We start from the raw sequence: 227565 nt of genomic DNA on the forward strand, positions 1-227565 counted from the left end.
AAGGGTCCGGCGCTGGATTTGAGCAGGGCTACGTGTTGACGCCGAGCTCCACCAGCCGCTCGACGCAAGACTCCTCGGCCTGATCGAGTTCGGCCAGTGTCTCCTCGAGGTCGCGACGTTTCTGCCTGAGATCTTCGCGCTTTTCCTCGATGCGCTTGATCATCAACTTGAGCTGCCCGACCTCGCCCGGCGGCTCCTTGTACATCTGGATGATCTCGCGGATCTCGTTGATCGAGAAGCCGAGGCGTTTTCCGCGCATGATCTGCCGGATGAGGTGGCGGTCGGAAGGGCGAAACAGCCGGGTGCGGCCGCGCCGCACCGGCTGCACCAGTCCCTCATCCTCATAGAAACGCAGCGTCCGCGTCGACACGTCGAATTCGCGGGTCAGTTCGGTGATCGAATAATATTCCCGCATTGTCACTCCTGCCGGAATTCCAGCCGACCGCGATGCGGCGTCGCCCTTCTGTCCCGAACCAAACCCTTGCCCGCCGGAATCGACGCGGCACCCCGCATAAGCCTCGCACGGCATTTACGTAAAAGTCAATTGAGACACTTACCGGACGCCGAACCACCAACTCGCGAGGCCGAGAAAGGCAAAGAACCCAACGACATCGGTGACCGTGGTGACGAAAACGGCCGAAGCGACCGCGGGATCCACCTTGAACCTGTCGAGCAGCAGCGGGATCAGGATGCCGGCAAGGGCCGCCACGAACATGTTGATGATCATAGCCGCCGCGATGATGCCGCCGAGATTGGGGTCGTGGAACCAGGCAGCCGCGACGATGCCGATCAGCACGGCGAAGACGATGCCGTTGATGAAGCCGACGCCCATCTCGCGGCGGATGATGCGGCCGGCGTTGTAGATGTCGAGATCCCTGGTCGCCAGCGCCCGCACGGTGACGGTCATGGTCTGCGAACCGGCATTGCCGCCCATGCCGGCCACGATCGGCATCAGCACGGCGAGTGCCACGATCCGCTCGATCGTGTGGTCGAACAGGCTGATCACCGATGCCGCCAGAAATGCCGTCAGCAGATTGACGAGCAGCCAGGGAACGCGCGAGCGCGAGGTCGCCAGAATGCTGTCGGAGAGCTCTTCGTCACCGACGCCACCCATGCGCAGCAGGTCTTCCTCCGCTTCCTGCTGGATGACGTCGACGACGTCGTCGATGGTCAGCACGCCGACCAGCCGTTCGTTTTCGTCGACAACCGCGGCCGACAAAAGGTCGTATTGTTCGAATTCCCGCGCCGCCTCTTCCTGGTCCATGGTGGCGGGAATGGCGTGCCGCGTCTCATGCATGACCTCCCCCACCTTGACCGCGCGCTTGGCGCGCAGGATCTGGTCGAGATCGATGGCCCCCAACAACTTGAAGGTCGGATCGATGACGAAGATCTGGCTGAAGCGGTCCGGAAGGTTCTTGTCATCTCGCATGTAGTCGATGGTCTGGCCGATGGTCCAGAAAGGCGGCACCGCGACGAACTCGGTCTGCATGCGCCGCCCGGCGGTCTCCTCCGGGTAGTCGAGCGAGCGCCGCAGCCTGATCCGCTCGGTGAACGGCAGCTGCGACAGGATCTCGTCCTGGTCTTCCGGCTCGAGGTCTTCGAGAATGTAGACCGCGTCGTCGGAATCGAGTGCCTGCACGGCCTGCGCGATTCGCGCATTGGGCAGATTGTCGACGATATCCATGCGGATCGCCTCGTCGACTTCGGTCAGCGCGGAAAAATCGAAGTCCGCGCCCAGCAGCTCGACCAACGCGCGCCGCTGCTCGGGATGCAGCGCCTCGATGAGGTCGCCAAGTTCCGACTGGTGCAGGTCGTCGACTTCGCGCTTGAGGGTCAGCGTATCGCGGTCGGCGATCGCCGCACCGATCTGGGCAAGGAAGGACGAAAGGACCGCGCCGTCCTCGCCATAAATGTCGGCGTGGGCGTCGTCAGCCGCCTTGGCGGAGGTCGTCTGCTTGTCCTGGCCTTCCACCAGCGTCTCCAGCCATCAGAATCCCGGAAAGGTGCCAATCAGGTCTAGACCATGATTCCGAAAAGTGGAAATCGGTTTTGGGTCCGACCACAAACAAGAAATTAGGAGCGGCGGAGTGATTCGATTTCGCAGCCTGTCGCTCCAACGCACGGGAATTGCAGCCGAAAAGTCCCGCTTGCGCAACGGCGTCGTTTTCGGCCGCCGCCACACTGTCCGGCGTGCGCGACCTGGTCGATTACGTCAAAAGCGGGTGCGCTTGTGGCCCGGTGGCGCGACAGCCGATGTCGCTGGGGAAAGAGCACCCGTGCGCCATTGGGGCAGAATTGTCATGACGCGGGTCCAGGCATCGGCTGGACCTGCCAGGCCGTAACGAAAAGCCGGAAGCCCTTGAAGATCAGGTCGCGGACAGAAGACAAGGCAATCGACGAGCGGCGTGTTCGCGTGGTCGTGGCCGAACGCAATCCGCTCGTCATATCGGCTCTGCGCGAAATGCTGGACTGCGACGGGCGCTTCGAGCTTTTGGCCTCCGTACAAAGCGGCAGGCATTTCCTGGAGCTTGCAGCGGTCCAGGAGTTCGATGTCGCCGTGATCGGCTGGAAGCTCTCCGACATGGACGGCGCTGATATCCTGGCCGAGGTCCAGGCCCGCAAGCTCGACGTGCGCATCACCGTCTTTTCCAACGACCATGACATCGGCATCCTGAAACAGTGCGTGCGCCTGGGGGCCCAGGGCTACTGCTTCCAGTTCGACGATCCCGCCATCATCTTCGATACGATACTGGCTGTCGCGCACGGCCGCATCTGCATTCCCTACATCGACATCAACAAGGTCAACGACACGCCTCTATCCCGGCTTACCGTGCGCGAGCGTGAACTGCTGGCGGTACTGTCCGACGGCTGGACCAATTTGCAGATCGCGACCCGGACCGGCATCTCCGAAAACACCGTGAAGTACCATCTCAAGAATCTCTACGACAAGCTCGACGTCCGCAACCGGGCGATGGCCGTCGCGCTCTATTCCCGAGAGAGGCGCACCCAGAAGCAGCCTTTCGGGTAGGCCCGCCGGGTAGGCCCGCCCCACCCGCGCGCGGCGAGATATTACCCGCCAAGGTGTTGTGGGTTTTGGCCGTCGAAACGAAACTCCCCTCACCGCTTTGCTGGATCAGGAGGAGTTCGCATCATGGCCGGTTTCACCCATCTTTTCATTCCCGGGCCGACCAACATCCCCGAGCAGGTACGCCAAGCGATGAACCTGCCGATGGAGGACATGCGCGCGGCCACCTTCCCCGACCTCACACTACCGCTGTTCGAGGACATCAAACGGGTCTTCAAGAACGAGACCGGCCGCGTCTTCATCTACCCGTCCTCGGGCACCGGAGCCTGGGAAGCGGCGATGACCAATGTGCTCAGCCCCGGCGACCGCGTGCTGATGTCGCGCTTCGGCCAGTTCTCGCATCTGTGGGTCGACATGGCAGAACGGCTCGGTTTCGAGGTCGAAATCATCGACTGCGAATGGGGAACCGGCGTGCCGCTGGAACTCTATGTGGAGCGGCTGAAGGCGGACAAGACGCACCGCATCAAGGCGATCTTCTGCACCCAGAACGAAACGGCGACAGGGGTCACCAGCGACGTCGCCGGCTGCCGCGCCGCGCTCGACGATGCGAACCACCCTGCCCTTCTTTTCGTCGACGGCGTCTCGTCGATCGGCTCGATCGACTTTCGCCAGGAAGAATGGGGCGTCGACTGCGCCGTCAGCGGCTCGCAGAAAGGTTTCATGCTGCCGGCCGGCCTCGGCTTCCTGTCGGTGAGCAAGAAGGCGCTCGTCGCTTCGAGAACCGCCACCCACCGGCGCTGCTTCTTCTCCTTCGAGGACATGATCCGCGCCAACGATGCCGGCTATTTCCCCTACACGCCGGCGACACAATTGCTGCGCGGCCTGCGCGCCTCGCTCGACCTGATCGCCGAGGAAGGGCTTGAGAACATCTTCGCCCGGCACCATCGCCTTGCCGAAGGCGTGCGCAAGGCGGTCGACGCCTGGGGCCTGAAGCTCTGCGCCAAGGCGCCGAAATGGCACTCGGACACGGTCAGCGCCATTCTCGTGCCGGATGGCATGGACAGCGGCGACGTCGTCAAGCGCGCCTACCAGGCGTACCAGACATCGCTGGGCGGCGGCCTCAACAAGGTGTTCGGCAAGGTTTTCCGCATTGGCCATCTCGGCTGGCTGAACGAGGTGATGGTGCTGGCCTCGCTTTCGGCGGCGGAAATGGCGCTGCTCGATTGTGGCGTCCGGCTGGCGCCGGGCTCCGGCGTCGGCGCCGCCATCCAGCATTTCCGCGCCTCGGCCGCGGTGCCGGTCGCCAAAGCCGCCTGAGGGAGTTGAAACGATGAGCCACACCATCAACCACCTCAAAAAACTCAGGCTGCAGCGCAGCGAGCTGGCGGTCCCAGGCTCCAGCCCGGAGATGATTGACAAGGCGGCCAACAGCGCCGCCGACTTCGTCTTCCTCGACATTGAGGACGCCGTCGCGCCGCCCGACAAGGAACGCGCACGCAAGAACATCATCCAAGCCCTGAACGACATCGACTGGCGCGCCAAGGGCAAGACCGTTTCGGTACGCATCAACGGACTGGACACCCACTACATGTATCGCGACGTGGTCGACGTGATGGAACAGGCCGGCGGCCGGCTGGACACCATCCTGGTGCCGAAGGTCGGCGTTCCGGCCGATCTCTACATGGTCGAGGCCATGGTCAACCAGATCGAGATGGCCAAGGGCTTCAAGACCCGCGTCGGCCTGGAAGCGCTGATCGAGACCGCGCTCGGCATGGCCAATGTCGAGGCTATCGCCGCCGCCCCTGGACGGCTGGAAGCCATGCATTTCGGCGTTGCCGACTATGCGGCAAGCTGCAAGGCGCGGACGGTCAATATTGGCGGCCTCAACCCCGACTATCCCGGCGACCAGTGGCATTTCGCGCTGTCGCGGATGACCGTCGCCTGCCGCGCCTACGGTCTGCGCGCCATCGACGGACCGTTCGGCGATTTTTCGGATCCGGAAGGCTACAAGGCGGCCGCCAGGCGCGCCGCCGCGCTCGGCATCGAAGGCAAGTGGGCGATCCATCCCTCGCAGATTGCCTTGGCCAACGACGTCTTCTCGCCGCCGGAGAAGGAAGTCACGCGAGCTCGCCGCATCCTCGAAGTGCTGAAAGAGGCGGAGGCGCAGGGCAAGGGTGCCGCCGCGCTCGACGGCAAGATGATCGACGCCGCGTCGGAGCGCATGGCCAGGAATGTTCTGGTGGTCAACGACGCCATCGAACGCGCCGGCCAACAGCACGTCGCGGCACTTTGACGATTTGGGGAGGAGAAAAGAATGGACATCCACGAATACCAAGCCAAGGAACTGCTCGCCCGGCATGGGATCCATGTGCCGCGTGGCGGCCTTGCCTACAGCCCCGAACAGGCGACCTACCGGGCGCGCGAGATCGGCGGCGGCAAATGGGTGCTGAAGGCGCAGGTTCATTCCGGCGCGCGCGGCAAGGCCGGCGGCATCAAGCTTTGCGCCAATGACGAGGAAATTTCCAGCGCCGCCGAAGCCATGCTCGGGCGCAAGCTGGTGACGCACCAGACCGGCCCGCGCGGCAAGCTGATCTCGCGCCTCTATCTGGAGGAGGCCGTCGACATCGCGCAGGAGCTCTATCTTGGCTTCGTGCTCGACCGCAAGGAAGAGCGCGTCATGATCGTGGCCTCGGCCGCCGGCGGCATGGAAATCGAGGAGATCGCGGAGAAGGCACCCGATTCGATCATCCGCGCCACCGTCGATCCCGGCGTCGGCATGCAGCGCTTCCAGGCGCGCGAGATCGCCTTCGGGCTTGGGCTGGAGGATAGCCTGATCGGCAAGGCGACAGAGACCATCTTCAGCTGCTACCAGGTGTTCCGCGACTACGACGCCTCGATGCTGGAGATCAATCCGCTGGTGGTGACCCGCGACGGCAGCCTGGTGGCGCTCGACGCCAAGATGTCGTTCGACGAGAACGCGCTGTTCCGGCGACCCGAAATTTCCGAATTGCGCGACAAGAGCCAGGAAGACCCGCGCGAAACCTTCGCCAGCGACCGCGGCCTCTCTTATGTCGGCCTCGACGGCAATATCGGCTGCATCATCAATGGCGCCGGGCTCGCCATGGCGACGATGGACATGATCAAGATCGCCGGCGGCGAGCCGGCGAACTTCCTCGACATCGGCGGCGGCGCTTCGCCCGAGCGGGTGGCTAAATCGTTCCGCGCCGTGCTCGGCGACAAGAATGTAGAAACCATCCTGGTCAACATCTTCGCCGGCATCAACCGTTGCGACTGGGTCGCCGAGGGCGTCATCAAGGCGATCCGCGAGCTCGGCGTCAACGTGCCGCTGGTGGTGCGGCTGTCCGGCACCCGGGCCGAGGAAGGACGCAAGATCCTGGCCGATTCCGGCGAGGCGGTGATCGTCGCGGATACGCTCGCCGAAGCCGCCGAAAAAGCCGTAGCCGCATGGCGCGCGGTCACCAACAAAAAAGCAGCCTGAGGGAGGACGGAAAATGGCAATCCTGCTTAACCGCAGCACGCGCGTCATCGTGCAAGGTTTCACCGGCAAGATCGGCNAGGACGGAAAATGGCAATCCTGCTTAACCGCAGCACGCGCGTCATCGTGCAAGGTTTCACCGGCAAGATCGGCAGCTTCCATGCCGAGGACATGAAGCGCTACGGCTCCAAGCTCGTCGGTGGCGTCACGCCCGGCAAGGGCGGCCAGACGCATCTCGGCCTGCCCGTCTTCAACACGGTCAAGGGCGCGGTGCGCGAGACCCGTGCCGAAGCCAGCATCGTTTTCGTGCCGCCGCCCTTTGCAGCCGATTCGATCATGGAAGCGGCGGATGCCGGGATAAAGCTCTGCGTCTGCATCACCGACGGCATCCCCTCGCAGGACATGATGCAGGTCAAGCGCTACATGCGACGCTACCGCTTCGAGGATCGCATGCGGCTGGTCGGGCCGAATTGCGCCGGCATTATCACGCCGGGACAGGCGCTGATGGGCATCATGCCCGGCTCGATCTACTTGCCCGGTCGCATCGGCATTGTCGGCCGCTCGGGAACGCTAGGCTATGAAGCCGCCTCGCAGATGAAGGCGCTCGGCCTCGGCGTGTCGACCAGCGTCGGCATCGGCGGCGATCCGATCAACGGCTCCTCCTTCAAGGACGTTCTGAAGCTGTTCGAGCAGGACGACGAAACCGACGCCGTGGTGATGATCGGCGAGATCGGCGGACCGCAGGAAGCCGAAGCCGCGATCTGGGCGCGCGACAATATGAGGAAGCCGCTGATCGCCTACATCGCCGGCCTGTCCGCCCCCAAAGGCCGCCGCATGGGCCATGCCGGCGCCATCATCTCGGCCTTCGGCGAGTCCGCGCAGGAGAAGGTCGAGATCCTAAAAGAAGCTGGCGTCATCATCGTGCCGACCCCGTCCTCCTTCGGCGAGGTGGTGGCCGATACGCTGGCGCGGAGGAAGCAGGCGGCGTAGCCGCAGGATCGGGCGAAAGCCGCGGCGACGCAGTCTCCAAGACGCACCGCCGCCCTCGTTTCCGGGCGCGCAAAGCGATTGATCCGTTATAGCCATTCCCAGCGATTAAATACTCGTGGCGCACTTGTTTCGCTGGAAACGATTTGCTACACGCCGCGAGCCGGTCGGTTCCGGCTCTACCACGTGCGGTCGTGGCGGAATTGGTAGACGCGCAGCGTTGAGGTCGCTGTGGGGCAACCCGTGGAAGTTCGAGTCTTCTCGACCGCACCAATGGCTCTCTTAGCCAAACCCTTGAATCCATTGTAAATGCAAGGTATCTTCCCCCGCCTGACCTGACAGGTGCCCTAAAAACTGACCTAAAACGTTCCTAACCTCTTGTTGACTCGCCACCCAATCCGGTCAAATTGCCCGGCCATGGCAAAATATCTCAAGAAGCGTGGCAACCGTGGCATCTGGTATTTCCAGCGGGCGATTCCTCCCGAACTAAAAGGCAAGGTCGATTCAGCGCTCTTTCGCGACAAGTCGCTGGAGACGACAGATGCGGCCATCGCCGCTAGGGCGGCACGGAAGCACATTGTCGCCACAGACGACGCGATCGACCGCGCCAGAGCATTGGCGAAGGCACCTGACTACGTTGGCGATCTAACCCCGACCGAACGCTTCAACCTCGAAGAAGCCGGGGGCGTCGAGTCCCTCCGCGATGAGGTGGCGTCGGATGTGATGGATTTCAAATTCCTACAGCCTGCGGCGGTGCTCTCCTCGATTATCTCTGAGGACATGCTTGTCGATCGTATAAGCGCTCACCTCCAGCGGCTTGAGGGCAAGGCCGACTCCGCCCAGCTTGCCGAACTTGCGCAGATCATCCGAGAGAAGGCGCGGACCCTCCAAAAGCTCGGCATCGTGGTGGATGAAATCAAGGGCATCGATTCAGTGAACGACCCCGGCCTGCACGAGGTTGTGAAACACTGGGCGAAGGCAACGAACCAGCCCGCCCAAACAGTCCGTCAGTTCAGCTATGCCGCACGGCGCTTCTGTGAGATCAACGGTGACCTTCCTGTTAAGGACCTGACCAAGGATCATATCCGCACATTCGCCGAAAGGCTCCCCGAACTCCCCGCTAACGTGCCGGTCAACAAATTGGACCTTCCTTTCGATCAGATCGTTTTCCTTGGTCAGCGGAAGGGGTGGAAGACGATTTCAGAGGCAACTATCGCGAAGCACCTTCAAGGCCTGCGTGCGATCGTCAACCATGCCGTCGCTCAGGGCTTTCTAGACACAAATCCCTTCAATGGCTTCCGCAATGTGAAGGCCAAGGGGAAGAAGTCGGACGCGAGAAGCGATAGTCGCAAATCGTTCTCTCCAGCGCAGTTGCGACATCTGTTCTCAACTCTATCCGCCGAGAAGACTCCGCGCGATGACGATTTCTGGGTCCCATATATTGCGCTATATCAGGGCGCCCGGCAGGAGGAAATTTGCCAACTGGACAAGGCGGACTTCGTGACTGTTGACGGGATTCCGTGCTTCCGCATTACCGATGCGTTGGACGAAGAGGCTGGCGACACCGGTAAGAAGGTGAAGAACAGCGCCAGCATCCGAACAATTCCGATCCATCCACGATTGCTTGCGATGGGTTTCGTTGCCCATGTTCGGCGGTCGAAGGGGCCGAAGCTGTTTCCGTCATTCGAGCCGGACAAGCGCGGTCGGTACGGTGGGCCCTACGGCAAGCGCTTTGCGCGCCTCCTGCGAGAAAAGGCGGAAATCACGGATAAGCAGCTTGTCTTCCATTCATTCCGGCACACGTGGACAGACGCTGCCAGAAATGCGGGGGTGCCGGTTGAGATCAGAGAACGGCTTGCGGGGAGAGAGGCCAGCAAGGGATCAGAGAAAGGCTATGGGGAGGGATTCGGTCCGACCATTCTGATGGAGCATTTGACCAAAGTCGATCCGCTGAGAATCAGGCGCTGCGCCGACCAGAGGACACAATCAAGCCTTGCCGATATCATTGGCGCCTAATTCGACCGGTTTAAGAAATACCTCCATCCACGCCCGAACTTCCGGCGTAGGGTCGAACGAAGCGGCCTGTCCGTTACGAGACCAGTACTGTGGTGTGTCGGTTTCATCAGAGAAAATGAGCTCGGCGACAATATGAAGGAGACAGACGTTTCCTCTCAATGAGTTGAGGATGAACGGCAAGGCTTCGTCCGCAGCCGTGTACTCTAGCGGCGGCTCGAAAGCTGAATAGCTCTTGCCAATATGGACGAACTCTCTGCTCAGCATTCCCCAATATTGACCTATCGGAGGGAGAGCCGCCTTCGCCCATGTGACGCATTTGTTGGAATCGAGCTTGCCCTCGTGGAACTGTTGCAATGCATTTTCCTTGATCGCGAAGGCGACCACCGTTGCCAGAGTTTCTATGAAGGTGCGGGCAAGAACGCCGTATTGCCGGCGATAGCCATGGCGCGCGACTTCAATGCTGGCGACCAAGGAATTGGAAGCGCTCGACAGCAGCCGGGCGGATGTTGCTTTGAAATCGTCGTCGTCCAGCCGAGGTAGGTGCCTCAGCATAAGGCCTTGAACTTGTCCGAAAACAGCGCTGCATTCGACAATGTGCCGCTTGGTTAAGCGATCAAAGGAGCGTGCAAGACGTGGCCCTTCGCGGTGAAGCTGCTTCACCAACATGTCGTTGGTGGTGAAAACGACACGCCTGTTGTCGTGATCGACGGAAATAGTTGCGATATTATCCTTTCGCGGTATCCGTCGTCGGTCACGGTTCAATCGGGAAGCTGATTTCTTGGTCATGCCGGGTGCCGATTGCTCCTTGAGCGTCTTCCAAAGCTTGCTTCGTTGGCAGCGCGCGCTCTTCGCGGCATCATGCTCGTACGGGCAATTCGGAATTGCGGCGGTGCTCGCGTGCACTCTTGTACAGAGTAGCTCACCGAGGTCTCCGGATGAGGCGGAACTTGATCGAGTAATTCTCCAAACTCATCACGTAAACGGGAATTTTTATGGCATTCATTCGTTCGAATATTTCTTGGCGTACCGATGGATCCATTCGATATCCAGCATAAACTCTTGTCACAACGGGCCGGTTTCTGAGTTTCCTGTGGTACTGGTTCAATCCAATAACAGGCGTAAATAACCGCCACTCCCTTTCGTACTGCCATCGATAGTGTTTTGTAGACAAAATCCGCAATATATCGTTTTGTGGTCCCGTAGTATTAACTACCCTTGGTGGGCTGTCAGAATAGCATAGCCGAGTAAAACTTTTGTCTGATCCCAACCCATAACGTAATGATCTAAACGAATAACTGACGCATACCCCTCTAAACTCATCAGCGTAGTGGGCCCACATGAGTTCAATATCTTTCGCCTCGCTGAACGCGCACATTCCATACCCGAGCTTTCCATCGCGGATTGTCTGAGCAAGTTCTGCGTACCTCCGATTCTCCTTGACTGCGGCCGAAGGCTCGAATGCTCCCTCCATTGGATCGTTCATGTTATCGAAGTCCGAGCACCAGAGAGAAGATTGCTCTATCGAGCGCAATTCCCGGTCGAGTACTTCTTTGTCGGGCTTACCAATGCGCCGCAAGCTACGATAGCGATAAAGATTATAGGGGATTGCATAAGTCTCTATTTCGGCGGTCATGCTATCTAGCCTCCTCAACCTGTTACAGAGGCTATCACGAGTCTCTGATGCAACTTGGCCTATTAAGCAGCCTTCGTTCAAATCGTGTACGATGGAGTCAATGTATCGACACTGGCGTTCAGAATGGCCCGCCAAACTGATCCTGCCATTGTGTAAGTTTCCCACGAGCCTTTCGATAAGTTTCGGCATCCTTCACGAACAGCAGCGGCGTTGTGCGGTTAAGATCGTCGTCGCGGCCATTCAGAAAGCTTTCGGAGTCCTTTTCCGACAAACACTGCCGGGCATCATCGGTGATCATCCGGCGATACTCTTCCCGCTCGGCCGCAGCTTCCGCCTCGATAAGACGCTGCCTGACCAATTCCGAAAGTGCCTCCCGCGCGCGGGTCAGGCCAGACTCGCTATCCTCCGACATCTCAAGCGGGGTCATGTTGTTCATGTTGGCAAGTCTGGTGTTCAAGAATGCATCTAAGCCTGGCCCGGTTAGCTCCTTCTCTGCATCAACACAAAGCCGGTCACGCCGCGAATGGCGTAGGCGCTCCGCTGCTTGAAGTTGCTTCTCCCGTAGCTCTTCGGCGTGCTTCGCCATCTGCGCCCTCCGGCGCTCGATAGCTCGTTCAATGGGTAATCCAACATTGCCGTATGGCAGCCGCCCGTTCTTCTCCATCATGGCAGCGATGTTCTCGATCTGCCCGACGATCTTTGCCGACTCGACGTTGGACTGTAACGCCTCCCGGTAGCTCAAGCCGGATTCTTGATGGATTGATTGAAGCCACGACTCGCCGTTCATACCGCAACGCTCGTCGTCAGGAAGCTCGCTAAGAATCCAGTCCACCAGTTGTACGGTCGCGTGCAGGGAGGCGGTTCTTTTGGTTTCGGCCAATGTCCTCGCGGTCCAAGGATCGGCGAATGCCTTTGCGAGCGCTACGCCGTAGCCTTGTTGGAACAGAACGCCCTTGCCGAGTAGATAGTTCAGATAATTGTCGATGGCTTTCCAAGCAGGCACGAACTGAGTTTCGATTAGCGCCGTGTCGTCTGCCACTTCGCGAGACACGCGCTGAAACTGCGGCCGTATGAGATGGCCTTGCTCTAGATGCTTGGTGATCGGTACGGCCTTGCAAGGCCCGTTCCCAAGGCAACGGTCGTGAAAGACCTCGGCTAAGATGATAGCCTGCCAAACCGCTGGCAGCACGGTAAAGCAGGCAAAACCTGCAACCTCAATCCCGACATGATCGACGAGTCCAACCTCCACAAGTTCAGCGTGGCGAGGTACGTTCCCCTTCGCTCCCGCCAACTCTTTCAGTCCGTCAGCATAGGCGCGCGCGAGTTCACCAACGCGTTTCCTGTGCTTGTTCGCCGCATTAGCCTGACGTTCGTCTTGCTCCTTCCGCCACGCTTCCTCATCCTTCTTGAACTTCGCTTGCGCAGCTTCAATGCCGGGATGAAAAAGCCAATGGCGTGGCGCTGATCGCAGGACCGCGTCCACGATTACCTCTCGCGTCGAATCTCGCGGGAGTTTGGAAAGGTCGATCTCGACGGCCGGCGTGCGGTGATCCCGCAGGTGCTGAAGCTTGGTGTCGCCGCAGAAATGAGTCACCGCGACCTCAACAAAAAGATCGTAACCGAGAGCGCGAACATAGAGGTCCGGCACGATCTCCTTCGGGTCCGTGTATTCTAGCCGAAGGAACTCTGTGGCGACTTCCTGCCCCGGCTTCATCACCACCTGCTTACGTTCATCTAGCCCAAGTCGCTCCGGCAGCAGCATCTTCGGGTTGCTGCGGAACGCCTCCTTGGCCAGCAAATGGATAACCGTCTCTGGACCACCACCGCAGGCCTCGCCGCTGTAGTGCGCGAAGTGCGGAACCTTGTGATCAGCCTTGGTTCGAGCAACCAACTGCCCATCGCATGCGGGGCATATGCATCCACAGGCTAAGCCTCGCTGAACCTCGCTAATATGAAGCAAATTACCGTCAGTGCTGCGACCGTAAACTAGTTGGGCCCGATCAGAGCCGTATGACTCCTTACTCTCGCGCTCCGCCATCACGCTGCCTCTACAGCACCGACTGAGGATCGGGTTTAAGGACGGCTCTTAGCGCGGAGACATTCCTAGTTGATACCGCATTGTTGACGGCGGCGAGCAGCGAGTAATCAATTCCTTCAAAGACAACGTCGGCATCGTCAAGCGTGCTCGTATTCGGGCGAACGATCTTGGAAACGACAACCAGTTTACGATGAAGCTCGATAACATCGCGTAGGTTGTCCAGCCATTGGTCGGGATTGGAAGGGAATTGAGACGCTACGATCTGCAATACCTCCATTAGGTCACGCAAAAACCAAGGTGGAGGCGGTTGAGTTCGAAACACGACATTCGTAAGCCGATATCGATCACCGAGGACCATCTGGACTTGCTCAAGGCACTTATCGAAGAGTGGATGGAAGTATTGGCGCGAGTTATCGAGGCCAGTGTCTTCACCCGCTACGACATCAAAAAACAGTAGGAGTGCCGACAACTCCCCGACAGTCCATCGGTCGGGCTCATGTATACGCCCTTGTGTGCTGTCGGTGGGGTACACATGTTCGTATGTTTGTTGAGCGATGAACTCGGAGATGGCGTTCCGCCTGCTCCAGAAGTCGTATTGGCCTCCTGTCTCTTGCTTGATCGCTTCGAAGATGCCGTCTGGGAACATTCCCTCATAGGCACGCAATTCCGTTCTCGAAATGAAGATGCCTTTCGTAAGCAGCATGCCTTCAAAACGATGCAACATCACGCGATTGGCGGAAGTCGGTTGCAGCTTGAGATGAGGTATCTCAAGAATCCCCTGCACGAGTTTGAGCGAGGATTTCGCGGAAAACTTTTCGAGCCAGTTGAGACGGGCCGCCTCTACTTTTTCAAGTAGGTCGGGAGGTGGTGTGCCACGATCGAAGGTTGATCGAACGAGAGCAGAGAACTTTGAAATCCAATACCGGGAGCGAACCGGCTGGCTCAGCAGATCATCCATTGCTGCGTTGATGTCCGCGTGGTCCGCAGGGGTGAACCCGGCGCTGCCGATGCGCGATCGAAGTGAAAGAAACGCTTTAACGGCTTCGTTGCCTAAGCGTGGCAGCCGTGACCGAATTTCGCCCTCAGTCCACTCAGGATCGAGTACATGCACGGACCCATTCTCCAATATTGGGACCGGAGCCTTGTGGCCAATTTGAACAGGCCGCTCGTCGCTCGCGTCTACGTGCTTGAGCGAATAGCCCAAATCGAGAACCTCGTAGAAATCAAGCACGTTGAAAAAGCTGTCTGTCTTAGGAATGTAGGAATAGTTCGAATTGCGGCGCTTCAAAATTGGAATGGATATAGCAAAAGAATCCGCGTCGAAATCGATGCATGCCATTAGGTCATAACGGTCATCCATCGATCCGTCCTAGCTTACTATATATATCTTTCACTAGAACGTAAATTATCGCGATATAACTTTCGGTACTTAGAGGATATATATCATAGTGTCGTATTTGTAGTCCTTTGTTAATAGCACGAAGGTGTTCCTTCAAGCGCTTGTCATCGAAATAGGGTCTAGGCATCACTATTCCGATCAGGTGATCCTTGATCGAAACGTCTGCGCCACTCTGAATTTCTATGGTAAGGGACCGGTCATCCGCCGTCACTTGATCCCGAGTGTACATCGCGGACAGCGCTTCAATCTCAGAGTGGCTAATCCCTAGCTTCCGCCGTTGTTTCACCTCGTCGACAGGCTTCGCCTTGCCGTGCAGATAAGCGGAGTCGCTACCGAAGAAAATGTCGATCAGGAGGTCAATGGCCGCATTACCCTGCGATGCCAATTCGTAGCCTTCGGGCTTGAAATCTGACAGGTAGTTAGGAAACCGCCCGGAGAAAAGCGCTCCAGAATCGAAGGGAAAAATCCGGTGCATGCTCACTAGGCAGGTGTTTTTAAGGAGCAGCACGAAGGGAAGCTGCCAATCCTTCGGCTTGTCGTAGGCTTTCCGGTATGAAGGTCGCCCATGGAAGAAGTAGGCTAAATTTTCGTCAGTAAACGTGTCGCAAGGTGTGACGGTAATTTTCCCTTCACTGATGATCCTTGGCAGGTTCCTCGACTCAGAAGAGTGGACTAGGGGCAGGGTCGACCGAAAGTTAGTACTCTGCTCGGATAGAAATTCCGCGAGCGTGTAATCTTTGAGATCGTGCATCGGCGGCCATCGCGTTGTGTCTGAAGAAGGCACATTAGGCGTGGAACAAAACAAAAACAATCAGTGCGGGTTAGTTAGGCAACATAAACACACCGGTTATCAATTCTTGCCCGGCGTCTTCGATCGCCGAGGCGAGCAGTTGCCGACGCAGGCCAATTTCGAGAGCGGCTCCTCTGGTTGAAATGGGTTGAGTGCAGATGTCGTCTAGAACGTCCCTCAATCGCATGGTCGTGGCGGTAAGGTCCTCTAGTTCGTCGAAATTTTCGATTTTCTGCATCTCGGCCCCGGCAATATTGTTGACGCCACCGACAATGGTTTGTCTTGTAAGCTTCGTCAAGTATCTGTTTTTAACAGAATATCTTGACGATTAAATCCGTTATGACGGCTCCGGCGCTTGAGCCGTTGTCCAGTTTTGCTGTACATTGTCGGTCAGATATGCGATCATGCGTTTGAATTGATCTCGCGCGTGTCTCGCCTCAAAAGATCGGTTCCTTCCCGTTGCGGGGCAACGGCTTCACCCAAACATTGAACTATTGACCAGCTCCGACCGGAGGAATCTCGTTATGGAAAATCACGTTACGTGGGAGTTGACGCCCGTAGATAAGTTGGCGCTTGCCACCACTTTTAAACTCGAAGCGGTAGCGACACACCACGAGCTTCGTCTTCGCGCTCGGGGGCTTATTCCTGCGCTGACGCTCGACTTCCTCATGATTCGGAAGAAGCCCAATTCTGTCGTGGTCGAGATTTCAGTGGACTACCGGGTTTCCCTCCAAGACGCCGATCGGAGCGCTTCCGGGCGCATCGTTCTCGTGCGCGAAGCGCGGGTCTTGGAGGTGGCGGTTCGTGATGCCGTCGCCGAGGCGGCTGATGCCATTCTGGCGAGGGTGGCTTTCTCGCACGGGCAGGTAGGACGGGCAGCGTGACCGACACTCTTCTCTCGGACGCCGTACTCAGCCTCTACTCGCCCGGCCGAGATCGCTTTGGCGTGATGGCATGGCGCGAGCTTGTGCACTCTTCTACAGAAGTTCGGTCGGCATTCTGCGAAGCTCACTTCAACTGGACGACCGCATGCGACAAGTCCCAGATCGCTCTGAAAGCGCGCGGCAGGACCGTCGGTCTGAAGCTTACCCTCTTTGCGGTGGGCCATGACGATGAGGCGGCCGAATGTGAAATTGAATATGAGGTTGAGGTCAGCCGCTCGCGGGGGCGTTCCTTCAGGTTCACCGAAACTATCACCGGCGACTCCTTCGGTCAGGCCATGTTCCTGATCGGGAATCCATTTCGTTTGGCCGATATCGTCGCCGACGAGATCGATGCTCGCGAACCAAAGAGCACATCATAGTTCCGCGCGAGTTGGACGGCGCGTGGATGGCGGCTGCGGTGGTTCTTGGGTGCGCCGCAGCCGCCTTCAAAAATATTGCATGATGCAGGACGAGATGGTGTTCACCATCACTACTTCGACAGCCGCAAACGTTTCCAGGATTTTGAGCCGTTTTTTCAAATTTCTGGACCCGGCTCGCTGCTCGTGCAACCTTGCGACCGTGGATCTTCCAAAGAAGCGGAGTGGCTGTTGCCCCAAGGGGTGACGGCCACTTACCACCCACCAGATGGGCGTATGGCGGGGCCAGCGCTGACATCACCTCAACCAGCGCTGACTTTGGGAAGTCCCACAAAATTCTCCCGAGAAGACGCTGAATTTTAGCGCAAGCAACGATGTTGCTTGCGGGTGCCTTCGTGCGCGCCCAAATTTTGGAGATTTAAAATGGCGAAATCCGCCCGCAGGGCCGCCTCTGGCACTGACCAGATCACGGCTGAAATTATCAACTTCGAAGAGGCCGCCGCTGCCCTCCGTCTGATGGCCAATGACGAATTTGCAGATGACGATTCTGCGGTTCCCGATGAACCGATCAGTCGTTTCCACGATGCCGAAATCTGGGGTGAGATCACGCCTGAACTGGCGACGTTGCCGATTGCTCTTAGTGTCGCCGAGAACCGCTACGAGAAGGAGTGGAAGTCGGTCCCCGAGGCCCCTTTCAAGGCCGTGTTCGAGGGCATGTTCGCCCAGCACAAGATCGGCAAGAAAGAGGGCCGCTGCTTCGTCACTGGCACCCTTGGTAAGTCCAAGCGTCGGACCAAGAACAACGTCACCCACAACTACATGATGGGCATCGACGTAGACAGTGGCGCGTCTCTGGAGGATTGCTTCCAGCGCGTTCGTGCGGCCGGGCTGACCTGCGTTTTTTACACAACCCACAGCCATAGCTCTACCGGCATCGAGATCGCTCAGGATCGCTTCCATCGTTGGGCCGAAAAGAGCCAGATCGACACCACGCCGACGACCGAGTCTATCCGCCGCTACATGAGCGAGGAAATGAACTACGTCTCGTCCGTGGTCGACGCGGCCGAGTTCGTCGAGAAGCGGCAGGACGACGGCATGAAGCTGATCATCCAGACCCGCCCGATCGACAAGTTCCGCATGATCTTTCCACTTGCGAAGCCGTTCGTTTACGCCGATCAGGATGGTGCCCACAAGGATGTGATCAACATGTGGTCGCAGAAGGTTCTTGGGCTCGCCCGGTCCTTCGGCGTCGAAGCTGACCCGGCCGCGCGCGACCCGTCGCGCCTGTTTTATCTGCCGCGTCACTCGAAGGATCATCACAACTACCGGATCATGCTGACCTGCGGCCGGCTGCTTCGTTTCGAGGACATCCCGGGCGCCGGCACCGCCAAGGTGTATTCCGACCCGTTTGAAGCTGCGGGTGCGGGAATGGGCGCTTCCAAGCACGGCGCGCGGTTGAAATCTCCGGAACTTGACATCGATCTAATGACCTGGGCTAACAAGCGCGCACACGGTTTCGACATTGCGCAGGTATTTAAAGATTTCGCCGACGACCGCGTGCGTATCGAGCAGTCCGACACCAAACTGACTATCGAATGCCCGTGGGATGACTCGCACTCCAATCCCGGTGATCCGGACGATCAGGGCTGCTTCGTTCAGTCGGCCGGCGCTGACGCTGAGACCTTTTCCTTCCACTGCTCGCATGCTGGTTGCGCCGGCCGCGATCGTCTCACGCACATGCAGAAGGCGATGCAGGATGGCTGGTTCCCTGATTCCATCCTGACCGACCCGACCTACGATCTCGCCGGCATCGACGACGAAGAAGGCGACCTGAATCGACGGCTTGGGCTCGATGCCCTTTTTGCGAAAGCTCATTCCGAGAAGCAGCGGGACGGTGCCGTGCCTCCGGAAACTATGGAAGCCTTGATGGATTCGTTGTCCCGTGAAGCCAATCGGGTCCCGTTCTATGATCGCGTCAAGGTCTTGAAGCTCACTGGGGTAACCGCCTTTCGTGAAGCGGTGGAGAGGCGCGCAAAGAAGTACGCGAAGGAGAGCGCAAAGGCCGCACGCACGAAGGCATCTCAGGCTGGCAGCAGCCCGACGATCTGGTCGGACGATGATTTTCCTGCCCAATGTGATGCGCTTCTGCACGGGCTGCGGGTGCTGAACGATCCGCCCTATCTGTTCCTTCATGGTGGTGACATGAAGCGCCTTCCCGGCGAGGCGGAGAGTGGCGCAATCGCCGACTTCCTGAAAAAGATGTCGTTCACCGATTTCAAGACCGAGTGCAACGACGCCGTCACCTACGTCGTCTCGTCCGAGAGCAAGCGTGTCGCCTCCCTCGCCGACGATATTCCCGCGCATTTGTGGGGCATGCGCGACAAGCCGGTGCCTGTGGCAGATCGGTTCACGCGCGTCCCGATCTTCGGCCCGGACGGCACTTTGCGCACGGAAGACGGCTACGACGCCGCCACGCGGACCATTCTCCAGACCTCTGGACTCAACATCGATCCTGTTCCGGTCGTGCCGTCTGGCATTGACGTAGAGATGGCTAAGGATTGGCTGTTTGGCAGAGCGCTCGCCGATTTCCCCTTCGTGGACAACTTCGGCGGCTCCGAAGGTGGCGACGGTTCATCGTCGCGGGCACACGTCGTGGTGATGATGCTCCAGCAGATCGCACGGGGACTTTACACCGGGCCGACGCCGTTCTTCTTTATCGACAAACCGCAGCCGGGCACCGGTGCCAGTCTTCTTGTCGAACTGCTCTACCAGATTATTATCGGCCGTCCGGCCTCGCCGCAGGTGCTCGGAAAGAACGAAGAGGAAGTCCGCAAGGGTATCACGTCCAAGCTCATGGGCGGGTCGCCGATCATCTTCTATGACAACGTGCGCAACAAGATTCACGGCGAAGCGCTGGCGACCCTCGGCACAGCGGATTGGTGGGAGGATCGAAAGCTTGGCGGAAACGATACCTACGTCGGGCCGAACCGCGCGCTTACGGTGTTCACCGGCAACAATATGACGATGGCCGATGAGATGGTCCGCCGTATGCTGCCGATCCGGCTCGACGCACAGATGTCCGAGCCCGAGAGTCGTGTTGGCTTCGTCATTTCCGATCTTCGAAAGTGGATGGTTGAGTGCAGAAGCGATCTGGTCTGGTCCTGCCTTGTGCTGGTCCAGAATTGGATTGCTACCGGACGGAAGCGGAGCATGGTGCATTTGGCATCGTATGAAGACTTCGCGGCCGTCATGGGCGGCATTTTAGAAGCGGCAGGGATTGACGGGTTCCTTGAAAATCTGAACGCCTTCCGCGCATCGGCCAAGATCGAGGCGACGGACGAGTCGGACGTGATGCAGGAGCTTCTTGACGCTTGGCCGGACAAACCGTTCAGCACCAACGACGCTCACGACGTTTTGTACGATGGCTTCGGGCGTTTGCGGTTCCCGTCGCTGAACATCAACGAAGACAGTGCCGCTGCGCAGAAGCGGATTCTTGGCATGCGGTTGCGGAACCACGTTGGACGCCGGTTCAAGCTTCGCTTGAAGGGTCACGAGACGGATGTGCGTTTCGAGAGTGCCGGACAGAAGGATCATGCCGCCCAGTGGCAGTTCACGAGACCCACGGGTTGAGTCCAGACGGGGACTAGGGGGACCGGGGAGGAGTCCTCCGCCGGCAGGGTACGCTAGAAAAAACAAAACGGCATGCGTAGCGAAACACCGTAGGTCGAAGAGAGATAGTTTTTTTATTTTGTTCCGGACCTCAGCAATAGTCCTCCCCTGTCCCCTAGTCCCCGTCTGCACTCAACCGATTGTCCATTGCCTCTACCAGTCACGTCTCGCCGGGCGAGTGCAGATCGTCCGCACGCTTGCCCTGCATGCCGACACACGAGGATGAGTGCAGATGCATAATAATCTTTTACTGCGCATGGTATTGCAATTTCATGCACAAGACACCAATTGTGAGCCTTATGCACAGGGGAGATTGGCAATGGCATTCAGAGCAGACGAAGCAGCGGCAGCCGGTTACGAACGATTGAGAGCATACCTCATCCCACGGGATGCCTCTCCATCCGAGCGCACCAGAAGTGAGGAAGCGCTCCGCAACATAGTTGAAAAATATGGACCGCCTGTGGATGGCTACCCGACATGGCATCCGCTCGTTAGGAACCATGATGGCCAAACTCCCGAAACCCATCCAAACGACCGATGCGGGTACGAAGGATTGGATCATACAGTCTATCTGGCGCATGCTTTTATTACATGCCCTTACACAGCATCCGGGAAGCCTGCGGAGGTTATCGACTCCGTTGAGAGGTTGCCGAGTCATATTGCGGCGACCATCACCGCCGAGGTTCTGGACGTTTCGTTCTACAACACAGGTACTACGTCGATATTGGTTAGCTGCGAATGGTCAGAACTGCTTGAACCAGGCGGGACAGTCCCCAAGCGACTAGCGGTGCCTCTTATGCTGGAGCAGGAGCTTCCCTGTTGGACATGGGCTCAAAGGGCTGAACTTTGGGAGACAATGCGCCCGTATCTGCTAGGCAACCCTCACGGTCAGCGCTCATCGCTCTTTGTCAGTCAAGACACCGCGCTGGCAATAAAGAAAATCTATCTCGCCATGGTAGACTCGGGGATGTTTGGCCCATTGAAGATGGGGTGAACCGGATCATTCAGCGGCACGGTCCTGTACCAGCCACGGTGCAGGGGGTGGCCCTGCAAAGGACTTATGACGACTATGGAGACTGACGCCGACGAGCAAGACGCGGAAGGCAGCGAATACGTCGTGGTGCCCGAAGAGGCGATTCAGTTCCTCCCTCCCGAATGGCGCGATGCGCTGCAATCGAAGCTGGACGACGGCCGAGCGATTTTGGAGGCAGTCGATAGCGACATCAAAAGTCTGGTCCGGCTTATTGGTGCCTCTCAAGTGATGACGAGCGTCAGCTACATTCACCAGCGCCTCGCGGCGGCGGACTTCAAGCCGACCATTGAGGCAATCCTAGAGCACGACATGCTCACGTCCGCTTTCGTTGTTGCGTATGTTCGGCTCATTGACGGTGGCATTGGAAGTGGTGTCTCCCGGAAAGCTATCCCTGCGCGTCTTCGCCAAGCCCATGACGAAATCATCGAACTGCGGAACAAGCGGTTTGCCCACAATGCCGGCCACCATTCGATCGATGGAACGATTGAAGTCGGCTTCGGCGATGGCCGCTTTGACCTAAGCGCCACCATGCGGCTGGGTTACTATGTCAGGGGTGCAAACGAGTGGGGAGAGTTGGTGGCCTTCCTCAACGGATTGATGTTCGAACGGCTCGCTAAGCTGCTGGAGAGGCTAAGGGACAGGACCGGATACGAATGGACCTTCCCGAGCGGGCCACCGCCGAGTTGGATCGAACGCCAGCGCGAGGGATAAGCGAATCATTTGAGCGGCGAGATGGCCGGGTCACGATCGCCGAACTCAAACTCGATCCAGTCGTCGCTATCATCTTCGCCTGTCTTAATGACCTCGACGGTGACAGGAAGCTGCCCCCGCTGAAGGTTCCAGAGGAAAACGTTTTTGGCCGGATTGGCATGGGGTTGCTCTTTGCGATTCCCCCCGACATTCATGGCCCCATTGTCTTCAATCGTCCGGAGGCCAGCCATGATCTCCATCAACTCTCGCGAACTGATGCGAATTTTTCCACCTCTCATTTCCAATCCTCCATGATGGCCAAGGTGATAGCCTGACTCCCGTGCTCGTAACGCGCCATTCACCGGCATCATCACCGGCTTTGGCAACTTCCCAACAACCGCCGTGAAAAGGGCACTGAGTTGATCTTGGCTATGGAATCCCCTCCGAACAACGAGCAGGTGATGCACCCGGCGCTCCGGAGGCTCAATCTGCATCCATGTCCGCCGAGTCTCTTTGATCGATAGCAGGAGAACGAAATCTATTGATGAATATTGACGTAGGAACTCCTGCGCGATTGCCGTCGCCGATATATAGTTCGAGTAAGCCCCGCGATCGGAAAAAGCTGCACAGTCCCCATCGCATACAATAACACCCGTAATACCCTCAGCCCCGCGAAGCTGCTCCGCCTTGGGCTTCATGGCATTAAAGAGCGGATTCCGATCCTTGATTGTCGGAGCATCATAAGAAGCAAATCCGCCCCCGCTGAAAGGAGACTTTTCAGGATCAATTGTGATTTCGAGGCCTACGTCATCAGTGTCGATCGCGATGCGCAGGACCTTCTCGCTGGCACGCATTTGATCGCGCAACTGTGGGACAATCTCGTCCCGGACAAACTCTGATAGCCGCTTGCGCGGAGGTAGCCGCAGCACGGTTTGAACACCCCGTGCGGAGCGATGATCTTTTGACTTTACGCGCAGGTCTAACCCGCCGATAGGCAGACCTAGTCTGTTTTTCTCCTTTTCGATAAGTTCGCTCAGATCGAAAAACGGGTTCTTGTCATCTAAACCCTCATCAGAGACAGTCGTGATGTCGGCGGTAAACCGCAGATCGTTGTTATCAAATACGGCGTCGGGACGCCGCCCTGACGGCAGCGGCTCCTCGCTTCGAAGTGTCCCGAAACTCGCCAGGGCATGCAGGACTGCAACTTCCCACATTGCGGCAAGTCGATCTCTTCCGGGCTGATTTAAGCGAGCCGCGAGCAGATCGACCGCAGCACCATCAAGTGTCGAACGAAGATCGTTCAATCGCCGTTGCAAAGCTCGTCTCGCAAAAATCAAAATACGATCCCAATTATGATCTATGTGAGGACAGCGTACGCGACTGCGATATAAGGCTATCGCCGGCCCGGAGGCGGAAGCTCTTGTACCAATGGCGTCCAAAGGCGCGATTTGTACACTTTTTTCGATCGGCGGGAACCTGTTCTGCTTGTATCATGAGGTTTTTCCCGCGATCCCGCTGTGCCGGCAATGGCGTGCGCTGTATCAATGCAACCATCGCCTGAGAAATCGCACCCGGACGCCGAGATAGCATCCGCGATCGTTAAAATGAGCATCAAATACCGAATAGCTCGACCGACACGAAAAAGGCCCGGCAAGAAGACCGGGCCTTTCAGGGTGGCAGACTGATCGCTTACGCGGCCTCGGCGGCCTGCTCTTTGAGAATGCGAAAAATACTGGCGCGAGAGACGCCGAGCGTCGTAACGATCTCTGGAACCTTAACGCCCTCCATCTTCAACCGGATGATCTCCTTGGCCTGCCGTTGAGCAGTGGGGGCTCGGCCTTTGTACTTACCTTCACCCTTGGCCTTGGCGATACCTTCTCTCTGGCGCTCCAGCATAAGCTCCCGCTCAAATTGTGCGACCGACCCGAGCATGTTCACCATCAGCTTGCCAGTTGGTGTCGCGGTGTCGAGGTTGATGGCGAGAATGCGCAAGGTCACGCCCTTGGCCTCAAGTTGGCGCTGTATATCGACCAGATTGCCGACTGAGCGCGCGAGACGATCGAGCTTGGTAACGACCAGCACATCACCTTCGCGGGCAAATTCGATCGCGGCGTCCAATTTGATGCGCTTAGCGTCTACGGATGACCGTTGCTCCTGAAAGAGCTTATCGCACCCAGCGGCCTCTAGGTCTCTGACTTGGGCCTCCAGACCGGCCTCTTGCTCGACCGTTGATGTTCTCGCGTATCCGATGAGCATTCCTTTTGCCATCTCTTCGGCCTCCAATCCAATTGAACTCTTGGACTTTGATAGACTACATGAGTCTCATTTATTATCCATTCTTGTGAGACTGGTTAATGGCCCGTTTGGCTATGTTTCACCAGTCGCGTGGAAGCCTGCTCTAGTGAGACTCGTCCTGCGCGGGTTTGAAGCAACGCACCAAGGGGCAAGCATAGATGTCCGTATGCGCAATGCCGGCCGCACAGGCATGGTCAGTGCGCTGAACCTGTTAACCACACCACGCGGAAGACAAGCGGAAGATGTACCGATAGTAGTCGCCTTGCAGAAAAAATGCTATTAAATCAACGGCCTATGGTACCTAATGGGGTATGCGGGGTGGGGTGGGTCTCAGGCCCTCATGGTGGCTCTGGCGGCCGAATAAACATTGAGCCCAGCTCTTCTGCACTCAACCCCGAAATCTTTTCACTTCCGGGTCCCATGAGCAGGGGACCGCAGCAAGGGAGTATGCGCTAAGGCCGATGGGACCTAAAGCAGCGGTCCATTTCCATTCGCAAAGCAGCAGAGTTGAGTGCAGAGCTAAGTGTCTAGGATGAGCTCAGTCCCCCGAGCCGTAGGAACATATTCCTTGCCAAAGGGCAGCAAATAGCTTACTATTCGCTCAACTGATGCGCGGGGCGCGTCACAAAACCCCACACAATTGAACAGGAATGAAAACGATGGCCCGTCCTCGTCGTCCCGGCCTAACCGTGCCCATTTATTGCCGCGTGTCCGAAGAGGATGCCACCTACCTTCGCCGGTACGCCGCCGAAAACCGCCTTACCGACTCCGATGTCATTCGGCAGGCTCTGCTTTACCATCAAAAGGCCACGGCCCGGTTGGCCCTCCTTGGAGGCGAACTGGCATGACGGAGGACCAGCGTGCTATTCTTGACCAGCACGGCGTCACGTCGCCGGTCGATCTTCCCCTTATGGAGCGGTTGCGGTTCGCCAACGCTCCCTCGGAGGCAGAAGTCGTCGCCGCGTCGAAGGCGGAGGCCCTCCCGACCCCGGCAGACAATGTTCCCGCCGATGCTGGGCGATTTGCAATCGACGGCGCGAAACTCTGGGAGACTGCCCGCGATCCTCGCACCCGTGCCGAGATCAATGACCGGTTTGAACTTCTCGCTGCCGAACGTGTCGCCCGTAGCGGTGGCACGGGCACCATGTCCGATGATGCGTATTATGCCGAGTTCTCAGCCATGCGGCCTCACGTCAATGAATACACTCGCGTAACGATTGAACGAATCTTGGCCAGAGCCGGGCGGGCCTAGGTGCCCTAGGCTAGCGTTATGTCTTAATTGCACTTGAGCTTAAAAGGCCGCGCCACCTGGCGCGCCGAAAGCTCGGTGATCATTTGGCCCGGCGTTCAGAAAGCCTTGGTGTCCCGACCTTTACGCAAGCAAATCGCAAAATACTGCACGCGACCAAACTAGAACTATACAGGATGGGTCAGTGTGCCTCACTTTCCAATTGTTGAAGCCACCCGCGAAGATCGTGCGTGGCTTCACTGCATAAACAAGGTCACCGCTTCATTCGGTTAATCCTCCATGCTATCGAACTCAATCACTGAGAGAGGGACGCATGGCAACTGCAATTCGAATCGAGACTGAAGACGACGCTTGGCAGGTGCTCGACGACCTCCTTGGGAATAAAATCAATGCCGATGAAGTGACACTCGACTTTGGAGGTGCCGAATGGGCTAAGGTCCACCTCAATTTCAAAGGTGAGATTTTTCAGCAGACCGTTACCGCTTCAATGATGCGCGGTATGGTGGAGTATCAAACGGCGTTTTATCGGACCGCCGCGCTTCTGATTAGGGACGATCCCCGGACGAACCGTCTCACCGATCAAGAAAAGGATGATTTTGAGCTTGTATTTAAAGTTAAGGAGGGAAGCTCTGACCTCAACGCAGAAGCGGCAGAACAACTCAAAAGCGTTCTTGGAAAGTGCGTCGACAAGATGAGCGGGAAACAGGTCTTGACAGCGGTGATCGTCGTTGCGCTGCTCTTTTTCGGCAGCCCGCAGGTCGCTAACTATCTGAACAACGACGTAGAGAAGACGCGGATAGAGACTGCGTTTAAGGAGGAGTCTGCGAGGATTGATGCTGCTTTAAAGCAACAACAAATTGAGAGTACTGAGCGCCTAGGTGCGCTGCAAACCATCAAAGAGCTGGTGGCTGAGAACAAGCGGAAGACCGACCTTCTTGAGAAGGCATACAAAGACTCCGAAACCGCACGCCGAATAGGGGATTTGAATCGCGAAGCCGTTGACGAAATTCTCAGGAATAGTGGAAAGGCGGACGAAGTCACGATTCAGGGAACAACACTCCAGCAGAATCTCATTCGAGAAATCACGCGGTCACAACGAAGCCGCTCCAAGGACGTGATAATCAAAGATCAGTTTTTAGTGGTAGGCGTGGAGTCCGAAGATGACACAAACTTCACGGTGCGTTTGGAACGTGTAACGACTGGTGAAGTGATTGTAGCAACTCTTGAAGACCCGCTTCTCAGTGCAAAGCACCATAAGGCGATCCAACAGGCGGAATGGAGGCGCCGCGCCGTTACGGTTCACATCGCCGCTCGTTTGGTCGGAGATACTTATCGGGACGCAAAAATTCTCCGCGCCTACACCCCGAGAAAATAGATAACGTTGCAAATTATTTGTCTTCGAAAAGAAGACATTTGTTGTTTACGATTTCGCTATCGCGCAGTCGCAAGGTTCCTGTGGAATTGGCGAGGCGGAATGACAACGAGCCCATGTACAGGGGCGCTGAAGGCGGCCGGAGCGGGGCTGTCGTGAACAACTTCAACTTCCACGGCGTCAAAGATGCCGATACGTTCCGCCGTTCCAGGGCTGAGGTTCAAAGTCAATGTAGAGTTCTCAGCGCCGAGCGGCAGTGCGAAACGGCTAGTTCAGCGCCATCTCATCCAGCCTGAAAGTCGACGTAGGTTTTCTAGGTACAAATCGAGATAAGACTCGCTTCCATAGGCGAAGCCCGCTGTTATCAGGGCTTTTCTTTTCTGCGTCGATTTCAGGTCATGCTCAATTGATCTGAAGCCTTCAGTTCGCCATGCCAGCCTACCGGTCGACATCCGCACCTTATTGTCGGGACGCGAAAGCTGTTCTTTGAGTGATTCTTCACTATTCTCTTCAAGATGAACCAAACCGCCCAGCGCTTCGAACCAATCGAAGAGTAAGTCGTGATCTGGGGCGATGCCAATGAACGACGATCCCCACTCTCGGAACACATCCAAGAGGTGATCGCTCAGTGGCGTTTTCCGATGTCCTTCTTTCGTGGTGAACCCCTCAATATTGTTCCAAATGTCGTCCCCCGAACCTTTCCACTCCCAAAGGAAAAGATAATTGGCAATCCGTTTGGGCTCTCGATCTTCTCTCGCAATTTGCAGCGAAAACAGGTCGTGCAAAAGCTTCCATCGCTCAGCCCGAATAAGTCCCAATCCGTATGCTGTCATCATCAATACGGCCGGGTACGTCCGCAGACCCAACCAAGCAGTTAGGCCGTTGCCTTCCTTGTTCGCCTTTGCGACGACGGTCCGAATTGCATCGCCAACTACGGCAAGTTCTGAGCCATCACCCCATCGCCCCAGCACCCCAAAGGCCTTTGCAAGGGGCTCCGACGCTGCCTCGTAGCGCGAAACTCGCTGGCGAAATCCTTCGACGGACCAGCCGCCTTGCGGTGCCAATTCCGGTACGTCGATACGGTCGAATAGTTTGCGGACTTCATCCGTCAGCGTTTCATCCAAGCGAATACGAAATTCGGGCTTCGCGACATACCTTTTTACCGCACCGATCAGCAGATCGATTGTCAGCGGGCTCTGCTTCCGCGTCGCGGCCAATGTCGCAACCCGCTCGCCCAGAGTGGTGAAGAATCCATCTGCATCTGAAATCGAGATGGAAACCGCCTTTCGCTGAGCAACGATCTCTTCGGCTCCGCTGCCAAGCTTGCCTCGCATTGTCCAAAACGTCGGATAGCGTCGGTTGGGCGCTCTCAGCAATGCCGCGCGCAACGCATGGTCCCACTCGCCCGACCATCCGCATGCGACGATCCCATGCTCATCGAAAATTCGATCAAGCAAGGCATTATAAGCGGCGGGATAGCTGCTCAGTTCCTCATCGGTATTCAAAATGCGTGCGTCTTTGTAATCGCCGTGCACCTTCAGCACGTAGCACGTACTGTGTGTTATCGGTTCGGCACCCGACAGCGTATCGACCGACGAGATTACGGTTGGCTCCACACCAGCTTCACGCAAGGCGTTTTCCAGCAGTCGGTCAAAATTGGTTGTCACGATGACTTTGATAAAACCATCGCGCACCAGCCTTGCGATGGCATGATGTGCGGCGGTCGGCAGTTTCTTGCCTTCGGCTCGGTCGTCCTCGTCAGGTTCAATATAGGAATGCAGGATCGACCTACGCTCTGCCGGGGCAAGCGCCAACTCGGCCAGCAGCGCCGAATAATTGGCTTCGCTGCCGATTTCCTTACGATACCACTCTGCCCAATCCGGTTGATCTTCGACGCCCTTTGCCAGTGCAACGCGACGAACCAGATCAAGTGTGATTTCCCAACCGGTTGGAATACCCGCAGCACGAGAGAGGCCGGAGCCAAGAAGCAACGCGTAGACGCCTCTATTCTCGAAAACTGAGAATGCGAGTTGAGTTGTCGGATCGCCTGATAGGATGCTCATGACGGTCATGATTTGATTTCATAATTGATCGTTAGGTCTGCCTGAATCGGTTCGTGGACGAGTTGAAAATGAATGCCGTATTCAGCTAAACTGTCCCACATAGCTTGCACTTGCAGCGCTCTTTCTTCGATCTTTTTTGTATTGGTATAGCTCAGCCCACGTCGCCGCTGAGCCAATGGCAAGCCCAGTTCGTCGTGGCTCGATTCCGCGCGTAGCCAGCGTCGCGCAATCAGATAGCGGATTTGATCGGATACCTTGGCCTCCATCGGGAATGTGGCGTTGTTCTGTGGGTCGCGCGTTACCAGATCATACTTGTCACCAAGCCGCCGCGCAGTCTCAGCTACAAAAAGCTCCCCGAACTGATTGCCCCCGACTTTCGCTTTCTCTCTTATCATTTCGATTTCGCTCGCTGCCGGCCGAGAACGCATGACGAATTGAATCGCTATCTCGCGAACGCTGTTGTTTGGGGAATCTACCAATGAAAGCATGATTTGGCGGACAGCTGTATCCCGCGCCATGCCATGTCGTTTCAGCAAATTGGCCGCAGATCGCACCAATGTAGCTGTGTCGGGCTGATCAGAAATTGCTGCAAGTAGCATTTCCCGAAATGCTTTGTCATTTCCAAGTCGTGGCGCGATATAGCGCATAAGCTCGGCCTTGAGGAACGGCTCGACGGCACGATAGAAAAGCTCTTCAACGATTGGCAGCGCTATATCGTGGTATTTTCCGGAACTACTAAGGTTCTTGCCAGCCCATTCAATCTGTTCCACCCATCCCCCGCGAGCGACAGTCGTCAATAGCCGTCGAGCGCGCTCATCGGCTTGAAAGTAGCTGTCCAGCCGGGCTTTGGCAGCGAAGATGGACCCGTCAAGGTCCGCTCCGTCGAAGACCGTCGTTCTGTCCCACATCACGCGGATGCCAATCGCCTCGCGAAGGTCCGCGCCAGTCAGGTCAAAACCGCGAAGATCGGCGTTGGTGAGATTGACCCCGCGAAGGTCGGCATGGCGGAGATTGCGCGAACTGTCCAGTCCAGCGAGTCTCACCATTTCGTTGAAGGTCGGCGCTTGCGACTTCGCTATCGCTTGAAGCGCCGCGACGGTTTCTCCCGACAAGATATTAGATAGGAACGGGCTATCCTTCATCGAAACTCTGTGACTTTCCAAACACGAACTTACCGTCAAACGGCTGGTCGGACCCAGCCGCGTGAAGGCTTTTGGCTATCAGCACTTTCGCAATTTTCTTTTGGTTGACCGACTGGATAGACGAAAACCAGCCCGTACTCGCAGTCAGTTCCGCCTTAACATGCTTTTGCTTGACGACAAGCTCGGCTTCGACGCCAAGGCGATTCTTGCCTGCAACAGGTGTCACCTCACACAATGGCTCATGGTCGATATATACTCCGTCCAAAGGCGCGCCGGTGATCTTCCAGTTGTCGTTGCCGATCGCTTTAACCTGATACCGTTCGATCACTTCCGTACTGGTCGTCTTTTCATTGACCGACTGACCAGACTTTTCGGCAGAACTACGACTGCCCTCGACCTTGCCGTTGATGCCAGTCAAAGATGCACCACCGCCTGAGGCACTGGCTGAGCGCGTCTTTTCGGTGTCTTCCGTCTGCGTTACAGACCGCTCGCGCTGCACGTCCTGTCGGACTTTCGTCGCCATCACTGGGTTGCCAAGCTTTGTGCGGGGCACGACCGCCAGCCCTGTGAATTGAACCGAAAGCACCGCTTCGGAAATCTCAACAGCGATAGTTCCGATCGCCTCTTCGATTTCGAACGGATGCACCCGCAACTCGACAAGAAGATCATGGGCGTGATCGTCGCCTTCTTTGGGCGAAACCTTAGTTTTCAACTCGACCAGATCGGGAAGAGGGTTGTCATGTTCCGATTTGAATTTCACTTCGTCCTCGCTTCACGCGCGACAAAAGAATCAACAGCAATACATCGGCGAATGATACCATACACGGGCGCTTGGCTGGCACGCTGGCAGCCCATCCGGTACGGCGATGGTGGCATAAGCCTGCCGGCTTTGCCTGATTGCCCTAAAAACTGTCCTAAATGGTGCCCTAAAAAGGGGATTTGCCGCCCTAAATCTTGTATTGGTGAATATCAAAAAAAACGTAATCGAATCAAAAAGTTGATCTAAGATTTTCTCGACCGATTGTGAAAATCGAGTCTTCTCGACCGCACCAAATCATCCTGACGACACAGCTGCGACCTGCACCAGCAAGCACTCATTGTCTTGCCGGCGCGTCGGATGCTCGGCGCCCCGCGCGCGGCGAACTGGACGTTTCCGCCTGATATCGCCATATGGAAGGCGACAAGAGAGACGCCATGCCAGAACGCAGCCAGATCGCCACGTCGTTCCTGCCCTTGCCCGGTTCGGCCCCGGTCGAATGGCTGGTCGAGCCCGGCCTTACCGCCTATCCCGATGCGCTTGCCTTCATGGAGGCACGCGCCGAAGCGATCCGCGGCGGGGCTGCCGGCGAAATGGTCTGGCTGGTCGAACATCCGCCGCTCTACACCGCCGGCACCAGCGCCCGTATCGAGGACCTGATCGAACCTGACCGCTTTCCGGTCTTCGCGGCCGGACGCGGCGGCGAATACACTTATCACGGGCCTGGCCAGCGGGTCGCCTATGTCATGCTCGACCTGAAGCGCCGGCGCGAGGACGTGCGCGCCTTCGTCGCGGCGCTCGAACAGTGGATCATCGGCACGCTTGCCGCCTTCAACGTGCGCGGCGAACGACGAGAGGACCGGGTCGGCGTCTGGGTGGTACGGCCTGATCGCCCTGCTTTGCCCGACGGCTCGCCTGCCGAGGACAAGATCGCGGCAATCGGCATAAGGCTGCGGCGCTGGGTGAGCTTCCATGGCATCGCCATCAATGTCGAGCCGGACCTCTCCCATTTCGGCGGCATCGTGCCCTGCGGCGTCCAGGACCACGGCGTCACCAGCCTTGTCGATCTCGGCCTTCCCCTTGGCATGGCTGATCTTGATCTCGCTCTGAAATCCTCTTTCGAGGATGTGTTCGGCGCAGCTGCGGCCCTGGCCATCGAATCGGCCCGCAAGGCCGGCTGATCCGGCTTCAGAGAAGTTGCCCTGAGGCCCACAGCACGCCGCAGCCATGGATGGCGAACACCGCCAGCAAGGCCCCGGCGATGACCAAACGGTCGACAGTGCCGATCGGCTCCAGTTCGTGGCGTGGCTTCACCCCGCTGCCGACGGTGAGCAGGCTGAGGATCGAAAAGACCGCACCGGCCGCGAGCAGGAAGCCCAGGGAAAAACCGGCCCGCCAGCCAAGCGCCAGAAAGGCCGAAAGGAGCGAGAAGGACGCCAGCGCCAGGACGACCGGCCCCGGGCAGATCTGGCGCAGCACCTGGCCGCCGTCGAACTTCCACACCGGCACCAGATTGGCGATGTTGAACAGCGCGGCGCAGCCTGCGAGCGCGGCGAGCAGCGCGGCAGCCGCCTTGTGACCCTCGCCGCCGGCAAGCACGCTGGCGGCGATGACGATCGGCACCAGGAAGGCGGAGAACCCCGCCCCCATCAACGCCACGAAGGCCACTTCGAAACGGCTGTTATAGGGCCGGCCGCCAATGGCGATGCCGCCAAGCAGCGGGATGAAGATCATCCGCGCCCTGCGATGGCCCGTCAGCCGGAACGCCGCCATGTGGCCGAGTTCGTGCAGCGCCACCACCGATGTCAGGATCGCGGCCAGCGCCAGCCCGCCGAGGTGAAGGCCGAAGAACGGCCACAGCATCAATGCCGACAGTACGGCAAAGCCGACCTGGCTCAGCGGATGCTCGAACCAGCCACCCTTGCGATACTGCCCGGTTCTTGCCCAACGCTGCAGCTTGGAGAGCTCGCGGCGCATGGCGAAATAGCGAAACACCAGGAAAGCCACGCCACGGTACCGGTCGGTCCGGCTGAGCGTCACGCGCGTGCCGCTGCCCTCCGAAACCAGTTCGGCGGTCTCGCCATAGTCCTTCCAGAACGAGCCATCGAGCGCGGTGTCCTCGATCACCCGCATCGAGAAACGGCTGCCCTCGACGACATCTTCAAATCGCGCCCTGCGCTCTATCGGCTTGCCATCGCGGCCTTCCCAAGACAGCGTGATACGGGCGACGCCCTCTTCGTCCAGCGGCTGCGCCGACAGGATCTCGCCGGACCAGCCAGCATCGCTGCCGAGCGGCCAAAGCGCCTGCCACAGGCGCTGCCGGTCCATCGCCACGATGCGGCTCGACCGGACCGTGCGCAAACCAAGCGGCACGGTCATCAGGATAAAGATCAGCCCTAGATTGCTGGCCACGAGAATGGCCGTGACGATGGGCGACACCTGGACGTTGCTCCCTGCCTTGGAGCCGCACCCTAACGTCGCGGCGGCAAGAAAAGCTTAACGGCGGGGTGGCATTGGCCATCGAGACACAGCGACGGCCAACGCCGCCAGATCACATGGCTCCGATCCAGATCGCCATGGAGACAAGAAACGCGCTCATGCAAACCAGCGAGATGACATCCTGAACCAGATCGGTCATAACTCTCTCCTGTTGTGGATATGTTTCTAATTTGTTCTAATTTTGTTCCATTGTCAACAAACAGAGGTATGGAGATAAGTCGGGAAATTAGCACGGTTAGTGAAGGGTTAACTGGCGGCGCAGCCCTCAGCGAGGACAAAACCTCGCCGTTCTCGGTCGGGCTGCGGTTTCGGCCGGCGACAAGGTCAAGATCGTCACCGACAAGTAGGTCGATGCCGGCGTTCAGGCGGCTGCGGAATGATGGGTTCGACGCTACCTGTCCTGACGGTGCGACCATGGCGTCGCAGTCGCCATCAGCCACTGTTGTCACTGTTGCCACTGTTGCCACTGTTGCCACTGTTGGTGTCGTGGTCGCCGCCAGTGCCACGCCAGGGCGATGGTCCGGTTTCCCCTGGCACCATCGGGACCTTTGGCGTAACGATCTTAGGCGGCGGCACTTTTGGCGCAGGTGTACGGATCACCTTTATCTTCGTGATGACTTTCGTCACCACCTTGGCCGTGCACACCGCGACCGCCAGCGTGCTTCGTTTGGGCAAAAGACCGAGTATGCCCATCGAATAAGCCTCTTGCCGCTCGATGCCGGCCTTGAGGAAAGCCAAGGCACGAACCGGATCGGCGGGCACGCCATTGCGACCTTCCTTGAAGATCATCGCAAGATCATTCATGGCGTTGATATGCCCCATCGCTGCTGCCTTGAGCATGAGGTCAAGCCCCTTGCCGGTATCGCGCTGGACGCCGACGCCATTGAACAGGGCGCGGCCCCACGCGCTCATGGCGTAGGGATCGCCCCTGTCGGACGCTTGCGAATAGAAACCATTCGCTTGCGTGGCCTCCACGGGCATCCCTACTCCCGAGGAGGCGAGGTAGCCGAGTTCGTAGACGGCGCGGACGTGTCCCTTGTCGGACGCTTCCTGGATGGCCTTCCTGGCCTCGTCGATGTTGCCGCCGACGAGCAGCGCCCGCCCGAGTTCGTAACGGAAGCGGGCGACATCGGGATAGGCTTTCACCGCAGCCTCGCAGGCCTCGACCGCGCCGTCTGCGATCTCGTTAGGTAACCGGCCGGGGGCGACGCCTTGCAGGTCGAGCGGCTCGCCGGCAGCCTGGTCGCAGAGGTCGACGCTCGGCGACAGCTTCATCGTCGCCCGTTTCGACGCGTTGCCGGCGCGGATCTGAAAGTCAATCTCGACGGGAGCCGCCGAGCCGATCTGCGGCTCGTAGCGCAATTGGTCGACTTCAGCGGCCATCAGACTCGACTGCGGCGACAGGACGCGATCCGGCAGGGACAGCGTTCCAACTGCCGGATAGCCGGCGAGTTTGATCGAAACATCCTTGGCAGGAAAATCCAGCTTCAGCGCAACCGGACCGACGCCGACCGGGACGCTGATGTCGCGATTTTCGATAGCTTCGGTGGCAGTGGCGACCAGGGTTCCGCGCTCCGCCACCTGCTGGTTCTGCTGGGCGTCGGGCGCCGGCTGCACCGGTTGCCCCGCCGCGCGCATCAGCACGACATCGTCGATCAGCGAGGAGTTCTCCCACGGAACCTGCCTGCCATTGGTCGCCTTCACCACGTCGCGGCGCACGGCGGCCATGACGGCACCGATTTCCTGGTTCGGCGCCAGCGCACGGCGGGAAAAGGCGGATGAGAAGGGGCTGAGATCGCCGGACCCGTCATAAGCGACAGCGCCGGGCTCGGTGGCAAACGCAATCAGCGCATTCTGCGAGCCTGTTACCTGCGCGAGCCCGGTGCCGTCGGAGACGATCAATTGGGAGCGCAGCCAGTAGTCCTTGCGCGGGAACGGATTGTTGCGGCAAGCATCGAGGATGATCACCTGAATCTTCGACTTCGTGCGCAATTGTTGCAGCACGTCGTTAAGCCTTATTGTCTGCACCTCCATGTCGGCCGCATCCTTCAACGACGCATCGACCGGGATCAGGAAATTCTCGCCCCCGATCTGAAAGCCGTGGCCGGAATAATAAACGACGGCGAGATCAGCGCCGTCGGCGGCGGCCAGATAGTTGCGGAACTTCTCTTCGAATTGGAGCTTGGTCACGTCCTTGGCGACGAACACGTCGAAGCCGGCCTGCCGGAACGTGTTCGAAACGTCCTCAGCGTCCTTGTCCGGATTCTTGAGCGCCGGGATTTCCTGGTATTGCGAATTGCCGATCACGAGCGCAACCCTTCGGTCGGCGCGAGCGTCGAACGCCGAGAGGCTCATGAGGATCAAGGCAGCAAGGAACGCGTAGCGTTTCAGCATGGCAAAACCCATCCTCGTTATGGTCTGGTTGCCTAAACCGACATCAACCGGATGACCGGCTCTTCGGGGCAAGATTGAGGCCAGGAACGGGCATTGGCAAGCCCGAACCTTGGCCTGCTGCTGGTTTCGTGGACACCGAGATAAGGTGTTTAACGGAACTGGAGAGTTGGGATGCAGAGAAGGAAATTCAGCCGCGAGTTCAAGCTTGAGGCGGTGAGATTGATCAGGGATTTGCCGGAGGGGGCAATGCTTCTCGCCGACAAGGGTTATGATGCCAACGCATTGCGCACCGTCATCACCGAGCGAAAGGCATGGGCCAACATCTCGCCCAAGGCCAACCGCAAGGACCCGATCTGCTTCAGTCCTTTCCTCTACAAGGCGCGCAACTTCGTCGAGCGCTTCTTCAATAAAGCCAAGCAGTTCCGCCGCATCGCAACCCGCTACGACAATCTAGCCGATCTCGCCGCCCTCAAGCTCGTTGCAATCCGCATCTGGCTACGCGGTAATGAGTCTGCGTCCTAGCCGACCGAGCTAAATCGATCTCCGTGTTCCTCCGATGTGAGAAGTAGTGATTTGCGCCCGCGACGCGCCCGAAAGAGGCACAGTCCGAAAATCAGAACTTGTAGCTGAGTCCAACGCGAACATCCTTGGTTTTCAGATCAAGCCCGACAGGCTGTGTCGGGAAAGAGAACGGCGGAGATACCGATTCGCGGCCATAATCGGAATAGCGGTATTCGACGCGCCCAATCAAATTGTCAGTCACGGCATATTCAAGTCCAGCGCCGAGCGTCCAGCCAACCCTGGTGTCGCTGATCTCGCTTGACCCACCCAGAAAATTGGTTGCGCCGGAGTATTTAGCGAATGCGACACCGCCAGTTACAAATGGCAAGAAACGATCGAATGCGTAGCCGGCGCGCAGGCGTGTCGATCCGAACCATTTCAAATCACTGCTTGCGAAGGCACCAGCGAACGCAGGAAACGCGTTATCGTCCGACTTGGCGTCGGCGAAATTGATGTCCGCTTCAACACCGACGACTTACCATCGAACTGGTAGTTAAAGCCGGCGAATGCACCGCCAAAGCCGCCTTTAGGATCGACGGAGGTGCTGATGTAGGGTTGGCCAGCGGGAGACCCCGCACCCTCGTAAGTTGAACTTCCCCAAACGTACCCGGCCTGCGCGTCCACGTAGACACCGGTCCAATTATAAGCCGCAGACTGGATCGGTTGGGGGGAAAGATCCGCCGCCAATGCGGGGGTGGCAATCGCAAGCGAAACCAGAAAGGCAAACTTAAGTGGGCAGCGGGCTATTCCTTTGGCCTGCGGTGGAGAAGCGAATTCCACGTGTCATTTTTAGATGGTCCCGTAGAAAGCGATCTACGCATGTGTTGAGCTTCATGCAGGTCCGCAATGCCTGACGCACAGCCTAGAGCGGCACCACCTTGCCGTCGGCCAACGTGACGCGCCGGTCCATGCGCGATGCCAGCTCGTGATTGTGGGTGGCGATCAGTGCCGCGAGGCCCGATTGCCGCACCAGCGCCTCCAGCGCCTCGAACACGTAGGAGGCTGTGACCGGGTCGAGGTTGCCGGTCGGCTCGTCGGCGAGCAGCACCAGCGGCGCATTGGCGACCGCACGCGCGATGGCGACGCGCTGCTGCTCGCCGCCGGACAGCTCGGACGGCCGATGCGATGCACGCTTGCCGATCTGCATGTAGTCGAGCAGTTGCGCCGCGCGCTCGGACGCCTCCTTGCGCGGCAGGCCCTTGATGAGCTGCGGCATCATGATGTTTTCCAGCGCGGAAAACTCCGGCAGCAAATGATGGAACTGATAGACGAAGCCGACATCGTTACGGCGGATCGAGGTGCGCTCGTCGTCGGACAACCGGCCACAGGCGCGACCGGACAGGATCACGTCGCCGGCATCCGGCCGCTCCAGCAGCCCGGCCGTATGCAGCAGCGTCGATTTGCCGGTGCCCGACGGGGCCACCAGCGCCACCATTTCACCGCGCCGCAGCGCGAAATCGGCGCCGTTCAGGATGGTGAGCTTGCGCGGCCCCTGAACGTAGTGCCGTTCGACGCTCTTCAGTTCGATAATGACCTCGGCCACTACTCGTACCTCAAGGCTTCGACCGGATCGAGGCGGGCCGCCCGCCATGCCGGAAACACCGTGGCCAGGAAGGACAGCGCAAGCGCCATGATGATGACATAGGTCGTCTCGCGCGGATCCATCTTGGCCGGCAACTGGCTGAGGAAATAGAGCTCCGGGTTGAACAGCACCTTGCCTGTCATCCAGGAGAAGAACTGGCGTATCGATTCGATGTTGGTGCAGATCACGACGCCGAGCAGCACGCCGGCGAGCGTGCCCGTCACGCCGATCGCCGCCCCCGTCATCAGGAAGATACGCAGGATGGCGCCGCGCGAGGCGCCCATGGTGCGCAGGATGGCGATGTCATGCCCCTTGTCCTTCACCAGCATGATCAGTCCGGAAATGATGTTGAGCGCCGCCACCAGCACGATCAGCGTCAGGATCATGAACATGACGTTGCGTTCGACCTGCAGAGCCGAAAAGAAGGTCTCGTTGCGCTGGCGCCAGTCGACCATGTCGATCGGCCGCTGCGCCGCCGCTTCCACCTTGGGTTTCAGCGCGTCGACATCATCGGGATTGTCGACATAGATCTCGATCGTCTGCGCGCGACCGTCCATGTTGAAGTAGAGCTGCGCTTCGGAGAACGGCATGTAGACGATCGACGTGTCATATTCAGACATGCCGACCTCGAAGATCGCCGCGATCTTGTAGCCCTTCATGCGCGGCGTGGTGCCGAGCGGCGTCACATCCCCGTCCGGCGAGATCAAGGTAATGGTGTCGCCGAGCGTCAGGCCGAGATTCTCGGCCATGCGCTTGCCGATGGCGACGCCCTCGCCGGTATCGAAATCGGCGAGCGTGCCTTGCTTGATGTTGCTGGCCACGATGGCGATCTTGCCGAGATCTTCACCCCGGATGCCGCGCACCAGCGCGCCAGTGCCGCCGCCGACATTGCCTTGCGCCAGCACCTGGCCGTCGATCAGCGGGATGGCGTATTTGACCCCGGGTACGCCGTTGATGCGGCTGGCGACCTGGGCATAGTCCTCAAGCGGCGAATCGAGCGGCTGCACGATCAGATGGCCGTTGACGCCGAGGATGCGCGTCAAAAGCTCGGCGCGGAATCCGTTCATCACCGCCATGACCACGATCAGCGTGGCAACGCCCAGCATGATGCCAAGAAAAGAAATCGAGGCGATCACCGAGATCACCGTCTCCTTGCGCCGCGAACGCAAATAGCGCCAGGCGACCGTGCGCTCGAAGATGGAAAAAGGGCCGGCGCCCGCCGACCTCGCTGCCGCTGCCTCGCTCATGCGGCGGCACCGAAGCGCTTTGCCGCGTCGGCGATCGGCAGCGTCACGCGCTCGCCGGTCTTGCGATTCTTGATCTCGACCTCGCCGGCGGCGACGCCGCGCGGCCCGACGATCACTTGCCAGGGCAGGCCGATCAGGTCGGCGGTGGCGAATTTGCCGCCCGGCCGCTGGTCGGTGTCGTCGTAGAGCACATCCTTGCCGGCGGCGGTGAAGGCGGCGTTGAGTTCGTCGCAGACGCGATCGCAGTCGGCATCGCCCGCCTTCATGTTGATCAGGCCGATATCGAACGGCGCCACCGTTTCCGGCCAGATGATGCCGTTCTCGTCATGGCTGGCCTCGATGATCGCCGCGACCAGCCGCGACGGGCCGATGCCGTAGGAGCCGCCCGAGGCGAAATGATCCTTGCCGTCGGGCCCCGTCACCTTGGCGCCCATCGGCTTCGAATATTTCTCGCCGAAGTGGAAGATATGGCCGACTTCGATGCCGCGCGCCGAGACCCGGTCGCCTGTCGGAACCTTCTCCCAGGCCGCCTCGTCATGCATCTCGTCGGTGGCGGCGTAAGGCGTCGTCCAGGTCTTGACGATATCTGATATCTCGCCGTCATTGGCGAAGTCCGTGTTCGCGCCGGGCACGGCAAGCGACAGGTAATCGCGGTGGCAGAAGACCTGGCTTTCACCAGTGTCGGCCAGGATGATGAATTCGTGGCTGAGATCTCCGCCGATCGGGCCGGTGTCGGCCCGCATCGGAATGGCCTGCAGGCCCATGCGCGTGAAGGTCCTGAGATAGGACACGAACATCCTGTTGTAGGCGGCTCTCGCGCCTTCGAAGTCGAGATCGAAGGAATAGGCGTCCTTCATCAGGAATTCGCGCGAGCGCATGACGCCAAAGCGCGGTCGCACCTCGTCACGGAACTTCCACTGTATATGGTAGAGATTGAGCGGCAGGTCCTTGTAGGATTTGACGTAGGCGCGAAATATCTCGGTGACCATTTCCTCGTTGGTCGGACCGTAGAGCATGTCGCGATCCTGCCGGTCCTTGATGCGCAGCATCTCCTTGCCGTAGTCGTTGTAACGGCCGCTCTCGCGCCACAGATCGGCCGACTGGATGGTCGGCATCAGGATCTCAAGCGCACCGGCGCGGTTCTGCTCCTCGCGGATGATCTTGCAGACCTTGTCCAGCACCCGTTTGCCCAGCGGCAGCCAGGAAAAACTGCCTTGCCCCTGCTGGCGGATCATGCCGGCGCGCAGCATCAGCCGATGCGAGACGATTTCGGCCTCGCGCGGGTTCTCTTTGAGGATAGGCAGGAAATAGCGCGACAAACGCATGAACAGGTCCGTGAATGAGAATGGCCACGCCAGAATCGGCGCGGCGCAGGCTTGCTTGCCCCGGCTTCATAGCGATTTCATGACCGAATGGAAACCCGGCGATCCAACCACGCCAGCCCATTCAGGGCCGGAATCCCTCGCTTCCGGATCGACCCGCGCCGACAATGGAACGCACCGAACCTCTTCGGGTTTGGCCGTCAATTCTTTGCGCGCGTCAATTGCGAACATGCCGCAAAGGCTCTGTCGACCCTGACTGGACGTTTCAAAAGCAAAGCCTGCCGCACTATTGTGCAGTGCAGCACGAGAATGCCCGATTCAAGGCAAAATTCTTCGTGACATTTTCATTTCCGTTGGGCTAATGTGCCCCGATAACCGAGAGGGCAGAAAAAAATCTGCTCTCCTACGCGGTCAAAGTCTTGGGAGGATGCGATCTAGGCGCGGTTACTCGCTGCCGCCGGATACCGGAAACAGATCGGACGCGTTTAATTGCAAGGCCTTGTGCCTTGCATTTTTTTTGTGCAATCATCTGGTTAGCGCCGCAGATTGGCAGGCTACATGACGTTGCGTCATCAGCCAGCGGCCGGCAGACAGGGCGGCATCTTAATTCCGTCCGCGGCACTCCGATCTTATCGGAGCACCCTTGCCGCGACGTCTATTTCCCTGGGGTCGGACTGAAATCCGGCACGATGTGCGGGATGTCGTTGAGGCTATATCCCAGCCCGTGCGTCAGGCCGTAGAAAATGCCCATCAGGACCGCCGTTGCGATGGTGGTGCGGATCACGGCACGCAGCATATGCGGCCCGCGCGGCGCGCTCGGCACCGTGCCCAGCGTCACGTCGTGATCGTCGTCCTGCGTTCTGACGCTGAACGGCAGAACGGCAAACAGCACCACCCACCAGGTCGCGAAAAACAGCGCGGTGAACGAGACCCAGCTCATGATTGCTCCAGTTCGATCAGCGTGCCGAAGAAATCCTTCGGATGTAGGAACAACACCGGCTTGCCGTGCGCGCCTGGCTTGGGATTGCCGTCGCCAAGCACCCGGGCACCGGCGGCCCTGAGATGGTCGCGCGCGGCCAGGATGTCGTCGACCTCGTAGCAGAGATGATGCATGCCGCCGGACGGGTTCTTCTCGAGGAATGCCGCGATTGGCGAGCCCTCGCCAAGCGGCTCCAGCAACTCGATCTTGGTGTTGCCGACACCGACGAACACCACGGTGACGCCATGCTCCGGCAAAGCCTGCGGCTCGGTCACTTCGGCGCCGAGCGTGTTGCGGTAAGCTGCAACGGCGGCGGTCAAATCCGGCACCGCAAGCGCGACATGGTTCAGCCGTCCGAGCATGTCCGAGCTTTTTCTCCCAGGTCCAACGACTGGCGTCATACGTCAAATCAGCCGAGATCAACAGCCTTTCGCGAGGAGCGCACTGTCGCACCTGTCGCGACCGGCAGCCACAAAGGACAAAGGCCAATGTCCGGAACCAGCCCACCCGCCCCCGCGTTTTCACCTTCGATCTCGGGTCGTTCAAAATTGCCGCTCTGCTCGATGCCGTCGATGTCAGAGACGGGCTTGCATCGGTATTCGCGGCCGGACAGCCGCCGGCGGCCGTGCTCGAACTCGCGGTCTCGAACTTCATCGACCAGGATCGCTACGAGCATTGCTTCATCCCGACGCTGATCGATACCGGTTCCGAAAGCGACGGACAGCAATTGCTGATCTGGTCGGACGCTTTCCTGCATTATGTCGTGTCGATCCAGCGTCCTCGGTGGCATGCCGATTTCGACGACGACAAGGAAAAGGCAATCGAGACCCGCAAGCGGCTGCTGAGCATGGCTGCCGAACAGCGCCTGCTCGTCGCCGGCCACCACATGCCGTTACCGGGCCTGGGCTATGTCGAGCGGACAGACCATTCCTTTCGCTGGATTCCGGTCAGCTATCAGCTGGACATGCGAGCCCCCGCCTCCGTCACCGGGTGACGAAAACCGTCACCAGCGGTTTCTTGCCCCAGGCTTCATTAGCCGCGCCTCGCACCGCGCGCCGCACCGCCTCCTGCACCAGGTCGAGGTCCTTGCGGCGCTGGCGGGGGATCGAATCGACCGCACCGACGGCCGCATCGATCATCAGGTCCTCGAGCGTCTCGCCACGGGCATCGGTTTCGGCGACGCCAATGGCGACCAGATCGGGATCGCCGGCCAGCTCGTACTTGTCATCAAGCACGACATTGACCGCGACATGACCGGCAAACGACAGCTTGCGCCTGTCGCGAATACCCATCGCCTGATCGCTGCCGATCAGATTGCCGTCCTTGTAGACGCGGCCGAACGGCACCTGGTCGATGATCGTGGCGGGACCAGGAGCGAGCCGCAGCATGTCGCCGTCTCGCACTTGCGCCACCTGGCCGATGCCGGAGGTCGACATCAGCGAGCCCTGCGCCACCAGATGCGCGGCCTCGCCATGCACGGGAACGCCGATCCGCGGGCGCACCCATTCATACATCTTGCGCAGTTCGCTGCGCCGCGGGTGGCCGGAGACGTGCACCAGAGCATCGCCGTCCTCGATTATCTTGATGCCGAGATCGATGAGGCGGTTCTTGATCTCGAGGATCCCCTTCTCGTTGCCGGGAATGGTGCGCGAGGAAAACACCACCGTGTCGCCCGCCGTCAGCGACACCGATTTCATTTCGTCGCGCGACAGCTTGGCAAGTGCCGCCAACGGCTCGCCCTGGCTGCCGGTGCAGATGATGACCAGGTTCTCGCGCGGGATGAAGCCGAAATCCTCCTCGGCGATGAACTCCGGCAGGCCGTCCATGTAGCCAAGCTCGCCGGCCACATCGATGACGCGCTTCAACGAGCGCCCTAGCACAAGGCACTGGCGGCCGGCATCGCGCGCTGCCCTGGCGATGGAAACGATGCGTCCGACATTGGAGGAGAAGGTGGTGACGGCGACGCGGCCCTTGGCGGCCTGGATCACGCCTTTCAGCCCCTCGCCCACGGCCACTTCCGAAGGCGACTCGCCTTCGCGCAGCGCATTGGTCGAATCGCAGATCAGCGCCAGCACGCCTTTGTCGCCATAGGCGCGGAACCGCGCCTCGTCGGTCTTGGGACCGATCGTCGGCTCCGGATCGATCTTCCAGTCGCCGGTATGGATGACGGCGCCGGCCGGCGAGGTGATCGCCAGCGACATGGGTTCGGGAATGGAGTGTGCCACCGGAATGGCTTCTATCTCGAAGGGACCGACCGTGAACTTTTCGCCCGCCCGGTAGATCGTCAGCGGGATCTTCGGCGCGCCCTGCACGCCCTGACGCTTGGCTTCCAGCAGCCCGGCGCTGAACGGCGTCATCCAGACCGGCGCCTTCAGCTTCGGCCAGATGTCGAGCAGCGCGCCGTAGTGGTCCTCATGCGCGTGGGTGATGATGATGCCGCGCAGATTGGCGAGGTTCTCCTCTATGAAGCGCGTGTCGGGCAGGATCAGGTCGACGCCTGGATGCGCCGCGTCGGGAAAGGTAACGCCGACATCGATGACGATCCATTCGCGCGCGCTCGGCGGGCCGTAGCCGTAGAGGGCGAAGTTCATGCCGATCTCGCCGACGCCGCCGAGCGGCACGAAGACGAGTTCGGCGTTGTCCGCTTTCGCCATGATTTTTTCCTTCCTGACCCTCAGGCCAAGCCGTTAAAGCAATTCCAGCAGGTGCCTACCGGTTTTCCGTCCGGAATCGCTCAAAAAACAAATTATATCCGCGCGGACGCCACCGCGCCGAAATGCACATCGCCGGCGGCGACCGTCAGGACAGACCCCTCATCGTCGCGGATCACGAAACGGCAGTCCTCGTCAATGGTCTCGAACACGCCACGCACCACATTACCGTCAATTCTGACAGCAACCTCGCCGCCAAGGCCGGCCGCGCGGGCCAGCCAACGCTTCCTGATGGCGGCAAGGCCACGTCCTTCGTCCCACAGGCGGGCATTCTCGCTCCAGGCATCCGACAGCGCCAGGAACAGCGTTTCGGCATCGCAAGCCGCGCCCAACGCATGAAGCGATGTCGCGGGATAAGGCAAATCCCGCGGGTGCGCCACCACATTGACCCCGATGCCCACCGCCACCGCGAAGCGGCTACCGTCAAGCATCGCCGACTCCAGCAGGATGCCGGCCAGCTTGGCGCCGGAGGCGAGCACATCGTTCGGCCATTTCAGCTCGAAGCGGTTCTGTCCCTGGCTCGCTCCGTCGAGGCCTATCGCGATGCGGCCCTTCGGCACCACCGCGTCGAGCGCGTCGGCCAGCGCCAGCCCCGCGACGAAGCCGAGCGTTGCGGCAAGGCGCAGTTCGCCGCCAGTGATGAGGAGCAGCGTCGCCGCCAGATTGCCTTCCGGCGTTGCCCAGGCACGGCCACGCCGGCCGCGCCCGCTTTCCTGCTTCTTGGAAACGACCCAGAGCTTGCCTGGGTCGCCCGCCCGGGCATGGTCCAGCGCCAACGCGTTGGTGGAGCCGACACTGTCATGCGCCTCGAGCCGGAACCCTTCCGACGCCGAGGTTGGAGCCAGCCGAAATGCCATCCCGTCAGAAAAATGTCTTGGCGGCGGCTTCGGCATAGGTGCCGATCGGCCCGCCGATCAGCACGTAGAACAGCACGAAGGCGCCACTGACGCCGAGCACGACACGCAACTCGCTGGCCATCGGCACGAAGCCGCCGACCGGCTCATCGAACCACATGATCTTGATGATGCGCAGGTAGTAGTAAGCGCCAACCACGGAAGCCAGCACGCCGATGATTGCCAGCGCATAGAGATTGGCGTTGATGGCGGCGAGGAAGACGTACCACTTCCCCCAGAAGCCGGCGAGCGGCGGAATTCCGGCCAGCGAGAACATCAGGATGGTCAGGATCGTCGCCATGACAGGGTTGGTCGACGAGAGGCCGGCGAGATCGCTGATCTGCTCGACATTGCCTTCCTTGCGCCGCATGGCGAGGATGAAGGCGAAGGTGCCTAGCGTCATTACCAGGTAGATCAGCATGTAGATGGCGACGCCGCGCACGCCGGCCTGGCTGTTGGCGGCAAGGCCGACCAGCGCGTAGCCCATATGGCCGATCGAGGAATAGGCCATCAGCCGCTTGATATTGGTCTGACCGATCGCGGCGAAGGAGCCAAGCGCCATCGAGGCGATCGAGATGAAGACGATGATCTGCTGCCAGTCGGAAGCGATCGGCTTGAACGCGCCCATGGTGACGCGCACGATCAGCGCCATCGCCGCCATTTTCGGCGCTGCCGCCAGGAAGGCCGTCACTGGTGTCGGTGCGCCCTCATAGACGTCTGGCGTCCACATGTGGAACGGCACCGCCGAGATCTTGAAGGCAAGCCCGGCCAACACGAAAACCAGGCCGAAGACGAGGCCAAGCTGGCGCTCGCCGCCGCCAAGCGCGGTGGCGATCTCCTGGAAGCCGGTGTTTCCGGTGTAACCATAGACCAGGCTGATGCCGTAGAGCAGCATGCCAGACGACAGCGCCCCGAGGACGAAATATTTCAGACCGGCTTCGGTCGAACGCAGATTGTCGCGATTGATCGCCGCCAGCACATAGATCGCAAGCGACTGCAGTTCGAGGCCGAGATAGAGCCCGATCATGCCGTTGGCCGAGATCATCAGCATCATGCCGAGCGTGCAAAGCAGGATCAGCACCGGATATTCGAACTTGTCGAAACGCTCCGCCTTGGCAAAACGCATCGACATGATCAGCGTCACCGCCGAGCCGATCAGCGCCAGCACCTTCATGAAGCGGGCGAAGGAATCCTGGATGAAGGCATTGCCATAGGCGCTGCCCTGCCCTGCGTGGAAGATCAGCCAGGCGCCTGCGATCACCAGCACGGCGACGGCAAGGCCGGTCACCGTGTTGGCGGTGTTGGAACGCGAATAGGCCCCGACCATCAGCAGCGCGAGCGCGCCGATGGCAAGGATCAGCTCGGGCGTCGAGAGCGACAGGCTGGAGAGAAGGTCCGGCGTCATGGTTCGCAAAACCCCTGGGTCAGTTGGCCGCCGCGGTCTGCGCGGCGCCGATGGATGCAGTGACATTGGTGACGAGCGACTTGACCGACTGGGCCGTCGCGTCGAAGACGGGTGCGGGATAGACGCCGAAGAAGATGACCAGCACGACCAGCGGATAGATGATCGCCTTCTCGCGGGTCGACAGGTCGAGCAGCCCCTTCAGGCTGTCCTTGGTCAGCGCGCCGAAGATCACCCTTCGGTAGAGCCAAAGCGCGTAAGCCGCCGACAGGATGACGCCGGTCGCGGCGAAGAACGCCACCCAGGTGTTGACCCGGAACACGCCAAGCATGGTCAGGAACTCGCCGACGAAACCTGACGTGCCCGGCAGGCCGACATTGGCCATGGTGAAGATCAGGAACACGGTGGCGTATTTCGGCATGTTGTTGACGAGCCCGCCATAGGCGGCGATCTCACGCGTATGCATGCGGTCGTAGATGACGCCGACGCACAGGAACAGCGCGCCTGACACCAGGCCGTGGCTGAGCATCTGGAAGATAGCGCCCTGCACGCCTTCCTGGTTCATGGCAAAGATACCCATGGTGACGAAGCCCATATGGGCGACCGACGAATAGGCGATCAGCTTCTTCATATCCTCCTGCATCAGCGCCACCAGCGAGGTGTAGATGATGGCGACGACCGACAGCGTGAACACCAGCGGCGCGAACATTTCCGACGCGAGCGGGAACATCGGCAAGGAGAAGCGCAGGAAGCCGTATCCGCCCATTTTCAGCAGGATGCCGGCCAGGATGACAGAGCCCGCCGTCGGCGCCTCGACGTGCGCGTCGGGCAGCCAGGTGTGCACCGGCCACATCGGCATCTTCACCGCGAAGGAGGCGAAGAAGGCAAGCCACAGCCAGGTCTGCATGTTGGCCGGGAAGCTGTGCGTGAGAAGCGTCGGGATGTCGGTGGTGCCGGACTGGAAGAACATCGCCATGATGGCGAGCAGCATCAGCACCGAGCCGGCCAGCGTATAGAGGAAGAACTTGAACGAGGCGTAGACGCGCCGCTTGCCGCCCCACACGCCGATAATGATGAACATCGGGATCAGGCCGGCTTCGAAGAAGACATAGAACAGCACGATGTCCAGCGCGCAGAACACGCCGATCATCAGCGTTTCCAGAAGCAGGAAGGCGATCATGTAGGCCTTGACGCGCTTCTCGATCGCTTCCCACGACGCCAGGATGCAAAGCGGCATCAGGAAGGTCGTCAGGATGACGAACAGCATGGAAATGCCGTCGACGCCCATATGGTAGGAAATGCCGGAATCGAGCCAGGCGACCTTTTCGACGAACTGGAATCCGGCCTGCGAATTGTCGAAGCCGGTCCAGATGAACAGCGACACCAGGAAGGTGAATGCCGTGGTTATGAACGCAATGGCGCGAATGTTGCGGCGCGCGTTTTCGCTGTCATCGTTGATGAACAGGATCAGCAGCACACCAACCAGAGGCAGGAAGGTGACCAGCGAGAGGATTGGCCAGGCGGTCATCAGAGCATCATCCAGGTGACGAGTGCGGCAACGCCGATCAGCATGGCGAAGGCGTAGTGGTAGAGATAGCCGGTCTGCAGCTTGACGACGCGGTTGGTGACGTCGACGACGCGCGCCGAAATGCCGTCAGGCCCGAGTCCATCGATGATGGTCCCATCACCGGTCTTCCACAGGAAGTGACCGAGACGCTTGGCCGGGCGAACGAACAGGAAGTCGTAAAGCTCGTCGAAATACCACTTGTTGAGCAGGAAGGCGTAAAGCCCGCGATGCTGGGCGGCTAGATTGACCGGCATCTCCGGCGAGCGGATGTAGAACTTCCAGGCCAGAGCGAAACCGATCAGCATGGCAATGAAGGGCGAGAGCTCCACCCACAGCGGCAGTTCGTGGATCTCGTGCAGGATATGGTTGTCCGGCAGCGTGAACAGCGACGCCTTCCAGAACTCGGCATAGCCTTCGCCGATAAAGGAATTGTGGAAGATGATGCCGGCAAACAGCGCCCCAGCCGCCAGGATGAACAGCGGCACCAGCATCACCGGCGGCGATTCATGGACGTGGTGCATCACCTCGTGGCTTGCCCGCGGCTTGCCATGGAAGGTCATGAAGATCAGCCGCCACGAATAGAAGGAGGTGAAGCAGGCGGCGATGACCAGCAGGATGAAGGCCAGGCCGGCGACCGAATTATGGCCGGCGAAGGAGGCCTCGATGATGGCGTCCTTGGAGAAGAAGCCGGCGGTGCCGATGACGGTCACCGGAATGCCGACGCCGGTTAGCGCCAGCGTGCCGATCACCATCATCCAGTAGGTGGTCGGGATCAGCTTCCTCAAGCCGCCCATCTTGCGCATGTCCTGCTCGTCGGAGACGGCGTGGATGACCGAGCCGGAGCCGAGGAACAGCAGCGCCTTGAAGAAGGCGTGCGTGAACAAATGGAAGATCGCCGCGCCATAGGCGCCGACGCCGAGCGCCACGAACATGTAGCCGAGCTGCGAGCAGGTCGAATAGGCGATGACGCGCTTGATGTCGTTCTGGACCAGGCCGACGGTCGCCGCGAAGAAGGCGGTGAAGGCGCCGATGAAGGTGACCACCGTCAGCGCCGAGTGCGACAATTCGAATAGCGGCGAAAGCCGCGCCAGCATGAACACGCCGGCCGTCACCATGGTGGCGGCATGGATCAGCGCCGACACCGGGGTCGGGCCTTCCATGGCGTCCGGCAGCCAGGTGTGCAGCGGCACCTGCGCCGACTTGCCCATGGCACCCATGAACAGCAGCAGGCAGACGACGGTCATTGCCGCCTGCTTGTCGAGCGCATGGCCGAGGAAGGTGAGCACGGCGGCACCCTGCGGCGCGCCTTCGGCCGGGATGAACGTCGCCGCATTGGCGAAGATGGTGCCGAGATTGACCGAGCCGAACAGCACGAAGACGCCGAAAATGCCGAGCGCGAAGCCGAAATCGCCGACTCGGTTGACGACGAAGGCCTTGATTGCCGCGGCATTGGCCGACGGCTTCTTGTACCAGAACCCGATCAGCAGGTAGGACGCCAGGCCCACCCCTTCCCAGCCGAAGAACATCTGCACGAGGTTGTCGGCCGTCACCAACATCAGCATGGCGAAGGTGAACAGCGACAGATACGCGAAGAAGCGCGGCCGGTTCGGATCGTGGTGCATGTAGCCGATCGAATAGACGTGAACCAGCGCCGACACCGTGTTGACCACCACCAGCATCACCACTGTCAGCGTGTCGATCCTAAGTGCCCAGGAGACGTCCAGCCCGCCGGACTGGATCCAGTGCAGCACCGGCACCGTGAACACCTCGCCATGGCCGAAGCCGACGGAAAAGAAGGCGACCCATGACAGCACGGCCGCGATCACCAGGAAGCCGGAGGTGATGTATTCGGATGCCTTGGCACCGAGCGCATTGCCGAACAGGCCGACGATCAGGAAGCCGAGCAGCGGAAGGAAGACGATCGCTTGATACATAGTCGCCCCGTCAACCCTTCATCATGTTCACGTCTTCGACCGCGATCGAGCCCCGGTTGCGGAAGAAGACGACGAGAATGGCAAGCCCGATGGCGGCTTCAGCCGCCGCGACCGTCAGCACGAACAGCGCGAACACCTGGCCGACCAGATCGCCGAGCGCCGCCGAAAAGGCGACGAAATTGATGTTGACCGCCAGAAGGATCAGTTCGACCGACATCAGGATGACGATGATGTTGCGGCGGTTGAGAAAGATGCCGAACACGCCGAGCGTGAACAGGATCGCCGATACGGTCAGATAGTGTGCGATGCCGACGACCATCTCAGACTCCTTCGCCCGACTTGACCTTGCGGATTTCCATGCCGGTCGCCGCGGTGCGGCCGACCTGGGCTGCGATCGACTGCCGCTTGACCCCTTCCTTGTGGCGCAGCGTCAAGACGATGGCGCCGATCATGGCGACCAGCAGGATGAGGCCCGAAATCTGGAAGTAGTAGAGGTAGTCGGTATAGAGGATGTCGCCGAGCGCCGCCGTGTTCGAGCGCGCGGCGAGATCCGGGATGGGCTTTGCGACCGTCGAGGCGAGCTTCGGCGCGAAGGTGTAGCCGCCCAGCACCACGATCAGCTCCGCCGCCAGGATCAGCCCGACCAGCGCGCCGATCGGCGCGTATTGCAGGGCGCCGCTCTTCAGTTCGGCAAAATCGACGTCAAGCATCATGACGACGAACAGGAACAGCACCATGACCGCGCCGACATAGACGACGAGCAGGATCATCGCCAGGAACTCGGCGCCGGTCAGCATGAACAGGCCGGCGGCGTTGAAGAAGGTCAGGATCAGGAACAGCACCGAATGCACGGGGTTGCGCGACGAAATGACCATGAACGCCGACGCCACGGCGACAAAGGCGAAGAGGTAGAAGAAAGCCGCCTCTAGTCCACTCAGCATTGGGGATCCCCCGGGTTCCTGTCCAAACAGGACGCTCGTCCTGTTTGATTTTTGCGACCGCCTCCGGTCGGCAAGTTTCGTTGTGTCCTATCGCATGTTCCGATCGGGTTGAAATACCCGATCGAAAGAAACATGCGACACTTTTGTCTGCCGGAGGATGATCTTGTCCGAAAACTCCGCAACTTTTCGGGATCCATCCTCTGGACGAGGCCCTCGCCCCCGTCCATGCGTCGAATGTCAGCGATAGGGCGAGTCCAGCAAGATGTTGCGCGCCAGTTCGCGCTCCCACCGGTCGCCATTCGCCAGCAGCCTGTCCTTGTCGTAGTAGAGTTCCTCGCGCGTTTCGGTCGCGAACTCGAAATTCGGCCCCTCGACGATGGCGTCGACCGGGCAGGCTTCCTGGCAGAAGCCGCAATAGATGCACTTCACCATGTCGATATCGTAACGCACCGTGCGGCGCGTGCCGTCATTGCGGCGCGGGCCGGCCTCGATGGTGATCGCCTGCGCCGGGCAGATCGCCTCGCACAATTTGCAGGCGATGCAGCGTTCCTCGCCGTTGGGATAGCGGCGCAACGCATGCTCGCCGCGAAAGCGCGGGCTGATCGGCCCCTTCTCGTGCGGGTAGTTGATCGTCTCCTTCGGCGCGAAGAACTGGCGCATCGAGAGGAAAAAGGCGCTGACGAAATCCTGCAGCAGCAGCGATTTTGCGGCCTGGGACAAAGCGGACATCACGCAAACCCCGTGATCTTGAGGAAGGCCGCGGTGGCGACGACCATGAACAGCGAGATTGGCAGGAACACTTTCCAGCCCAGCCGCATCAGCTGGTCGTAGCGGTAGCGCGGCACGAAGGCCTTCACCATCGAGATGCCGAAGAACACGAAACAGACCTTCAGCACGAACCAGATGACGCCGGGCACCCAGGTGAAGGGCGCGAAGTCGAAGGGAGGCAGCCAGCCGCCGAGGAACAGGATGGTGGCCAGCGCGCACATCAGCACAATCGCGACATACTCGCCGAGGAAGAACAAGAGGAACGGCGTCGACGAATATTCGACCATGTGGCCGGCGACCAGCTCCGATTCGGCTTCGACCAGATCGAAGGGCGGACGGTTGGTCTCCGCCAGCGCCGAGATGAAGAAGATGACGAACATCGGGAATAGCGCCAGCCAGTTCCAGTCGAGGAAGGTGTTGGGCAGGCCGAGCCGCGTTCCAAGCCCACCCTGCTGCGACAGCACGATATCGCTGAGGTTGAGCGAGCCGGCGGTGAGCAGCACGGTGACGATGACGAAGCCGATCGAAACTTCGTAGGACACCATCTGCGCCGCCGAACGCAAAGCGCCGAGGAACGGATATTTCGAGTTGGATGCCCAGCCGCCCATGATCACGCCATAGACCTCGAGCGAGGAGATGGCGAAGACATAGAGGATGCCGACATTGACGTTGGCGATCGCCCAACCCTGGCTGACCGGTATGACCGCCCAGGCCGAGATCGCCAGCACGGCGGAGACAAGTGGCGCCAGCAGGAAGACGCCCTTGTTGGCGCCCGACGGGATGACCGGTTCCTTGAAGACGAATTTCAGCAGATCGGCGAAGGCCTGCAGCGTGCCCCAGGGGCCGACGACGTTCGGGCCACGGCGAAGCTGCACGGCCGCCCAGATCTTGCGGTCGGCATATAGGATGTAGGCGACGAAGATCAGCAGCACCACGATCAGCACGACTGACTTCAAGAGGATCAGCAGCGCAGGCAGCACGTAGAAGGAGAAGAAGGTGTCCATGCTTATTCCGCCGCCTGCTTGAAGCCGCTCTTGGCCAGTGCCGAACATTCCGCCATCACGGCCGATGCGCGCGCGATCGGGTTGGTCAGGTAGAAATCCTTGACCGGCGAGGTGAAGGTTCCCTTGTTCAACCGCCCGCCGAGCTTCGCCACGCCGGCGATATCCTCGGCATTGCCGGCCGCGACCTGGTCGATACGGGCCAGATGCGGGTATTCGCCATAGAGCTTTGCGCGCAGTTGCGTCAGCGAATCGAACGGCAGTTTCTTGCCCAGTACGTCGGACAGCGCCCGCAGGATGGCCCAATCCTCGCGCGCATCGCCCGGCGCGAAGCCGGCGCGGTTGGTCTGCTGGACGCGCCCTTCGGTGTTGACGTAGGTGCCGGACTTTTCGGTATAGGCCGCCGCCGGCAGGATGACATTGGCGCGATGCGCGCCGGCGTCGCCGTGCGTGCCGACATAGACGACGAAGGCGCCGCCGGTCTTGCTCATGTCGATCTCGTCGGCGCCGAGCAGGAACAGGACATCCGTCTCGCCCAGCATGCCGGCGACGTTCTTGCCGCCCTCGCCCGGCACGAAGCCGAGGTCCAGGCCGCCGACGCGCGCCGCTGCGGTGTGCAGCACGGCAAAGCCATTCCAGTCGGCGCATGCGGCATTCACGGCGGCGGCGAGCCTGGCCGCCTGGCCGAGCACAGCCGCGCCATCGGCACGCGCCAGGGCGCCCTGACCGACGATAACAAGGGGATGCGTCGCCTTCTTCAGCGTCTGGAAGAACTTGCCGTTGCCGTCCGCCAGATCCTTCAGCGAATCCGGCCCGGCACCCAGCTGTTCGTAGTCATAGCGCGTGTCGCCGACATCGCCGATGACGCCGACCGGCAGATTGCCGAGGCGCCAGCGCTTGCGGATGCGGGCGTTGAGCACCGAGGCCTCGAAGCGCGGATTGGCCCCGATGATCAGCACCGCGTCGGCCTGCTCGATGCCTTCTATGGTCGGGTTGAAGATATAGCTGGCGCGTCCGAGCGCCGGATCGAGCGCCGCGCCATCCTGGCGGCAGTCGGTGTTCTTCGAGCCGAGCAAGGCCATCAAGAGCTTCAGCGCATAGATCTCCTCGACCGCGGCGAGATCGCCCGCGATGGCGCCGATCTTGTCGGGGGCCGCCGCCGAAACCGCGCCCTTGATCGCCGCGAACGCTTCGGCCCAGCTCGCTGGAACCAGCCTGCCGTCCTTGCGCACATAGGGGCGGTCGAGGCGCTGCGTGCGCAGGCCGTCCCAGATGAAGCGGGTCTTGTCGGAAATCCATTCCTCGTTCACGGCTTCGTTGACGCGCGGCAGGATGCGCATCACTTCGCGCCCACGGCTATCGACGCGGATCGCCGAACCGACGGCATCCATCACGTCGATGGATTCGGTCTTGGTCAGCTCCCACGGCCGCGCCTGGAAGGCGAAGGGCTTGGAGGTCAGCGCGCCGACCGGGCAGAGATCGATCACATTGCCCTGTAACTCCGAGGTCATTGCCTGTTCGAGATAGGTGGTGATCTCGGCATCCTCGCCGCGGCCGATCAGGCCGAGTTCGGAAATGCCGGCAACTTCGGTGGTGAAGCGGACGCAGCGCGTGCAGTGGATGCAGCGGTTCATCACTGTCTTGACGAGCGGGCCGATATACTTGTCTTCCACCGCGCGCTTGTTCTCGTGGTAGCGCGAGGAATCGACGCCGAAAGCCATCGCCTGGTCCTGCAGGTCGCACTCGCCGCCCTGGTCGCAGATCGGGCAGTCCAGCGGATGGTTGATCAGCAGGAATTCCATCACGCCTTCCCGGGCCTTCTTGACCATCGGCGTGTTGGTAAAGATTTCCGGCGGCTCGCCGTTCGGGCCGGGGCGCAGGTCGCGCACGCCCATGGCGCAGGAGGCCTGCGGCTTGGGCGGCCCGCCCTTCACCTCGATCAGGCACATGCGGCAATTGCCGGCAATCGACAGCCGCTCATGGAAGCAGAAGCGCGGCACTTCCGNTCTTTCCCGTCGACCTTGAGCTTTGCCATTCGCCTCAAACCCCTGCGGATTTCCCGCAATCTCATTTTCCGGGCGCGACAGACGCAGCGCCCGACATTTCATTCACTTCTTCGCGGCCAGCACCGCCGCCTGGGCGGTCCAGTCGTCCCGGCCGATGCGGCCCTTGAACGACAGATAGTCGTCGACCCAGGCGATCTCTTGCGGCGACCATGCGGCGATCTGGGCAAACGTCCAGATACCGAGGCCGTTCAGCACCTTTTCCAGCTTCGGGCCGATGCCCGATATCGCCTTGAGGTCGGAGGGCCTCGTCGGCTTCTCAATGGCCTTGGGCTGCTTGAAATCTTCCGGCAGCAGCACATCCGCCGCCTCGCTTGTTGCCGGAGCGGCATTGGCGGCCGGCGCGATGGTGGCGGCTTCCCTGGCTGCGATATCGGTGACTTCCTGGGCGAAGGACTGCGCCTCGGCAATCATCGTCTTCGCGGTCGCCCGCGCCTTGATGGACGAGGGGTTCGCGTCGTCGAATTGTTCGACGCGTGCCTCGAAATCCTCGATCAGCGGTTGCATGAGACGGTGCGATGCCTCGGCGGCCCCCGAAAGCGCACCCATCCAGACGCCGAACGCATGATTGGCGAGCCCCATGCCAAGCGCCGACATCGCCACCGCACCCACGACAGGGTGCACGAAAAGGTGGACGGCGCTGGCCATCTCCTTCGGCATCATCCTGGTCAGGTCCTGATTCATCTTCTCGATCTGGTCCAAATTGGGCATCAATGGGTAGGGTGTCGAATACGGCGCCATAGAGTTCTCCTGGTCGTTTCTTCGTTCGCCCCGCCCCGTTTCTTCCCGCGTTCAAAAGTTTCTTGTTATTCCGCCGCCACCATGACCGGTTCGGCCCGGTGCGCGTTGCGCGAAAACTCGTCGATCCGCCGCTCCACCTCGCCGCGGAAATGCCGCATCAGGCCCTGGATCGGCCATGCCGCCGCATCGCCCAGCGCGCAGATCGTGTGGCCTTCGACCTGCTTGGTGACGTCGAGCAGCATGTCGATCTCGCGCTTCTGAGCCTCGCCGCGCACCAGCCGCTCCATCACCCGCCACATCCAGCCGGTGCCCTCGCGGCACGGCGTGCACTGGCCGCAGCTCTCATGCTTGTAGAAGTAGGAAAGCCGCGCGATCGCCTTCACGACATCGGTTGACTTGTCCATGACGATGACGGCGGCCGTGCCGAGGCCGGACTTGAGATCGCGCAGCGCGTCGAAATCCATCGGCGTGTCGATAATCTGCTCCGCCGGCACCAGCGGCACCGAGGCGCCGCCCGGAATGACGGCGAGCAGATTGTCCCAGCCGCCGCGGATGCCGCCGCAATGGGTTTCGATAAGCTCGCGGAACGGGATCGACATCGCCTCTTCGACGGTGCACGGATTGTTGACGTGGCCGGAAACGCAGAACAGCTTGGTGCCCACATTGTTGGGCCGGCCGAAGGACGAGAACCAGGCAGCCCCCCGGCGCAGGATGGTCGGCGCCACCGCGATCGATTCGACATTGTTGACAGTGGTCGGGCAGCCATAGAGGCCGACATTGGCCGGGAATGGCGGCTTCAGCCGGGGCTGGCCCTTCTTGCCTTCGAGGCTTTCCAGCAGCGCGGTTTCCTCGCCGCAGATATAGGCGCCGGCGCCGTGGTGCATGTAGATTTCAAAATCGTAGCCCGACGTGTTGTTCTTGCCGATCAGCTTGGCTTCGTAGGCCTCCTCGATCGCCCGCTGCAGCGCCTCGCGCTCGCGGATGAACTCGCCGCGCACATAGATGTAGGCGGCAATCGCGCCCATGGCGAAGCCGGCCAGGAACGCGCCCTCGACCAGCGTGTGCGGATCGTTGCGCAGGATGTCGCGGTCCTTGCAGGTGCCGGGCTCGGATTCATCGGCGTTGATGACGAGATAGCTCGGCCGGCCGTCGCTCTGCTTGGGCATGAACGACCATTTCAGCCCGGTCGGGAAGCCGGCGCCGCCGCGTCCGCGCAGGCCCGACGCCTTCATCTCGTTGACGATCCACTCGCGCCCCTTGGCGACGATGCCGGGCGTGTTGTCCCAGGCGCCGCGAGCCATTGCGCCGGCCAGCGACTTGTCGAAGAGGCCGTATATATTGGTGAAGATGCGGTCTTTGTCCTGAAGCATTTTTCGTCCCTCAGACCGGCTTCTTGGTCGGCTTGGCGGCAGGCTGCTTGGTCTCCGGCGCCTTGAAGGCGCTGCCCGGTTCGGCCCGGTTCTTCGGCCCATTGCGTTGTTTTGGAGTCGCCTCGACTTCAGGAGCGGCCTTGTTGGCGTTGGCGGCCGAGTGGAGGGGTGCCGCAACGCTGGCCGCGTTCTCGGTGACCGGCGCGACCTTGGCCGGCGACGGCGTCTTCAACGTCGGGTTGGTCTCTGGCGCGGCGGTCTTCGGCCTGCTGGATTTCGACGGAGCAACCGGACCAGACGCAGCTGGGGCGGCTGGGGCAGCCGGTGCCGGCACCGGCGCGGCGATGATGGCGTCGGGCGCTGCCTTCGCGGCCTTGGCTGCTTCCCGAGTTTCGCGGTCGCGGGTCGACTTGAGGATCGCCTTTTCGCTCTTCAGCGTGGTCAGGCCGGAGGCCGGCTCCGAGCCGGTGCGGCCGTTCTGCGGTCCCGGGGTCACCGAGGCGCCCTTGCCGGCGTCGTAGAGATCGATGATTTCGGCCAGACGCTCGGGCGTCAGATCCTCGAACGTGTCCTTGAACACCATGACCATCGGCGCGTTGACGCAGGCGCCGAGGCATTCGACCTCCTCCCACGACAAGGTGCCCTTGTCGTTGGTGTGGAATTGGTCGTGATGGATCTTCGAGCGGCACACGTCCATCAGCGCTTCCGAGCCGCGCAGCATGCAGGGCGTGGTGCCGCAAACCTGGATGTGCGCACGAGTGCCGACGGGGTTCAACTGGTACTGCGTATAGAAGGTCGCGACCTCGAGGCCGCGGATACGCGGCATGCCGAGCATGTCGGAAATGGTCTCGATCGCCGCCTTGGTGACCCAGCCTTCCTGCTCCTGCGCTATCATCAGCAGGGGAATGATCGCCGACTGCTCGCGGCCCTTGGGATACTTCTTGATCCATTGCTTCGCCGCTGCCGCATTCGCCCGGTTGAAGGCGAAGGAGGCTGGCTGGACGCTGGCTTCTGCGAGACGGCGGACTGACATTTAGCGATCGACCTCACCAAACACGATGTCGAGGGAGCCGAGGACGGCTGTGACGTCGGCCAGCATGTGACCGCGGCAGAGGAAATCCATGGCTTGCAGATGCGCGAAACCGGGGGCGCGCAGCTTGCAGCGATACGGCTTGTTGGTGCCGTCGGAGACCAGGTAGACGCCGAACTCGCCCTTTGGCGCCTCGACCGCCGCATAGACCTCGCCGGCCGGGACGCGGTAGCCCTCGGTATAGAGCTTGAAGTGATGGATGAGCGCTTCCATCGAACGCTTCATCGCCTGGCGCTTGGGCGGCACCACCTTGCCGTCGAGGTTCGACACCGGCCCGGTGCTTTCCTTGCCGAGCAAGAGATCGATGCACTGGCGCATGATCCGTGCCGACTGGCGCATCTCTTCCATGCGCACGAGGTAACGGTCGAAACAGTCGCCATTCTTGCCGATTGGGATGTCGAAATCCATTTCCGAATAGCATTCATAGGGCTGCGACTTGCGCAGGTCCCACGGCGAGCCCGAACCACGGACCATGACGCCCGAAAAGCCCCAGGCCCAGGCGTCGGCCAGCGAGACGATGCCGATGTCGACATTGCGCTGCTTGAAGATGCGGTTGCCGGTGAGCAGCCTGTCGAGATCGTCGAGCGATTTCAGGAAAGGGTCGATCCACTTGCCGATGTCCTCGACCAGCTGCCGCGGCAGGTCCTGGTGGACGCCGCCGGGCCGGAAATAGGCCGCATGCATGCGCGAGCCGGAGGCGCGCTCATAGAACACCATCAGCTTTTCGCGCTCGACGAAGCCCCACAGCGGCGGCGTCAGCGCGCCGACATCCATGGCTTGCGTCGTCACATTGAGGATGTGCGACATGATGCGGCCGATTTCGCAATAGAGCACGCGGATCAGTTGGCCGCGCCTCGGCACCTCGATGCCGAGCAGGCGCTCGGCGGCGAGCGCGAAGGCGTGCTCCTGGTTCATCGGCGCGCAATAGTCGAGCCGGTCGAGATAAGGCACCGCCTGCAGATAGGTCTTATGCTCGATCAGCTTCTCCGTACCGCGATGCAAGAGCCCGATATGCGGATCGACCCGATCGACCACTTCGCCGTCCAACTCCAGAACCAACCTCAAAACACCATGCGCGGCAGGGTGCTGAGGTCCGAAGTTGATGTTAAAGTTGCGGACGGAGGTTTCAGCCATTACTGCTTTGCCTTCTCATCCCCTGGCAGCACGTAATCCGTGCCTTCCCATGGGGACAGAAAATCGAAATTGCGGAATTCCTGCTTCAGTTCCACAGGCTCGTAGATGACGCGCTTGGCTTCGTCGTCGTAACGCACTTCGACGAAACCGGTGAGCGGGAAATCCTTGCGCAGCGGATGGCCTTCGAAACCGTAGTCGGTCAGCAGGCGGCGCAGGTCCGGATGGCCGGAAAACAGCACGCCATAGAGATCGTAGGTTTCGCGCTCGAACCAGTCGGCGCCGGGATAGACGCCGGTGATCGAAGGCACCATCGTCTCCTCGTCGGCCTGCACCTTGATGCGAATGCGCACATTCTGCTTAGGCGAAAGCAGGTGATAGACGACGTCGAAGCGCTTGGCCCGCGACGGGTAGTCGGCACCGCAGACATCGATGATCGAGATGAACTGGCAGCGCGCATCGTCGCGCAGGAAGGTCATCCCCTCGATCAAGTTTTGAGGCTCGACGTGAACGGTGAGCTCGCCATAGGCGAATACCGCATCGCCGAAGCGGCCAGGCAGCTTCTCGCCGAGATAGGTCGACAGTTCGCTTAAGGAGGCGGCCATGGATTTACCGTTCGATCGTGCCGGTGCGGCGGATCTTCTTCTGCAGCAGAAGAATGCCGTAGAGCAGGGCTTCGGCGCTCGGCGGGCAGCCGGGCACGTAGATGTCCACCGGCACGACCCGATCGCAGCCGCGCACCACCGAATAGGAATAGTGATAGTAGCCGCCGCCATTAGCGCACGAACCCATCGAGATGACGTAGCGCGGCTCCGGCATCTGGTCGTAAACCTTGCGCAGCGCCGGCGCCATCTTGTTGGTCAGCGTGCCGGCCACGATCATGATGTCGGACTGGCGCGGAGACGCGCGCGGCGCGACACCGAACCGCTCCGAATCGTAACGCGGCATCGAGGTGTGGATCATCTCGACCGCGCAGCACGCCAGACCGAAGGTCATGAACATGAGCGAGCCGCTGCGCGCCCAGGTGATCAGCGCCTCGGTCGAGGTGACCAGAAAACCCTTGTCGGCAAGCTCATTGTTGATTTCGAGGAAGAAGGGATCGTCCTCCCCCACCGGCCTGCCGGTGTTGGGATCGATAATACCTTTGGGCTTCGGCGCGACGAGGGTGCCTGAACTGTCGTTCAATCCCATTCCAGCGCTCCTTTTTTCCATTCATAGGCAAAGCCGATGGTCAGCACTGCCAAAAACACCATCATTGACCAGAAACCGAGCATGCCGATCTTCGAGAAGGACACTGCCCAGGGGAAGAGGAAGGCTACTTCCAGGTCGAATATAATGAACAGGATCGACACCAGGTAGAAGCGGATGTCGAATTTCATGCGGGCGTCGTCGAACGAGTTGAAACCGCACTCATACGCGGAAAGTTTTTCAGGATCGGGGTTGCGATACGCCACCAGGAACGGGGCCGCCAGTAGCGCCAGGCCGACGACCAGTGCCACGCCGATAAACAGGACGATGGGCAGGTACGAACTGAGAAGTGCGTTCATGCAGCGGCTTTCCGTTGGCGCCAATCCACTTTGACTACAGCACCGAACCTTAATGCGGAAGCGTGACAGATTAACCGCTGAACCGTTTTAAGGGGCCTATGCTGCAACGCGGCGAGGGTTAGCGCAGCACTTCCAGCGAAGCAAGTCAAACCTTGTTCAAAACTCCGCGCTGGACGGCATTCCGGGAGAAACTGGTCCCATCCGCTCCTGTTTGATTTCCTTCGCTTTAAACTCCACTTTTCTCTCCTGACACGGTTGCCGCCAAAACCCTGCTAGCATGGATGGGAATCACGCCCAGCAATGTGCCAGACAGGTCCATCAGAGACGCATCCGCATGAAGGAAAAGATCTCGCTTGCCGCCGCCCGGCGCATCGCGCTCGCCGCCCAGGGATTTCTCGATCCCCGCCCGGCCGGCACGCCGGACCGTCGCCATTTCGCCCGCGTTCTGTCCCGCACCGGCCTGTTGCAGATCGATTCCGTCAGTGCCGTGGTGCGCGCTCATTACATGCCGCTCTATTCGCGTCTCGGCCCCTATCCCCTCGCTTTGCTCGACAACGCCGCCGTGACGCGCAAGCGCACCGTCTTCGAATATTGGGCGCATGAAGCCTCGTTCCTGCCCGTCGAGACCTACCCGCTGATGCGCTGGCGCATGCAGCGCGCCGAGCAAGGCGATGAAATGTATCCGGGACTGGCCAAATGGGGCCGCGAGCACGCCGCCTATATAGAAGAGATCTACCGCGAGGTCGTCGCGCGCGGGCCGATCGCCGCTTCGGCGCTCGAAGGCCAGAAAGGCTCCGGCGGCTGGTGGGGTTGGAGCCACGCCAAGCACGCCTTCGAGTGGCTGTTCTGGGCCGGGCGCATTACCACCGCGCACCGACGCGGCTTCGAGCGCTTCTACGACCTCCCGGAGCGCGTGCTGCCGCAGCCGATCCTCGATCTGCCGGTACCGACGCCTGAGGACGCGCATCGCGAATTGCTGCGCATTTCCGCCCGTGCCCATGGCGTGGCGACTTCAGGCGACCTGCGCGACTATTTTCGACTCTCGCCGGCCGACATGAAAGGCCGGCTGGAGGAACTGGTCGAACTCGGCGACTTGCTGCCGGTCCGTGTCGAGGGCTGGGAAAAGCCGGCTTACCTTCACAAGGACGCCCGTATGCCGCGCAAGATCGAGGCCCGCGCCCTGCTGGCGCCGTTCGATCCGGTCGTCTTCGAGCGCTCGCGCTCAGAGCGGCTGTTCGACTTCCATTACCGCATCGAAATCTACACGCCGGCCGACAAGCGGCAATATGGCTACTATGTCCTGCCTTTCCTGCTCGGCGACAGGATTGTGGCGCGCATCGACCTCAAGGCCGACCGGCCGGCCAGTGTCCTGCGCGTCCATGCCGCCTACCCCGAGCCCGACGCACCGCCCGAAACCGCCGCCCAGCTCTTCGAGGAATTGAAGCAGATGCAGGGCTGGCTTGGCCTTGAGCGCATGGAAATAACCCCTGTCGGCGATCTCGGCCCGGCGCTGTCCGACATCGCGGTGTCGTAAGCTCGCGTTGACACCGCTGCCTGCAAGAGCCTAAATCCCATCCAGACGGTCTCCTCTCGGCAAAGGGAGGAGCCAAGAGGGAATGCGGTGCGGGATTGAAAATCCCAAATCCGCGGCTGTCCCCGCAACTGTGAGCGAAGAGCCAAGGCCGAAAGCCACTGGGATTGTCCCGGGAAGGCGGCTACCAAGGCGATGACCCGCGAGCCAGGAGACCTGCCGTCTGGAATGCAATAATCCGATCGCCTGGCGGGTTTTCCGGGCAAGGAGCCTGATTTGGATCGCGACAGCAGCTTTTCGGCTGAAACAACCGACATTTCGTCCGGCGGGGATGATTCCCTGGCCGGCATCACGGTCATTGTCTGCGCTTCCTGTCGCGACGAGACCGGCTCCGACGCCCGTCCCCGGGCCGGCGAACTTTTGGCTGAAGATACGCGCCAAGCCGCCTTGGCCGAGAAGATTCGCGTCCGCACGGTCGAATGCCTCGGCAATTGCAAGCGCCGGCTTAGCGCCGCGATCCTGCGCGACGGCTGCTGGAGCTATGTGTTCGGCGATCTGACCACGACCAGCGGCGCCGATCTCGTCACCGGCGCGAAACTCTTCGCCACCTCGAGCGACGGCCTCATTCCCTGGCGGGGCAGGCCCGATAGCCTCAAGCGCGGCCTCGTTGCCCGCATTCCACCCCTCGACATGCTGAAAGACTGATCATGACAACATCTCTGTCTCGCGTTCCCTGCACCGTCGTCACCGGCTTCCTCGGCGCCGGCAAGACGACGCTGGTCCGCCATCTCCTGGAAAACGCGGGCGGCAAGCGGATTGCCATCATCGTCAACGAGTTCGGCGACATCGGCATCGACGGCGAGATCCTCAAGGGCTGCGGCATCGACACCTGCCCAGAGGAAAACATCGTCGAACTGGCCAATGGCTGCATCTGCTGCACCGTGGCCGACGATTTCGTGCCGGCCCTCGACAAGATCCTGTCGCTGACGCCGAAGGTCGACCATATCCTGATCGAAACCTCGGGCCTCGCTCTGCCCAAGCCTCTGGTCCAAGCCTTCCAGTGGCCGACGGTGAAGAGCCGCGTGACCGTCGATGGCGTCATCGCCGTGGTCGACGGCCCCGCACTGGCGGAAGGCCGCGTCGCCAACGACATGGACGCCCTGCAGGCGCAGCGCGCGCAGGACGAGAGCCTCGACCATGACGATCCGGTCGAGGAAGTGTTCGAGGATCAGATCGCCTGCGCCGACCTGATCATCCTGTCGAAGAGCGACCTGATGGACGCCGCCGGCTCGGCTCGCGCCAAGGCCATCGTCAACGAACACTCCGCCCGCGCCGTGAAGATCGTGCCGACGTCCCATGGCAAGGTCGATCCCTCGGTGCTGCTCGGGCTCGGTCTCGCCGTCGAGGACGACATCGAGAACCGCAAGTCCCACCATGACGGCGCATTCGATCACGAGCATGACGACTTCGACACGTTCATCGTCGACATTCCCTCGATCGCCAATCCCGACGAGTTGGCAAAGCGCGTCGCCGCCGCCGCCGAACAGGAAAACGTGCTGCGCGTGAAAGGCTTCGTCGAGGTCGGCGGCAAGCCGATGCGGCTCCTGCTGCAGGCCGTCGGCCCGCGGGTCAATCATTACTACGACCGTGCCTGGACCGCCGGGGACGACCGCCGATCGCGCCTCGTCGTCATCGGCCCCAAGGGGCTGAACCGTCCTGCGATCGAACGTATCCTCGCCGGCTGATTTCCAGGCCGGGCCGCGATGCACATCCTCACGACGACCTCCGCCTCGCTCGACGACCTCGCCGAGCCTGTCGATCTCAGGCAGGCGCCGGCGGACATCGTGGCCCTATCCTTCACCGACAGCGATCTCGCCGGACTGGCTGCGGCGTGGAAGGCGGATGCCGGTCGCCTGCCCTCGATGCGGCTGGCCGCACTGCGCGACCTGCGCCATCCCATGTCCGTCGACCTCTGGATCGACACCGTCGCCCGCCACGCCAAAATCATCCTGGTGCGCATCCTCGGCGGCTACGAGTGGTGGCGCTATGGCTGCGACCAACTGGCGGTGATTGCCCGCGAACGCGGCATCAAACTGGCGCTGCTTCCCGGCGAAAGCCACGACGAGGATCTCAGGCTGGTCGAAGCCTCGACGCTGCCGCGTGCCGAACTGGACGGCCTGCTCGGCTATTTCCGCGAGGGCGGCCCGGCCAATATGAGCGCGCTGGTGCACAAGCTGGCAGGCCTGGCCGGACAGGATACGCCCGTCGCCAACCCGGTCAGCGTGCCGAAGGCCGGGTACTATCAGGCTGGATTGGGGGTCTCGGAGGAGCCGGCCGGTTCCAATAGCGACACTCCCATTATCCCGATTCTCTTCTACCGATCGATGCTGCTTGCCGCCGATGTCGCCCCGATCGACGCGCTGGCCGAGGCTTTGCGCTCCAGGGGATTGGCACCGGTCCCGATCTTCGTTTCCAGTCTGAAGGATCCGGCGTCGCTGGCATTCGTCGAAAATGCCATCGCATCGCTGAAACCCGCCGCGATCGTCACCGCGACCGCTTTCGCATCCGGCGCGGAACCCGGCGTCGAAACCCTGTTCGACCGCGCCGGCGTGCCCGTCTTCCAGGTCATCGTCGCCACCACGCGCCGCGACGTCTGGGAAAACAACCAGCGCGGCCTGGCGCCAGCCGACCTTGCCATGCATGTCGTGCTGCCCGAACTCGACGGCCGCATCCTCGCCGGCGCCATTTCCTTCAAGGCCGAGAGCGATATCGATCCGGCGCTTGGCCATCGCGCGTTGGCGAACCGGCCGGAACTGGACCGGGTGGAGCAAGTGGCCGGTCGAGTCTCGGCTTTCATCCGGCTGCGGGAGACGAAGCGGGACGAGCGCAAGCTCGCGATCCTCATCCCCGACTATCCCAGTGCACCTGGCCGCACAGGCTATGCGGTCGGGCTGGATGTGCCATCCAGCGTCCTGGCCATGCTGCACGACTTGAGCGAACAGGGCTATGCCGTTGAGGGGATTCCGCAAACGCCGCGTGAATTGTTGCAGATGCTGGAGCGGGGCAGTGATGGGCTGGGGTTGAATGACTATCTCGACTTCTCGAAAGAGTTGCCGACATCGGCGATTGCCGCGGTAAAGGCTGCGTGGGGCAGAGCGGAAAATGAGACCTCGCACACAACTTCGCTATCAGGCAAACACCACTTCCCCTTCCGCGCCGCGCATTTCGGCAATGTCACCGTGGCACTCGCCCCCGACCGGGGCCGCTCGGCCGATCGTCGCGCCGACTACCACGATCCGACCCTCCCCCCGCGCCATGCCTTGATCGCCTTTGGCCTGTGGCTGCGCAAATCGATCGGCACCCACGCTCTCATCCATGTCGGCGCCCACGGCACGCTGGAATGGCTGCCCGGCAAGACCGTCGCGCTGTCGCAAACCTGCTTTCCCGAGATCGTCACCGGCGCATTACCAGTCATTTATCCTTTCATCGTTTCCAACCCCGGCGAAGCCGCGCAGGCCAAACGGCGCATTGCCGCCGTCACCCTTGGCCATTTGCCGCCGCCGCTGGCAGGCGCCGGGCTGGACGAGGACCAGCACGAGCTCGAACGGCTGGTCGACGAATATGCCCAGGCCGACGGGCTCGACCGCCGTCGCCGGGACCGGCTCGCCAGGCTGATTGTCGAAACCGCGCAAAAGACCGGCCTTGCCTCCGAAGCCGGCGTCGCCAAGACCGACGCGCCCGACGAAGCGCTGCGCCGCATCGACGCCTGGCTCTGCGACCTCAAGGATTTCGCCATCAAGGACGGGCTGCACATCTACGGACGCGTCCCAAACGACGAACCAGACTCCATGCGCCGGCAAAGCGCGGGCACCGAGAAGGCCTCCCTGCTCGCCGCGCTCGATGGGCGTCACGTCAAGGCGGGTCCGGCCGGCGCACCCGCGCGCGGCCGCGGTGACGTGCTTCCAACCGGCCGCAACCTGTTCACCTCGGATCCGCGAACCATGCCGACGCCGATCGCATATGATCTTGGCAAAGCGGCGGCCGAAGAAGTGGTGCGCGGCTACATGCAGTCGCATGGCGACTGGCCGCGTTCGCTGGTGATCGATCTCTGGGGCTCGGCATCGCTGCGCACCGGCGGCGAGGAGATCGCGCAGGGCCTGGCCTTGATCGGCTGCCGACCGCAATGGGACACTGCCACCGGCCGCATCACCGGCATCGAGGTGCTGCCCCCGGCTGCGCTCGGCCGCCCGCGTGTCGACGTCACCTGGCGCATATCAGGTCTGTTCCGCGACATGTTCCCGACCCAGATCGCGCTGATCGACGCCGCCGCCAGCGCCGTTGCCGCGCGCGACGAGGACGATTCGGAGAACCCGCTCGCCGCCAAAACCCGCGCCGACGGCAAGGTCAGCCCACGGATCTTCGGCACTTCGCCCGGCACGTACGGCGCCGGCGTCGAGGACATGCTGTCGAGCGGCGACTGGACGGCGCGGGAAGAGATCGGCCGCGCCTATCTCGACGCGACCTCGCATGCTTATGGCGGTGCCGGCGGCGAAGGCGTCTCGGCACCTGGAGCGTTTGAAGGCCGCATCGCCGAGGCCGATCTTCTCGTCCACACCGGCGACGACCCCGGCCGCGACATTCTCGAAGGCTCCGCCGACGTCGCCTTCATCGGCGGCTTCTCGGCCGCCTTGGCCGCACTCGGCAGGAACGCCGACGTCATCGTGCTCGACACCACGGATCCGCGCAGGCCGAAACCGCGATCGGTCGGCGAGGCGGTGTCGCGCGTGGTACGCGCCCGTGCCCTCAATTCACGTTTCATATCGGGCCAGATGCGGCACGGCCCGCGCGGCGCCTCCGAATTCGCCGAAACCGTCGACCGGCTGGTCGGCTTCGCCGAGACCACCCATGCCATTTCAGGCGCGCTGATCGAGGCTGTGCACGATGCCTATCTTGGCGACGCGGACGTCCGCGCCTTCATCCTGCGCGAAAATCCCGCAGCCGCCAAAGTCATTGCCGAGCGCTTCCTGTCGGCGCGCCGGCGTGGTCTCTGGCATCCCGTGCGCAATTCCATCGACGACGATCTCGCCGCGCTGATCGCCGAGGCCAACGCGCTCGGGGTCGCGGCATGAAGGCCTTCTCGCGCCGTGGCGCCTGCCCTGCCTTGTCGGCGCCGATGCAGACAGGCGACGGCCTGCTGGTGCGGCTCAATCCGGTCGCCGGAGGCCCATCTTCCGGAGGCACATCTTCCGGAGGCCCGTCTTCCCGAGGGTTGTCGCCGAAGCTGTTGATCGCCCTTGCTGAGTCCGCCTCGCGGCACGGCAACGGCATCATGGAAGTGACGGCGCGCGGCAGCCTGCAGATCCGTGGCCTGACGACGGAAAGTGCCGCGTTGCTGGCAACGGAGGTCGATGCGCTGGGCATCGCGGTGCGCACCGGCTTACCGGTCGAGACCGGCCCGCTGGCGGGTATCGACCCACACGAGATCGCGGATCCCCGGCCAATGGCTGAGCGGATCACGGCGGCGATCGAAGGTGCAGGACTGGCGCCAAGGCTTGGGCCGAAGGTTTCGGTGGTCGTCGACGGCGGCGGGCAACTCACGCTGGATGCGGTGACGGCCGATGTCAGGTTGAAGGCGGTTGGGGTCAGCGCTGGCACTCTTTGGGCCATATCAGTTGCCGGTGACAGCCAAAGTGAGAAGCGACTTGCGACGGCTGACGAAGATGCGGCGCGCGACATTGCTGTCGCGGCGCTTCGGATGGTCGCCGAGAAAGGTCGGGACGCACACACACGGGATTTGTCGGAGCGGCAGTTGGCCTCTCTCGCAGGTTGGCACTCCACGCCGCCCCCCTCTGTCCTGCCGGAGATCGGCGGGACAGAGGAGGGCGCCGTGGAGCATAGTTGCCTGCCGGTTGGCCTCTTCGACTTGAACAACGGCCACGCCTTCGGCATCGGCCTCCCCTATGGCAGCATGCCGGCGGACAAGATCATCGGCCTCGCGCAAAGCTCCCTCGCCCTCGGCACGTCAGAAATCCGCCTCGCCCCCGGCCGCGCCTTGCTTTTCCTCGGTCAGCCGGCGAATGCGAATCAATCCCTTCACCACACCGCCGCCACCCTCGGCTTCGTCACCTCTCCCACCGACCCGCGCACGCGCATCGCGGCTTGCCCCGGCGCCCCGGCCTGCGCTTCCGGCCGGATCGCGACGCGCGACATCGCCGAGGCGATCGCCACCGAAAACGCCGACATCCTTGACTTCACGCTGCACGTCTCCGGCTGCGCCAAGGGCTGCGCCAATCCCGGCCCGGCAGCGCTCACAATAGTCGGCGGCGAAAATGGAGCCGGACTTGTCGTGAACGCGACGGCAAAGGCTCTTCCTGCCGGCTACAGGCCGGGCTATGACGCCGCGCGCGGCTTCAGCCGCGTCGCGGCGATGATCCGCGGTGCACGATATCAGGGCGAAACCGCCGCCGCTTGCCTGACAAGGCTTGGGACGGCTGGTCTTGCCCAGACGTATTTACAGGAATGAGCATGGCCGCCTACGACTATATTCACGACGGCACGGCGATCTACGAGCGTTCCTTCGCCATCATCCGCGCCGAGGCCGATCTCTCGCGCTTTTCCGAGGCCGAGGCGGATGTCGCCATCCGCATGATCCACGCCTGCGGCCAGGTCGAGGCGGTAAATCATTTCGTTTTCTCCCCCGACTTCGTCAGCGCCGCGCGCAAAGCCCTGGCGGCCGGCGCGCCGATCTTCTGCGACGCCGAAATGGTCTCGCATGGCGTCACGCGCGCCCGGCTGCCGGCCGGGAATGAGGTGATCTGCACGCTGCGCGACCCGCGCACGCACGACATCGCCAGGGAGATCGGGAACACCCGCTCGGCGGCCGCCATCGACCTGTGGAGCGAGCGCATGGCCGGTTCGGTGGTCGCCATCGGCAACGCGCCGACCGCGCTCTTTTATCTCCTGGAGAAGCTGCGCGACGGCGCGCCCAGGCCGGCCGCCATCATAGGCATGCCGGTCGGCTTCGTCGGCGCTGCCGAATCCAAGGACGCACTGGCCGAGAATTCCTATGGCGTGCCCTATGCCATTGTGCGCGGCAGGCTCGGCGGCAGCGCCATGACCGCCGCCGCACTCAATTCACTGGCGAGGCCGGGCTTGTGAACGCGCTCCCCAAAGGCCGTCTCGTCGGCGTCGGCACCGGTCCCGGCGACCCAGAATTGTTGACGCTGAAGGCCGCGCGGGTGCTGGCCGAGGCCGATGTCGTGGCGTATTTCGCCAAGCGCGGCAACAACAGCAATGCACGCGCCATCGTCGAGGCGCGCTTCCGGCCTGACATGCTGGAACTGCCGCTGCTCTATCCCGTGACCACCGAGATCGACAAGGATCACGACGACTACCGGTCGCAGATCACCGGCTTCTACGAGGAGTCGGCGGAACAGGTCGCCGAGCACCTCGACGCCGGCAGGTTGGTTGCCGTGCTGTCCGAGGGTGATCCGCTGTTCTACGGCTCCTACATGCACCTGCATGTCCGCCTTGCCCATCGTTTCCACACCGAGGTCATCCCGGGCATCACCGCAATGTCCGGCTGCTGGTCGCAGACCGGTGTGCCGATCGTCCAAGGCGACGACGTGCTGACCGTGCTGCCCGGCACGATGAGCGAGTTCGAGCTGACGCGCCGCCTCGCCGACACCGATGCCGCCGTCATCATGAAGGTCGGCCGCAACCTGCCCAAGATCAGGCGCGCGCTTGAGGCGACCGGCAAGCTGACGCGCGCCGTCTATGTCGAGCGCGGCACCATGGCCGGCAGCGTCTCGATGAAACTTGCCGATAAGCCGGACGACAAGGCGCCCTACTTCGCCATCGTGCTGGTTGCCGGCTGGTCCGGTCGGGCAAGCGCGGCTGGAGCCCAGATATGAGCGGCCGTCTCACCGTCATCGGCCTCGGGCCCGGCAATGCCGACCAGGTCACGCCGCAAGCCACCCACGCTATCGCCGAGGCAAAATTCTTCTATGGCTACAAGCCTTACCTCGACCGGCTCGAGCTGCGCCCGGACCAGATCCGTGTCGCTTCCGACAACCGCGAGGAACTCGCCCGCTCCAAGGATGCCCTGACCAAGGCTGCCGAGGGCCACGACGTTGCCGTGGTGTCCGGTGGCGACCCCGGCGTCTTTGCCATGGCCGCAGCGGTCTGCGAGGCCATCGAGGCCGGCCCGGCCGAATGGCGCACGGTCGATGTCGCCGTCGTGCCTGGCGTCACCGCCATGCTCGCGGTCGCCGCCCGCATCGGCGCGCCGCTTGGCCACGACTTCTGCGCCATTTCGCTGTCCGACAATCTGAAGCCTTGGGATCTGATCGAACTGCGCCTCCTGGCGGCAGCCGGCGCCGGCTTCGTCATCGCGCTCTACAATCCGATCAGCAAGGCGCGCCCCTGGCAGCTTGGCCGCGCCTTCGAATGCCTGGCCGCCATCCTGCCCGGAACGACGCCGGTGATCTTCGGCCGCGCCGCCGGCCGGCCGGATGAACGCATCGAGGTCTATCTGCTGGCCGATGTCGACGCCGAAAAGGCCGACATGGCGACCTGCATCATCATCGGTTCGCCGGAGACCCGGATCATCAAGCGCGGCGAAAAGCCGGCGCTGGTCTACACGCCGCGCTCGGCGTCGGGCTCGACAAAATGACGCACCATCCCGGCCAGCGCTTCGACGGTTTCAGCCGAAGGCACATCCGGCAGGACGGGCCTGCGAACCATCATCACCTCGATGCCGAGCCCCCTGGCAGCGGCAATCTTCCCGTATGTCGCCGCGCCGCCGCTGTTCTTCGACACCACGACATCGATACGATGCTTTTCGAGCAACACGCGCTCGTCGGTCTCGCCAAACGGCCCGCGCGCCAGCAGATAGTCGGCATCGGGCACAACCAGCTTCGGCTCGACCGGATCGACGCTGCGGATGAGGTAGTGGTGCTGGGGTGCGGCCTCGAAGACGGCGACCTCCTGCCGGCCAAGCGCCAGAAACACGCGGCGCGGCACATCGCCAAGCGCCCGCGCCGCCCCGGCAACGCCGTCGATCTCAAGCCAGCGGTCACCCTGGGCAGCTTCCCAGCCTGGACGCCGCAAGGCAAGGATCGGCACGCCGGTGGCGCGTGCTGCTTGCGCGGCATTGGCGGAGATACGCGCCGCGTAGGGATGCGTGGCGTCGATCAGCAGACCAGTGCCTGCCTCCCTGAGATAAGCGGCCAAACCGTCGGCACCGCCGAACCCACCACTTCGCACGGGCACGCCTTGCGCGACGGGGTTTCCCGTACGGCCGGCCAGCGACAGCGTGACCGAGCAATCGGCGCGCGCCGCCAGTTTTCCGGCCAGTTGCCGGGCTTCGGTGGTGCCGCCGAGGATCAGAATACGGTGGGTCATCATGCCTGCTGAGGGTCCCCGCGCCGCCAAGCCCAACCCGAGATGGCTCACAATCATCGGCATCGGCGAGGACGGTTTAGCGGGTCTCGGCGACGAGGCCAAGCGGCGGATCGCCGAGGCGGAGTTCATCTTCGGTGGCAAGCGGCACCTGGCGCTCGTCGCTTCCTTCGCCAAGGGCAAGCCGCGTCCCTGGCCGGTTCCTTTCGATGCAGGGATGACCGATGTCCTGGCGCTTGCCGGCAGGAACGTCTGCGTGCTCGCCTCCGGTGACCCGTTCTTCCACGGGGTCGGCGCCACCCTCGCCCGCAAGGTCAAGCCGCGCGAGATGAATGTCATATCAGCGCCGTCGGCGATGTCGCTGGCCGCGGCGCGGCTTGGCTGGGCCCTGCAGGATATCGAGACCATCTCACTGCACGGCCACCCGATCGACCTCATCCGCCCGCTGCTGCAGCCCAACGCCCGCATCCTGGCGCTGACATCCGATGGCTTTGCTCCGGCGGCAATTGCCCGGCTGCTCGCCGAGCTCGACTTCGGGGCTTCGCGCCTGACGGTGCTGGAGGCATTGGGCGGGCCGAAGGAGACATTGCGCTCGGCTCGCGCCGATGCCTTCGACCTCCAAAACATCAATCCGCTCAATGTCCTGGCCATCGAAATTGATTCGGCCACGCAGGCGCGTGTGCTGCCGCTCACATCCGGCCTCGCCGACCATCTGTTCGAGCATGACGGCCAGATCACCAAGCGCGAAATCCGCGCTATCACCCTGTCGGCGCTGGCGCCGAGGCGCGGCGAATTGCTGTGGGATGTCGGCGCCGGCTCGGGCTCGATCGGCATCGAATGGATGCTCGCCCACCCTTCGCTGCGCGCCATCGCCATCGAGGCCGACCCGGCTCGCGCCGCCCGCATCGCTCATAACGCCGTCGCCTGCGGCGTTCCCGGCCTCGTCATTGTGGAAGGCAGCGCGCCCAAGGTCCTGGCCAGACTGGAGACACCTGATGCCATCTTCATCGGCGGCGGCGGCAGCGACGCCGGCGTCTTGAATGCCGCCATCAGAGCCTTGCGCGCAGGCGGCCGTCTTGTCGCCAACGCGGTGACGTTGGAAATGGAAGCCCTGCTCCTCGCCCAGCACACAAAGCGCGGCGGCGACCTCACCCGCATCGGCATCTCCCGCGCTTCGCCGGTCGGCTCCATGCAGGCATGGCGGCCGGCCATGCCCGTCACGCAATGGAGTTGGGTGAAGCCATGATGGTCGCGGGCATCGGCAGCCGAAGGGGCGTCACCGTCGAGGACGTGCTCGCGGCGATAGAAACAGCGCTCGAAGCGCATGGCCTGCCGATGTCGGCTCTTTCGGCACTGGCCACCGCGGCGCTCAAGAAGGATGAACAAGCAATCGCCGCCGCTGGTCGCAAGCTGAACCTTCCCGTCATTATCGTTGATGACGCAGCCCTTCAGGCCGCCTCGCCGGGGACGCTAACCAGCTCCAGCCTCTCGCGGGAGCTGGCGGGCACACCATCCGTCTCGGAAGCCTCGGCCCTTGCCGTCGCCGGCAAAGGCGCGACCCTGCTCGGGTCCCGCACCGTGCTCGGTCCGGTCACCTGCGCCATCGCCATCAGCGGAGACGCGCCATGACCGTCCATTTCATCGGCGCCGGGCCAGGTGCGGCCGACCTCATCACGCTGCGTGGCGCAAGGCTCTTGGCGCGTTGCCCGGTCTGTCTCCACGCCGGCTCCATCGTCGCGCCGGAATTGCTGCAGCATTGCGCGCCGGGAACGAAGCTGATCGATACCGCGCCGATGTCGCTCGACGAAATCGAGGCTGAATATGTGGCCGCCGACATGGCCGGCCATGATGTTGCCCGCCTGCATTCCGGCGACCTGTCGGTGTGGAGTGCCGTCGCCGAGCAGATCCGCCGGCTGGAAAAGCATGGTATCCCCTACACGCTGACGCCGGGCGTCCCTTCCTTCGCGGCCGCCGCCGCCGCACTTCGCCGCGAGCTGACCATCCCCGAAGTCGCGCAAAGCCTGGTGCTGACCCGCGTGTCAGGACGTGCGTCGAAAATGCCGCCCGGCGAAACGCTGGCCGGTTTCGGCCGCACCGGCGCCACGCTGGCCATCCACCTTGCCATCCATGCCATCGACCGCGTCGTCGCCGAGCTGACGCCGCACTATGGTAGCGATTGCCCGGTGGCGATCGTCTTCCGCGCCTCCTGGCCGGACGAGCGCGTGCTGACCGGCACGCTGGAAACGATCGAGGCGCTACTGGCCGCCGATCCAATGGAGCGCACAGCGCTCATATTCGTCGGCCGTTCGCTGGCGGCACAAGATTTCGGCGAGAGTTCATTGTACGACGCCCATTACCAGCGGCGTTTTCGCGGACGGGACGGATTGTGAGCGCCAGCACTGGAAACAACGGCGAAAACGCCACGCTCGAACAGGCGCTGGCACGGCTGAACTTCAAGCCGCGTCCGCTGGAGCCGGGCCATGTCTGGCTGGCCGGCGCCGGTCCCGGCGATCCCGGCTGCCTGACGCTGGAGGTGCTGGCGGCACTGGCCGAGGCGGATGCGCTGGTCTACGACGCGCTGGTTTCGCCCGATGTGGTTGCTATTGCCGGAAGCGCCGAGCTTTTCTTCGCGGGAAAACGCGGCGGCCAGCCATCGATGAAGCAGGACGACATCACCGCTCTGCTGGTGCGGCTGGCGCGCGAAGGCCGCCGCGTCGTCAGGCTGAAAGGCGGCGATCCCTATATTTTTGGCCGTGGCGGCGAAGAGGCGCTGGCGCTGGCGCGTCAAAACATCCCTTTCCGGGTGCTGCCCGGCCTGACCTCAGGTCTCAGCGCGCTCGCCGCGACCGGCATTCCAGCCACCATGCGCGGCATCAACAAGGCTGTCATTCTGGCGACCGGCCACGCCGCCGGCACCGATGACGATCTCGACTGGGCGGCGATCGCCCGCACCGGCCAGCCGGTCGTCGTCTATATGGGCATGGCAAATCTGCCTCTCATAGCAGCCGCCCTGCTCGACGGCGGACTGGCGCCATCGACACCGGCGGCCATAATCGTCGCCGCGACGACGCCGCGGGAAAGGACCGTCATAGCCACGCTCGCCACCATTGCCGGGGCAGCGGCGGCGGCCGGGCTCGCCTCGCCGGCATTGATCGTCGTCGGCGGCATCGTCGCCATGCGCGCTGCACTGGCGGGCGGAGCATGACGGCCCGGGCGATCATCATCGGCGCGCCGCGCTCCGGTTCGGGCAAGACCAGCGTCACCATCGGCATCCTGCGCGCACTCACCCGGCGCGGCCTGAAAGTGCGCGGCGCCAAATCCGGCCCTGACTATATCGATCCAGGCTTCCACACCGCCGCCACCGGCCTGTCCGGCGTCAATCTCGACAGCTGGGCGATGTCGCCGTCGCTGCTCAATGCGCTGGCCGCACAAGCAGCCGACGACACCGATTTCGTCATCCTCGAAAGCGCCATGGGCCTGTTCGACGGCATCCCGGCCTCGCTTGGCCGCACCGGTTCGGCTGCCGATCTGGCCCGGCTTTACGGCCTGCCGGTGCTGCTGGTGCTCGACGTCTCCGGCCAGTCGACGACGGCTGCGGCCGTCGCCAAAGGTTTCGCCACTTACGACCCTGATGTGCGCATGGCCGGGGTCGTGCTCAACCGGCTGGGCAGCGAGCGCCATCGCAAGCTGTCCGGCGACGCCATCGAGGCGATCGGCCTGCCTGTCGTCGGCGCCATTTTACGCGACCCCTCGCTTAATTTGCCCGAACGCCATCTCGGTCTCGTCCAGGCCGGCGAATATGAAGACCTGATGGCGCACCTGGACCGGCTCGCCGACATGGCGGAAAAGTCGCTCGACCTCGACGCGGTGATGGCGCTGGCAACACCTCTCGTCCCGGCGGTCGGCGATTTCGCCGACGCGCTGCGGCCGCCTGGCCAACGCATCGCGCTTGCCGAGGATGCCGCCTTCACCTTCCTCTACCCGCACGTCGCCGCCTATTGGCGCAAGGCCGGCGCGGAAATCGTCCCGTTCTCGCCGCTCGCCGACGAGGCGCCGGACGGGGATTGCGACGTCTGCTGGCTGCCCGGCGGCTATCCCGAGCTTCATGCCGGCAAACTCACCGCCGCCGTGAATTTCCATGCGGGGATGGCACGTTTCGCCACGACAAAGCCGATCCATGGCGAATGCGGTGGCTTCATGGTGCTTGGTGAAGCGCTGGAGGATGCATCAGGCGAAACGCATCCCATGCTCGGCCTGCTCGGCCATTCCACCAGCTTCGCCAGGCGCAAGATGAACCTTGGCTACCGCGAGGCACGGCTGCGCGCCGACTGTCCGCTGGGTTCGCAGGGCGCGCTGATCCGAGGTCACGAATTCCACTATGCGCAGATGACGGCCACCGGCAATGACGAGCCTTTGGCCGATCTCGCCGATGGCCAGGGCAATCCGCTCGGCGCCTCCGGCTACCGGCGCGGCCATGTCAGCGGCACCTTTTTTCATGCCATTGCGAGGAGCTAGGGCGATGAAGCTCCCGAAAATCACCCTGTCGCCCCGGCAAGTCCTCGACGACATCGCGCTCTGCCTGGTTTTTTTCACCCGCCTGCCGCTGCCAGTGTTCGATTTTCGTGGCCGGGGCCTCGCCGCCGCGATCTGGGCCGCCCCGATTGCCGGCCTTGTCGTCGGCTTGATCGGCGCCATCGTCTTTGCCACGGCGGAACGGTTTGGCCTTGCCATTGGCCCGTCGGCCGCCCTTGCCCTTGTTGCAACCGTGGCTACCACGGGCTGCCTGCATGAGGATGGATTGTCGGACGTCGCCGACGGCTTCGGCGGCGGCAAGTCGCGCGGGCGCAAGCTCGAGATCATGCGCGACAGCCGCATCGGCGCTTATGGCGCCGTGGCGCTGGCGCTATCGCTGCTGATCCGCTGGAGCGCGCTGTCGCAAGTGGTCGAACCCACACAGGCCCTGTTTGCTCTCGTCGCGGCGCACGCAGCCTCGCGTGGCGTGCTCGGTGCCTGCATGCATCTTTTGCCGCCGGCGCGGTCCGACGGCCTGTCGGCTGGCGCCGGCACCGTTTCGCTCGAAACGGCAATAGCCGGAGCCGTGCTCGGCGCGATTCCGCTGCTCCTCCTCGGGCTTGGCGGCGCCATTGCCGCGCTCATCCTGCTCGGCCTGTTCTTTGCCGCCTTCCACGCCCTTTGCCTCAACCAGATCGAGGGCCAGACCGGCGACGCGGTTGGCGCCTTGCAACAGTTGAGCGAAATCGCGGTGCTGCTCGTCGCTTCCGTCGCGCTCTCTTGATCGCCTTGGCCTGATTCCCCTTGATTCCTTTCCGGAGACCTTCCCCCCATGCCCTTCAAATCCCTCGATGAATTGCGCGCCGCCTGCCTCGATCTGCCCGCCGGCAGCGATACCGCTGCAAAGGCCGTTGCAAACCGCCAGGACACGCTGACCAAACCGCAAGGCAGCCTCGGCAAGCTCGAAACGATCGCCGCCTGGCTGGCGCGCTGGCAAGGCCGCGACATGCCCAGGCTCGACCGGGTGAAAGTGTTCGTCTTCGCCGGCAACCACGGCGTCACCGCGCAGGGCGTGTCGGCCTACCCCTCCGAAGTCACCGTGCAGATGGTGGCGAATTTTGCCGGCGGCGGTGCCGCCATCAACCAGCTCGCCCGCATCGCCGGCGCCGAACTCGACGTCATCCCGCTCGATCTCGATCATCCAAGCGGCGATTTCACGCAAGTGGCGGCAATGGATGAGAAGGCCTTCCTCGCCGCTGTCTCGGCGGGCTATGACGCCATAACGAAAGACCTCGACCTGGTCTGCTTTGGCGAAATGGGCATCGGCAACACCACGCCGGCGGCCGCTATTTCGGCGGCGCTATTCGGCGGTGGGGCGGAAAAATGGACGGGGCGCGGCACCGGCGTCGACGATGCCGGCCTGAAGCGCAAGGTGGTCGCCATCGAAGCCGGCCTGAAGCGCCATGCCGCTGCCCTTGCCGACCCGTTGGGGATCGCTGCCAGCCTCGGCGGACGCGAACTCGCCGCCATCTTCGGCGCCACGCTCGCCGCCCGTCACCTCGGCATACCCGTGCTGCTCGACGGCTTCGTCTGCACCGCCGCCGCCGCGCCGCTGGCGAAGCTGCACCCAACTGGCCTCGCCCACACGATTGCTGCTCACGTCTCAGCCGAATCGGGCCACCGCGGCCTGCTCGAAGCGCTGGCCCTGCCGCCGCTGCTCGATCTCGGCATGCGGCTAGGCGAAGGTTCCGGTGCATGCCTCGCCGTCAACATCGTCCGCTCGGCGCTGGAGTGCCACGCTCGCATGGCGAGCTTTGCCGAGGCGGGCGTGTCTGAGAAATAGTCACCAGCGTCAACCGTGGATAAAAGCTTTTCCGGGCGGCGATCTTCCTTTTCTTGCAGTTATTCAGTAACTCTGGTGGATGAAAAACTTGATCCCCTCGCTGCTGCCGCCACTATCGCCGTGCTGCTTGCCGGTATATTTGGCGTAGCGGGTTTTCGGGTGACGGACCCGGAGACATCCTCCTTGTCCTCTTCCTCATATTGGTCCGGTGGCTCATCAGCGACTTTTCACGAGGAAAGGCCAGCGTTGATGCTGGTCGTCAGAACGCGGACAACGGCATTGGTTTCCGTTTCGGCAAGTTTCTGAATCGCGTTTTTCGGTCGCCGCAATCGCGGTCTTTGCCCAACTCGGCTGCCCCAACTCGGCTGCCCCAACTCGGCTGCAAAGTCCGACGGCTCGCCCCACAGGCGGCCCGGCTGCGAAGGCAGCCGAATAGTGACGAAACGAGCGCGGCGATTGAACCGGCTTATTCCAAGGTCTTTCCACCAAATCCAAGGATTTTTGGTGGGTGCGCACAGGATTGAACTGTGGACCCGCTGATTAAGAGTCAGCTGCTCTACCAACTGAGCTACGCACCCACTCGACCGGCAAAAACCGGCGTTGGCGGGCATATAGCCGCCGATACCGGTCCTGTCCAGCCCTGCTGGAATCATTTCCCGACAAATCGAGCGGGGCTCTCTCCAATCAGACGAAAAGCTTGCCTTCCGCCACCTTGATCGCATGCCCGCCAATGCGCGCGGACGCCAGTTTTCCGCCTTGCACTGTCAGTTCGAGGCGGATACGCGACGGCCGGCCCATCTCCAGTCCCTGTTCGATCCATAGCTGCGAAACCCCGTCCGTCGGGCCGTCGAAATGCATGATGGCGCCGGCGAAGGCCGCCGCCGCCGAACCGGTCGCCGGGTCCTCGTAGGAAGGCGTGCCGGGAACGATCATGCGGACATGGAAAGCGCTTTCGTGGTTCACCGTTTCGCGGCAATAGACGTACGGGCTGGCGAAGGCCCATTCGCTCTTGCGCGGCGCCAGTTCGGACCACGCCTGGTTGTCCAGCCGGATCCGGCCCGCCGCTTCGAGGTTGGCGACCGGAATGGTCACATAGGGCACGCCGGCCGACCAGAAGGCGACGCGGTGATTCTCGAAGCCGATCTCGTGCGGCGCCAGGCCAAGGGCAGCGCCGATCGCCTCCGGATCGGCCTCCAGCTTCAGCGGCTCCGGCAATTTCGCCAGGTCGAACTCGGCGAATGTGGCGTCATCGTGCGTGCTGACCGCGCAACGCACCGGGCCGATGTTCTCTTCAAGCACGAAGATGCCGGCGCCGCCCTCGCCCGCCAGTTCGGCTAGCGCGATGGCCGAGCCCACCGTCGGATGGCCGGCGAACGGCATTTCATAGTCGGGCGTGAAGATGCGGATGCGGTTGCGGTGCTTGGGATTGTCCGGCGGCAACACGAAAACCGATTCGGACAGGTTGAACTCGCGCGCGATGGCCTGCATCGCGGCCGTGTCCAGACCCTTGCAATCCAACACCACCGCCAGCGGGTTGCCGGCCAGTCGCTCGGTCGTAAACACATCGTAAAGCAAGTAATTCCGGGTTTGCATCCTTGCCTCAATCCCAACATGGGCGAAATTTAATTTGATATTCGAACCGGTAAGCCTGATCTGTGCACAGACAGGGACATACGCATCATAGGGGTCCGACGTGGACCAGATTGTCAATCTGCCAAAGGCGGAATCGGATTCCGCCATCGAGACGGCGCTTGGGCTAGACCAGACCGGTCGACGCAGGACGCGCCGGCGTGGCTGGCTCTATGCGTTGCTGACCCTTATCGTGCTTGCCGCCGGCCTTGGCCTCTATCTATGGTATGCGGGCACGCCGACCAGGACTGACTATACCACGGTGCCGGCCGCCAAGGCCGACCTCACCGTCCAGGTGTCGGCGACAGGCACGCTGCAGCCGCTCACCCAGGTCGACATATCAAGCCAGCTCTCAGGCATCATACGCTCGGTCGCCGTCAACGAGAACCAGCAGGTCAAGAAGGGCGACGTGCTTGCGGCCCTCGACACCGCCAAGCTGCAGGTCCAGATCGAACGCGCCGAAGCGTCCGCGAAGGGGGCGGCCGCCAATGTGGAGGACGCCAGGGTGACGCTCGCCGAGAACGAGAGTGCGCTTGTCCGCGCCGCGGCCCTGACCAAGCGCGGCATGGCAACCGACCAGTCGCTCGAGGCAGCGACCGCGGCGCGCGACCGTTCCAAGGCGGCGCTCGAAAGCGCCGAGGCCAATCTCGCCATCGCCAATGCCGATTTCAAGTCGCAGCAGACCGACCTTGCCAACAGCACCATCTACGCGCCGATCGACGGCATCGTGCTGACGCGTTCGGTCGACCCCGGCCAAACGGTCGCCTCCTCGCTGCAGGCGCCGGTCCTGTTCATCATCGCCGCCGATTTGAGGAACATGGAACTGGTAGCGGCGGTCGACGAAGCCGATATCGGCGCGGTCAAGTCGGGCCAGCATGCCCGCTTCACCGTCGACGCCTTCCCGGAGCGGCCGTTCGATGCCGAAATCCGCGACATCTCCTATGCCTCGGTCACCACGGACGGCGTCGTCACCTACAATGCGCGGCTCGAGGTCGACAACAATGAGCTTCTGCTGCGTCCCGGCATGACCGCCACCGTTTCTGTGGTCACGCGGGAAGCCAAGGGCGTGCTCACCGTGCCCTCGTCCGCTTTCCGCTATCGCCCGGCGCAGCAAGCGCCGCGCGGCTGGAGCCTAAGCGACCTGTTCACCGGCCGCATGGGCCGCGGCAATCGCCAGCGCCAGGCGGCGAAGGCCCCGACCGATGGGTCCCGTACGCTCTATGTGCTGGAGAACGGCCGCCCGCGCCCGGTCAACGTCAAGATCGGTTCGACCGATGGCGAACTGACCGAGATCACCTCCGGCCTGGAGGAAGGCGCGCAGATCATCACCGCTTCGCAGTCGCGGAGCTGAGCCAGTGGCCGCGGGCGCCCCCCTCATCACCTTCGACAAGGTTTGGAAAAGCTACGGCCAGGGCGAAGCCAAGGTGCATGCGCTGGCCGGAGTCGACCTTGCCATCCAGCGCGGTGAATTCGTCGCCATCATGGGACCATCGGGCTCCGGCAAGTCGACGGCGATGAACATCATCGGTTGCCTCGACACGCCGACGGCCGGGACCTATTCCTTCATGGGCGTCGATGCCGGCCGGCTCGACCGCAACCGCCGTGCCATGCTGCGCAACCTCTATGTCGGCTTCGTCTTCCAGGGCTACAATCTGCTGGCGCGCACCACCGCGGCCGAAAATGTCGAGCTGCCGCTGATCTATCGCGGCGTCGCCGCCCGCGAGCGCCGCGACCTTGCCATGCAGGCGCTGGCCGAGGTCGGCCTTGTCGGCCGGGAGCATCATACGCCGGCCGAATTGTCGGGCGGCCAACAGCAGCGCGTGGCGATCGCACGCGCCATCGTCACTAGGCCGACGCTGCTCGTCGCCGACGAGCCGACCGGCAATCTCGACACCGCACGCACGCACGAGATCATGGAGTTGCTGACGCGGCTCAACAAAGAGCTTGGCCTGACCGTCACCATGGTCACCCACGAAGCCGATGTCGCCGAATATGCCGAGCGCACCATCCGCTTCCTCGACGGCCATGTCGCCTCCGACACCATGAATATGGAGATGGCATGATCTGGGAAACCGTCCGCCTCTCGATGCGCTCGATCCGCCGCAACGTGCTGCGCTCGTTCCTGACCTTGCTCGGCATCGTCATCGGCGTCGCCGCCGTGATTGCCATGCTGACCATCGGCTCCGGCACCACGCAAAAGGTTAAGTCCGACATTTCCAAGCTCGGCAGCAATCTGCTGGTCGTCCGAGCCGGGCGCCCGGCCGGCCCCGGCGGTCCGGGCGGGCTCGACCAGGCGGTGCGGCCGCTGGCGGAAAAGGATCTGGCGGCGCTGGTTGCGCATCTCACCGGCGCCCGCGCCATCTCGCCGGCCGCGCAAAAGCAGGTGCGCGTCCTCTTCGGCACCGAGAGCCTGACCTCTGGCGTCACCGGCACCGACAGCGCCTATCTCGACGCACGCGACTGGAAACTGGTGTCCGGCCGCCCCTTCAGCGATTCCGAAACCCGCTCGGGAACCGGCGTCTGCCTGATCGGCGAGACGGTGCGCCAGCAGTTCTTCGGCGCCGGCGATCCCGAGGGTGAGATCATCCGCGTCAACCGCACCTCCTGCAGGATCATCGGCCTGCTCGAGCCGAAAGGCTACACCGGCTTCGGCCAGGACCAGGACAATGTCGTGTTGATGCCGCTCGCCGCCTATCAGCGCCGCATCGCCGGCAATCGCGACATCGACAACATCTACATCGCCGCCGACGACCGCACGCCGACCAGCGAGTTGCAGCCGCGCGTCGAGGATATCCTGCGCGATGCGCGCCGTATCACGCCCGACCGCGAGAGCGATTTCGGCATCCGCGACATGACCCAGATCGCCGACGCCATGGCCAGCGCCACCACCACCATGACCGGCATGCTGGGCGCGGTCGCCGGCGTCAGCCTGCTGGTCGGCGGCATCGGCATCATGAACATCATGCTGGTGTCGGTCACCGAGCGCACGCGCGAGATCGGCATCCGGCTCGCCATCGGCGCGCACGAAAAGCACATCCTCATCCAGTTCCTGGTCGAGGCGACGGTGCTGTCGCTGCTTGGCGGCATCATCGGCATCCTGATTGGGCTGGCGCTGGCCGGCCTTGCCTCGGTGACGCTCACGATACCTTTCGCGCCAAGCCCGGCCGTCATTCTGCTTGCCGTCGGCTTCTCGGCGCTGATCGGCATGGTGTTCGGCTTCTTCCCGGCGCTGCGCGGCGCCAGGCTCGATCCTATCGACGCCTTGCGGCACGAATAGCGGCCGAGCCACTCCGCCGCGATCAACAGCTTTCCCCAAGCTTGCACGCTTGCCTGCACCGGCACCGACAGCACTGTCGCGCGCCGGTCGACGATGCTAAGGCAAGACATTTCCAGTCGAGGGACATGTATGAGCAAGAAGGCACGTCTAACCCTGGTGATGGTGATCATCGAGGCCGCCCTTGCAGGCATATGGTGGTACCTCGCCCGCTACGGCATGGCCAATCCCGATCGGGTCACATCGGATTTCCAGGCGGTCGTCGGCCAGACGATGGGCATGGCGATGGGTGGGCTACTGGGCATCGGTTTCATCTTGTTTTTCGTCGCCGCCCGCAACGACAGCAAGGCAGCGCAAGACAAGATGCGTTAGCCCTCGCGCGCGAAATGCCACTCGATCAGCGGCTTCATGTGCGGCGACAGGCCGTCCGGCAGGTCGCCGGCATGGCGGATGATCACCGGCCCCTCGATCTCCGGGTTGGCTTCGGTGGCGACGAAGGCCGAGATTCGTCGCGCGATCTCATCGGCGGGCGCGTCGACATGATAGCGGCGGAAGATGACGGTGCCGCTTGCCGTCGACAGGGCGTGCCAGCGCACACCACGCCTGGCGTTCGACAGGTTTAGGCCGGTCTCCTCGCGCACCTCCCGCATCATGTTGAAATCGACATCGACGAGACCGTCGCGGAAATCGATCGGCTCGAAGGAACCGGCGGCGAAATAGACCCGGCCGGCATTGACGGTTCGCGGTCCCATGCGGATCGCCACCAGCGCGTTGTCGCCGGCCACCAGCACGGCATGGGCATAGGCGTGTTCGGCGCCGGAATTCTCGCGCCGCTTCCGCCATAGCATGAAGGTCGAGTAGTTGACCGCATGGCAGCGGCCGATGAGGCTGCGGTCGCGATAGGCAAGTTCGGAAAGCAGCACCACAGTGCCGTCGAACAGCGCCGGATTGGCCTCGATCTCACTCTGCCAGTTCTCGGCAATCGCCGCCAGATTGTCGACAACGAAGGGATGCGGTGCCGCATCGAGACGGACGTCGATGGCGTCGACAGGCAGGATGACATTGCGTGGCAGGTCGAAGCTCATGCGTATCAGGCCCCGATCCTGCCCATCAGGCCCATGCTCCTCATCAGGCCCATACTCGTCATCAAGCGATGTCCAGCGTGATCGCCACCGGGCAGTGATCCGAAGCCTTGGGCCGATCCCAGCCGGCGCGCGGGAAGCGCTCGACTTCCTGCCCCGCGGGAAAGATCGTGCGCCAGGGCTGGCCGTTGCGGATGATGTCGGGAACGGCGGTGGCGTTCTTCGCCGCCAGCCCCTTTGACAGCAGGATATAGTCGAGCTGGCACAGATGCCGCTCTTGCGGCCCGCGTGTGTGATAGAAGGTCCAGCGGTTCATTTCCGGCCGCCGCTCGACCACATTTTCACAGAAGCCGCCCGCCGTCAGCACATTGACGCAGGACAGGTTCTCGTCGACCACCTCGAAACGGTAGCCGTCGACCTCATCGCCGGCGACCTTCACCCGCTGGCGGTAATCGTTCATGTCGCCGCAGATCGCCCAGCGCTTGTCGGCCGCGTGTTCCGCCCCGAAACGCTCCTCGATGATGCGCCGCACGGCCTTCGCCTCCGCGACGCGGACCGGCATCGTCGCCTCGCGTCCGTCGAGCCCGTTGCGGGGCGAGCCCATGGACTTGAAATGCACGAGATAGAGCGTCAACGGCACGCCGCCCACCGTGATGTCGACCTCCAGGCAGTCGCGCCGGAAGATGCGTTCATTGGGCTGGTTGCCGAGGGCCGCCAGCTCCGGCGTATGCAACCCGAACTGCTCGTAGGTGACATAGGCGTGGCTGGTCATGCGCACGAATTCGATCGGCTGTCCCTGCGCGGTCTCGTTGCGCATCATCACCGCGACATCGATGCCGCGCGAATCATTGCCCGACGTGGTGTATTTCTGGCGGTAGCCCTGCCCCACCATCTTGAACAGATAGCCGTACTCGAAGGCCTTCAAGGCCTCGATGTTGTCGACCTCCTGCATGCAGATGATGTCGGCACGGGCGGCGGCAATCGCCAACGCCGTCAGCTGCCGCGTGTCGTCGGATTGCGCGATGGCGCGCGCCTGTTCCAGCATCTTGTACTCGGCCTCGCTCTGGATATCGAAGAGCGCCAGCGTGCGATCCTCGTTGAGCTGGTTGCGAAAGCCGGAAAAATCGAACCTGTTCATCAGGTTCTCGACATTGAAGGTGGCAAGGCGCAGCGACATGCGCTGACCTTTGCCTGCAAGAGCGGCGGAAGACAAGATCGCGCGGGACCACAAGCAGGGATCCCTTGGTCCTGATGGCCTTCGCGCTGTGGTTGACGGAACCTTTCCGTTCATCCGCCGTTCAGACGCAAAGGTCCACGGTAAGCCCATTCCCAGGGTAGGCGTGGGGCCTGTTCTCTTGGAGAAGTGCAATGAACGCGCTCTTTTCTTCCACTGTCAAATCCGGGCTGATAGCGCTCGGTATTGTCTCCGGCATCACGGCGCCATCCGCTGCCGGGCCGATTCTGCAGCCGGATGTGTCGATCCCGGCCAGCACCTCCGCGCCGACGGTCACCCCGGTCCGCGAGGGCTGGGCTGGCGGCAACAACGGCGGCGATTGGAGATGGCGCCGGTCAGGCAATTGGAACGGCCGCCACTGGAATGGCGCAGATAACTGGAGCGGCCGCCACTGGAACGGTGGTGGCAACTGGAACGGCGGCGACAACTGGCGCTGGCGCCATGGCCGCCATCATTATCGTGGCGGGCGCTACTATGATGATGGCGCTGCCGCGGTCCTCGGTCTCGGCCTGGGGCTCGGCCTCGGCAGCATGTACAACAACTACAACAACTACGATTACTATGCGCCGGCGCCGCGCCGCTATTATCGCGCCGGCCGGCTGTCGAACGCCCATGTGCAATGGTGCTACAACCGCTACCGCTCGTATCGCGCCTACGACAACACGTTCCAACCCTATAACGGCCCGCGCCAGCAGTGCTGGTCGCCCTATAGCTGAGCTGCCTGCGGCTGATACCAGAAATGAAAACGGCGCCACGTGGCGCCGTTTTCATTATTGATCGCGAAGCGCGAATCCTCAGTTCTTGGCCTTGTCGACCAACTTGTTCTTGGAAATCCACGGCATCATGGCGCGCAGCTTGGCGCCGACTTCCTCGATCTGGTGGCTGTCGTTGTTGCGGCGGATGCCCTTGAAGCGCGACATGCCGGCGCGGTATTCCTGCATCCATTCCGAGGTGAACTTTCCCGTCTGGATGTCCTTCAGCACGCGCTTCATCTCGGCTTTGGTCTCGGCGGTGATGATGCGCGGACCCGACACATATTCGCCCCACTCGGCGGTGTTCGAGATCGAGTAGTTCATGTTGGCGATGCCGCCTTCATAGATCAGGTCGACGATCAGCTTGACCTCGTGCAGGCACTCGAAATAGGCCATTTCGGGCGCGTAGCCCGCTTCCACCAGCGTCTCGAAGCCGGCGCGGATCAGTTCGACCAGGCCGCCGCACAGCACGACCTGTTCGCCGAACAGGTCGGTCTCGCATTCCTCGCGGAAATTGGTCTCGATGATCCCCGAACGGCCGCCGCCGACGCCGCAGGCATAGGACAGCGCGAGATCGAGCGCGTTGCCTGAGGCGTCCTGATTGACGGCGACCAGGCACGGCACGCCGCCGCCCTTCTGGTATTCGCCGCGCACCGTGTGGCCCGGGCCCTTCGGCGCGATCATGACGACATCGACGGTCGACTTCGGCTCGATGAGGCCGAAATGCACGTTGAGGCCATGCGCGAAGGCGATCGCGGCGCCGTCGCGGATGTTCGGCGCGATCTCGTTCTTGTAGATGTCGGCCTGCAATTCGTCGGGCGTCGCCATCATCATCAGGTCGGCCCATTTGGCGGCGTCGGCGACGCTCATCACCTTGAGCCCGTCGGCCTCGACCTTCTTGGCGGTCGCCGAGCCGGCCTTGAGACCGATTGCGATCTCCTTGGCGCCGGAATCCTTGAGGTTGAGCGCATGCGCCCTGCCCTGGCTGCCATAGCCGATGATGGCAACCTTCTTGCCCTTGATCAGGTTGAGATCGGCATCACGATCGTAATAGACACGCATTTTACTTCCTTCCCGTTTTGAAGATCAAAAGCCTTGAGGCCCGTTTTTTGCTCCGAAAAGAGCGAGAAACTGATGCGTCGCGCGGATGGCATCGCCGCCGATCGCCGCCTCAGTCAATTCCAGCCGGTCGCCGAGCAGCAGGCGGATCTGCACATCCCGGCCAACCAGCCCGAAAAAGGTACGGAAGGCCGTCTCGGCATCCGCAAATTCAAGCAGCCCGGCCTGCCGGCCGGCTTCCAGCACTGGCTTCAGCCGCTTGGCCAGTGCAAAGCGCCCATTCTCCAGCACGACGGCGCCGAGATTGTCCTTCCCCGAACCGGCATGGCCGACCGCCACCCTATTGAGCGCGATCGACGTATCGCTGGAGATCACCTTCAACCAGTCGGAGGCAAAGCGCTCCAGGCCCGCCGTGAGCGAGGCAAGGTCAAGCCCCTTGCCGTCGACCGAAGCCACCCGCACTTTCGAGGCCTGCCACTGCACGGTCGCCGTCAAGAGCCCGTCGCGGTCGCCGAACCATTTGTAGAGCGTTTCCTTGGAACAGCTCGCGCGGCGCGCCACGGCGGTCATGGTCAGATGATCGCCCTCCTCGACCAGCAGCCGCAAAGCCGCATCCAGAACGGCCTGCTGCCGCTCCGTCAGCGCCTCGCTGTTGTCGATGTCGGGCACGTCTTGCAACACGCTCTTCCCTCGGCAGGACAAAGCAGGGCGTGAATTCGACCTGCCGTACCGTACGTTACGGTTCGGCATATTGCGCAATCCGGTGAGCAGCGCAAGGGCAAAGAAGCAAAATCCGCCGATGTTCCGCGCAGCCGCGCAATCCGGATGCTCAGTCCGTAGTAGGCGGATGACGCAGGCGGCCCAGCAGTGCCGAGATCATGCTCAGTTCATCCGGCGAGAGTTTGGCACCAACCAGTTCCTCGATCGACCTGCCGTAGATCGCCCACATGCGGCGGCGCGTCTCACGTCCCTTGGCCGAGACGCGGATGGTCTGGCCGCGGCCATCGTCGGCCACCGGCAGTTTCTCGACCAACCCGTCGGACTCGAGCCGGGCCAATAGCCGCGAGATGTTGTACTGCGCGAACAGGGTGCGTTCAATCAATTGAAACGGCCGCAACCCGCCCTCTCCGGCCTCCGCAAGCTCATGCAGCACGTCGTACCAGGCGAGCGGCGGCAGGCCGCCCTCCTTCAGCGCGTCTTCGGCCCGTTCCATTAGTTGGCGCGAAACCCGCATCAGGCGGGCCCAGGCCTTGATGGTTTCAGGCGAAGGCTTGGCTTTTTCCGTCATGGCTTACCATAGGCGATAGATGCAGATGCATCAAGCTTGACGTTCAATGCACATGCATCTACATAAATGCAATTGCATCGACCTCGAAAGGCACATTCCTATGGAACCCGCCGACACCCTCGTTCTCATCAGCCATTTGCTCTGCCCCTATGTCCAGCGCGCCGCGATCTCGCTGGCCGAGAAAGGTGTGCCCTTCGAGCGGATCGACATCGACCTTGCCGACAAACCGGACTGGTTCAAGGCGATCTCGCCGCTCGGCAAGGTGCCATTGCTGCGCGTACGGCAAAATGGCGACGAGACGATAATCTTCGAATCCGCGGTCATCCTCGAATTCCTCGAGGAAACGCAGGCCAATCCCCTCCACCCCGCCGACCCCTATGCACGCGCCCGGCACCGTGCCTGGATCGAGTATGGCTCAGCCATCCTCAACGCCATCGGCCGGTTCTATTCAGCGCCGAGCGAGGCCGGCTTCCTCGCCGAATCCAGCGCGCTGTCGGCGATGTTCGACCGTATTGAGGCTGAACTGCCGGGCGGCTTGCCGAGTGGGCCATGGTTCGCTGGCAGGCGCTTTTCCCTCGTCGATGCCGTTTACGGTCCGGTCTTCCGCTACCTCGAAGCCTTCGATCGGATCGGCGATTTCGGCATTCTTGACGGCAAGCCGCTTGTCCAGGCCTGGCGCGGAGCGTTGAGTGACCGCCCGTCGATCAGGCAGGCCGTGGCGCCGGACTATCCGCAGCGCCTGCATGCCTTCCTGCGGGCGAAGCCATCCTTTCTATCGAGCCTCATTCGGCAAGGCGATCCGGCCATCGCGCTTCGGCAAGCCCAGCCGGCGTGAACGGATCGATCACCGTGCCGGCGACCATCGCGGCCAGCAACCGCGGCGCCGGCGGGATCTTGGCGATCGTCGCCACCAGCCTGTCGCGGATGAAGGGCAGCGCCACCGAATCCGACTGGTAGAAGGGCGTGAACGCCAGCGATAGCGCCTGAAAGACCCGCACATGCCGGCGCCGGGCTCGCGCATAAGCTTCCAGCGCTGTCTCCAAGCCGTCCGCTCGCGCCAGCGCATAGTTAAGTGCCGCGGCGTCGAGCAGCGCCATGTTGGCGCCCTGGCCAAGCTGCGGACTGGCCGAATGGGCGGCGTCGCCAATAACGGCCAGCCGCCGGCCAACCGGAAACTTCATCGTGTGATGGCCGTAGCGGGCCAGCGAGAGCTGGTCGAAACTGTCGATCTGACTTGTGAACGCCTCGGCCTGCGGCCACAGCCGCACCACCCTCTCCTTCCAGGTGTCGAGACCGCCGGCGCGCACCGCGTCGGCATCGGCCGGCTTCAGGCTCCAGAAGAACGCCGCCGTCTTCTCGGCGCCCGGCTCGGGCCGCCCGATCGGCAGCACGCCGATCATCACGCTGGCCTTGTCGTAGCGCTGCAGAAGCGCGTGCTCGTCAAAGCCCTCGCCGCGCCAGCCGAGCGATGCCCAGAACGCGCCATAGGTGAGTGGCCTTGGCTCGTCTTGATTGCCAATGCTCTGCCGCAGCTTGGAGCGCGCGCCGCTGGCGTCGACAATCAGATCGAACGGCCCTGCCTTTCGTCCATGACCTTTGATCAGGGTGACCCGCTCGCCGGTCTCCAGGGTCTCGATTTCGACGCCGGTCTCGATGGGGATCGCCTCGCGCCGGGCAGCGCGAAAGAGTACGCCGAACAGGGCGGCCCTGTGCACCGCCAGGCCGAAACGGTTGCCGCGCTGGGCATCGTAGCGGACATCGAGGACGGTGCGGCCGCTCGAGGCGTCGACGCCATGCAACCGATCGATCCTGCTGCCCAGCGCCATGATGTCGTCGAGCAGGCCGAGTTCGGCGAGCACCGTCAGCCCAGTCGGCTGCAGGATCAGCCCGGAGCCTACCGGCCTCGGTTCCTCGAAGCGCTCGAAGATGGTGACGCGGTGGCCGGCGCGCTTGACATAGAGCGCCGCGGCGAGCCCGGCCGGACCGGCGCCGGCGATTGCGATATCGTAGGAAATGCCGCTGCCCCCAAGCCGAACTGGCCGGGACAATCCTTCAGCCGCCGGATGAAATCAAGTCGCGACGCCGAGCGCTACCCGGCTGGTAAAGCCTGCGTCGAATCGAAGGCAGTGCGCGCGCCGCGCACAGCATCATGGTTGTTTTCGGCCCACTGCAGCAGATACTGCAAAGCGTCGAACATCGATCGCCCAAGGTCGGTGAGGCTGTATTCGACACTGGGCGGCTTGGTCGCAAACACCTCGCGGCGCACATAGCCGTCGCGCTGCAGATCGTGGAGCGTCTGGGTCAACATGCGCTGTGAGATATCGGGAACCAGCCGCCGCAGCTCGCCGAAGCGATAAGGCTGCTCGGCCAGCGCTGCCGTCAGCAGCGAACTCCATTTGCCGTTGAGTCCCTGGATGACATCGCGGACCGGGCAATCGGCAATGTTTCCGCCGTCGGTCATCGCTTTGTAGACTTCGAGTTTGGATTTCAGATTGACGGTCCGGCTGTCCATGGCTGGTTCCCTGCGTGTGCCTACCTCCCCAAAAACTGCCTTCTTTACGGCAGTGGGTCAATTCCTATTTTAGTGCTGGTCTCTTTTTGAGACCACCACCCGAACCGCCCTTCCGGCGCAATGTCAGGATCCCCAATGACCGCAACTCTTCTCGTCACCGGCGCGTCCGGCCAGCTCGGCCGCAGCGTCATCAACCATCTGCTGGACACGTTCGAGGTGCCGGCGGCCCGGATCATCGCCACGACCCGCACGCCCGCCACCCTTGCCGACCTGTCGGCGCGCGGCGTCACTGTTCGCGAGGCAAATTTCGACGATCGGGCCTCGCTTGCCAAAGCCTTCGCGGGCGCCGACCGGGCGCTCATCATCTCGACCAACGAACTCGCGATCCAGGGAAAGCGTCGCGAGCAGCAGCTTGCCGCCGTCGCGGCGGCCCGGCAGGCTGGTGTCGGCCACCTGCTTTACACCTCGTTGCCCAACACCGAACCTGGTTCCGCCGTGCTCTTTGCTCCCGACCACTACGACACCGAACAGGCGATCAAGGCCAGCGGCATTCCCTACACCATCTTCCGCAATGGCTGGTACGACGAGAACCTGTTCATGGCGATGCCCCAAATCCTCGCATCGGGCCAATGGTATACGTCGGCGGCCGACGGCGCTATTTCCTATGGCGCCCGTGACGACCTCGCCGCGGCCATAGCCGCGGGGCTGGCTTCGGATAACACCGAAAGCACGACTTACACGCTGACTGGCCCCAAGGCCTATACATCAGCCGAAGTTGCCGTGCTCGTCACCGAAGTCACAGGCAAGCCGATCCAGGTCGTCCAGCTCTCCGATGAAGCGCTGACCGAGGGCATGAAGGCAGCCGGACTTCCCGAGCCGATTGCCAGGCTCCTGGTGTCCTTCGACGCCGCCACGCGCGCCGGCGACCTTGGCATGGTAACGGACTCGGTAGAGACACTTTCCGGTCGGAAATCGGTACCGCTGAAGCAGTTCCTCGAGGCCAACAAGGCCGCACTGGCGGGTTGATATCAGCGCGGCGGGAAGTCTTTCTCCCGCCGCGCTATTTCAGGGTCTTGACCAGCCCGAGCCGGACCAGGCTTTCTGCGGTGGCGGCCAGCGCGTCTTCGCGCGAGCGCGGCGCCCAGCCGAGCATGCGCACGGCCTTGGCGTTGGTGGCGTTCTTGACCTTGCCGAGTTCCGTCACGAGTTGCGCGGCTTCCGCGTTGAACAGCCCCACTACCCGCACCAACCAATCGGGAAGCTCCCGCGTCGTGACCCGCGAGGCGGCCGCGCCGAGCCGCGTTTTCACCGTCTGGGCGATCTCCCTCACGGTCATGAAATCGCCGGCAACGGCCAGGAAGCGCTCGCCACTGGCGGCGGGATTGGTCATTGCGCGCACATGCAGGTCCGCCACGTCGCGCGCGTCGACCACGCCGAAGGACAGGCGTGGCAACCCGGGCATCGCACCGTTCATCATGCGCTGAACAAATTCGGTGGAGGTAGAATGGTCGGCCCCGAGCACGGGCCCGAAAATGCCGACCGGATTGACGACGGCCAACTCCAACCTGCCACCCTCGGCGGCGATGAAATCCCAGGCCGCGCGCTCGGCAAGCGTCTTCGATTTCACATAGGCGCTGACCTTGGCCGTCGGATCTGTCCAGCTCTCCTCGTTGAAAGGCCGGTCGCCGGGCGGCATCTTGCCATAGCCTATGGCGGCGAAGGACGAGGTCAGCACAAGGCGTTTGACGCCAGCGTCTCGCGCCGCCCTGAGTACGCGCAACGCGCCTTCGCGAGCCGGGATGATCAGGTCGTCCTCATGCTTCGGCACGCCGGGCGGAAATGGTGACGCGACATGCAGGACATAGTCGCAGCCGGCGACAGCGTCGGGCCAGCCCGCATCGCTCATGAGGTCGGCGATGGCAAAGGAAAGCCTGTCGCCCGGCTCGCCGCCGCCGGCCTTGAGCATGGCGATAACGTCGGCTTCACGCTTGGCGAAGCGCACCGTCGTGCGCACGCGATAGCCCGCCTTCAACAGGGCAAGAATACAGTGCGCCCCGAGGAAACCCGATCCGCCGGTGACAAGCACCAATTCGCCGCCCATGGCCGCCTCCCCGTTCAGGCGATCCAACTCGTCAGATCGCCACCTGCGTGCCGATTTCTACCACACGTCCGGTCGGGATCTGAAAATACTCCGTCGCATCGGCCGCCGAGCGCGCCAAGCCGATGAACAGCCTGTCCTGCCACACCGGCATGCCTGAATTGGGCGATGCCTTGAGCGACCGCCGCGAAAGGNGGATCGCTGGTCAGGAACACCGCGGTGCCGGACACCAGCTGCGGCTTCTTCTTCAACAGATTGCCGGCCAGGAAGTCGAGCGGGATTTCGTTGCGCCGGGTCTTGTCGAAGAGATAGCGGCTGCCACGCACCCAGGTCCACATGCCCAACACGATGGTGAAGGCCACCACCAGCGACGCCCAGCCGCCTTCGAACACCTTGACGATGTTGGAGGCGAAGAAGCCGACGTCGATGAAAGCGAACAGTACGGTCAGCGGGACCGCGACCGACAGCTTCCATTTCCAGATACGGGTCATGACCACATAGAGCAGGACCGTCGTCACCAGCATGTTGCCGGTCACCGAGATGCCGTAGGCGGAGGCCAGCTTGCTGGACTCGCCGAAGCCGACCACCAGCATCATCACCACCAGCGCCAGCAGCAGGTTGACGCGCGGCATGTAGATCTGGCCGGACTGTTTTTCCGACGTGTGCAGGATTTCGAGCCTTGGCAGCATGTTGAGCTGCACGGCCTGTCGGGTCAGCGAAAAAGCCCCTGAAATGACCGCTTGGCTGGCAATGACCGTCGCCGCCGTCGCCAGCACCACCATCGGGATCAGCGCCCAACCCTCGTTCATTTCGAAGAACGGATGGCCGACCACGCCGTTCTTCGCCAGCACGAACGCGCCCTGCCCGGCATAATTCAACAGCAGGCAGGGGAACACGATCCATAGCCAGGCGAGCACGATGGGTTTGCGTCCGAAATGGCCGAGATCGGCGTAAAGCGCCTCGGCGCCGGTGACGGCAAGGAAGATGGCGCCGATGGTGACGAAAGCCACATCGGGCGAATGGATCAGGAAGGCGACGATATAGTGCGGGCTGACCGCCCACAGGATCTCCGGATCGGCGATGATGTGCTTGAGACCGGAAAGGCCGATGGCCAGGAACCATATCGCGGTCACCGGGCCGAAGACCAACCCGACGCCACCGGTGCCGAAACGCTGAACCGCGAACACCATGGCGAGGATGACCAGCGTCAATGGCACCACATAGGGCTGGAAGGTGGGGGTGACGACATTCATGCCCTCGACCGCCGACAGCACCGAAATCGCCGGCGTGATGACGGCGTCGCCGAAAAACAGCGAGGCGCCGACGATGCCGATGCCGAGCATCAGCGCCGAGCGTTTCGGAAAACTGCCGCGCGCCAGCGCCATCAGCGACAGCACGCCGCCCTCGCCGCGATTGTCGGCACGCAGCACGAACATGATGTATTTGATGGTGACGATGNATCAGCGACAGCACGCCGCCCTCGCCGCGATTGTCGGCACGCAGCACGAACATGATGTATTTGATGGTGACGATGATCGTCAGTGACCAGATGATCAGCGACAAAACGCCAAGAATGTCGCCACGGTCGGCAACTTGCCCGCCGGAAGACGCGACCAGCGCCTCGCGGAACGCATAGATCGGGCTGGTGCCGATATCGCCATAGACCACGCCGAGCGCGCCCAGCATCAACACCTTGGCGCTGTGCTGTTCGATTTCGGGATGGCTCGATTGGTCGACGGGTTCTGCCTCACTACCAGCACTGGCAAGGGCCATGTACGACACTCCGATAAACGCGCGGTGCTCTACGCTTGCTGCAATGCAATATCAAGTGCCGTAACGTTATGGCACTCATGTCTGCAGCGCGCGGCTTCTTGTGGGCGACGTCGAGCGAATGCCGGTCGATGCGACATTCGCGGGCTCATGTCCGGATCCATGGAAAAACTGCGGGCCGGCGAGCACGTGTCTGTTAAATGGCGACCTGCGTGCCGATTTCAACGACGCGGCCGGTCGGGATCTGGAAATACTCCGTCGCATCGGCCGCCGAGCGCGCCAGTCCGATGAACAGCCTGTCCTGCCACACCGGCATGCCTGAATTGGGCGATGCCTTGAGCGACCGCCGCGAAAGGAAGAAGGACGTCGTCATGATGTCGAACTTCCAGCCTTGCTTGCGGCAGATCGCCAGCGCTCGTGGAATGTTGGGCTGTTCCATGTAGCCGAAGGTCAGCGTCACCCGCATGAACAACTCGTTGACCGTCTCCATCTTGACGCGTTCGCTGTCGGGCACGACGGGCTGCGGCGCGGTCACCACCGAAAGGATGACGTTCTGCTCGTGCAGCACCTTGTAGTGCTTGAGGCTGTGCATCAGCGCGGTTGGCGCGCTGAGCGGATCGCTGGTCAGGAACACCGCGGTGCCGGACACCAGCTGCGGCTTCTTCTTCAACAGATTGCCGGCCAGGAANGGATCGCTGGTCAGGAACACCGCGGTGCCGGACACCAGCTGCGGCTTCTTCTTCAACAGATTGCCGGCCAGGAAATCGAGCGGGATTTCGTTGCGCCGGGTCTTGTCGAAGAGATAGCGGCTGCCGCGTATCCACGTCCACATGATCAGCCCCATTAGGCAGGCAACGGTGATCGAGACCCAGCCGCCTTCCACGATCTTCACGACATTGGCCAGGAAGAAGCCGCTGTCGATGATGCCGAACAGCAAGGTCAGCGCCAGGGCGAGCGCCAGCTTCCATTTCCACATCTTGCGCATCACCACGAACAGCAGGATCGTCGTCATCAGCATTTCGCCGGTCACCGAGATGCCGTAGGCGGACGCCAGCGAACTCGAACTGCCGAAACCGACCACCAGCAGCATCACGCCCATCGCGATGAGTAGGTTGACGCGCGGCATGTAGATCTGCCCGGACTGCATCTCCGACGTATGCTGCACCTCGATGCGCGGCAGAAGATTAAGCTGCACCGCCTGTCGGGTCAGCGAAAAAGCCCCTGAAATGACCGCTTGGCTGGCAATGACCGTCGCCGCCGTTGCAAGCCCCACCATCGGCATCAGCGCCCAGTCAGGCAGCATCTGGAAGAACGGGTTGGTCGGTTTTCCGTCATTGGCGAGCACAAAGGCGCCCTGCCCGAAATAGTTGAGCAGCAGGCAGGGGAAAACCACGGAAAACCATGCCAGCACGATCGGCTTGCGTCCGAAATGGCCGAGATCGACATAAAGCGCCTCGGCCCCGGTTACCGCCAGGAACACGGCGCCGACGGTGACAAAGGCGGCGGTCGGTGTGCTGGCCAGATAAGCGACCGCGTAATAGGGATTGATGGCAAGCAGGATCGATGGATCGTCCAGCAAGTGATAGACGCCGGCAACGCCGATGGCCAGGAACCACAGCGCCGTCACCGGCCCGAACACCGCCGCCACCTTTCCCGTGCCGAAGCGTTGCACGGAGAACAGGATGGCAAGGATGACCAGGGTGATCGGCACGACATAGGCGTCCAGCGTTGGGGTCACCACCGTGAGGCCTTCGACCGCCGACAGCACCGAGATGGCCGGCGTTATGATCGAATCGCCGAAAAACAGCGCCGCGCCGCAAAGACCGATCACCAGAATCAGTCGAGCGCCTTTGGGATAGGCGCTGCGTGCCAACGACATCAGTGACAGCGTGCCGCCTTCGCCCTTGTTGTCGGCACGAAGCACGAAGGCAACGTATTTGACGGTCACGATGATCGTCAGCGCCCAGACGATCAGCGACAGCACGCCAAGCACGTGAACGCGCGTATCGATGCCGGGCGAAGCGTGAAGCGCCTCGCGAAAGGCGTAGATCGGACTTGTGCCTATGTCGCCATAGACAACGCCGAGCGCGCCCAGCATGAGAACCTTGGTGCTGTGCTGCTCGACCCCGGCATGGCCCGATTGCTCGACGGTTTCAGCCTCGCTCCCGCTATTGGCAAGGGCCATCGACCACTCTCCGACAAGCGCGCGGTGCTTTATGCATGCTGCGATACGATATCAAATGCACGCGATGGCTGCCATACCAATACGAAGTATTACCACCCCTACCAGCCGCATGCCCTGAGGAACCGGCCCACTGTGCCGGCCATGCCATACTCCAACGCGTCGGCTGTCAACCCATGTCCGATCGACACTTCGGCCAATGCCGGAACACGCCTTGCCAGCGCGGGCAGATTGGCCACCGTCAGATCGTGCCCGGCATTGACCTGGAGACCGGCGGCAAATGCCGCGTCAGCCGTTTTCCCCAATCCTTCCAATTCTTTGGCCGCCTTACCGGAATCGGAATGATAGCTGCCATAAGGACCGGTATAGAGTTCGATACGATCGGCGCCAGTGTCGCGCGCGGCCGCCATGCCGGCGGGATCGGCATCGGAAAACAGCGAGACCCTGAAACCGCCCTTCTTCAGACGTCTGACGATCGGCGTCAGAAACGCCGCATCGGCGATGAAGTTCCAGCCATGGTCGGAGGTTGCCTGGGAGGGATCGTCGGGCACAAGCGTCACCTGTTCGGGCTGATGTTTCTCCACCAGCGCCAGGAAATCCTCGCTTGGGTAGCCCTCGATGTTGAATTCCGCCCGTGGGAACTCGTCGTCGATCAGCGCCCTGATCTCGGGCAGGTCGGAATGCCTTGTATGACGTTCGTCGGGGCGCGGATGCACCGTCAGCCCATGCGCTCCGGCGGCAAGCGCGAGGCGGCCGACACCGATCACATCGGGCCACGGCAGGTCGCGCCGGTTGCGCAGCATGGCGATGGCGTTGAGGTTGACGGAAAGCTTGGCGGGCATGGTTTGGCGTCCGTGAAACAGGCGATCGAGGCGCGCCGCGCTCATTCGTTCCGGCACGGCGCATTTGAGACGGCGCATCTATAGCGTCTTTGACGGGAACAGATAGGGCCTTTCCGGTGTTCCAGAAGACCAACATACTCCACGAAAGGGAGGCACCACCTTGAATTTCCTCCAATCCGTGCCGGCGATCCGCCGCATCGAGACCAGCCGCGACGACCTCTTTGCCATCGACGTGGTCGGCCATGTCTCGGCCGCCGATGCCGAAAACCTGTTCGGTCTGCTGGAGGCGGCCTATTTGCTCCATCAGAAGATCGACGTGGCCGTGCGCATAGTCGATCACGAGGGCGTCGACTGGGCCGACATCTCGGACGAGACCATCAAGAAGGGTGCCATCCATGCATTGGAACATGTTGGCCGTTGCGCGGCGATCGGCGCCCCTGACTGGACGCCGAACGCACGATACGCCTTGCCCGCTTCCTCGCCCGTCGAATTCAGGCATTTCAAGATCGAGGACGAGGCAGCTGCCTGGGAATGGCTCGGCGCGCGGCCGACGAGTGAGGAGGCGACCGCCGCTCCAGAAAGAGGATGAAAGGTTCTCCCGGCCATCCGCCGAGCCTTCTACCTGACGATGGTCAGGCGTTCGGCGGCCCGGGTGATGGCTGTGTAAAGCCAGCGCTGGCGCGTTTCCTTGAAGGCCCAGCTCTCGTCGAACAGCACGATCTCGTTCCACTGCGAGCCCTGTGCCTTGTGCACCGTCAGCGCATAGCCATAGTCGAAATCGTCGAAGCGCTTCTTCTGCTGCCAAGGGATTTCGGCGTCCGGATCCTCGAACGCCGCCTTCAGCAACTTGATCTTGGCGACGCCGCGATCCGGATCGTCCTCCTCGGGCGAAACCAGAAGATTGATGCCGGGCTTGACCGTCTCGCGCGACGAGGTCATCACCTTCCACAGCGATCCGTTGAGCAGGCCCTTGGCTGGGTCGTTGCGCAGGCACACCAGCTTGTCGCCGGCTTGTGGGTAATCGGCATTGAAGCCCTTGAGCTCGCGCAGGCGCTGGTTGTAGCGCCGCCGCGTGCGGTTGGTGCCGACCAGCACCTGGTCCGCCCTCAGCACCAGTTCCTGATTGACGTCTTCCTTGCCGATCACCTTCGCGCTGCCATAGTCGCCGCGCATGAATTCGCGGCCCTCGCGCACGTCGAGCGCCAGCCGCAGGATCGGATTGTCGCGCGCCTGCCGGTGGATTTCGGTCAGCAAGAAGTCCGGCTCATGGTCGGTGAAGAAACCGCCACCCGAGATCGGCGGCAACTGGCCGGGGTCGCCCAGCACCAGGATCGGCGTGCCGAAACTCATCAGGTCGCGGCCGAGCTGCTCGTCGACCATCGAGCACTCGTCAATGACTACCAGTTTCGCGCGCGAGATCGGGCTCTGCCGGTTGAGTGAGAAGGTTGGCGACATCGAGGTCTTGCCGGTGACCTCGTCGGCCACCGATTCCTCGCCCTTGGGCCTGTAGATCAGCGAATGGATGGTGCGGGCGTTGACCGCGCCCTTGGAGCGCAGCACCTGGGCGGCCTTGCCGGTGAAGGCTGCGAACTGCACCTGGCCGTCGACATGTTCGGCGAAATAGCGCGCCAGCGTCGTCTTGCCGGTGCCGGCATAGCCGAACAGCCGGAACAGCTGCGGCTTGCCGGTCTTCAGCCAGCGGGCGACCGCTTGCAGCGCCTCATCCTGTTGGGGTGAAAATTCCATCTGATCGTGTGACCGGATTCGCGAGGCAAACACAAGATCGCCGCCACCACATCGACACTGCCGGTGGCGAACTCCCCTGCAGTTCAGGCTATCAGCCGCAAGCAGGAACGTAAAGGGAACGAAATTCAGCTGGTAGCCGCGGATCGTTCTCCAGTAGGATCGGCTTGCCATGCGGCGTGGCGTACGCGGCGCGCTCCCAGGCCCGCGCCATCGCGTCAACATCGGGTTTGGCGGCCAGCCCCTTGGAGGCGAGCAGCCCTTCCAGCGCCGCCAGCCAATGCTCGNATCGCGTCAACATCGGGTTTGGCGGCCAGCCCCTTGGAGGCGAGCAGCCCTTCCAGCGCCGCCAGCCAATGCTCGTAATAATCGTGGCCGTCCGCCGCGGCATCTGGCTTCTTCACCTCGGCTGACAAGGCATCCGCCCATTCGTTCCACGAAAACAGGCCCTTACGGTGCAGCGCCATAGTCATGGCGAAGGCTTCGGCCTGCCATGGCTCGGCGAACACAGGTGCGTCGAAGCCGGCGGGCAAACTGGCGGCGGACCCCTTCGCTTCAGGCCGGCTCAAGATAACTCTCCCAGGCATCGATCGAGACGACAAGCGTCGGGTCGGCGCCCTCGCCCCAGATTTCCGTGCCGTCGAGAACCACGGTGTAGACCCATTGCGGATTCTCGCCCTGCCCATGCGCGTTGCTGTCGGGAAAGACGAAGCCGTCGCGCACCGCCTCGATGGTGCCCTGCTTGTCGCGCGCATAGCGCGGCAGCCTGGTGTGGCCGGTCGGGTTGAAGTTTTTCGTCCGCACAGAATCCCCGGCCTTGAAGCGCGGCGCTGTCTCCACCGGCCGATCGCAAGGACCGCCCTTGGCCAGCACAGCGGGAACGTTTTCCGCCTTCAGCACTCTTTTGGGCTTCGCCGCCGGATCGATCGCCTCGCCCGCCCCGAGGTCGCGCTCGCTGACGAAACCATGCCGCTTGAGCAAGATCTCAAGCGCCTTGATCCAGATCTGATAGTAGCTGGAGCCATAATAATCGGCCGGATGCAGCGATTCCCGCGCGTGCCGGCTCTCGTCGATGTTCCAGGCGCCCATGCCGCCGGCGCAGAGCGTCACGCCGAGCGCCCGCCTCTCCCATTCGGCATGGAAATACGGCTCATCCCGTTCGGGCGCGACCGGCCCGAAACCCATCTGTCCGCCGAGATCCTGCGGCCCGTTCATGCGGGGTGACTTGCCAGAGCCGTGCCGATCATGGCATCGCGGCTCACCAGCTCGGACAGCCGCTCCTCGCTCCAGCCTTCGGTGCCCTCCGGTCGCATCGGCACGACGAGATAGCGCAGTTCCGCTGTCGAATCCCAGACGCGTATCTTCGTCCCGGCCGGTAGCACCAGCCCGAACTCCTCGAGCACGCCGCGCGGATCGATCACCGCGCGCGACCTGTAGGGCGGCGCCTTGTACCACACCGGCGGAAGGCCAAGCACGGACCACGGATAACAGGAGCACAATGTGCAGACGACGAGGTTGTGGGTATCCCCGGTATTGAACACCGCCTGCATATGCTCGCCTTGCCGGCCGGTATAGCTCAGCGATTCGATCGCCGCCGTCGCGTCGCGCTTCAGCCACGCGGCAAAAGCGGGATCGCTCCAGGCCTTGGCCACTACCCGGGCGCCGTTGCGCGGACCGATCTTCGTCTCGTAGGTATCGACGATGACGTCGATCGCGGCCGGATCGATCAGCCCCTTGCGGGTCAGGATGGTTTCCAGCGCGCGCACCCGCGCGGCAAACGGATCGAGTTCGTTGTCGTGGTCATGATCGTGGGACATGATGGCAAACTAAAGTTCCGATCCGCCTGCCGCAAGTATTACGGCTTGGGCCAGCGGAACTCGGCGCGTGCCTGCCTGCTACTCGGCGGCAGTCTTCTGCGGCTCACCGGGGATGTCGTCATTTGTGCCGAACAGCGAGGGCTGGTCGCCCTCTTCGACTAGGTGCAACTCGGCCTTGCGCTTCGGCATGAGTCCGACCAGCCAGCCCGAGAAATTCTCCATGTAGACGTAGATTACCGGTGTCACGAACAGGGTCAGCGCCTGCGAGGCGAGCAGGCCGCCGACGACGGCAACGCCCAGCGGCTGGCGCAGTTCCGCGCTGGCGCCGGTGCCGAGCGCGATCGGGAACGTGCCCATCAGTGCTGCCAGCGTCGTCATCATGATCGGCCTGAACCGCATCAGGCAGGCTTTGTGGATGGAATCGGTGGCCGACATGCCCTCTCGTCGCAGTTCAAGCGCGACGTCGACCATCATGATGCCGTTCTTCTTCACGATGCCGATCAGCATCAGGATGCCGATCACCGCGATGACGGACAGATCCATGCCGGCGAAGCGCAAGGCGACAACCGCCCCGAGCACGGCCGACGGCAGGCCGGTCAGAATGGTGAGTGGGTGGATGAAGCTCTCATACAGAATGCCGAGCACGATATAGATGGTCAGGATGGCGCCGCCGACCAGCAGGCCCTGGTTGGCAAGCGAATCCTGGAAGGTCTTGGCGGTGCCGGCGAAGGTCGTCGAGATCGCCGTCGGCATGCCGATCTGCTCTTTCAGCGCATCGATGCGTTTCACGCTGTCGCCCAGCGCCACGCCCTGCGGAAGGTTATAGGAGATGGTCACCGCCGGAAGCTGACCGAGCTGGTTGACCGTCAAGGCGCCGGCCGTGCGGTCGACCCGGGCGAAGGCGCCGAGCGGCACCAGGCTGCCACTCGCCGTCCGCATCTGGATGGCAAGCATCCGCTCCGGCGACCATTCGATCTTGGGATCGAGTTCGGCGATGACTTCGTAACTGTCGGCCGAGCCGAAGATCGTTGAAACCTGGTCGGTGCCGAACCCGCCATAAAGCGCCGAGCGCAGCGTGTCGGTGTCGATGCCGAGTTGGGCGGCCTTGTCGCGGTCCACCACCAGCGTCGCCTGCAAGGCGTTGTTCTGCAGGTCGCTGGTGACGTCGGTGAAGGTCGTGTGGTCGGCCGCCATCGCGTCATTCAGTTTCTGCGCCCACTGATCTGTCAGGCCGGTGTCGAGGCCCTGAACCACGAGCTGGTAGGCACTGGCCGACGAGCGTGAGCCGAGCCGCAGATTCTGCACCGGCTGCATGTAGGTCTCGATGCCCGCCACGCCGGCCAGTTGCTTGCGCAGATCCGAAAGCACCTTCTCGATATCGGGACGCTGGTCCTTGCCCTTGAGCTGGACGAAGAGCTGTCCCTGGTTCAGCGCATTGTTACCGCTGCCCGCCGACCAGGCCACATGGTCGACATAGGGCGACTTCGAGAACACGCTCGCCACCTGCCCCTGCAGCTTGGCCATGGCGTCGAACGAAATGTCCTGGCGCGCGATGGTGGTCACTGAAATCTGGCCGATATCTTCTTGCGGGAAGAAACCCTTCGGCGAAACCTCGATCAGCCACACCGAGGCCGCCGCGGTGCCGACGAAGACGAGGAACACCAGGAAGGTGTGCCGCAGGCAGAAGCTCAGAATCCGGGCGTAGCCGCGGGTGATGAAATCGCGCTTGTGGCCGGCACCATGTGCCTCGCGGTCGGCCTTGCTGACTGACAGCAGCCGCGAGCACAGCATCGGCGTCAGTGTCAGCGACACGAACATGGAGGCCAGGATGGCGACGGTCACCACGACAGCGAACTCGTTGAAGATGCGCCCGATCACGCCGCCCATCAGAAGCACCGGGATGAACACCGCCACCAGCGAGATCGAGATCGATATGATGGTGAAACCGATTTCGCGCGCGCCCTTCAGCGACGCGTCGAAGGCTGAAAGCCCATCCTCCTCCATGTGGCGGAAGATGTTTTCGAGCATCACAATGGCATCGTCGACGACGAGGCCGACGGCGAGCGTCAGGCCCATCAGCGATATGTTGTCGATGGAAAAGCCGAACAGGAACATCGCGCCGAGCGTGGCGATCAGCGAGATCGGCACCGCCACGGCCGGGATGATGGTCGCCGTCACGCGACGCAGGAACACGAAGATCACCATCACCACCAGCGCGATGGTCAAGAGCAGCGTGAACTGTACGTCGTCGACCGCCTGGCGGATCGAGCTTGAGCGGTCGTTGAGCAGCTTGATCTGGGCTGCGGCCGGCATCTGGTCCTGGAAGGACGGCAGCATCGCCTTGACCTTGTCGACGACGTCGACCGTGTTGGCGTCCGGCTGGCGCTGCACCGCCATGATGATCGCGCGGGTACCGTCATACCAGCTTGCGGTCGTGGTGGTCTGCACCGAATCGACGACACGGGTCACCTCGCCCAGCCGCACCGGGTGGCCGTTCTTGGTGGCGATGATGAGGTTTGAGAAACCGGCCGCGTCGGTAAGCTGCGTGTTGGCGGTGATGGTGAGCTGCTGCTTGTTGTTCTGCAGCACGCCGAGCGGCGTGTTGCTGTTGGCGGATGCGACCGCTGCCTGCAGCTGATCGATCGAGATGCCGCGCGCGGCAAGCGCGGTCGGATCGATCTGAATGCGCACCGCGTATTTCTGCTGGCCGAAGATCGAGACCTGCGCGACGCCGTCGATGGTCGACAGCGATGGCGAGATCACGTTTTCGGCGAAGGCATCGAGGTCGGTCAGCGGAACCGTGTCGCTGACCAGCGACATTAGCAGGATCGGCGCATCGGCCGGATTGACCTTGCGATAGCTCGGCGGCGCCGTCATCTGCGGCGGCAGCGATTTCTGCGTGCGCGCGATAGCCGCCTGGACGTCCGCGGCGGCCGCGTCGATGTCGCGGTTGAGCACGAACTGGATGGCGATCGAGGTCTGGCCGAGCGAATTGGTGGTCGAAATGGAATCAATGCCGGCGATGGTCGCGAACTGCTTGATCAGCGGCGTCGCCACCGACGTGGCCATGGTTTCCGGCGAGGCGCCAGGCAGCGAGGCCGAGACGTTGACGACAGGGAATTCGGCGCTGGGCAGTGCCGCCACCGGCAGGAATTTATAGGCAAACAGTCCGCCCAGCACGAGGGCGAACGACATCAGAAGGGTGGCGACTGGCCGGCGGATACAGAATTCGGAGATCATTGGGCCGCCTCGCCGGCGCTGGTCGCCTCGGCCACCTTGGGCGCGGCCGCCTTGCCTTCATGCACCGCGGCGCCATCCTTCAGCCTTGTCTGGCCCTCGGTGACAACCTTCTCGCCGCTTTTCAGCCCCTGGCTGATGGCGCTGTTTGCGCCTTCGGTCAGCGCCACCTGCACCGGCCGCATCTCCACCGTGTTGTCCGGCTTGACCACATAGACGAACGGCCCCTTCTGGCTGGGCTGCACCGCCACGGTCGGAACGGAGGTCATCCGCGGCATGATGCCGGCGTCGAGCACGACATTCACATACTGGCCAGGCCAAAGGGAAAGATCGGCATTGGGAATGCTTGCCCGCGTTGCGATCGTGCCCGATGCGGTGTCGACGCTGGAATCTACGAAATCGAGCGTGCCCTTGCCAATCGGCGTCGGGTCGCCGTTCTGGGTCAATGTCACGGCGTTCTGCCGTGGATTGGCAAGCGCCTTGTGAAGCAGTGCAAGGTTGCTTTCCGGCAGATTGAAGTTGACCTGCAGCGGGTCCATCTGGGTGATGGTCACCAGTGGCGTCGCCGTGCTGCTGTTCCCGTTGCTGACGGTGACGAGGTCGCCTACGGCGACATTCACGGCGCCCAGCCTGCCGTCGATCGGCGCGGTGATGCTGGCAAAGCCAAGCTGGACGTTGTCGGCGTCGATCGTCGCCTTGTCGGCCTCGACCGTCGCCGCCGCCGCCTTCTGCGCGGCAACGGCCTGATCGTAGGTCTGTTGCGTACCGGCCTGCTTGGCGACAAGGTCCTTGGCGCGCTGGAGATCGGAGTTCGAGCTGGCGAGCAGCGCCTGGTCCTTGGCAAGCGCCGCCTGGTCCTTGGCGAGTTGCGCCTTCAGCGCCCGGTCGTCAAGCGAGAACAGGAGGTCGCCAGCCTTCACCATCTGCCCGTCCTTGACGTCGATCGACACGATCTGGCTGGAGACGCGCGCGTTGATGTTGACCACGGCCGGAGAGGAAACGAACCCGATGGCATAGCGGCGGATCGGGAAATCCGCGGTTGTAGCCGTCGCCGAAACGATCGAGGTCGAACGGGCACTGTTGCCGCTACCCGCCGCCTTGTCCCCCGCCGGCTTGTCGGCCACTGGCTTGTCGGCCGCCGGCTTGCCCGTCGCGGCGACCTGTTTTGGCCCGAGGAACTGCTGAGCCTTATTCAGCGCGTCCGGCGACAGATAAAGCCAGGCCGCGCCGACACAGGCGACCGCCAGCAATGAAAGAACGACTTTTCCACGCATCGACAAAAGACCTCTCCGTCCGACACGCCGTAGCCAGGTGGTCGTATTCTAGCGCAATTCCGGCTCGTTGCCGCGATTTCGCCGAATAGATAGGACGCGGGTTTGTCGGAAAAGGGCCAAAACACGGCATTACGAAGATTTAATGTGCACTGCACAATAGCTGTGCAGCCGGCTATCGTTAGAAACCGGAGGTAGGGTGGGCTCCGAAAATGGCTTCGAGGGGGCAGATGGAGGCTTATGATCTAGCGCAGCATCGGCCAAAGCGTCGCCGCCAGCAGCACGCCCATGGCGATGTTGAACCATTTCAACCGCATCGGATCGGACAGGAAGCCGCGTAGCGCTGTGCCGAATCCGGCCCAGACCGAGACACTGGGGAGATTGACCACCGTGAAAGCCACGCCGATCAGAATGACGGACAAGAAAGGTCGTTCGGAATTGGTGTAGACGGCCATCGCGGTGATCGCCATCACCCAGGCCTTGGGGTTGACCCACTGGAAGGCCGCGGCATCGATAAAGCGCATCGGCCGCGCATCCGTGTCGCCCTTGCCGCTGAGCGAGCGCGACATGGCAATCTTCCAGGCGAGGTAGAGCAGATAGACGGCGCCGGCAATCTTAAGCCCGGTGTGCAGCGCGGGGAAGGCGGTTAGCACCGCCCCAAGCCCGAAGCCTACGGCAAGCAAGAGGACGAGAAAGCCGAAGCTGATCCCCAGCATGTGCGGCACAGTCCTGCCGATGCCGAAATTCACGCCGGAGGCCAGCAGCATGAGGTTGTTCGGCCCCGGCGTGATCGAGGTCACGAAGGCATAGACGAGCAGTGCGAGGAACGCGTCGAGTGACATGATATCCTCCCAGATACGTCAGCACTATTGTCTTTTCCGATGGTGCACAAAGGCCAGTGCCGACCGTTGGTCACGCCAGTCCCTACACTCATGGAAATTCAGACAGGTCGGCCTACATGCCCTGCGGGCCGCGGTTCATGGCGGCCACGCCGGTGCGGCAGATCTCGACCAGGCCGAGCGGCTTCATGATGGCGATGAACTGGTCGAGCTTGGATCCCTTGCCGGTGATTTCGAAGATGAAATGTTCGGTGTTGGCGTCGATGACGCTGGCGCGGAAAGCGTCCGCCAGGCGCAACGCCTCGACTCGAGCCTCGCCGGTGCCGGCAACCTTGACCAGCGCCAGTTCCCGCTCCAGCGGCCGCTCCTGTCCGAACTCGTGCGAACGAACGGTGAGATCGACCACGCGATGCACCGGCACGATGCGCTCGAGCTGATGCTTGATCTGCTCCAGCACATGCGGTGTGCCGCGCGTCACGATGGTGATGCGCGACAGGTGCTTCTCATGCTCGGTCTCCGAGACGGTCAAGCTCTCGATATTGTAGCCGCGGCCGGAAAACAGGCCGATGACCCGGGCAAGCACGCCCGGTTCGTTGTCGACCAGCACGGATAGCGTGTGGTTTTCCGGCCTCTCCGTCTCCTTGGCGATGAAGTAGGCGGAACCGGTGGGTTGAAGGTGCTGTGCGTTCATGACATGAATCTCAAATTCTTGATCTAATTACCTGTTTTCGCACGGCTTCTTTTGACAAGCCCTGCCCCGGCTCGTCGTCTACACCAGTTCCCTGCCCTTGGCGTCGATTGCATTGGCCACGACCTCGTCGGTGGCCTCGTCCGGCAAGAGCATCTCGTTATGCGCCTTGCCTGACGGGATCATCGGGAAGCAGTTGGCGAGCGTCGCGACGCGGCAGTCGAACAGCACCGGCTTCCTGACCGAGATCATCTCCTTGATCGCGTCGTCCAGTTCGTCTGGCTTGTCGCAACGAATGCCGTGGCCGCCATAGGCCTCGGCCAGCTTGACGAAATCGGGCATCGCTTCGGTGTAGGAATGCGACAACCGGTTGCCGTGCAGCAGCTGCTGCCACTGGCGCACCATGCCCATATACTGGTTGTTGAGGATGAAGATCTTGATCGGCGCGTCGTGCTGCACGGCGGCGCTCATCTCCTGCATGGTCATCTGCACCGAAGCATCGCCGGCAATGTCGACGACCAGCGCGTCGGGATGCGCGATCTGCACGCCGAGCGCGGCAGGCAGGCCGTAGCCCATCGTGCCCAGCCCACCCGAGGTCATCCAGCGGTTCGGCTTCTCGAAATGATAATGCTGCGCCGCCCACATCTGGTGCTGGCCGACCTCGGTGGTGATGTAGGTGTCCATGTCCTTGGTCAGCTCGTAGAGCCGCTGGATGGCGTATTGCGGCATGATCACGTCGTTGTTCATCTTGAAGGCGAGTGAATCGCGCCCGCGCCATTTGGCGATCTGCTCCCACCAGGGATAGAGCGCCTTTTTGTCGTGCTTGGCGGTTGCCCGCCACAGCCGCAGCATGTCTTCCAGCACGCGCCCGACATCCCCGATGATGGGCACTTCGGTGTGGACGTTCTTGTTGATCGAGGACGGATCGATATCGATGTGGATTTTGCGCGAGTTCGGTGAGAACGCATTCAGCCTGCCGGTGATACGGTCGTCGAAACGCGCGCCGATGCAGAGCATCACGTCGCAATCATGCATGGCCATGTTGGCTTCGTAGGTGCCGTGCATGCCGAGCATGCCCAGCCAGTTCTTGCCCGACGCCGGATAGGAGCCGAGCCCCATCAGCGTCGAGGTGATCGGGAAACCGGTGAGATCGACCAGTTCGCGCAAGAGATGGCTCGCTTCCGGGCCGGAATTGATGACACCGCCACCAGAATAGATCACTGGTTTCCTGGCGCCGGCCATCAGTTCGACCGCCGCCTTGATCTTCTCCAGGTCGCCCTGGACCTTGGGCTGGTAGCTGGTGCGCGGCGCGATCTGCGGCGGCACATAAAAGCCCTTGGCGAACTGCACGTCCTTCGGGATATCGACCACGACCGGACCGGGACGGCCGGTCGTCGCGACATGGAAGGCCTCGTGGATGGTCGCGGCGAGTTCGTTGACGTCCTTGACCAGCCAGTTGTGCTTGGTGCAGGGCCGCGTAATGCCGACCGTGTCGCATTCCTGGAACGCGTCGGAGCCGATGAGCGAGGTCGGCACCTGCCCGGTCAGGCAGACCAGCGGGATCGAATCCATCAGCGCATCCTGCAGCGGCGTCACCGCATTGGTGGCGCCGGGACCCGATGTCACCAGCATGACGCCTGCCTTGCCGGTCGACCGCGCATACCCCTCTGCCGCATGGCCGGCGCCCTGCTCGTGCCGCACGAGGATGTGCTCGACCTCGTCCTGCTGGAAGATCTCGTCATAGATCGGGAGAACGGCGCCGCCGGGATAACCGAAGACATGCTTGACGCCATTGTCCTTCAGCGCCTGCACCACCATTTCGGCGCCGGTCATTTCCCTACCTACCATCTCGCGCCGCTCGTTCTGTCCATTGCTCATCGGTCTGGTCCCGTACTGTCCGCCATTGGGCGTTGCTGGTCGTTTAGTCGTGTTTCAGGCAATAAAAAAGGCCCCCGAGGGAGCCTGTGTCTGCGCATGGGGGGTTTTCGCCCGGCGGTTACACCGCCTTGCCCACGCGCCTTCCTACGAGAATGAGTGCCGTTTTCATGGTGGCGGACCATAGAGGCGAAGTCGCGGGGTCGTCAATGGGGTACCGCACGAATTCACTCGCCTGTGAGATCGGCTCCGCCGCGCGCTACCATAGTACAGTTGAGCCCATCCCATCGACGCACCACTATGCCGGGCTGACGACGTGCCTGGGAGGAGACGCGTTGCCGGCGAATGGGAGTCCCATCCCCAGGGCAGGGAGGTCCTGGCCGGCCGCTTGCTGTTCCAGTGGAAGCCTGAACAGGCGTTCTTGGAAAACGACAACCGGAGGAGAAACCATGCTCGAGAGAACACCCACCACGAAGGCGCAGGCACTGCTCGACAAGCTTGGCAAGGCGCTGGAGACCGGCGACATCGACGCGGCGGTCAACTGTTTCCAGGCGGATTGCTACTGGCGCGACCTCGTCACCTTCACCTGGAATCTCAGGACGATGGAGGGCCAGGAGCAGATCCGCGACATGCTGAAAGCAACCCTGGCTGGAATCCTGCCGAGCGACTGGAAGGTGGCCGAAGGCGAGGAGGCGACCGAGGCGGACGGCGTCACCACCGCCTGGATCACCTTCGAGACCGAGGTGGCGCGCGGCTTCGGCCTGGTGCGGTTCAAGGGCGACCTGATCTGGACCTTGCTCACCAGCATGGCCGAGCTCAAGGGCCATGAGGAGAAGGCCGGTTTCAATCGGCCGCTCGGCGCCAAGCACGGTCACGGCAAGGACAGGAAATCCTGGCGCGAGGAGCGTGATGACGAGATCGCCGAACTCGGCCGCGGCAAGCAGCCTTATGTCGTGATCATCGGCGGTGGTCAGGGCGGCATTGCGCTCGGCGCGCGCCTGCGCCAGCTCGGCGTATCGGCCATCATCATCGAGAAGAACGAGCGTCCCGGCGATTCCTGGCGCAAGCGCTACAAGTCGCTCTGCCTGCACGATCCGGTCTGGTACGACCATCTGCCCTATATCGACTTCCCCAAGAATTGGCCGGTCTTCGCCCCGAAGGACAAGATCGGCGACTGGCTCGAGATGTACACGAAGGTGATGGAGCTGAACTACTGGTCCTCCACCTCGGCTAAATCCGCGAAATACGACGACGAGGCCAAGGAATGGACCGTCGTGGTCGAGCGTGACGGCGAAGAGATCGTGCTCAAGCCCAAGCAGTTGGTGTTGGCGACCGGCATGTCCGGCAAGGCGAACTGGCCGAAATACAAGGGCCAGGACATCTTCAAGGGCGAGCAGCAGCATTCCTCGACCCATCCCGGCCCCGATAAATATCGCGGCAAGAAAGTCGTGGTCATCGGCTCCAACAACTCCGCCCACGACATCTGCGCGGCTCTCTGGGAGGGAGGCGCGGACGTCACCATGCTGCAGCGCTCCTCCACCCATATTGTCAAGTCCGACACGTTGATGGATATCGGGCTCAGCGCACTCTATTCCGAGCAGGCGGTGGAGAACGGCATGACGACGCGCAAGGCCGACCTGATCTTTGCCTCGCTGCCCTATCGCATCCTGCACGAGTTCCAGATCCCGCTTTACCAGCAGATGAAGGAACGCGACGCGAAGTTCTACGAGGATCTGGAAAAAGCGGGCTTCCTGCTCGACTGGGGCGATGACGGCTCAGGCCTGTTCATGAAGTATCTGCGCCGGGGTTCGGGCTACTACATCGATGTCGGCGCCTGCGACTTGGTCATAGACGGCTCGATCAAGCTCAAGAGCGGACCAGGTGCGGCGGTGCGGGAATTGACCCAAACCGGCGTCAAATTCGCCGATGGCACCGAATTGCCGGCCGATCTCGTGATCTACGCCACAGGCTACGGCTCGATGAACGGATGGGCGGCGGACCTCATCTCGCAGGAGGTGGCCGACAAGGTCGGCAAGGTCTGGGGCCTTGGCTCCAACACCGCCAAGGATCCCGGCCCCTGGGAAGGCGAACAGCGCAACATGTGGAAGCCGACCCAGCAGGAGGCGCTGTGGTTCCATGGCGGCAACCTCCACCAGTCGCGCCACTATTCGCAATATCTGGCGCTGCAGCTGAAAGCCCGGCAAGTCGGCTTGCCGACGCCGGTCTACGGGCTGCAGCAGGTCTATCACAAGGGATAGTTCGCTTCTCCCGCATCGACACGGTGAACCTGTCTCGCCTCGGCGACATCGAACAAAGCGGCAGCGGCGAGTTCGCCGCCGGGGCTGGTCGGCGATGGCGTGAAAACGCCCTCGTCAGCCAAACGATCGCGGCAGGTCTCCGGCCGGTATGCCGCCACCGCGCTTTCGCCGTCGAAGCAGAAGCACATTGGCTGTCTCCTCCCGGTGATCGGTTTGCATCAGGGCCGATTGGCGAAGTCGTGCACGACGCGCTGCAGCAACGGCACATAATCGCGAAACGCCCGCGTCCGCATATTGGCGACCTTGCCGCCCTCGTCCCAGATGCGAACTCGCACCGCTTCTTCATGGAACGGGTTCTCGCGGAACGCAGCCACCTCGTCGGCACTCATCGGTCCGCCCTGCAGCGACAAGGTATGAACCGAAGCCGGCGACAGCCTGGAGAAATAGGTCGGGTCGGTGGCGCAGAGATAGCGCTTGGCGGCAACGTGCAGCCGGACGCAGTCGACAATAACAGGCGGGAAGAACGGCGCCAGCACCTCGCCGCCGGCCTCGTCATGGTGCTTGTCCTCGACATCCTCGGGCGAATAGGTGCCGAACTCGCTGGTGTAGTGGCCGATGTCGTGTAGCAGCGCGGCGGCCACCAGCACGTCTGGGGCTCCATCCTGTTCCGCCAACCAGGCCCCTTGCAGCATATGCTCGGACATCGTCACCGGCTCGCCAAGATAGGATTCGGCGCCGCGGCGCTCAAAAATGTCGGCGATGAATTCGACGATGGTGTCCGCGTTCAGATCCTGGCCGATCATTCCGCGGCCTCCTTGAAGCCGTGTTCGATCGCCGCGAGCGTCGACAACAGGCCGTCCTTGTCGGCGTAGCATCCCTGCAGCCAGCGCTTGCCGGTGCCGGAGAACGCCTTGCGGGCATGCATGACGCGGGTGTTGTCGACGATAAAGGCCTGGCCGGGCTCAAGCTTGAAGGTGACTTCGAAGGATGGATCCTCGATCAGCTCGGCGAAGCGGCGGTAGGCGGCATAATAAGCGCCCATCTCGGCGAACGGCACATCGACGGTCGGCGCCAGCGAACGGTTGTTGAAGCGGATGCAGATCAGTTCGCCGTCGGGTCCAAGCTCGATCATCGGTCGCTTCGCCTGCAGCCGCACGCCGGACGACCCAGCATATTCGAACCGCGCCGCATGGGAGCTCAGCAGCCGAAAACCTTCGGGATTTTCCGCTTGAAGGGCGGCCGCGACGGCAAAGCCATCAACGACGCTGGATTCACCGCCCTCCACCGTGTTCTCGATGCAGGACAGGATCTGCAGCGTCGGCACCGGATCGCGATAGGGGTTGTCGGTATGCGCCTGCAGGCCGAGATTGGTGTAGGCGAGATTGTTCGGGTTGACCTCGGCGCGCACTTCGAACCAGCGCCCGTAATTGGTCTCCCTGATATAGCCGAACAAGTCGGACACCTTGCACAGCGCCCCGGATTCGGCCGGCAGCCCGTCCATCACCGCAAAACCGTAAGTCCTCACCGCCGAAAGCCATTCGCGCAGGACGCCGCGGCCCTGCAAGGCCGCCGGATAGCTGGCGCGCGGCACCGAGTTCTGCATCGTCGCCCTGGTCCAGCGCTGGACAACATCGCCTGTCCAACCAAGCTGCCGTGTCTCGTCGCTATCATAGGCGTTCGCACGCAGCCATTGAGCGGGAAAGCTGACCGTTTTTCCCTCCGGTTCGAAGCTGATCTCCAGCGCTCCGGCCTTGACGGCGGCAGCGCCAATTCTCGTTTTCACCGGAATGTCGAGGATGGTGATCAGGCGCTGGCCGTTGCCGGCGCTGCGCGTCTTGTCGTCAAGCGCGTTGTCGCGCAGCCAGATGGCGTGAAAGCGGGTACGTTTGCCGTCTGTCCAACCAAGTTCGATTGTTCTGCCTTCATCGCCAACCAGCGCGTGGGTGAGCATGGAAATCCGTCCTGTCGCCTTGTTGCCCACGGTTCGTGCCGTGGTTTGGATTGCATGTTGACCTCCCAAGAGGCATAATTCCAATTATCATTTTTTGGTCTATGGTACCGGTCTACTAATGGCTCGGCGAACCATCCCTACCCTCCCTCCGCTCGACTGGCTGCGCAGTTTCGAGGCTGCGGCACGGCTGTCGAACTTCACCGCGGCGGCAGCCGAACTCGGCCTGACCCAGGCGGCCGTCAGCCAGCACATCCGGCTGCTCGAGGAAAGGCTGAAGACGCGTCTGTTTTCGCGGCTGGCGCGTGGGGTCGCGCTGGCGCCGGCAGGTGCCGCCTACCTGCCCCACATCCAGTCGGCCTTCGCCACCATTGGCAGCAGCACCACGGAACTGTTCGAACCGCGTGCCGTCCAGACCGTCTCGATCCGGGTGCCGATCTCGTTTGCGCTGCTGGCGCTGGTTCCGGCGCTGCCCGATCTCGCCGAGGCGTTGCCACGCATCCAGCTCGATCTGGTGACGATCCATCGCCCGACCGACTATGATTTGCCGGGCTCGGCGCTCGACATCCGGTTCGGCAACGGATCCTTTCCCGGACGCGAGGCCGAGAGGCTGACCGCCGAGCGGCTTGTGCCAGTGGCAAACCCGGCCTTGGCCAGTGCCGCCGACTGGACGTCGCTGCCGCTGCTTCTGGTGGCCGGGGCGCGCGAGATGTGGGCGGAATGGTTCTCGGCGGCCGGATTGGCCGGCCATCCCCAGCGCTCGCACCGCTTCGACAGTTTCGTCGCCGCCATGCAGGCGGCGAGCGCCGGTGCCGGTGTGCTTCTGGGGTCAAGACCCCTAATCGACGCGGCGCTCTACAGCGGAGCGTTGGTCCGGCTTTCCGATTTTGAGCTCCCCAGCACGTCAGGGCATTTTCTGACCAGGCGTTCGACCGCGCACCTGACAAGCGCCGAGCAGGATTTCCGCCAATGGCTGCTGAAGCGCCTCGCCGGGAAGGCATGAGGTGACTGGCGTTACCGCGACGCTGTGCCGATGCGCTTCCAATAGATCAGCGTGCCCGTCAGCCCGCCATGCGGCTTCAGCGCATAGTCCGGCACTTCGCCTGCCAAGGTAAAGCCGAGCTTCTCATAAAGCGCCGAAGCACCCTCCTCGGTCGCCGTATCCAGAACCAGCAGCGTGCGTCCCTTCTCCGCCGCGAGGCGTTCGGCGGCTAGCATCAGGCGCGTCCCGATACCCCTGCCCCGCTGCCCGACCGATGTCATCAACTTGGCGATCTCGGCCCGATGCGGCTGATTGGGCGGACAGTCGAGCAGCAAGGTAACGGTGCCGACCAGAGCGCCGCCGTCCCATGCCCCAATCACCGTTCGTTGCCCTCGTGCCGCCGCGGCCAGCGACGTCTCCCAGAACGCGCTGGCCGCATCCGACGCCAGCGGATGCATAAAGCTGACCGATCCGCCGGCGGCAACCGTTTCGACCAGCAGATCGGTCAGCTGTGCGAGTGTTTCCCGGCTTGCGGTCAACGGCCCGATTTCTACAATGTTCATACCTGGTCCTCTGGAAACGATTGATGGTCGACAGCGCCGCTTCAGTCGAGATGGCGCACACGCCGCCGCTTGCGCGCGGCCTTCATGGCGCCGATGCGTTCGGTGTCTTGTTCCTTGAGGTGCCGACCGCGCTCCAGGATCTCGAGCGTGTATTCCTCATAGGTCAGGCCCAGCCGTTCAGCCTTGTCCATCCGCATCAGCATGACTTCGCGGCTCGGCGCCTTCCATGCCTTGGCGTGCGCGGCCTGCCAGGCCAGGAAGATGTAAGGATCGCCCTTGCCCCATGGCGGCCCCTTGTAGTCGTCAAGAGGCGGCCCCCCATTGTGGGAGCGCTTTGGCCGTCTTGGCATGACGTCAGCTCCTGACCAGGGCGACGAGATAATCGGCGCCCGGCTCCAGAGCATGAAAGGTGCAATCCGACGGCGCTCCGAGCGCCAGGCAGTCGCCCGGTTCGAGCCTGTGCACATGGTCACCCTCGGTGAATTCGAGTTTTCCCGAGATCAGCCAGATCTGCTGCTTGATGAAGGCGTAGGAAGCCGCCGGCAAGTTGACCTTCGCGCCCGCCGGCAGATGGACCTTGATCAGTTCGAGCGGCATGTCGCAGGCCGGCGACAAATGCCGCCTGACATAGCCTGTGTCGGGGTCGCGCCACACCGGCTGGCCGGCCGCGCGCAGCAGCCCGCCGCCCTGCAATTCCGCCCGTGCGATGAGGGTCGAGAGCGTCATGCCGAAGGCCGCGGCTATGCGCACCAGAAGTGCCGCCGTCGGACTGGTCATGCCACGCTCCATCGTACTCAGCATTGCCTTGGAGACACCGGACTGTTCAGCGAGCTCCGCCAGCGACCAGTCCCGCATGGTCCTTTCGGTACGGATACGTCTGCCGATGGTTAGGGAAATGTCGTTCGCTATATCATCCATTCGTTCATTATAACGAAACCATGAGGGCGCGAATAGCTATCTCAAAGCAATTTTCACCAGGCCCTTAATCCTCTCTACACCATCCGACCTCATCCGACCTTAACCCCGTTCCTGTAGGGTTCGCCTCAAGGGAAATGGGGATTGGCCTGTCCATGTATGTCGAACGCGAAGCTTCAGTCGGAGAACCGACATCGCAGGAGCGCCGCACAGCCGACCAGAACGACAAGCGCATCCTGGGCAATGTCGTGCAATGCGACGGTGCGCGCGCCACCATCAGCGCCTATGCCGACGATGTCGACGGCGCGGTCACCGGCCTGTGGACGGTCGGCAAGATGATCTCGATCAACCTTGGCACGACGCGAACCGTCGGCCTGGTCTACGCGATCGGCAAGTCGGATCTGGCCTGGAACAATGACGGCCAGAACGCCATCGAGGTCAGCATCGAGCTGATCGGCGAAGTCCGTGACGGCGCCGAACCCGAGGCCAAACCGATCTTCGACCGCGGCATTACCGTATATCCGCATATCGGCGCCGTCGCGCACCGCATCCGCACCCGCGACCTGCAGGCAGTCTATGACCTGGCCGGCCGCCATTCCATCACCATCGGCTCGCTGGCGCAGGACGAGGCGATCGCCGCCAACATCGCCATCGATGACACGCTGGCGCGCCACTTCGCCATTGTCGGCACGACCGGCGTCGGTAAGTCGACAGCGGTTTCGCTGCTGCTGCGCAAGTCGATCGCGGCGCGACCGGACCTGCGCATCCTGATCCTCGATCCGCACAACGAGTTCGCGGCCTCGCTGCCGGAATATTGCGTCAGGGTCGATTCCAAGACGCTCGACCTGCCGTTCTGGATGTTCACGCTGGAGGAATTCGCCGAAGTGCTGTTTCGCGGACGCGAAACGGTGCCGGAAGAGATCGATGCCCTTCGCGACCTCATTCCGCTCGCCAAGAATCTCTATCGCAACCCCGGTTCAGGGGCCTACCTCAGGCGCGGCAGCGATGCGCTGACCGCCGATACGCCGGTGCCCTACCGCATCGCCGACCTGCTCAAGCAGATCGACGAGCGCATGGGCATGCTCGAAAGCAAGACCGATCGTCCGACCCTCAAATCGCTGAAGACACGCATCGAATCGGCGGCGGCCGATCCGCGCTACCGCTTCATGTTCAATTCGCGCCTGATCGAGGACACCATCCACGAGACGATCGGCAACATCTTCCGCGTGCCGCATCATGGCCGTCCGGTGACCTGCTTCGAGATGGCCGGCATGCCGTCGGAAGTGGTCAATTCCGTCTGCTCGGTGCTGGCGCGTCTGGCATTCGACCTCGCTCTGTGGAGCGAAGGCAAGCTGCAGCTGCTGTTCCTATGCGAGGAAGCACACCGCTACATGCCCGCCGATGCGCGTCTCGGCTTCGCGCCGACCCGGCACGCGCTGTCGCGCATCGCCAAGGAAGGCCGCAAATATGGCTGCTATCTCGGCGTCGTCACCCAACGCCCCGGCGAGCTGGACCCGACCATTCTCTCGCAGTGCTCGACCTTCTTCGCCATGCGGCTCGCCAACGAGCAGGACCAGGCGATCATCCGCTCGGCGATCGCCGACTCTTCGGCCTCCACGCTCGCGTTCCTGTCCTCCATGGGCCAGCGCGAAGCGATCGCCTTCGGCGAAGGCGTGGCGACGACCATGCGGCTGAAATTCGAAAGACTGCCCGCTCACCTGCTTCCGGGCACGGCCAAGCGCGAGGAAGACGTGACGTCCAAGGCCGGCGAGGTCGACCTGGTGGCGATCGTGGAGCGGCTGCGCAACGTACCAAAGCCACAGAGCCAGGCGATGGCCTTCGCCGAGGTGGTCGATTCCGGCCGGCAAGCCGGCGACCCCGACTACCGCAAAGCGCCGGCGGCGCGCGTGCAGTCGGACGAAGATTTCGACACACGCTACGGCCTCAAACCCGCCACCTTCGGCCTGCGCCCGCAGAACGATTGAGCTGAGCGTCACACCTCTGCGAAAAGTCCTGAGAACCCGCGCAAGCGGCCTATCCCATGTTCGTCGGAAAGCTTGGGTAATCCTGTCGGGGAATTCGTCAGGCTGGGCCGATTGGTGTCGGCTTCGAAAACCGAAGCCGAGCGACCCTTGGTCGGTGAGCGCTGGCCTTCGCCGGCCGCAGCCTTAGTCTAAAGGCCACAACGTCTCATAAGTGCTTCGGCCGGCGAAGCCCGGAAGCGCGGAAGTCGGCGGCAGACGGCCAGCCTCACGAATTCAGTGATGGGATTTTAGGCGCAGACGCGGTTGCGGCCTTGCCTTTTGGCTTCGTAGAGCTGGCGGTCGGCGCGTCGATAGAATTCCTCCGCCGTTTCCTTGCGATCCCAGACGGCAAGCCCCACGCTGGTGGTAATCTTGAGCCGGACATTGTTGCCGGACAGGATCGACATGTTGGCGACCGCCTTGCGGATGCGCTCGGCGAATTTGGCCAGAAGGTCCGCCTCCATGTTGGGCGTGACCACGGCGAACTCCTCGCCACCCAGGCGCGCCACCACATCGTGGAAACGTGTCATGTCCCTGAGGCATCTTGCGACAGCCTTAAGCACCTCGTCGCCGACATCGTGGCCGTGCGTGTCGTTGACCTGCTTGAAATGGTCCAGATCGAGGATCATCAGCCCGACCGGTTTTTCGATGCGCCGGAACTCCTCGAGATATTCCTTCAGCGCGTCGTCGAAATAGCGCCGGTTCTGCATGCCGGTCAGGCCGTCGGTCAGGGCGGCATGCTCGAGCGTTTCGGAGCGGGCGCTGAGCGACACCGTCATGGCGCGCAGCTTGCCCTCTTCGGTCGCCTGTTTGCGGATCAGCGGATAGATGAAGAAGATGCCGAAAAACAGCGCGGTGGCGAGCAGTACGCCGGTCGCGAACAGGAGTTTGTTGAGGTATATGACCTTGTCCAGGCCGGAGGCCGTATGGAGTTCCGTCGCGAAGGATTGCAGTTGCCCATAGGCGTGCAGTGTCACCAGGCCAGCGGCCAGGATCACGAAGATAAAGACGAAAAAAGCGGATTCCGCTTTGTGGAAACGCATCTGCTCCCCGATGGAAAAGTACCCCATGACCTTATGGCATCGACCGACTTACGGAGCGTTAAATTCCGACAACTTCGGCGAGAACCCTTCCCTCGGGGGCAACTTTTTAAGTTGCATTAGCAACAAGTGTTTGGATCGTGGTTTCGAGATCGTCACCGGGGCGAAGTCTCTGCCATTCCGGCCCCAGCTGATGGCGGAACCAGGTAGCCTGGCGTTTGGCATATTGCCTTGTCGCGATCTTGGCGCGCTCGATCGCCTCGGGAAAGCTCGACTGCCCTGAGATCGCGGCCTGGAGCTCACGAACCCCGATCGCCTTCATCGCCGGCAGGTCTGGATCCAGACGAAGGGCCGCAAGCTGCTTGACTTCCTCCAGCGCGCCCTTGTCCAGCATCTGGTCGAAACGCCTTTCGATGCGGTCGACCAATGCTGCCCGATCCGGCTCGACGACCAGGAAATGCGCGCTCGGCCTGTCGATGAGCGGCAGGCCACGCTCTGCCTGCCAGTCCAGGATCGACCGGCCGGAGGCGTCGAGCACCTCGAGCGCCCGCACGATGCGCTGGCTGTCGGTTGGTTTCAACTGCATGGCGACGTTCGAATCCTCGCGCAGCAGCAACGCATGCAGCTTGACCGCGCCTTGCTCCTTCAATTCGTAGCGCCAGCGGTCGCGTATCCGTTGCGGAATATCGGGCATTTCCGAAATGCCTTCCGCCAGCGCACGAAAGTACAGGCCGGTGCCACCGACGAAGATTGGCCGCCGCGAGAGCGTCCCGTCATCAATGAGTTTCATGACGTCGCGCAGCCAGGCGCCGGTCGAGTAGGCGGTGCCGGGATGGACATGCCCATAGAGAAAATGCGGCGCTCGTGCGAGTTCGGGCGCCTGCGGCCGAGCCGTCAGCACGTCGAGAACCGCATAGCCCTGCATGGAATCGGTGTTGACAATGACGCCGCCTGTGTGTTCGGCCAGTTCAAGCGCCAGCGCCGACTTGCCGCTGGCGGTCGGCCCGGCTATCAGGATCGCGTTCTTCACGCGGCCTTCGCCCGCATCCGTGCCGGAATTCTCGATGCCGCTCATTGCCACGCTTGTTTCCCGTCCCGCCGATCGCGCTCTGTCGCCATCGCTTGCGAATATGGCCTCACGGTCGGTGGGCGCAAGCGCTGTCGTGTGGCTGGCCGAAGGCATTGCCTGTGATCTTGCCCTGCCGCCAGCTGCGCAGGCTGATGAAACGACCGCGAGCCTTCGTGCCGCACTGGCGGCTGAACCCGTCGACGTGATCGTCCAGCAGGCTGAAACACGCCGCAAGAAAATCCTTCTCGCCGACATGGATTCGACCATGATCGACCAGGAGTGCATCGACGAGCTGGCCGACGAGATCGGCGTCAAGGATCATGTCGCGGCGATCACCGCACGGTCGATGAACGGCGAGATCGCCTTCGAGCCGGCGCTGCGCGAGCGCGTGGCACTGCTCAAGGGGCTCGATGCCGCCGTCGTCGACCATATCGTCGCCAATCGGCTGACTTTGGCCTCGGGCGGCCGCGCGCTGGTCCAGACCATGCGCGCCAACGGCGCCTGGACGGCGCTCGTCTCGGGCGGTTTCGAGGTCTTCACCACGCGCATCGCTGCGATGCTTGGTTTTCAGGAAAACCGCGCCAACCGCCTTCTCGACCAGGACGGACGCTTCACCGGGCTGGTCGGCGAGCCGATCCTTGGCCGCGCCGCCAAGGCCGAGGCGCTGCTCGAAATCTGTGCGCGCCTTGGCCTGGCGCCGGCCGATGCCATCGCCGTCGGCGACGGCGCCAACGATCTCGACATGATCCGCCTGGCCGGAACCGGTGTCGCGCTGCATGCCAAGCCGACGGTGGCAGCGCAGGCCAAAGTCCGGATCGACCATGGCGACCTGACGGCGCTGCTTTATCTGCAGGGCTATCGGCAGGAAGAATTCGTCCAATGAAGCCGATCCGTACCGAACGCCTGATCCTGCGCAATTGGGAGGATCGCGACCGCGAATTGTTCCATCGCATCAATTCCGATGATCGCGTGATGGAGTTCTTCCCGTTTCGCCGCGACCGTGCGGCCGCCGACGCCAAGATGGATGAGTTCCGCGCCTGGGTCGATGAGGACGGCTACGGCTTCGCGGCGGCCGAGATTGCCGCGACAGGCGAATGCATCGGTTTCGTCGGCCTCCTCGCGACCGATGATGTGCCATCGCTGCCGGCCGACACAATCGAGATCGGCTGGCGGTTGGCTCCCGAATACTGGGGCAAGGGCTATGTCACCGAGGCCTCGGAGGCATGGCTGGCCTACGGCTTCGAGACATTGGCCGTCGACGAGATCGTTTCCTTCGCCGTGGCGGAAAACCACCGCTCGACCGCCGTTATGAAACGCCTCGGCATGACAGCCGACCCATTGAGCGATTTCGACCACCCCAGCATTCCAGACAGCCATCCCGCGCTCAAGCGGCATGTGCTCTACCGGCTGTCGCGCGAGGACTGGCAGGCAAGAAAAAAGGCGGCCGTTTAGCCGCCTTTTTCAAATCGCCGTATTGAAATCTCAATCCATTCGGATCGTCACGAACCTGAGCTCACCGGTCTTCGACGCCAACATCAGCAGCGCGTTCTTGCGCCCCTGCTCCTTCAGCGCACCGATCCGGTCCATGACGTCCTTGGGCGTGGCGACCGACTCCTGCGCGATCTCGGTGATCACCTCGCCCGGCTGGATACCGCGTTCGGCGGCGGCGGAGTCCTTGGCCACGTCGGTGATGACGACGCCGGAGACATCGCCGGCGATGCTGAACTTCTTGCGAGTCTCGTCGTTGAGTTCGCCGACCGTCATGCCAAGCACCGAGGCGGTCGAGACGGCCGGAGCCTTGTCAGCGCCCTTGTTCTGATCGGTATTGCCGTTCTCGCCGCTGGCCAGCTTCTCGCCATCCTCGAGCCGGCCGAGCGTCACCTTCACCGTCTGCTCGACACCCTTGCGCACGATCAGCACGTCGACTGCCTTGCCCACCGGGCTTTCGGCGACGACACGCGGCAGGTCGCGCATTTCATGGATGTCCTTGCCGTCGAACTTGATGATGACGTCGCCGGCCTGGATGGTACCGTTGTCGACTGGTCCGCCCTTGATGACGCCGGCCACCAGCGCGCCCTTGGCGGTCGCCATGCCGAGGCTTTCCGCGATGTCGTCCGTCACCGGCTGGATGCGCACGCCGAGCCAGCCGCGCCGCGTCTCGCCATATTGGCGCAACTGCTCGACGACGCCCGACGCGAGCTGCGAGGGAATGGAGAAGCCGATGCCGATCGAGCCGCCGGACGGCGAAATGATCGCGGTGTTCATGCCGATGACCTCGCCGGCGCTGTTGAACAGCGGTCCGCCCGAATTGCCGCGGTTGATCGCCGCGTCGGTCTGGATGAAGTCGTCATAGGGGCCTGAATTGATGTCGCGGTTGCGCGCCGAGACGATGCCGACCGTAACCGTGCCGCCGAGGCCGAACGGATTGCCGACCGCCATCACCCAGTCGCCGACGCGCATCTTGGTGGAATCGCCGAATTTCACCGCTGTCAGCTTGTGGCCTTTCGGATCGACCTTCAGCACCGCGACGTCGGTCTTGGTGTCGGTGCCGACCAGCGTCGCCTTCAAGGTCACGCCATCGGAGAAATTGACCTCGATGTCGTCGGCATCGGCGATCACATGGTTGTTGGTGACGACGATGCCTTGTTCGGCGTCGATGACGAAACCCGAACCGAGCGACTGCACCTTCTGCGAGCCGCCATCCTTTTCGCCACCGCGGTTCTTGAAGAAATCGTCGAAGAAATCCTGGAACGGCGAGCCTTCGGGCAGTTGCGGCATCGGCACCGCACCCGGCCCTTCCGTCCCCTTCACCGTCTGCGAGGTGGAGATGTTGACCACCGCGCCAAGCACGCCTTGCGCCAGGTCGGCGACCGAGGCTGGTCCGTCGGCGGCGAATGTCGGGGTCATCAAGGATGGAACGGCGACGGCGCTCAGCACCAGCGCGGCCGCGCCGGCCATCAACGTCCGTCGAGCGGCGGCCAAAAGGGTGTTGGATGTCATCGAGAAGCCTCCCGGCATTTCTAAAAGAGAAAAGCGCTTCGACGAAAACGCCGTGTCGCGCCATGATGGCAAGAAATACGGCACGTTTGCGGCTATGACTATCGGCGGAGTGTAAATCGAGCGTTATTCCGCAAACCGCCGCCTCTACACGCCCCGCACCAGCCAGACGACGCCGACACCAATGGCGATCGCCGCCAGCCCGCCGATCCGCAAAGCATTCTCCGGCATCGACAGCACTTCGCCCGCGAGCTTCTTCGCAAGGCGGGGGAAGCCGCCATAGACCAAGCCCTCTATGACAAGGACCAGGCCCATCGCCGCGAAGAAATCCTGCACCGGCCGTTACTGGCCGGTGCTGGGTTGTGTCGTCGGCGCGGCAGGTGCCGCGGCCGGCGCCGGCGACGTCGGTTTCGCCGGTCCTTCCTTGCCGTCGGGATCGCGGAAGTAGCGGAAGAACTCCGAACTCGGCGACAGCACCATGGTCGTCCCGGTGTTGTCCAGCGCGGTGCCATAGGCATTCATCGACCGGTAGAAGTCGAAGAAGGCGGGATCGCGCTTGTAGGCGTCGGCGAAGGTGGCACTGCGCTGCGCTTCGCCCTCACCGCGCAGGATCTCCGACTCCTTCTGCGCTTCGGCAACGATCTCGACCACTTCACGATCGGCGCGCGCGGTGATGCGCTGTGCCGCTTCGTTGCCGCGTGCCCTCAGCCGCGCAGCCTCCGCCAGGCGTTCCGCCTTCATGCGATCGTAGGTCTGCTGTGAAACTTCGGCCGTCAGGTCGGTACGGCGGATCCGGACATCCTCGATCTGCAAGCCGAGAGACGTGGCGTCGGGCCTGAGCTGATCGCGCACTTCGCGCATCATCACGGCACGCTCTTCGGAAAGCGCGGCCTCGAAATCGCGCAAACCGTAGACGCGGCGCAGGGCAGCGTCGAGACGCGTCCTGAGCCGCGCTTCGGCCAGTTCGATCTGGCCGGACACGGCCGCCCGGAAGACGCGCGGATCCGAGATGCGATAGGCGATGAAGGCATCGACCTCATAGAACTTGCCGCCCGAGACCTGGACGCGGATGTTGTCGAGGTCGAAGCGCAGCACCCTGTTTTCGATCAGTTGCACCGTATCTGCGTCAAAGAACGAGAACGGCGCCTTGAAGTAGATGCCGGGCTCGCTCTTGACGTCGACGATCTCACCGAAGCGGAGCACCAGCGCCTGCTGGCGCGCATTGACCACGAAGACCGAGGAATAGATCAGGAAGAGGATGACCGCCGCCACGACGCCGAAGATGGGAAGACGGTTGGCCATCACTTGGTACCTCCCGTGTTCGCGGCGGGCGCGGCCGGTGCCGGCGGCTTCGGCTGCAATGCGGGCAGCGGCAGATAAGGCAAGACACCTTGTCCGTTGCCCTGCTCGACGATGACCTTGCTCGAGTCCTTCAGAACCCTCTCCATGGTTTCCAGATAAAGGCGTTTGCGCGTGACATCGGGGGCTTTGGCATATTCGTCGTAGACCGAAATGAAGCGCTGAGCCTCACCTGCGGCTTCCTGCACCACACGGTTTTTGTAGGCGGCCGCGTCTTCGCGGACCTGGGCCGCCTCGCCGCGTGCCTGGCCGAGCTTCTGGTTGGAATACTGATTGGCCTGCTCGACGAACTTGTCCTCGTCCTGCTCGGCGCGCTGCACCTCGTCGAACGCATCAGCCACCTCGCGTGGCGGCGCCGCATCCTCGATGGAGACGGCGTTGACGTTGAGACCGGCCTTGTAGCCGTCCAGCGTCGTCTGGATGATCTCGCGCACCGAGGCCGCAATGCCCTGGCGATCGTCGCGGAAAATGTCCTGCGCCGGCCGGCGGCCGACGGCTTCGCGCATGGCGCTCTCGGCAACCTGCCGCAGCATGCCGTCCGGGTCGGAGACGTCGAACAGGTAAGCGCGGGGATCGGAGACCTGGTAGGCCACCGAAAACTGCACATTGACGATGTTCTGGTCGCCCGAGAGCATCAGCCCGTTGCCGCTGGTGTTGCCGCCGCCAATGTCGACGAGCTGCTCAGAAATCTTCGCCGTCTCGACGGTCTCGAGAGGCCACCAGTGGAAATGCAGACCTGGCTGGGAAAGTTCGGCCTTCGGCTTGCCGAAGCGCAGTTCGACCGCGACCTCGTCGGGCTGCACGGTATAGACCGCCTGGAAGGCCCACAGAACGACCAGCACCGCGGCGATCAGGCCGAACACCGCCGGACTGGCGCCGCCGCCGCCGGGCAGCGCGCGCCGCAACCGATCCTGGCCACGGCGAATGATGTCTTCGAGGTCGGGAGGCGACCCCTGCGGGCCGCTCGGCCCCTTCGGTCCCTGCCCCCAGGGCCCCTGATTGTTGCCGCCGCCACCCCACGGGCCGCCGCCGCCGCCACCTTTGTCGTTCCAGGGCATGAATGTCCTTTCGCTTGGAATTCCCTCAAGCGCCGCGGTTACGGCGCAAATCCAGTGTCGTTCTTCTATAGGGACGCCACGGCACGCTTTCAACGCGATGCGCCGCCGACTTCACCCGTTTTGAACCGGTAGCGACCCTTTGTCGTCCTTTATCTTCAAACTAGCTCGCGGCGGCGCTCGTAAACCGTATAGCGCGTCGCATGGCTGTCCTTTTCTCCTGACGCAATCCCCTGCGAACTGACCACTTGCCATGTAATAGGGTCGATCGGCGGGAAATGCGCGTCGCCATCGACGGCGGCCAGCACATGGGTCACGTGCAGACGGTCGGCCAGTGGCAGCGCCTGGGCATAGATTTGGCCGCCGCCGATGATGCAGACCTCGTCGACGCCCGTCATGCGGCGTCCACGCACGGTCGCCAGTTGGATCGCGGCTTCCAGCGTATGCGCCACCTCGACGCCCTCGGCGCGCCAGGCCTCATCGCGCGTGACGACGATGTTCAGCCTGCCCGGCAGCGGCCGGCCGATGCCTTCATAGGTCTTGCGGCCCATGATGATAGGCTTGCCCATTGTGTCGGCCTTGAACCGCTTGAGGTCGGTGGAGAGCCGCCACGGCAACCCGCCATCCCGCCCGATCACGCCGTTCTCGGCAATGGCGACATAGATCGCGACGTGCATCAGTTTGCGTCCCCGCCATTGCTGTCCGACGGTACGAGCAGGAGGATGTCGATGTCGTGCTCGGGATAGAAATCGTTCGCCTTCATCTCGAAACGCGTCGGCCCGACCTTTTTGACGTTGTCGCCGCAGAACGAGACCAGGGCTTTCGGATTGCCCTTGTCGACGGTCAGCTTGAACTTGCCGATGGTGCCCGCCGCCCAGTTGCCGCCGGTGGTCAGGATATAGGCGATGCGGCTTTCGTAGAATTTGGGATAGCCGTCCGGATTGTCCTTCGCAGCCTTGCGCACCGCATTCTCGAATGTGTCGTCCATGCAGTAGCGGCTCTTGTAGGCGGCGTATGAATTCTGGAACTGGCCTTCATTGAAGAAACTGACCGAGGAGGTGCCGCCCACGCTGGGCTTGTAGCTGTGCGAGACGTGAACGTCCTTGTTGGCCGGAAAGGTCGCGCGCCACCAATAGGTCGAGCGCAATTGCCAGAACGGCGAATAGACCGGTTTTTGGCCACTGTCGGCTGCCGAATCCTCGATGATGATGCCGCGGTTGACCCAGTCGTCAGCCACCCCTTGCGGCAGCTTCGCCAGCGCCGCCTTGGCCGCGTCGCCGAACGGGTTGAAGGGCACGTTTTGCGCCTTGAGGTCGGCGCCGATGTCGATGCCGAGCGCGAGCACCTTCTGCTCGAGTTGGGGCTTGGCCGCGACGCCGTCGATCGTCACCTCGAAGCCGAGGAAATTATCGCTCTGGTTTTCCGGGATCGCCGGCATCTCCTCGGGATCGCCCGAAATGTCGGGCATCGGGAAGGCGACGATCGCCTCGACATCCTTGTCGGTGTTGTTGTGGAAGACGTAGTCCACCGTCACCTTTTCGGGCGAGATGAAAAGATCCTCGCCTTGCATCGCCACGGCATCGCTGCGCGACAGGATCAGGCCGCCGGTGCCAAGCTCGGCAACCGAATCATTGGCCATTGCGGGCGCGGCTGAAAGCGCCAACGCCAAAGCCAGAACAGATCGCAACATCGAAGCCCCCTCGGCTGGAATGCCTGGATGACCCTAGCCGTTTCAATGCGGCGTTTCAAAGCCCTTCCGCTTGCCGGGCGTGCGTGACCGGTTTGGACAGGCAGGCGGTCTGGACACGCAGGCGGTCTGGACACGCAGGCGGTCTGGACTAACAGGTTCCGATGGGGCAGGAGTTCGCGCCATGCGCAAGCTTCTCGTCATCGGCATAGGCGCCGGCAATCCCGACCACATGACCGTCCAGGCCATAGCAAGCCTGAACAGGGCGGACGTCCTGTTTATTCCCGACAAGGGGACCGACAAGACCGACCTTGCCGACCTGCGGCGCGGGATCTGCGACCGCTTCGTCACCAACCCGGCCTCACGCCGGGTCGAGTTCGACGTGCCCGTGCGCGCCGAACCAACCTCTTCCTATCGCTCGACCGTCGACGACTGGCACGAAGCCATCGCCGCCATCTACGAGGGACTGATCCGCGACGAGATCTCCGGGGGCGGCTGCGGCGCCTTCCTGATCTGGGGCGATCCTTCGCTCTATGACAGCGCCCTGCGCATCCTCGAGCGCGTGCGCCTGAGGGGCAATGTTGCGTTCGACCTGGAAGTCATTCCCGGCATAACGGCTATCCAGGCGCTGGCAGCCAGCCACAAAACGGCGCTGAACCGCATCGGCGATCCCGTGCTGATCACCACCGGCCGCCGCCTGACCGAGGAAGGCATGCCGGACAATGCAGGCAGCGCCGTCGTCATGCTCGACGGCAAATGCGCCTTCAACACGCTGGCCGACCAGGACCTTTTCATCCAATGGGGCGCCTATCTCGGCACGCCCGACGAGATCATCATCTCCGGCCGCCTTGGCAATGTCGGCGCCGAAATCGAAAAGCGCCGCGACGAAGCCCGCCGGAAGAAAGGCTGGATCATGGATACGTATTTGCTGCGAAAGCCGGAGTAGTCAGTAGGGATTAGGCTGCCTTCACTACTCATACTCACTACTCCCCTATCCCGCCTCAATCTCCGCCTGCAACGCATCCATATGCGTTGACGCGGCCGCACTCGCCGCGCGTTCGATGGCGCGAAAACGGCTGACCACGGCCAGGCCGACGGTCGTCAGTTGCGCGCCGCCGCCTTTGCGGCCGCCGGTCTGCGCGGCCACCAGCGGCTTTCCGAACACCCGGTTCATGTCCTCGACCAAGTCCCATGCGTGCTTGTAGGACATCTCCATGCCGCGCGCGGCGGCCGAGATCGAACCGAAGGTGGCGATGTGCTCCAGAAGCTCGATCTTGCCAGGACCGATCCGTCCGTCCGGATCGAGATTTATCCGCAAGCTCAGCGACGGCATTTTTGCTCCTCCGCGATCGCTTCAGCTTCGGCGACCGTTATTCCAAAACAATATAGCGCCGATCGCCGCCGCTGTCAGCCATCGACCTCGAGCGGCAGGCCGGCGCCGGTATTTCCCCGGTCGAAGCTCACGGTCTTGACCACCGCGAAGACCTTGCCGCCGAGCCGGAGCTCCAGCGCCTGCCGTGACTGTTCCGTGATGCGGGCGAGCACCGTTGCGCCATAGCAGTCGATGCCGATTTCGACCGTCGGCCCCTCGCCCGGACTGATCGCGACGATCGTGCCGGGCAGGACATTGAGGGCACTGAGGCCCGTCGGTTTCTCCGCGGCGATCATCACATCGCGAGCACGAATGCGGATACGCACGGGAGCCCCGGCCTTCATCGCAAGGCGCGGCACGCGGATCTCGCCGGCGGCCGAGCCGAGCACGGTCATCCCAAAAGCCTCGTCGTGACGCAGCACCTTCGTGTCCAGCACGGCACCACCCTCGCCGCGCTCTTCCACCGGCAACAGGTCGAGCCTTTGCATGACAGCGTCGGTCGGACCGCTGGCCGTGACCTTGCCCTGCGCCAACATCACCACGTCGCTCGCCAGCCGCGCCACCTCGGCGACCGAATGGCTGACATAGACGATCGGGATCTTCGTTTCGTCGCGCAGCCGCTCGATATAGGGCAGGATCTCGGCCTTGCGCGCTTCGTCGAGCGAGGCCAGCGGCTCGTCCATGAGCAGCAGTCTGGGGCTGGCCAGCAGCGCCCTGCCGATCGCCACGCGCTGTTTCTCGCCGCCCGAGAGTTTTGCCGGCCGTCGGCCAAGCAGCGGGCCGATGCCCAGCAAGTCCACAACGGCGTCCATATCCGCGTAGCGTTCCGCCGCCGGCGTGAACCAGCGGCCGTAGCGCAGATTGCTGATCACGCTCATATGCGGAAACAGGCGCGCATCCTGGAACACCATGCCGATGCGGCGTTTGTGCCTTCGCAGGAAAATGCCTGCACCAGTGTCGACCAGCACGCGGCCATCGACCTCAATGCGCCCCTTGTCCGGCCGGATCAGCCCGGCAATCATGTTGATCAGCGTCGTCTTGCCGGAACCGGACGGCCCAAACAGCGCCGTCAGCCGTCCGGCGCTCTCAAAGCGGGCCTCGACGGCGAAATCGCCAAGCCGGTGGCCGATGTCGACAAGGACGCTCACTCGATGTCCATCCGCCGCCCGACCCGCCGCGCCAGCACTTCCGATGCGACCAATGCCGCCATCGAGATGACGATCGAAATCAGCGTCAGCCGCAGGGCCCCTTCGTCGCCGCCCGGCACCTGGGTAAAAGTGTAGATCGCCGACGGCAGCGTCTGCGTCTCGCCAGGAATGTTGGAGACGAAAGTGATGGTCGCGCCGAACTCGCCCATCGCCTTGGCAAAGGACAGGATGGCGCCGGCGATCAGCCCGGGCAGGATCAGCGGCAGCGTGATGGTGCCGAACACCCACAGCGGGTTGGCGCCGAGCGTTCCCGCCGCCGCCTCCATCTTGCGATCCACCGCCTCGATCGACAGCCGGATCGCCCGCACCATCAGGGGGAAGCCCATGACACCGCAGGCCAGGGCGGCACCCGTCCAGCGAAACGAGAAGACGATACCGAAATGTTCGGCGAGAAAGGCACCGGCCGGGCCGCGTTTGCCGAACGTCAAAAGCAGGAGATAGCCGGTTACCACGGGCGGCAGGATCAGCGGCAGGTGCACCACCCCGTTGAGCAGCGTCTTGCCCCAGAATTGCCCCCGGGCAAGCAGCAGCGCGATCGCTATGCCCGGCGGCAGGCTGGCGAGCATCGCCACCGTCGCCACCTTGATGGACAGCCGGACCGCATTCCATTCGTCGGGAGTGAGGTCCAGCAGCCAGCTCATAGTGCGGTATCGGGCCTTTTCGAACTCAGGTGCTTGCCGACTCAGTTGCTCGGCGTGAGCACGGTAAAACCCTGTTCCCTAAAGAGCGCGCCGGCCTTGGCGGACCGCAGGCACTTCAGGAAGGCCGGCGTATCCTTGTCCTTCGAATCGGCTGTCTGGGCAACCGGATAGATGATCGGCGGATGTGTGTCCTCCGGGAAGGTGCCGACCACCTTGACCCCCTTTTCGGCGTGCGCGTCGGTGGCATAGACGATGCCGAGCGCGGCCTCACCAGTCGAAACCAGCTTCAGCGCCGCACGGACATTCTCGGCCTGCGCCACCTTGCCCTCGACCGAGGACCAGACGCCGAGCGATTCCAATGCCGCCTTGCCGTATTTGCCGGCCGGCACAGCCTTGAAGTCGCCCATGGCAAGCTTGCCGTCGCCGACCAGCTTGGCGAGGTCAAAGCCTTTCTCGATCTTGGTTTCGACCGTCGAATCCTTCGGCGCCACCAGCACGATCTCGTTGCCCAGCAACTTCACTTCTGTGTCGGGCTTGGTCAGCTTCTTGTCGGAGAGATATTTCATCCAGTCGAGATCGGCGGAGATGAAGATGTCGGCCGGCGCCCCGCCCTCGATCTGCTTGGCCAATGCCGAACTGGCGGCATAGGAAACGGTGGCGGCTTCGCCGACATCGGTCTCGCAGGCCTTGTTGACGGCGTCGAGCGCATCCTTGAGACTGGCCGCCGCGAACACCACGATCTTGTCTTCCGCGTGCGCTGCCGGCGTTGCCGCCATCAATGTCGCCGCAAAGCCGCCAATGGCGATCGCCCTCAACCCGAAACCTTTGCGCGCCATCGAAAACTCTCCTGGGTTCTAAAATCCGATCGGCTCGAAGCCTGCACACCGATATATCCGCATGGATATAACAAGGAAAGGGCCTGCCTACCGAAACTCCGTCTGGCGCTGCATGATTGCTCTGATAAGACCGCCGCCGCGAAAGGAACTCCAATGAAGATCAGCGCCCGCAATGTCCTCGAGGGAATGATCACCGAGATCGTCAAGGGAGCCACCACCTCGCATGTCCGCATCGACATCGGTGGCGCCATCGTCACCGCCTCGACCAACGAAGCCGTCGCCGACCTCAAGCCCGAAGAGGGCAAGCAGGCCTAAGCCGTGGCCAAGGCCGCGGACGCGATGGTGGCATCGACCGGAAGGCCGCCGCTCAGACCGCAATGGGCGCCTTGATCGACGCGTCGGCGACGTAGTTTTCCAGCCGGAAATCCTCGAAGCGAAAGGCGAAAAGGTCCTTCACCTCAGGATTGATCCACATCGTCGGCAGGGTCCTTGGCGTGCGCCGCAACTGTTCGCGCGCCTGCTCGAAATGGTTCGAGTAGAGATGCGCGTCGCCAAGCGTGTGGACGAAATCGCCCGGCTTAAGCCCGGTCACCTGCGCCACCATCAGCGTCAGCAGCGCGTAGGACGCGATGTTGAACGGCACGCCGAGGAAGATGTCGGCGGAGCGCTGGTAGAGCTGGCAGGAAAGCCGGCCCTCGGACACGTAGAACTGGAACAGGCAGTGGCAAGGCGGCAGCGCCATGGCTTCCACCTCGGCGGGATTCCAGGCCGAGACGATCAGCCGCCGCGATTGAGGATTGCGGCGGATCTCCTTGAGAAGATTGGCGATCTGGTCGATCGAGCCGCCATGGCCGTCTGGCCAGGACCGCCACTGCCTGCCGTAGACGGGGCCGAGATCGCCATTCCCGTCGGCCCACTCATCCCAGATGGAAACGCCGTGGTCGGTCAGGTACTTGATGTTGGTGTCGCCGGCGAGGAACCATAGGAGTTCATGGATGATCGACTTCAGATGCAGCTTCTTGGTGGTGGTGACCGGAAAACCGCGCGCCAAATCGAAGCGCATCTGGTAGCCGAAGACGGAGCGCGTGCCGGTGCCGGTGCGGTCGCCGCGATCGGCGCCGTTGTCCAGCACATGCTGCAGGAGGTCGAGATACTGGCGCATCGGTTCTGGGCTCGATTCGGGATCTCGTCGATCATAGCGCATATAGGCGCTGACGCCACGCTTGTCTGAGATCGTCCCCATTCAGCAGGGAACGAAGCCTGCCCAGAATCCTCCCCGGCGAACCGGAAGCGCGGAAATCGCCAGCCGGCCGCCAGAATGAGTAACCAAGGTCTCAGAGGGAGCCGAGCTTGCCCAGGTCCTTGGCCACCAGATAGTAGAAGGTCACGCGGTTCTTGGTGTTGTCGGCATGCATTGCCTTGCAGGTCTTCTCGATTGCCGCGTCGGCCTTCGCCCCGTCGCTGACGCCGAGCTTCTTGGCCACCCAGCTCTCCTTGACCCGGGCCAATTCCTTCGGATCCGTGCAGGACACCAGCGAGGAATCGCGGTTCCTCAGCGCAATGCCCAGGTGCTTGACGATTTTTTCGACCGCATCGGCACTTGCCGCAGCGTCATATTTCTTCACATCCGCAAGATAGTCGGCCATCAGAATTCCCCTCGTCGGCGCCACGGATCCGATCGATGAGGGCTGTGGCGCGCATCGCAACTTGTGCGCTAGGTCGGCAACTCCTCACCGCCGGCGAAGCTTCGGTTGAGACCGCGCCCAAGTCAACCCTTGGCGTCGCGATTTGACACAGGGACAAAGCACCATTGCGGCCTTTCATTTCCGCGCGAGCCCCCCTATATTCGTTTTGTCGGCTTGACCGACTATGGCGATAAATGGGCGATGAAATAAGCCGTTCGGACCCGGGGGCGGTACCCGGCGCCTCCACCAAAAGCCGCTGTTGAGGACAGAGCGGTTTTTGCTGGGGGCGAAATAGGATCGACGAAGGTGTAAAGATCGTACTTTTGCCCGGCATTGTACCACCGTCATCGGGCTAAACTTATAGTTGCCAACGACAACTATGCGGAAGCACGTCTCGCTGCTTAATGCAGTGCGATAGCTTCAAATCAAGCCCTAGGGGTTCGCACTTCTAGGCGGGGTTCGGAGGTACCTGGCAACAGAAACCTCCACTTCTTTCTATTCACCATCGTCACGCAACGGCAGGCTCGGCTCTGGCCGATTTCGCGTGGCCGCTTAGCCGCGAAACAGTCGCGCATCCCTTCATCAATGGACAAAAAAGTCTGACGGGTCCGGCCTTTCCTGTGCGTTGTTGGACCAGGCGATACCTTGTAAACTGAAACGCCCCTTGGAGATCGAAAACATGGCGCTCAAGCGGATGGACAATGTAGGAATCGTCGTCGAAGACCTCGGAGGGGCGATCGATTTCTTTCGCGAACTCGGCCTCGAGCTCGAAGGGCGGGCCACGGTCGAAGGAGAATGGGCCGGGCGCGTCACCGGACTGGGCGACCAGCATGTCGAGATTGCCATGATGCGCACGCCGGACGGCCACAGCCGGCTGGAGCTGTCCCGCTTCCTCGCGCCGCCTGTCGTCGCGGATCACCGGACCGCCCCGGTCAACGCCCTGGGCTATCTCCGCGTCATGTTCACCGTGGACGACATCGACGACACGCTTGCAAGGCTCCGCACGCGCGGCGCGCAACTCGTAGGCGAAGTTGTCGAGTACAAGGACGTGTATAGGCTCTGCTACATCCGTGGGCCTGAAGGGCTTCTCATCGGCCTCGCCCAGGAACTCAACTGAGCGTCAGCAACCAGAGCGCGGTCGTCAACGCGGAGGCAAACGCCGGCTTCGACACAAAGAGGGCCGGGATCGACCCGGCCGCTCCTGGTTCATTGAGGATTTCCTATTCCGCCGGCGCTTCGACCGCTTCGCGCGAACGGCCAAGCGTGACTTTCGCCAGGGCGAACGAGATCACCGCGCAGAGCGTGATGCCGGCGACCATCGGCAGCGGCGTGCCGTCGAAGAACACACCGGCGACGCCCATGGCGAGCGCGCCGATGGCGAAGTGCAGCGTGCCCATCAGCGCCGACGCCGTGCCGGCGATCTCGCCATGCTCTTCCATGGCCAACACCGATGTGGTCGGGATGACCAAGCCGAGGAAGCCGTAGCCGACGAACAGCAGGGCCGCCATCACGTCCAGCCGGTCGACGCCCGTCGCCATGATCGCGAACAGCACAACCATCGTCGTCGCGTAGCCGGTCACCGCCACCCACACCACACGCTTCAGTCCGAACCGTTGGGAAAGCAGGCCCGTCAACTGCGACATGCCGATAAAGGCAACCGCGTTGATCGAGAAGAACACGCTGTAGACCGAAGGCGACAGCCCGTAATGGTCGATCAGGATGAAGGAGGAGCTCGACAGATAGACGAAGAAGCTCGCAATGCCGAAGCCGGCGATCGCCACCAGGCCGAGGAAATTACGGTCGCCCATCAGGAAGCGGTAGCCGGCAAGGGCTGTACCGAAGGAGGACCCGACGCGTTCTTCCACCGGCCGTGTCTCCTTGAGCGAGGTCGCGAGCAGGATGGTGGCAAGCACCGCCGCGCCGGTCACCGTCCAGAATACGGCGCGCCAGCCGAAATTCTCGATGATCTGGCTGCCGGTCAGCGGCGCCAGGATCGGCGACACCGAAAACACCAGCATCAGCAGCGACATCAGTTTGGCGGCCTCATTGCCGGTGTGCAGGTCGCGCACGATGGCGCGCGGAATGGCCATTCCGGCACTGGCGCCAAGCCCCTGCAGGAAGCGGAAGGCGATCAGCCACTCGATGGTCGGCGCCATTGCCGAGCCGATGCCGCCGGCCATGAACAGCGCCAGGCCGCCATAGAGCGGAAGCTTGCGGCCGACCATATCGGAGATCGGCCCGACGACGATCTGGCCGAAGCCCATCGACAGGAAGAAGATCAAAAGGCTCATCTGNACCATATCGGAGATCGGCCCGACGACGATCTGGCCGAAGCCCATCGACAGGAAGAAGATCAAAAGGCTCATCTGCACGGCGGCGGTGCCGGCATGCAGATCGGTGCCGATCGACGGCAAAGCGGGCAGATACATGTCGATGGCGAACGGACCGATGGCGGACAACAGGCCGAGCACGACCGCGATGCGGAGGAATTTGGGATTCATGATAATGGCTTCTTTCGAATCTGCTTGCCGCCGCCAGGCGACGTCTGACCCTAGGACGTTCCATCCCGTGGGTTTCCTACTCCTGGAGCAAATTTATTCGTCTCCGGAGCGAAATCCCCTTATATCATGTCCACAAATTTAGACAGTCTTGTCTAAATGGTCAATCACCTCTATATGGATTTTCATGAGATCGGGCGTTTCTCCTGACACTTTCCCGCCACGCGGCCACGAGGCCAAGCGCCTGTCGATCGTCGACGCCGCTGCCGGCGTGTTCTGCCGCGAAGGTTTCGCCGGCGCCAATATCGACCTGATCGCGGTTGAGGCCGGCGTGTCGCGCCAGACGGTCTACAACCACCATGGCGACAAGGAAAAGCTGTTCATCGCGGTCGTGCGCGACCTGACCGAGCGCTGCAACGCCGGCATTTTCGCCACCATCGCCACCTTTCCCGATCAGCCTGGGGATCTCGAGGCCGACCTGATCGGTTTTGCCGTGCGCCTGAACCAGAACTGCATCTGCAACCGCGACGGAAAATTCCTGCGCAAGCTGATCCAGACCGAGGGCGAGCGCTATCCCGAGCTCTTTGCCGAATGGCGCGAACAGGGACCCGGAAGGACATGGCCGGCGATCGCCGCCCGCTTCGCCCGCCTCGCCTATGGCGGCTATCTCGCGATCCACGATCCCGATGTCGCGGCGCGCCAGTTCCTCGGCCTCGTCAATGCCGAACTGCAGACCACCTTCATGCTCGGCGGCACGCCGAGCGAGGATGAGGTGGTGCAATCGGCGACAAACGGAGTGCGCACCTTCCTGCGCGCTTTCGGCAAGCGCCCTTCCCCGACCAGCGTCAAAAGACACGCTGCGCTGGCTAACGCATAGCATTTGGCGTTGCCGCCAAACCGCCTTGCCGATCAAATCATTCGCAATAGTCCTCGCTTCGGCGCGGCGGCGGTCTATATCAGGTTTACGCCGCGCCCAAGCTTGATTACAGCTATGCGGACGATTCAACGGAACCCGACCGTCACATGGCCGACGACCACATTCGCTATGACATTCTGGCCCAGGAGNCCAGGAGGCGTTGCGCGGCGTCATGCGCAAGGTCCTGGCAGAGGTCGCGCGCACCGGCCTCCCCGGCAACCATCATTTCTTCATCACCTTCCTGACCGGCGCGCCGGGCGTGCGCGTCTCGTCGCGGCTGCGCGAGCGCTATCCCGAGCAGATGACCATCGTCATCCAGTTCCAGTATTGGGACCTGAAGGTGACCGACACCGGTTTCGAGGTCGGTCTCTCCTTCTCCGACGTGCCGGAGAAACTGGAAATCCCGTTCTCGGCCGTGCGCGGCTTCTACGACCCCTCGGTCAATTTCGAGCTCGAATTCGACGTCAAGACCGATGCGCAGCCCGACGAAGAACCGGCAGCACCGGCGCCGGAGCCGCTGACCATCGTCTCCGAGAAGAAGCCGAAGGCCGAGAAGAAGGCCGCCGCCGAAGCGGAGAAGAAGGCAACCGCGGCGGATGCCGGCACCAAGGGCGCCGAAGTGGTCTCGCTCGACGCCTTCCGCAAGAAATAGCTCGCGGTCCGTGGCCGACATCGTCAATCTCCGCCAGGCTCGCAAGCAGAAGGCGCGGGACGACAAGGCACAAACGGCCAGCCGGAATCGCGCCTTGCACGGTCGCACCAAGGCCGAAAAGGAACGCGACCGCCTGATCGCCGACAAGAGCGAAAGGTTTGTCGCGGGCCATCACCGCGAAAAGCCCACCCAGCCTGACGATCAATGAGCGCCGTCGAAAAGCGCTCGGTGACCATTCGCGGCCATCGCACCAGCTATTCCCTCGAAAAGCCCTTCTATGACGATCTCGTCGCCATCGCGGCGACCAGGAAGCTGACACTCGCCGCCCTCGTCGCCGAAATCGACGAGACCCGGCCCCGTGACACCAACCTGTCCTCGGCGCTCAGGCTGCATGTCCTGGAATGGGCGAAGCGCGCGACGAGCGCCTGAACTTACGCACGCTCGGCCGCGTCCGCCTTTTTCCCGCGTCCGAAGCCGAGCAAGGTGGAGCGCTCTCGCTCCTCGGCCTGCTTGCGCGAGCGCACGCGCATCAGATCCTTCCAGCCGATATAGCCGACCAACCTTCCATCCTCACGCTCCACGACCGGCAGATGCGAGACATTGGCTGTCACTAGCTTGTCCGACAGGCCTTCCAGATATTCGTCGGGATGGGCCAGCGTCACCTTGCTTCCGGCCAGCAGCTCGCCGAGCGTTGTCCTACGGTGCTTACCGGCACGGCGCCAGCGCAGGATCGCCGGCGGATCGATAAGGCCGAGCACCTGCCTATTTTCATCGATTACGGGAAAACTCGGATGGCGGGTTTCCGGCGCGGTCAGGAAGGCGGCCGCACCATGCAGCGTCATCGTCGCCGGCACGCTCTCGACCTCTGACGTCATCACCTCGCGCACCCTGGCCAGCGCGAAGGGGTCGACGCGATATTCGCGAACCAGATGGTGCCCCCGCCTGGCGATCTTCTCGGTCAGGATCGAACGCTTCATCAGCAGGACGGTGACCCCCTGCGCGGCGGCACAAGCCGCGATCAGCGGCACCAGCACATGAGTGTTGCCGGTCAGCTCGACGGCGAAGAAAGTGGCTGTCAGCGGCGCCCGCATCGTGCCGCCCATGGTGGCGGCCATTGCCAGCAGTGCCCAGAAGCCCGGGTCCGCCGCCGGCAGGATGCCTGCAAGCACCGCCCCCATCGCGCCACCCATGATCAACAGCGGCGCCAGCACGCCGCCCGAGGTTCCCGAGCCGAGCGCCACCGACCATATGATGGCCTTGACCGCCAGCAGCAGCAGCGCCGCCGTCGCGATCGTGCGGCCGTCCAGCATGTCGGCGATGTTGTCATAGCCGACGCCTAGCGCCCGTGGGTCGATCAAGCCGCCTATGCCGACCACCAGGCCGCCGAGCATTGGCCACCACATCCAGTGGATCGGCAGCTTCTGGAAGCCGTCCTCGCAGGCATAGACCATCTGGGTCAGCAGCCCGGACAACAGGCCGGCGCATATGCCGACCAGCACCCAGCCGCCAAGGCCGAGGAAGGAGATAGCCATGTTGCCCGCGAACGGAAAGATCGGCCCCGGCATGTGCAGCATGGTGCGCTCCACCTCGGCCACGATGGCCGCCACCACCACGGGGATGAAGCTGCGTGGCGTCCATTCGAACAGCAGCAATTCGACCGCCAGCATGATGGCCGCGATCGGCGTGCCGAACACGGTGGTCATGCCGGCCGCCGCTCCCGCAACCAGCAATGTCTTGCGCTCGTTGTCCGAGACCGGCAGCATCTGCGCGATCAACGAGCCGATGGCGCCGCCGGTCATGATGATCGGACCCTCGGCGCCGAACGGCCCGCCGGAGCCGATCGAGATCGCCGACGACAGCGGCTTCAGGATCGCCACCTTGGCGTCCAGCCTGGAGCGTCCGAGCAGGATCGCCTCGATGGCCTCGGGAATGCCGTGGCCGCGGATCTTTTCGCTGCCATAGCGCGCCATCAGGCCGATGATCAGCGCGCCGATGACCGGAACGATGACGGCGGCAAGCCCGAGCGGCGTATCCTGCAGCTTCAGCTCGGCAAGCGAGAACTGGCCGAAATAGGCGATGTTGGTGGCGAACCTGATCAGCTTCAGAAGCGCCACGCCGGCAAACAGCCCGGCCGTCGCCACCACCACCGCTATCGCGGCGACGAGCAGCACTCGGGCATCTGTGGTGAAATCCCGGAGGTGGTCGGGATTGGAGTTATGGGTCTTCATGGTGGCTTTGCTTCCTGGCGGCGGCCGTGTCTCGGGTTCTGCGGCACGGTCGAAGTGGCCAGCCGGTTGTAGGCCGGTTATGTATCGTAACACGATATATCTGTTCAAGCGGCTTTCGCTCGAAATTTCGTTTGAGCTTTCACCGGAAAACGAAGACATCTCCGATATGACGCAGCCCAAGACACCACGCCCAGCCATCAGGCAATCCGACTACCAGCGGCTGTCCGAGTTCCGCTACCTGATCCGCCGCTTCCTCGAATTCAGCCAGGTGCAGGCCGAGGACGCCGGTCTGACCCCGCGCCAGCACCAAGCGCTGCTGGCGATCAAGGGATATCCCGGCGGCGGGCCGGTGACGGTCGGCGACCTGGCGGAACGCCTGCGCATCCGTCACCACAGCGCCGTCGAACTGGTCAACCGTCTCGGCGAGGCAGGACTGGTCGCTCGCGACCAGGACAAGGACGACCACCGCCGCGTGCTGCTGCGGCTGACCGAGCGCGCCGACGGTTGCCTGGCCGAACTGTCGGCCGCGCATCTCGACGAGCTCTCGCGCATCGAACCCATGCTGCGGCGCCTGCTCGATCGGAGCCAGGACTGACGTCCAGCATCCGTGCGGGCCGATACGGGACTTTTTTTCCGGAATCCGAATCCTTTGGCCTGGCCGCCGCGTCTTGGACACGCGACAGCCAAGGGAGCCGATGCGATGAAACGCCATTTGATACGCTACAAGACGAAACCGGAGCGGGCCGACGAGAACGAGCGCCTGGTCAAGGCAGTGTTCGAGGAACTGCGCGGCAAATCGCCGGAAGGCGTTCGCTACATGACCTGGCGCTCCGGCGACGGCACTTTCGTCCATCTCGTCGAGACCGAAACCGACGGGCATGCCGACCTCATCACAGGACTTGCCGCCTTCCAGGCCTTCCAAAGTGGCATCATGGATCGCTGCATCGACCCTCCGCAGCGTGACGTGATGACAGTGGTGGGCCACTATCGGATGCTGGACGAATAGAACCGTTTCGAGAATGGCCGGTGCATGAACAATCCAGGCGAAATCCCAGAGCCTTTCGACCGCTTGTTCGGCGAATTGCGCCCCAAACTGCATCGCTACTGCGCCCGGATGACAGGCTCGGTCGTCGATGGCGAGGACGTCGTGCAGGAGGCGCTGGCCAAGGCATTCGAGGCTCTGGCCGGCACCGCCCCGATCGACAATCCCGAAGGCTGGCTGTTTCGCATTGCCCACAATGCGGCGCTCGACTTTTTGCGCCGCCGCGCCCGTGAGAGGACTTTCTCCGAGGAGGAGCCGGACATGATCGCCGACCCTGCGAATTCCATCGCCGACCGGCAGGCCGCGGCAGCCGGATTGCACAGTTTCATGCGCCTTCCCGTCGCGCAGCGAAGCAGCGTTATCATGATGGATGTCCTGGGCTATTCGCTGCGGGAGATCAGCACCATACTCGACACCAGCATCCCCGCGATCAAGGCAGCGCTGCATCGTGGCCGTGGCCGGCTGCGTGAGCTCGCCGACGAACAGGACGATCGTCCTGTTCCCAGGCTGAGTGCATCGGAGCGCCTGTTGCTCGACGCCTATGTCGATCGCTTCAACGCCCGCGATTTCGATGCCGTGCGAGACATGCTGGCCGACGAAGTGCGGCTGGAACTGGTGGCCAGGGCAAGGCTCAGCGGCCGCAAGGAGGTGGCCACCTATTTCGGCAATTATTCCAGGGTGCGGGATTGGCATTTTCACGCTGGTTTCGTCGAGGACCGTCCGGCAATCCTCGTGCGCGATCCCAAGGACCCGACGGCAGCACCGGCATACTTCATCCTGCTGAGTTGGCAGGGCGGCAAGCTTGCCGCCATCCGCGACTTCCGCCACGCCAGATACGTCGCCGACGGCGCCGAAACGTTCGTCCTTGAGACGATTGCCTGGCGGTGAGCAACCGGAAAGCCTAGCTCTGCTGCCTACTGCAGTGACTTCAGCAGATTGTCGACCGTGAACGGATTGGCCTTCGGCTTGGCCGGAGGCGGATTGTCGTTGGCGGGCACCTGCTCGGCCTTGGGCGCCTGTTGCGCCGCCTTGCGCTCGGCTTCGAGCCTGGCTTTTTCCTGGGAGGCAATGCGCATCGCCTCCTCCGCCTTCTGGCGCTCCTGCTCGGCCTGCGCCTTGGCCGCTTCGTCCGCTGCCTGCTGTTCCGCCGCCGCCTTGGCCTCCGCATCGGCCTTGGCTTTTGCATCCGCGTCGGCCTTCGCCTTGGCATCCGCTTCGGCCTGGGCCTGAGCTTCGGCCTGGGCCTGAGCGTCGGCCTCCGCTTTCGCCTTGGCGTCGGCCTCCGCCTTCAGGCGCGCCGCTTCCTCTTGTTGGCGCAGCTCCTCCGCCGCCTTGTCGCGGGCGTCCTGAAGGGCCGCGTAATAGCGCACTTCGCGTCGCAGCCGCTGTTTCTCCAGCAGCGCGGCCTGCATGGCCTCGACGCGCTGCTGTTCTTTTTCCAGCGCACGCTGGGTCAGGAATTGCGCCAGGGGCTCGCTGTCGAACTGCCGTTTCACGGCGCCGAACGGCCCCTCGGCGGTGAAATTCACGGCCGGCTCGGAGCCGACCAGCGCTTCGTCGCCGGGCCGATAGGTGACCGCGCCCTTGGCGGAAACCGTGCTGGCATTGAGATCCGCCGCGATGTCGGCCGACAAGGTCGCCGCCGGGTTTTCAAGGCTGATCGGCGGCGCCCTGAGCGTGCCGCCGGCTATCGTGAAGGCGACCTCGGCGTTCCCGGCGGCAAAACTTCCGTCGGCGGCGATGTCAGGCGCGAAGCCAGCCGTCTTGGCGGCGTCGATATCGCGTCCGATCGCATCCGCCTTGGCCAGGAATGCGCCGAACGCGTCAGGATTGACGCCAGCGATCCGCAAGTCCTTCAGCGTCGCCGTGCCGGATCCCGATAGAGCGGCGATCATAGCGTCGACGGATTTGCCGCTGGTCGACAGCGTCGTCGAGAAATCGCCGACGCCGCCGATGCCCGCATCCGGCAAGACGTTCGCCAGATCGGCACCCGCCAGTTTCATCTGTCCGGTGAAAAGCCCGGTACCGTCATTGTTCTTCAGATCGAACAGGCCGGAGAGCGCCCCGCCGAGGAATTTGGCCTTGAGATCGGTGACCCGAATGCCTTCCGGGTCGAGCTTGAGCGAGAGCGCCGCGTCATAGGCGGTGGCGAGCGGGCCGACGGTCAGCGAAGCCGTGGTCAGGTCGAGATCGGCCGTGAACGGCAGGCTGGACTTCTGGCTGAACGGCGCCGACGGCCACGCGCCGGATTTGTCATTCTTGTCGGCATTGTCACTCTTGTCAGCATTGTCACTCTTGCCGGCATTGTCACTCTTGCCGGCATTGTCACTCTTGCCGGACCCGTTCTTGTCCACGAGAAAAGCGGAATCGCCAAACAGCGCCACCGCCATCGGATCGAGGTCGAGTTCGTCGAGCGCCAGCGCTCCTGCCAGATGCGGCACGCCGTCCTTGCCGTCGACCCCCTGCTTGACATCGAGGTTGATGTCGCCCGACACCGCCGCCTCGTTGATGGCGCCGCTGAGCCCGGAGAGCACCAGCAGGCCGTTGCCGTAGTCGGCCTGCGCGGCCAGCGATGTCGACATGCCGGCGCCCATGCCGGGCAGGCCGATGCCTGTCGTCATCAGCCATGGCTCGATGTCGGAGGCGTCGAGATTGATCTTGCCCTTGGCCGTCGGGCCTTGCGGCGTGTCGGCGACCATCCCCTGGAAGCCGGCCTTGAAATCATTGCCGGCAAGGCTGAAGCTCGTCGCCAGACCGCCGGAAAGCGTGCCCTTGGCCTGAATATCGGTGCTTGCTTCACCCAGCATGCCGAGCGGCAGCGCCGGCAGGCCATAGAGCGCGAGCAAGGCGGTTGCGTCCGGGTTCCGGGCATTGAAAGTCAGTGTCACTGGCGCGTCGGCAAGCCTGTCCACCGCGCCCTTCCCCGACAGCGACGCCGAAAAGGACGAGCCGCCGGCCTTGCCTTGCCCGCTCACCGCCAGGCCCGTGGTGCCGTCGCCATTGTCGGCGGCACTGGCCACGAGGTCGACGCGCGCGTCCTGGAACAAGTCGGGATAAGCCGCGGCGCGGTCTGCGAGCCCCTTCAGCACGGCATTGTCCGGATAGTGCCGTGCCGCGACATCGATCAGTGGTTTGAGGTCGACCGCGACCACTGAGGCGTCGAGCTTGCCGGTCGGGCTCGCCGGAAAATCCTTGATGCGGCCGGTGGCGCTGATCGAGGAACCGGCCAGCCCGCCGACAGACAGCCGGTCGATTTCGAGCAGTCCGCCGCGCAGCCTGAGCGCGGTATCGACCGTGTCGGCGGTCAAGCCGCCGGCGCTGACAGGGCCGGCCTTGATCTGGAAATCGAGGTCGCTGTCGGCAAAACGATTGGCGCCCTTGTCGCTGACGAAGATCGAGGCGAAGGCCGCCAGCCCATCGACATCGAGATCGCCGCCCTCGAGCCGCATCAGCACCGACGGCTTTGCGTCTTCAGGCTGGCTGGAATCGATGCGGCCGGAAAACTTCGCCTTGCCGAGTATCAGTTCGAGATCGCTGAAGGATTGATGATTTTCCGAGAGATCGACCTTGGCCTTGAAACCGGCGGCAGGCAGACGGCGGATCGCCTCGTCGACATCCTTCGACAGCCAGGCGGCAAAACCTGAAGGTTGCGCCACGGCCAGCAGCAACGAGCCGGTAAAGCCGAAATGGCCCTGCACGTTGAGCATGACCATGCCGTCGGCTTCCAGTCTGGTGCGGCCGGGCAAGGTCGCGGCCAGCGATTTCACCGACCACCCGTCACCGACCGGTTCGGCCGAAAGATGAACATCGCGCACCGTGGTGTCGCCGGCCACCACCGCCGGCAGCTTGACCTCGACCGTGCCGGGAATGGTCGGCTTCGGCAGATCGAGCAGCGCCTGCTCAAGCCCGGCGATGCGCTGATCCAGTGTCAGGCCTGTACCCGCCTGGGCACCCACCGCCTCGTCGAACTGAACCTGCGCGCCATTGGCCTCGATGGCGAAGCTCGGTTTCTGGCCGAGATCGACCGAGGCCTTGCCATCGGCGGTATAGGGATTGTCGAGCGGACCGGTCTCGAAACGGAATTCGTCGACGCCAAGCTTCTGATGGTCGAGCGAGAACTTGCCGTTCAGCCGGAAGCCCGGATCGGACTTGCCGGTGCTGACCTTCACCGTCTCGCCATCCGTGCCGCGCAACTCGGCTGAATTCTTGCCCGCACTATTCTTGTCCGCGCCCGAAATCTTGAACTGGCCGGAATAGACGGCGGCACCCTTGACGATGCCGGCATTGCCGTCGGTTTCGATGACCAGCGGATAGGCGTCGGGATCCGCCTTCACCCGTAACCGCATCTGCCCGGAGGGTTCGGCCTTGCCGGTCGACGCCGCGACAGTGGTCCGCAACCCGTCCAGCCGCAACGTGCCGTCCATGCGCCAGGGACCGGCCAGCGACTTGGCCGAAATGGTCGAGTTGATCTCCGAAAAGATGTGGCTGCGGCCGCCGGCGGCATGGCGCAGTTCGATCTGCCCTTCCGTCACCGTCAGTTTCTCGATCGTGACCTGGCCGGGGTCGAAGGGCGAAGACGGGCGCATCGCCCAATCGACGGTTCCGTCGGCGGCGATGTCGATGGTCGCCTTCGGCCGCACCAGCCGCATGTCGAAGATCAGCACCTCGCCGCGCAGGAAGGGTGCGAGTTCCGCGTCCATCGAAAACGTCTCGACGGTCATGGCCGGCCGGCCGTCGGGACCACCGGCAACGGCGACGTTGGAAAAGGTCACCGAGGGAAACGGCAGCAGCCTTGCCGTGGCGTCGCCCTGCACGGTCACCTTGCGGCCGAGGATTGCGCTTGCTTCGCGCTCGAACTCGGCGCGGTAGCCGGTCCAGTCGATAAAGTGCGGCACCACCAGCGCCGCAAGCAGCACCAGCACGAACAGGCCACCGAAGATCACGAACAGGCGTGCGAGCATCAGCTCCGAACAGGTTGATTGCAATTCTGCCGCACTCTACCCGCATCCGCGTGTCGATAAAGAGGCAATTCATCCCGTTGCGTCATGTCGGACGATCTGAAACAAGTCCGCTAAAAGCGGAGATTCTCGGATGTCGGGCAAGAACTGGGATCGCGTGCCGATCGATGCGCAGAGTGTCGATGCCCCGCTATCGCAGTCGGCGATTTTCCTTGTCGGCACCGTCGCCGGCGATCAGCCGGCTCTGGCCAGGGTTTGTTCCGTGCTCGGCGAACTCGACGATCTGGTCAAGACTGTCGGATTCCGCGATCTCGGCGGGCGCCTGTCCTGCATCGCCGGCATCGGGCGCGATCTCTGGGACCGGCTCAGCCCCGGCCGGCGGCCGCTGGAACTGAAGCCGTTCGCGCCGATCAAGGGCGCGGTCCATTCGGCGCCAGCGACACCGGGCGACCTGCTCTTTCACATCCGCGCCGAGCGGCCCGACATGTGCTTCGAATTCGAGCGTATCCTGCTTGACAGGCTTGGTCCCGGCGTCAGCGTCGTCGACGAAGTGATCGGCTTTCGCTATTTCGACGCCCGCGACCTGCTCGGCTTCGTCGACGGCACCGCCAACCCGGCCGGCCTCGATTTGCCCGCCTCGGCGCTGGTCGGTGACGAGGACGCCGATTTCGCCGGTGGCAGCTATGTCGTGGTCCAGAAATATCTGCACGACATGCGGGCCTGGGCGCGCATTCCCACGCCCGAGCAGGAGGCAATCATCGGCCGCACCAAGATCGACAACATCGAAATCGACGATGACGACGCGCCGCGCAAATCGCACAAGTCGCTGGCAACCGTAGTCGATGCCGATGGCAACGAACACGACATATTGCGCGACAACATGCCGTTCGGCAGGCCCGGGCGGAACGAATTCGGCACCTACTTCATCGGCTACAGCAGATATCTCTGGGTCACGGAGAAAATGCTGCAGCGCATGTATGTCGGCGACCCGCCCGGCGCCTACGACCGGCTGCTCGATGTCTCCACGCCGCACACCGGCACGACATTCTTCGCCCCGACCCGTCCCATGCTGCAGACGCTTGCGCAGGAGGTCCAGGAGCAGCTTCCCACTGCAGGGTAGAGCGGCGGTTGGCGGGCTCTAACCGCCCCCCTTAGCGTGCGTCGCGCTTCGCCTGCACGACCTTGCCGCCTTGCGCGGTCAAGGCGCGCTCGTCGCGGTGCCCTTAGCCCGCGTCAGGCAGGATCTTACCCGGATTCATGATGTTTTGCGGATCGAGCGCCTGCTTGATCGTGCGCATGATGTCGACGCCGTGACCGAGTTCGCTTCGCAGGAAGCCGATCTTGCCCTGCCCGATGCCGTGCTCGCCGGTGCATGTGCCCTCCATGGCGATCGCCCGCATGTTGAGCCGCGCGACGAATTTTTCCGACAGCGCGATTTCCGTGGGATCGTTGACATCCATCAGCACCAGCACGTGGAAATTGCCGTCTCCGGCATGGCCGACGATGGGCGCGATAAGTCCCATTTCGGCAATGTCGGCCTCGGTCTCCATGACGCATTCGGCAAAGCGCGAGATCGGTATGCAGACATCGGTCGACAGGCCCTTGGCGCCCGGCCGCAAGGTCAGTGACGCCCAGTAGGCGTCGTGCCTGGCCTTCCACAATTTGGTTCGTTCCTCGGCAACGCTGGTCCACAGGAACGGCCCGCCGCCATTGTCTTCCGCGATCGCCCCGAAGGTCTCGGCCTGCTCGGCAACGCCTGCGTCGCTGCCATGAAACTCGACGAACAGGCACGGGCTCTCTGGATAATCGAGCTTGGAGTAGGTCTTCATCGCCCGCATCTGCAGCGCGTTGACCAATTCGATGCGCGCCACCGGAATGCCCATCTGGATCGTCGCGATGACGGCGTTGCAAGCCGCTTCGACGCTCGGGAACGGGCAGACGCCGCCCGAGATCGCCTGCGGAATACCTTGCAGCTTTAGGGTCAGCGCGGTGATGATACCGAGCGTGCCCTCGGAGCCGACTAGCAGCCGGGTCAAATCATAACCCGCCGAACTTTTCTTCGCCCGCTTGCCGGTCGTCACCGTCTCGCCGTCGGCCATGACGGCGGTCAGCGACAGCACGTTCTCGCGCATCGTGCCGTAGCGAACCGCATTGGTGCCGGAAGCCCGCGTCGCCGCCATGCCGCCGAGCGAGGCATTGGCACCCGGATCGATCGGAAAGAACAGGCCGGTGTCGCGCAGATGCCGGTTCAAATCCTCGCGCGTGACGCCGGGTTCCACCGTGCAGTCGAGATCCTGCGGATTGACCGAAAGAATGCGGTTCATGCGCGATGTGTCGACCGAGATGCCGCCGCCCGGCGCATTTGTGTGGCCTTCCAGGGAAGAACCGACGCCGAAGGCGATCACCGGCACGCGATGCGCCGCGCAGGCACGCACGATTTCCTGCACCTCGGCCGTCGTCTCCGGGAAAGCGACGCCGTCGGGCGCCTGCGTCGGAATATAGGTGGTCGTGTGCGCGTGCTGCGAGCGGATGGCCTGTCCGGTCTGGAAGCGCTCGCCCAGCCGCTGCTTGAGGATGCCGAGCACCGCCGCGATGCCTTCCTCGTTGCGTTCGACCGGATTGAGGTCGCTCAGAGCCATGAATTCCTCCGCGAATGGACCAGCGTCCACCCTTGTTATGCGAGTATGGATGCCTAAAGCAATTTCAGGAAAAGTGTGAAGCGGTTTTCCATCCGAAATTGCGTCAGAATGTAAAGACACTCACCGGCCACGCTCTGTCCAGCACCAGAACAAGGAAGTTTCGATGTCCATTCCCGCCCCCTTCGTCTCCAAGCCCATGGACATCGAGAAGGACTGGATCGACTATAACGGCCATCTCAACATGGCCTATTACAACGTGCTGTTCGACCGCTGCTCGGACGAGGCCTTCGAGGCGATGGGCATGGGTCTGGACTATGTGAAAGAGCGGCGGCTCACCATCTACACCGCCGAGGTCCATGTCTGCTACGTCAGGGAACTGCACCTGGACCACAAGGTCATGGTCTCCTTCCAGCTCATCGACCATGACGAGAAGCGGCTGCGGGCCTATCAGGAAATCCGCCATGTCGACGGCTGGCTCGCCGCTACGTCCGAAACCCTGTCGCTGCATGTCGACATGTCGGGGCCGAAGGTGGCGCCCTTCCCGGCCGACGTGCTGGCCAGGATCGAAGCCATGCGCGCCGCCCACTCCGTGCTCCCGATGCCCGAGCGCGCCGGCCGTTCGATCGGGATCAAGCGCAAATAGGGCGAAGCCCAAGGCGACCGGGTCTGGCCTCAAAGCCACACCCGCGATCCAAAATCGGCGGGTTCCTGAAATCGGCCGGGACGCGTGCTTGAAGCCACCTCGCACCCGCATTAACCTTACCGAGGATTTAACGGGAACAAGCCATTTGAGCCGTTGAACGACTCAGCGGAGCGGTCGAAAACGTCCGCACAAGGGTTGTTTAGCGGGCGGCGCGGCGAAGCCGGTTCGAGGAACGTGCATGAAAACCGACATCAAGGTCGAAGTGGATAGGCTGGCGGCTGATCCGCGCATATCGGACTACGATTTCTGGCGTTCGCTCAAGAATGTCGACAACGAGATCTTTCACATCGCCAACAACAACGAACCGATCCCGTTCGACATGATCCGCTGGCGCAGCATCCTTAAGCGCGCCCGCCTGAAGCGCGGCCACGCTTAGTGCCGTTGCCGATCGCCGCCAGCGGCGAGCGCGCGATCACCGGCGACGACTGGATGATCGCCGTGTTGGTCATCGCATAGGGGATGATGCGGTCGATCACCCGTTCGAGCTCGGCGACCGAGCCGACATGCGCCAGCGCGATGAAACAATCCTCACCGGTCACTCGGTCGCATTGTGCGATCTCCGGCAACTCACGGATGATCTCGGCCACGACTGACAATTGCCCAGGCACCGGCCGGATGCGCAGCCACGCCGACAGGTTCAGACCGAGCGCCGCGGGGTTGATCCTGACGCAATAGGCTTCGATCACGCCGTTCTCCTGCAGCCGCTTGATGCGCTCCGCCACGCTTGGCGCCGACAGGCCGACCGAACGGGCCAGTTCCGCGGTGCTGATGCGCGCGTCCTCTTCCAGCAGGCGAAGGATCTTCATGTCGGCCGCGTCGAGATCGATGTTTTCGTTTCGAAGGCGTTTCATGAAAAAGTCCTTGCTTAGGTGAAACGAATGATTGGGAAATCTAGTCATCGTCCATATGAATAGGGAGGGTTGGCTGCGATACTGATCCCGTGGATGACCAGAGGCAAGCCCCGCATTCCAGCCCTGCCGCTGCCAGCCAGGCCCTAGCCGGGCTTGCGACAAGATTGCCGCCTCATATCTGGTTCGCCGTCAGCGCTGTCTTCCACTATCTCGGCCCAGCCTTCGCCGTGCTTCTTTTTGCGCATGTCGGCGTGCTCGGCATGGCGTGGCTGCGCATAGCCACCGCGGCCCTGGTCTTCGCGCCATTGACCCGCCCATGGCGAACCTTCGCCAGCGCCGATTCTCCGACGCGGCTCCTGCTCGTTGCCTTCGGTGCTTGCCTGGCGGTGATGAACTGTTCGTTCTACCTGGCGCTCGACCGCCTGCCGATCTCGCTGGTGGCCGCGATCGAATTCGTCGGCACCATCGGCGTCGCGCTCGCCGGCTTCAGAAGCACCCGCAATCTCACCGCTCTTGCCGTCGCCGTCACCGGCACCTTGCTGCTGATCGACGTCAAATGGTCAAGCGACCCGGTCGGGCTGGTCTGGGCGTTCCTCAACGGCGCGCTCTTTGTCGGCTACATCGTGCTTGGCCACCGTGTCGCCCGCGCGGGCACCGGCGACGGCATCGCTGGCCTGGGTGCGGCCATGGCGGTCGCTTTCGTCGTCGTGCTGCCCGTTGGCTTCGCCCAGGCTCGGCCCGCCTTTTTGTCCCCGCCGCTGCTCGTCGCGGCCATCGTCGTCGGCATCTGCTCGTCGGTCATTCCGTATGTCTGCGACCAGCTCGCCATGGCGCGGTTGCCGCGCGCGAGTTTCGCGCTGATGCTGTCGCTGCTGCCGGTCACCGCAACGCTGATCGGCGTCGTCGTGCTGCGCCAGATACCCGGTCCGTCCGATTGCCTCGGCATAGCGCTGGTCGTGACCGGCGTCGCGCTTCACAGGCCGGCCTCGGCTGGCTAGCCGAAAAACGCCCTCCTCGCGGTCGGTTGCGGAAAGCCTCTATCGGTTCCCTGCCTGCGACGAACTGCGACAAACGCCCGAGATTGAAACCAAATTCGGCTTTGAGCCGTTGTCTCCCGCGAAAAATGGCTTGGAGTGACGCTATGGAACGGAAACGGACCAGGGAGCCGGCGGACGCATGGCACATGACCGACGACCTTCATGTCGAGCACGGCAAGGGCGACCCCTTCGCGGCGGCCATCCGCGCCACGCGCATGTCGATGATCATTACCGATCCGCGCCGGCAGGACAATCCGATCGTCTTTGCAAACGAAGCCTTCCTGCGCCTGACGGGTTATGAGCGCGACGAGGTTCTCGGCAAGAACTGCCGCTTCCTGCAGGGGCCGCAGAGCGACAAGGAAGCTATCGCTCAGATACGCGCCGCGATAGCCGATGAAACCGACATCAGCGTCGATATCCTGAATTACCGCAAGGACGGGTCGACCTTCTGGAACGCGCTCTACATAAGCCCGGTCTCCAACGACAAAGGCGAACTGCAGTTCTTCTTCGCCTCGCAACTCGATGTTTCGGACCGGAAGCTCTGGGAAAATCGTATCACCGCGGACAAGGAACGTTTTGAAAAGGCTGTCAAGGAACGCACGGCTGAGCTCGAAGCGGCGCTTGAGGCGCAGACCACGCTGCTGCATGAAGTCGATCATCGCGTGAAGAACAATCTGCAGATGATTTCCTCGCTTATCCTCATGCAGAGCCGCACCGTCTCCGACGCGAACCTCAAGCGCTCGCTTGGCACGATGTTGGAGCGCATAGAAGCGCTCAGTACCGTGCACCGCCGGCTCTACCAGTCCAAGGATGTCAGCAAGTTCGATGTTTCCGACTTCGCCAAGGATCTCATCTCCGACCTGCTCACGGCTTCGGGACGTTCGGAAATCAATCCGACACTCGATCTCGAACCCGTCGTCGTTCCGGCCGAGAAGGCGACGCCGGTGGCACTGATGGTCAACGAACTCGTCACCAACGCGCTCAAGCATGCCTTCAAGGAAAGGCCCGACGGCACGAGATCGGGCAGTATCGGCATCAAGATGAGCCAGCCGGACGGCCATTTGAACATCGAGGTCTCGGATGATGGCGTCGGCATGGCGGGCGCCAATGGCGACGCCTCCTTCGGCATGCGGCTGATCAAGTCGCTTGCCCGCCAATTGCGTGCCGACATCGAGTGGCGCGATGCCGGTCCCGGCACTCGCGTTGTCATCTCGATGCCCAACGGACCACAGCACAAAGGGAACCTGTCATGATTGAACCACTCAAGGTCCTGATCGTCGAGGACGAGGCGCTGCTGGCCATGGAGTTGGAGAGCCTGGTCGAGGACGCCGGGCACAGCGTCGTCGGCTGGGCAACATCGCTCGCCGAAGCAAAGGACATGGTCGATACCACGCAGGCCGATATCGCCTTTGTCGACATCCATCTCACCGACGGCCCGACCGGCATCGACGTGGCCGAATATATTGGCGACAGGAAAAACTCGATGGTCATTTTCATGACCGCCAACCCGAAGCGCATCCCCGACCACTTTGCCGGCGCGATCGGCGTCATCGCCAAGCCCTACACGATGAACGGGCTGACCTCGGCCCTGCGCTATTTGCAGGAAGGCGTGCGGCGCCCGCCGCCGAAATCGGAGCGCCCGGCGGGCTTCACCCTGTCGCCTGCCTTCGAGACGATCTGGGCGCCGGCCGCCTGAAGGCGATGGTCATGCCAGCTTCTGCCTCAGGAAGGCGATCGTCCTGCCCCAGGCGAGGTCGGCCGCCTTCTTGTCGTAGCGCGCCGCCGAGGTGTCGTTGTTGAAGGCATGGTTGGCGCCTTCATAGACATAGACCGTGTATTCGACATGCGCGGCGTCGAGTTCCTTCTTGAAGGCATCGATGCCGGCATTGGTGCGCTCGTCGAGACCGGCATAGTGCAGCAGCAACGCGGCCTTGATCTTCGAGACGTCGGCGGCCTTCGGCTGCATGCCGTAATAGGCGACGCTCGCGGCAAGGTCGGGCGCGTTGACGGCCAGCATGTTGGCCGTGCCGCCGCCCCAGCAGAAGCCGATGGCGCCGACCTTGCCGTTGCCTTCCTTGTCGCCCTTGAGGAAGGCGACCGTCGCCACGCCATTGGCCACGGTCTGCGCCGGATCGAGTTTCCCGACCATGTCGCGCGCCTTGTCCTCGTCAGTGGGCGAGCCGCCGAGCGGCGACAGGAAATCCGGCGCGAGCGCCACGAACCCTTCCAGGGCCACGCGCCGGGCGACGTCGCGGATATGCGGGTTGAGGCCCCTGTTTTCATGGATGACGATGACCGTTCCGAGCTTGCCGGCCTGGTTCGCGGGTTTGACCAGATAGCCCTTCATCTCGCCGCCGCTGCCGGGATAGGTGATGTCCTTGCCCTTTACGCGGGCATCGGTCTCGGCCACGATCGCCGCCTGGGCCGAGTTCGCCGCCAGCATCGGCGCGATGGCGGCCGCCGCCGCGCCCGATCCGGCAAGCCTGGTCAGTTGCTCCATGAAGCGGCGGCGATCCAGTGTCAGATGCGTGTATTCGTCATAGGCATCGATCATTGCCTGGGTGATGACGGGTTTGGTGGTGACGTCGGCCATGGGCTTCCTCGATCTCGTCTCGACTGCGGTGTCCTGCCGGTCGCAAAATAGGGGCGAGCCTCTCATCGTCCAGACACCGGACCGTGACATCTCGCTGCCTTCGCGGCCGCCGGTCAGCCGGCTGAAGATGATCACGTTTTTGTCATCGGTGACAAATCTTGATGGCGCTGCCACAATAGTGGGGGAAGCTGGCTAGCCGGCCGGCCCTTTGGCGGTCACGGTCCTATAGGCCCGATCTGAAAGGAACAATGCCGATGACCATGCCCTCGCCGATCCTGGCAACCGCCTTCGTGGCAGCAGTGGCGGCCGTTCTGGCGATGCGCGCGGCTGTTGTCGCGGCAAGCCGCAAGTCGATGGTCAGGGTCCGCAGCCGCAAGCGCCAGCCCGCGAACACGAAAACCCGAGGTTGAGGTGAAGTCATGGACGTCCAGGACATCGTGAACACCGTCTCGCAGAAGGCCGGTCTCGACCAGGCCACGACCGAAAAGGTCGTCGGCACCATTTTCTCGGTGCTCGAGCACGAGGCCGAGGGCACCAGCGCCTCCTCCTTCTTCGCCAAGATTCCGGGCGCCGATGCGCTGGCGCAGAAATATGACGTCATGGCCGCCGCCCCGGCCGGCGGCGGTGGCGGCTTCATGTCGTCGCTGCAGGGCGCGCTTGGCGGCGTTCTCGGCGAGAAGGCCGGCGCTCTGGTCAACGGCCTCGCCGCGCTCAAGGCCTCCGGCCTCGACTTGGCGCAGATCCAGAAGGCTGGCGAGACGCTTGTCCAGCAGGCCGAGGCGGCCGCCGGCCCCGATTTGACCAACCAAATGCTTGGCTCGGTGCCGAGCCTAAAGAGCCATCTGGGGCTCGGCTGATCGTCAGCTCGCCGGGCCCGGTAACGCCGCCTGCCTACTTCGGCAGCGCGTAGGCCATCACATAGTCGCCCGGCTTGGTGCCCACCGAGCCGTGGCCGCCGGCGACGATGACCACGAACTGGCGTCCGTCCGCGACCGTGTAGGTCATCGGCGTCGATTGCCCTCCGGCCGGCAACCGCGCCTGCCAGAGCTGCTTGCCCGACGTCAGGTCGTAGGCGCGCAAATAGTCGTCGACCGCGGCACCCAGGAAGGCGACACCGCCGGCGGTGATCATCGGCCCGCCAATGCCGGGCACCCCGACCTTAAACGGCAACGGCAGCGGCGTCATGTCGTAGACGGTGCCGTTGCGGTGCTTGTAGGCAATGGTGCCGGTGCGAAGATCGACGCCCGCGACATAGCCCCAGGGCGGCGCCTGGCACGGAATGCCGAGTGGCGACAGGAACGGTCCCATCACCACCGCATAGGGCGCGCCGTCATTGCGGTTCAACCCCTGCTCGCTGCCCTTGGTGTCGCCCGGCGGCGGCACGTCGGCGCGCGGCACCAGCCGCGACGTGAAGGCAAGATAGGTCGGCATCCCGAACATCACTTGCCGCACCGGATCGACCGCCACGCCACCCCAGTTGAACGTCCCGAAATTGCCGGGATAAACCAGCGATCCCTGCAGCGAGGGCGGCGTGTAGCGACCTTCATAGCGCAATTTGTGAAGCGCGATGCGGCACGCCAGCTGGTCGAACATGGTAATGCCCCACATATCGTGCTCGGTCAGTGGCGGCGGGTTGAAGGAAAGGTCGGACGCGGGCTGCGTCGGCGATGTGTGGTCACCCTCGATGGCGCCGCCGGGCGCCGGCACTTCCTTGACCGCAATGACCGGCTCGCCGGTGCGCCGGTCGAGCACATAGAGGTCTCCCTGCTTGGTCGGGCCGACCAGCGCGGGCACCACGGAGCCGTCGGCCTTAGTGATGTCGACCAGGCTCGGCTGCGCAGGCACGTCCATGTCCCATAGGTCATGGTGCACGGTCTGGCGCACCCATTTCAACTGCCCGGTGTTGAGGTCCAGCGCGGTGATCGAGGAAGAGAATTTCTCGACATTGGCGCTGCGGCCCATGCCGAGCTGGTCCGGCGTCTGGTTGCCGAGCGGCACGTAGAGCAGGCCGAGCTTCTCGTCGGCGCTCGGTGTCGACCACATGTTGGGCGAGTTGGCGGTGTAGGTCTGGCCGGCCGCCAGCGGCGTCGTCTGGTCCGGATTGCCGGAATCCCAGTTCCACAGCAATTTGCCGCTGCTCGCATCATAGGCGCGGATGACGCCGGACGGCTCCTGCGTCGAATAATTGTCGTTGACAGCGCCGCCGACGATGATCTTGCCGCCGGCGATCAGCGGCGCCGAGGTCGAATAGTAGTAGCCCGACTTCGGATACGGCATGCCGGTCAACAAATTGAGCGTGCCGCCCTGCGCGAAGGCCGGGCAAACCTGCCCGTTGGCGGCATCCAGCGCGATCAGCCGCGCATCCGAGGTCGGCAGGTAGACGCGCGCCGCGCAGGGCTGGCCGGCGGCGCCCGCCGCATCGGCATAATAGGAGACGCCCCGGCAGGTCTGGTGCTGGCGGTCCTTGTCGAGCTTGATCTTGGGATCGTAGCGCCACTTCTCCTTGCCGGTCGCCGCATCGACGGCGATGGCGAAGTTGTGCGGCGTGCAGATATAGAGCGTGTCGCCCACTTTGAGCGGTGTCACCTGATAGGTGGTCTCGCCGACATCGTCGGGGCCCTTCACGTCGCCGGTGCGATAGGTCCAGGCCGGCTTCAGGTTGGCGACATTATCCGGCGTGATCTGGTCGAGCGGCGAATAGCGCTGGCCGAATGGCGTGCGCCCGTAATAATGCCATTCGCCCGCCGGCACATCGCCGCCGAGATTGGCGTTGGGGATCACCTTGTCGGTGTCGAGCACACCGCCGATATCTTTCGGGTCCGTGGTCATCGAATAACCGGCAACCGCCAGCGATGCCAGCACGGCAAGGATCAAAGGCGCTCGCCCGTCCGGACCGGCAAGGCCGCGCCGCGCCCACGGCGTCAGCAGCCACAGCGCCACCAGCACGATGATGCCGCCGCGCGGGCCGAGCTCCCACCAGTCGAAGCCGGTTTCCCAGACCGCCCAGGCCAGCGTGCCGAGCACGATCGCCGCATAGAGCCAGAGCGCCGTGGAACGGCGCCGGTAGAGCAGCCAGGCGGCGACCAGGAAGGCGAGACCGACGACGATGTAATACCAACTGCCGCCCAGCGAAGCCAACCAGATGCCGCCGGCGCCAAGCGCCAGACCTATGAGGAAGACAATGATGGAGGTGATGGTGACAGCCAAGATGATACTCCTTCGACTGTTGCGCGCATGAGGCGGCCTGGGCCAACCCGGCATTGCGTGTTGCCCGTGCAACTTTCTCCCGACCGCGGCGCCTGTCAAGCGTAGGTCGTGGCCCGCGGGCAGCAACCTCGCTCCGCCTGGGAATGTTCCACAACGGCGGTTCCCGTATCGGTGAAGCGGCCGTATCAGGCACTTTGCCGGAACAAAACGTAGACAGTTCTGGTCTTTCGCTCCCGAATCACTACATTCGGGGGAGATGTCCGGCTTTTCCGAAGACATGCCCTTTTTCGATGAACCCAATGCGCGGCCCACGGCCCCGTCGGGCATTGCCGCGCGCGCCATGGCTGCCCGCGGCGGCCAAAACAATGCGCCCGACTATCTCAGGGGCTTGAATCCCGAGCAGCGGCTGGCCGTGGAGACCACTGAAGGCCCGGTTCTGGTGCTGGCCGGCGCCGGCACCGGCAAGACCCGTGTGCTGACCACCCGCATCGCCCATATCCTCACCACCAAGAAGGCCTGGCCGTCAGAGATCCTCGCCGTCACCTTCACCAACAAGGCGGCGCGAGAGATGAAACTGCGCATTGGCCTTTTGATAGGCGAAGGCAATGTCGAGGGCATGCCCTGGCTCGGCACCTTCCACTCGATCGGCGTGAAGCTGCTGCGCCGCCACGCCGAGCTTGTCGGCCTGAGGTCCGACTTCACCATCCTCGACACCGACGACGTCGTGCGCTTGATCAAGCAACTGATCCAGGCCGAGGGCCTGGACGACAAGCGCTGGCCCGCGAAGCAGTTCGCCCAGATGATCGACGGCTGGAAGAACAAGGGCCAGGGTCCGGCCGATATCGCCGAGGGCGATGCGCGCAGCTTCGCCAACGGCAAGGGCCGCGAGCTCTACAAGGCCTATCAGGAGCGGCTGCAGACGCTGAACGCCTGCGATTTCGGCGATCTGCTCTGCCACCCGATCCGCATCTTCCGCGCCAATCCCGATGTGCTGAAGGACTATCACCGGCGGTTCAAATACATCCTCGTCGACGAGTACCAGGACACCAACACCGCCCAATACATGTGGCTGCGTCTTTTGGCACAGCGGCCGGATGCAGGACGTAACAACTCGACGCCGACAGATGTGCGTACGGCCGAAGGCCGCAAGCCCGACCGGGCGTCCGAGCCGTTGCGAGGCCCCTCCCGCGACGCCAAAGGCGCGCAAAAAAGATGGGGCGGAGGGCCCGCGCCGGCAGGCGCGGAACAGCCCGTGAGCGAAAACAGAGTCAACATCTGCTGCGTCGGCGATGACGACCAGTCGATCTATGGCTGGCGCGGCGCCGAGGTCGACAACATCCTGCGCTTCGACAAGGATTTTCCGGGCGCCACCATCATCCGGCTGGAGCGCAACTACCGCTCGACCGCGCACATACTGGGCGCCGCCTCCCATCTCATCGCCTACAATGAGGGCCGTTTCGGCAAGACGCTGTTCACCGACCGCAACGATCCCGAGGACGGCAAGGTCAACGTCCACGCCGCCTGGGATTCGGAGGAGGAGGCTCGCGCCATCGGCGAGACCATCGAGGCCTACCAGCGCCAGAAGCATAATTTGAACGACATGGCGATCCTGGTCCGCGCGTCGTTCCAGATGCGCGCCTTCGAGGACCGCTTCATCACGCTCGGCCTTAACTACCGCGTCATCGGCGGTCCGCGTTTTTACGAGCGCATGGAAATCCGCGACGCGCTGGCCTTCTTCCGCGTCGTCGCCAACAGCACCGACGACCTCGCCTTCGAGCGCATCGTCAATGTGCCCAAGCGTGGCTTGGGCGAAGCGACCATCCGCCAGATCCACGACACGGCGCGCGGCTTGCGCATCCCGATGCTGGAGGCGGCGGGTACACTCGCGGAAAGCGACGAGTTGAAGCCGAAACCGCGCGCCGCGCTGCGCGAGGTCGCGTCCAATTTCGAACGCTGGCAAAAGGCGCTGGAAGCCACGCCGCACACCGAACTCGCCGAGACCATTCTCGAGGAGAGCGGCTACACCGACATGTGGAAGAACGACCGCTCGGCGGAAGCCCCCGGGCGGCTGGAGAACCTGAAGGAACTGATCCGTTCGATGGAGGAGTACGAGTCGCTGCGCTCCTTCCTCGAACATGTCGCGCTGGTCATGGATGCCGAGCAGAATGCCGGGCTCGATGCCGTCTCCATCATGACGCTGCACTCGGCCAAGGGCCTCGAATTCGAGACCGTCTTCCTGCCCGGCTGGGAGGAAGGTCTCTTTCCCCATCAGCGCGCGCTGGACGAAGGCGGCCGTTCGGGGCTGGAGGAGGAGCGGCGGCTCGCTTATGTCGGCCTGACGCGGGCGAAGAAGAACCTGCATATCTGGTTCGTCTCCAACCGCCTCATCCACGGCCTCTGGCAATCGACCATCCCGTCGCGCTTCCTCGAGGAACTGCCGGAAGCTCATGTCGAAGTCGCCGAAGCCGGCAACTCCTATGGCGGCTACGGCAATCCGTATGGCGGCGGCTCGTTCGCATCCGGCCGTGGCGGCGGCCAGGCGGCAGGAAGACAGAACCCGTATGGCGCCTCGCGCTTCGACAATATTGGCGGCAATTCGGGCGGCGGGGAAAAATCCGGCGCCTTCTCCAACACCTATTCGACGCCGGGCTGGCAGCGCGCGCAGGCCAACCGCACCGGGGCGACCGACCGCAACTGGGGCACGCGCTCGGGCCATCAGGTCGAACGCATCGGCTATGGTGAAACAGACTCCGGCTATGGCGCCGGCCGCACCAGCGTCAAGGGCCGCACCATCGACGGCGAGCTGGTCGCCAAATCCGTCTCCGACACGCCGTCCGCCTTCAGCGTGGGCGACCGCGTCTTCCACCAGAAATTCGGTAACGGCAACATTTCAGCCATCGAGGGCAACAAGCTGACCATCGACTTCGACAAGGCCGGCCAGAAGCGCGTGCTGGACGGGTTCGTGCTGCCAGTGTGAGGCTGCCAGCCTCGAAGGCTGACGTCCCGCCTCAATCCACCTTCTTCTCGCCCCGCTCCCCGGCCTTCACGATATCCCCTGTCGTAAACAGGATTTCCTTCAGTTCCACGCGCCAATCCGTTTTCTGGCGCAGCAGGAATTCTAGGTCCATGCCGAAATGCTTGAACTCCTCGCTCTGCGCGTTCTTCATGATCGCCTTGGCCTGCGGGTTCTTCTCGACCGACATGCGCTGTTCGTACCAGCTGATCGCTTCCGCCTCCTCGATCAGCGAGGTGATCATACGGGCAAAGGTCCGCACTTCCTGCGACAGTTCTTCCGGCGGTTCGTGGTACTGGTCGAAACCCATGTCGTCCTCCCTCAACGGCTCGCGGATGGAGCCAGGCATTGGCCCGCATCCATGAATGCGCGGGACGCGCCGCGGGTTCCTGGATCACGGCCGCAATTCGGGATGATGGATCTGCAACTATCTCACGACACCGGCGCCGCGCCGCCCTCTTCCGTGCGCCGCGCGATGAACGCGTCGAGCACGCCTGACGTGGCGGCGGCCGCAGCCGGCGGCGTGAAATCGGCAAGGGTGCGCTTCCAGATGCCCGTGGCGCGTTCGGTCGCGGTCTTCGACCCGCTTTGCGTCCAGTTGCCGAAATTCGACCAGTCGGCCACCAGCGGCTCGTAGAAGGCGGTGCGGTAGCGCGCCATGGTGTGGCCGGCCGAGAAGAAGTGGCCTCCCGGCTGCACTTCGGCGATCGCCTCGAAGCCAATCGCGTCGTCGTCGCCAGGGGTCGCCGCACAAAGCTCCGCGACCGTCTGCAGCGCCTCGATGTCGGTGACCAGCTTTTCCAGGGAAACGCTCAAGCCCCCTTCCAGCCAGCCGGCCGCGTGGATGCAGACGGTGGCGCCGGCCAGCACCGAGCCCCACAGCGCGAACTGCGTCTCGTGCGCGGCCTGCGCATCCGAAACGTTGGCCGCGCTGCCGCCGCCCGAGCGCCAGGGCAGACCGGTGAAGCGCGCCAATTGGCCCGCACCCAATGTCGCCTTCACGTGCTCCGGCGTGCCGAAGGCCGGTGCGCCCGATTTCATGTCGACATTGGAGGAGAAGGAACCGTAGACCACCGGCGCGCCCGGCCGCACGATCTGCGCCAGCGTCAGCCCGGCCAGCGCTTCGGCATGCTGCAAGGTCAGCGCGCCGGCCACGGTGATCGGCGCCATCGCGCCCGCTAGGCAGAACGGCGTGATGATCAGGACCTGGCCCGCCTTGGCGAAATCGATGATGCCTTGCGCCATCGGGATGTCGAGCTGGCGCGGCGAGTTGGTGTTGATGACGGTGTAGCAATGCGCGCCCGAGCGGAACTCGTCCTCGGACAGCCCCCGGGCCAGCCTGATCATCTCGAAACTGTCATCGACCTGCGGCGTGCCGCGCGCGAAAACGAACGGGAATTTGTCCGACAGGGTCAGCTGCGCCCGGTTGACTGCATAGTGGCGGAAACGATTGTCGATGTCCTGCGGTTCGATGCACGGCCCCAGCATGTGCAAGACGTCGAAATGCTGCACCAGCTTGATCAACTCCTCGAAGGCGACCAGCGTTCCGGGCCGCCGGCCGCGCTCGAGATCGGTGACATTGGGCGCGCCGGAGCCAGCCAGGAACGTCATCGAGCCCAGTTCAAGCGACAGGTCGCGAGCCCGCGCGCCGGCATAAGCGTGGATCGATCGCGGCGCCGAGGCTAAGGCTGCCGCCACCATGTCGCGGCCGATGCGCACCATGTCGGTGTCGGGGTCGACCAGGGCGCCGGCGCGGGCGAGCACCTCGCGCGCCTCGGGCAGCAGCACCTTGATGCCCAGTTCCTCCAGCACGCGCAGCGCCGTGTCGTGGATCGACGCTACCTGGTCGTCGGAAAAGATCGGCTGCGGCAGGAATGGATTCTTCAGCGACCGGTAATTGGGCTTGCGGCTTGATTCGCTGCCTGCCTCGCCCATGCGCCCGCGCCGGCGTTCGCGCCTCGTATCCCGTGCAGCGTCATCGACCATCAGAAACTCCTCCTCATTGCCGCACCGCCCTGCGTCGGGGATCGTAGATCGAGGCCGCGATGACCCGCGCCGTCCGTTCGACGCCGACAATGTGCACGCAAAGCGCCATCCCCTCCCCGGCGAAACCGTCGTCCACCAACGCCAGCGCGACGCTCTTGCCGATCGTGTAGGCANCAAAGCGCCATCCCCTCCCCGGCGAAACCGTCGTCCACCAACGCCAGCGCGACGCTCTTGCCGATCGTGTAGGCAAATCCGCCCTAGGCGCCGACAACGCCACCCCCGATGACCACTGCGCGATAGCGCGGCTTCAAGGCTTCCCCTCCCGGTCCGGTCGAAGCCGGCACCATATTCGTACTAGACATAAGTGTCTAATAGGCCAGGCACGCTCCATGGGAGGTCACAAATCCCGCTCTCCAGCTTTTTTTTAACCGCACATGGAGATACCGGCGGACCCGTATCGCGCACTGTCACGCAAGCATCATGTTGACGCCTTAGATCGCTTTCGGGGAGGCACGCGCGGCATCATCGATGCGGCACCTCTCTTGATTTTCCTTCGGCCGCTCCGGCGTGCTTCGTCATAAAGAGGATTGTCCATGAAACCCCTGCACCGATCCGCCTCGCTTGGCGTCGCGCTGGCCTTGTTCACCGCCCTCACCCCGGCGCTTGCCGATGGCGTGGCCTATATCAACAAGGGCCTCGTCGGCGTCGGCCGCATCCCGGCCGACCAGCGCGACAAGTTCGGCGAGACCTTCGGCTCGGGCTCGGGCATGGCGATCGACATGTCGGGCTGGACGCATGATGCCGGCATCTACAAGGGATCGCTCTGGCTCCTGCCCGACCGTGGCTACAATGTCGCCGGCACCACCGACTACCGGCCGCGCCTCAACACCATCGCCATCGAATTCACGCCTGCCGCGCCGGGCGCTGCTTCCGCGGCCGGCCAGGAGCAGACGGGCGTCAAGGCGACGCTTGCCGACAGCATGCTTCTGACCGACGACAAGGGCGCCGATGCCACCGGCCTCGATCCGCTGTCGGACGTACGCGCCGCGGCCGGCGACATGCCGATGCTGCCCGTCGCCACCAATGGCAAGCTCGCGCTCGACAATGAAGCCATCGTGCGGCTGCCGGACGGCTCGATGTTCATCTCCGACGAGTACGGCCCCAACATCTACAGGTTCTCCGCGCAAGGCCGCCTGATGTCGGCGACCCAGCCGCCCGCGGCCCTCGTGCCGATGCGCAAGGGAGCGCCGAACTTCTCCTCCGACAACCCCGGCCCGGGCGCCGCCGACCCTGATCCGAAGGATCCCGAAACCGGGCGCCAGAACAACCAGGGCCTCGAAGGCATGGCGATGACGCCGGACGGCAAGTTCCTGATCGCCGTGCTGCAGTCGGCGCCGAGGCAGGACGGCGGCGATTCACCCTCGACACGGCAGAACACGCGGGCGCTGGTCTACGATGCTTCCGACCTCGCCCATCTGAAGCTCGCGCATGAATATGTCGTGCCGCTGCCGGTGTTCAAGGATGCCAAGGGCAAGACCAAAATCGCCGCGCAGAGCGAGATCGTGGCGCTTTCGGACACATCCTTCCTGATGCTGACGCGCGACAGCGGCAACGGCCAGGGCCTGAAGAAGGGTGACGCTTCGCTCTACCGCCAGATCAACATCGCCGACGTCTCCGGCGCGACCGACATCGCGGGCGGCGCCTTCGACGCGGCCGACAAGCCGGTCGCACCCAAGGGCGTGCTTGATCCCTCGGTGACGCCGGCCAAGCTGACGCCGTTCATCGACATCAACGACGCCACCGCGCTTGGCCACTTCGGCCTGCACAATGGCGGCGCGAAGGACCACAATGAGCTTTCGGAGAAGTGGGAAGCGATGTCGTTGGCCAGCGTTCTCGATCCGAATCTGCCCGACGACTATTTCCTGTTCGTCGGCAACGACAATGACTTCCTCGCCCAGGACGGCTTCCAGGTCGGCGCCGCCTACAAGGCCGATGACGGCGCCGATGTCGACACCATGTTCCTGGTCTATCAGGTCACGCTGCCGGGTCTCGGCAAGAAGTAACGATCACTGCTCAAACGGGCGCGCCTGGCCCGTCCGCTTGAGCACCCCCCCGGTTATGCATAGGGTCTCGGGGAATGCGGCGCCAGTTTCAGGACCAATATCCCATTCCGCAAGACTTGAGAATGAGTGGATCAGAGCAAGCGGACTGCCGCCTTCAGCGCGCCGCCCGCGATCGAGCCTGGGCCCGATCGTACGGTCACTGCTCCTCGGCGCAGGGTGCATCTCGGTCCGGCCTGCGATATCCTCGCGGGCCAGAGTCACACTTGCCAGGTTGCCCGCCATGGACGAAAAAATGCCCGCACGCCGGCGTACCGGCGACCTGACCAGCGGCCCGATCCCACGCACGCTGCTGCTCTTCGCCTTGCCGGTGCTCGGCTCCAACGTGCTGCAATCGCTGAACGGCTCGGTCAATGCCGTCTGGGTGGGCCGCTTCCTCGGCGAGTCGGCGCTGACCGCGACGTCCAACGCCAACCTCGTCCTGTTCCTGATCCTCGGCACGGTGTTCGGCATCGGCATGGCGGCCACCATCCTGGTGGCGCAGGCGGTCGGCGCTCGCGACCTGGCCGAGGCGCGCCGCATCGTCGGCACCAGCGCCACCTTCTTCTTCCTCGTTTCGGTGGTGTTCGCGGTCTGCGGCTGGATCTGGGTCGACGCCATCCTGGGCGCGCTCGGCACGCCGGCCGACGCCTTGCCGCTCGCACGCTCCTACCTGCGCATCATTTTCGTCGCCGTGCCGATGATGAACCTTCTGTCCTTCGTCATGACCGTGCTGCGCGGAGCGGGCGATTCACGCACCCCCTTCATCTTCATGGCGCTGGCGGTCGTGCTCGACATCGTGCTCAATCCCCTGCTTATCCGTGGCATCGGCCCGTTTCCTGAACTCGGCATCGCCGGTTCCGCCACCTCGACGCTGATCGGCCAGACCGTGAGCGTCGTCGCCATCCTCGTCGTGCTCTATGCGCGCAAGCATCCGTTGCGGCTGGCCGGCGCCAATCTCGTCCTGCTGCGCCCGGATCCGGCGCTGTTGCGCATTGTCGTCTTCAAGGGCGTGCCGATGGGCCTGCAGATGATCGTCATCTCGGCGGCTGCCCTGACGGTAATGGGCATTGTCAATTCCTACGGTTCGCAGGTCGCCGCCGCCTACGGCATCGCCGCGCAGCTCTGGACCTACATCCAGATGCCGGCGCTCGCCATCGGCGCCGCGGTCTCGTCCATGGCGGCGCAGAATGTCGGCGCAGGCCGGTGGGACCGGATCGGCCGCATCGCCACCTCTGGCGTCGGTTTCAACCTTGTCCTGACCGGAGCCCTCGTCGCGCTGCTATGGGTCTTCGACCGTTCGATCCTGAGCCTGTTCCTGAGCAGCGACAGCGCGGCGATCGATATCGCCGCCCATATCAACACGGTCGCTTCCTGGTCGTTCATCCTGTTCGGCATCACCATCGTGCTGTTCGCCACGGTGCGCGCCACGGGTGCCGTGATGCCGCCGCTGATCATCCTGGTGATCTCGGTGCTCGTCGTGCGCACCGGCTTTGCCTATTACATGCGCGGCGTGATCGGCGAGGAAGCGCTGTGGTGGAGTTTTCCGGCCGGTTCGATCACGTCTCTGATCCTGGCAGCGATCTATTACCGCTTCGGCGGCTGGCGCGGCTTGCGCATGATCGAGAACAGGCCGGCTGCCGGCGAACCGCCCGACACCGGGCTTGGCGTGCCGCGTCAGCGGGCGAACATGGCGCCTGAAACGCCGAACGGCTGATGCGGTCTGCCTTGCCGGGCTGGCGCGGCGGTCTCAGCGCCTCTGTCTGAGCCCGAAGGCGAGCGCCACCAGCGCGAACGCGATGATCATGGCCGCGAAGGCCAGGCTCGCGACGACAGCACTGGCATAAGTCGACACGATGCCAATGCCGATGACAGGCAAGGCGTTGCCGACAAAGCAGCAGATGAAGAAACTGGACACGACCTCGGCGCGGCGATCCCGCGGCGCGATCTCGTTCACCACTTGCAGGCCGCCGCGATAGCCGAGCGCTGCCGCCACGCCGCAGCAGGCGGTCGCCGCGATCATCAGCGCCATCGAGGCCAGCATCTGTGCCGCCACCACAAGCACGGCGCTTGGGATCATCAAGGCCAGCGCGGCCAGCATCGCCTTGCTGCTCCCCATCCGCGCCAGCACCACGATACTGAGCGCCGCGACCATCGCCAGCTCGAAGAACAGCGCACCGGCCACGGCGTGGTTGGCCTCATGCAGTTGCTGCGCCAGGATGCTCGGCGCCACCGCCGCATAGAAGCCGACCAGCGCCATCGCGCCAAACCCGGTCACCGCCGGCGCCACGAAGCGCGAGCGGATCTGCGCCGGCACCGAAAGCCGCGGCCGCATGGAGACCTTGCCAAGGCCGCCTGGCTGCCTCACCGTTTCGCGCGTGCGCCAGACCAGGATCGTCACCACCGCGAGCGCCGCCAGGTAGACAATGAAGACCAGACGCAATGGCCACGGCTCAAATTGGGCAAGCAGCCCCGAAACAAGCGCCCCGAAACCCAGGCCGACAAAGTTGGTGCTGGTGGCGATGACGCTGGCGCGCGACTTGCCGGCCTCTGGAAGCAGCTCGGCGATCCACGCGGTTCCCGTCCCGGCGCCCACGCCGATGCCAAGCCCGCTCAGGATCCGCGCAACATCGAGCGACGCGACATTGCCGGCAAACAGGAACACAACCGCGCTGATGACGGCGACGATCATGGCTGCAAGCGCCGCCGGCCGGCGCCCGATGACATCCGAAACGCTGCCGAACACCAGCAGGGCGCCGAGATTGCCGACGACATAGACCGCGTAGATCAGCGTCAAGGTGATCTGCGAAAAGCCGAATTGCTGCTTGTAGACGATATAGAGGGGGGTCAGCACCGTGCTGCCGGCAAACAGCACCGCGATCATCGCCGCGACAGTCGGGATCGCGAGGACGTCGCTGCCGGCTTCGTTGTGAGTTTGCGCCAGATCGCGAAAGGCCATGGCCAACCTCGTCACCAGTTTCAGGGGTCGCGACGTTAACGCGTCCTCACCGCCGACGTTCCGGTCGACGACCATGCTCCTGACACCACGGTGGGCGTTGCCCGGCCAGGCAAGCCGATGATCGCAAAACGTATCCCGCGCCGGGCCCGGTACATAGTTGAGGCTCGTCGTGGTGTGGGCGCCATGGCGAAGGCCGCGGCGGATGTCCCGAAGACGGCGGTCGCTATCGCAAGCAGGACAGCGAGGTCTCATCAGTCCCTCGGTTCGAGCGCCGGCCGTTCGACGGCCTCGGCCAGGACTGCATCGCAACGGAGAGGCCGGGCCGGGAAAAGTCAACAAGTTGCCAAGGCCGATCACCACGTTCACTGGTTCCGGCGTGGAAGTTTCCCCTGATATAGCTGAGCAATTTTGTGTACGCCGTTTATCGGCGTGCCAACATCCGCTAACGATCTACTTTCTTTCGGCAATTCGTCGTGGACGGGTGGTGATCATGGGCAAGGGTAGGGTCGAGGCATTCACCGATGGCGTGGTGGCGATCATCATCACCATCATGGTGCTGGACCTGAAGGTACCGGAAGGCGAGGATTTTTCGGCGCTGCTGCCACAGTGGCCGGTCTTCCTGTGCTACGTGCTTTCATTCATCAATGTCGGCATCTACTGGAACAATTTGCACAACATGTTCCATACCGTGCAGCGTGTCGACGGCCGCGTGCTTTGGGCGAACCTGCATCTGCTGTTCTGGCTGTCCCTGATGCCGGTGACGACCGCCTTCATGGGCGAGAACCATTTCGCCGCGGTTCCGGTCGCGGTCTATGGTTTTGACCTTGTAATGTGTGCGACCGCCTACAGCATCCTGGTCATTGCGCTGCATCGGCAGCATGGGCCGGACACCGCATTCGCCAAGGCAATCGGCCGCGATCGCAAGGGAAGGATTTCGCTCGCCGTCTACATAGCGGCCGTTGGGCTAACCTTCCTCGACCGGTGGATCGGAGTGGCGCTCTATGTCGCCGTCGCCCTGATCTGGCTGGTGCCGGACACGCGCTTTGCGCGGGTGATCGAAAAATAGCCATCTGCCTGTCGCGATCCCGGAGGGCAAACCGCTTCACACTTCGTGGAATTGCTTAACCGCGCATCGCCTTCAGCTTTTCCGCCACGGAAGCGGCCAGATCGGCATAGCGCTCTTCCAGCCGCTCCGCCGCCTTGATGATCGAGAAATCATGGCCGAATTTTTCCAGCGCCATGCGCAGTTTCTCGACGAACTCGGCCTGTTTTTCGAGCGCCGAAAACAGAGTCTTCACCTGGGCTTCGCTGATATCGGGGTTTGCCAGCATCTGCGGCACCTCGCGCCCCATCTGGTCGCCGGTGGCGGTCTGCTCCTTCAGAATTGCAACCCAATCCGTCAATCGGAAATCTCCTTTTTGGCATCGCAGCATGCGCAGCCGCGACCGGACTGGTCAACCCGACACGCCCCGACGCTGGCTTGCGCAAGCCCATTCCGGCGCTAAGTTCGGCGCCATCAAAAAAGGAAACCATCGCCGATGATCGCCGACACCGAGATTCAGATCGCCCTTCCCGCCCTTGGCCAGGGCAATGCCGCCGTCATCACTGGCGCCGCCAGCGGCATCGGCCTTGCCGCGGCCAAACGGCTGGCGCTGATGGGCATGAAGATCGTGCTGGCCGACATCGGCGGGCCGCGCCTCGACGATGCCTCGCGGGCCGTCTCCGCGATAGCCGGCGACGACGCCGTGCTTGCCGTCGCATCGGACGTTTCGAAGGCCGGTGAGGTCGACCGTCTCGCCGACCGGGCGTTCGGGGCTTTCGGCGAGGTCTCGCTGCTGATGAACAATGCCGGCGTCGGCGATAACCCGGGAAAGCCCTGGGAAAACCGCGACGGCTGGAAACGGCTGCTCGACATCAATTTCTGGGGCATCGTGCATGGCGTCGAAGCCTTCGCGCCGCGCATGCTGGCGTCGGCCAGGCCGGGCCTGATCGTCAACACCGGTTCCAAGCAAGGCATCACCACACCGCCCGGCAACCTCGCCTACAACGTTTCCAAGGCCGGCGTGAAGACCTTTACCGAAGGCTTGGCGCATGCGCTGCGCAATGAGCCCGCCGCCCGCCTGTCGGCGCATCTACTCATCCCCGGCTTCACCTATACCGGCCTGACCGAAGGCGCGACGGAAAAGCCGGCGGGAGCGTGGACCGGAGAGCAGGTGATCGATTTCATGCTGGAATCGCTGGTCAGGGGCGACTTCTACATCCTGTGTCCCGACAATGAGGCGGCGCGGCCCATGGACGAAAAGCGCATGGCCTGGGCCATCGGCGACATCATCGAAAATCGGCCTGCCCTGTCGCGCTGGCACCCCGACCACAAGGATGCATTCGCGGCGTTCATGAAGCGATGAGCATGCCCGGAACATTGGCTACTGTCCGTATCACATAACTCGAACACCGGCGGAACTGTCGGAGATTGACTGCGGGTTCAGCCGCCGGCGCTTCGTGCCACCTCTTTTTTCGGTTTGCGTTTTGCCGCCACGACCTTCTTTGCGGCCATGGTCGCGACTTTGTCGTCATGCCGCCTCGCCGCGACCTCGCATTTGGCGCGGATCTCCTGGACCTCGGCTTCAGTCAGGTGCTCGATGCCGATGAAGGTGTTTTTGGCCTCGCTAACACGTATCAACTCGTCGAGCTTGGCCTGGATCGCGGCGCCGTCCCGATTCTGGGTGTTCTGGATGAGAAACACCATCAGGAAGGTGATGATCGTGGTTCCGGTGTTGATCACCAACTGCCAGGTGTCGGAAAAATTGAAGAACGGCCCGCTCACCGCCCAGACGATGACGATCAGGCAACACACCGCAAACGTCAGCGGTAGTCCGGTGAGATGGGCGATCTGGTTGGAGAATTTGGTGAAAAGCTTCTCGATCATGTGGTCCCTCAAAACAGCGCCGCGCCATGCGGTCCGCCGGAAGAAACAACCAGCAGCCATTTCGGGTTCCCGCCGGTAAAAAATACGACCCACGCAATTGAGTGCACGCAAAGCGCGCAAATGGTGCAAAACACACCTTATCGGTTTAAGATCATTGTAACCGGGCAGGTACAGCGCCTGCTCCTTCCGCTTCACAGCGGTTTACCTCCAGCCCCTTCCGCTGCGCCACCCCCGCATGGCGGAAGGGGTTTCAGTTCGGAGAGCGCGGGGCATGGTTTCCCGCCGGCCAGCGCGGTTGCTCCACTTTCCCGCAGCTCATTGATTACAGCCAAGGCTTCTTGCCCGAATGGAATGCGCGGCCGTTGGAACAACGGGAAGCGAGCGGGACAGGCGTGGATGCCGGCCTAACCGGCGTCGTTTTCCCACCGATCGAGGAAGGCCTCGATCGGCATGGACTGGATGTCGGGAACCGCCCTGGCGAGTTTGTCGACCGGCCAGTCCCACCAGGCGAGAGCGTCGATCCGCGCCGCTGTGTCAGGCGCAAAGCGCGGCCTGAGCGGCTTCGCCGGCACGCCGGCGACGATCGTGTAGGATGGCACGTCCTGCGTCACCACCGCATTGGCGCCGATGACCGCGCCATTGCCGATGGCGATGCGGGGCATGACCACCGCGCCATGACCGATCCAGACGTCATGGCCGATGGTCACAGTTTTTGCCCGCCGCCGCTCGCGGAACGCCGCATCGACACCCAACCAGCGGAAATACTCGTTCGGCCGATAGCTGACCTTGTGCTGGGTCAATCGCTCAATCGGATGCTCCAGCGCGTTGATGCGGCTGTTGGCGGCGATCGAGCAGAATTTGCCGATGCTCGTATAGATCGCCTCGGCATGACGCTCGAAATAGGAGAAGTCGCCGACGCCCACCTCGCGCAGCACCACCCGCTCGCCGATCGAAGCGTAGCGGCCGAGCTTGCACGCCTTCAGCTCCGCGGTCGGATGGATGCGCGGCTCGGAATCCTTCAGGACGAGGTTTTCGGAACGGTCCATGCGGGCGGCTTTACGCCGGGATGATTGGTACCGCAAGCCGGGTACCCGACGAGTCACTACTCCCGTTACAGCAGCTCAAGTTATAGCACCCAGCCGCTCAGTTGCGAGGCTGACGCACTCGTCGCAAATAAACGAGATCTTTTCAGCCATAAATCGCCTCTTTCCATCATTCTGGAAATCACACACCGAGCACACGATAGCCATTAGACCCGCTTTTGATTTCCAAAGGGCGTCCTTGAATGCAGGAGCAATGCATTTCTCGCAGGTGTATCTAGAAAGACCGGCAACGAATTTCCTGTCGTCGTCATTTTTCGCGCCGCAGAAGTCACATGAAATTGGCCGAGATCGGCTCCAGGGCGGCGGGGACATCACCAAATCTCCTCATACATTTCGTGTAAAGAGCAGGCTTCTGTCTGCAACTCAATGGTGCCCTATCGGGACCAATCGCCCGCCTATTTCGGCTGGCCCTTGCTCCACACCACGTTCTGGCCGTAGAGCGGCACTGTCGTGACCGACATTTTCGCCGAGCCGTTCTGCACCTGGCGCGAATGCGAGAGATAGATCAACGTCTCGTTGGTCTTGTCGTAGATGCGGTTCACCACCTGCTTCTTCCAGATCAGGCTGATGCCTTGCTTGAAAACCTCTTCGCCGGCCTCGCTTGTGTCGATGTCGCCGATGGTGATCGGGCCGGTCTGACGGCAGGAGATCGAGGAATCGCTCGGATCCTCGAACCAGTTGCCCTTGTGCAGGCGGTCGATGACGCTGCGATCGAAATAGGAAACGTGGCAGGTGACGCCCTCCACTTTCGGATCCTTGATCGCCTCGACGATGATGTCGTTGCCGATCCAGTCGACGCCGACCTTGCCGACTTCCTCGGCAATGGCGCTACCGGCGGCAAGCACGACACACGCGGCCAAAGCACCGCCGATCGGCTTTCGTCCGATGAAGCCTCGCCCGATCAATCCTGGCTCAGTCAATCCCGGCAAAGAATCCTCCTGCGGTTCGAGTTGCCGGGGTCTCAGGTGGGGCCAAGGCCGACACATTGCAAGGCGCAAGATCCGATCGAACCGCAGGCATCCGCCACAGGCGGTTGCGTCAACGCGGCATCTTTGCGTGTACCCCGTCGAACCGCTAAGACTGTGGCCGGACAACGGGCGCATGGTTCTGGCCGGCGCACCGTGACATTACGGACGGACTTTTCTGATGATGCGTTCTATCCTGGTCGGCATTCTCGTTCTGATGGCGGCCGGCATCGGCTGGCTGACCTTCGACTGGTATCGCGGCCATTATGGCGGCGAACCGTTCGGCGCGGCGTTCACCCTGGTCGACCAGAAAGGCGCACCGGTCACCGAGGCCGCCTTCCGGGGCCAGCCCAGCGTCGTCTTCTTCGGCTTCACCCACTGCCCCGAGGTCTGCCCGACCACGCTGTTCGAACTCTCCGGCTGGCTGAAGACGCTCGGCGACGACGGCAAGAACCTGCATGCCTATTTCGTCTCGGTCGATCCGGAGCGCGATACGCCGCCGGTGATGAACGCCTATGTCAGCAATTTCTCCGACCGCATCACCGGCATTACCGGCGACCCGGACAAGGTACATGCCATGGCCAAGGCGTTCGGCATCTATTGGAAGAAGGTCGATACCGGCGACGGCGATTACACCATGGACCACACCGCGTCGGTGCTGCTGCTCAACGCCAAGGGCGACTTCGCGGGCACGATCGCCTATGGCGAGAATGCCAGCACCGCCGTGGAGAAGCTGAAGCGCCTCGCCGCGAAGGGCTGACAAGAATTCACATGACCCAGACGCGGCTCCATTTCACCACCGGAAAGATCGAGGCCGAGCGTATCTTCGCGGCGCTCGAAACGGCCTTCGAGGATGAAGGCCTGCCGATTGCCGTGCTGGAGGTCGACGAAGACGCCGACATCCACGAGGTCTCGCTCTACGCCGATGGCGACGTCGAGGCGGTCGAGGCGCGGCTGAACGATGTTCTCGCCGGCCTCGCTTTGTCGAGACCGGTCGAGCGCGAGGCGCTGCCCGACATCGACTGGGTGGCACGTTCCCTGGAAGGGTTGAAGCCGGTGCGCGCCGGCCGTTTCTTCGTCCACGGCGCGCATGACAGCAGGAAGCGCCACAGCGGCGAGCTCGCCATCGAGATCGAGGCCGGCCTTGCCTTCGGCACCGGCCACCACGGCACCACCGCGGGCTGCCTCGAAATGCTGGAGAAAGTCGTGCGGCGCGAGCATCCGCGTAACGCACTCGACCTCGGTACCGGCAGCGCGGTGCTGGCGATCGCCGTCGCCAAACTGGCCCATATTCCGGTGCTGGCCACCGACATCGATCCGGTTGCGGTCAAGGTTGCCGCCGCCAATGCCAGGCTGAACCACGTCAAAGGCCTGATCGAGACGGTGACCGCGCCTGGCTTTCACCACCCGATCTTTGCCAGGCGCGCACCCTTCGACCTCATCGTCGCCAACATATTGGCCCGGCCGCTGATGCGGCTGGCGCCGCAAATGGCCGGACATATCGCACTTGGCGGCTCGATCGTGTTGTCAGGCATCCTCGACCGCCAGCGCGACGCTGTGATCTCGGCCTATGTCGGCCAGAATTTCCGCCACGTCAGTACCTTGCACCGCGAAGGCTGGGTGACGATCCATCTCAAGCATTGAGGCCGGCAAGGCGGTTGCCGGCCCTCAACGGTCCCCATTGCCGGACTCCGATGCGTGTCGCCAGGGCGGCATAGCCAAGAGAATGCCGGCGCGGTCCCCTTTCGTGCCATGGCTGGACCAGCCTCATTTGGTTGTCAGCCAGGCGATGCTGTTGCAATTTGCGCCTCCGGAAAATCGATTCCACTTTCCAGGCCCATAGGCTACGGTCGCGCGGATACCAAGGAGGCCCACAATGTTCCAGACCTTCGATTCCGCGGGCGATCCGGCGGTCGGCAAGCCGCGCGTGGCGCTACTGCGCCAGTGGCTGGCCGCGAACGGCCTCGATGGCTTCATCGTTCCGCGCGCCGACGAGCACCAGGGCGAATACGTCGCCGACCGGTCGGCACGGCTGAAATGGCTGACCGGCTTCAGCGGCTCGGCCGGCGTCGCCATCGTGCTGCGCGACCGCGCCTTCGTCTTTGTCGACGGGCGCTACACGCTGCAGGTGCGTGGCGAAGTCGATCTCGGCATCTTTTCGATCGAAAGCCTGGTCGACAATCCGCCCGCTGTCTGGCTCAAGGACAACATCGGCAAGGGGGCGCGGCTGGGGTTCGATCCCTGGCTGCACACGATCGGCGAAGTCAAGGCGCTGCAGGCGTCCGCCTACAAGACCGGCGCGGTGCTGGTGCCGCTCGAACGGAACCCCATCGACATCATCTGGAAGGATCAGCCCGCGGCACCCGTGACCCCGGTAGAGCTGCACCCGATCGGCTTTGCCGGCGAACTCGCCAAGGACAAGCTGGCGCGGCTGGCGACGTCGATCGGCAAGGACGGCGCCACCCATGCGGTGCTGACCGACCCCTCGTCCATCGCCTGGGCCTTCAACATTCGTGGCGGTGACGTGCCGCACACGCCGCTGGCGCTCGGCTTCGCCATCCTCGCCGCCGACGGGTCGCACCAGCTTTTCATGGATCGGCGCAAGTTCTCGCGCCAGGTGGCGGCCTACCTCACCCAACTTGCCGATCCGCACGAGCCCGGCGAATTCGAAGGCGCGATTGCCGCACTTGCGAAAAGCGGCGCGAAAATCGCGCTCGATCCGGTGCTGGCCGCCGACCGGTTGCGCATGCTGGTCGAGGACAATGGTGGCACGGTGATTGCCGCGCCCGACCCTGCCCGCATTCCGCGCGCCACAAAGAACCAGGCCGAGATCAACGGCTCGCGCGCCGCGCATCGCCGCGACGGCGCGGCGGTGGCCAAGCTGTTGTGCTGGCTGGAGCGCCAGAAACCCGGCTCGCTCGACGAAATCGCGGTTGTCACCAGGCTCGAAGAAACCCGTCGGCAGACTGGCGAGGAAACGCAGATGCCGCTGCGCGACGTCTCTTTCGACACCATTTCGGGCGCCGGCCCGAACGGCGCCATCATGCATTACCGCGTCTCGCGCGCCACCAGCCGCAAGCTGCAGGCTGGTGAGCTGTTCCTGCTCGATTCCGGCGCGCAATACCAGGACGGCACGACAGACATCACCCGCACCGTGCCGATCGGCCAGCCGACCGAAGAGATGCGCGAGCGCTTCACGTTGGTGCTGAAAGGGATGATCGGCATTTCCACGCTGCGCTTCCCCGCCGGCACGCGCGGCTCGGAGATCGACGCCGTCGCCCGCATGGCGCTGTGGAGACATGGCTGCGACTTCGCCCATGGCACCGGCCACGGTGTCGGCTCATACCTGGCCGTGCATGAGGGTCCGCAGCGCATCGCCCGCACCGGCACCGAAAAGCTGCTAGAGGGCATGATGCTGTCGAACGAGCCCGGCTACTACAAGGAGGGCGCCTACGGCATTCGCATCGAAAACCTCATCCTGGTGACGCCGGCCGAACAGATCGAGGGCGGCGACATCGCAATGCACGGTTTCGAGACGCTGACGCTCGCCCCGATCGACGTGAGGCTGGTGCGATCGGATCTGCTGACCCGAGACGAATTGCACTGGCTCGACGCCTACCATGCCCGCGTGCTGGCCGAGATCGGTCCGATGCTCGACGGCGAAACGCTGGCCTGGCTGGAAAAGGCGACGGCACCGCTGCCGCACGACGCGAAGATTTGATTTTCTGAAGCGCTGAAGGGCGTGTCGAGGTTCAGGCCGGGCCGAGCCGAAAAAACGGTTGATGCCGAGAACCGGATTGGAGCACCGAAGCGCGGGTATCAGCCGTCTGCAGGCCGGAATCACCTGGATATCGATGCGCCCTACCCGACGAACTGGCGCGCTACGATCAACACCGCCGCGCCCGCCAGAAACATCGCCATCAGCCCGCCACGCAGCGCCACCAGCGCGGAGACGACCAGCGCTGCCCACTCCGCCGGGCCCGCGCCGAGCGCGGCCGGCGCCACAAGCGTCGTCAGCACCGCCGCAGGCACGGCGTTGAGCCCGGCCTCGACACGCGGATGGATGTGGTCGAAGCGCGAGATGACCAGATGCCCGCCAATACGGGTGAGATAGGTGGCGATGGCGCCGGCGATGATGATCCAGAAGGTCGTGCTCATGGCCTTGTCTCCACACCGCTGTGATGCGGCGGCAGGACGACGGCGAGCAACACGCCGGCGACGGCGCCGATCGAAACGTGCCAGGGCGAACCCACTGTCTTGTAGGCGATGATCGAGGCGAAGGCGCTGGCGATGACCACCGGCAGCCACAGCGGCCGCTTGCGGAAGCCCATCACCAGGCCAAGGAAATAGATCGGCAGCAGGAAATCGATCCCCAGCGCATGGGGATCGGGAATAAGCTTTCCAAACAGCGCACCGAGCGCGCTTTCGATGGTCCAGAATACATACACCGGCAGCCCAAGTCCCAGATACCAGGCAAAGCCGACGGTCTGGCCTGACTGGGCCCTGGCCTCGGCGACGGCGAATTGCGGATCGGTGAGGATGAAGAAGCCGAGCGCCTGCTGCACCCCGGACCAGTGCGCGATGCGCCGGCCAATGCCGGCGGAATAGAGCACGTGGCGGAAATTGACGGCGAAGATCGATAGCACGATCAGCCACGGCGCGACATGCTGGCCGAACAGTTCTATGCCGACCATCTGGCTGGCGCCGCCGAAGATCAGCGCGCTCATCAGGAAGGCTTCGAAAACGGAAAAGCCGTTGTCGACGGCAATCGCGCCGAACAGCAGCCCGAAGGGCGCCGCCGCCACCACGACCGGCACGGAGAGCCGTACGCCTTGCCAGAAGTCGCTTTTCGCGCCGGTCTCGGAAATTGCTTGCGCCGACATGTCTCTCCCCGGTCAGAGGGCTGATTTAGGAAGCACTGCCCTGGTTGTCACACGAATTCGCTTGAGCCAAACGATCAGCGGAAATGATCGTCGCGACCGTCGCGTGGGAACTCAGTCCCTCGCTCCCGTGCCCTCGACCGCCCTGCCCCAGTCGAGCAGCGGCTTGGCGCGCATGGTGAAGTCGAGGAGTTCCTCGACCAATTCCGGCCCGTGGATACCAGCTGGATCGATCGGGTGACGGACGGCGAAATGCCGGTTGCGAATGGCGCCGGCGAGGTCTTTGTCAGAGACGTGTTCGAAGCCGCGCGGCGTGCGTTTCATGCCGCCTTCGGCATCGAGTTCGAGGCCATTTTTGTTCAACGCCTTCACCATGGCGCGAAACCGCTCGGGCCATGTCTCGATGGCCCGACGCATCGACAACAGGAGCGCGGCCTCCGGCTGCCACCAGGCGACGCCGGCGTAGCATCCCTCCAGCCCGATATGGACATAGAAGACACCCTGCACCGCCTTGCTGCCGTCCGGCGACAGGATCGCCGAGACATGCCTGTTGTAAGGCCGCTTGTCCTTGGCGAAGCGCACGTCGCGATTGATGCGAAACAACGACTTCTTGCGATCGCCGCGCAGGCCGAGGCCGGCTTCCGCAAATCGCCGCGCAAGCGTCTCGACGAGATCGCCCAGTGGATCGCGCAATTCCTTTTCGAACAGCTCGCGGTTCTCCAGGAACCACTCGCGGCTCTGGTGGAAATCGAGCGCTTTCAGGAACGGAATGGCCTTGGGGCCGAACCCTTTGAACGCTTCGCCCATCACGACTTGCCGACCCGCTGCAGCCAGGTGTCCTCGTCGATGACCTCGACGCCGAGTTCGCTGGCAAGCTTGAGCTTGGAGCCCGCACCCGGTCCCGCGACCAGCAGATCGGTCTTGGCCGAAACCGAGCCGGCCACCTTGGCGCCGAGACGTTCGGCCATCGCCTTGGCTTCGGAACGGGTCATCTTTTCCAGCGAACCGGTGAAGACGATCGTCTTGCCGGCGACCTCGCTGTCGGCCGAAACGGTGACGATATAGGGCTTCGGCTTGACCTGCTCCAACAACTTCTCGAGCACCTCGTCATTGCGCTCATTGCCGAAGAAATCGCGCAGCGCATCGATCACCGTATCGCCAATGCCATTGATCGATGGGAAGACGGCATGTGGATCCTCCGCCGCGGCCGTCTCCTTGCCGACTCGGATCAGCTCCTCGATGGTCGAGAATGTTCGCGCAAGCACGGCTGCCGTCGTCTCGCCTATATGGCGGATGCCGAGCGCGAAGATGAAGCGGTCGAGCTCCGGCTCGCGGCGCGAATCGATGGCCGCGAACAATTTGTCGAGGCCTTCGTAATTGCGGTCCTCGACGCTGCGCACATTCTTGCGGGTCTTGCCGGATGCGGCCTCGCGCTGCCTAGCCTGCTCCTCGCGCCGCTCGGCCAGCGCCTTGGTCACGGCCGGGCGGCGCTCCCTGAGCGTGAAGATGTCGGCGGCTGTCTTGATCAAACCCGCATTGAAAAACAGGTCGATGTTCTCCGCGCCCAGGCCTTCGATATCCAGGGCGCCGCGCGACACGAAGTGGCGCAGCCCCTCCACGGCCTGCGCCGGGCAGATCAGTTCGCCGGTGCAGCGGCGGCGCGAATCCTCCTTGCCGGTCTTCTCGTTGATCTCGCGCGTCGCCGGCGAGCCGCAGATCGGGCAAGAGTGCGGGAATTCGTACGGCACGGCATCGGGCGGACGCTTGTCGATAACGACGCTGACGATCTGCGGGATGACATCGCCTGCCCGCTGGATCACCACCGTGTCGCCGATGCGCACGTCGATGCCGTCGCGGATCGGCTGCCCTGTACTGTCCAGGCCCTTGATATAATCTTCATTGTGCAGCGTGACGTTCTCCACCACCACGCCGCCGACCGTCACCGGGGCGAGCCGCGCGACCGGCGCCAGCGTGCCCGTCCGGCCGACCTGGATGTCGATCCTGTGCACGGTCGTCATCGCCTGTTCGGCCGGGAATTTGTGGGCAATGGCCCAGCGTGGTTCACCGGTGACGAAACCCCAGCGGCGCTGCAGCTCCAACTGGTCGACCTTGTAGACGACGCCGTCTATGTCATAGCCGAGCGACGAGCGCTGCTCCTCGATCAGGTGATAATGCGCGACCAATTCCTCGACCGATTTCGCCCGCACCAGCAGCGGACTGATCTTGAAGCCCCAATCGGCGAATTTCTGCACTGATTCGTATTGCGTTGGTGCCGGATCCGCTGTCGTGTAACCCCAGGCATAGGCAAAGAATTTGAGGTTGCGGCTGGCGGTTACGGATGGATCGTTCTGGCGCAGCGACCCGGCCGCCGTGTTGCGCGGATTGACGTAATCCTGGCCGCCGACAGCCGCCGAGCGCGCCTTGAGCGCCTCGAATTCGGCATAGGTCATATAGACCTCGCCACGGATCTCGATGGTCTCGGGCCAGCCTGAGCCCTTCAGCTTAGCGGGAATGTCGGCGATGGTCCTGAGGTTGGCGGTGATGTCCTCGCCGACAGCGCCGTCGCCGCGCGTCGCGCCTTGCACGAACACGCCCTTTTCGTAACGCAGCGAAGCCGACAGCCCGTCGATCTTCGGCTCGGCGGTGAAGGCAATGTCGAGGTCTTTGTCGCGGTCGAAGAAGCGCCGGCCGCGCTCGATGAAATCGGTGACGTCGGCGTCGGTATAGGCCTTGGCGAGGCTGAGCATCGGCACGGCATGGCGCACCTTGGTGAAGCCTTCCGCCGGGGCGGCACCCACCCTGAGCGAGGGCGAATCCTCGCGCACCAGCCCGGGAAAGCGCTCCTCGATAGCAAGATTGCGCCGCCGCAGCGCGTCATACTCCGCGTCCGTGATCGTGGGCGCGTCCTCGGCATGGTAGCGCCGGTCATGACCGGCGATCTCCTCGGCAAGGCGCTGGAGTTCCGCTTCAGCCTCGCTTTCGCTGAGCGAATCGACAGGTTTTTCAGCCATGCTTTTTGTCCCTGAACGGTGGCGCGTCACAATAGAGCATGATCTTGAAAGGTGGGAACCGGTTTTCGGAAAAGATCATTCCTGAACAGCAGGATGGAGCCATATCCTGACTCGCCCCATGACACCTGATCGTCTCATGACGCCGGATCGTCTCACGCCGCGTTTGTATTCTCGCGCAACAACCGCTCGGCGGCGGCGCGCGCCTCGTCGGTGATCGTGGCGCCGGCCAGCATGCGGGCGATCTCCTCCTGCCGCGCAGTCCTGTCCATCTCGGCAATTCCGGTCGCGACACGGTCGGTGCTGCCCGATTTGGAGATCAGGAAATGTGTTGCCGCGCGCGCCGCCACTTGCGGCGCATGGGTGACGGAAAGCACCTGGACGCGCTTCGACAGCCGCGCCAGCCGCTGGCCGATGGCGTCGGCCACGGCGCCGCCCACCCCGGTGTCGATTTCGTCGAAAACCAGAGTCGGCGCCGAACCACGGTCGGCCAGCGCAACCTTTAACGCCAGGAGAAAGCGCGAAAGCTCGCCGCCGGAGGCAACCTTCATCATCGGCCCGGGCCGCGTGCCAGGATTGGTGCGCACCCAGAACTCGATCTGGTCGATGCCCTCTTCCATGCGCGCCTCGGCCTCGCTCTTCATCTCGACGATGAAGGCCGCGCGTTCGAGCTTCAGCGCCGGCAGTTCGGCCATGACCGCCTTGGTCAGACCGACCGCCGCGGCATGGCGAAGCGAGGATAGCTGTGCGGCGGCGATATCATAGGCTTCGCGCGCGGCGGCTGCCTGCTTTTCCAAGCCGTGCAGGCGTTCTTCGCCGGCATCGAGATCGGCGAGATCGGCAACCATCGTATCGCGCAGCTGCGCCAGGTCGTCGACGGCGACGCTGTGCTTGCGTGACGCCGCCCGCAGTGAAAACAGTCGTTCCTCGGCTTTCTCCAGCCGCTGTGGATCATACTCCGTGGCACGAAGCGCGGCCTCGACGCCCGACTGCGCCGCGTCGAGCGACAGCATGGCTTCGTCCAGCGATTTCACCACGTCCTCGAGCACGCCGGGCGCTTCCGACGCCTTGCGCTGCAGCCGTCTCAGCAGGCTGGCCAGTTGCGGCAAGGGCGAGGACGGGCCGGATAGCACATCCTGGGCGTCGTGAATTTCGGAAGCGATCTTCTCGGCGCGCATCATGTGGGCACGCAGCTCGGCAAGTTCGGTTTCCTCGCCCGGCTGCGGATCGAGCTTGGTCAGTTCGGCAACCGCGGCGCGCAGATAGTCCGCCTCGCGCGCGGCGGCTTCCACCTTGGCGCGATGGCGCGTCAGCTCCTGCTGGGCGGCGCGCCAGTGCCGCCATGCCTCGCCGGTCGAGCGGACGGCGCCGAGATGGCCGCCGAAAGCATCGAGCACATCGCGATGCGCCCCGGGATCGACCAAGGCGCGTTCGTCATGCTGGCCGTGGATCTCGACCAGCGCGCGGCCGACATCGCGCATCAACGTCACGCTGGACGGCTGGTCGTTGACGAACACACGGGTCCGGCCGTCCGCCGTTTGCACGCGCCGCAGGATGACGTCGCCATCGTCCTCGATCGCGTTTTCGGCAAGCAGCGCGCGCACCGGATGGTTGCGCGGAACATCGAACACGGCAATGACCTGGCCCTGGGACGCGCCGTGACGCACCAGCGAGGCATCGCCACGCGCGCCGAGCGCCAGCGACAGGGCATCGAGCAGGATGGACTTGCCGGCGCCGGTTTCGCCGGTCAGCACGGAAAGACCCGGCTGGAAGTCGATGTCCAGCTTTTCGATCAGGACGATATCGCGGATCGACAGTCTGGAAAGCATGAGAAACCGGACCTATTGCATGCCGCCCAAAAGTGGACCCGCTCCGGGATAACGACAGGCACGAAAACAAAAAGATAGAGGCGGCACCCGACAGTTGGAGTCGCAGCGCCGCACTATCTTTTTGTTTGAGCTTCGGATCAATCCGAAAAAGCGCGCTGTGCGCGCTTCGCTCGGAGGCTCTGCGGTTAGGCGCCGGTGATCAGCTTCCCGGCCTTGGATATCCACGACCCGGCATTTTCGCGCGGCGCCAGCCCGTTGCTCTGCAGCAGCTTGTAGGAATCCTTGTACCACGAACTGTCGGGATAGTTGGTACCGAGCACCGCGGCCGCCGTCTGGGCCTCCGAGGTCAAGCCCAACGCGTAATAGCTTTCGGTGAGGCGCGCGAGCGCTTCCTCTACGTGGCGGGTGTTGGAATAGCTTTCGACCACGGTGCGGAAGCGTTTGACGGCGGCGATGTACTCGCGGCGCTCCAGATAATAGCGGCCGATCTGCATTTCCTTGCCGGCGAGCTGGTCGTTGGCGAAGCGGATCTTTTCCTTGGCATCGTCGACATACTCCGACGTCGGCCAGCGTGTCACCAGGTCCTGCATGGTCTGCAGGGTCTGGCGTGCTTCCTTCTGGTCCTGCGTCACATCCTTGATCTGGCGATAGTAGCTGAGACCAATGATGTACTGGGCATAGGCCGCGTCATCCGTTGACGGATAGAGAGCCAGGTACCGCTTCGCCGACTGGATCGCGTCGTCGTAGCTGCCCTTTCGATAGTCGGCGAACGCGCCCATCACCATCGATTTGCGGGCCCATTCCGAATAGGGGTGCTGGCGGTCGACCGCGTCGAATTTCTTGCTTGCCTCGTCCAGGCGGCCGGCGTTCAGATTGGCCAGGCCCTGATTGTAGAGAACGTCGGCCGGTTCGGTCTGATCGACATAGGTCGACAGATCGATGTCTTTTTCCGACGACATGCAAGCCGCCAGAAAGAGCGATGGAACAACCACCGAAAGCGCCAGGAAGACAGACCGCTGCGGCGCTTTCGATTGACCGAATCGCTTGAAGAACATGATTGGATTGCGCCCTTTCGGCGTTATTTTAATGCTCGTTGCATGCAGTTGTCCCAAAACTGGTCCCCACTTTTGAGCGACATGCACTAATCAACGGCAGCAGCCATAAACCATAACCGCCTTGCCCGGCAACGCTATGTCCAGCCAATCGCGCATTTTTGTGGCGGCGGACCGCGGCTTGAAAATCTACGCAATTTCGCCGGTGGATGATGCATTCATGCAACACCCACATCCATAAAATCCAAAAAAAATTAAGAAAATCAGATCATCCAGGGCGCATAGAGAGGCGCATTGACGGCGTTCATCTCGGCGGCCCGGCCACGCTCGCGGCGTGTCGTCTCGACGATCTCGAAGGCGGTGCGGTCCGACAGCAGGCGCCGCAGCGCCGCGGCGTTCAGCCGATGGCCGCCGCGATAGGAGCGGAAACATCCGATGAATCGCGCGCCGGCCAGCGCCAGGTCGCCCATCGCGTCGAGCGTCTTGTGGCGCACGAATTCGTTGGGATAGCGCAGGCCGCCCATGTTGATGACGCGGTTGTCGTCACCGATCACCAGGGAATTTTCCAGCGAGGATCCCAGAGCATAGCCGGCGGCCCACAGCCGCTCGACGTCCTTCATGAAGCCGAAGGTGCGGGCCCGCGCGATGTCGCGGCGGAAAATATCGGCATTGATATCGGATGCGAAGAACTGACGGCCGATCGCCGGGCTTTCGAAATCGATTTCGACCTCGAAACGGGTACCGTCATAGGGCCTGAACTCGGCCCAGGAGGCGCCGTTCTCGATGCGGACCGGCTTGACCACCCTGATATAGCGCCGCTTGACGGCCAGCGTCTCGATGCCGGCCTGGTCGATGGCTTCGACGAACGCCATGGCGCTGCCGTCGAGGATTGGGACCTCGTGGCCGTCGATCTCGATGATGACGTTGTCTATGCCGAGTCCTAACAGGGCGGCCATGATGTGCTCGACCGTGGCGATATGCTCGCCCGAAGGATCGCCAAGCATGGTGCAAAGGTCGGTGGCGCCGATCTCGGAAAACAGGGCGCGGAACTCACGGCCCCGCCCTTCTCCTTTCAGGAGCTGGAACGCGATGCCGGTATCGGCATCCGCGGGCAGGAAACTGATGGAAACTTCTTTGCCGCTGTGGACGCCGGTGCCTGTAAGCGACGCGCGCGTCTTCACTGTCGTCTGATGGTCGTGCAAGACAATCCCCATGAGCCCGTAACGCCTAGGTCCGCTTCTCCAGCCCGAGGGCGCGGCTCTTGTTAAATCGGCAAGCAGGGCGACTTCCCCCGAAATCCTGGCAAACCGACTATAGTTGGCAGCGAAGATAATGTCCCGGCAGGGAGACTCCAAATCACGGTTTCTTACTCTTTGTAACCACGAACTGGAACATGTACGACGTCATAAACCATTGATTGTACGCTATTTTTAACGTTAACAGGCAAGCAATTTCTTGCTTGCCTGTTAACGATTGTTACAGTCCGTTAACCGCTCAGTTGGCCTGGCGGCGCAGGAACGCTGGAATCTCGAGCTGGTCGTCGTCCTGAGTCGCCCTGGTCTGCGGCGTCAGGCGGCCCTGATCGTCCAGCTGGCCGCGCCGCGGCGCGTAAAGCTGGGCGTCCTGGCTGGCGAGGCGGCGCACTTCCGGTGCGGCTTGGCGCAGCTTGGGCTCGCGCGGCTGCGCCGGCTGCAGCCGTGCAGGCTCCTCCTCGCGGCGGGTCAGGCCATTGGTCAGGCGCTTCAGGAGGCCCATCGGGCCGCTGTTTTCGTGGTCGGCCGGACGGCTCTTGGCGTCGACCTCGGCCTTGACGACCGGCGGAAAGTCCTCGACGCGCGGCATGCGCTGCGGTGCCATCGCCACCGGCTGCTGGACCTCACGCAGCATTTCGCGCGGCTGCGGAGCCGGCTGCATCATCTGTTGGACGACCGGCTGCACCATCGGCTGCGGCTGTGCGGGCGGTGCCTGGAAGATCTTGCTCTGCGGGCGGAAATCGTCCGCATGGGCGACCGGAGCCGGACGAGCCTGAGCCATGGCCGCGGCATTGGCTTCGGCCAACTGGATGGCTTCGGCAACCGGATCGGCGGCGCGTGGCTCATACACCGTCTGCTGGACCGGCGCCGGGCGGCTTTCCACCGGGGCGACGGCCGGCCGGGCAGCCTGCTTCGGCGGCGCGGTACGGATCGAGATCGGCGCGGCGGCTATTTCGGCCGCCGACTTGTCGATGCCGGTGGCGACCACCGAGACCCGGATGACGCCTTCGAGCTCCTCGTCGAAAGTGGCGCCCAGGATGATGTTGGCGTCCTGGTCGACTTCCTCGCGGATGCGGGTCGCCGCTTCGTCGACTTCGAACAGGGTCAGGTCGCGGCCGCCGGTGATCGAGATCAGCAGGCCCTTGGCGCCCTTCATCGAGGTCTCATCGAGCAGCGGGTTGGCGATCGCGGCTTCCGCCGCCGCCATCGCGCGGCCCTCGCCCGAAGCCTCGCCGGTGCCCATCATCGCCTTGCCCATTTCGCGCATCACCGAACGGACGTCGGCGAAGTCGAGGTTGATCAGGCCTTCCTTGACCATCAGGTCGGTGATGCAGGCCACACCGGAGTAGAGCACCTGGTCGGCCATCGCGAAGGCGTCGGCGAAGGTGGTCTTGTCATTGGCCAGCCGGAACAGGTTCTGGTTGGGGATGACGATCAAGGTGTCGACGCATTTCTGCAGCTCCTCGATGCCGAAATCGGCCGTCTTCATGCGGCGCTGGCCTTCGAAGTGGAACGGCTTGGTGACGACGCCGACGGTGAGAATGCCCTTCTCGCGCGCTGCACGGGCAACAACCGGAGCAGCACCCGTGCCGGTGCCGCCGCCCATGCCGGCGGTGACGAAGCACATATGGGTGTTGGTGAGATGGTCGAGGATCTCGTCGATGCACTCTTCCGCCGCCGCGCGGCCGACTTCCGGCTGCGATCCGGCACCGAGCCCCTCGGTGACATGCGCGCCAAGCTGAATCAGCCGAGAGGCCTTCGACATGGTCAGCGCCTGCGCGTCGGTGTTGGCCACGACGAACTCGACACCGCGCAGTCCGGCGGTGATCATGTTGTTCACGGCATTGCCGCCGCCGCCGCCCACACCGAACACGGTGATGCGCGGCTTAAGCTCGGTGATGTCCGGCTTCTGCAGATTGATGGTCATTGTCTCCGTCCTTTGCCTTTCACGCCGCTTCGCCGCCGCGGCCGCCTATGGGGCTGTCCCCGTCAATTAGAAACTGTCTCTCAACCACTGACTCATGCGATGCAGTTTTCCACCCGTTCCGGTCATTCTGAGACCGGAAATGCCTTTCGCCGGATGGCTCTCGAAGCTCGCCATCTGCGGATAGATCAGAAGCCCGACCGCGGCCGAGAAGGCAGGGCCTTTCGCCGCTTCGGGCAGGCCCGCCACGCCGAGCGGGCGACCGATGCGTACATTGCGACCCAGGATGCGGCGCGCCGCTTCCGGCAGGCCGGCCAGCTGGCTGGCGCCGCCGGTGAGCACGACGCGCTTGCCGACCGCATTGCCGTAGCCGGACTTGTTCAACCGGTCGCGCAGGAGTTCGAGCGTCTCGTCGATCCGGGCGCGCACGATGCGCGTCATCACCGAACGCGGGATCTGCAGCGGCACGTCGCCATCGTCGCCGATCGGCTGGATCGAGACCAGGTCGCGGTCGTCGGCGCTGCCTGGCAACGCCGAGCCGTGCATCACCTTCAGCCGCTCGGCGGCATCGAGCGAGGTCGAAAGTCCCTTGGCCATGTCGAGCGTGACATGGTTGCCGCCGATTGCGATGGCGTCGCCATGGACGAACTTGCCTTCCGAAAACACCGAGATCGTCGTCGTGCCGCCGCCCATGTCGATGCAGGCGGCTCCGAGTTCCAGCTCGTCGTCGACCAGTGCCGCCAGCCCGCTGGCATAGGGCGTCGCCACCATGCGCTCGACCGACAAATGCGAGCGGTTGATGGAGAGCTCCAGATTGCGCATCGGCGCCGCATCGCCTGTCAGCACATGCATGTCGACGCCAAGCGTGTCGCCCACCATGCCACGCGGATCGCGCACGCCACGCTCGGCATCGAGCGAGAAGCCGACGGGCAGCGAATGGACCACCTCGCGCTCGGCCTTGAGCGCCTGCTTGGCACCGGCGCCGAGCACGCGCTTGACGTCGGCTTCGTCCGCCTCGTGGCCGCCAAGATTGATGGTCGCCGAGAAGCTTTCGCTCTTCAGCCGGCCGGCGGTCATGTTGACGATCAGCGAATCGACCGTCAGCCCGGCCATCCGTTCGGCGGCGTCGACGGAGAGGCGAATGGCATGCTCGGCACGGTCGAGATCGACGATGACGCCGGACTTCACGCCTTGCGATTTCTGGTGGCCGATGCCGATGACCTGGATGCGATGCGAGCGGCCGCGCAGGAGCTTGCCGTCATCGTTCGGCTTGAGCTTGGCCACCATGCAGCAGACCTTGTTCGAGCCGACGTCCAGCACCGTCAGGGTGCCCGACCGGCGCGACGAGGCATCGCCAGAACCGCCAAGCCAGCTCATATCTTCGTCTCCGGCTTGCGCTTGAGGGTTTTCGGCTTCTCGTTGAGCGCGGCTTCGCGCTGCGTCGCCGCCTGCGGCGTCAGCTCCACGACCAGCCGGTCTGTCAGGCGCATGTCGACGGCGGCGATGTCGCGCGACAACAGCCCCTTGTCATGGTCCATCTTGACGAGTTCGGCGAGCGCCTGATCCTCGTCATCCTCGGGCAACTTGATCGTGATGCCGTTATCCAGCTTCAGGTCCCAGCGCCGTTCGCCAACGCGGACATAGCCTTTGATGCGGGCGGCGAGGTCGGGATAGTGTTCGATCCTGGCCAGGAAATCAGGCGCCTTGGCGGGCGCACCGGTGCCGATCAACAGCGGCAGGAGCACCTGCCTGCCGCCTGAGAACGGCACGATGACGGCGCCATCCTTCTCGATGACGGAGAGGTCGTTGCCCTGCTGCCAGAGCGCGAAAGCCGCACGCTCCTCGACCCGCACTTCCAGCGTGTGCGGATAGACCTTGCGCACCGCGGCAACTTGGATCCACGGCAGGGTCGCGATACGCTCCCGCGCGGCCTCGGCATCGAAGCCGATAAGCGACGTCCAGCCATCGAGTTCCAGCCTATCGAGAATGTCGATCTCCGAAGTCTGGCGGTTGCCGACCACCTTGACCTGGTCGACCGCGAAGCCGGTGCGGGCGGTGATGCTTTGAATGATGCCGTCGGCATGACCGCCGAGGTAGGCGCCATAGGCGCCACTCGAGGCCAGCAGCACCGATGACATGATCGCGGCGGAGAAGCGCGGCGCCTGGAATTCACCATCGCCCAGGCGCGTCAGGATGCGGACCGGGCGGCGAAGCACGCGCGGCAGAACGAAATGGTCCAACGACAATGGCAGGCCGAACAGCGACGGCCCGGCCGCGCCCCTCACCTTACCCTGTCCCCATTTCAACGCAGACACGAAGCGTCCTCCACCATCCAACTCAACAATTCACCAAACGAATGCCCGGCATGGGCGGCAATTTCAGGCACCAGAGACGTCGGCGTCATGCCCGGCTGAGTGTTGACCTCGAGCCATACAACCTCGCCATTTTCGGAGTGACGATCGTCATAACGGAAGTCCGACCGGGAAACGCCCCGACAGCCGACAGCTTGGTGAGCCTTGAGCGCCAGTGTCTGTATTTTTTGGTAAATATTCGGTGAAACTTTTGCGGGGCATTCGTGTTTTGATCCGCCCGCGACATATTTTGAATCATAGTCGTAGAAGGAATGGCCCGTCGGGATGATCTCGCAGACGCCAAGCGCCACATCGCCCATGACGGCGCAGGTCAGCTCGCGCCCATGGATGTAGCGCTCGACCATGACGGTATCGCCATATTTCCAGTCGGACGACCCGATCACCTGCGGCGGGTGCGATTGCCCCTCCGACACGATGACGACGCCAAAGCTCGACCCCTCGCTGACCGGCTTGACCACATAGGGCGGCTTCATCGGATGCTTGTTCTGGATGGAGAACCGGTTGGCGACCTTCGATTCGGCAACGGGGACGCCGACCGACTTGACGATCTTCTTCGCCTGTTCCTTGTTCATGGCAAGCGCCGAGGCCAGCACGCCGGAATGGCTGTAGGGAATGCCGAGATATTCGAGGATGCCCTGGATGGTACCGTCCTCGCCAAAAGGCCCGTGCAACGCATTGAAGGCGACGTCAGGCTTGAGCTCGGCAAGCACCGAGCCGACATCGCGCCCGACATCGACGCGGGTGACCTGGTAACCCTCCTGCTCCAGCGCATCGGCACAGGCCTTTCCGGAAGAAAGGGACACGGGCCGCTCGGACGAGAAACCTCCCAGCAATACGGCCACATGCTTGCTTTTCATTCCCCGTCATCCCCTCTCACCGCGGACCAAAAACCCAAGATTTCCGCTACATTGAGTCCGAGTCTCCCGGCAGGTTGCCCCCCCAGACGGAAAACGCTGAAAACGCGTCGAACGACTCAAATCAGGAAACGCTTTAGGGCAGAGAATCAGAGAGTTGATTCACTGGCAAGCACTTATGATTCCGAGAGATTCACTTTCTGAGAAAATGGATCCGAAAGCCGTGTCGCTGAGTCTTTGCAGCAACTATTTCACGGCATTTCGATCCGGTTGAAGTTCACGCATCACGTGAACTTCAAGAGGCGCTAGAGAAGCTGGCCGAGGAACTCCTGGACGGCGTATCCGGAACGGAAATTGCCGATGCGCTTGATCTCCCACTGCAACCGGATGCCGGAATGCTCGAGCACCCGCGCACGCACCGTCTCGCCGAGGTATTCGAGGTCGTAGCCGGTCGCGGTTCCGGTGTTGATCATGAAGTTGCAATGCATCGGCGACATCTGCGCACCTCCGATCATCAGCCCGCGGCAACCCGCCTTGTCGATCTCCTTCCAGGCCGAAGTGCCTTCCGGATTCTTGAAGGTCGAGCCGCCCGTCTTCTCGCGGATCGGCTGCACGGTCTCGCGATGGTTCTGCACCGCTTCCATCGCCGCCTTGATCACCGCCCTGTCCTCGGCAAAGCCTTCGAAAACGGCCGAAGTGAAGATCAGCCCGGCGGGCGCCGCCGAATGGCGGTAGGCATAGCCCATCTCAGCATTGCTCAGCGTTTGGGCGTTGCCCGCGCGGTCGAGCGCCCGGACCTCGACGACGCGCTCGCGCGTCTCGACCCCGTTGGCGCCGGCATTCATCCTGAGCGCGCCGCCGATAGCGCCTGGAATGCCGTGATAGAAATGAAAGCCGCCAATGCCGGCCTCGAGCGCCACCGCCGCCATGCGCTTGTCTGGCGTGGCGGCACCTGCTTTGATCCTGATCGGGGAAACGATCTCGGCCTCGCCAAAGCCCTTGGCCGAAAGCCTGATGACGAAACCCGGAATGCCGCCGTCGCGGACCAGAAGGTTCGAGCCTACACCAACGATGGTCAAGGGTATCTCTTCTGGAACGGCTCTGAGGAAGGCCGACAGATCCTCCTCGTCCGCCGGCTGGAACAGCGCCTCGGCAAGGCCGCCAGCCCGGAACCAGGTGATCTTGTCCATCTCGGCATTCGGCGTGATGCGGCCGCGCAGGCCGGCCAGGCGGTCGCCAAGTCTGTCGATCAGGGCCTGGCCGTTCATCATGGGGCGGCAAGCTCCTTCGGCAGCGCATAGGCCCACTGAGTGATATTGCCGGCGCCGAGAAAGACGACGAAGTCGCCGGGCTTGGCGATGTCGCGGATGACGGGCGCGATGTCGGCCGGCCCCTCGATGTAGCGGGCGTCGCGATGGCCGCCGGCGCGGATACGTGACACCAGCGCGTCCGATGTCACGCCGTCCATCGGCTCTTCGCCGGCGGCGTAGACCGGGGCGACCATCACCGTGTCGGCATCGTTGAAGCAGGCGGAGAACTCGTTGAACAGATCATGCAACCGGGTGAAGCGGTGCGGTTGGGCAATGGCGATGACACGCCCGTTGGTGGCGCTGCGCGCCGCCTTCAGCACCGCCGAGATTTCGACCGGGTGGTGGCCGTAATCGTCGAACACGTCGACACCGTTCCAAGAACCGGTGTGGGTGAAGCGGCGCTTGACGCCGGCGAAGGACGACAGGCCCTTCTTGATCGCCTCGGCCGACAGGCCGAGTTCGTGCGCGACCGCGATCGCGGCGGTCGCGTTGGAGACATTGTGGCGGCCGGGCATCGGCAAGCGCAGGCCCGATATCGCCGTCTGGCCGCGCCCCTTGCGGTCGCGGATGATCACGTCGAACTCCGAGGTCGCCCCCGCCATGCGATGGTTGGTGAAGCGCACATCGGCCTGCGCGTTCTCGCCATAGGTGATGACGCGCCGGTCCTCGATGCGCCCGACCAGCGCCTGCACTTCCGGATGATCGGTGCACATCACTCCGAAGCCATAGAAAGGCACGTTCTCGACGAACTGGCGGAACGCTTCGCGCACATTGTCGAAATTGCCATAATGATCGAGATGCTCGGGATCGATGTTGGTGACGACGGCGATGTCGGCCGGCAGCTTGAGGAAGGTGCCGTCGCTCTCGTCGGCTTCGACCACCATCCACTCGCCATCGCCCATCCGGGCGTTGGTGCCGTAGGCATTGATGATGCCGCCATTGATGACGGTCGGGTCGAGCCCGCCGGCCTCGAGCAGCGTCGCCACCATCGAGGTCGTCGTCGTCTTGCCGTGCGTGCCGCCGATCGCCACCGCCTGGCGGAAACGCATCAGTTCGGCCAGCATCTCCGCGCGGCGCACGATCGGCAACAGCTTTTCACGCGCCGCCTTCAGCTCCGGATTCGACTTCTTGATCGCCGTCGAGACGACGATGACCTCGGCTTCACCGAGATTCTCCGCCTTGTGGCCGACGAAGCATTCGATGCCCTTGTCGCGCAGCCGCTGTACATTGGCGCTTTCGGCCTGGTCGGACCCTTGCACCTTGTAGCCGAGATTGTGCAGTACCTCGGCGATGCCGCTCATGCCGATGCCGCCAATGCCGATGAAATGCACGAGGCCGATGGTCTGCGGCATCTTCATGGGTGCGTCCCCTTCCTAAAATCCGATACTGTTTTGCGGGACGCAATAGCCTCTGTGAGGTCGGCGAGCAACCGCGCCGCGTCGGGCCTGCCCACCGACTTGGCCGCGGCAGCCATCGTCGCCAGCCGCTCCGGTTGGTCTATCAGGGCGCCGAGCAGTGCCGCGATGCGCTCGGGCGAAAGCGAGGATTGCACATGCACTTCGCCACCGCCAGCGGCCGCAAGCGCGGCTGCATTGGCCGCCTGGTCGTGGTCGAGCGCGAAGGGGTAGGGCACCAGCAACGCCGGCCGGCCGATGACGGCGATTTCCGACACGGTCGAGGCGCCGGAACGCGAGATTACAAGATGCGCGGCCGCTATGCGCGCCGCCATGTCGGTGAAGAACGGCGAGACCTCGACGGCGACACCGAGCGCGGCATAGGCCGCCTTCACCCGAGCCACGTCGTCCGCGCGAGCTTGTTGGGTCATGACAAGGCGCTTGCGCTGTGCATCGGAAAGCAGCGCGATTGCCCCCGGCATGGCATCGGAAAAGAATTGTGCGCCCTGGCTGCCGCCGAACACCAGCAGGCGGAAGGGCTCATCCCCGGTTGAAGCAGCGTAAGGCGTCCTGGCCGCTTCGAGCACAGCCGGGCGGACCGGATTGCCGGTCGTCACCGTCTTGGCGCCGGCCGCGCTTTCATCCTGCGGCAGGAAGCCGCCGGCGATCGCGTCGACACGGCCGGCCAGCGCCCGGTTGGCGCGCCCCATCACCGCGTTCTGCTCGTGAATCAGCGTCGGCACCTTGCGCCGCGTCGCCGCGTAGAGCGGCGGCAAGGTCGGATAGCCGCCAAAGCCGACCACGGCCTCCGGCTTGATCCTGCCGATGACGGCGGAGGCCTTACGCACGCCGCTCCAGATTTTCCAGAAGGCGCCGAGCAGGGCAAAGGGATTTTTCGAGCCTAACGTCGCCGACTGGATCGGATGGACGGCGGCCGCCGGAAAATGGGCGGCAAACCGTTCGGCCCGGGTGTCGGTCGCCAGATGCACCGCCCAGCCGCGCTCGAGGAGTTCATGCGCTAGCGCTTCGGCTGGAAACAGATGTCCGCCGGTTCCGCCCGCGGCGAGAAGGATAACGCCTCTGGCCATGTCACTCCGCCGGCATCGCGCGCTGCGGCAGGGTAAAGCCCATCTGCTTGCGCTTTTCCGGCCGCTTGCGCGTCAGCGCCAGCACCATCCCCATTGAGATGGCGATGGCGATCTGCGAGGAGCCGCCATAGGAGATGAAGGGCAGCGTCATGCCCTTTGCCGGCACCAGTTGCAGGTTGACGCACATGTTGATCACGGCCTGCAGGCCGAACACGGTGACCAGACCGCCGACCGCATAACGGGTGAAGTCGTCATGCTCCTTGAGCGCCGTGTTGAGACCGCGCAGCACGATGAAGGCGAAGATCGACATGATGAAGAAGCACATGATCAGCCCGAACTCCTCGCCCGCGACCGAGAAGACGAAGTCGGCATGGCTGTCGGGGATGACACGCTTGACCGTGCCCTCGCCCGGCCCGACACCGAACCAGCCGCCATTGATCAGCGCATCGCGGCCCATGTCGACCTGGAACGTGTCGCCCTCGCCGGTGAGAAACTTGTCGATGCGCAGCGCGACGTGCGGAAACACCGTATAGGCGGCGAAGACACCGCCGACGCCGGCGGCGCCCAGCACGATGATCCAAAGCCATGGCAGCCCCGCCATGAAGAACATGATGCCCCAGGTGCCGGTGGTCAGCATGGTCTGTCCGAGATCCGGCTGCGCCACCAGCAGCGACACGACCAGCACCAGGAGCAGCATGGCGAACAGATTGCCCGGAATGTCGGGCTGGCGCTTGTGCTCGGCGAACAGCCACGCGCACATGATGACGAAGGCCGGCTTCAGGAACTCGGACGGCTGGATGGACAGGCCGGCGAGCGACACCCAGCGCCGCGCGCCCTTCACCTCGACGCCGACATAGAGCACCGCCACCATGAGCACCAGCATCAGACACAGCATGATCAGCGACATGCGCCGGATCTGCCTGGAATCGAGGAAGGAGACCGCCAGCATCACGCCGAGCGCAGGCACGGTGAAGATGATCTGCCGGGTGGCGAAATGGAAACTGTCGAGGCCGATGCGTTCGGCCACCGCGGGACTTGCCGCGAAGGACAACACGATGCCGAGCCCCATCAGCGACAGAAACGCCGCCAGAAACCAGCGATCTATGGTCCACCACCAGGTTGCGACCGGACTTTTGTCGAGACGGCTCTGCATTATCGTGCCCCTCCGATGGGTTTGACGCCATCCATAGCGCTCGCAGCTTGCCTGAAGGCTTCGCCACGGACCTCGAAATTCTTGAACTGGTCGAAACTGGCGCAGGCCGGCGACAACAGCACCACCGCCTCGCCACTGTCGTCCTTGGCCGCGTCATGCGCGGCATGCTCGACCGCCGCCGCCAGCGTGCCCGAGATCTCGTAGGGCACGGCCTCGCCGAGCGTCGCCGAAAAGGCGGGCGCCGCCTCGCCGATCAGATAGGCCTTGGCGATGCGCGGGAAGAAACCGCGTAGCGGCTCGATGCCGCCTTCCTTGGGCAGGCCGCCGGCGATCCAATAAATGCGATTGAAGCTGGACAGCGCGGGTGCCGCGGCATCGGCATTGGTCGCCTTGGAATCGTTGACGAACAGCACATGGTCCTTGCGGCCAACCTGCTCCATGCGGTGCGCCAGACCCGGGAAGCTTTCCAACCCAGACTGGATCTCGCCAAGGTTGAGCCCGACCTTGAGGCAAGCCGCGACGGCGGCCAACGCGTTTTGCGCATTGTGCTGACCACGCAGCGAGCCAATGCCTTCGAGGAAGGCAACCCGGCTGTAGCGGCCGTGCACGGCTTCCATCAGATTGGTGCCGTCGGCGAAATAGCCGTCGGTCAGCGGCAGGCGCTTGGAAATGCGGACGACCTGTCGCCCTGCCCGCTCCAGCCGATCGGCGATCTGCGCGCACCAGGAATCGTCGATGCCGATGATCGCCGTCTCGCTGCCCGCCACCAGCCGCTCCTTGATGGATGCGTAGTGCTGCATGGTGCCGTGGCGGTCGAGATGGTCGGGCGTCAGATTGAGCAGGATGCCCGCCGTCGGATCGATCGAGGGCGCAAGGTCGATCTGGTAGGACGAGCATTCGACTACATAATGCCGGCCGGGCTTCGGCGGATCGAGCGTCATCACGGCACGACCGATATTGCCACCCATCTGCGTGTCGCGCCCGGAGGCTTGAAGAATATGCGCCGTCAGCGCCGTCGTCGTCGACTTGCCGTTGGTGCCGGTGATGGCGATGAAGGGAGCATCCGGCGCACGCTGCATCCGTTCCCTGCAGAACAGCTCGATATCGCCGATGATCTCAACGCCAGCCCCGCGCGCCAATTCCACGCTCCAGTGCGGCTTGGGATGGGTCAGCGGCACGCCGGGCGACAGCACGAAGGCGGAAAAACCGGCCCAGTCGGCGCTACGCAAATCGCCGGTGGCGATGCCGGTCGCGGCTGCCTTGGCGACGCTGCCGGGATTGTCGTCCCAGGCCAGCACCTCGGCTCCGCCCTCGATCAGCGCGCGCGCCGTGGCGATCCCCGAGCCGCCGAGCCCGAAGAGCGATACACGCTTGCCTGCGAAGGATGCGGCGGGGATCAAGTGGCGGCCTATCTGAGCTTGAGGGTGGAAAGACCGACCAGCGCCAGGATGACGGCGATGATCCAGAAGCGGATCACCACCTGGCTTTCGGTCCAGCCGAGCTTTTCGAAATGATGGTGGATAGGCGCCATCAGGAACACGCGCTTGCCGGTCATCTTGAAGTAGCCGACCTGGATGATGACCGAGAGAATCTCGACCACGAACAGGCCGCCGACGATGACGAGCACGATCTCGTGCTTGGTGGCGACGGCGACCGTGCCGATCAGGCCGCCCATGGCCAGCGATCCGGTGTCGCCCATGAAGATCGCCGCGGGCGGCGCGTTGAACCAGAGGAAGCCGAGGCCGGCGCCGATGACCGCGCCAAGCACGACCGCCAGTTCACCTGTGCCGGGCACGAAATGGATCTGCAGATATTCGGCGAAAACCGCGTTGCCCGAGAGATAGGCGATAACGCCAAAGGACGCCGCCGCGATCATGATCGGCACGATCGCCAGGCCGTCGAGGCCATCGGTCAGGTTCACCGCATTGCCGGCGCCGACGATGACGAAGCAGGAGAACGGAACGAAGAACCAGCCCAGGTTGATGATGAATTCCTTGGCGAAGGGGAACGTCAGCGACGACGAGAATGGCGCCTGGCCATTGTGCATGATCGCCCAGGCGGCGATGCCGGCGATAGCGAACTCCAACGCAAGCCGCGCCTTGCCGGAGAAGCCGAGATGCGACTGCTTCGTCACTTTCAGATAGTCGTCATAAAAGCCGATCGAGCCGAAGCCGAGCGTCACCAAAAGCACCACCCAGACATAGATGCTGGACAGGTTCGCCCACAAAAGCGACGAGCCGATGATACCGGACAGGATCATCAGTCCACCCATGGTCGGCGTGCCTGCCTTCTTGAAATGGGTCTGCGGCCCGTCGGCCCGGATCGGTTGGCCCTTGCCTTGCCTGAGCCGCAGCGAATTGATGATGGTCGGCCCGAAGATGAAGACGATCAGCGCGGAGGTGATCAGCGCCCCGCCGGTGCGGAACGTGATGTAGCGGAAGACATTGAAGACAGAGACCTTGTCCGCGAAATCGACCAGCAGTGTGAACATGCGCTTTCGTCCCCCGACTAGGTCTGGTTGCTTGTTGTCGTTTCAGCCGGGAATTTGCCCAGCAGCGCATCGACCAGTTTTGCAAAACCGATGCCCTTCGACGATTTGATCATCACCACGTCGCCCGGCTTCAGCGCGGCGAGCAGCACCGGCTTCAACTCCTCGACACCGGAGCGGTATTCCGTCCTGATATCGTCCGGCAGCGCTTCCGCCAGCGACCGCATTTCCGGGCCGCCGAGAAAGACTGTCCGCGTCCCCGTGCCGACGATGAGATCGGCAAGCGCGGCATGCAGCTTGGCCGAGTGATCGCCGAGTTCGAGCATGTCGCCAAGCACGGCGATGCGCCTGCCCTCGCCCGTCACCGGCGTCGCGTTGAGCAGCGCCATCGCCGCTGCCATCGAGGCCGGATTGGCGTTGTAGCTCTCGTCGATCAGCGTGATCGAGCCACCTGCCTGGCCCGAAATCGGGCTCCCGGGATGCCTTAGCACGTGGCGCTTGCCGCGCCCGCGCTCGGCCGAAAGATCGGCCAGCGCCAATGCAACCTTGTCGAGATCGGCGCCAACCAGATGCGCGGCGCCGAGCACCGCCAGCACGTTCTGCACCATGTGCCGGCCGGGCGCGCCGATACGGGCGATCATATCGTGGCCGCTGATCCTGGCGGCGATGTCGGAATGGTCGGCATGCAACTCACACTTGACCAGCTTGAAGGTCGAGCGCGCATTCTCGCCGAAGCCAAGGATATGCTCGACGCCGGCAGCCCGTGCCATCCTGTCCAGCAGCTTGAAACGCGCGTCGTCGCGGTTGAGTACGGCAGCACCATCGGGCTCAAGGCCCTCGAAAATCTCGGCCTTGGCCTTGGCGATCTCGTCCAGGTTGCGGAAGAAGCCAAGATGCGCGGCCGCGATCATGGTGACGATGGCGACATGCGGCCGCACCATCTTCACCAGCGGCCGGATCTCGTTGGGGTGGTTCATGCCGATCTCGAACACGGCATAATCGCAATCGGCGGGCATGCGCGCCAAGGTCAGCGGGACACCCCAATGATTGTTGAAGGACTGCGCCGAGGCATGCACCTTGCCGACGGCCGAAAGCACGTGGCGCAGCGCCTCCTTGGTCGTGGTCTTGCCCGCCGAGCCGGTCACCGCGACGATCTTGGCTTGCGAGCGGGCGCGTGCCGCGACACCGAGCTTTTCCAGCGCGACCAGGACGTCGTCGACGACAATGATCGGCGCGGTCAACCGACCAAGTGAGGGCAGCTTGCCTTCTGCCACCACCAGCACGCCGGCGCCGGCCTTGATGGCCGCGGTGACGAAGTCATGGCCGTCCATCGCCTCGCCCTTGATGGCAAAGAAAGCGTCGCCCGGCTGCAGGCTGCGGCTATCGATCGAAATGCCCGATATGCCTTCGGGCATGGGGCCGAGCGGCCGCCCGTCCGTGGCGGCAACCAGCGCTTCCGACGTCCACAGCAAGCTCATGCGGCATGCCCCCGGAGCGCGCTGCGCACTTCCTCGTGGTCGGAGAAATGCAGGGTTTCCGAGCCGATCGTCTGGCCTTCCTCATGGCCCTTGCCGGCCACGATCAGTGTGTCGCCGGCATGCAGCATGGCGACAGCCTCGTGGATAGCCTTGCGCCGGTCGCCGATCTCCATGGCGCCGGGCGCGGCCTCAAGAATGGCGGCGCGGATGGTTTCGGGCACTTCCGAGCGCGGATTGTCGTCGGTGACGATGACGACATCGGCAAGCCGTGTCGCGATCTCGCCCATGATAGGTCGTTTGCCACGATCGCGGTCGCCGCCGCAGCCGAAGACGACCATGACACGGCCGGTGGTGAACGGACGCACCGAGGCCAGCACATTTTCGAGCGCGTCGGGCTTGTGTGCGTAATCGACATAGACCGGCGCGCCGCTCGCCGTGGTGCCGACGAGATCGAGCCGGCCCGGCGCGCCTTTCAATTTCTGCAATGCCGCCAAGGCTTTGGTGACAGGCATTCCAGTGGAAATGGCAAGCCCCGCCGAAACCAGCGCATTCGCAATCTGGAAATCGCCAGCGAGCGGCAGGTCGATCTCGTGGATCACACCGTCGGCCTCGACCTCGGCACGCTGGCGATGACGCTCATGCTCGACCCGCTTCAGCCTGAGGAAATCGCCATGGCGGCCGACCGTCAGCACGTCGAGCCCGGCGGCCCGCGCTGCCTTTATCGTCGGTTCGGACCACGGATCGTCGGCGAAGACGATGGCGGGGGCGCCCTTCGGCAGCAGCGTATCGAACAGGCGCAATTTGGCGCGATGATAATCCTCGATCGTCGGATGGTAATCCATGTGGTCGCGGCCGAGATTGGTGAAGCCCCCGGCCGAGAGCTTCACCCCATCGAGGCGGCGCTGGTCGAGACCGTGGCTGGAGGCCTCCATCGAGGCGTGGGTAACGCCGGCATCGGCCAATTCCCTGAGCAACCGGTGCAGGGCGACCGGATCGGGTGTCGTCAGCGAACCATATTCGTTGCGGCCGGGCGCGACCACGCCAGTGGTCCCGATCGAGGCGGCGGCGTATCCCGCCTGTTCCCAAATCTGCCTGGTGAAGGCGGCGACCGAGGTTTTGCCGCTGGTGCCTGTAACCGCGACCATGGTTTGCGGCTGTTTGCCGAAGTAGCGGGCGGCACTCAACGCCAGCGCTAGGCGCGGATCATCGACCGCCAGCACCGGAACCGGCAAATCGGCAAGGGCGCTGCCTTTGCCGACCACGATCATGGCGGCGCCACGCCGGGCCGCGTCGGCGGCGTAGCTCGCGCCATCGGCCTTGGTTCCGGCAAGCGCGAAAAAGACGACGCCCGGTTTTACCTGGCGGGAATCGGACGAGATGCCGGTAACCTCCAGATCGGCGGAAGCTGTTCCTTCGACTGGCAGGATACCGGCTAAATCTTTGAGCTTCATCGAGTCCCGTTCACCGCAACAAAATAGCGCGCAGTTGCCGGCGCGCCCTAAGAATCACTGATAGGAAACCAGCGTTGCACCATTTTCATGGCTGAAATCTGGCTTCACGCCAAGCATGGCCGCTGAACGCCTGATAATATTGCCGGCCATAACCCCGGCATTGTTGGCGGCGACGTCGGTCATCCCAGGCTTTTCCGGATGCGGGGCGTCGGCGATCGTGAACACCAGATATTGCGGATCGTCCATCGGAAAGGCGGCGACAAAGGTGTTGAAATTCAACTCCTTCGAGTAACGGCCGTTGATGACCTTCTCGGCCGTGCCGGTCTTGCCGCCGACGCGGTAGCCGGGAACGCGGGCGTTTCTGGCCGAACCCTTCTCGGCGTTGAGCGAATAGAGGTAGCGCATGCCCTCGACAGTCTTTTCGGCAACCACTTTCTTGGCCGCCGCCATCGCGTCCTCTTGGCTGCGGACCAGGAATGTCGGCTGCATAAGGAAGCCGCCATTGACCAGCGCCGCGCAGCCGACAGCCGCTTGCAGCGGCGTCGTCGACACGCCATGGCCAAAGGCGATGGTGAACGAATTGACCTGCTTCCAGACTTTCGGTTCGGTCGGGCGGGCGACTTCAGGCAGTTCGGTCTGCATCTTCTCCAGGATGCCGAGGCGATGCAGGAATTCGCGGTGCGCCTCGATGCCGACCAGCTCTGCTTCCCTGGCCGATCCGATGTTGGACGAATAGAGGAACACCTCGGGCAACGACAGCACACGGTTCTTGCCGTGGAAATCGTGGATGGCCTGGTGGCCGACGCGGATTGGATGCGAAGCGTCGAAGCGGCTCGACATCGTCGCCTTGCCGGAATCAAGCGCCATGGCCGAGGTGAAGCTCTTGAATGTCGAGCCCATTTCATAGAGCCCAGCCGACATCCGGTTGAGCCGGTCCTTGTCCTGCGCATTGTAGGGGTTGTTCGGATCGAAATCCGGCACCGAGGCCATGGCCACCACTTCGCCGGTCTTGACGTTGAGCACGACAGCGCCCGCGCCCATGGCGCGATAGCGTTCCAGGCCGGCGGCGATCTCGTCGCGCACCACATGCTGGATGCGCAGGTCGATCGAAAGCTTCACCGGCCTGAGATCCTTCGCCACCGCCAGGCCCGACGCCTGCAGGTCGCTCAGGCCCTGCTCATCGATATATTTCTCCATGCCGGAGATGCCCTGGTTGTCGATGTTGGTCAGGCCGACAACGTAGGACGAGGTTTCGCCGCTTGGATAGAAACGGCGCTTTTCGGTGCGGAAGCCAAAACCGGGAATGCCGAGCTGCATGATGTCGGCCTGCTGCTTGGGCGTCAGCTGCCGCTGCAGCCAGACGAAGCCGGCGCCGCTCTTCAGCTTGTGATAGGTCTGCTCGTAGTCGATTTCGGGCAGCACCGTCGACAGCTTCTCGATCGCCTCGTCGGCATCGACGATGCGGCGCGGCTCGGCGAACAGCGACGCCGTCTTGATGTCGGTGGCCAGCACTTCGCCGTTGCGGTCGACAATGTCAGGCCGCGAGGCGGTCACCCGGCTCTGCGGGCCGCCCGACAGGTCGGGTGTCTGGAAACCGAGATAGACCAGCCGCCCCGATATGGTCGAGAAGATGCCGAAGAACACCGCCATCGTCATCACGATGCGCGCCTTGCCCTTGCCGCCAGTCGCCTTGCGGGCGCCTTCGACCACGATCGATCTTTCCTCGCCCGTCCTGGCGCGGCTTACCGACGCGAAGCGCTTCAGCAGTTTGCCGATCATTGGGCAATATCTCCGGTCACGACGGGATCCTTGTCGCCTGAAGGCGCCTTGTCGGAATTGTCGGCCATGGCGCCCTGGCGCCCGTTCAGGATGTCCTGGATATCGAGGGCCTTGGCCGGCAGGTCGCCCAGGCCCACGATCTGGCGGGCACTGACCGGCTCCAGCGCGAGCTGCGCTTTATAGAGTTCGGCCAGCTTCTGCAGGCGCGACGGCTGGGTGAGCAGGCTCCAGTCGGCTTTGAGCAGGTCGATCGTGTCCTCCTCGTAACGTATCTCAGCGTGGATCTTCTGCACGGCCGCCAACTGGTCCTCGGCCTCGCGCTTGGCCTTGTAGGTCAGGGCGGCCGCCGAAACCATGACGGCGATCAGGACTATGTCGCTGGTACGAAACACGTGCTTACCTCTCCCCCGGCCGGTCGATGCCGGGAAGCTTTGGAAGGCCGAAAATCGAAAAATCGTCGCCCCGCGCCGGAGCCTCGGTGCGGATCGCGGCACGCAGCCTGGCCGAGCGGGCGCGTGGGTTGGCCGCAACCTCGGCGTCGCCTGCGGTCACCCCGCCACCAGCCTTGCGGAATGTCGCGGTGCGCGCCTGCGCCTCCGGCATGTGGCGCGAGCCGGTCATGGCGTCGGCGCGGTCGGCGATGAAGCGCTTGACGATACGGTCTTCCAGTGAATGGAACGTCACCACGGCGAGCCGTCCACCAGGCTTCAGCACGCGTTCGGCCGCGAACAGCGCCCTGGCCAGTTCGCCGAGCTCGTCATTGACGAAGATGCGTAGCGCCTGGAAGACGCGGGTCGCCGGATGAATCTTGTCCTTCGGCGCGCGTCCGATATGGGTTTCGATCGCATCAGCGAGTTCCAGCGTGCGCTCGAATGGCCGTTTTTCCCGGCGCGCCTCGATCATGCGGGCGATGCGGCCGGCGTGACGCTCTTCGCCGAGGAAGCCGAAGATGCGGGCAAGGTCGCCCGGCTTGAAACTGTTGACGACATCGGCAGCACTCAGGCCCGCCTGCGCCATGCGCATGTCGAGCGGTCCGTCGCTGCGGAAGGAAAAGCCACGCTCGGCCTGGTCGAGTTGCATGGAGGAAACGCCGATGTCGAGCACGACGCCATCGGCGCTTTCTACCTTGTCGTCGAGCGTCGAGAATGGCGCCTGCACCAGCTTCAGCCGGCCGCCGGATTGCGCCTCGAGGTCGCGCCCGGCCGCGATCGCATCTGGATCGCGGTCGATGGCAATCACGGACGCGCCCGTCGCCAGGATGGCCTTGGTGTAGCCGCCGGCGCCGAACGTGCCGTCGATGACGATGTCGCCCTCCGCCGGCGCCAGCGCTTCCAGCACTTCGCCAAGCAGGACCGGAATGTGGCGGACCGATCCGCCAACGGCGTTGACATCATCGCCGTGGTCCACCGTCATTCCGGTCGCTCCCCGGCCTTGGCCTCGTGAGCCTTCGTCCCCTGCCGAAGCTGCAAAAGCCTGGCACGCGCCTGCGCCCCATAGGTCGCTAGCCGTCCCGGCTCCCATATCTGAAAGAAATTGCCGCGCCCGACAAAGGCCACCTCCGCGGAAATGCCGGTATGTTCGCGAATGAAATCGGTCATGGTGATGCGGCCGTCCTGGTCGAGTTTCAGGAACGCTCCGTCGCCATGGCAGAAGAACGACATGTCGTCCGCGGTCCGCAGGAACGGGTCTTCCTGCGCGATGCGTTGCTCGTAGCGGTCGAGCAGATCGAGCCCGCCGACATCCATCGAAGGCAGGTCCAGGCAACGCAACGCGTAGAGTTCCGAATAGCCGCGCTTCTGCACCACGGCACGGAAATGCGCCGGCACGGACACCCGCCCCTTCACATCGATCCTGCTCACCGTGTTCGACAGAAACCGGTCCATCACACGTTGCGGCCGCCTGCGCAGCCGCACCCCTCTTCATCGTGTCGTACGCGCCACCGCAGCGCTGCGTCTGCCCCGCACCAACCCCGTCCACACGGGCGAAAATCTGCAAACGCGCAGCCGCCGCGGCTGCCCGATTGGCGTACGCTTTACCCTGACGCGGAACGAAGGCTTTGATGTCGAAATGGGATATCATGGGGCACTATGGGCGTCAACGGGAATAGGGCTTCGCAACCATGCGCATCACGCCCGTGAGAAAGGCTGTGACGGCACGTTTCGTCTTTATGGTCTATTAAGCCTAACGAACCGTTTAGAGCCTCGCTGGTCCAAGTGGAGATGCCTTGCCGCGAGCCGCGGCCGGGCATAGCGTCTCCCCCATCTCACCGATCGCCAAGGGATTTGAAACTCGATGTCTGAAACTGCCAGATCGCGCGCCGCGGCCCTTCCCCATTTGCGTCGCAGCGGGTTTGCCATGGGCGATTCCATTCCCCTGCCACTGACCATGGCCGCCATCTTTCATGCGCCGGGCGATGCCACCGGCTTCAATCAGTACGGCCGTTTCAGCAACCCGACATGGGATGCCGTCGAACACATGTTGTCCCATTTGGAAGACGCGCCCTGCGTCGGTTTTCCCTCGGGAATGGCAGCGATCTCGGCGGCATTCTTTGCCGTGCTCAAGGCCGGCGACCATGTCCTGCTGCCTTCGGACGGCTATCACACCACCAGGGCGCTGGCTGATCGCTTCCTGAAACCGCTCGGCGTCTCCTACGATGTGCGGCCGACATCGACTTTCCTCGACGGCGGTTTTGCGGGCTACCGCCTGGCGTTCGTCGAAACGCCGGCCAATCCGGGGCTGGACATCTGCGATATCGCCGCTGTCGCCGATGCCGTCCACAAGGCCGGCGCGCTGCTGGTGGTCGACAACACGACGATGACGCCGTTCGGCCAGCGTCCTCTCGATCACGGTGCCGATATCGTTGTCGCCGCCGACACCAAGGCACCCAATGGCCATTCCGACGTGCTGTTCGGACATGTTGCCAGCCGCAATGCGGATATCATCGCAGCCGTGACCGGCTGGCGCGAGGTCTCGGGCAGCATCCCCGGGCCGTTCGAAGCCTGGCTGGTGCATCGCGGCCTGGAAACATTGGATGTGCGCTTCGACCGCATGTGTTCGTCGGCGGAAGTGATCGCGCGGCGCCTGCAAGGCCATCGGGCGATCAACGGCTTGCGCTATCCCGGCCTGGAAGGCGATCCCTCGCACAATCTTGCCCGCGCCCAGATGGAGCGCTTCGGCTTCCTCATCTCCTTCGAACTTGCTTCGGAGCAGAAAGCCGAGGACTTCATCAACAATTGCGACCTGATGCAGGCCGCAACCTCCTTCGGCGGCGTCCACAGCTCGGCCGAACGGCGCTTGAAGCGAGGTGACGCGGTTCCGGCTGGCTTCGTTCGCCTGTCGGTCGGTTGTGAGCCGGTGGAAGAACTCTGGAAGGCGATCGAGGCCTCGCTGGACAGGATCAGCGACTGAACGGGCTGATCACGACCCGAGGTCGTCGGCTTCGATGTTGCGATGGCCGTGCAGCACGCGAAATATTTCGATTGCGTCGCCGCGGGCCCGATCCAAGGTGAGATATTCGCCGACAATCAGATGGCGTATGCCGGGCGCTATGGCGCAACCTTCCGGTACCAAAGGCTTAATCCCAGATGTCGTGGAGAGAAACTGCCAGCTGGCCTGTAAGCCGGGTTTTGTATGGCCCTCGCCCCTTGCGACGCGAGAACGTGGCGGCCATTCATCTTGGGCGCATGTTGCCATGCGCCTCACGCAACCTACCCGGACGGTGGGCCGGAAACAGCCCTCGAGGGTTTCCCCTCGCACCGCCCCTATTCGGTCTTGCTCCCGGTGGGGTTTACCGTGCCGCTCCTGTTGCCAGTCGCGCGGTGGGCTCTTACCCCACCCTTTCACCCTTACCCCGACAAAGTCGTGGCGGTTTGCTTTCTGTGGCACTTTCCCTGGGGTCGCCCCCGCCGGCCATTAACCGGCACCGTGTTTCCATGGAGCCCGGACTTTCCTCACCCGCGGCCTTTCGGCGTTTGCGGGTGCGGCCGCCCGGCCAGCTGGCAGGGCCTATAAAGGGGTTAACACCGCAAAACGCAACCGAAAAAGCCAGCCGTGGTCGGTTCTTATCAAGCCGGTGCCCCGACAGCCGCCAACTGAACCTTGACCTTACTGCAATAGGCCGCCGAAACCGGGTTCATGCGGGTGGCGCCATGGCCGGCATTGTATTTCAGGATGGTGCCGCAGGTCGTGCCGCCGCCGAGGTCGCGCGCCATGGCGAGATACTTCATGCCGTATTTGATGTTGGTGTCGGGATCGAACAGGCCCTTGGCCGACCCGCTGTAACCCATCATGCGCGCGGTTGCCGGCTTGATCTGCATCAGTCCGATCTCGCCGGCGCCGCCGACCATGTTCGGCCGGTAGTTGCTCTCGATCTTGATCACGGCCTGGGCCAGCGACGCCGGAACCCCGTAGGTCGCCGCGTATCGGCCGACAATCGCGGAATACTGGCCGCCGCTCGTCACCGCCTCGGTCGCCGCAGCGACGTTGCCGAGACCGATCGATGCCGTCGTCGTCATGTCCACGGTTTTGCGGCCGCGCTTTGCCTGCCTCTGGACGGAGGATTTCCCTGCTTTGGTCCAACTAGCCTTGGTCCCACTTGCCTTGGTCCCACTTGCCTTGGCCCAGCTTGCCTTTTCCACTTTCGCGGAAGCCTGCTTCGTCGTCGCCTTCGCACTCTTGCTGCTTTTGGCCGAAATGGCCTTGCCTTTGGCGGATGCCGCGACGAGACCCTGGTCGGCCCGTGGACTTAACGGCGCGGCGTCTGCCGCACTGAAGGCAAAACTCATTACCCCGGCAGCAAGAGCTGCCGTTAAACCGGTCAATTTCTGCATGTGATCCTGTTCTGTTGGGGCCACGCGAAGATGTTCGCGTGGCATCGCTTGATCAATATCGGAACACCCGGGGGATGGATGTCCGACAAACTGTACGAAACGCCCTTTGAAGCCCGATTTGGCGTCAATGAAGGCGAGGCAAGTCACTTTCAGTGACAGTTTGTAACTTTATGACCGGGAAGGATTACTTGGACCGGCTCTTGACCTGAGGTCAATTCCTCACGGAAGCAAGCAGTTTCTGCAGCGTGCGCATCGTCGAGCCGTCGGCGATTCCATCGATCCGGCGCGGTCGAAAATGCCGTTGAAAGGCCTCGACGACAATTCGTGTCCGGTCGTCGAAAACGCCCGATATCTCGACGCCATAGCCATAAAGCGACAGCATCGACTGCAGCGTCTCCACATCGGCACCGCGGTCACCGGGCTTCAGCGCGGCTCCGCGCCTGACGGGAGCGGCCGGCACCAGATGGCCGACGCCAGCCTCGAACAGTGCCGCCCAGGGGAACTTCTCGCCGGGATCGATCTTGCGCCCCGGCGCCACGTCGGAGTGCGCCAGCACCCGCTCGGCGGCGATCGCGTGCCGCGCGGCAATCCCCTTGCACAGCTCGATGACCACCGCGATCTGACGTTTCGGAAAGCCGGGATAGCCGAGTGAATGGCCGGGATTGACGATTTCGATGCCGACCGAGCAGGAATTGATGTCGGTGCGTCCGAACCAGGAACTCTGGCCGGCGTGCCACGCGCGATCGCTTTCCCGGACCATCTGCACGATGTGACCATTCTCGTGGACGAGATAGTGCGACGAGACTTCACTCGCCGGGTCGCACAGCCAGGCTTCGGCCCCAGCCCCGGTTGCCATGCCCGTGTAGTGCAGCACAATCATGTCGGGCTTCTGCGCATCGCGCCTTGGCCCGAAATTCGGCGATACCCTGACCTCGGCGTTCGGCTCATCGGGCAGGAAGCCGCTCATGCGTGCCGCAGGCCCCGCTCGATCATCTCGTAGGCGGCGTTGATCGCCGCGACCCTGGTCGTCGCGATCTTGATGAATTCCTGCGGCAGCCCGCGCGCGATCAGCCTATCCGGGTGGTTGTCCGACACCAGCTTGCGATAGCGTTTCCTGACCTCCTCGAACGGCTTGCCCCGCTCGATGCCGAGGACGAGATAGGGGTCGCCGGCACCAAGATTGACGTGCCGCGCCATGATCGATTCGTAGTGCGTCTCGTCGATACGGAAGATCTCGGCGATACGGTGCAGGAAGATGCCTTCGCGCTCATGCACCAGCCCATCGGCCTTGGCGATGTGGAACAGGCCGTCGAGTATGTCTTCCAGCATCACGCAATTGGAGTGCCCGGAGCCGCAGAGCTGCGCCATGCGCTCGGCATAGGTTTCGAAACCGGCGACGTCCCGCTGGGCCAGATCGAACAGCCGCGCGACGTTGCGCGTCTCCTTCGGCGGCACTTCGAAGATTTCCTGGAAGGCGCGCACCTCATCCTGGGTGACGATGCCATCTGCCTTGGCCATCTTGGCCGACAGCGCGATCATCGCCACAGAGAAGGCAATGCGGCGGCGCAGGTCTGCATCGCCGGAGAAAACCGTGCGCACAGCTTCGACCACGTCGGCGACGCCTGATGTGGTTGACGACGAAACCCGCGTGATGAAGTCGCCGAGGCGATCCCAAATCGACATGGCCAGCTTCATAGAGCCAACCGGTCCCCGCTATCAAGCCATTAACGGCCTCTCTTTTTCGGGCCCCTGACCAGAGACGATCGACGGTCCCGAGCGCGGTCTCCACGAGAAAAGGCCGGCATGAAGCCGGCCTTCCTCCCAAGACACTTACTGCTTACAAACTACTGCGCGGGCGCAGGAGCGGGCGTTGCCGGAGCCGGCTCGGCAGGCTTGGTCGAATTATCGGCCGGGGCCGCAGGCTTCATCGGCTGCTCGGCAACCGGCGGATTGGTGCTCTGCGTTGTGGTGTTGTCAGTGCCTTTGCCGCTGTCGCTGCAGGCCGCGACACCCAGCAGGGCAAGGGCGGACACCGAAGCAAGAATGAGCTTTTTCATTACGTCTCTCCTTCAACACACGTTCACGTTGCGGTGAACGGTCGAAGGAGAAATGCTCTGGACGGCCACGGGTTTCATAACGTTCCGTTTCCGCCTGTAACATCAATGGCATGCAGGCGACATTGCTGCCGGCGCTTCGGCGCTTTAACAACGACTCCGGAAACGAAATACCGGAGACAGCCGCATGACCGCGAAATGGGATTTCTGGATCGATCGCGGCGGCACCTTCACCGATATTATCGGCCGCGACCCGCAAGGCGGGCTGCATCCGCGCAAGTTGCTATCGGAGAATCCTGAAGCCTATGCCGATGCGGCCATTCAGGGCATCCGCGACCTGCTCGACCTTGAAGCGGCCGCCGCGATCCCGTCCAGCCTGATCGGCGACATCAAGATGGGCACGACGGTGGCGACCAACGCCCTCCTGGAGCGCAAGGGCGACCGCGTGTTGTTGCTCATCACCAAGGGGTTTCGCGATGCGCTAGGGATTGCGTACCAGGCGCGACCGGACATTTTCGCCAAGGAGATCATCCTTCCCGAACAGCTTTATGAGCGCGTCATCGAGGTCGACGAGCGCGTGCTCGCCGACGGCTGCGTCGAACGGCTGCTCGACATATCAGCCTGCCGGCCGGCCATGGAACAAGCGAAAGCGGATGGCATCGACGCGGTGGCGATCGTCTTCATGCATGCCTGGAAATACCCCGATCACGAGAAGGCGGTGGCCAAGGTCTGCCGCAAGCTTGGTTTCGGCCAGGTCTCGGTCAGCCACGAGGTCTCGCCGTTGATCAAGCTGGTCGGCCGCGGCGACACCGCGGTGGTCGACGCCTATCTGTCACCAATCCTCTCCCGCTATGTGCAAAGGGTGGCGGGAGAGCTGGGTGCGGCGGGAGAAAACAACGGATTCCCCCGCCTGATGTTCATGATGTCTTCTGGCGGGCTCACCGCCGCCGACATGTTCCAGGGCAAGGACGCACTGCTGTCGGGCCCGGCCGGCGGCGTGGTCGGCATGGTCGAGACGGCGAAGCTCGCCGGTTTCGACAAGGTCATCGGCTTCGACATGGGCGGCACGTCCACCGACGTCGCCCACTATGACGGCGAGTATGAACGGGCCTTCGACACCGAAGTGGCTGGTGTGCGCGTCCGCGCGCCGATGATGCGCATCCACACGGTCGCCGCCGGCGGCGGCTCGATCCTGCACTACGAGGCCGGCCGTTTCCGCGTCGGACCGGACTCCGCGGGCGCCAATCCCGGCCCCGCCGCCTACCGGCGAGGCGGCCCGCTGGCGGTGACCGATGCCAACGTGATGCTCGGCAAGCTGCAGCCCGACTTCTTCCCGTCGATCTTCGGTTCCCGCCAGGACGCACCGCTCGACGCGGAAACCGTGCGTGCGAAATTCGCGGCACTTGCCGCCGAGATCGGCGATGGCCGGCCGCCCGAATCGGTCGCCGAGGGCTTCGTCACCATCGCGGTCGAGAACATGGCCAATGCGATCAAGAAGATTTCCGTGCAGCGCGGTTACGACATCACCGAATATCTCCTGAACTGCTTCGGCGGCGCCGGCGGACAGCACGCGTGCCTGGTCGCGGACGCGCTTGGCATGGAGGCCGTGCTGATCCATCCCTTCTCCGGCCTGCTTTCGGCCTATGGCATCGGGCTGGCCTCGGTGTTCGCCTCGCGCCAGCAGGCGCTGCTCAAGCCGCTCGCCGAAGAGTCCATAACGGAGATTGGCGACCTCATCGCCACCTTGAAAAAGGCCGTTATCGCGGAGCTGGCGGCGCAAGGCATCGCCGAGGCCGCGGTTGCCACCAGGCCGGTGCTGCACATTCGCTATGACGGCACCGACACGACCCTCCCGGTGAATTTTGAGAACGATTCGATTTTCCAGGCAAAGCGCGATTTCGAAATCGCCCACAAAGCGCAATTCGGTTTCGTCTATGACGCCAAACCGATGATGGTCGAGACCGTCGGCGTCGAGGGCACCGAAACCGGCCAGACCAGCGCCGAGGCCCATGCGCCTGCCGGACCGGCAACGATCCATCCAGCCGCTTCCGAGACCCGGCGTATCTACACGGAGGGCCAGTGGCATGAAGCTGGCGTCTACCGTCGCGAGACCCTGGGACCGTCCAATCTGGTCGCCGGCCCCGCTTTGATCATCGAGCCGAACCAGACCATCGTCGTCGAGCCGGGCTGGCGGGCCGAAATCACCGACCTCAATCACGTCGTCATACGCCGCACGGAAAAGAAAACGCGCGCCGCTGCCCTGGGCACGCAAGCCGATCCGGTGATGCTCGAAATCTTCAACAATCTCTTCATGTCGATCGCCGAGCAGATGGGCGTGACGCTGCAGAACACCGCCTATTCCGTCAACATCAAGGAAAGGCTGGATTTTTCCTGCGCCGTCTTCGACCACACCGGGGCGCTGGTCGCCAACGCGCCGCACATGCCGGTGCATCTCGGCTCCATGGATCGTTCGGTCGAAACCATCATCCGGCTGAACTCCAGCGACATCCATCCCGGGGACGTCTTTGCCTTGAATGCCCCCTATAATGGCGGCACGCATCTACCCGACATCACCGTGGTGACACCGGTGTACGACGACATCAGGAAAAACATCCTCTTCTGGGCGGCCTCGCGCGGCCACCATGCCGACATTGGCGGCACCGCCCCGGGCTCGATGACGCCGCTCGCCACCACGGTCGACGAGGAAGGCGTTCTGTTCGACAACTTCCGTATCGTCGACCGTGGAAAATTCCGCGAGACGGAGTTGCATACGCTGCTCACCGATCATCGCTACCCCGCCCGCAACCCGCACCAGAACATCGCCGACCTCAAGGCACAGATTGCCGCCAACGAGAAGGGCGTCGCCGAACTGCGCAAGATGGTCTCCCATTTCGGACTCGACGTCGTCGAGGCCTATATGGGCCATGTCCAGGACAATGCCGCCGAGAGCGTGCGCCGCGTGCTGGAGCGGCTGCCGGACACGTCGGAATATGAATATCCGACCGATACCGGCCAGGTCATCAAGGTGAAGATCACGGTCGACCGGCAAAAGCGGGAGGCGACCGTCGATTTCACCGGCACGTCGCCTGTCATGAAGAACAATTTCAACGCGCCCGAACCGGTCGCTCGGGCCGCCGTGCTCTACGCCTTCCGCGTCATGGTCGAGGACATGATCCCGATGAACGCCGGCTGCCTCAGGCCGATCAACATCGTCATTCCCGACGGCTGTATGCTGAAGCCGGCCTACCCTGCCGCCGTCGTCGCCGGCAATGTCGAGACCTCGCAGCACGTAACCAATGCGCTGTTCGGCGCCATGGGGGCGATGGCCAATGCGCAAGGCACGATGAACAACCTGACTTTCGGCAACAAGAAATACCAATATTACGAGACCATCTGTTCGGGCTCGCCGGCCGGCCATATGAACTCCGGCCGCGGCTTTGGCGGCACCTCCGGCGTGCACACCCATATGACCAATTCGCGCCTAACCGATCCGGAGGTGCTTGAACTGCGCTTCCCCGTGGTGCTGGAGGATTTTCACATTCGCCAGGGATCCGGCGGCAAGGGCAAATGGAACGCCGGCGACGGCACCAGACGCACCATCCGCTTCCTGGAGAAAATGGAATGCGCCATCCTCTCCTCACACCGCAACCGGCCGCCGCAAGGGCTGGATGGGGGCGGCGACGGCGAGGTCGGCTCGACCAAGGTCCGCCGCAACGACGGCACGGTCGACGTGCTGAAAGCCTGCGACCAGACCGTGCTCGACGCTGGCGAGGCCGTCATCGTGACGACGCCGACGCCGGGCGGGTTTGGCAAGCTGTAAGGGAGACGTCAACAGGCTGTCACCGGCCTGTCATGACCCTGGGTTACCCGCTTGCGGCAAAGCAAATGGGGAATCACTTTGCCATGACGGACGTCTCCTCGGATCTGGTTTTTCGCCGCGGCAAGGAAGTTGGAAAAGCGGTCTACCAGAACCGCGCGCTTTCGAAAGCCGGCATCTCGGAGCGGCTGTTCGCCTTCCTGTTTTCCGGCCTCGTTTATCCACAGATCTGGGAAGACCCTGACGTCGACATGGACGCGATGCAGCTTGGCCAAGGTCATCGCGTCGTCACCATCGCTTCCGGCGGCTGCAACATCCTGGCCTACCTTACCCGCTCGCCGGCACGGATCGACGCCGTCGACCTCAACGCCGCCCACATCGCGCTGAACCGGATGAAGCTGGAGGCGGTCCGCCATCTGCCTTCGCAGGGCGACCTCTTTCGTTTCTTCGGCGCCGCCGACACCAGTCACAATTCCGAGGCCTACGACCGCTTCATCGCCCCGCATCTCGATGCGGTCAGCCGCCACTATTGGGAACACCGCAACTTGCGCGGCCGCCGGCGCATTGGCGTTTTCGACCGCAATTTCTACCAGACCGGCCTGCTTGGCCTGTTCATCGCCATGGGCCATCGCACGGCGAAGTTCTTCGGCGTCAACCCGGCCCGCATGATGGAAGCCAGAAATATCGGCGAACAGCGCCGCTTCTTCAACGAGGAACTGGCGCCAGTCTTCGAGAGGAAGCTGCTGAAATGGGCAACGTCGCGCAAGGCTTCGCTGTTCGGCCTCGGCATTCCGCCGGCGCAGTATGATTCGCTGATCACCTCCGGCGACGGCACCATGGCCAGCGTGCTGAAGGCCCGGCTGGAAAAGCTTGCCTGCGACTTCCCCTTGGAAAACAACTATTTCGCCTGGCAGGCCTTTGCTCGCCGCTACCCGGAACCAGGCGAGGCCGCCCTGCCCGCCTATCTGGAAAAGCACAACTACGACACCATCCGCGGCAATATCGACCGCGTCGCCATCCATCACGCCAACCTGATCGAATTCCTCGCTGGCAAGGATGCCGGCGCCGTCGACCGCTTCATCCTGCTCGACGCGCAGGACTGGATGACCGATGACCAGCTCAATGCACTGTGGTCGGAGATCACCCGCACCGCTTCGGCCGGCGCCCGTGTCATTTTCCGCACCGCCGCCGAGCCCAGCCTGCTGCCGGGCCGTGTCCCGACCTCTTTGCTCGACCAGTGGACCTATGAGAGTGATGCCTCGCGCGAATTCTCGGCCCGCGACCGCTCCGCCATCTATGGCGGCTTCCACCTCTATGTGAAGTGCGCGGCATGAGCACGACCGAGCTGCCGGCCCGCCCCGAATTCCAGGCCAACCATGCCGAACTGATGGACGGCGTCTATCGCTGGCAGCGCCACATCTACGACCTGACCCGCAAATACTATCTGCTTGGCCGCGACCGATTGATCGAGGGGCTGGACGTGCCACCCGGCGGCACCGTGCTGGAGCTCGGCTGCGGCACCGGCCGCAATATCATCCTCGCCGCCCGCGCCTATCCAGAAGGTCGCTTCTTCGGCCTCGATATTTCGGCCGAAATGCTGGAGACGGCAGGCGCCGCGGTTGCCCGCGATGGCCTGTCCGATCGCGTAGCGCTGGCAAGAGGTGATGCCACGGATTTCAACGCCAAAGCGCTGTTTGGCCAAGGCAGCTTCGACCGCATCTTCGTATCCTATTCGCTGTCGATGATCCCGGGCTGGGAGAAGACCGTATCGGCAGCACTTGCCGCGCTGGCCCCCATGGGCTCGCTGCACCTCGTCGATTTCGGCCAGCAGGAAGGTCTGCCAGGCTGGTTCCGCACCTTGCTGCGCGGCTGGCTGAAAAAATTCCACGTCGCGCCGCGCTCAACCCTGCGCGAAGTTCTTGAATCAGAATCGCGGCGAACCGGCGCAACCTTCGGTTTTCGTACGCTTTATCGCGGCTATGCCTGGCTGGCCGTGATCAAACCTGGCCTTTGACGGCCAGACACTCAGGAAAGCTGCTCAGCGGTTTTCCCGCCGCAATTTTACCGGTCAGGGCCAATCGACGCAACGGATGAAAGCCGGTATATTAGCGGTCTCTATTTTCTCTCAAGGAGGAGAGCATGAGTGCGCGGGGAATGCTTTCATTGGTTGCTTGCACGGTTTTCTTGAGCTCGTCCGCAATGAGCAATGCAAGCCTGGATATGCCAATCAGGTTTAGCGTTCCGCACCCTGGCAATACTGAAAGACAAAGCCAGCCGGCGAACCGATACCTTCAGACCGCGCAGCAGGATGTCTGCTGCCCGGGTGGTTATCCCTGGTATCGCAATTCAACAAATACCTGTTACGGGAACTACGAAGACTGCCACGATACCGATGGCGGAGGCTGGTCTTGCAGGCAGGTCAACGCCTGCTAGGGTCATAAGCGATTGGGCTAATGCAGCGCCTTCACCAGCGCACCCACCATCGTCTGCGGACGGTAGCCGAACTTGGCCGGCGTTAGCCCGAGCCGCACCACCACCAATTGCTCAGACGGAATAACGGCGACGGTCTGTCCGTCATGGCCCTCCATCCAATAAGTGTCCTTCGGCAGCCCGGCCGCGACGCCGGCGCCGGGATTTTCCTCGTCGCCCGGCGCTTCGATCCATAACTGGCCCTTGCCGTAGACTTTCGAGGAGGATGCCGGCTCGCGCATCCAGTCGACGAAGCCCACCGGCAGGATTTGGTTGCCGTTCCATATACCGCCCTGCAGCAGGAACTGGCCGAAGCGGGCCCAGTCATGCGCCGTGGCGTAGAGATAGGACGAGCCGACGAAAGTGCCCTGCTCGTCGGTCTCGAGCACCGCGCTATGCATGCCGAGTGGATCGAACAGCGCCATGCGCGGCCACATCAATGCCTTGGCCTTGTCGCCGATCGCGTCCTGCCAGAGGCGCGACAGCATCACCGCCGTGCCACTTGAATAGGAAAACGTCTTGCCGACCTCGCCGGTGAGGGGTTTGGTTGCGGCAAAGCCCGCCATGTCCGGTTCGAGATAGAGCATGCGCGTCACATCGGCGACGTCACCATAGTCTTCGTTGAACTCCAGCCCGCTCGACATCGCCATCATGTCGGCAAGGCTGATCGCGGCGCGGCCGTCGGCCTTCCATGGCGTGAACAGGCCCTTGTTGGTGACCGCCATCTTGCCGTCCTTGACCAGCGTGCCGACGATGGCGGCGTTGACGGTCTTGGTCATCGACCAGCCGAGCAGCGGCGTCTTTTCGGAGAAGCCGTCGCCATAGCGCTCAGCGACGACCCGTCCGTTCTTGACCACCACGACCGCGCGCACGCCGGTGCCGGTCATCGCGGCGTCCCCGACAATCTTCGAGACCTCGGGATTCTGCGAGGCATCGACCCGCTCGCCCTCGGGCCACAGCGCGTCCTGACTGGTCGGCGATGGCGGGGCATGGATTGCCGTGCGCCGCGCCTTGCCGACATCGCCGTCGGGAACCGAGGCGCAGCCCAGCCCGTCGCGGGCAACCGCCTCGCTCTTGCCGAGGAAGCCGAGCAGGCCGGCCGAAACCGTCCCCCGGTTCTTGTCGACCGAGACCCGCATCAAGCGCAGCAGCGGGTGGCCCGGCGCCTGCACATCGAGGGCCAGCACCTCGTTGGCGTCGCGGCCGGCGATGAAGACGTTGGAGCAGACGATCTTGGCCGAATAGCCCGAGCCGACGCGGATCAGTTCCGGCGGCGCGATATAGAGCCAGGCAAACAGCGCGGCGATTGCAAGCACGATCAAGCCAAGAAGCCATTTGACGACCTTGACGACGAACCGCATCCATTGCCTCCCAGGCATTCGCCTGACGTTTATGTCATCGAATTGCCGCCATTGCTTCCGCAAAATCTCGCCTCTTGTCGAGCGCCATAAACCAGATATCAACCATGATCGGCGATCACAGGGATGCATGTCGCCCAAAAGTGCGCAGCGGTTTTGGGACACGACATGCATGAAGAACGATATGCCAGGCGATGCGTGGGGCGATCGACTGGAGGGGGCCAGACCAACTTCGGCCATCAGTGCACAGACCCATCAGCGACCGGCTGATTCCGGCTTGGAAGTTGCGATGCGCCGTCTTGCGGCCCTTTTCATGCTGACGCTGCTCGGCGCCTGCTCGACCGTGGACGATCTCTCGCCGCTGTCGCCGTCCGCGTCGAGAAGTCCGACGGTGGCCGTACGCGCGCCGCGCTTTGCCGATTCAAAGCCGCATGAGTGGGACAGCGGTGCGCCATGGAACTATGCCGTCCATGGTACCGACGTTTCCAAATACCAGACCTCGGTCGATTGGCCGACGGCCAAGGCCAGCGGCATCTCCTTCGCCTTCATCAAGGCAACGGAAGGCGGCGACCGTTTCGATGAGTATTTCAGCGAGCACTGGGCGCGCACGAAAGCCAACGGGATTCCACGCGCGGCCTATCATTTCTTCTATTTCTGCACTCCGGCGGCCGTCCAGGCGCGCTGGTTCATCCAGAATGTCCCCGTCGACCGCTCCGCCATGCCTCCGGTCCTCGACATGGAATGGAACCCGAGCTCGCCGACCTGCCGGCTGCGCCCCGACGCCGCCACGGTGCGCGCGGAGATGACGACCTTCCTCGAAATCGTCGAGCGGCATTACGGCAAGAAGCCGATCATCTACACCTCGGTCGACTTCTTCGACGACAATGAACTGTCGACCTTCCGCGGCTATCCCTACTGGCTGCGTTCCGTCGCCGGGCACCCGCGCGAGAAATATGGCAGCCACCCCTTCACCTTCTGGCAGTACACCGGAACCGGCATCGTTCCCGGCATGACCGGCAAGTCCGACATCAACGTCTTCAACGGCTCGGAATCCGCCTGGAACAAGTGGCTGCGGCAGAACACGCATTGACGCAGTGGCAACGGCAGCGAAGCCGCACGAATGGTGGTTGCGGCAGAACACGCATTGACGCAGTGGCAACGGCAGCGAAGCCGCACGAATCGTGGTTGCGGCAGATCACCCGTTGACACCGTGACAACGGCAGCGAAGCCGCANGTGGTTGCGGCAGATCACCCGTTGACACCGTGACAACGGCAGCGAAGCCGCAGGAATCGTGGTTGCGGCAGATCACCCGTTGACACCGGGCCTGCCGCCTGCTTTCGACACAGCCAGCGCTAAAGAGTGCAACCGCTGGTAATTCAGGGCGTTGCGCTTTCAGCCAGGCATGACAATGCCCTCTCGTTTCGAAAGGAAGCTGATGCGACTGCGTTCCCAAGCCCTCGCGGCGCTGTTCTTGTGCGCCACGGCCTTGCCGGCGATGGCGCAGGAATGCGGCGGCGATTTCGAAAGCTGGAAGCAGGGTGTGGCGACGGAAGCCAAGGCTGCCGGTGTCGGCGCGGTCGGTCTTGATGCGCTGGAGGACGCCCGGATCGACGAGAGGGCTCTGGCGCGCGACCGTGCGCAGGGCGTCTTCACGCAAACATTCGTCCAGTTTTCCAACCGCATGATCTCGGCTTACCGGCTGAAGCAAGGTGCGGCGAACATGAAGAAATACGCCGACATCTTCGCCCGCGCCGACCAGCAGTTCGGCGTCCAGGCCCCGGTTATCACCGCCTTCTGGGCGCTTGAAACGGATTTCGGCGCCGTGCAGGGCGATTTCCACACGCTGAGCGCATTGGTGACGATGTCGCATGACTGCCGCCGCCCGCAGCTTTTCCGCCAGCAATTGGTGCCGCTCCTGGAACTGATCGATCGCGGCGTGCTGCCGGCCGACGTCACCGGCGCCTGGGCCGGCGAGATCGGCCAGACGCAGATCCTGCCATCCGACTATCTTGCGCGCGGCATCGATGGCGACGGCGACGGCAAGATCGATCTGCGCGGCTCCGTGCCCGACGTGATCATGACCACGGGCAACAAGGTGCTGTCGCGCGGCTGGAAACGGGACGAACCCTGGATCCAGGAAGTGCGCGTGCCCGAAGAGATGCCGTGGGACCAGACCGGGCGCACCAACAAGCTGCCGCTGACGCAGTGGGCGCAATGGGGCGTCACCAACCCCGACGGCTCGCCGCTGGCCGACAAGGGGCTGAAAGCCGGCCTGGCGCTGCCCATGGGCCGCAAGGGCCCGGCCTTCCTCACCTACGAGAATTTCGACGTCTATCTCGAATGGAACCAGTCCTTCACCTACGCGCTGACCGCGGCCAATCTCGCCGCGCGCCTGGCGGGCGCGCCGCCGCTCGATCCGCGCAATCCCGAGCCCGGCCTCAACAATGAGCAAATGAAAGAACTGCAGACCAAGCTCGAGGCCAGGGGCTACGACGTCGGCACGGTCGACGGCATCTTGGGCACCAACACCCGTGAAGCGATCCGCAAGGAACAGATGCGGCTTGTCCTGCCGGTGGATGGTTGGCCGACGCCGGAGCTGTTGGGAAAATTGTGAGCGAACAGTGAAGGCCGCGAGAGCCTCGTACTGCTACTCGCCACTCCGCCTCTCCCGCACAAAATCAATGAACGCCCTCAGGGCTGGCGGCACATGCCGCACGCTAGGATGGTATAGATAGAAGCCGGGGAAGCTGGGTGACCAAGCTTCCAGAAACCGGACCAGCCGGCCGTTTTCGATCCAGGGCTGAACCTGATAGTCGATCATGTAGGCGATACCGGCAGCGCCCAGCACCGCGTTCAGCAGCAAGTCGGTGTCGTTAACGGTCAGCTTGCCTTCGACCGCGATTTCCAGCGCCCGTTTGCCCCGCGCGAACTCCCATCGGTAGATGTTGCCGCCGCCTGGCCATTGGAAATTGATGCAGCGATGCTGGTGCAGATCGCCGGGATGACGCGGCGTGTGGCGTCCCGCGAGATACGCGGGAGCGGCCACCGCGGCCATTTGCAGATCCCCGCTCAGCTTCACCGCCACCATGTCTTTTTCCAGCCGCTCGCCGAGCCGAATTCCGGCGTCAAAACGCCCTTCGACAATGTCCGTCAGCATGTCGTCGATGATCACTGTCAGGCCGATATCGGGATAGGCGCGCTGGAAATCGCCCAGGATCGGCGCGATGAACCGCATGGCGGCCACGCGCGGCACGTTGACGCGCAGCGAACCGGCCGGCTGGTCGCGCGCAGCATGAATATCGGCGACCGCGCCTTCCAGTTCCCTGAAAACAGGACCAAGCCGCGTGAACAGCGTGTCGCCAGCCGCGGTCGGCGATACGCTGCGTGTCGTGCGATTGAGCAGGCGGACACCGAGACGTGCCTCCAGCTGCCGGATTGTCTGGCTGAGAGCCGGCGGCGAAATCCTGAGCTTGGCGGAAGCCCGGATGAAGCTGCCCTCCTCCACGATCGTCGCGAAAGCCTTGAGTTCGGAAAATTCGGACCCGCGCATTGTGTATCCCAGGATTAACAGGCAAGTCAGATAATAGCCCATTATATGATCAATAGCTTCGGCCTATTTTCGACCAAGCCGCGTCGCGCGGTCAACGAACGGCCGAAAGGAATTGATCATGTCTCATTCGCTTCAGGGCAAAACCGCGATCGTCACCGGCAGCTCGCGCGGCATCGGCCGCGCCATTGCCGAAGGGCTCGCGGCCGACGGCGCCGCGGTCGTCGTCAACTATGTCGGCAATGCCAAGGCCGCTGACGACGTTGTGGCGGCCATCGTGAGCAAGGGTGGCAAGGCGATCGCCATCCGGGCGGACATTTCAAATGTTTCCGACATCCGCCGTTTGTTCGACGAAGCAGAAAGCCAGTTTGGCGACCTCAACATCGTCGTCGCCAATGTCGGCGTCGCTGTGATCAAACCGCTGGTCGAGGCCAGCGAAGCCGATTTCGACCTTGTCTTCGGCACCAACGCCAGAGGCACTTTCTTTACGCTTCAGGAGGCCGCTCGCCGCGTGCGTGACGGCGGCCGCATCATCGCGGTCTCCACTGGCGGAACGAAGATGTTTTTCACGCAGACCGCGCTCTATCTCGGCAGCAAGGGCGCGGTGGAACAATTCGTGCGCGTTCTGTCGCGCGAGCTCGGGCCACGCGGCGTCACCGTCAACGCGCTGTCGCCAGGCTTCACCGACACCGACCTTCTGCCGGAGCGCGACCGCGCCGTGGCGGCCGGCATGTCGCCCTTCGGCAGGATCGGTGCGCCGCGCGATGTCGCCGACGTTGCCGTTTTCCTGGCCAGCGACGAGGCCCGTTGGCTGACCGGCGAGAACATCCAGGCCGGCGGTGGCGTTGCCTAATCCGCCATCGTCTCCAGGCTGGCGAATCCCACCGGCGCGTCGCCCTCATCGAAAGGCGTCGTCACCTCGACGAAGGTGTCGGGATAGAAGCCGTTGAAGCGGGTTCTCAGCGACAGTGAATAAGCGCCTATATGGCCGATTTCGATCCAGTCGCCGGTGTCGACGGTTTCCGGCAGCCAGAACGGCCGCGACAGGATGTCGACGGAATCGCAAGTCGCCCCGCACACCTTGAACGGTACGATCTTGTTCTCGTCGCCGTTGCGCGTGCGGATTGCCGGATCGGGGATAAACCGCGCCGGCAGCGTGATCTTGCCGGTCCACGAATCCGACAGAGACGCCCAGATACCGTCATTGATGTAGAGCCGCTTGCCCTTGCGCAACAGCACGCGCACGATCAGCGACAGGCAGCGCGCCACGATCACCCGGCCCGGCTCGGCCACCAGCGGCATCTGGTCGAACTGATATTCCTTCAGGTCGCCGGAGAGCCGCGACATGATCTGGCCGAGCGACGGCATCTCGATCTGCTTGCGGTTGGGATCATGTCCGTATTCGGCCGGAAAGCCGCCGCCGACATCGAGCCCGGCAATGTCGAAGGTCAGCCGGTTGCGCACCCAGTCGGCCGAGGCAAGCGCCCGCTCATAGGTGTCGGGATCCTCGATCTGGCTGCCGACATGGAAACACAGGCCGACCTTATAGCCGGTGCGGTTCAGTCGCTCGGCGAGTTCGACCGCATAGGCAGGCCCAGCGCCGAATTTTTTGGACAGCTCGTAGGCGGCATGGCCCTTTGTCTGCACACGCACGAAGACGCTGACCGCGCCCGGGTCGATATCGAGCGCCCGCACCACACGGGTCAGCTTGGTGATCTCGTCCTCATGGTCGAGCGAGATGACGCGAATGCCGTATTTCTCCAAAGCCAGCTTGATGTCCGACTGCGCCTTGACCGGATGCATGTAGAGCATCTCCGCATCGGGCGAAACGGCGCGCACCGCGGCGAACTCGCCTGGTGAAGCAACGTCGAAGGCGGTGACGCCGGCCTCGACCAGCGTCTTCAGCACGATCTGCTCGCCATTGGTCTTGACCGCGTAGGCGGTCTTGCCGGGGAACATGCCCATGAACTGCTTCGCATCCGCCTTCAAGACCTGCGGGCGGAAGCAGTAGACCGGGTCATCCGGACGAAGCGCCAGTGCCGCCTCGCTTGCGTTCTCGAATCGCTGCATGGACGAATCCTCGACTTCAGCTCGCACAATTAATCCACGCTAGCGGCTAGCGCATGACCCCGAAAGTTAATTTCGACTTTCGGAAGGATCATGCGCCAGGAATGAACCTCGCAGCGTCCTTTGCGCGTCTCTGGAGACGCGCGGCGCTGCAAGGAAACAATTCTGCGTCTCGCGCTCCTGACTGCACGGCACCTGGCCTTTGCCGAAAGGCTTGGCAGCCGGTCGGGTTTCGGGTGGCCCTTGCCGCCGGACCCGATATGGCTTCTGCCTGACGGCTTGCGTTCGGGCCGTCTGGGGGAGGATTCATATGGCAGGGAGCGCTGCATCTGCACGCGGACCGATGACGCTCAGGGACTGGGGGCAGTTGCTGCTGCTCGGCGCCATCTGGGGCGGCTCGTTCTTCTTCGCCCGCATCGCGGTGGCGGAGCTTCAACCGCTGGTGCTGGTGCTGTTTCGCGTCGCCATCGCAGCGGTCGCGCTGCAGCTCTATCTCGGCTTGCGCGGACCGTCCTTTCGCCTCGCTCTGCCGCATGCCGGGCTGTTCTTCCTGCTGGCCTTCACCAACAATGTCGTCCCCTTCTCGTTGATCTTTGCCGGTCAAACCCGATTGGGCGCCGGTGTCGCTTCCGTCCTCAACGCCACGACGCCTTTCTGGACGCTGATTTTGGCCAACGCGCTGACATCAGATGAAAAGCTGTCCTGGAACAAGCTCGCCGGCATCGGGCTCGGTGTCGCCGGCACGGCCGTGATGATCGGTCCCGGCCTGCTGGCGGGGCTCGGCGGCCCTGTCTGGGCCAAATTCGCGCTGATCGGCGCCTCGCTGTCCTATGGTATCGCGCTGATGGTCGCGCGCCGTTTCAAGGGCGTGCCCTCGTCGGTCGTCGCCACCGGGCAATTGACGGCTTCGACCATCATCATGATCCCGATCGTGCTCTTCGCCCATGGCCCGGCCGGCCTGTTCTCCGCCTCGCCGCCGGTGTGGGCGGCAGTGCTGGCGCTGGCGCTTCTGTCGACGGCCTTCGCCTACATCCTCTACTTCAACCTCGTCGCCTCGGCCGGGGCCACCAACGCCTCGCTGGTCACGCTGATCGTGCCGGCCAGTGCCATGCTGCTCGGCTTTCTTTTCCTGGGCGAGCGGTTGGAATTGTTCGAGATCGGCGGTGTGGTGCTGATCGGACTTGGTCTTCTGACAATCGACGGGCGAGTGTTCGGACGGCGTTAAAATTCGGCATGTGCAATCGCGAAAGTCGAACACGACTTTCGCGGGGGTAGCGCTGCCATGACACAGCATCGACACGCCACCGCCATAATTTATTCACAGGCATGAAGCGGGTTTTTGCCAAGGAGTTTCAACGGCTAACGGCGAAACCGAAGTCGCAAAATCCACAATCACGTCGCAATGCAGCACATTTTCCGCTTGCCTGTGGCACAAATGAACCTAGACTCCAGGACATAGCTCTTTAAGAGGAGGCTATGTCATGGGACTTACGAGGCCAATCAACGCATTGATGATTTGTGCTGCGTTTGCTTTCATCGGCGCCCTCATTATGGGCGTCCTTCCCTGAACCCGCCAAGACGGGGAAGACCAGCACCAAATAGTCCAACCGATTCGAAAGGCCGGGTTTTTACCCGGCCTTTTGCTTACCTGACTGGCCCTCAGGCAGCAGCGGAGCCCGCCACCTCATGCGAGCGGATGCCGATCATATGACAGACGGCGAACACCAGATCGGCCCGGTTCATTGTGTAGAAGTGGAAATCGCCCACGCCGCGCTCGACCAGGTCCAGAACCTGCTCGGCGGCCACGGCGGATGCCACAAGCGCATGCGTTTGAGGATCGTTCTGCAGGCCGTCGAAACGCTCGGCCAGCCATGCCGGCACCAGCGCGCCGCAGCGGGCCGAGAAATTGGCGACCTGGGTAAAATTATGCACCGGCAAGATGCCGGGAACGATCGGGATGTAGATGCCAGCGCGGCGCGCGCGCTCGACGTAACGCTCGTAGAGATCGTTGTCGAAAAAGAACTGAGTGATTGCCCGCGTCGCACCATTGTCGACCTTGCGCTTCAGCATGTCGATATCGGTGGCGAAGTCAGGGCTTTCCGGATGCTTTTCCGGATAGGCCGAAACCGAAATGTCGAAATCGCCGGCGTCCTTCAGCGCCCCGACCAGCTCGGCGCCGTTGGCGTAGCCGTCCGGATGCGGCCGGTAGGCAGCGCCGACGCCTTCCGCCGGATCGCCGCGCAAGGCGACGAAGCGCTTCACGCCCATGTCGGTGAATTCCTGGATGACGGCGTCGACCTGATGGCGAGCCGCATCGACGCAAGTCATGTGCGCGGCCGGCGTCAGGCTGGTTTCCTTCAGGATGCGGCCGATGGTGCGCGCCGTGCGCTCACGCGTCGAACCGCCGGCGCCATAGGTCACCGAGACGAATTTCGGCTGCAGCGGCTCGAGCCTTGTGACCGTATCCCACAGCCTTGCCTCCATCTCGTCGTTCTTCGGCGGGAAGAACTCGAACGAAACCCTGACCTTGTCGCCGATATCGGGCCGGCGGGAAAAACGAAACTGGTTCATCAGGCGATTTCCCCTATCGAGCTCACTCTGGTCTGCTGGCTGGCATTGGCGGGATCGGCGATCAGCAGGCGCCGGTCGCGGCCAAGCCAGAGCTTGACGGTGAGCCTGGCCTCGTTGCCGCCGCGCGGTTCGAACTCCTGGGCATCCTCGAGATCGAGGCCGGCTTCGGAGAACCATTCTCCGATCTGCCGGTCGGAAAAGCCCAGCCGCATATGCGCATGCTCATCGCGCAGGAATTCCAGTGTGTGCGGCGCGAAATCGACGATGACGAGACGGCCGGCCGGGCGAAGCAGCCGCGCCGCCTCATGGATGGCGCGGGCCGGATCGTCGAGATAGTGCAGCACCTGGTGGATGGTGACGAGATCGAAGGCATCGCGCTCGACCGGCGGCGAGAAGATATCGCCCTGCCGCACCTGCGCATTCGAAACGCCGGCCTTGTCGAGATTGGCGCGCGCCACGGTCAGCATCTCTCGCGACATGTCGATGCCGATCCCCCGCCGGTAGAGCGGCGAGAAGATTTCGAGCAGCCGCCCGGTGCCGGTGCCAAGATCGAGCATGGACTGGAACGGCCGCTTGCCGACCAGCTTCAGCATCGCGGCCTCTACGGCACGGTCGGGCACATGCAGCGAGCGGATATGATCCCAACTTGCGGCGTTCTGCGAAAAATACGCGGTGGCGCGGTCCTGGCGCTTGCGCTTGACCGAGGTCAGTCGCTCCAGATCGCGCTCGACCTGCGGATCGGCGCCGCGAATGCCGGCAACCAGCCTCATCACGAAGTCTCGCGCCGAGTCGGCGTCCGACAGGCGGAAGAACGCCCACGACCCTTCCTGGTAGCGGCCGATCAGCCCCGCCTCGAGCAGCAGCTTCAGGTGGCGCGAGACACGCGGCTGCGACTGGCCGAGAATTTCGGTAAGGTCGGAAACAGTGAGGTCGCCACGCGACAACAGTGCCAATATGCGCAGGCGGCTGGATTCGGCCGCCGCCTTCAATGTGTCCACCATGGTGTCGAGCGAGACATGCATCAGCGTATTCTCTTCGAAAAAGATATAAACATATGTTTATGTCGAATTTGGCGACCTTGCAAGCGCTATGTCGCTTCCGGACCAGAAAATGCCGCATGCGTGATTTCCCGGTCCGGGTCAGCCCGGAACGTCTAGCGGTTTGAGACAATGGCATGCACCAGCACAGAGACAGGCAATGACCGGACCGCGTGAGATGTTCGAGGTACGCGAAGGCGAGCAGAGACTGGACCAGGATCCGGCCTTGATGCCGCCGGACGCCGGCATCGTCTTCATCGGCCGTATTGCCTCGCCGTGGACCACCCGGGATAGTTGCCCGAAGAACATGCGCGCGGCGCGCGAGGCGGGACAGCCCGCGGTGCTGACCATCGATGCGCCCTATCGTGCGGGCCTGCGCGGGCTGGAGCGCGCCAGCCACGTCGTGATCCTGTCCTGGCTGCATCACGCGCCGCGGAATCTGATCGTGCAAAAACCCCGCCATGCTGCTGAATCGAAAGGCGTATTCGGCTTGCGCTCCCCTGCCCGGCCGAACCCGGTCGGCCTGCACGTGACCAAACTCGTCGGATTGGACATTGGCATCGGGCGCGTCGACCTCGACGCCATCGACGTGCTCGACGGCACGCCGGTCATCGATATCAAGCCGTATTTCGCCTCGACCGATGCCATTGCCGAGGCAACCGTTGAAGGGCGTGACGGGCGATGACGGCACCAACCGGCCGCCGCCGCGCTATCGCCAAGGCTTTGACAGCACTTCTGCCGCTGGCCCCTTATGCCGACATGGAGAAGATCCGCACCGATGCCGGCTCGGTCCACATGAAAACCTTGCCGCCGACGATCGCCGTCTGGCTGGCGACGATCGCCCACATCCGCCACATGCACACCGATTACGAAAAGCTGCTGGCCGAGGGCTATGACCGCGACTCCGCCCGGTTCTTCGTCATCGAGCAAACCAACATCATGCTCACGCGCTGGCGCGCCACGCGCCTGCTCGACGCCGATGACGAGGAGGAATGAGGCCACTGCCGGGCAGATGGCGCTCTGCTGCCGGATCTTCACCTCGAGGACGACTGAAGTCGGAGCACTGGCCCTATGCGCTCCGCCCGTTGCCGATAGCTTATGACTTCATGGCGAGGAGCTGCCGATGAGCCAAGCCGCACAGGATACACTGCCGCTGCCTGCGGTGAGCGATCGCCATATTGACCCACATTCCTATCCCGAAGGCATTGCCTTCCTCGACGGCTAATATTTGCCGATGTCGCAAGCCAAGGTCTCGGTGCTGGATTGGGGATTCCTGCACTCGGATGCCACCTACGATACGGTGCATGTCTGGAACGGCCGATTCTTCCGCCTCGATCTGCATGTCGACCGTTTCTTCCTCGGCTTGCAAAAGCTGCGCATGACTATCCCGTTCGATCGCGATGGCGTGGCCGAGGTCCTGCACAATTGCGTCGCGCTGTCGGGTCATCGCGCCGCCTATGTCGAGATGCTGTGCACGCGCGGCGCCTCGCCGACCTTCAGCCGAGACCCGCGCCAGGCGATCAATCGCTTCATGGCGTTCGCCGTGCCGTTCGGCTCGGTCGCGAATGCCGAGCAGTTGCGGCGCGGCCTGCGTGTCGCCATCAGCGACAAGGTGCGCATTCCGCCGGCTTCGATCGACCCGGCGATCAAGAACTACCACTGGCTCGACTTAGTGGGCGGCCTCTATGATGCCTACGACCGTGGCGCCGAGACGGCCCTCATTCTCGATTTCAACGGCAACGTCGCCGAAGGCCCGGGCTTCAACGTCTTCTGCGTCAAGGACGACAGACTGTCGACGCCAGCCATCGGCGTCCTGCCGGGCATCACCCGCCGCACGGTCTTTGATCTCTGCGCCGAGGCAGGTCTTGCCGCAACGACCGCCGACGTCAGCGTCTCCGCGCTGCGTGGGGCCGACGAAGTCTTCATCACCTCGACCGCCGGCGGCATCATGCCGGTGACGGAGGTTGACGGCGCTGACATCGCCGACGGAAAGGTCGGGCCGATCACCAGCCGGCTGATGGCGCTCTATTGGCAACAGCATGACGACCCGGCCTGGTCGTCTCAGGTGAACTACCCCTGATCAACACGATTTCTTGTTCCACGGGGAAGAGTCTTGTTCAAAAAGATTCCCCCTCGCCTCTGGAAAATCACGGGACAGGCCGTATATGCCCGAAAGCGGAGAAGCCTCCGCTTCCATCCAGAAATTGCGCCCGCAGGGGCAAGGATTCCACATCATGACATCTAAGGTTTGGTTCATCACCGGATCGTCGAAAGGCTTTGGCCGCGTCTGGGCCGAGGCCGCACTGGCGCGTGGCGACCGCGTTGCGGCGACCGCACGTGACACAGCCACGCTCGCCGATCTCGTCAATAGATATGGCGACAACATCGCCGCCATAAAGCTCGACGTAACCGACAAGAAAGCCGTCGATGCCGCTGTCGCCGAGGCGCACAAGCGCTTTGGCCGGCTCGACGTCGTCATCAACAATGCCGGCTACGGCCATTTCGGCGCCATAGAGGAAGTCAGCGAGCAGGAAGCCCGCGACCAGATCGAGACCAATGTGTTCGGCGCGCTCTGGGTCACCCAGGCCGCCCTGCCGATCATGCGGGCGCAGCGCTCCGGCCACATCATCCAGATCTCGTCGATCGGCGGCGTCAATGCCTTTGCCTCGCTCGGGCTCTACCACGCCTCGAAATGGGCGCTGGAAGCCTTCAGCCAGTCGCTCAGCATCGAGGTCGCGGAATTCGGCATTCATGTCACGCTGGTCGAGCCGGGCGGTTTCTCCACCGACTGGTCGGGAGCATCGGCCAAGGTCTCCAAGCCGATCGAGGCCTATGCGCCCGCCCGCGCTAAGATGGCCGAGCGCCGCGCCAACTCGGTTGCTGGCGATCCCGAGGCGACCGGGCCGGCGATGCTGGCCATCGTCGATGCGGCAGAGCCGCCGCTGAGGGTGTTCTTCGGCGACGGCGGCCTGCCGATGATACGCCAGGAATACGCCAACCGCCTCGCCACCTGGGACAAGTGGGACCACGTCTCCGTCATGGCGCAAGGCGTCCACAAGAACCGCAAGGGCTGACGCCCAAAATAATAGCTACGCCGCCTACTGGGCGGAGTAGCTATGCCTTGTAAATCCATTGCTCCGGCACCCGCACCGAAATCTCTTCGCCGACCCTGACCACGCCGGGTTTTTCAACCCACGCGACAAGGCCACGCAGCCGCTTCGCCGTCTGCGGGAAGAGCAGCGCGGCTGCATCGCGATCCGGTGCATGGACATGGGTGGCGATGGATTGCCCGGCGACCCGGCACGGCTTGT

The 227565-nt window shown here is 63.0% G+C and carries 207 protein-coding genes, 2 tRNA genes, 2 other RNA genes, 5 pseudogenes and 1 riboswitch (2 of these 217 cut by a window edge); of the genes and pseudogenes, 85 read left to right on the forward strand and 131 right to left on the reverse strand.

Annotated elements, in window-relative coordinates; all coding sequences use genetic code 11:
* Positions 1-22, forward strand: the 3' end of a protein-coding gene (locus tag X739_RS164160; RefSeq protein WP_023769807.1) for an isoprenylcysteine carboxylmethyltransferase family protein. 467 nt of this gene lie to the left of the window's left edge; only the last 22 of its 489 coding nucleotides appear in the window; its start codon lies beyond the left edge, outside the window; it ends in the stop codon at positions 20-22.
* A 6-nt stretch (positions 23-28) separates the two neighbouring features.
* Here the strand turns inward: X739_RS164160 and X739_RS164155 are convergent, their stop codons facing one another.
* Together X739_RS164155 and mgtE are read right to left on the reverse strand one after the other, a co-directional pair.
* Positions 29-415, reverse strand: a complete 387-nt coding sequence (locus tag X739_RS164155; RefSeq protein ID WP_006203215.1) for a MerR family DNA-binding transcriptional regulator — start codon at positions 413-415, stop codon at positions 29-31.
* A 138-nt stretch (positions 416-553) separates the two neighbouring features.
* Complete coding sequence (gene mgtE / locus X739_RS164150) at positions 554-1972, reverse strand: magnesium transporter (RefSeq protein ID WP_023769806.1); 1419 nt, start codon at positions 1970-1972, stop codon at positions 554-556.
* Positions 1973-2359: 387 nt separating this feature from the next.
* On the opposite strand from mgtE, the gene X739_RS164145 reads away from it, so the two are divergent.
* The 7 genes from X739_RS164145 (at position 2360) to X739_RS1000000167030 (ending at position 9524) form a co-directional block, all read left to right on the forward strand.
* Positions 2360-3028, forward strand: coding sequence for a response regulator transcription factor (locus X739_RS164145; protein ID WP_023769805.1), 669 nt, complete (start codon positions 2360-2362; stop codon positions 3026-3028).
* A 123-nt stretch (positions 3029-3151) separates the two neighbouring features.
* Positions 3152-4342, forward strand: coding sequence for an aminotransferase class V-fold PLP-dependent enzyme (locus X739_RS164140; RefSeq protein WP_023769804.1), 1191 nt, complete (start codon positions 3152-3154; stop codon positions 4340-4342).
* Positions 4343-4355: 13 nt separating this feature from the next.
* On the forward strand, positions 4356-5318 hold the full coding sequence (locus X739_RS164135; protein WP_023769803.1) for a CoA ester lyase: 963 nt from the start codon (positions 4356-4358) through the stop codon (positions 5316-5318).
* 21 nt (positions 5319-5339) lie between these two features.
* Positions 5340-6524, forward strand: coding sequence for a malate--CoA ligase subunit beta (locus X739_RS164130; protein WP_023769802.1), 1185 nt, complete (start codon positions 5340-5342; stop codon positions 6522-6524).
* 87 nt (positions 6525-6611) lie between these two features.
* The gene (gene sucD, locus X739_RS164125) at positions 6612-7511 is read left to right on the forward strand and encodes a succinate--CoA ligase subunit alpha (protein WP_023769801.1); all 900 of its coding nucleotides are present in this window, start codon (positions 6612-6614) and stop codon (positions 7509-7511) included.
* 185 nt (positions 7512-7696) lie between these two features.
* Positions 7697-7781 (forward strand) — tRNA-Leu (locus X739_RS164120).
* 144 nt (positions 7782-7925) lie between these two features.
* On the forward strand, positions 7926-9524 hold the full coding sequence (locus tag X739_RS1000000167030) for a site-specific integrase (RefSeq protein WP_023791865.1): 1599 nt from the start codon (positions 7926-7928) through the stop codon (positions 9522-9524).
* Here X739_RS1000000167030 and X739_RS164115 read toward each other — a convergent pair.
* From X739_RS164115 to X739_RS164095, 6 genes are all read right to left on the reverse strand, one after another.
* Positions 9495-10310 carry a hypothetical protein gene (locus tag X739_RS164115; protein ID WP_023791868.1) on the reverse strand — a complete coding sequence of 272 codons (816 nt, stop codon included), beginning with the start codon at positions 10308-10310 and terminating at the stop codon, positions 9495-9497. The genes X739_RS1000000167030 and X739_RS164115 overlap by 30 nt on opposite strands.
* A gap of 133 nt (positions 10311-10443) precedes the next feature.
* The gene (locus tag X739_RS1000000167540) at positions 10444-11157 is read right to left on the reverse strand and encodes a DUF2971 domain-containing protein (protein WP_198026125.1); all 714 of its coding nucleotides are present in this window, start codon (positions 11155-11157) and stop codon (positions 10444-10446) included.
* Positions 11158-11275: 118 nt separating this feature from the next.
* A complete protein-coding gene (locus tag X739_RS164110; protein WP_023791871.1) occupies positions 11276-13195 on the reverse strand; it encodes a competence protein CoiA family protein in 1920 nt (639 codons plus the stop codon).
* A 10-nt stretch (positions 13196-13205) separates the two neighbouring features.
* Positions 13206-14555: a hypothetical protein gene (locus tag X739_RS164105; RefSeq protein WP_023791874.1), complete on the reverse strand. Its 1350-nt coding sequence runs from the start codon at positions 14553-14555 to the stop codon at positions 13206-13208.
* The gene (locus tag X739_RS164100) at positions 14548-15345 is read right to left on the reverse strand and encodes a hypothetical protein (RefSeq protein WP_023791877.1); all 798 of its coding nucleotides are present in this window, start codon (positions 15343-15345) and stop codon (positions 14548-14550) included. Before X739_RS164100 ends, X739_RS164105 begins: the two co-directional genes overlap by 8 nt.
* A 70-nt stretch (positions 15346-15415) precedes the next feature.
* Complete coding sequence (locus X739_RS164095; protein WP_023791880.1) at positions 15416-15682, reverse strand: hypothetical protein; 267 nt, start codon at positions 15680-15682, stop codon at positions 15416-15418.
* A 226-nt stretch (positions 15683-15908) separates the two neighbouring features.
* Here X739_RS164095 and X739_RS164090 point away from each other — a divergent pair, with 226 nt between their 5' ends.
* The 5 genes from X739_RS164090 to X739_RS164070 all read left to right on the forward strand — a co-directional run bounded on the left by X739_RS164090 (position 15909) and on the right by X739_RS164070 (position 22097).
* Positions 15909-16268: a hypothetical protein gene (locus X739_RS164090; RefSeq protein WP_023791883.1), complete on the forward strand. Its 360-nt coding sequence runs from the start codon at positions 15909-15911 to the stop codon at positions 16266-16268.
* Positions 16265-16687, forward strand: a complete 423-nt coding sequence (locus X739_RS164085; protein WP_156939807.1) for a hypothetical protein — start codon at positions 16265-16267, stop codon at positions 16685-16687. The genes X739_RS164090 and X739_RS164085 overlap by 4 nt, the downstream gene beginning before the upstream one ends.
* Before the next feature lie 420 nt (positions 16688-17107).
* Positions 17108-20314 carry a hypothetical protein gene (locus X739_RS164080; protein ID WP_023791891.1) on the forward strand — a complete coding sequence of 1069 codons (3207 nt, stop codon included), beginning with the start codon at positions 17108-17110 and terminating at the stop codon, positions 20312-20314.
* A 271-nt stretch (positions 20315-20585) separates the two neighbouring features.
* The gene (locus X739_RS164075; protein WP_245273764.1) at positions 20586-21347 is read left to right on the forward strand and encodes a hypothetical protein; all 762 of its coding nucleotides are present in this window, start codon (positions 20586-20588) and stop codon (positions 21345-21347) included.
* A gap of 75 nt (positions 21348-21422) precedes the next feature.
* Entirely contained in the window at positions 21423-22097 is a 675-nt protein-coding gene (locus X739_RS164070) for a hypothetical protein (RefSeq protein ID WP_031251917.1), read from the forward strand.
* Positions 22098-22102: 5 nt separating this feature from the next.
* On the opposite strand, the gene X739_RS164065 is transcribed toward X739_RS164070, so the two are convergent.
* Together X739_RS164065 and X739_RS164060 are read right to left on the reverse strand one after the other, a co-directional pair.
* The gene (locus X739_RS164065) at positions 22103-23413 is read right to left on the reverse strand and encodes a hypothetical protein (protein ID WP_031251918.1); all 1311 of its coding nucleotides are present in this window, start codon (positions 23411-23413) and stop codon (positions 22103-22105) included.
* A 352-nt stretch (positions 23414-23765) separates the two neighbouring features.
* Complete coding sequence (locus tag X739_RS164060; RefSeq protein WP_031251919.1) at positions 23766-24344, reverse strand: recombinase family protein; 579 nt, start codon at positions 24342-24344, stop codon at positions 23766-23768.
* Positions 24345-25215: 871 nt separating this feature from the next.
* On the opposite strand from X739_RS164060, the gene X739_RS164050 reads away from it, so the two are divergent.
* The gene (locus X739_RS164050) at positions 25216-25623 is read left to right on the forward strand and encodes a hypothetical protein (protein ID WP_023791910.1); all 408 of its coding nucleotides are present in this window, start codon (positions 25216-25218) and stop codon (positions 25621-25623) included.
* 310 nt (positions 25624-25933) lie between these two features.
* Positions 25934-26995 (forward strand): hypothetical protein, encoded by a 1062-nt coding sequence (locus X739_RS164045; protein ID WP_023791914.1) that lies wholly within the window; start codon positions 25934-25936, stop codon positions 26993-26995.
* A gap of 269 nt (positions 26996-27264) precedes the next feature.
* Here the strand turns inward: X739_RS164045 and X739_RS164040 are convergent, their stop codons facing one another.
* The 3 genes from X739_RS164040 to X739_RS164030 are packed head-to-tail and all read right to left on the reverse strand — an operon-like array spanning position 27265 to position 30957.
* On the reverse strand, positions 27265-29064 hold the full coding sequence (locus X739_RS164040; RefSeq protein ID WP_245273765.1) for an SIR2 family protein: 1800 nt from the start codon (positions 29062-29064) through the stop codon (positions 27265-27267).
* A complete protein-coding gene (locus X739_RS164035) occupies positions 29061-30197 on the reverse strand; it encodes a pentapeptide repeat-containing protein (protein WP_023791920.1) in 1137 nt (378 codons plus the stop codon). The genes X739_RS164040 and X739_RS164035 overlap by 4 nt, the downstream gene beginning before the upstream one ends.
* A complete protein-coding gene (locus X739_RS164030) occupies positions 30187-30957 on the reverse strand; it encodes a hypothetical protein (RefSeq protein WP_023791923.1) in 771 nt (256 codons plus the stop codon). Before X739_RS164030 ends, X739_RS164035 begins: the two co-directional genes overlap by 11 nt.
* A gap of 434 nt (positions 30958-31391) precedes the next feature.
* Here X739_RS164030 and lipB point away from each other — a divergent pair, with 434 nt between their 5' ends.
* Positions 31392-32135 carry a lipoyl(octanoyl) transferase LipB gene (gene lipB, locus X739_RS164025; RefSeq protein ID WP_023769800.1) on the forward strand — a complete coding sequence of 248 codons (744 nt, stop codon included), beginning with the start codon at positions 31392-31394 and terminating at the stop codon, positions 32133-32135.
* Positions 32136-32142: 7 nt separating this feature from the next.
* Here the strand turns inward: lipB and X739_RS164020 are convergent, their stop codons facing one another.
* Both X739_RS164020 and X739_RS164015 read right to left on the reverse strand, forming a co-directional pair.
* Positions 32143-33393: a peptidase M50 gene (locus tag X739_RS164020; protein WP_023769799.1), complete on the reverse strand. Its 1251-nt coding sequence runs from the start codon at positions 33391-33393 to the stop codon at positions 32143-32145.
* A gap of 492 nt (positions 33394-33885) precedes the next feature.
* A complete protein-coding gene (locus X739_RS164015; protein WP_084056089.1) occupies positions 33886-35847 on the reverse strand; it encodes a caspase family protein in 1962 nt (653 codons plus the stop codon).
* 204 nt (positions 35848-36051) lie between these two features.
* On the opposite strand from X739_RS164015, the pseudogene X739_RS164010 reads away from it, so the two are divergent.
* Positions 36052-36369 (forward strand): annotated as a pseudogene (locus tag X739_RS164010) (transposase); the annotation flags it as partial.
* Positions 36370-36460: 91 nt separating this feature from the next.
* Here X739_RS164010 and X739_RS1000000169075 read toward each other — a convergent pair.
* From X739_RS1000000169075 to mce, 7 genes are all read right to left on the reverse strand, one after another.
* On the reverse strand, positions 36461-36862 hold the full coding sequence (locus X739_RS1000000169075) for an outer membrane protein (protein WP_156939809.1): 402 nt from the start codon (positions 36860-36862) through the stop codon (positions 36461-36463).
* Positions 36787-37188, reverse strand: coding sequence for a hypothetical protein (locus tag X739_RS1000000169080; protein WP_156939811.1), 402 nt, complete (start codon positions 37186-37188; stop codon positions 36787-36789). The genes X739_RS1000000169075 and X739_RS1000000169080 overlap by 76 nt, the downstream gene beginning before the upstream one ends.
* 82 nt (positions 37189-37270) lie before the next feature.
* Complete coding sequence (locus tag X739_RS164005) at positions 37271-37999, reverse strand: ABC transporter ATP-binding protein (RefSeq protein WP_174361970.1); 729 nt, start codon at positions 37997-37999, stop codon at positions 37271-37273.
* Entirely contained in the window at positions 37951-39237 is a 1287-nt protein-coding gene (locus X739_RS164000) for a lipoprotein-releasing ABC transporter permease subunit (protein WP_015317359.1), read from the reverse strand. The genes X739_RS164005 and X739_RS164000 overlap by 49 nt, the downstream gene beginning before the upstream one ends.
* Positions 39234-40562 carry a proline--tRNA ligase gene (gene proS / locus X739_RS163995; RefSeq protein WP_023769793.1) on the reverse strand — a complete coding sequence of 443 codons (1329 nt, stop codon included), beginning with the start codon at positions 40560-40562 and terminating at the stop codon, positions 39234-39236. Before proS ends, X739_RS164000 begins: the two co-directional genes overlap by 4 nt.
* Positions 40563-41214: 652 nt before the next feature.
* Entirely contained in the window at positions 41215-41499 is a 285-nt protein-coding gene (locus X739_RS163990; protein WP_023769792.1) for a DUF1467 family protein, read from the reverse strand.
* Entirely contained in the window at positions 41496-41900 is a 405-nt protein-coding gene (gene mce / locus X739_RS163985) for a methylmalonyl-CoA epimerase (protein WP_023769791.1), read from the reverse strand. The genes X739_RS163990 and mce overlap by 4 nt, the downstream gene beginning before the upstream one ends.
* A gap of 263 nt (positions 41901-42163) precedes the next feature.
* On the opposite strand from mce, the gene X739_RS0133635 reads away from it, so the two are divergent.
* On the forward strand, positions 42164-42532 hold the full coding sequence (locus X739_RS0133635; RefSeq protein WP_023769790.1) for a hypothetical protein: 369 nt from the start codon (positions 42164-42166) through the stop codon (positions 42530-42532).
* On the opposite strand, the gene X739_RS163980 is transcribed toward X739_RS0133635, so the two are convergent.
* The 17 genes and pseudogenes from X739_RS163980 to X739_RS163900 form a co-directional block, all read right to left on the reverse strand.
* On the reverse strand, positions 42522-44192 hold the full coding sequence (locus X739_RS163980) for a ribonuclease J (RefSeq protein WP_023791936.1): 1671 nt from the start codon (positions 44190-44192) through the stop codon (positions 42522-42524). The two genes, X739_RS0133635 and X739_RS163980, sit on opposite strands and share 11 nt — an antisense overlap.
* A 92-nt stretch (positions 44193-44284) precedes the next feature.
* Complete coding sequence (locus X739_RS163975) at positions 44285-45106, reverse strand: biotin--[acetyl-CoA-carboxylase] ligase (protein WP_023769788.1); 822 nt, start codon at positions 45104-45106, stop codon at positions 44285-44287.
* A gap of 4 nt (positions 45107-45110) precedes the next feature.
* Positions 45111-46547 (reverse strand): NADH-quinone oxidoreductase subunit NuoN, encoded by a 1437-nt coding sequence (nuoN, locus tag X739_RS163970; RefSeq protein WP_023769787.1) that lies wholly within the window; start codon positions 46545-46547, stop codon positions 45111-45113.
* Between the two features lie 19 nt (positions 46548-46566).
* Positions 46567-48072 carry an NADH-quinone oxidoreductase subunit M gene (locus tag X739_RS163965; RefSeq protein ID WP_023769786.1) on the reverse strand — a complete coding sequence of 502 codons (1506 nt, stop codon included), beginning with the start codon at positions 48070-48072 and terminating at the stop codon, positions 46567-46569.
* Positions 48072-50045, reverse strand: a complete 1974-nt coding sequence (gene nuoL, locus X739_RS163960; RefSeq protein ID WP_023782630.1) for an NADH-quinone oxidoreductase subunit L — start codon at positions 50043-50045, stop codon at positions 48072-48074. The genes X739_RS163965 and nuoL overlap by 1 nt, the downstream gene beginning before the upstream one ends.
* 10 nt (positions 50046-50055) lie before the next feature.
* Positions 50056-50364 carry an NADH-quinone oxidoreductase subunit NuoK gene (gene nuoK / locus X739_RS163955; RefSeq protein WP_013894819.1) on the reverse strand — a complete coding sequence of 103 codons (309 nt, stop codon included), beginning with the start codon at positions 50362-50364 and terminating at the stop codon, positions 50056-50058.
* 1 nt (position 50365) lies between these two features.
* The gene (locus X739_RS163950; RefSeq protein ID WP_023769784.1) at positions 50366-50986 is read right to left on the reverse strand and encodes an NADH-quinone oxidoreductase subunit J; all 621 of its coding nucleotides are present in this window, start codon (positions 50984-50986) and stop codon (positions 50366-50368) included.
* 237 nt (positions 50987-51223) lie between these two features.
* On the reverse strand, positions 51224-51715 hold the full coding sequence (gene nuoI / locus X739_RS163945; RefSeq protein WP_023791942.1) for an NADH-quinone oxidoreductase subunit NuoI: 492 nt from the start codon (positions 51713-51715) through the stop codon (positions 51224-51226).
* Positions 51715-52758 carry an NADH-quinone oxidoreductase subunit NuoH gene (gene nuoH, locus X739_RS163940; RefSeq protein WP_015317345.1) on the reverse strand — a complete coding sequence of 348 codons (1044 nt, stop codon included), beginning with the start codon at positions 52756-52758 and terminating at the stop codon, positions 51715-51717. Before nuoH ends, nuoI begins: the two co-directional genes overlap by 1 nt.
* Positions 52759-52760: 2 nt before the next feature.
* Positions 52761-54758 (reverse strand): annotated as a pseudogene (nuoG, locus tag X739_RS163935) (NADH-quinone oxidoreductase subunit NuoG); the annotation flags it as partial.
* 105 nt (positions 54759-54863) lie between these two features.
* The gene (locus tag X739_RS163930) at positions 54864-55559 is read right to left on the reverse strand and encodes an NADH-ubiquinone dehydrogenase subunit (protein ID WP_023769782.1); all 696 of its coding nucleotides are present in this window, start codon (positions 55557-55559) and stop codon (positions 54864-54866) included.
* 65 nt (positions 55560-55624) lie between these two features.
* Positions 55625-56929 carry an NADH-quinone oxidoreductase subunit NuoF gene (gene nuoF / locus X739_RS163925; RefSeq protein WP_015317342.1) on the reverse strand — a complete coding sequence of 435 codons (1305 nt, stop codon included), beginning with the start codon at positions 56927-56929 and terminating at the stop codon, positions 55625-55627.
* 22 nt (positions 56930-56951) lie between these two features.
* Positions 56952-57962 (reverse strand): annotated as a pseudogene (nuoE, locus tag X739_RS163920) (NADH-quinone oxidoreductase subunit NuoE); the annotation flags it as partial.
* On the reverse strand, positions 57963-59153 hold the full coding sequence (locus X739_RS163915; RefSeq protein WP_023769780.1) for an NADH-quinone oxidoreductase subunit D: 1191 nt from the start codon (positions 59151-59153) through the stop codon (positions 57963-57965).
* The gene (locus tag X739_RS163910) at positions 59153-59755 is read right to left on the reverse strand and encodes an NADH-quinone oxidoreductase subunit C (RefSeq protein WP_023791951.1); all 603 of its coding nucleotides are present in this window, start codon (positions 59753-59755) and stop codon (positions 59153-59155) included. Before X739_RS163910 ends, X739_RS163915 begins: the two co-directional genes overlap by 1 nt.
* Before the next feature lie 4 nt (positions 59756-59759).
* Positions 59760-60341 carry an NADH-quinone oxidoreductase subunit B gene (locus tag X739_RS163905; protein WP_015317338.1) on the reverse strand — a complete coding sequence of 194 codons (582 nt, stop codon included), beginning with the start codon at positions 60339-60341 and terminating at the stop codon, positions 59760-59762.
* Positions 60332-60697 (reverse strand): NADH-quinone oxidoreductase subunit A, encoded by a 366-nt coding sequence (locus X739_RS163900; RefSeq protein ID WP_010910112.1) that lies wholly within the window; start codon positions 60695-60697, stop codon positions 60332-60334. The genes X739_RS163905 and X739_RS163900 overlap by 10 nt, the downstream gene beginning before the upstream one ends.
* 334 nt (positions 60698-61031) lie before the next feature.
* On the opposite strand from X739_RS163900, the gene X739_RS163895 reads away from it, so the two are divergent.
* From X739_RS163895 to X739_RS163860, 8 genes are all read left to right on the forward strand, one after another.
* Positions 61032-62231, forward strand: a complete 1200-nt coding sequence (locus tag X739_RS163895; protein WP_023782633.1) for a winged helix-turn-helix domain-containing protein — start codon at positions 61032-61034, stop codon at positions 62229-62231.
* Between the two features lie 29 nt (positions 62232-62260).
* Positions 62261-62467: riboswitch (cobalamin riboswitch) on the forward strand.
* A gap of 37 nt (positions 62468-62504) precedes the next feature.
* Positions 62505-62933 (forward strand): DUF1636 family protein, encoded by a 429-nt coding sequence (locus X739_RS163890; RefSeq protein ID WP_023769778.1) that lies wholly within the window; start codon positions 62505-62507, stop codon positions 62931-62933.
* 2 nt (positions 62934-62935) lie between these two features.
* On the forward strand, positions 62936-63973 hold the full coding sequence (cobW, locus tag X739_RS163885; RefSeq protein WP_023769777.1) for a cobalamin biosynthesis protein CobW: 1038 nt from the start codon (positions 62936-62938) through the stop codon (positions 63971-63973).
* A gap of 18 nt (positions 63974-63991) precedes the next feature.
* Positions 63992-67357: a cobaltochelatase subunit CobN gene (gene cobN / locus X739_RS163880; protein WP_023791956.1), complete on the forward strand. Its 3366-nt coding sequence runs from the start codon at positions 63992-63994 to the stop codon at positions 67355-67357.
* Positions 67354-68751, forward strand: coding sequence for a precorrin-3B synthase (gene cobG, locus X739_RS163875; RefSeq protein ID WP_023791959.1), 1398 nt, complete (start codon positions 67354-67356; stop codon positions 68749-68751). Before cobN ends, cobG begins: the two co-directional genes overlap by 4 nt.
* Before the next feature lie 2 nt (positions 68752-68753).
* On the forward strand, positions 68754-69386 hold the full coding sequence (locus X739_RS163870; RefSeq protein ID WP_023769775.1) for a precorrin-8X methylmutase: 633 nt from the start codon (positions 68754-68756) through the stop codon (positions 69384-69386).
* A complete protein-coding gene (locus tag X739_RS163865) occupies positions 69383-70141 on the forward strand; it encodes a precorrin-2 C(20)-methyltransferase (RefSeq protein ID WP_023769774.1) in 759 nt (252 codons plus the stop codon). The genes X739_RS163870 and X739_RS163865 overlap by 4 nt, the downstream gene beginning before the upstream one ends.
* A complete protein-coding gene (locus tag X739_RS163860; RefSeq protein WP_023769773.1) occupies positions 70138-70902 on the forward strand; it encodes a precorrin-3B C(17)-methyltransferase in 765 nt (254 codons plus the stop codon). The genes X739_RS163865 and X739_RS163860 overlap by 4 nt, the downstream gene beginning before the upstream one ends.
* On the opposite strand, the gene X739_RS163855 is transcribed toward X739_RS163860, so the two are convergent.
* On the reverse strand, positions 70866-71633 hold the full coding sequence (locus tag X739_RS163855) for a cobalt-precorrin-6A reductase (RefSeq protein ID WP_023769772.1): 768 nt from the start codon (positions 71631-71633) through the stop codon (positions 70866-70868). The genes X739_RS163860 and X739_RS163855 overlap by 37 nt on opposite strands.
* 1 nt (position 71634) lies before the next feature.
* Between X739_RS163855 and X739_RS163850 the strand changes: the two genes are divergently transcribed.
* Genes X739_RS163850 through cobT form a run of 7 tightly spaced genes read left to right on the forward strand, consistent with a single transcriptional unit; the run spans position 71635 to position 77985 of the window.
* Positions 71635-72876, forward strand: a complete 1242-nt coding sequence (locus tag X739_RS163850) for a bifunctional cobalt-precorrin-7 (C(5))-methyltransferase/cobalt-precorrin-6B (C(15))-methyltransferase (RefSeq protein WP_023769771.1) — start codon at positions 71635-71637, stop codon at positions 72874-72876.
* Positions 72873-73259: a cobalamin biosynthesis protein gene (locus tag X739_RS163845; protein ID WP_023769770.1), complete on the forward strand. Its 387-nt coding sequence runs from the start codon at positions 72873-72875 to the stop codon at positions 73257-73259. The genes X739_RS163850 and X739_RS163845 overlap by 4 nt, the downstream gene beginning before the upstream one ends.
* Entirely contained in the window at positions 73256-74020 is a 765-nt protein-coding gene (cobM, locus tag X739_RS163840; protein ID WP_023769769.1) for a precorrin-4 C(11)-methyltransferase, read from the forward strand. Before X739_RS163845 ends, cobM begins: the two co-directional genes overlap by 4 nt.
* Positions 74017-74835: a uroporphyrinogen-III C-methyltransferase gene (gene cobA / locus X739_RS163835; protein WP_023769768.1), complete on the forward strand. Its 819-nt coding sequence runs from the start codon at positions 74017-74019 to the stop codon at positions 74833-74835. Before cobM ends, cobA begins: the two co-directional genes overlap by 4 nt.
* Entirely contained in the window at positions 74832-76145 is a 1314-nt protein-coding gene (locus X739_RS163830; RefSeq protein ID WP_023791967.1) for a cobyrinate a,c-diamide synthase, read from the forward strand. The genes cobA and X739_RS163830 overlap by 4 nt, the downstream gene beginning before the upstream one ends.
* 4 nt (positions 76146-76149) lie before the next feature.
* Complete coding sequence (locus X739_RS163825) at positions 76150-76926, forward strand: adenosylcobinamide-GDP ribazoletransferase (protein ID WP_023791970.1); 777 nt, start codon at positions 76150-76152, stop codon at positions 76924-76926.
* Between the two features lie 48 nt (positions 76927-76974).
* On the forward strand, positions 76975-77985 hold the full coding sequence (gene cobT / locus X739_RS163820; RefSeq protein ID WP_023782644.1) for a nicotinate-nucleotide--dimethylbenzimidazole phosphoribosyltransferase: 1011 nt from the start codon (positions 76975-76977) through the stop codon (positions 77983-77985).
* A gap of 502 nt (positions 77986-78487) precedes the next feature.
* Here the strand turns inward: cobT and X739_RS163815 are convergent.
* Positions 78488-78563 (reverse strand) — tRNA-Lys (locus X739_RS163815).
* Between the two features lie 106 nt (positions 78564-78669).
* Positions 78670-79578, reverse strand: a complete 909-nt coding sequence (locus X739_RS163810) for a PhzF family phenazine biosynthesis protein (RefSeq protein WP_023769765.1) — start codon at positions 79576-79578, stop codon at positions 78670-78672.
* Positions 79579-79678: 100 nt separating this feature from the next.
* Here X739_RS163810 and X739_RS163805 point away from each other — a divergent pair, with 100 nt between their 5' ends.
* The 4 genes from X739_RS163805 (at position 79679) to X739_RS163790 (ending at position 83260) form a co-directional block, all read left to right on the forward strand.
* On the forward strand, positions 79679-80965 hold the full coding sequence (locus X739_RS163805) for an efflux RND transporter periplasmic adaptor subunit (protein WP_023791978.1): 1287 nt from the start codon (positions 79679-79681) through the stop codon (positions 80963-80965).
* Between the two features lie 4 nt (positions 80966-80969).
* Positions 80970-81677 carry an ABC transporter ATP-binding protein gene (locus X739_RS163800; protein ID WP_023791982.1) on the forward strand — a complete coding sequence of 236 codons (708 nt, stop codon included), beginning with the start codon at positions 80970-80972 and terminating at the stop codon, positions 81675-81677.
* Positions 81674-82891, forward strand: coding sequence for an ABC transporter permease (locus tag X739_RS163795; protein ID WP_023791985.1), 1218 nt, complete (start codon positions 81674-81676; stop codon positions 82889-82891). The genes X739_RS163800 and X739_RS163795 overlap by 4 nt, the downstream gene beginning before the upstream one ends.
* A gap of 129 nt (positions 82892-83020) precedes the next feature.
* Positions 83021-83260, forward strand: coding sequence for a hypothetical protein (locus X739_RS163790; RefSeq protein ID WP_023769761.1), 240 nt, complete (start codon positions 83021-83023; stop codon positions 83258-83260).
* Here the strand turns inward: X739_RS163790 and X739_RS163785 are convergent.
* Positions 83257-83973, reverse strand: a complete 717-nt coding sequence (locus tag X739_RS163785; protein ID WP_023791989.1) for a hypothetical protein — start codon at positions 83971-83973, stop codon at positions 83257-83259. The two genes, X739_RS163790 and X739_RS163785, sit on opposite strands and share 4 nt — an antisense overlap.
* A 61-nt stretch (positions 83974-84034) precedes the next feature.
* Positions 84035-85147, reverse strand: a complete 1113-nt coding sequence (locus X739_RS163780; RefSeq protein WP_023769759.1) for an endonuclease/exonuclease/phosphatase family protein — start codon at positions 85145-85147, stop codon at positions 84035-84037.
* A 191-nt stretch (positions 85148-85338) separates the two neighbouring features.
* On the opposite strand from X739_RS163780, the gene X739_RS163775 reads away from it, so the two are divergent.
* Complete coding sequence (locus tag X739_RS163775) at positions 85339-85920, forward strand: BA14K family protein (protein WP_023769758.1); 582 nt, start codon at positions 85339-85341, stop codon at positions 85918-85920.
* 78 nt (positions 85921-85998) lie between these two features.
* On the opposite strand, the gene ilvC is transcribed toward X739_RS163775, so the two are convergent.
* The 3 genes from ilvC to X739_RS163760 all read right to left on the reverse strand — a co-directional run bounded on the left by ilvC (position 85999) and on the right by X739_RS163760 (position 88303).
* Complete coding sequence (gene ilvC / locus X739_RS163770; RefSeq protein ID WP_013531065.1) at positions 85999-87018, reverse strand: ketol-acid reductoisomerase; 1020 nt, start codon at positions 87016-87018, stop codon at positions 85999-86001.
* Positions 87019-87042: 24 nt separating this feature from the next.
* Entirely contained in the window at positions 87043-87696 is a 654-nt protein-coding gene (locus X739_RS163765) for a TetR/AcrR family transcriptional regulator (RefSeq protein ID WP_023769757.1), read from the reverse strand.
* 148 nt (positions 87697-87844) lie between these two features.
* Complete coding sequence (locus X739_RS163760; protein WP_023769756.1) at positions 87845-88303, reverse strand: MarR family winged helix-turn-helix transcriptional regulator; 459 nt, start codon at positions 88301-88303, stop codon at positions 87845-87847.
* 100 nt (positions 88304-88403) lie between these two features.
* Here X739_RS163760 and X739_RS163755 point away from each other — a divergent pair, with 100 nt between their 5' ends.
* The gene (locus X739_RS163755) at positions 88404-89138 is read left to right on the forward strand and encodes a glutathione S-transferase family protein (RefSeq protein ID WP_023769755.1); all 735 of its coding nucleotides are present in this window, start codon (positions 88404-88406) and stop codon (positions 89136-89138) included.
* On the opposite strand, the gene X739_RS163750 is transcribed toward X739_RS163755, so the two are convergent.
* On the reverse strand, positions 89086-90351 hold the full coding sequence (locus X739_RS163750) for an NAD(P)/FAD-dependent oxidoreductase (RefSeq protein WP_023769754.1): 1266 nt from the start codon (positions 90349-90351) through the stop codon (positions 89086-89088). The genes X739_RS163755 and X739_RS163750 overlap by 53 nt on opposite strands.
* Positions 90352-90392: 41 nt before the next feature.
* Positions 90393-90815, reverse strand: coding sequence for a helix-turn-helix domain-containing protein (locus tag X739_RS163745; RefSeq protein ID WP_023769753.1), 423 nt, complete (start codon positions 90813-90815; stop codon positions 90393-90395).
* A 135-nt stretch (positions 90816-90950) separates the two neighbouring features.
* Here X739_RS163745 and X739_RS163740 point away from each other — a divergent pair, with 135 nt between their 5' ends.
* Positions 90951-91841, forward strand: a complete 891-nt coding sequence (locus X739_RS163740; protein WP_023769752.1) for an SDR family oxidoreductase — start codon at positions 90951-90953, stop codon at positions 91839-91841.
* A 34-nt stretch (positions 91842-91875) separates the two neighbouring features.
* Here the strand turns inward: X739_RS163740 and X739_RS163735 are convergent, their stop codons facing one another.
* The 4 genes and pseudogenes from X739_RS163735 to X739_RS163725 all read right to left on the reverse strand — a co-directional run bounded on the left by X739_RS163735 (position 91876) and on the right by X739_RS163725 (position 97707).
* Positions 91876-92916, reverse strand: coding sequence for an aldehyde reductase (locus tag X739_RS163735; RefSeq protein WP_023769751.1), 1041 nt, complete (start codon positions 92914-92916; stop codon positions 91876-91878).
* 31 nt (positions 92917-92947) lie between these two features.
* Positions 92948-94686, reverse strand: a pseudogene (locus X739_RS01000000165735) (potassium transporter Kup).
* A gap of 193 nt (positions 94687-94879) precedes the next feature.
* Entirely contained in the window at positions 94880-96868 is a 1989-nt protein-coding gene (locus tag X739_RS163730) for a potassium transporter Kup (RefSeq protein WP_023791997.1), read from the reverse strand.
* Positions 96869-96966: 98 nt separating this feature from the next.
* Positions 96967-97707, reverse strand: a complete 741-nt coding sequence (locus tag X739_RS163725; RefSeq protein ID WP_023782651.1) for a pyridoxine 5'-phosphate synthase — start codon at positions 97705-97707, stop codon at positions 96967-96969.
* Positions 97708-97867: 160 nt separating this feature from the next.
* Here X739_RS163725 and X739_RS163720 point away from each other — a divergent pair, with 160 nt between their 5' ends.
* Complete coding sequence (locus X739_RS163720) at positions 97868-98296, forward strand: STAS/SEC14 domain-containing protein (protein WP_023769748.1); 429 nt, start codon at positions 97868-97870, stop codon at positions 98294-98296.
* Positions 98297-98325: 29 nt separating this feature from the next.
* Here X739_RS163720 and X739_RS163715 read toward each other — a convergent pair whose 3' ends face one another.
* From X739_RS163715 to X739_RS163680, 9 genes are all read right to left on the reverse strand, one after another.
* Positions 98326-99453, reverse strand: a complete 1128-nt coding sequence (locus X739_RS163715) for an ATP-dependent RecD-like DNA helicase (RefSeq protein WP_023782652.1) — start codon at positions 99451-99453, stop codon at positions 98326-98328.
* A 215-nt stretch (positions 99454-99668) separates the two neighbouring features.
* Positions 99669-100019, reverse strand: coding sequence for a nitrile hydratase accessory protein (locus X739_RS1000000169890; protein ID WP_245273766.1), 351 nt, complete (start codon positions 100017-100019; stop codon positions 99669-99671).
* A complete protein-coding gene (nthB, locus tag X739_RS163710; protein ID WP_023769744.1) occupies positions 100006-100665 on the reverse strand; it encodes a nitrile hydratase subunit beta in 660 nt (219 codons plus the stop codon). The genes X739_RS1000000169890 and nthB overlap by 14 nt, the downstream gene beginning before the upstream one ends.
* Positions 100662-101267 (reverse strand): nitrile hydratase subunit alpha, encoded by a 606-nt coding sequence (nthA, locus tag X739_RS163705; RefSeq protein WP_023769743.1) that lies wholly within the window; start codon positions 101265-101267, stop codon positions 100662-100664. The genes nthB and nthA overlap by 4 nt, the downstream gene beginning before the upstream one ends.
* 78 nt (positions 101268-101345) lie before the next feature.
* The gene (locus tag X739_RS163700) at positions 101346-104507 is read right to left on the reverse strand and encodes an efflux RND transporter permease subunit (protein ID WP_023792003.1); all 3162 of its coding nucleotides are present in this window, start codon (positions 104505-104507) and stop codon (positions 101346-101348) included.
* A complete protein-coding gene (locus tag X739_RS163695) occupies positions 104504-105778 on the reverse strand; it encodes an efflux RND transporter periplasmic adaptor subunit (protein WP_023792006.1) in 1275 nt (424 codons plus the stop codon). The genes X739_RS163700 and X739_RS163695 overlap by 4 nt, the downstream gene beginning before the upstream one ends.
* 242 nt (positions 105779-106020) lie before the next feature.
* On the reverse strand, positions 106021-106617 hold the full coding sequence (locus tag X739_RS163690) for a LysE family translocator (protein ID WP_023792009.1): 597 nt from the start codon (positions 106615-106617) through the stop codon (positions 106021-106023).
* A 112-nt stretch (positions 106618-106729) separates the two neighbouring features.
* Positions 106730-107305 (reverse strand): acetolactate synthase small subunit, encoded by a 576-nt coding sequence (gene ilvN / locus X739_RS163685; RefSeq protein WP_013894763.1) that lies wholly within the window; start codon positions 107303-107305, stop codon positions 106730-106732.
* Positions 107306-107383: 78 nt separating this feature from the next.
* Positions 107384-109180 (reverse strand): acetolactate synthase 3 large subunit, encoded by a 1797-nt coding sequence (locus X739_RS163680; RefSeq protein ID WP_084056061.1) that lies wholly within the window; start codon positions 109178-109180, stop codon positions 107384-107386.
* 446 nt (positions 109181-109626) lie between these two features.
* Between X739_RS163680 and X739_RS163675 the strand changes: the two genes are divergently transcribed.
* Positions 109627-111435 carry an NAD(P)/FAD-dependent oxidoreductase gene (locus tag X739_RS163675; RefSeq protein ID WP_023792015.1) on the forward strand — a complete coding sequence of 603 codons (1809 nt, stop codon included), beginning with the start codon at positions 109627-109629 and terminating at the stop codon, positions 111433-111435.
* Here X739_RS163675 and X739_RS163670 read toward each other — a convergent pair.
* Genes X739_RS163670 through X739_RS163660 form a run of 3 tightly spaced genes read right to left on the reverse strand, consistent with a single transcriptional unit; the run spans position 111423 to position 113386 of the window.
* On the reverse strand, positions 111423-111623 hold the full coding sequence (locus tag X739_RS163670; RefSeq protein WP_023769738.1) for a hypothetical protein: 201 nt from the start codon (positions 111621-111623) through the stop codon (positions 111423-111425). The genes X739_RS163675 and X739_RS163670 overlap by 13 nt on opposite strands.
* Positions 111624-111653: 30 nt before the next feature.
* Complete coding sequence (locus X739_RS163665) at positions 111654-112238, reverse strand: HD domain-containing protein (protein ID WP_023792020.1); 585 nt, start codon at positions 112236-112238, stop codon at positions 111654-111656.
* Entirely contained in the window at positions 112235-113386 is a 1152-nt protein-coding gene (locus X739_RS163660) for a gamma-butyrobetaine dioxygenase (protein ID WP_023792023.1), read from the reverse strand. The genes X739_RS163665 and X739_RS163660 overlap by 4 nt, the downstream gene beginning before the upstream one ends.
* A gap of 118 nt (positions 113387-113504) precedes the next feature.
* On the opposite strand from X739_RS163660, the gene X739_RS163655 reads away from it, so the two are divergent.
* On the forward strand, positions 113505-114386 hold the full coding sequence (locus X739_RS163655) for a LysR substrate-binding domain-containing protein (RefSeq protein WP_023792026.1): 882 nt from the start codon (positions 113505-113507) through the stop codon (positions 114384-114386).
* Between the two features lie 11 nt (positions 114387-114397).
* On the opposite strand, the gene X739_RS163650 is transcribed toward X739_RS163655, so the two are convergent.
* The 3 genes from X739_RS163650 to X739_RS163640 are packed head-to-tail and all read right to left on the reverse strand — an operon-like array spanning position 114398 to position 115846.
* Positions 114398-114928, reverse strand: coding sequence for a GNAT family N-acetyltransferase (locus X739_RS163650; RefSeq protein WP_023769734.1), 531 nt, complete (start codon positions 114926-114928; stop codon positions 114398-114400).
* Positions 114929-114969: 41 nt separating this feature from the next.
* On the reverse strand, positions 114970-115278 hold the full coding sequence (locus tag X739_RS163645; protein ID WP_023792031.1) for a hypothetical protein: 309 nt from the start codon (positions 115276-115278) through the stop codon (positions 114970-114972).
* A 4-nt stretch (positions 115279-115282) separates the two neighbouring features.
* Positions 115283-115846: an XRE family transcriptional regulator gene (locus X739_RS163640; RefSeq protein ID WP_023769732.1), complete on the reverse strand. Its 564-nt coding sequence runs from the start codon at positions 115844-115846 to the stop codon at positions 115283-115285.
* A 152-nt stretch (positions 115847-115998) separates the two neighbouring features.
* Here X739_RS163640 and X739_RS163635 point away from each other — a divergent pair, with 152 nt between their 5' ends.
* A complete protein-coding gene (locus X739_RS163635; RefSeq protein WP_023769731.1) occupies positions 115999-117828 on the forward strand; it encodes an ATP-binding protein in 1830 nt (609 codons plus the stop codon).
* A gap of 287 nt (positions 117829-118115) precedes the next feature.
* Here the strand turns inward: X739_RS163635 and X739_RS163630 are convergent, their stop codons facing one another.
* Together X739_RS163630 and miaA are read right to left on the reverse strand one after the other, a co-directional pair.
* On the reverse strand, positions 118116-118910 hold the full coding sequence (locus X739_RS163630; RefSeq protein ID WP_023769730.1) for a GGDEF domain-containing protein: 795 nt from the start codon (positions 118908-118910) through the stop codon (positions 118116-118118).
* A gap of 106 nt (positions 118911-119016) precedes the next feature.
* A complete protein-coding gene (miaA, locus tag X739_RS163625) occupies positions 119017-119982 on the reverse strand; it encodes a tRNA (adenosine(37)-N6)-dimethylallyltransferase MiaA (protein WP_023792036.1) in 966 nt (321 codons plus the stop codon).
* Here miaA and serB point away from each other — a divergent pair.
* Both serB and X739_RS163615 read left to right on the forward strand, forming a co-directional pair.
* A complete protein-coding gene (gene serB / locus X739_RS163620) occupies positions 119972-120859 on the forward strand; it encodes a phosphoserine phosphatase SerB (protein WP_023782664.1) in 888 nt (295 codons plus the stop codon). The genes miaA and serB overlap by 11 nt on opposite strands.
* Positions 120856-121428, forward strand: coding sequence for a GNAT family N-acetyltransferase (locus tag X739_RS163615; protein ID WP_023769727.1), 573 nt, complete (start codon positions 120856-120858; stop codon positions 121426-121428). The genes serB and X739_RS163615 overlap by 4 nt, the downstream gene beginning before the upstream one ends.
* A gap of 30 nt (positions 121429-121458) precedes the next feature.
* Here the strand turns inward: X739_RS163615 and X739_RS163610 are convergent, their stop codons facing one another.
* The 6 genes from X739_RS163610 to X739_RS163585 all read right to left on the reverse strand — a co-directional run bounded on the left by X739_RS163610 (position 121459) and on the right by X739_RS163585 (position 127077).
* Positions 121459-122976: a DegQ family serine endoprotease gene (locus X739_RS163610; protein ID WP_023792041.1), complete on the reverse strand. Its 1518-nt coding sequence runs from the start codon at positions 122974-122976 to the stop codon at positions 121459-121461.
* Positions 122977-123120: 144 nt separating this feature from the next.
* Positions 123121-123309 carry a DUF2065 domain-containing protein gene (locus X739_RS163605; protein ID WP_023792044.1) on the reverse strand — a complete coding sequence of 63 codons (189 nt, stop codon included), beginning with the start codon at positions 123307-123309 and terminating at the stop codon, positions 123121-123123.
* Between the two features lie 6 nt (positions 123310-123315).
* Positions 123316-124275, reverse strand: coding sequence for a protease modulator HflC (locus X739_RS163600; protein ID WP_023792047.1), 960 nt, complete (start codon positions 124273-124275; stop codon positions 123316-123318).
* The gene (gene hflK / locus X739_RS163595) at positions 124275-125390 is read right to left on the reverse strand and encodes an FtsH protease activity modulator HflK (protein WP_023769725.1); all 1116 of its coding nucleotides are present in this window, start codon (positions 125388-125390) and stop codon (positions 124275-124277) included. Before hflK ends, X739_RS163600 begins: the two co-directional genes overlap by 1 nt.
* A 155-nt stretch (positions 125391-125545) precedes the next feature.
* Positions 125546-126064, reverse strand: a complete 519-nt coding sequence (locus X739_RS163590; RefSeq protein ID WP_023792052.1) for a dihydrofolate reductase — start codon at positions 126062-126064, stop codon at positions 125546-125548.
* A complete protein-coding gene (locus X739_RS163585) occupies positions 126064-127077 on the reverse strand; it encodes a DUF4424 domain-containing protein (RefSeq protein ID WP_023792055.1) in 1014 nt (337 codons plus the stop codon). Before X739_RS163585 ends, X739_RS163590 begins: the two co-directional genes overlap by 1 nt.
* Positions 127078-127258: 181 nt before the next feature.
* Here X739_RS163585 and cobF point away from each other — a divergent pair, with 181 nt between their 5' ends.
* Complete coding sequence (gene cobF / locus X739_RS163580; protein WP_023769722.1) at positions 127259-128020, forward strand: precorrin-6A synthase (deacetylating); 762 nt, start codon at positions 127259-127261, stop codon at positions 128018-128020.
* A 45-nt stretch (positions 128021-128065) separates the two neighbouring features.
* On the opposite strand, the gene X739_RS163575 is transcribed toward cobF, so the two are convergent.
* From X739_RS163575 to modA, 4 genes are all read right to left on the reverse strand, one after another.
* Complete coding sequence (locus tag X739_RS163575) at positions 128066-128407, reverse strand: winged helix-turn-helix domain-containing protein (RefSeq protein ID WP_023769721.1); 342 nt, start codon at positions 128405-128407, stop codon at positions 128066-128068.
* A 74-nt stretch (positions 128408-128481) separates the two neighbouring features.
* Positions 128482-129594 carry a molybdenum ABC transporter ATP-binding protein gene (modC, locus tag X739_RS163570; RefSeq protein ID WP_023792060.1) on the reverse strand — a complete coding sequence of 371 codons (1113 nt, stop codon included), beginning with the start codon at positions 129592-129594 and terminating at the stop codon, positions 128482-128484.
* A complete protein-coding gene (gene modB, locus X739_RS163565; protein WP_023782669.1) occupies positions 129591-130295 on the reverse strand; it encodes a molybdate ABC transporter permease subunit in 705 nt (234 codons plus the stop codon). The genes modC and modB overlap by 4 nt, the downstream gene beginning before the upstream one ends.
* 41 nt (positions 130296-130336) lie before the next feature.
* Positions 130337-131131 (reverse strand): molybdate ABC transporter substrate-binding protein, encoded by a 795-nt coding sequence (gene modA, locus X739_RS163560; protein WP_023792063.1) that lies wholly within the window; start codon positions 131129-131131, stop codon positions 130337-130339.
* A gap of 153 nt (positions 131132-131284) precedes the next feature.
* On the opposite strand from modA, the gene X739_RS0133650 reads away from it, so the two are divergent.
* A complete protein-coding gene (locus X739_RS0133650) occupies positions 131285-131446 on the forward strand; it encodes a TOBE domain-containing protein (RefSeq protein ID WP_031247587.1) in 162 nt (53 codons plus the stop codon).
* A 52-nt stretch (positions 131447-131498) separates the two neighbouring features.
* Here the strand turns inward: X739_RS0133650 and X739_RS163555 are convergent, their stop codons facing one another.
* Positions 131499-132293 carry a thymidylate synthase gene (locus X739_RS163555; protein ID WP_023792066.1) on the reverse strand — a complete coding sequence of 265 codons (795 nt, stop codon included), beginning with the start codon at positions 132291-132293 and terminating at the stop codon, positions 131499-131501.
* A 172-nt stretch (positions 132294-132465) separates the two neighbouring features.
* Positions 132466-132777, reverse strand: coding sequence for a DUF2853 family protein (locus X739_RS163550; protein ID WP_015317265.1), 312 nt, complete (start codon positions 132775-132777; stop codon positions 132466-132468).
* 168 nt (positions 132778-132945) lie between these two features.
* Here X739_RS163550 and ssrA point away from each other — a divergent pair.
* Both ssrA and X739_RS163545 read left to right on the forward strand, forming a co-directional pair.
* Positions 132946-133306, forward strand: a transfer-messenger RNA (tmRNA) gene (gene ssrA, locus X739_RS1000000167550).
* 189 nt (positions 133307-133495) lie between these two features.
* Positions 133496-133933 (forward strand): VOC family protein, encoded by a 438-nt coding sequence (locus tag X739_RS163545; protein WP_023792070.1) that lies wholly within the window; start codon positions 133496-133498, stop codon positions 133931-133933.
* Positions 133934-134036: 103 nt separating this feature from the next.
* Here the strand turns inward: X739_RS163545 and X739_RS163540 are convergent, their stop codons facing one another.
* Entirely contained in the window at positions 134037-135317 is a 1281-nt protein-coding gene (locus X739_RS163540) for a multidrug effflux MFS transporter (protein WP_023792073.1), read from the reverse strand.
* Between the two features lie 184 nt (positions 135318-135501).
* Here X739_RS163540 and X739_RS163535 point away from each other — a divergent pair, with 184 nt between their 5' ends.
* The 4 genes and pseudogenes from X739_RS163535 (at position 135502) to X739_RS163525 (ending at position 137311) form a co-directional block, all read left to right on the forward strand.
* Entirely contained in the window at positions 135502-136191 is a 690-nt protein-coding gene (locus X739_RS163535; protein ID WP_023769714.1) for a TetR/AcrR family transcriptional regulator, read from the forward strand.
* A 146-nt stretch (positions 136192-136337) separates the two neighbouring features.
* Positions 136338-136882, forward strand: a pseudogene (locus X739_RS01000000165745) (SspB family protein).
* 10 nt (positions 136883-136892) lie between these two features.
* On the forward strand, positions 136893-137090 hold the full coding sequence (locus X739_RS163530; protein ID WP_023769711.1) for a DUF4169 family protein: 198 nt from the start codon (positions 136893-136895) through the stop codon (positions 137088-137090).
* Positions 137087-137311, forward strand: a complete 225-nt coding sequence (locus X739_RS163525; RefSeq protein WP_015317259.1) for a ribbon-helix-helix domain-containing protein — start codon at positions 137087-137089, stop codon at positions 137309-137311. Before X739_RS163530 ends, X739_RS163525 begins: the two co-directional genes overlap by 4 nt.
* A gap of 2 nt (positions 137312-137313) precedes the next feature.
* On the opposite strand, the gene X739_RS163520 is transcribed toward X739_RS163525, so the two are convergent.
* Positions 137314-139110, reverse strand: coding sequence for a chloride channel protein (locus X739_RS163520; RefSeq protein WP_023769709.1), 1797 nt, complete (start codon positions 139108-139110; stop codon positions 137314-137316).
* 166 nt (positions 139111-139276) lie between these two features.
* Here X739_RS163520 and X739_RS163515 point away from each other — a divergent pair, with 166 nt between their 5' ends.
* From X739_RS163515 to X739_RS163505, 3 genes are all read left to right on the forward strand, one after another.
* Entirely contained in the window at positions 139277-139705 is a 429-nt protein-coding gene (locus X739_RS163515) for a helix-turn-helix domain-containing protein (protein ID WP_031247585.1), read from the forward strand.
* A 105-nt stretch (positions 139706-139810) separates the two neighbouring features.
* Positions 139811-140116: a hypothetical protein gene (locus X739_RS163510; RefSeq protein WP_023769707.1), complete on the forward strand. Its 306-nt coding sequence runs from the start codon at positions 139811-139813 to the stop codon at positions 140114-140116.
* A gap of 24 nt (positions 140117-140140) precedes the next feature.
* Positions 140141-141040, forward strand: a complete 900-nt coding sequence (locus tag X739_RS163505; RefSeq protein ID WP_023769706.1) for a sigma-70 family RNA polymerase sigma factor — start codon at positions 140141-140143, stop codon at positions 141038-141040.
* A gap of 26 nt (positions 141041-141066) precedes the next feature.
* Here X739_RS163505 and X739_RS163500 read toward each other — a convergent pair whose 3' ends face one another.
* The gene (locus X739_RS163500; protein ID WP_023792080.1) at positions 141067-145113 is read right to left on the reverse strand and encodes an AsmA family protein; all 4047 of its coding nucleotides are present in this window, start codon (positions 145111-145113) and stop codon (positions 141067-141069) included.
* 130 nt (positions 145114-145243) lie between these two features.
* On the opposite strand from X739_RS163500, the gene X739_RS163495 reads away from it, so the two are divergent.
* On the forward strand, positions 145244-146230 hold the full coding sequence (locus X739_RS163495; RefSeq protein WP_023792084.1) for a Dyp-type peroxidase: 987 nt from the start codon (positions 145244-145246) through the stop codon (positions 146228-146230).
* A gap of 103 nt (positions 146231-146333) precedes the next feature.
* On the opposite strand, the gene X739_RS163490 is transcribed toward X739_RS163495, so the two are convergent.
* Positions 146334-147749 (reverse strand): FAD-linked oxidase C-terminal domain-containing protein, encoded by a 1416-nt coding sequence (locus tag X739_RS163490; RefSeq protein ID WP_023792087.1) that lies wholly within the window; start codon positions 147747-147749, stop codon positions 146334-146336.
* A gap of 163 nt (positions 147750-147912) precedes the next feature.
* On the opposite strand from X739_RS163490, the gene X739_RS163485 reads away from it, so the two are divergent.
* Both X739_RS163485 and X739_RS163480 read left to right on the forward strand, forming a co-directional pair.
* Positions 147913-148392 (forward strand): thioesterase family protein, encoded by a 480-nt coding sequence (locus tag X739_RS163485; protein WP_023769702.1) that lies wholly within the window; start codon positions 147913-147915, stop codon positions 148390-148392.
* 238 nt (positions 148393-148630) lie between these two features.
* Positions 148631-148828 carry a hypothetical protein gene (locus tag X739_RS163480; protein WP_015317249.1) on the forward strand — a complete coding sequence of 66 codons (198 nt, stop codon included), beginning with the start codon at positions 148631-148633 and terminating at the stop codon, positions 148826-148828.
* On the opposite strand, the gene X739_RS163475 is transcribed toward X739_RS163480, so the two are convergent.
* On the reverse strand, positions 148794-149303 hold the full coding sequence (locus X739_RS163475; protein WP_023792091.1) for an Lrp/AsnC family transcriptional regulator: 510 nt from the start codon (positions 149301-149303) through the stop codon (positions 148794-148796). The genes X739_RS163480 and X739_RS163475 overlap by 35 nt on opposite strands.
* Before the next feature lie 89 nt (positions 149304-149392).
* On the opposite strand from X739_RS163475, the gene X739_RS163470 reads away from it, so the two are divergent.
* The 3 genes from X739_RS163470 (at position 149393) to X739_RS163460 (ending at position 152036) form a co-directional block, all read left to right on the forward strand.
* Positions 149393-150301, forward strand: coding sequence for a DMT family transporter (locus X739_RS163470; RefSeq protein ID WP_023792094.1), 909 nt, complete (start codon positions 149393-149395; stop codon positions 150299-150301).
* Positions 150302-150486: 185 nt separating this feature from the next.
* Entirely contained in the window at positions 150487-151593 is a 1107-nt protein-coding gene (locus X739_RS163465) for a histidine kinase dimerization/phosphoacceptor domain -containing protein (protein WP_198026127.1), read from the forward strand.
* Positions 151590-152036: a response regulator gene (locus X739_RS163460; RefSeq protein WP_023782682.1), complete on the forward strand. Its 447-nt coding sequence runs from the start codon at positions 151590-151592 to the stop codon at positions 152034-152036. Before X739_RS163465 ends, X739_RS163460 begins: the two co-directional genes overlap by 4 nt.
* A 9-nt stretch (positions 152037-152045) precedes the next feature.
* On the opposite strand, the gene X739_RS163455 is transcribed toward X739_RS163460, so the two are convergent.
* On the reverse strand, positions 152046-152933 hold the full coding sequence (locus X739_RS163455; protein ID WP_023792103.1) for a dienelactone hydrolase family protein: 888 nt from the start codon (positions 152931-152933) through the stop codon (positions 152046-152048).
* A 254-nt stretch (positions 152934-153187) separates the two neighbouring features.
* Between X739_RS163455 and X739_RS1000000169895 the strand changes: the two genes are divergently transcribed.
* On the forward strand, positions 153188-153343 hold the full coding sequence (locus tag X739_RS1000000169895) for a hypothetical protein (RefSeq protein ID WP_023792110.1): 156 nt from the start codon (positions 153188-153190) through the stop codon (positions 153341-153343).
* A 9-nt stretch (positions 153344-153352) separates the two neighbouring features.
* Positions 153353-153790, forward strand: coding sequence for a hypothetical protein (locus X739_RS163445; protein ID WP_023782684.1), 438 nt, complete (start codon positions 153353-153355; stop codon positions 153788-153790).
* A gap of 34 nt (positions 153791-153824) precedes the next feature.
* On the opposite strand, the gene X739_RS163440 is transcribed toward X739_RS163445, so the two are convergent.
* Positions 153825-156140: a glucose/quinate/shikimate family membrane-bound PQQ-dependent dehydrogenase gene (locus tag X739_RS163440; RefSeq protein WP_023792114.1), complete on the reverse strand. Its 2316-nt coding sequence runs from the start codon at positions 156138-156140 to the stop codon at positions 153825-153827.
* 256 nt (positions 156141-156396) lie between these two features.
* On the opposite strand from X739_RS163440, the gene X739_RS163435 reads away from it, so the two are divergent.
* On the forward strand, positions 156397-159117 hold the full coding sequence (locus X739_RS163435) for a UvrD-helicase domain-containing protein (RefSeq protein ID WP_023792117.1): 2721 nt from the start codon (positions 156397-156399) through the stop codon (positions 159115-159117).
* 31 nt (positions 159118-159148) lie between these two features.
* Here the strand turns inward: X739_RS163435 and X739_RS163430 are convergent, their stop codons facing one another.
* From X739_RS163430 to X739_RS1000000171310, 3 genes are all read right to left on the reverse strand, one after another.
* Entirely contained in the window at positions 159149-159463 is a 315-nt protein-coding gene (locus X739_RS163430) for a hypothetical protein (RefSeq protein ID WP_015317239.1), read from the reverse strand.
* A 122-nt stretch (positions 159464-159585) separates the two neighbouring features.
* Positions 159586-161139: a trimethylamine methyltransferase family protein gene (locus X739_RS163425; protein ID WP_023792120.1), complete on the reverse strand. Its 1554-nt coding sequence runs from the start codon at positions 161137-161139 to the stop codon at positions 159586-159588.
* Positions 161140-161152: 13 nt separating this feature from the next.
* Complete coding sequence (locus X739_RS1000000171310) at positions 161153-161389, reverse strand: glycine cleavage T C-terminal barrel domain-containing protein (protein WP_156939813.1); 237 nt, start codon at positions 161387-161389, stop codon at positions 161153-161155.
* 343 nt (positions 161390-161732) lie between these two features.
* Between X739_RS1000000171310 and X739_RS163420 the strand changes: the two genes are divergently transcribed.
* Positions 161733-163202, forward strand: a complete 1470-nt coding sequence (locus X739_RS163420) for an esterase-like activity of phytase family protein (RefSeq protein ID WP_023792127.1) — start codon at positions 161733-161735, stop codon at positions 163200-163202.
* Positions 163203-163494: 292 nt separating this feature from the next.
* The gene (locus tag X739_RS163410) at positions 163495-164955 is read left to right on the forward strand and encodes an MATE family efflux transporter (protein ID WP_245273767.1); all 1461 of its coding nucleotides are present in this window, start codon (positions 163495-163497) and stop codon (positions 164953-164955) included.
* 33 nt (positions 164956-164988) lie between these two features.
* On the opposite strand, the gene X739_RS163405 is transcribed toward X739_RS163410, so the two are convergent.
* Positions 164989-166197 (reverse strand): MFS transporter, encoded by a 1209-nt coding sequence (locus X739_RS163405; RefSeq protein ID WP_023792137.1) that lies wholly within the window; start codon positions 166195-166197, stop codon positions 164989-164991.
* Between the two features lie 490 nt (positions 166198-166687).
* Here X739_RS163405 and X739_RS163400 point away from each other — a divergent pair, with 490 nt between their 5' ends.
* Positions 166688-167263, forward strand: coding sequence for a TMEM175 family protein (locus X739_RS163400; protein ID WP_023769686.1), 576 nt, complete (start codon positions 166688-166690; stop codon positions 167261-167263).
* A 55-nt stretch (positions 167264-167318) separates the two neighbouring features.
* On the opposite strand, the gene X739_RS163395 is transcribed toward X739_RS163400, so the two are convergent.
* Complete coding sequence (locus X739_RS163395; RefSeq protein WP_023792142.1) at positions 167319-167600, reverse strand: hypothetical protein; 282 nt, start codon at positions 167598-167600, stop codon at positions 167319-167321.
* Between the two features lie 135 nt (positions 167601-167735).
* Between X739_RS163395 and X739_RS163390 the strand changes: the two genes are divergently transcribed.
* Positions 167736-168602 carry an SDR family NAD(P)-dependent oxidoreductase gene (locus X739_RS163390; protein ID WP_023769684.1) on the forward strand — a complete coding sequence of 289 codons (867 nt, stop codon included), beginning with the start codon at positions 167736-167738 and terminating at the stop codon, positions 168600-168602.
* Positions 168603-168679: 77 nt separating this feature from the next.
* On the opposite strand, the gene X739_RS163385 is transcribed toward X739_RS163390, so the two are convergent.
* The 3 genes from X739_RS163385 to X739_RS163375 form a co-directional block, all read right to left on the reverse strand.
* Complete coding sequence (locus tag X739_RS163385) at positions 168680-169123, reverse strand: low affinity iron permease family protein (protein WP_031240724.1); 444 nt, start codon at positions 169121-169123, stop codon at positions 168680-168682.
* A 404-nt stretch (positions 169124-169527) separates the two neighbouring features.
* Positions 169528-170169 (reverse strand): DapH/DapD/GlmU-related protein, encoded by a 642-nt coding sequence (locus X739_RS163380; RefSeq protein ID WP_023792146.1) that lies wholly within the window; start codon positions 170167-170169, stop codon positions 169528-169530.
* A gap of 452 nt (positions 170170-170621) precedes the next feature.
* On the reverse strand, positions 170622-171155 hold the full coding sequence (locus tag X739_RS163375; RefSeq protein WP_245273768.1) for a CreA family protein: 534 nt from the start codon (positions 171153-171155) through the stop codon (positions 170622-170624).
* 217 nt (positions 171156-171372) lie between these two features.
* On the opposite strand from X739_RS163375, the gene X739_RS163370 reads away from it, so the two are divergent.
* The 3 genes from X739_RS163370 (at position 171373) to X739_RS163360 (ending at position 174912) form a co-directional block, all read left to right on the forward strand.
* Positions 171373-171951 carry an SCO family protein gene (locus X739_RS163370; protein WP_023792152.1) on the forward strand — a complete coding sequence of 193 codons (579 nt, stop codon included), beginning with the start codon at positions 171373-171375 and terminating at the stop codon, positions 171949-171951.
* A gap of 11 nt (positions 171952-171962) precedes the next feature.
* Positions 171963-172835 carry a 50S ribosomal protein L11 methyltransferase gene (locus tag X739_RS163365; RefSeq protein WP_023782697.1) on the forward strand — a complete coding sequence of 291 codons (873 nt, stop codon included), beginning with the start codon at positions 171963-171965 and terminating at the stop codon, positions 172833-172835.
* 232 nt (positions 172836-173067) lie between these two features.
* Positions 173068-174912 (forward strand): aminopeptidase P family protein, encoded by a 1845-nt coding sequence (locus X739_RS163360; protein ID WP_023792157.1) that lies wholly within the window; start codon positions 173068-173070, stop codon positions 174910-174912.
* A 140-nt stretch (positions 174913-175052) separates the two neighbouring features.
* On the opposite strand, the gene X739_RS163355 is transcribed toward X739_RS163360, so the two are convergent.
* The 23 genes from X739_RS163355 to mraZ all read right to left on the reverse strand — a co-directional run bounded on the left by X739_RS163355 (position 175053) and on the right by mraZ (position 202387).
* Positions 175053-175349, reverse strand: a complete 297-nt coding sequence (locus X739_RS163355) for an AzlD family protein (RefSeq protein ID WP_023769676.1) — start codon at positions 175347-175349, stop codon at positions 175053-175055.
* The gene (locus X739_RS163350) at positions 175346-176074 is read right to left on the reverse strand and encodes an AzlC family ABC transporter permease (RefSeq protein WP_023769675.1); all 729 of its coding nucleotides are present in this window, start codon (positions 176072-176074) and stop codon (positions 175346-175348) included. The genes X739_RS163355 and X739_RS163350 overlap by 4 nt, the downstream gene beginning before the upstream one ends.
* Before the next feature lie 111 nt (positions 176075-176185).
* The gene (locus tag X739_RS163345) at positions 176186-176878 is read right to left on the reverse strand and encodes a TIGR02453 family protein (RefSeq protein ID WP_023792162.1); all 693 of its coding nucleotides are present in this window, start codon (positions 176876-176878) and stop codon (positions 176186-176188) included.
* Positions 176878-179082 (reverse strand): NAD-dependent DNA ligase LigA, encoded by a 2205-nt coding sequence (ligA, locus tag X739_RS163340; protein WP_023792165.1) that lies wholly within the window; start codon positions 179080-179082, stop codon positions 176878-176880. Before ligA ends, X739_RS163345 begins: the two co-directional genes overlap by 1 nt.
* A gap of 152 nt (positions 179083-179234) precedes the next feature.
* Positions 179235-180908 (reverse strand): DNA repair protein RecN, encoded by a 1674-nt coding sequence (gene recN / locus X739_RS163335; protein WP_023769672.1) that lies wholly within the window; start codon positions 180906-180908, stop codon positions 179235-179237.
* Between the two features lie 185 nt (positions 180909-181093).
* Positions 181094-181963 (reverse strand): outer membrane protein assembly factor BamD, encoded by an 870-nt coding sequence (locus X739_RS163330; RefSeq protein WP_023769671.1) that lies wholly within the window; start codon positions 181961-181963, stop codon positions 181094-181096.
* Between the two features lie 260 nt (positions 181964-182223).
* Positions 182224-183174 carry a UDP-3-O-acyl-N-acetylglucosamine deacetylase gene (lpxC, locus tag X739_RS163325; RefSeq protein WP_023769670.1) on the reverse strand — a complete coding sequence of 317 codons (951 nt, stop codon included), beginning with the start codon at positions 183172-183174 and terminating at the stop codon, positions 182224-182226.
* 280 nt (positions 183175-183454) lie between these two features.
* The gene (gene ftsZ, locus X739_RS163320; RefSeq protein ID WP_015317216.1) at positions 183455-185140 is read right to left on the reverse strand and encodes a cell division protein FtsZ; all 1686 of its coding nucleotides are present in this window, start codon (positions 185138-185140) and stop codon (positions 183455-183457) included.
* 66 nt (positions 185141-185206) lie between these two features.
* Positions 185207-186514, reverse strand: coding sequence for a cell division protein FtsA (ftsA, locus tag X739_RS163315; RefSeq protein WP_023782702.1), 1308 nt, complete (start codon positions 186512-186514; stop codon positions 185207-185209).
* Positions 186511-187452 (reverse strand): cell division protein FtsQ/DivIB, encoded by a 942-nt coding sequence (locus X739_RS163310; RefSeq protein ID WP_023782703.1) that lies wholly within the window; start codon positions 187450-187452, stop codon positions 186511-186513. Before X739_RS163310 ends, ftsA begins: the two co-directional genes overlap by 4 nt.
* Complete coding sequence (locus X739_RS163305) at positions 187440-188366, reverse strand: D-alanine--D-alanine ligase (RefSeq protein WP_023769667.1); 927 nt, start codon at positions 188364-188366, stop codon at positions 187440-187442. Before X739_RS163305 ends, X739_RS163310 begins: the two co-directional genes overlap by 13 nt.
* Before the next feature lie 302 nt (positions 188367-188668).
* A complete protein-coding gene (gene murB / locus X739_RS163300; RefSeq protein ID WP_031251925.1) occupies positions 188669-189634 on the reverse strand; it encodes a UDP-N-acetylmuramate dehydrogenase in 966 nt (321 codons plus the stop codon).
* Complete coding sequence (gene murC, locus X739_RS163295; protein ID WP_023769665.1) at positions 189631-191031, reverse strand: UDP-N-acetylmuramate--L-alanine ligase; 1401 nt, start codon at positions 191029-191031, stop codon at positions 189631-189633. Before murC ends, murB begins: the two co-directional genes overlap by 4 nt.
* Positions 191028-192155 (reverse strand): undecaprenyldiphospho-muramoylpentapeptide beta-N-acetylglucosaminyltransferase, encoded by a 1128-nt coding sequence (murG, locus tag X739_RS163290; protein WP_023792177.1) that lies wholly within the window; start codon positions 192153-192155, stop codon positions 191028-191030. The genes murC and murG overlap by 4 nt, the downstream gene beginning before the upstream one ends.
* Position 192156: 1 nt before the next feature.
* Complete coding sequence (gene ftsW, locus X739_RS163285; protein WP_015317209.1) at positions 192157-193308, reverse strand: putative lipid II flippase FtsW; 1152 nt, start codon at positions 193306-193308, stop codon at positions 192157-192159.
* Positions 193308-194708, reverse strand: coding sequence for a UDP-N-acetylmuramoyl-L-alanine--D-glutamate ligase (gene murD / locus X739_RS163280; protein WP_023782706.1), 1401 nt, complete (start codon positions 194706-194708; stop codon positions 193308-193310). Before murD ends, ftsW begins: the two co-directional genes overlap by 1 nt.
* 8 nt (positions 194709-194716) lie before the next feature.
* On the reverse strand, positions 194717-195799 hold the full coding sequence (mraY, locus tag X739_RS163275; RefSeq protein ID WP_023769662.1) for a phospho-N-acetylmuramoyl-pentapeptide-transferase: 1083 nt from the start codon (positions 195797-195799) through the stop codon (positions 194717-194719).
* Between the two features lie 17 nt (positions 195800-195816).
* On the reverse strand, positions 195817-197274 hold the full coding sequence (locus X739_RS163270; protein ID WP_023769661.1) for a UDP-N-acetylmuramoylalanyl-D-glutamyl-2,6-diaminopimelate--D-alanyl-D-alanine ligase: 1458 nt from the start codon (positions 197272-197274) through the stop codon (positions 195817-195819).
* Positions 197271-198725: a UDP-N-acetylmuramoyl-L-alanyl-D-glutamate--2,6-diaminopimelate ligase gene (locus X739_RS163265; protein ID WP_023782708.1), complete on the reverse strand. Its 1455-nt coding sequence runs from the start codon at positions 198723-198725 to the stop codon at positions 197271-197273. Before X739_RS163265 ends, X739_RS163270 begins: the two co-directional genes overlap by 4 nt.
* 54 nt (positions 198726-198779) lie before the next feature.
* Positions 198780-200504, reverse strand: a complete 1725-nt coding sequence (locus X739_RS163260; RefSeq protein ID WP_023769659.1) for a penicillin-binding protein 2 — start codon at positions 200502-200504, stop codon at positions 198780-198782.
* Positions 200501-200896, reverse strand: a complete 396-nt coding sequence (locus tag X739_RS163255) for a hypothetical protein (RefSeq protein WP_023769658.1) — start codon at positions 200894-200896, stop codon at positions 200501-200503. The genes X739_RS163260 and X739_RS163255 overlap by 4 nt, the downstream gene beginning before the upstream one ends.
* Before the next feature lie 4 nt (positions 200897-200900).
* On the reverse strand, positions 200901-201917 hold the full coding sequence (rsmH, locus tag X739_RS163250; protein WP_023769657.1) for a 16S rRNA (cytosine(1402)-N(4))-methyltransferase RsmH: 1017 nt from the start codon (positions 201915-201917) through the stop codon (positions 200901-200903).
* Positions 201914-202387, reverse strand: a complete 474-nt coding sequence (mraZ, locus tag X739_RS163245; protein WP_023769656.1) for a division/cell wall cluster transcriptional repressor MraZ — start codon at positions 202385-202387, stop codon at positions 201914-201916. Before mraZ ends, rsmH begins: the two co-directional genes overlap by 4 nt.
* 409 nt (positions 202388-202796) lie before the next feature.
* On the opposite strand from mraZ, the gene X739_RS163240 reads away from it, so the two are divergent.
* The gene (locus tag X739_RS163240) at positions 202797-203912 is read left to right on the forward strand and encodes a cystathionine gamma-lyase (protein ID WP_023792186.1); all 1116 of its coding nucleotides are present in this window, start codon (positions 202797-202799) and stop codon (positions 203910-203912) included.
* 191 nt (positions 203913-204103) lie between these two features.
* Here X739_RS163240 and rnpB read toward each other — a convergent pair.
* From rnpB to X739_RS163220, 5 genes are all read right to left on the reverse strand, one after another.
* Positions 204104-204503: RNase P RNA component class A (gene rnpB, locus X739_RS1000000167040), an RNA gene on the reverse strand.
* A 65-nt stretch (positions 204504-204568) separates the two neighbouring features.
* Positions 204569-205333 (reverse strand): transglycosylase SLT domain-containing protein, encoded by a 765-nt coding sequence (locus tag X739_RS163235; RefSeq protein WP_023769653.1) that lies wholly within the window; start codon positions 205331-205333, stop codon positions 204569-204571.
* 211 nt (positions 205334-205544) lie between these two features.
* Positions 205545-206300, reverse strand: coding sequence for an N-acetylmuramoyl-L-alanine amidase (locus tag X739_RS163230; RefSeq protein ID WP_023792190.1), 756 nt, complete (start codon positions 206298-206300; stop codon positions 205545-205547).
* A complete protein-coding gene (locus tag X739_RS163225; protein ID WP_023769650.1) occupies positions 206297-207016 on the reverse strand; it encodes a DnaJ family molecular chaperone in 720 nt (239 codons plus the stop codon). The genes X739_RS163230 and X739_RS163225 overlap by 4 nt, the downstream gene beginning before the upstream one ends.
* 161 nt (positions 207017-207177) lie before the next feature.
* A complete protein-coding gene (locus X739_RS163220; RefSeq protein WP_023769649.1) occupies positions 207178-207390 on the reverse strand; it encodes a hypothetical protein in 213 nt (70 codons plus the stop codon).
* 184 nt (positions 207391-207574) lie between these two features.
* Here X739_RS163220 and X739_RS163215 point away from each other — a divergent pair, with 184 nt between their 5' ends.
* The 3 genes from X739_RS163215 to X739_RS163205 are packed head-to-tail and all read left to right on the forward strand — an operon-like array spanning position 207575 to position 213218.
* On the forward strand, positions 207575-211207 hold the full coding sequence (locus X739_RS163215) for a hydantoinase B/oxoprolinase family protein (RefSeq protein ID WP_023792195.1): 3633 nt from the start codon (positions 207575-207577) through the stop codon (positions 211205-211207).
* A gap of 32 nt (positions 211208-211239) precedes the next feature.
* Positions 211240-212538, forward strand: coding sequence for a DUF3419 family protein (locus X739_RS163210; RefSeq protein ID WP_031251926.1), 1299 nt, complete (start codon positions 211240-211242; stop codon positions 212536-212538).
* Entirely contained in the window at positions 212535-213218 is a 684-nt protein-coding gene (locus X739_RS163205; RefSeq protein WP_023792202.1) for a class I SAM-dependent methyltransferase, read from the forward strand. Before X739_RS163210 ends, X739_RS163205 begins: the two co-directional genes overlap by 4 nt.
* A 436-nt stretch (positions 213219-213654) precedes the next feature.
* Here the strand turns inward: X739_RS163205 and X739_RS163200 are convergent, their stop codons facing one another.
* The gene (locus tag X739_RS163200) at positions 213655-215034 is read right to left on the reverse strand and encodes a serine hydrolase (RefSeq protein WP_023792205.1); all 1380 of its coding nucleotides are present in this window, start codon (positions 215032-215034) and stop codon (positions 213655-213657) included.
* A 286-nt stretch (positions 215035-215320) separates the two neighbouring features.
* Between X739_RS163200 and X739_RS163195 the strand changes: the two genes are divergently transcribed.
* Entirely contained in the window at positions 215321-216121 is an 801-nt protein-coding gene (locus X739_RS163195) for a GH25 family lysozyme (RefSeq protein WP_023792208.1), read from the forward strand.
* A 346-nt stretch (positions 216122-216467) separates the two neighbouring features.
* Positions 216468-217646, forward strand: coding sequence for a lytic murein transglycosylase (locus X739_RS163190; protein WP_023792211.1), 1179 nt, complete (start codon positions 216468-216470; stop codon positions 217644-217646).
* 33 nt (positions 217647-217679) lie between these two features.
* Here X739_RS163190 and X739_RS163185 read toward each other — a convergent pair whose 3' ends face one another.
* Entirely contained in the window at positions 217680-218582 is a 903-nt protein-coding gene (locus tag X739_RS163185; protein ID WP_023792215.1) for a LysR family transcriptional regulator, read from the reverse strand.
* 118 nt (positions 218583-218700) lie between these two features.
* Here X739_RS163185 and X739_RS163180 point away from each other — a divergent pair, with 118 nt between their 5' ends.
* On the forward strand, positions 218701-219432 hold the full coding sequence (locus tag X739_RS163180) for an SDR family oxidoreductase (RefSeq protein ID WP_023792219.1): 732 nt from the start codon (positions 218701-218703) through the stop codon (positions 219430-219432).
* On the opposite strand, the gene X739_RS163175 is transcribed toward X739_RS163180, so the two are convergent.
* Positions 219429-220649 (reverse strand): alanine racemase, encoded by a 1221-nt coding sequence (locus X739_RS163175; protein WP_023769640.1) that lies wholly within the window; start codon positions 220647-220649, stop codon positions 219429-219431. The two genes, X739_RS163180 and X739_RS163175, sit on opposite strands and share 4 nt — an antisense overlap.
* Positions 220650-220956: 307 nt before the next feature.
* On the opposite strand from X739_RS163175, the gene X739_RS163170 reads away from it, so the two are divergent.
* Complete coding sequence (locus X739_RS163170; RefSeq protein ID WP_023792222.1) at positions 220957-221871, forward strand: DMT family transporter; 915 nt, start codon at positions 220957-220959, stop codon at positions 221869-221871.
* Positions 221872-222305: 434 nt separating this feature from the next.
* On the opposite strand, the gene metF is transcribed toward X739_RS163170, so the two are convergent.
* Positions 222306-223217: a methylenetetrahydrofolate reductase [NAD(P)H] gene (gene metF / locus X739_RS163165; RefSeq protein ID WP_023769638.1), complete on the reverse strand. Its 912-nt coding sequence runs from the start codon at positions 223215-223217 to the stop codon at positions 222306-222308.
* Positions 223217-224239, reverse strand: a complete 1023-nt coding sequence (locus X739_RS163160; protein WP_015317182.1) for a metalloregulator ArsR/SmtB family transcription factor — start codon at positions 224237-224239, stop codon at positions 223217-223219. The genes metF and X739_RS163160 overlap by 1 nt, the downstream gene beginning before the upstream one ends.
* A 175-nt stretch (positions 224240-224414) precedes the next feature.
* Between X739_RS163160 and tsaA the strand changes: the two genes are divergently transcribed.
* The 4 genes from tsaA to X739_RS163145 all read left to right on the forward strand — a co-directional run bounded on the left by tsaA (position 224415) and on the right by X739_RS163145 (position 227328).
* The gene (gene tsaA / locus X739_RS163155; RefSeq protein WP_023769637.1) at positions 224415-224939 is read left to right on the forward strand and encodes a tRNA (N6-threonylcarbamoyladenosine(37)-N6)-methyltransferase TrmO; all 525 of its coding nucleotides are present in this window, start codon (positions 224415-224417) and stop codon (positions 224937-224939) included.
* Positions 224936-225250 (forward strand): DUF2293 domain-containing protein, encoded by a 315-nt coding sequence (locus X739_RS163150; protein ID WP_015317180.1) that lies wholly within the window; start codon positions 224936-224938, stop codon positions 225248-225250. Before tsaA ends, X739_RS163150 begins: the two co-directional genes overlap by 4 nt.
* Before the next feature lie 238 nt (positions 225251-225488).
* Positions 225489-226334 (forward strand): aminotransferase class IV, encoded by an 846-nt coding sequence (locus X739_RS01000000165750; RefSeq protein WP_245273769.1) that lies wholly within the window; start codon positions 225489-225491, stop codon positions 226332-226334.
* A gap of 154 nt (positions 226335-226488) precedes the next feature.
* The gene (locus X739_RS163145) at positions 226489-227328 is read left to right on the forward strand and encodes an SDR family oxidoreductase (RefSeq protein ID WP_023769635.1); all 840 of its coding nucleotides are present in this window, start codon (positions 226489-226491) and stop codon (positions 227326-227328) included.
* Positions 227329-227368: 40 nt separating this feature from the next.
* Here the strand turns inward: X739_RS163145 and X739_RS163140 are convergent, their stop codons facing one another.
* Positions 227369-227565: the 3' end of an MOSC domain-containing protein gene (locus tag X739_RS163140; RefSeq protein WP_023792228.1), read on the reverse strand. Its footprint extends 433 nt past the window's final position; only the last 197 of its 630 coding nucleotides appear in the window; its start codon lies beyond the right edge, outside the window; its stop codon occupies positions 227369-227371.

It is taken from the genome of Mesorhizobium sp. LNHC209A00 (assembly GCF_000502915.1).
In the GTDB taxonomy this organism is placed as follows: domain Bacteria; phylum Pseudomonadota; class Alphaproteobacteria; order Rhizobiales; family Rhizobiaceae; genus Mesorhizobium.

Excerpts from the sequence above, each read along its gene's own strand:
- X739_RS163445 (WP_023782684.1), top strand. The coding sequence starts at position 153,353 with ATGGACGTCCAGGACATCGTGAACACCGTCTCGCAGAAGGCCGGTCTC.
- X739_RS163465 (WP_198026127.1), top strand. The coding sequence starts at position 150,487 with ATGACCGACGACCTTCATGTCGAGCACGGCAAGGGCGACCCCTTCGCG.
- X739_RS164140 (WP_023769804.1), top strand. The coding sequence starts at position 3,152 with ATGGCCGGTTTCACCCATCTTTTCATTCCCGGGCCGACCAACATCCCC.
- cobT (WP_023782644.1), top strand. The coding sequence starts at position 76,975 with ATGCCCTTCAAATCCCTCGATGAATTGCGCGCCGCCTGCCTCGATCTG.
- X739_RS163495 (WP_023792084.1), top strand. The coding sequence starts at position 145,244 with ATGTCGGGCAAGAACTGGGATCGCGTGCCGATCGATGCGCAGAGTGTC.
- X739_RS163410 (WP_245273767.1), top strand. The coding sequence starts at position 163,495 with ATGCCCGCACGCCGGCGTACCGGCGACCTGACCAGCGGCCCGATCCCA.
- proS (WP_023769793.1), bottom strand. The coding sequence starts at position 40,562 with ATGCGTTTGTCGCGCTATTTCCTGCCTATCCTCAAAGAGAACCCGCGC.
- X739_RS163535 (WP_023769714.1), top strand. The coding sequence starts at position 135,502 with ATGAGATCGGGCGTTTCTCCTGACACTTTCCCGCCACGCGGCCACGAG.
- miaA (WP_023792036.1), bottom strand. The coding sequence starts at position 119,982 with ATGAGCGGCATCGAGAATTCCGGCACGGATGCGGGCGAAGGCCGCGTG.
- X739_RS163775 (WP_023769758.1), top strand. The coding sequence starts at position 85,339 with ATGAACGCGCTCTTTTCTTCCACTGTCAAATCCGGGCTGATAGCGCTC.
- metF (WP_023769638.1), bottom strand. The coding sequence starts at position 223,217 with ATGAACCAGTTTCGTTTTTCCCGCCGGCCCGATATCGGCGACAAGGTC.
- X739_RS163400 (WP_023769686.1), top strand. The coding sequence starts at position 166,688 with ATGGGCAAGGGTAGGGTCGAGGCATTCACCGATGGCGTGGTGGCGATC.
- X739_RS163235 (WP_023769653.1), bottom strand. The coding sequence starts at position 205,333 with ATGCAGAAATTGACCGGTTTAACGGCAGCTCTTGCTGCCGGGGTAATG.
- nuoF (WP_015317342.1), bottom strand. The coding sequence starts at position 56,929 with ATGCTTCAGGACAAAGACCGCATCTTCACCAATATATACGGCCTCTTC.
- X739_RS163680 (WP_084056061.1), bottom strand. The coding sequence starts at position 109,180 with ATGAGCAATGGACAGAACGAGCGGCGCGAGATGGTAGGTAGGGAAATG.
- X739_RS163990 (WP_023769792.1), bottom strand. The coding sequence starts at position 41,499 with ATGAGCTGGGTCTCGTTCACCGCGCTGTTTTTCGCGACCTGGTGGGTG.
- X739_RS164040 (WP_245273765.1), bottom strand. The coding sequence starts at position 29,064 with ATGACCGTCATGAGCATCCTATCAGGCGATCCGACAACTCAACTCGCA.
- murB (WP_031251925.1), bottom strand. The coding sequence starts at position 189,634 with ATGATGAACGGCCAGGCCCTGATCGACAGACTTGGCGACCGCCTGGCC.
- X739_RS163610 (WP_023792041.1), bottom strand. The coding sequence starts at position 122,976 with ATGACATCCAACACCCTTTTGGCCGCCGCTCGACGGACGTTGATGGCC.
- X739_RS163430 (WP_015317239.1), bottom strand. The coding sequence starts at position 159,463 with ATGGGTTTCGACCAGTACCACGAACCGCCGGAAGAACTGTCGCAGGAA.
- X739_RS163665 (WP_023792020.1), bottom strand. The coding sequence starts at position 112,238 with ATGATCGGCCAGGATCTGAACGCGGACACCATCGTCGAATTCATCGCC.
- X739_RS163725 (WP_023782651.1), bottom strand. The coding sequence starts at position 97,707 with ATGCCCGCCAAGCTTTCCGTCAACCTCAACGCCATCGCCATGCTGCGC.
- cobF (WP_023769722.1), top strand. The coding sequence starts at position 127,259 with ATGCGCAAGCTTCTCGTCATCGGCATAGGCGCCGGCAATCCCGACCAC.
- X739_RS163760 (WP_023769756.1), bottom strand. The coding sequence starts at position 88,303 with ATGACGGAAAAAGCCAAGCCTTCGCCTGAAACCATCAAGGCCTGGGCC.
- X739_RS163855 (WP_023769772.1), bottom strand. The coding sequence starts at position 71,633 with ATGACCCACCGTATTCTGATCCTCGGCGGCACCACCGAAGCCCGGCAA.
- X739_RS163500 (WP_023792080.1), bottom strand. The coding sequence starts at position 145,113 with ATGCTCGCACGCCTGTTCGTGATCTTCGGTGGCCTGTTCGTGCTGGTG.
- nthA (WP_023769743.1), bottom strand. The coding sequence starts at position 101,267 with ATGTCCCACGATCATGACCACGACAACGAACTCGATCCGTTTGCCGCG.
- X739_RS163795 (WP_023791985.1), top strand. The coding sequence starts at position 81,674 with ATGATCTGGGAAACCGTCCGCCTCTCGATGCGCTCGATCCGCCGCAAC.
- X739_RS164045 (WP_023791914.1), top strand. The coding sequence starts at position 25,934 with ATGGCAACTGCAATTCGAATCGAGACTGAAGACGACGCTTGGCAGGTG.
- nuoI (WP_023791942.1), bottom strand. The coding sequence starts at position 51,715 with ATGTCCGCTTTGTCCCAGGCCGCAAAATCGCTGCTGCTGCAGGATTTC.
- X739_RS163170 (WP_023792222.1), top strand. The coding sequence starts at position 220,957 with ATGGCAGGGAGCGCTGCATCTGCACGCGGACCGATGACGCTCAGGGAC.
- X739_RS163545 (WP_023792070.1), top strand. The coding sequence starts at position 133,496 with ATGGCGCTCAAGCGGATGGACAATGTAGGAATCGTCGTCGAAGACCTC.
- X739_RS163405 (WP_023792137.1), bottom strand. The coding sequence starts at position 166,197 with ATGGCCTTTCGCGATCTGGCGCAAACTCACAACGAAGCCGGCAGCGAC.
- X739_RS163370 (WP_023792152.1), top strand. The coding sequence starts at position 171,373 with ATGATGCGTTCTATCCTGGTCGGCATTCTCGTTCTGATGGCGGCCGGC.
- modA (WP_023792063.1), bottom strand. The coding sequence starts at position 131,131 with ATGGCGCGCAAAGGTTTCGGGTTGAGGGCGATCGCCATTGGCGGCTTT.
- X739_RS163670 (WP_023769738.1), bottom strand. The coding sequence starts at position 111,623 with ATGTGCTTCTGCTTCGACGGCGAAAGCGCGGTGGCGGCATACCGGCCG.
- X739_RS163150 (WP_015317180.1), top strand. The coding sequence starts at position 224,936 with ATGACGGCACCAACCGGCCGCCGCCGCGCTATCGCCAAGGCTTTGACA.
- ilvC (WP_013531065.1), bottom strand. The coding sequence starts at position 87,018 with ATGCGTGTCTATTACGATCGTGATGCCGATCTCAACCTGATCAAGGGC.
- X739_RS163175 (WP_023769640.1), bottom strand. The coding sequence starts at position 220,649 with ATGCAGCGATTCGAGAACGCAAGCGAGGCGGCACTGGCGCTTCGTCCG.
- X739_RS163215 (WP_023792195.1), top strand. The coding sequence starts at position 207,575 with ATGACCGCGAAATGGGATTTCTGGATCGATCGCGGCGGCACCTTCACC.
- X739_RS164105 (WP_023791874.1), bottom strand. The coding sequence starts at position 14,555 with ATGGATGACCGTTATGACCTAATGGCATGCATCGATTTCGACGCGGAT.
- X739_RS163630 (WP_023769730.1), bottom strand. The coding sequence starts at position 118,910 with ATGCGTTTCCACAAAGCGGAATCCGCTTTTTTCGTCTTTATCTTCGTG.
- X739_RS163365 (WP_023782697.1), top strand. The coding sequence starts at position 171,963 with ATGACCCAGACGCGGCTCCATTTCACCACCGGAAAGATCGAGGCCGAG.
- X739_RS163425 (WP_023792120.1), bottom strand. The coding sequence starts at position 161,139 with ATGGTCGATGACGCTGCACGGGATACGAGGCGCGAACGCCGGCGCGGG.
- X739_RS1000000167030 (WP_023791865.1), top strand. The coding sequence starts at position 7,926 with ATGGCAAAATATCTCAAGAAGCGTGGCAACCGTGGCATCTGGTATTTC.
- X739_RS163790 (WP_023769761.1), top strand. The coding sequence starts at position 83,021 with ATGAGCAAGAAGGCACGTCTAACCCTGGTGATGGTGATCATCGAGGCC.
- X739_RS163360 (WP_023792157.1), top strand. The coding sequence starts at position 173,068 with ATGTTCCAGACCTTCGATTCCGCGGGCGATCCGGCGGTCGGCAAGCCG.
- X739_RS163965 (WP_023769786.1), bottom strand. The coding sequence starts at position 48,072 with ATGACCGCCTGGCCAATCCTCTCGCTGGTCACCTTCCTGCCTCTGGTT.
- X739_RS163350 (WP_023769675.1), bottom strand. The coding sequence starts at position 176,074 with ATGTCGGCGCAAGCAATTTCCGAGACCGGCGCGAAAAGCGACTTCTGG.
- X739_RS164000 (WP_015317359.1), bottom strand. The coding sequence starts at position 39,237 with ATGAGCGAGGCAGCGGCAGCGAGGTCGGCGGGCGCCGGCCCTTTTTCC.
- ftsW (WP_015317209.1), bottom strand. The coding sequence starts at position 193,308 with ATGCAGAGCCGTCTCGACAAAAGTCCGGTCGCAACCTGGTGGTGGACC.
- cobW (WP_023769777.1), top strand. The coding sequence starts at position 62,936 with ATGACAACATCTCTGTCTCGCGTTCCCTGCACCGTCGTCACCGGCTTC.
- nuoK (WP_013894819.1), bottom strand. The coding sequence starts at position 50,364 with ATGGTCGTCGGCATCGCACACTATCTGACCGTATCGGCGATCCTGTTC.
- X739_RS163600 (WP_023792047.1), bottom strand. The coding sequence starts at position 124,275 with ATGGCCAACCGTCTTCCCATCTTCGGCGTCGTGGCGGCGGTCATCCTC.
- ligA (WP_023792165.1), bottom strand. The coding sequence starts at position 179,082 with ATGGCTGAAAAACCTGTCGATTCGCTCAGCGAAAGCGAGGCTGAAGCG.
- nuoL (WP_023782630.1), bottom strand. The coding sequence starts at position 50,045 with ATGTATCAAGCGATCGTCTTCCTTCCGCTGCTCGGCTTCCTGATCGTC.
- X739_RS164075 (WP_245273764.1), top strand. The coding sequence starts at position 20,586 with ATGCATAATAATCTTTTACTGCGCATGGTATTGCAATTTCATGCACAA.
- X739_RS163390 (WP_023769684.1), top strand. The coding sequence starts at position 167,736 with ATGATCGCCGACACCGAGATTCAGATCGCCCTTCCCGCCCTTGGCCAG.
- X739_RS1000000167540 (WP_198026125.1), bottom strand. The coding sequence starts at position 11,157 with ATGACCGCCGAAATAGAGACTTATGCAATCCCCTATAATCTTTATCGC.
- X739_RS163555 (WP_023792066.1), bottom strand. The coding sequence starts at position 132,293 with ATGCGCCAGTATCTCGACCTCCTGCAGCATGTGCTGGACAACGGCGCC.
- X739_RS163615 (WP_023769727.1), top strand. The coding sequence starts at position 120,856 with ATGAAGCCGATCCGTACCGAACGCCTGATCCTGCGCAATTGGGAGGAT.
- ilvN (WP_013894763.1), bottom strand. The coding sequence starts at position 107,305 with ATGAACGCACAGCACCTTCAACCCACCGGTTCCGCCTACTTCATCGCC.
- X739_RS163510 (WP_023769707.1), top strand. The coding sequence starts at position 139,811 with ATGAAACGCCATTTGATACGCTACAAGACGAAACCGGAGCGGGCCGAC.
- lpxC (WP_023769670.1), bottom strand. The coding sequence starts at position 183,174 with ATGGGGATTGTCTTGCACGACCATCAGACGACAGTGAAGACGCGCGCG.
- X739_RS163265 (WP_023782708.1), bottom strand. The coding sequence starts at position 198,725 with ATGAAGCTCAAAGATTTAGCCGGTATCCTGCCAGTCGAAGGAACAGCT.
- mraY (WP_023769662.1), bottom strand. The coding sequence starts at position 195,799 with ATGTTCACACTGCTGGTCGATTTCGCGGACAAGGTCTCTGTCTTCAAT.
- tsaA (WP_023769637.1), top strand. The coding sequence starts at position 224,415 with ATGACCGGACCGCGTGAGATGTTCGAGGTACGCGAAGGCGAGCAGAGA.
- X739_RS163260 (WP_023769659.1), bottom strand. The coding sequence starts at position 200,504 with ATGATCGGCAAACTGCTGAAGCGCTTCGCGTCGGTAAGCCGCGCCAGG.
- X739_RS164100 (WP_023791877.1), bottom strand. The coding sequence starts at position 15,345 with ATGCACGATCTCAAAGATTACACGCTCGCGGAATTTCTATCCGAGCAG.
- X739_RS164070 (WP_031251917.1), top strand. The coding sequence starts at position 21,423 with ATGGAGACTGACGCCGACGAGCAAGACGCGGAAGGCAGCGAATACGTC.
- X739_RS163345 (WP_023792162.1), bottom strand. The coding sequence starts at position 176,878 with ATGGGCGAAGCGTTCAAAGGGTTCGGCCCCAAGGCCATTCCGTTCCTG.
- modB (WP_023782669.1), bottom strand. The coding sequence starts at position 130,295 with ATGAGCTGGCTGCTGGACCTCACTCCCGACGAATGGAATGCGGTCCGG.
- X739_RS163860 (WP_023769773.1), top strand. The coding sequence starts at position 70,138 with ATGAGCGGCCGTCTCACCGTCATCGGCCTCGGGCCCGGCAATGCCGAC.
- X739_RS163590 (WP_023792052.1), bottom strand. The coding sequence starts at position 126,064 with ATGCACGTCGCGATCTATGTCGCCATTGCCGAGAACGGCGTGATCGGG.
- X739_RS163735 (WP_023769751.1), bottom strand. The coding sequence starts at position 92,916 with ATGGGCGGCGAATTGGTGCTTGTCACCGGCGGATCGGGTTTCCTCGGG.
- X739_RS163270 (WP_023769661.1), bottom strand. The coding sequence starts at position 197,274 with ATGAGCTTGCTGTGGACGTCGGAAGCGCTGGTTGCCGCCACGGACGGG.
- cobM (WP_023769769.1), top strand. The coding sequence starts at position 73,256 with ATGACCGTCCATTTCATCGGCGCCGGGCCAGGTGCGGCCGACCTCATC.
- X739_RS163475 (WP_023792091.1), bottom strand. The coding sequence starts at position 149,303 with ATGAAACGCCTTCGAAACGAAAACATCGATCTCGACGCGGCCGACATG.
- X739_RS163550 (WP_015317265.1), bottom strand. The coding sequence starts at position 132,777 with ATGGCCGACTATCTTGCGGATGTGAAGAAATATGACGCTGCGGCAAGT.
- X739_RS164015 (WP_084056089.1), bottom strand. The coding sequence starts at position 35,847 with ATGCTGAAACGCTACGCGTTCCTTGCTGCCTTGATCCTCATGAGCCTC.
- X739_RS163435 (WP_023792117.1), top strand. The coding sequence starts at position 156,397 with ATGTCCGGCTTTTCCGAAGACATGCCCTTTTTCGATGAACCCAATGCG.
- X739_RS163490 (WP_023792087.1), bottom strand. The coding sequence starts at position 147,749 with ATGGCTCTGAGCGACCTCAATCCGGTCGAACGCAACGAGGAAGGCATC.
- cobG (WP_023791959.1), top strand. The coding sequence starts at position 67,354 with ATGAAGGCCTTCTCGCGCCGTGGCGCCTGCCCTGCCTTGTCGGCGCCG.
- X739_RS163515 (WP_031247585.1), top strand. The coding sequence starts at position 139,277 with ATGACGCAGCCCAAGACACCACGCCCAGCCATCAGGCAATCCGACTAC.
- recN (WP_023769672.1), bottom strand. The coding sequence starts at position 180,908 with ATGCTTTCCAGACTGTCGATCCGCGATATCGTCCTGATCGAAAAGCTG.
- X739_RS163825 (WP_023791970.1), top strand. The coding sequence starts at position 76,150 with ATGAAGCTCCCGAAAATCACCCTGTCGCCCCGGCAAGTCCTCGACGAC.
- nuoH (WP_015317345.1), bottom strand. The coding sequence starts at position 52,758 with ATGGACACCTTCTTCTCCTTCTACGTGCTGCCTGCGCTGCTGATCCTC.
- X739_RS163505 (WP_023769706.1), top strand. The coding sequence starts at position 140,141 with ATGAACAATCCAGGCGAAATCCCAGAGCCTTTCGACCGCTTGTTCGGC.
- ftsA (WP_023782702.1), bottom strand. The coding sequence starts at position 186,514 with ATGAGCTGGCTTGGCGGTTCTGGCGATGCCTCGTCGCGCCGGTCGGGC.
- X739_RS164060 (WP_031251919.1), bottom strand. The coding sequence starts at position 24,344 with ATGGCAAAAGGAATGCTCATCGGATACGCGAGAACATCAACGGTCGAG.
- X739_RS163305 (WP_023769667.1), bottom strand. The coding sequence starts at position 188,366 with ATGAAAAGCAAGCATGTGGCCGTATTGCTGGGAGGTTTCTCGTCCGAG.
- X739_RS163900 (WP_010910112.1), bottom strand. The coding sequence starts at position 60,697 with ATGAACGCACTTCTCAGTTCGTACCTGCCCATCGTCCTGTTTATCGGC.
- X739_RS164080 (WP_023791891.1), top strand. The coding sequence starts at position 17,108 with ATGGCGAAATCCGCCCGCAGGGCCGCCTCTGGCACTGACCAGATCACG.
- X739_RS163225 (WP_023769650.1), bottom strand. The coding sequence starts at position 207,016 with ATGTCGATTTGGGATCGCCTCGGCGACTTCATCACGCGGGTTTCGTCG.
- X739_RS01000000165750 (WP_245273769.1), top strand. The coding sequence starts at position 225,489 with ATGTCGCAAGCCAAGGTCTCGGTGCTGGATTGGGGATTCCTGCACTCG.
- X739_RS163330 (WP_023769671.1), bottom strand. The coding sequence starts at position 181,963 with ATGTTCTTCAAGCGATTCGGTCAATCGAAAGCGCCGCAGCGGTCTGTC.
- X739_RS163380 (WP_023792146.1), bottom strand. The coding sequence starts at position 170,169 with ATGGACCGTTCCGAAAACCTCGTCCTGAAGGATTCCGAGCCGCGCATC.
- X739_RS163655 (WP_023792026.1), top strand. The coding sequence starts at position 113,505 with ATGGCTCGGCGAACCATCCCTACCCTCCCTCCGCTCGACTGGCTGCGC.
- X739_RS163675 (WP_023792015.1), top strand. The coding sequence starts at position 109,627 with ATGCTCGAGAGAACACCCACCACGAAGGCGCAGGCACTGCTCGACAAG.
- X739_RS163950 (WP_023769784.1), bottom strand. The coding sequence starts at position 50,986 with ATGCTGAGTGGACTAGAGGCGGCTTTCTTCTACCTCTTCGCCTTTGTC.
- X739_RS163910 (WP_023791951.1), bottom strand. The coding sequence starts at position 59,755 with ATGGCCGCCTCCTTAAGCGAACTGTCGACCTATCTCGGCGAGAAGCTG.
- X739_RS163160 (WP_015317182.1), bottom strand. The coding sequence starts at position 224,239 with ATGCATGTCTCGCTCGACACCATGGTGGACACATTGAAGGCGGCGGCC.
- X739_RS163660 (WP_023792023.1), bottom strand. The coding sequence starts at position 113,386 with ATGCTCACCCACGCGCTGGTTGGCGATGAAGGCAGAACAATCGAACTT.
- lipB (WP_023769800.1), top strand. The coding sequence starts at position 31,392 with ATGCCAGAACGCAGCCAGATCGCCACGTCGTTCCTGCCCTTGCCCGGT.
- X739_RS163715 (WP_023782652.1), bottom strand. The coding sequence starts at position 99,453 with ATGGAATTTTCACCCCAACAGGATGAGGCGCTGCAAGCGGTCGCCCGC.
- X739_RS164155 (WP_006203215.1), bottom strand. The coding sequence starts at position 415 with ATGCGGGAATATTATTCGATCACCGAACTGACCCGCGAATTCGACGTG.
- X739_RS1000000169895 (WP_023792110.1), top strand. The coding sequence starts at position 153,188 with ATGACCATGCCCTCGCCGATCCTGGCAACCGCCTTCGTGGCAGCAGTG.
- X739_RS163915 (WP_023769780.1), bottom strand. The coding sequence starts at position 59,153 with ATGGCTGAAACCTCCGTCCGCAACTTTAACATCAACTTCGGACCTCAG.
- X739_RS0133650 (WP_031247587.1), top strand. The coding sequence starts at position 131,285 with ATGAAGATCAGCGCCCGCAATGTCCTCGAGGGAATGATCACCGAGATC.
- X739_RS163385 (WP_031240724.1), bottom strand. The coding sequence starts at position 169,123 with ATGATCGAGAAGCTTTTCACCAAATTCTCCAACCAGATCGCCCATCTC.
- nthB (WP_023769744.1), bottom strand. The coding sequence starts at position 100,665 with ATGAACGGGCCGCAGGATCTCGGCGGACAGATGGGTTTCGGGCCGGTC.
- X739_RS163220 (WP_023769649.1), bottom strand. The coding sequence starts at position 207,390 with ATGAAAAAGCTCATTCTTGCTTCGGTGTCCGCCCTTGCCCTGCTGGGT.
- X739_RS163355 (WP_023769676.1), bottom strand. The coding sequence starts at position 175,349 with ATGAGCACGACCTTCTGGATCATCATCGCCGGCGCCATCGCCACCTAT.
- X739_RS163480 (WP_015317249.1), top strand. The coding sequence starts at position 148,631 with ATGAAAACCGACATCAAGGTCGAAGTGGATAGGCTGGCGGCTGATCCG.
- mce (WP_023769791.1), bottom strand. The coding sequence starts at position 41,900 with ATGCTCGGACGGCTGAACCATGTCGCGCTTGCGGTGCCGGATTTGACC.
- X739_RS163745 (WP_023769753.1), bottom strand. The coding sequence starts at position 90,815 with ATGGACAGCCGGACCGTCAATCTGAAATCCAAACTCGAAGTCTACAAA.
- ftsZ (WP_015317216.1), bottom strand. The coding sequence starts at position 185,140 with ATGACCATCAATCTGCAGAAGCCGGACATCACCGAGCTTAAGCCGCGC.
- X739_RS164115 (WP_023791868.1), bottom strand. The coding sequence starts at position 10,310 with ATGACCAAGAAATCAGCTTCCCGATTGAACCGTGACCGACGACGGATA.
- X739_RS163780 (WP_023769759.1), bottom strand. The coding sequence starts at position 85,147 with ATGTCGCTGCGCCTTGCCACCTTCAATGTCGAGAACCTGATGAACAGG.
- X739_RS163850 (WP_023769771.1), top strand. The coding sequence starts at position 71,635 with ATGCCTGCTGAGGGTCCCCGCGCCGCCAAGCCCAACCCGAGATGGCTC.
- cobN (WP_023791956.1), top strand. The coding sequence starts at position 63,992 with ATGCACATCCTCACGACGACCTCCGCCTCGCTCGACGACCTCGCCGAG.
- X739_RS163525 (WP_015317259.1), top strand. The coding sequence starts at position 137,087 with ATGAGCGCCGTCGAAAAGCGCTCGGTGACCATTCGCGGCCATCGCACC.
- X739_RS164110 (WP_023791871.1), bottom strand. The coding sequence starts at position 13,195 with ATGGCGGAGCGCGAGAGTAAGGAGTCATACGGCTCTGATCGGGCCCAA.
- X739_RS163635 (WP_023769731.1), top strand. The coding sequence starts at position 115,999 with ATGTATGTCGAACGCGAAGCTTCAGTCGGAGAACCGACATCGCAGGAG.
- X739_RS163785 (WP_023791989.1), bottom strand. The coding sequence starts at position 83,973 with ATGAGCTTCGACCTGCCACGCAATGTCATCCTGCCTGTCGACGCCATC.
- X739_RS163145 (WP_023769635.1), top strand. The coding sequence starts at position 226,489 with ATGACATCTAAGGTTTGGTTCATCACCGGATCGTCGAAAGGCTTTGGC.
- murC (WP_023769665.1), bottom strand. The coding sequence starts at position 191,031 with ATGAAGATGCCGCAGACCATCGGCCTCGTGCATTTCATCGGCATTGGC.
- X739_RS163645 (WP_023792031.1), bottom strand. The coding sequence starts at position 115,278 with ATGCCAAGACGGCCAAAGCGCTCCCACAATGGGGGGCCGCCTCTTGAC.
- X739_RS163930 (WP_023769782.1), bottom strand. The coding sequence starts at position 55,559 with ATGGCGCCGTATTCGACACCCTACCCATTGATGCCCAATTTGGACCAG.
- X739_RS163455 (WP_023792103.1), bottom strand. The coding sequence starts at position 152,933 with ATGGCCGACGTCACCACCAAACCCGTCATCACCCAGGCAATGATCGAT.
- X739_RS163200 (WP_023792205.1), bottom strand. The coding sequence starts at position 215,034 with ATGCGGTTCGTCGTCAAGGTCGTCAAATGGCTTCTTGGCTTGATCGTG.
- X739_RS163975 (WP_023769788.1), bottom strand. The coding sequence starts at position 45,106 with ATGGCATTTCGGCTGGCTCCAACCTCGGCGTCGGAAGGGTTCCGGCTC.
- X739_RS163575 (WP_023769721.1), bottom strand. The coding sequence starts at position 128,407 with ATGCCGTCGCTGAGCTTGCGGATAAATCTCGATCCGGACGGACGGATC.
- X739_RS164090 (WP_023791883.1), top strand. The coding sequence starts at position 15,909 with ATGGAAAATCACGTTACGTGGGAGTTGACGCCCGTAGATAAGTTGGCG.
- X739_RS163185 (WP_023792215.1), bottom strand. The coding sequence starts at position 218,582 with ATGCGCGGGTCCGAATTTTCCGAACTCAAGGCTTTCGCGACGATCGTG.
- X739_RS163520 (WP_023769709.1), bottom strand. The coding sequence starts at position 139,110 with ATGAAGACCCATAACTCCAATCCCGACCACCTCCGGGATTTCACCACA.
- X739_RS163240 (WP_023792186.1), top strand. The coding sequence starts at position 202,797 with ATGTCTGAAACTGCCAGATCGCGCGCCGCGGCCCTTCCCCATTTGCGT.
- mraZ (WP_023769656.1), bottom strand. The coding sequence starts at position 202,387 with ATGGACCGGTTTCTGTCGAACACGGTGAGCAGGATCGATGTGAAGGGG.
- X739_RS164130 (WP_023769802.1), top strand. The coding sequence starts at position 5,340 with ATGGACATCCACGAATACCAAGCCAAGGAACTGCTCGCCCGGCATGGG.
- serB (WP_023782664.1), top strand. The coding sequence starts at position 119,972 with ATGCCGCTCATTGCCACGCTTGTTTCCCGTCCCGCCGATCGCGCTCTG.
- X739_RS163210 (WP_031251926.1), top strand. The coding sequence starts at position 211,240 with ATGACCCTGGGTTACCCGCTTGCGGCAAAGCAAATGGGGAATCACTTT.
- X739_RS163485 (WP_023769702.1), top strand. The coding sequence starts at position 147,913 with ATGTCCATTCCCGCCCCCTTCGTCTCCAAGCCCATGGACATCGAGAAG.
- X739_RS163810 (WP_023769765.1), bottom strand. The coding sequence starts at position 79,578 with ATGCAAACCCGGAATTACTTGCTTTACGATGTGTTTACGACCGAGCGA.
- X739_RS164005 (WP_174361970.1), bottom strand. The coding sequence starts at position 37,999 with ATGGCGGGCGGCCCGCCTCGATCCGGTCGAAGCCTTGAGGTACGAGTA.
- X739_RS163205 (WP_023792202.1), top strand. The coding sequence starts at position 212,535 with ATGAGCACGACCGAGCTGCCGGCCCGCCCCGAATTCCAGGCCAACCAT.
- X739_RS163650 (WP_023769734.1), bottom strand. The coding sequence starts at position 114,928 with ATGAACATTGTAGAAATCGGGCCGTTGACCGCAAGCCGGGAAACACTC.
- X739_RS163845 (WP_023769770.1), top strand. The coding sequence starts at position 72,873 with ATGATGGTCGCGGGCATCGGCAGCCGAAGGGGCGTCACCGTCGAGGAC.
- X739_RS163230 (WP_023792190.1), bottom strand. The coding sequence starts at position 206,300 with ATGAGCGGCTTCCTGCCCGATGAGCCGAACGCCGAGGTCAGGGTATCG.
- X739_RS163830 (WP_023791967.1), top strand. The coding sequence starts at position 74,832 with ATGACGGCCCGGGCGATCATCATCGGCGCGCCGCGCTCCGGTTCGGGC.
- nuoN (WP_023769787.1), bottom strand. The coding sequence starts at position 46,547 with ATGACGCCGGACCTTCTCTCCAGCCTGTCGCTCTCGACGCCCGAGCTG.
- X739_RS163895 (WP_023782633.1), top strand. The coding sequence starts at position 61,032 with ATGAAGGAAAAGATCTCGCTTGCCGCCGCCCGGCGCATCGCGCTCGCC.
- rsmH (WP_023769657.1), bottom strand. The coding sequence starts at position 201,917 with ATGACGGTGGACCACGGCGATGATGTCAACGCCGTTGGCGGATCGGTC.
- X739_RS163690 (WP_023792009.1), bottom strand. The coding sequence starts at position 106,617 with ATGTCACTCGACGCGTTCCTCGCACTGCTCGTCTATGCCTTCGTGACC.
- X739_RS163755 (WP_023769755.1), top strand. The coding sequence starts at position 88,404 with ATGGAACCCGCCGACACCCTCGTTCTCATCAGCCATTTGCTCTGCCCC.
- X739_RS163195 (WP_023792208.1), top strand. The coding sequence starts at position 215,321 with ATGCGCCGTCTTGCGGCCCTTTTCATGCTGACGCTGCTCGGCGCCTGC.
- X739_RS163180 (WP_023792219.1), top strand. The coding sequence starts at position 218,701 with ATGTCTCATTCGCTTCAGGGCAAAACCGCGATCGTCACCGGCAGCTCG.
- X739_RS163695 (WP_023792006.1), bottom strand. The coding sequence starts at position 105,778 with ATGCGTGGAAAAGTCGTTCTTTCATTGCTGGCGGTCGCCTGTGTCGGC.
- X739_RS163640 (WP_023769732.1), bottom strand. The coding sequence starts at position 115,846 with ATGGATGATATAGCGAACGACATTTCCCTAACCATCGGCAGACGTATC.
- X739_RS163980 (WP_023791936.1), bottom strand. The coding sequence starts at position 44,192 with ATGGCGAAAGCGGACAACGCCGAACTCGTCTTCGTGCCGCTCGGCGGC.
- X739_RS163420 (WP_023792127.1), top strand. The coding sequence starts at position 161,733 with ATGAAACCCCTGCACCGATCCGCCTCGCTTGGCGTCGCGCTGGCCTTG.
- X739_RS163870 (WP_023769775.1), top strand. The coding sequence starts at position 68,754 with ATGGCCGCCTACGACTATATTCACGACGGCACGGCGATCTACGAGCGT.
- murG (WP_023792177.1), bottom strand. The coding sequence starts at position 192,155 with ATGGCCAGAGGCGTTATCCTTCTCGCCGCGGGCGGAACCGGCGGACAT.
- X739_RS163585 (WP_023792055.1), bottom strand. The coding sequence starts at position 127,077 with ATGTTGCGATCTGTTCTGGCTTTGGCGTTGGCGCTTTCAGCCGCGCCC.
- X739_RS163190 (WP_023792211.1), top strand. The coding sequence starts at position 216,468 with ATGCGACTGCGTTCCCAAGCCCTCGCGGCGCTGTTCTTGTGCGCCACG.
- X739_RS164050 (WP_023791910.1), top strand. The coding sequence starts at position 25,216 with ATGACGGAGGACCAGCGTGCTATTCTTGACCAGCACGGCGTCACGTCG.
- X739_RS164035 (WP_023791920.1), bottom strand. The coding sequence starts at position 30,197 with ATGAAGGATAGCCCGTTCCTATCTAATATCTTGTCGGGAGAAACCGTC.
- X739_RS163905 (WP_015317338.1), bottom strand. The coding sequence starts at position 60,341 with ATGGGATTGAACGACAGTTCAGGCACCCTCGTCGCGCCGAAGCCCAAA.
- X739_RS163700 (WP_023792003.1), bottom strand. The coding sequence starts at position 104,507 with ATGATCTCCGAATTCTGTATCCGCCGGCCAGTCGCCACCCTTCTGATG.
- X739_RS163740 (WP_023769752.1), top strand. The coding sequence starts at position 90,951 with ATGACCGCAACTCTTCTCGTCACCGGCGCGTCCGGCCAGCTCGGCCGC.
- X739_RS164135 (WP_023769803.1), top strand. The coding sequence starts at position 4,356 with ATGAGCCACACCATCAACCACCTCAAAAAACTCAGGCTGCAGCGCAGC.
- hflK (WP_023769725.1), bottom strand. The coding sequence starts at position 125,390 with ATGCCCTGGAACGACAAAGGTGGCGGCGGCGGCGGCCCGTGGGGTGGC.
- sucD (WP_023769801.1), top strand. The coding sequence starts at position 6,612 with ATGGCAATCCTGCTTAACCGCAGCACGCGCGTCATCGTGCAAGGTTTC.
- X739_RS163460 (WP_023782682.1), top strand. The coding sequence starts at position 151,590 with ATGATTGAACCACTCAAGGTCCTGATCGTCGAGGACGAGGCGCTGCTG.